This window comes from Krasilnikovia sp. M28-CT-15 (assembly GCF_047159595.1).
Lineage (GTDB): Bacteria > Actinomycetota > Actinomycetes > Mycobacteriales > Micromonosporaceae > Actinoplanes.
Window position 1 is genome coordinate 6,906,632 of the sequence record NZ_BAAGAK010000001.1, and the last position, 225,869, is coordinate 7,132,500.

The 225,869-nt window shown below is 71.6% G+C and carries 224 protein-coding genes, 1 tRNA gene, 6 pseudogenes and 1 riboswitch (1 of these 232 cut by a window edge); of the genes and pseudogenes, 102 read left to right on the forward strand and 129 right to left on the reverse strand.

The window, feature by feature from the left end; genetic code table 11:
* The 5 genes from ACMCNO_RS31615 to ACMCNO_RS31635 all read right to left on the reverse strand — a co-directional run.
* Window positions 1-675, reverse strand: the 5' portion of a protein-coding gene (locus ACMCNO_RS31615) for a hypothetical protein (protein WP_412753080.1). 66 nt of this gene lie to the left of the window's left edge; only the first 675 of its 741 coding nucleotides appear in the window; its start codon is at window positions 673-675; the stop codon falls past the left edge of the window.
* 165 nt (window positions 676-840) lie between these two features.
* On the reverse strand, window positions 841-1,485 hold the full coding sequence (locus ACMCNO_RS31620) for a GNAT family N-acetyltransferase (protein ID WP_412753081.1): 645 nt from the start codon (window positions 1,483-1,485) through the stop codon (window positions 841-843).
* A complete protein-coding gene (gene glp / locus ACMCNO_RS31625; RefSeq protein ID WP_412753082.1) occupies window positions 1,482-2,783 on the reverse strand; it encodes a gephyrin-like molybdotransferase Glp in 1,302 nt (433 codons plus the stop codon). The genes ACMCNO_RS31620 and glp overlap by 4 nt, the downstream gene beginning before the upstream one ends.
* Window positions 2,780-3,694 (reverse strand): UTP--glucose-1-phosphate uridylyltransferase, encoded by a 915-nt coding sequence (locus ACMCNO_RS31630; RefSeq protein WP_412753083.1) that lies wholly within the window; start codon window positions 3,692-3,694, stop codon window positions 2,780-2,782. Before ACMCNO_RS31630 ends, glp begins: the two co-directional genes overlap by 4 nt.
* Before the next feature lie 51 nt (window positions 3,695-3,745).
* A complete protein-coding gene (locus ACMCNO_RS31635) occupies window positions 3,746-5,836 on the reverse strand; it encodes a diguanylate cyclase (RefSeq protein WP_412753084.1) in 2,091 nt (696 codons plus the stop codon).
* A 79-nt stretch (window positions 5,837-5,915) separates the two neighbouring features.
* Between ACMCNO_RS31635 and ACMCNO_RS31640 the strand changes: the two genes are divergently transcribed.
* The 3 genes from ACMCNO_RS31640 (at window position 5,916) to ACMCNO_RS31650 (ending at window position 7,932) form a co-directional block, all read left to right on the forward strand.
* Window positions 5,916-6,629, forward strand: a complete 714-nt coding sequence (locus tag ACMCNO_RS31640) for a 5-formyltetrahydrofolate cyclo-ligase (RefSeq protein WP_412753085.1) — start codon at window positions 5,916-5,918, stop codon at window positions 6,627-6,629.
* A gap of 83 nt (window positions 6,630-6,712) precedes the next feature.
* On the forward strand, window positions 6,713-7,078 hold the full coding sequence (locus tag ACMCNO_RS31645; RefSeq protein WP_412753086.1) for an FmdB family zinc ribbon protein: 366 nt from the start codon (window positions 6,713-6,715) through the stop codon (window positions 7,076-7,078).
* A gap of 386 nt (window positions 7,079-7,464) precedes the next feature.
* A complete protein-coding gene (locus ACMCNO_RS31650) occupies window positions 7,465-7,932 on the forward strand; it encodes a hypothetical protein (RefSeq protein WP_412753087.1) in 468 nt (155 codons plus the stop codon).
* 65 nt (window positions 7,933-7,997) lie between these two features.
* Here ACMCNO_RS31650 and ACMCNO_RS31655 read toward each other — a convergent pair whose 3' ends face one another.
* On the reverse strand, window positions 7,998-8,177 hold the full coding sequence (locus ACMCNO_RS31655) for a hypothetical protein (RefSeq protein ID WP_130509304.1): 180 nt from the start codon (window positions 8,175-8,177) through the stop codon (window positions 7,998-8,000).
* A gap of 62 nt (window positions 8,178-8,239) precedes the next feature.
* Between ACMCNO_RS31655 and ACMCNO_RS31660 the strand changes: the two genes are divergently transcribed.
* Window positions 8,240-8,557, forward strand: a complete 318-nt coding sequence (locus tag ACMCNO_RS31660) for a translation initiation factor 2 (RefSeq protein WP_412753088.1) — start codon at window positions 8,240-8,242, stop codon at window positions 8,555-8,557.
* Between the two features lie 46 nt (window positions 8,558-8,603).
* Here the strand turns inward: ACMCNO_RS31660 and ACMCNO_RS31665 are convergent, their stop codons facing one another.
* The gene (locus ACMCNO_RS31665; protein ID WP_412753089.1) at window positions 8,604-9,083 is read right to left on the reverse strand and encodes a DUF2231 domain-containing protein; all 480 of its coding nucleotides are present in this window, start codon (window positions 9,081-9,083) and stop codon (window positions 8,604-8,606) included.
* Between the two features lie 204 nt (window positions 9,084-9,287).
* Between ACMCNO_RS31665 and ACMCNO_RS31670 the strand changes: the two genes are divergently transcribed.
* Window positions 9,288-10,151 (forward strand): oxygenase MpaB family protein, encoded by an 864-nt coding sequence (locus ACMCNO_RS31670; RefSeq protein WP_412753090.1) that lies wholly within the window; start codon window positions 9,288-9,290, stop codon window positions 10,149-10,151.
* 34 nt (window positions 10,152-10,185) lie between these two features.
* On the opposite strand, the gene ACMCNO_RS31675 is transcribed toward ACMCNO_RS31670, so the two are convergent.
* The 7 genes from ACMCNO_RS31675 to ACMCNO_RS31705 form a co-directional block, all read right to left on the reverse strand.
* Complete coding sequence (locus tag ACMCNO_RS31675) at window positions 10,186-11,001, reverse strand: RecB family exonuclease (protein ID WP_412753091.1); 816 nt, start codon at window positions 10,999-11,001, stop codon at window positions 10,186-10,188.
* 153 nt (window positions 11,002-11,154) lie between these two features.
* The gene (locus ACMCNO_RS31680) at window positions 11,155-11,766 is read right to left on the reverse strand and encodes a MarC family protein (RefSeq protein WP_412753092.1); all 612 of its coding nucleotides are present in this window, start codon (window positions 11,764-11,766) and stop codon (window positions 11,155-11,157) included.
* Window positions 11,767-11,818: 52 nt separating this feature from the next.
* Window positions 11,819-12,670, reverse strand: coding sequence for a PHP domain-containing protein (locus ACMCNO_RS31685; protein ID WP_412753093.1), 852 nt, complete (start codon window positions 12,668-12,670; stop codon window positions 11,819-11,821).
* 43 nt (window positions 12,671-12,713) lie between these two features.
* Entirely contained in the window at window positions 12,714-13,553 is an 840-nt protein-coding gene (locus ACMCNO_RS31690; RefSeq protein ID WP_412753094.1) for a PH domain-containing protein, read from the reverse strand.
* 9 nt (window positions 13,554-13,562) lie between these two features.
* Complete coding sequence (locus ACMCNO_RS31695; protein ID WP_165449439.1) at window positions 13,563-13,721, reverse strand: hypothetical protein; 159 nt, start codon at window positions 13,719-13,721, stop codon at window positions 13,563-13,565.
* A 118-nt stretch (window positions 13,722-13,839) separates the two neighbouring features.
* Window positions 13,840-14,499: a DUF6758 family protein gene (locus tag ACMCNO_RS31700; RefSeq protein ID WP_412753095.1), complete on the reverse strand. Its 660-nt coding sequence runs from the start codon at window positions 14,497-14,499 to the stop codon at window positions 13,840-13,842.
* A 399-nt stretch (window positions 14,500-14,898) separates the two neighbouring features.
* A complete protein-coding gene (locus ACMCNO_RS31705) occupies window positions 14,899-15,522 on the reverse strand; it encodes a TrmH family RNA methyltransferase (protein WP_412753096.1) in 624 nt (207 codons plus the stop codon).
* Between the two features lie 468 nt (window positions 15,523-15,990).
* Here ACMCNO_RS31705 and trxA point away from each other — a divergent pair, with 468 nt between their 5' ends.
* The 4 genes and pseudogenes from trxA to ACMCNO_RS31725 all read left to right on the forward strand — a co-directional run bounded on the left by trxA (window position 15,991) and on the right by ACMCNO_RS31725 (window position 19,645).
* Entirely contained in the window at window positions 15,991-16,353 is a 363-nt protein-coding gene (gene trxA, locus ACMCNO_RS31710; RefSeq protein ID WP_412753097.1) for a thioredoxin, read from the forward strand.
* 153 nt (window positions 16,354-16,506) lie between these two features.
* Window positions 16,507-18,498, forward strand: a pseudogene (locus tag ACMCNO_RS31715) (intein-containing Rv2578c family radical SAM protein); the annotation flags it as partial.
* Between the two features lie 167 nt (window positions 18,499-18,665).
* Window positions 18,666-19,073 carry a CoA-binding protein gene (locus ACMCNO_RS31720; RefSeq protein WP_412753098.1) on the forward strand — a complete coding sequence of 136 codons (408 nt, stop codon included), beginning with the start codon at window positions 18,666-18,668 and terminating at the stop codon, window positions 19,071-19,073.
* Window positions 19,074-19,162: 89 nt separating this feature from the next.
* On the forward strand, window positions 19,163-19,645 hold the full coding sequence (locus tag ACMCNO_RS31725) for a DUF4190 domain-containing protein (RefSeq protein ID WP_412753099.1): 483 nt from the start codon (window positions 19,163-19,165) through the stop codon (window positions 19,643-19,645).
* 45 nt (window positions 19,646-19,690) lie between these two features.
* Here ACMCNO_RS31725 and ACMCNO_RS31730 read toward each other — a convergent pair whose 3' ends face one another.
* Both ACMCNO_RS31730 and ACMCNO_RS31735 read right to left on the reverse strand, forming a co-directional pair.
* On the reverse strand, window positions 19,691-20,623 hold the full coding sequence (locus ACMCNO_RS31730) for an SDR family NAD(P)-dependent oxidoreductase (RefSeq protein ID WP_412753100.1): 933 nt from the start codon (window positions 20,621-20,623) through the stop codon (window positions 19,691-19,693).
* 166 nt (window positions 20,624-20,789) lie between these two features.
* Window positions 20,790-21,743: a DMT family transporter gene (locus ACMCNO_RS31735; protein ID WP_412753101.1), complete on the reverse strand. Its 954-nt coding sequence runs from the start codon at window positions 21,741-21,743 to the stop codon at window positions 20,790-20,792.
* Window positions 21,744-21,898: 155 nt separating this feature from the next.
* On the opposite strand from ACMCNO_RS31735, the gene ACMCNO_RS31740 reads away from it, so the two are divergent.
* On the forward strand, window positions 21,899-22,597 hold the full coding sequence (locus tag ACMCNO_RS31740) for an HAD family hydrolase (protein ID WP_412753102.1): 699 nt from the start codon (window positions 21,899-21,901) through the stop codon (window positions 22,595-22,597).
* Between the two features lie 138 nt (window positions 22,598-22,735).
* Window positions 22,736-23,230, forward strand: a complete 495-nt coding sequence (locus ACMCNO_RS31745) for a hypothetical protein (protein ID WP_412753103.1) — start codon at window positions 22,736-22,738, stop codon at window positions 23,228-23,230.
* A 68-nt stretch (window positions 23,231-23,298) separates the two neighbouring features.
* On the opposite strand, the gene ACMCNO_RS31750 is transcribed toward ACMCNO_RS31745, so the two are convergent.
* The gene (locus ACMCNO_RS31750) at window positions 23,299-24,171 is read right to left on the reverse strand and encodes a PhzF family phenazine biosynthesis protein (RefSeq protein WP_412753104.1); all 873 of its coding nucleotides are present in this window, start codon (window positions 24,169-24,171) and stop codon (window positions 23,299-23,301) included.
* A gap of 27 nt (window positions 24,172-24,198) precedes the next feature.
* Here ACMCNO_RS31750 and ACMCNO_RS31755 point away from each other — a divergent pair, with 27 nt between their 5' ends.
* The 3 genes from ACMCNO_RS31755 (at window position 24,199) to ACMCNO_RS31765 (ending at window position 27,295) form a co-directional block, all read left to right on the forward strand.
* On the forward strand, window positions 24,199-25,512 hold the full coding sequence (locus tag ACMCNO_RS31755; RefSeq protein ID WP_412753105.1) for a magnesium transporter MgtE N-terminal domain-containing protein: 1,314 nt from the start codon (window positions 24,199-24,201) through the stop codon (window positions 25,510-25,512).
* Window positions 25,505-26,020: a DUF1003 domain-containing protein gene (locus tag ACMCNO_RS31760; RefSeq protein WP_412753106.1), complete on the forward strand. Its 516-nt coding sequence runs from the start codon at window positions 25,505-25,507 to the stop codon at window positions 26,018-26,020. Before ACMCNO_RS31755 ends, ACMCNO_RS31760 begins: the two co-directional genes overlap by 8 nt.
* 114 nt (window positions 26,021-26,134) lie before the next feature.
* Complete coding sequence (locus tag ACMCNO_RS31765) at window positions 26,135-27,295, forward strand: Mrp/NBP35 family ATP-binding protein (RefSeq protein WP_412753107.1); 1,161 nt, start codon at window positions 26,135-26,137, stop codon at window positions 27,293-27,295.
* A gap of 33 nt (window positions 27,296-27,328) precedes the next feature.
* Here the strand turns inward: ACMCNO_RS31765 and ACMCNO_RS31770 are convergent, their stop codons facing one another.
* Both ACMCNO_RS31770 and ACMCNO_RS31775 read right to left on the reverse strand, forming a co-directional pair.
* Complete coding sequence (locus tag ACMCNO_RS31770) at window positions 27,329-27,793, reverse strand: preprotein translocase subunit TatB (protein WP_412753108.1); 465 nt, start codon at window positions 27,791-27,793, stop codon at window positions 27,329-27,331.
* A gap of 63 nt (window positions 27,794-27,856) precedes the next feature.
* Window positions 27,857-29,119 (reverse strand): S1C family serine protease, encoded by a 1,263-nt coding sequence (locus ACMCNO_RS31775; RefSeq protein WP_412753874.1) that lies wholly within the window; start codon window positions 29,117-29,119, stop codon window positions 27,857-27,859.
* Between the two features lie 174 nt (window positions 29,120-29,293).
* Between ACMCNO_RS31775 and ACMCNO_RS31780 the strand changes: the two genes are divergently transcribed.
* Window positions 29,294-29,965 (forward strand): O-methyltransferase, encoded by a 672-nt coding sequence (locus tag ACMCNO_RS31780; RefSeq protein ID WP_412753109.1) that lies wholly within the window; start codon window positions 29,294-29,296, stop codon window positions 29,963-29,965.
* Between the two features lie 28 nt (window positions 29,966-29,993).
* Here ACMCNO_RS31780 and ACMCNO_RS31785 read toward each other — a convergent pair whose 3' ends face one another.
* A complete protein-coding gene (locus tag ACMCNO_RS31785; RefSeq protein ID WP_412753110.1) occupies window positions 29,994-31,436 on the reverse strand; it encodes a leucyl aminopeptidase family protein in 1,443 nt (480 codons plus the stop codon).
* A 78-nt stretch (window positions 31,437-31,514) separates the two neighbouring features.
* Entirely contained in the window at window positions 31,515-31,682 is a 168-nt protein-coding gene (locus ACMCNO_RS31790; protein WP_015625691.1) for a DUF3117 domain-containing protein, read from the reverse strand.
* Between the two features lie 295 nt (window positions 31,683-31,977).
* Here ACMCNO_RS31790 and ACMCNO_RS31795 point away from each other — a divergent pair, with 295 nt between their 5' ends.
* From ACMCNO_RS31795 to ACMCNO_RS31805, 3 genes are all read left to right on the forward strand, one after another.
* The gene (locus ACMCNO_RS31795; RefSeq protein WP_412753111.1) at window positions 31,978-32,772 is read left to right on the forward strand and encodes a PaaX family transcriptional regulator C-terminal domain-containing protein; all 795 of its coding nucleotides are present in this window, start codon (window positions 31,978-31,980) and stop codon (window positions 32,770-32,772) included.
* A gap of 30 nt (window positions 32,773-32,802) precedes the next feature.
* The gene (locus ACMCNO_RS31800) at window positions 32,803-33,591 is read left to right on the forward strand and encodes an enoyl-CoA hydratase-related protein (protein WP_412753112.1); all 789 of its coding nucleotides are present in this window, start codon (window positions 32,803-32,805) and stop codon (window positions 33,589-33,591) included.
* A 180-nt stretch (window positions 33,592-33,771) separates the two neighbouring features.
* Window positions 33,772-34,584: a serine protease gene (locus ACMCNO_RS31805; protein WP_412753113.1), complete on the forward strand. Its 813-nt coding sequence runs from the start codon at window positions 33,772-33,774 to the stop codon at window positions 34,582-34,584.
* 63 nt (window positions 34,585-34,647) lie between these two features.
* Here ACMCNO_RS31805 and ACMCNO_RS31810 read toward each other — a convergent pair whose 3' ends face one another.
* The 5 genes from ACMCNO_RS31810 to ndhC form a co-directional block, all read right to left on the reverse strand.
* Entirely contained in the window at window positions 34,648-35,181 is a 534-nt protein-coding gene (locus ACMCNO_RS31810) for a hypothetical protein (RefSeq protein WP_412753114.1), read from the reverse strand.
* 123 nt (window positions 35,182-35,304) lie between these two features.
* Entirely contained in the window at window positions 35,305-35,907 is a 603-nt protein-coding gene (locus ACMCNO_RS31815; RefSeq protein WP_412753115.1) for a DNA-3-methyladenine glycosylase I, read from the reverse strand.
* A gap of 52 nt (window positions 35,908-35,959) precedes the next feature.
* On the reverse strand, window positions 35,960-36,406 hold the full coding sequence (locus ACMCNO_RS31820) for an SRPBCC family protein (protein ID WP_412753875.1): 447 nt from the start codon (window positions 36,404-36,406) through the stop codon (window positions 35,960-35,962).
* A gap of 56 nt (window positions 36,407-36,462) precedes the next feature.
* Window positions 36,463-37,101, reverse strand: coding sequence for a DivIVA domain-containing protein (locus ACMCNO_RS31825; protein WP_412753116.1), 639 nt, complete (start codon window positions 37,099-37,101; stop codon window positions 36,463-36,465).
* A 93-nt stretch (window positions 37,102-37,194) separates the two neighbouring features.
* Window positions 37,195-37,572, reverse strand: coding sequence for an NADH-quinone oxidoreductase subunit A (ndhC, locus tag ACMCNO_RS31830; RefSeq protein WP_412753117.1), 378 nt, complete (start codon window positions 37,570-37,572; stop codon window positions 37,195-37,197).
* A gap of 250 nt (window positions 37,573-37,822) precedes the next feature.
* Here ndhC and ACMCNO_RS31835 point away from each other — a divergent pair, with 250 nt between their 5' ends.
* Together ACMCNO_RS31835 and ACMCNO_RS31840 are read left to right on the forward strand one after the other, a co-directional pair.
* The gene (locus ACMCNO_RS31835) at window positions 37,823-39,676 is read left to right on the forward strand and encodes a 2-oxoacid:acceptor oxidoreductase subunit alpha (protein ID WP_412753876.1); all 1,854 of its coding nucleotides are present in this window, start codon (window positions 37,823-37,825) and stop codon (window positions 39,674-39,676) included.
* A complete protein-coding gene (locus ACMCNO_RS31840; protein ID WP_412753118.1) occupies window positions 39,669-40,721 on the forward strand; it encodes a 2-oxoacid:ferredoxin oxidoreductase subunit beta in 1,053 nt (350 codons plus the stop codon). The genes ACMCNO_RS31835 and ACMCNO_RS31840 overlap by 8 nt, the downstream gene beginning before the upstream one ends.
* Window positions 40,722-40,734: 13 nt before the next feature.
* On the opposite strand, the gene ACMCNO_RS31845 is transcribed toward ACMCNO_RS31840, so the two are convergent.
* Complete coding sequence (locus tag ACMCNO_RS31845) at window positions 40,735-41,751, reverse strand: potassium channel family protein (protein WP_412753119.1); 1,017 nt, start codon at window positions 41,749-41,751, stop codon at window positions 40,735-40,737.
* A gap of 230 nt (window positions 41,752-41,981) precedes the next feature.
* On the opposite strand from ACMCNO_RS31845, the gene ACMCNO_RS31850 reads away from it, so the two are divergent.
* Window positions 41,982-42,497: a phospholipase gene (locus tag ACMCNO_RS31850; protein ID WP_412753120.1), complete on the forward strand. Its 516-nt coding sequence runs from the start codon at window positions 41,982-41,984 to the stop codon at window positions 42,495-42,497.
* Between the two features lie 209 nt (window positions 42,498-42,706).
* Here the strand turns inward: ACMCNO_RS31850 and ACMCNO_RS31855 are convergent, their stop codons facing one another.
* From ACMCNO_RS31855 to ACMCNO_RS31865, 3 genes are all read right to left on the reverse strand, one after another.
* Window positions 42,707-45,406, reverse strand: a complete 2,700-nt coding sequence (locus ACMCNO_RS31855) for an adenylate/guanylate cyclase domain-containing protein (RefSeq protein ID WP_412753121.1) — start codon at window positions 45,404-45,406, stop codon at window positions 42,707-42,709.
* A 675-nt stretch (window positions 45,407-46,081) separates the two neighbouring features.
* Entirely contained in the window at window positions 46,082-46,291 is a 210-nt protein-coding gene (locus ACMCNO_RS31860; RefSeq protein WP_412753122.1) for an FmdB family zinc ribbon protein, read from the reverse strand.
* 223 nt (window positions 46,292-46,514) lie between these two features.
* Entirely contained in the window at window positions 46,515-46,652 is a 138-nt protein-coding gene (locus ACMCNO_RS31865; RefSeq protein WP_412753123.1) for a hypothetical protein, read from the reverse strand.
* Window positions 46,653-47,172: 520 nt separating this feature from the next.
* On the opposite strand from ACMCNO_RS31865, the gene ACMCNO_RS31870 reads away from it, so the two are divergent.
* The 3 genes and pseudogenes from ACMCNO_RS31870 to ACMCNO_RS31880 form a co-directional block, all read left to right on the forward strand.
* Window positions 47,173-48,081, forward strand: coding sequence for a lytic transglycosylase domain-containing protein (locus ACMCNO_RS31870; protein ID WP_412753124.1), 909 nt, complete (start codon window positions 47,173-47,175; stop codon window positions 48,079-48,081).
* 90 nt (window positions 48,082-48,171) lie between these two features.
* Window positions 48,172-49,191, forward strand: coding sequence for an N-acetyltransferase family protein (locus ACMCNO_RS31875; protein WP_412753125.1), 1,020 nt, complete (start codon window positions 48,172-48,174; stop codon window positions 49,189-49,191).
* Between the two features lie 144 nt (window positions 49,192-49,335).
* Window positions 49,336-51,669 (forward strand): annotated as a pseudogene (locus tag ACMCNO_RS31880) (endonuclease); the annotation flags it as partial.
* A gap of 66 nt (window positions 51,670-51,735) precedes the next feature.
* Here the strand turns inward: ACMCNO_RS31880 and ACMCNO_RS31885 are convergent.
* On the reverse strand, window positions 51,736-52,368 hold the full coding sequence (locus tag ACMCNO_RS31885; RefSeq protein WP_412753126.1) for a hypothetical protein: 633 nt from the start codon (window positions 52,366-52,368) through the stop codon (window positions 51,736-51,738).
* Between the two features lie 69 nt (window positions 52,369-52,437).
* Window positions 52,438-53,094: a hypothetical protein gene (locus ACMCNO_RS31890; protein ID WP_412753127.1), complete on the reverse strand. Its 657-nt coding sequence runs from the start codon at window positions 53,092-53,094 to the stop codon at window positions 52,438-52,440.
* Between the two features lie 49 nt (window positions 53,095-53,143).
* Between ACMCNO_RS31890 and ACMCNO_RS31895 the strand changes: the two genes are divergently transcribed.
* The 5 genes from ACMCNO_RS31895 (at window position 53,144) to ACMCNO_RS31915 (ending at window position 56,701) form a co-directional block, all read left to right on the forward strand.
* Window positions 53,144-53,890: a prolipoprotein diacylglyceryl transferase gene (locus tag ACMCNO_RS31895; RefSeq protein WP_412753128.1), complete on the forward strand. Its 747-nt coding sequence runs from the start codon at window positions 53,144-53,146 to the stop codon at window positions 53,888-53,890.
* Complete coding sequence (locus ACMCNO_RS31900; protein ID WP_412753129.1) at window positions 53,887-55,437, forward strand: radical SAM protein; 1,551 nt, start codon at window positions 53,887-53,889, stop codon at window positions 55,435-55,437. Before ACMCNO_RS31895 ends, ACMCNO_RS31900 begins: the two co-directional genes overlap by 4 nt.
* Entirely contained in the window at window positions 55,434-55,676 is a 243-nt protein-coding gene (locus ACMCNO_RS31905) for a hypothetical protein (protein ID WP_412753130.1), read from the forward strand. Before ACMCNO_RS31900 ends, ACMCNO_RS31905 begins: the two co-directional genes overlap by 4 nt.
* A 93-nt stretch (window positions 55,677-55,769) precedes the next feature.
* A complete protein-coding gene (locus ACMCNO_RS31910; protein WP_412753877.1) occupies window positions 55,770-56,297 on the forward strand; it encodes a helix-turn-helix domain-containing protein in 528 nt (175 codons plus the stop codon).
* Window positions 56,294-56,701 carry a hypothetical protein gene (locus ACMCNO_RS31915; protein WP_412753131.1) on the forward strand — a complete coding sequence of 136 codons (408 nt, stop codon included), beginning with the start codon at window positions 56,294-56,296 and terminating at the stop codon, window positions 56,699-56,701. Before ACMCNO_RS31910 ends, ACMCNO_RS31915 begins: the two co-directional genes overlap by 4 nt.
* Here the strand turns inward: ACMCNO_RS31915 and hemB are convergent.
* The 8 genes from hemB to ACMCNO_RS31955 all read right to left on the reverse strand — a co-directional run bounded on the left by hemB (window position 56,698) and on the right by ACMCNO_RS31955 (window position 65,085).
* Window positions 56,698-57,687, reverse strand: coding sequence for a porphobilinogen synthase (hemB, locus tag ACMCNO_RS31920; RefSeq protein WP_412753132.1), 990 nt, complete (start codon window positions 57,685-57,687; stop codon window positions 56,698-56,700). The genes ACMCNO_RS31915 and hemB overlap by 4 nt on opposite strands.
* 48 nt (window positions 57,688-57,735) lie before the next feature.
* Window positions 57,736-59,319, reverse strand: a complete 1,584-nt coding sequence (locus ACMCNO_RS31925) for a uroporphyrinogen-III synthase (RefSeq protein ID WP_412753133.1) — start codon at window positions 59,317-59,319, stop codon at window positions 57,736-57,738.
* Window positions 59,316-60,245, reverse strand: a complete 930-nt coding sequence (hemC, locus tag ACMCNO_RS31930; protein ID WP_412753134.1) for a hydroxymethylbilane synthase — start codon at window positions 60,243-60,245, stop codon at window positions 59,316-59,318. Before hemC ends, ACMCNO_RS31925 begins: the two co-directional genes overlap by 4 nt.
* Window positions 60,242-61,558 carry a glutamyl-tRNA reductase gene (locus ACMCNO_RS31935; protein WP_412753135.1) on the reverse strand — a complete coding sequence of 439 codons (1,317 nt, stop codon included), beginning with the start codon at window positions 61,556-61,558 and terminating at the stop codon, window positions 60,242-60,244. The genes hemC and ACMCNO_RS31935 overlap by 4 nt, the downstream gene beginning before the upstream one ends.
* On the reverse strand, window positions 61,555-62,292 hold the full coding sequence (locus ACMCNO_RS31940) for a redox-sensing transcriptional repressor Rex (protein WP_412753136.1): 738 nt from the start codon (window positions 62,290-62,292) through the stop codon (window positions 61,555-61,557). Before ACMCNO_RS31940 ends, ACMCNO_RS31935 begins: the two co-directional genes overlap by 4 nt.
* 231 nt (window positions 62,293-62,523) lie before the next feature.
* A complete protein-coding gene (locus tag ACMCNO_RS31945; protein WP_412753137.1) occupies window positions 62,524-63,165 on the reverse strand; it encodes an HAD family hydrolase in 642 nt (213 codons plus the stop codon).
* 44 nt (window positions 63,166-63,209) lie between these two features.
* On the reverse strand, window positions 63,210-63,515 hold the full coding sequence (locus tag ACMCNO_RS31950) for a glutaredoxin family protein (RefSeq protein ID WP_412753138.1): 306 nt from the start codon (window positions 63,513-63,515) through the stop codon (window positions 63,210-63,212).
* A gap of 55 nt (window positions 63,516-63,570) precedes the next feature.
* On the reverse strand, window positions 63,571-65,085 hold the full coding sequence (locus ACMCNO_RS31955; RefSeq protein ID WP_412753139.1) for an AMP-binding protein: 1,515 nt from the start codon (window positions 65,083-65,085) through the stop codon (window positions 63,571-63,573).
* 293 nt (window positions 65,086-65,378) lie between these two features.
* Between ACMCNO_RS31955 and ACMCNO_RS31960 the strand changes: the two genes are divergently transcribed.
* Both ACMCNO_RS31960 and ACMCNO_RS31965 read left to right on the forward strand, forming a co-directional pair.
* On the forward strand, window positions 65,379-66,338 hold the full coding sequence (locus ACMCNO_RS31960; RefSeq protein WP_412753140.1) for an ECF subfamily RNA polymerase sigma factor, BldN family: 960 nt from the start codon (window positions 65,379-65,381) through the stop codon (window positions 66,336-66,338).
* A gap of 178 nt (window positions 66,339-66,516) precedes the next feature.
* The gene (locus ACMCNO_RS31965) at window positions 66,517-67,668 is read left to right on the forward strand and encodes a DUF5667 domain-containing protein (protein ID WP_412753141.1); all 1,152 of its coding nucleotides are present in this window, start codon (window positions 66,517-66,519) and stop codon (window positions 67,666-67,668) included.
* 35 nt (window positions 67,669-67,703) lie between these two features.
* Here ACMCNO_RS31965 and ACMCNO_RS31970 read toward each other — a convergent pair whose 3' ends face one another.
* From ACMCNO_RS31970 to ACMCNO_RS31990, 5 genes are all read right to left on the reverse strand, one after another.
* Complete coding sequence (locus tag ACMCNO_RS31970) at window positions 67,704-68,603, reverse strand: lysophospholipid acyltransferase family protein (RefSeq protein WP_412753142.1); 900 nt, start codon at window positions 68,601-68,603, stop codon at window positions 67,704-67,706.
* Window positions 68,600-69,733, reverse strand: a complete 1,134-nt coding sequence (locus ACMCNO_RS31975; protein WP_412753143.1) for an NAD-dependent epimerase/dehydratase family protein — start codon at window positions 69,731-69,733, stop codon at window positions 68,600-68,602. Before ACMCNO_RS31975 ends, ACMCNO_RS31970 begins: the two co-directional genes overlap by 4 nt.
* 70 nt (window positions 69,734-69,803) lie before the next feature.
* Window positions 69,804-69,905 (reverse strand): 30S ribosomal protein bS22, encoded by a 102-nt coding sequence (locus ACMCNO_RS31980; RefSeq protein ID WP_007465623.1) that lies wholly within the window; start codon window positions 69,903-69,905, stop codon window positions 69,804-69,806.
* Between the two features lie 222 nt (window positions 69,906-70,127).
* The gene (locus ACMCNO_RS31985; RefSeq protein ID WP_130509354.1) at window positions 70,128-70,340 is read right to left on the reverse strand and encodes a helix-turn-helix domain-containing protein; all 213 of its coding nucleotides are present in this window, start codon (window positions 70,338-70,340) and stop codon (window positions 70,128-70,130) included.
* Between the two features lie 156 nt (window positions 70,341-70,496).
* Window positions 70,497-71,417, reverse strand: a complete 921-nt coding sequence (locus ACMCNO_RS31990; RefSeq protein WP_412753144.1) for a proline dehydrogenase family protein — start codon at window positions 71,415-71,417, stop codon at window positions 70,497-70,499.
* A 119-nt stretch (window positions 71,418-71,536) separates the two neighbouring features.
* On the opposite strand from ACMCNO_RS31990, the gene ACMCNO_RS31995 reads away from it, so the two are divergent.
* A complete protein-coding gene (locus ACMCNO_RS31995; protein WP_412753145.1) occupies window positions 71,537-72,100 on the forward strand; it encodes a CGNR zinc finger domain-containing protein in 564 nt (187 codons plus the stop codon).
* A 96-nt stretch (window positions 72,101-72,196) separates the two neighbouring features.
* On the opposite strand, the gene ACMCNO_RS32000 is transcribed toward ACMCNO_RS31995, so the two are convergent.
* A complete protein-coding gene (locus tag ACMCNO_RS32000) occupies window positions 72,197-73,012 on the reverse strand; it encodes a sugar phosphate isomerase/epimerase family protein (protein ID WP_412753146.1) in 816 nt (271 codons plus the stop codon).
* A gap of 111 nt (window positions 73,013-73,123) precedes the next feature.
* On the opposite strand from ACMCNO_RS32000, the gene ACMCNO_RS32005 reads away from it, so the two are divergent.
* Complete coding sequence (locus tag ACMCNO_RS32005) at window positions 73,124-73,999, forward strand: hypothetical protein (RefSeq protein ID WP_412753147.1); 876 nt, start codon at window positions 73,124-73,126, stop codon at window positions 73,997-73,999.
* Here the strand turns inward: ACMCNO_RS32005 and ACMCNO_RS32010 are convergent, their stop codons facing one another.
* Both ACMCNO_RS32010 and ACMCNO_RS32015 read right to left on the reverse strand, forming a co-directional pair.
* Window positions 74,000-74,683: a response regulator gene (locus tag ACMCNO_RS32010; RefSeq protein ID WP_412753878.1), complete on the reverse strand. Its 684-nt coding sequence runs from the start codon at window positions 74,681-74,683 to the stop codon at window positions 74,000-74,002. It lies immediately after the preceding gene.
* Window positions 74,684-74,697: 14 nt separating this feature from the next.
* Entirely contained in the window at window positions 74,698-75,999 is a 1,302-nt protein-coding gene (locus ACMCNO_RS32015; RefSeq protein WP_412753148.1) for a sensor histidine kinase, read from the reverse strand.
* Between the two features lie 198 nt (window positions 76,000-76,197).
* Here ACMCNO_RS32015 and phoU point away from each other — a divergent pair, with 198 nt between their 5' ends.
* Window positions 76,198-76,845: a phosphate signaling complex protein PhoU gene (phoU, locus tag ACMCNO_RS32020; protein WP_412753149.1), complete on the forward strand. Its 648-nt coding sequence runs from the start codon at window positions 76,198-76,200 to the stop codon at window positions 76,843-76,845.
* A 109-nt stretch (window positions 76,846-76,954) separates the two neighbouring features.
* On the opposite strand, the gene ACMCNO_RS32025 is transcribed toward phoU, so the two are convergent.
* Window positions 76,955-77,704: a phosphoglyceromutase gene (locus tag ACMCNO_RS32025; protein ID WP_412753150.1), complete on the reverse strand. Its 750-nt coding sequence runs from the start codon at window positions 77,702-77,704 to the stop codon at window positions 76,955-76,957.
* Window positions 77,705-77,855: 151 nt separating this feature from the next.
* Between ACMCNO_RS32025 and ACMCNO_RS32030 the strand changes: the two genes are divergently transcribed.
* A complete protein-coding gene (locus tag ACMCNO_RS32030) occupies window positions 77,856-79,145 on the forward strand; it encodes an MDR family MFS transporter (protein WP_412753151.1) in 1,290 nt (429 codons plus the stop codon).
* A 596-nt stretch (window positions 79,146-79,741) separates the two neighbouring features.
* Here ACMCNO_RS32030 and ACMCNO_RS32035 read toward each other — a convergent pair.
* Together ACMCNO_RS32035 and mshA are read right to left on the reverse strand one after the other, a co-directional pair.
* Window positions 79,742-80,299 (reverse strand): YbjN domain-containing protein, encoded by a 558-nt coding sequence (locus ACMCNO_RS32035; protein WP_412753152.1) that lies wholly within the window; start codon window positions 80,297-80,299, stop codon window positions 79,742-79,744.
* Complete coding sequence (gene mshA / locus ACMCNO_RS32040; protein WP_412753153.1) at window positions 80,296-81,609, reverse strand: D-inositol-3-phosphate glycosyltransferase; 1,314 nt, start codon at window positions 81,607-81,609, stop codon at window positions 80,296-80,298. Before mshA ends, ACMCNO_RS32035 begins: the two co-directional genes overlap by 4 nt.
* A 279-nt stretch (window positions 81,610-81,888) precedes the next feature.
* On the opposite strand from mshA, the gene ACMCNO_RS32045 reads away from it, so the two are divergent.
* Together ACMCNO_RS32045 and ACMCNO_RS32050 are read left to right on the forward strand one after the other, a co-directional pair.
* Window positions 81,889-82,647, forward strand: coding sequence for an SDR family oxidoreductase (locus tag ACMCNO_RS32045; RefSeq protein ID WP_412753154.1), 759 nt, complete (start codon window positions 81,889-81,891; stop codon window positions 82,645-82,647).
* Entirely contained in the window at window positions 82,647-83,426 is a 780-nt protein-coding gene (locus ACMCNO_RS32050; protein ID WP_412753155.1) for a class I SAM-dependent methyltransferase, read from the forward strand. The genes ACMCNO_RS32045 and ACMCNO_RS32050 overlap by 1 nt, the downstream gene beginning before the upstream one ends.
* Window positions 83,427-83,457: 31 nt before the next feature.
* On the opposite strand, the gene ACMCNO_RS32055 is transcribed toward ACMCNO_RS32050, so the two are convergent.
* The 3 genes from ACMCNO_RS32055 to ACMCNO_RS32065 form a co-directional block, all read right to left on the reverse strand.
* Window positions 83,458-85,128: a DNRLRE domain-containing protein gene (locus ACMCNO_RS32055; RefSeq protein ID WP_412753156.1), complete on the reverse strand. Its 1,671-nt coding sequence runs from the start codon at window positions 85,126-85,128 to the stop codon at window positions 83,458-83,460.
* A 416-nt stretch (window positions 85,129-85,544) separates the two neighbouring features.
* A complete protein-coding gene (locus ACMCNO_RS32060) occupies window positions 85,545-85,952 on the reverse strand; it encodes a response regulator (protein ID WP_412753157.1) in 408 nt (135 codons plus the stop codon).
* Window positions 85,953-86,038: 86 nt separating this feature from the next.
* Window positions 86,039-87,637: a S8 family serine peptidase gene (locus ACMCNO_RS32065; protein ID WP_412753158.1), complete on the reverse strand. Its 1,599-nt coding sequence runs from the start codon at window positions 87,635-87,637 to the stop codon at window positions 86,039-86,041.
* 223 nt (window positions 87,638-87,860) lie between these two features.
* Between ACMCNO_RS32065 and ACMCNO_RS32070 the strand changes: the two genes are divergently transcribed.
* Window positions 87,861-88,085 carry a hypothetical protein gene (locus ACMCNO_RS32070; RefSeq protein WP_412753159.1) on the forward strand — a complete coding sequence of 75 codons (225 nt, stop codon included), beginning with the start codon at window positions 87,861-87,863 and terminating at the stop codon, window positions 88,083-88,085.
* 78 nt (window positions 88,086-88,163) lie between these two features.
* The gene (locus ACMCNO_RS32075; RefSeq protein ID WP_412753879.1) at window positions 88,164-90,002 is read left to right on the forward strand and encodes an ATP-binding protein; all 1,839 of its coding nucleotides are present in this window, start codon (window positions 88,164-88,166) and stop codon (window positions 90,000-90,002) included.
* Window positions 90,003-90,018: 16 nt separating this feature from the next.
* On the opposite strand, the gene ACMCNO_RS32080 is transcribed toward ACMCNO_RS32075, so the two are convergent.
* Together ACMCNO_RS32080 and ACMCNO_RS32085 are read right to left on the reverse strand one after the other, a co-directional pair.
* Complete coding sequence (locus tag ACMCNO_RS32080; RefSeq protein WP_412753160.1) at window positions 90,019-90,834, reverse strand: SRPBCC family protein; 816 nt, start codon at window positions 90,832-90,834, stop codon at window positions 90,019-90,021.
* 76 nt (window positions 90,835-90,910) lie between these two features.
* On the reverse strand, window positions 90,911-91,663 hold the full coding sequence (locus tag ACMCNO_RS32085) for a hydrolase (RefSeq protein ID WP_412753161.1): 753 nt from the start codon (window positions 91,661-91,663) through the stop codon (window positions 90,911-90,913).
* Between the two features lie 246 nt (window positions 91,664-91,909).
* Between ACMCNO_RS32085 and ACMCNO_RS32090 the strand changes: the two genes are divergently transcribed.
* Window positions 91,910-92,746, forward strand: coding sequence for a peptidoglycan DD-metalloendopeptidase family protein (locus ACMCNO_RS32090; RefSeq protein ID WP_412753162.1), 837 nt, complete (start codon window positions 91,910-91,912; stop codon window positions 92,744-92,746).
* A 24-nt stretch (window positions 92,747-92,770) separates the two neighbouring features.
* On the opposite strand, the pseudogene ACMCNO_RS32095 reads toward ACMCNO_RS32090, so the two are convergent.
* Both ACMCNO_RS32095 and ACMCNO_RS32100 read right to left on the reverse strand, forming a co-directional pair.
* Window positions 92,771-93,103: pseudogene (locus ACMCNO_RS32095) on the reverse strand (TIGR03086 family metal-binding protein); the annotation flags it as partial.
* Window positions 93,104-93,110: 7 nt separating this feature from the next.
* Window positions 93,111-93,311, reverse strand: a pseudogene (locus ACMCNO_RS32100) (maleylpyruvate isomerase N-terminal domain-containing protein); the annotation flags it as partial.
* 2 nt (window positions 93,312-93,313) lie between these two features.
* On the opposite strand from ACMCNO_RS32100, the pseudogene ACMCNO_RS32105 reads away from it, so the two are divergent.
* Window positions 93,314-93,619: pseudogene (locus ACMCNO_RS32105) on the forward strand (helix-turn-helix domain-containing protein); the annotation flags it as partial.
* A 374-nt stretch (window positions 93,620-93,993) separates the two neighbouring features.
* The gene (locus ACMCNO_RS32110) at window positions 93,994-97,317 is read left to right on the forward strand and encodes an Ig-like domain-containing protein (protein ID WP_412753163.1); all 3,324 of its coding nucleotides are present in this window, start codon (window positions 93,994-93,996) and stop codon (window positions 97,315-97,317) included.
* A gap of 113 nt (window positions 97,318-97,430) precedes the next feature.
* On the opposite strand, the gene ACMCNO_RS32115 is transcribed toward ACMCNO_RS32110, so the two are convergent.
* The 6 genes from ACMCNO_RS32115 to ACMCNO_RS32140 form a co-directional block, all read right to left on the reverse strand.
* Window positions 97,431-99,575 carry a glycosyltransferase gene (locus ACMCNO_RS32115; RefSeq protein WP_412753164.1) on the reverse strand — a complete coding sequence of 715 codons (2,145 nt, stop codon included), beginning with the start codon at window positions 99,573-99,575 and terminating at the stop codon, window positions 97,431-97,433.
* 180 nt (window positions 99,576-99,755) lie between these two features.
* Window positions 99,756-100,004, reverse strand: coding sequence for a carbon storage regulator CsrA (csrA, locus tag ACMCNO_RS32120; protein WP_412753165.1), 249 nt, complete (start codon window positions 100,002-100,004; stop codon window positions 99,756-99,758).
* 102 nt (window positions 100,005-100,106) lie between these two features.
* Complete coding sequence (gene fliW / locus ACMCNO_RS32125; RefSeq protein WP_412753166.1) at window positions 100,107-100,499, reverse strand: flagellar assembly protein FliW; 393 nt, start codon at window positions 100,497-100,499, stop codon at window positions 100,107-100,109.
* 360 nt (window positions 100,500-100,859) lie between these two features.
* Window positions 100,860-101,747 carry a flagellar hook-associated protein FlgL gene (gene flgL / locus ACMCNO_RS32130; protein ID WP_412753167.1) on the reverse strand — a complete coding sequence of 296 codons (888 nt, stop codon included), beginning with the start codon at window positions 101,745-101,747 and terminating at the stop codon, window positions 100,860-100,862.
* A 10-nt stretch (window positions 101,748-101,757) separates the two neighbouring features.
* Entirely contained in the window at window positions 101,758-103,170 is a 1,413-nt protein-coding gene (gene flgK, locus ACMCNO_RS32135; protein ID WP_412753168.1) for a flagellar hook-associated protein FlgK, read from the reverse strand.
* Window positions 103,170-103,655, reverse strand: coding sequence for a flagellar protein FlgN (locus ACMCNO_RS32140; RefSeq protein WP_412753169.1), 486 nt, complete (start codon window positions 103,653-103,655; stop codon window positions 103,170-103,172). The genes flgK and ACMCNO_RS32140 overlap by 1 nt, the downstream gene beginning before the upstream one ends.
* Before the next feature lie 385 nt (window positions 103,656-104,040).
* Here ACMCNO_RS32140 and ACMCNO_RS32145 point away from each other — a divergent pair, with 385 nt between their 5' ends.
* The 29 genes from ACMCNO_RS32145 to ACMCNO_RS32285 all read left to right on the forward strand — a co-directional run bounded on the left by ACMCNO_RS32145 (window position 104,041) and on the right by ACMCNO_RS32285 (window position 130,957).
* Window positions 104,041-104,829: a flagellin gene (locus ACMCNO_RS32145; RefSeq protein WP_412753170.1), complete on the forward strand. Its 789-nt coding sequence runs from the start codon at window positions 104,041-104,043 to the stop codon at window positions 104,827-104,829.
* Window positions 104,830-104,981: 152 nt separating this feature from the next.
* Complete coding sequence (gene fliD, locus ACMCNO_RS32150; RefSeq protein ID WP_412753171.1) at window positions 104,982-106,481, forward strand: flagellar filament capping protein FliD; 1,500 nt, start codon at window positions 104,982-104,984, stop codon at window positions 106,479-106,481.
* A 62-nt stretch (window positions 106,482-106,543) separates the two neighbouring features.
* Complete coding sequence (fliS, locus tag ACMCNO_RS32155; RefSeq protein ID WP_412753172.1) at window positions 106,544-106,915, forward strand: flagellar export chaperone FliS; 372 nt, start codon at window positions 106,544-106,546, stop codon at window positions 106,913-106,915.
* A 5-nt stretch (window positions 106,916-106,920) separates the two neighbouring features.
* On the forward strand, window positions 106,921-107,244 hold the full coding sequence (locus ACMCNO_RS32160) for a hypothetical protein (RefSeq protein ID WP_412753173.1): 324 nt from the start codon (window positions 106,921-106,923) through the stop codon (window positions 107,242-107,244).
* 196 nt (window positions 107,245-107,440) lie between these two features.
* Window positions 107,441-107,788: a flagellar basal body rod protein FlgB gene (locus tag ACMCNO_RS32165; protein ID WP_412753174.1), complete on the forward strand. Its 348-nt coding sequence runs from the start codon at window positions 107,441-107,443 to the stop codon at window positions 107,786-107,788.
* 2 nt (window positions 107,789-107,790) lie between these two features.
* Complete coding sequence (locus ACMCNO_RS32170; protein ID WP_412753175.1) at window positions 107,791-108,183, forward strand: flagellar basal body rod protein FlgC; 393 nt, start codon at window positions 107,791-107,793, stop codon at window positions 108,181-108,183.
* A 5-nt stretch (window positions 108,184-108,188) separates the two neighbouring features.
* Window positions 108,189-108,515 carry a flagellar hook-basal body complex protein FliE gene (gene fliE / locus ACMCNO_RS32175; protein WP_412753880.1) on the forward strand — a complete coding sequence of 109 codons (327 nt, stop codon included), beginning with the start codon at window positions 108,189-108,191 and terminating at the stop codon, window positions 108,513-108,515.
* Window position 108,516: 1 nt separating this feature from the next.
* Complete coding sequence (fliF, locus tag ACMCNO_RS32180; protein ID WP_412753176.1) at window positions 108,517-110,112, forward strand: flagellar basal-body MS-ring/collar protein FliF; 1,596 nt, start codon at window positions 108,517-108,519, stop codon at window positions 110,110-110,112.
* Window positions 110,113-110,141: 29 nt separating this feature from the next.
* Window positions 110,142-111,167: a flagellar motor switch protein FliG gene (gene fliG / locus ACMCNO_RS32185; protein WP_412753177.1), complete on the forward strand. Its 1,026-nt coding sequence runs from the start codon at window positions 110,142-110,144 to the stop codon at window positions 111,165-111,167.
* The gene (locus ACMCNO_RS32190; protein WP_412753178.1) at window positions 111,151-111,819 is read left to right on the forward strand and encodes a FliH/SctL family protein; all 669 of its coding nucleotides are present in this window, start codon (window positions 111,151-111,153) and stop codon (window positions 111,817-111,819) included. Before fliG ends, ACMCNO_RS32190 begins: the two co-directional genes overlap by 17 nt.
* On the forward strand, window positions 111,816-113,123 hold the full coding sequence (locus tag ACMCNO_RS32195; protein ID WP_412753179.1) for a FliI/YscN family ATPase: 1,308 nt from the start codon (window positions 111,816-111,818) through the stop codon (window positions 113,121-113,123). Before ACMCNO_RS32190 ends, ACMCNO_RS32195 begins: the two co-directional genes overlap by 4 nt.
* A gap of 133 nt (window positions 113,124-113,256) precedes the next feature.
* Complete coding sequence (locus ACMCNO_RS32200; protein WP_412753180.1) at window positions 113,257-113,934, forward strand: flagellar export protein FliJ; 678 nt, start codon at window positions 113,257-113,259, stop codon at window positions 113,932-113,934.
* The gene (locus ACMCNO_RS32205; RefSeq protein ID WP_412753881.1) at window positions 113,934-114,926 is read left to right on the forward strand and encodes a transglycosylase SLT domain-containing protein; all 993 of its coding nucleotides are present in this window, start codon (window positions 113,934-113,936) and stop codon (window positions 114,924-114,926) included. Before ACMCNO_RS32200 ends, ACMCNO_RS32205 begins: the two co-directional genes overlap by 1 nt.
* A 50-nt stretch (window positions 114,927-114,976) precedes the next feature.
* On the forward strand, window positions 114,977-117,265 hold the full coding sequence (locus tag ACMCNO_RS32210) for a flagellar hook-length control protein FliK (protein ID WP_412753181.1): 2,289 nt from the start codon (window positions 114,977-114,979) through the stop codon (window positions 117,263-117,265).
* A 118-nt stretch (window positions 117,266-117,383) separates the two neighbouring features.
* Window positions 117,384-117,836 carry a flagellar hook assembly protein FlgD gene (locus ACMCNO_RS32215; protein ID WP_412753182.1) on the forward strand — a complete coding sequence of 151 codons (453 nt, stop codon included), beginning with the start codon at window positions 117,384-117,386 and terminating at the stop codon, window positions 117,834-117,836.
* A gap of 52 nt (window positions 117,837-117,888) precedes the next feature.
* The gene (locus tag ACMCNO_RS32220; RefSeq protein WP_412753183.1) at window positions 117,889-119,067 is read left to right on the forward strand and encodes a flagellar hook protein FlgE; all 1,179 of its coding nucleotides are present in this window, start codon (window positions 117,889-117,891) and stop codon (window positions 119,065-119,067) included.
* 205 nt (window positions 119,068-119,272) lie between these two features.
* The gene (locus tag ACMCNO_RS32225) at window positions 119,273-119,545 is read left to right on the forward strand and encodes a flagellar FlbD family protein (protein WP_412753184.1); all 273 of its coding nucleotides are present in this window, start codon (window positions 119,273-119,275) and stop codon (window positions 119,543-119,545) included.
* Window positions 119,545-120,333, forward strand: coding sequence for a motility protein A (locus tag ACMCNO_RS32230; protein ID WP_412753185.1), 789 nt, complete (start codon window positions 119,545-119,547; stop codon window positions 120,331-120,333). The genes ACMCNO_RS32225 and ACMCNO_RS32230 overlap by 1 nt, the downstream gene beginning before the upstream one ends.
* A 3-nt stretch (window positions 120,334-120,336) precedes the next feature.
* Window positions 120,337-121,347: a flagellar motor protein MotB gene (locus tag ACMCNO_RS32235; protein ID WP_412753186.1), complete on the forward strand. Its 1,011-nt coding sequence runs from the start codon at window positions 120,337-120,339 to the stop codon at window positions 121,345-121,347.
* 19 nt (window positions 121,348-121,366) lie between these two features.
* On the forward strand, window positions 121,367-121,822 hold the full coding sequence (fliL, locus tag ACMCNO_RS32240) for a flagellar basal body-associated protein FliL (RefSeq protein WP_412753187.1): 456 nt from the start codon (window positions 121,367-121,369) through the stop codon (window positions 121,820-121,822).
* A gap of 103 nt (window positions 121,823-121,925) precedes the next feature.
* The gene (locus ACMCNO_RS32245; protein ID WP_412753188.1) at window positions 121,926-122,906 is read left to right on the forward strand and encodes a flagellar motor switch protein FliM; all 981 of its coding nucleotides are present in this window, start codon (window positions 121,926-121,928) and stop codon (window positions 122,904-122,906) included.
* Window positions 122,903-123,652, forward strand: coding sequence for a flagellar motor switch protein FliN (gene fliN / locus ACMCNO_RS32250; RefSeq protein WP_412753189.1), 750 nt, complete (start codon window positions 122,903-122,905; stop codon window positions 123,650-123,652). The genes ACMCNO_RS32245 and fliN overlap by 4 nt, the downstream gene beginning before the upstream one ends.
* Window positions 123,653-123,658: 6 nt before the next feature.
* Entirely contained in the window at window positions 123,659-124,102 is a 444-nt protein-coding gene (locus ACMCNO_RS32255) for a FliO/MopB family protein (protein WP_412753190.1), read from the forward strand.
* A gap of 14 nt (window positions 124,103-124,116) precedes the next feature.
* The gene (gene fliP / locus ACMCNO_RS32260) at window positions 124,117-125,028 is read left to right on the forward strand and encodes a flagellar type III secretion system pore protein FliP (RefSeq protein ID WP_412753191.1); all 912 of its coding nucleotides are present in this window, start codon (window positions 124,117-124,119) and stop codon (window positions 125,026-125,028) included.
* Window positions 125,025-125,789, forward strand: a complete 765-nt coding sequence (locus tag ACMCNO_RS32265) for a flagellar biosynthetic protein FliR (protein WP_412753192.1) — start codon at window positions 125,025-125,027, stop codon at window positions 125,787-125,789. Before fliP ends, ACMCNO_RS32265 begins: the two co-directional genes overlap by 4 nt.
* A gap of 40 nt (window positions 125,790-125,829) precedes the next feature.
* Window positions 125,830-126,924: a flagellar biosynthesis protein FlhB gene (locus ACMCNO_RS32270; protein WP_412753193.1), complete on the forward strand. Its 1,095-nt coding sequence runs from the start codon at window positions 125,830-125,832 to the stop codon at window positions 126,922-126,924.
* A gap of 174 nt (window positions 126,925-127,098) precedes the next feature.
* Entirely contained in the window at window positions 127,099-129,138 is a 2,040-nt protein-coding gene (gene flhA, locus ACMCNO_RS32275; protein WP_412753194.1) for a flagellar biosynthesis protein FlhA, read from the forward strand.
* Window positions 129,116-130,660, forward strand: coding sequence for a hypothetical protein (locus tag ACMCNO_RS32280; protein ID WP_412753195.1), 1,545 nt, complete (start codon window positions 129,116-129,118; stop codon window positions 130,658-130,660). The genes flhA and ACMCNO_RS32280 overlap by 23 nt, the downstream gene beginning before the upstream one ends.
* A 3-nt stretch (window positions 130,661-130,663) precedes the next feature.
* Window positions 130,664-130,957, forward strand: coding sequence for a hypothetical protein (locus ACMCNO_RS32285; protein WP_412753196.1), 294 nt, complete (start codon window positions 130,664-130,666; stop codon window positions 130,955-130,957).
* An 80-nt stretch (window positions 130,958-131,037) separates the two neighbouring features.
* Here ACMCNO_RS32285 and ACMCNO_RS32290 read toward each other — a convergent pair whose 3' ends face one another.
* From ACMCNO_RS32290 to ACMCNO_RS32335, 10 genes are all read right to left on the reverse strand, one after another.
* Window positions 131,038-131,526, reverse strand: a complete 489-nt coding sequence (locus tag ACMCNO_RS32290) for a hypothetical protein (protein ID WP_412753197.1) — start codon at window positions 131,524-131,526, stop codon at window positions 131,038-131,040.
* A gap of 7 nt (window positions 131,527-131,533) precedes the next feature.
* Complete coding sequence (locus tag ACMCNO_RS32295; RefSeq protein ID WP_412753198.1) at window positions 131,534-131,896, reverse strand: response regulator; 363 nt, start codon at window positions 131,894-131,896, stop codon at window positions 131,534-131,536.
* Entirely contained in the window at window positions 131,893-132,381 is a 489-nt protein-coding gene (locus ACMCNO_RS32300; RefSeq protein ID WP_412753199.1) for a chemotaxis protein CheX, read from the reverse strand. The genes ACMCNO_RS32295 and ACMCNO_RS32300 overlap by 4 nt, the downstream gene beginning before the upstream one ends.
* Window positions 132,378-132,764: a response regulator gene (locus ACMCNO_RS32305; protein ID WP_412753200.1), complete on the reverse strand. Its 387-nt coding sequence runs from the start codon at window positions 132,762-132,764 to the stop codon at window positions 132,378-132,380. Before ACMCNO_RS32305 ends, ACMCNO_RS32300 begins: the two co-directional genes overlap by 4 nt.
* Before the next feature lie 7 nt (window positions 132,765-132,771).
* Entirely contained in the window at window positions 132,772-133,617 is an 846-nt protein-coding gene (locus tag ACMCNO_RS32310; RefSeq protein ID WP_412753201.1) for a CheR family methyltransferase, read from the reverse strand.
* Window positions 133,614-134,753, reverse strand: a complete 1,140-nt coding sequence (locus ACMCNO_RS32315; protein WP_412753202.1) for a protein-glutamate methylesterase/protein-glutamine glutaminase — start codon at window positions 134,751-134,753, stop codon at window positions 133,614-133,616. The genes ACMCNO_RS32310 and ACMCNO_RS32315 overlap by 4 nt, the downstream gene beginning before the upstream one ends.
* Window positions 134,754-134,768: 15 nt before the next feature.
* Window positions 134,769-135,635: a hypothetical protein gene (locus ACMCNO_RS32320; RefSeq protein ID WP_412753203.1), complete on the reverse strand. Its 867-nt coding sequence runs from the start codon at window positions 135,633-135,635 to the stop codon at window positions 134,769-134,771.
* Window positions 135,635-136,078 (reverse strand): chemotaxis protein CheW, encoded by a 444-nt coding sequence (locus ACMCNO_RS32325; protein WP_412753204.1) that lies wholly within the window; start codon window positions 136,076-136,078, stop codon window positions 135,635-135,637. The genes ACMCNO_RS32320 and ACMCNO_RS32325 overlap by 1 nt, the downstream gene beginning before the upstream one ends.
* Before the next feature lies 1 nt (window position 136,079).
* Window positions 136,080-138,431, reverse strand: coding sequence for a chemotaxis protein CheA (locus ACMCNO_RS32330; protein WP_412753205.1), 2,352 nt, complete (start codon window positions 138,429-138,431; stop codon window positions 136,080-136,082).
* A gap of 89 nt (window positions 138,432-138,520) precedes the next feature.
* Window positions 138,521-139,219, reverse strand: a complete 699-nt coding sequence (locus ACMCNO_RS32335; protein ID WP_130509412.1) for a response regulator transcription factor — start codon at window positions 139,217-139,219, stop codon at window positions 138,521-138,523.
* A 468-nt stretch (window positions 139,220-139,687) separates the two neighbouring features.
* Between ACMCNO_RS32335 and ACMCNO_RS32340 the strand changes: the two genes are divergently transcribed.
* The gene (locus ACMCNO_RS32340; protein WP_412753206.1) at window positions 139,688-140,212 is read left to right on the forward strand and encodes a CAP domain-containing protein; all 525 of its coding nucleotides are present in this window, start codon (window positions 139,688-139,690) and stop codon (window positions 140,210-140,212) included.
* A 16-nt stretch (window positions 140,213-140,228) separates the two neighbouring features.
* Here the strand turns inward: ACMCNO_RS32340 and ACMCNO_RS32345 are convergent, their stop codons facing one another.
* Complete coding sequence (locus ACMCNO_RS32345; protein ID WP_412753207.1) at window positions 140,229-141,311, reverse strand: UDP-N-acetylmuramate dehydrogenase; 1,083 nt, start codon at window positions 141,309-141,311, stop codon at window positions 140,229-140,231.
* Between the two features lie 55 nt (window positions 141,312-141,366).
* Here ACMCNO_RS32345 and ACMCNO_RS32350 point away from each other — a divergent pair, with 55 nt between their 5' ends.
* The 3 genes from ACMCNO_RS32350 (at window position 141,367) to ACMCNO_RS32360 (ending at window position 144,725) form a co-directional block, all read left to right on the forward strand.
* Window positions 141,367-142,122, forward strand: coding sequence for a hypothetical protein (locus tag ACMCNO_RS32350; RefSeq protein WP_412753208.1), 756 nt, complete (start codon window positions 141,367-141,369; stop codon window positions 142,120-142,122).
* A gap of 141 nt (window positions 142,123-142,263) precedes the next feature.
* Window positions 142,264-143,703, forward strand: coding sequence for a GH1 family beta-glucosidase (locus ACMCNO_RS32355; RefSeq protein ID WP_412753209.1), 1,440 nt, complete (start codon window positions 142,264-142,266; stop codon window positions 143,701-143,703).
* Between the two features lie 5 nt (window positions 143,704-143,708).
* Window positions 143,709-144,725: a LacI family DNA-binding transcriptional regulator gene (locus tag ACMCNO_RS32360; RefSeq protein ID WP_412753210.1), complete on the forward strand. Its 1,017-nt coding sequence runs from the start codon at window positions 143,709-143,711 to the stop codon at window positions 144,723-144,725.
* A gap of 30 nt (window positions 144,726-144,755) precedes the next feature.
* Here the strand turns inward: ACMCNO_RS32360 and ACMCNO_RS32365 are convergent, their stop codons facing one another.
* The 12 genes from ACMCNO_RS32365 to mtfM form a co-directional block, all read right to left on the reverse strand.
* Window positions 144,756-145,550, reverse strand: coding sequence for an EI24 domain-containing protein (locus tag ACMCNO_RS32365; RefSeq protein WP_412753882.1), 795 nt, complete (start codon window positions 145,548-145,550; stop codon window positions 144,756-144,758).
* Between the two features lie 26 nt (window positions 145,551-145,576).
* A complete protein-coding gene (locus ACMCNO_RS32370) occupies window positions 145,577-146,005 on the reverse strand; it encodes a hypothetical protein (protein WP_412753211.1) in 429 nt (142 codons plus the stop codon).
* A 48-nt stretch (window positions 146,006-146,053) separates the two neighbouring features.
* Window positions 146,054-146,839: an alpha/beta fold hydrolase gene (locus ACMCNO_RS32375; RefSeq protein WP_412753212.1), complete on the reverse strand. Its 786-nt coding sequence runs from the start codon at window positions 146,837-146,839 to the stop codon at window positions 146,054-146,056.
* Between the two features lie 13 nt (window positions 146,840-146,852).
* Complete coding sequence (locus tag ACMCNO_RS32380; protein ID WP_412753213.1) at window positions 146,853-147,167, reverse strand: DUF2516 family protein; 315 nt, start codon at window positions 147,165-147,167, stop codon at window positions 146,853-146,855.
* Between the two features lie 70 nt (window positions 147,168-147,237).
* A complete protein-coding gene (locus ACMCNO_RS32385) occupies window positions 147,238-147,690 on the reverse strand; it encodes a hypothetical protein (protein ID WP_412753214.1) in 453 nt (150 codons plus the stop codon).
* Window positions 147,687-148,169, reverse strand: a complete 483-nt coding sequence (locus ACMCNO_RS32390; RefSeq protein ID WP_412753215.1) for a helix-turn-helix domain-containing protein — start codon at window positions 148,167-148,169, stop codon at window positions 147,687-147,689. The genes ACMCNO_RS32385 and ACMCNO_RS32390 overlap by 4 nt, the downstream gene beginning before the upstream one ends.
* 103 nt (window positions 148,170-148,272) lie before the next feature.
* Window positions 148,273-149,196, reverse strand: a complete 924-nt coding sequence (locus tag ACMCNO_RS32395) for an asparaginase (protein WP_412753216.1) — start codon at window positions 149,194-149,196, stop codon at window positions 148,273-148,275.
* Window positions 149,193-150,026, reverse strand: coding sequence for a 3-keto-5-aminohexanoate cleavage protein (locus ACMCNO_RS32400; RefSeq protein WP_412753217.1), 834 nt, complete (start codon window positions 150,024-150,026; stop codon window positions 149,193-149,195). Before ACMCNO_RS32400 ends, ACMCNO_RS32395 begins: the two co-directional genes overlap by 4 nt.
* A gap of 83 nt (window positions 150,027-150,109) precedes the next feature.
* The gene (locus ACMCNO_RS32405; RefSeq protein ID WP_412753218.1) at window positions 150,110-151,159 is read right to left on the reverse strand and encodes a YgfZ/GcvT domain-containing protein; all 1,050 of its coding nucleotides are present in this window, start codon (window positions 151,157-151,159) and stop codon (window positions 150,110-150,112) included.
* Window positions 151,156-151,578, reverse strand: coding sequence for a Fur family transcriptional regulator (locus ACMCNO_RS32410; RefSeq protein WP_412753219.1), 423 nt, complete (start codon window positions 151,576-151,578; stop codon window positions 151,156-151,158). The genes ACMCNO_RS32405 and ACMCNO_RS32410 overlap by 4 nt, the downstream gene beginning before the upstream one ends.
* Window positions 151,579-151,631: 53 nt before the next feature.
* Complete coding sequence (locus tag ACMCNO_RS32415) at window positions 151,632-152,243, reverse strand: FABP family protein (RefSeq protein ID WP_412753883.1); 612 nt, start codon at window positions 152,241-152,243, stop codon at window positions 151,632-151,634.
* The gene (gene mtfM / locus ACMCNO_RS32420; protein WP_278044974.1) at window positions 152,237-152,341 is read right to left on the reverse strand and encodes a small membrane protein MtfM; all 105 of its coding nucleotides are present in this window, start codon (window positions 152,339-152,341) and stop codon (window positions 152,237-152,239) included. Before mtfM ends, ACMCNO_RS32415 begins: the two co-directional genes overlap by 7 nt.
* A gap of 46 nt (window positions 152,342-152,387) precedes the next feature.
* On the opposite strand from mtfM, the gene ACMCNO_RS32425 reads away from it, so the two are divergent.
* Window positions 152,388-152,750: a DsrE family protein gene (locus tag ACMCNO_RS32425; protein WP_412753220.1), complete on the forward strand. Its 363-nt coding sequence runs from the start codon at window positions 152,388-152,390 to the stop codon at window positions 152,748-152,750.
* A gap of 9 nt (window positions 152,751-152,759) precedes the next feature.
* Here ACMCNO_RS32425 and ACMCNO_RS32430 read toward each other — a convergent pair whose 3' ends face one another.
* The 6 genes from ACMCNO_RS32430 to ACMCNO_RS32455 all read right to left on the reverse strand — a co-directional run bounded on the left by ACMCNO_RS32430 (window position 152,760) and on the right by ACMCNO_RS32455 (window position 157,158).
* Window positions 152,760-153,623, reverse strand: a complete 864-nt coding sequence (locus ACMCNO_RS32430; protein ID WP_412753221.1) for a hypothetical protein — start codon at window positions 153,621-153,623, stop codon at window positions 152,760-152,762.
* An 85-nt stretch (window positions 153,624-153,708) separates the two neighbouring features.
* Window positions 153,709-154,038: a DUF1416 domain-containing protein gene (locus ACMCNO_RS32435; protein ID WP_412753222.1), complete on the reverse strand. Its 330-nt coding sequence runs from the start codon at window positions 154,036-154,038 to the stop codon at window positions 153,709-153,711.
* Window positions 154,039-154,040: 2 nt separating this feature from the next.
* The gene (locus ACMCNO_RS32440) at window positions 154,041-154,889 is read right to left on the reverse strand and encodes a sulfurtransferase (RefSeq protein WP_412753223.1); all 849 of its coding nucleotides are present in this window, start codon (window positions 154,887-154,889) and stop codon (window positions 154,041-154,043) included.
* A gap of 152 nt (window positions 154,890-155,041) precedes the next feature.
* Window positions 155,042-155,119: an Ms5788A family Cys-rich leader peptide gene (locus ACMCNO_RS32445; RefSeq protein WP_341273990.1), complete on the reverse strand. Its 78-nt coding sequence runs from the start codon at window positions 155,117-155,119 to the stop codon at window positions 155,042-155,044.
* Between the two features lie 88 nt (window positions 155,120-155,207).
* Window positions 155,208-155,993, reverse strand: a complete 786-nt coding sequence (locus tag ACMCNO_RS32450; RefSeq protein ID WP_412753224.1) for a DUF2993 domain-containing protein — start codon at window positions 155,991-155,993, stop codon at window positions 155,208-155,210.
* 118 nt (window positions 155,994-156,111) lie between these two features.
* Window positions 156,112-157,158 carry a hypothetical protein gene (locus ACMCNO_RS32455; protein WP_412753225.1) on the reverse strand — a complete coding sequence of 349 codons (1,047 nt, stop codon included), beginning with the start codon at window positions 157,156-157,158 and terminating at the stop codon, window positions 156,112-156,114.
* Window positions 157,159-157,477: 319 nt separating this feature from the next.
* On the opposite strand from ACMCNO_RS32455, the gene ACMCNO_RS32460 reads away from it, so the two are divergent.
* The 6 genes from ACMCNO_RS32460 (at window position 157,478) to pstB (ending at window position 163,707) form a co-directional block, all read left to right on the forward strand.
* Window positions 157,478-158,200, forward strand: a complete 723-nt coding sequence (locus ACMCNO_RS32460; protein WP_412753226.1) for a winged-helix domain-containing protein — start codon at window positions 157,478-157,480, stop codon at window positions 158,198-158,200.
* 14 nt (window positions 158,201-158,214) lie between these two features.
* Window positions 158,215-159,222: a mycothiol synthase gene (mshD, locus tag ACMCNO_RS32465; protein WP_412753227.1), complete on the forward strand. Its 1,008-nt coding sequence runs from the start codon at window positions 158,215-158,217 to the stop codon at window positions 159,220-159,222.
* A gap of 342 nt (window positions 159,223-159,564) precedes the next feature.
* The gene (pstS, locus tag ACMCNO_RS32470; protein WP_412753228.1) at window positions 159,565-160,659 is read left to right on the forward strand and encodes a phosphate ABC transporter substrate-binding protein PstS; all 1,095 of its coding nucleotides are present in this window, start codon (window positions 159,565-159,567) and stop codon (window positions 160,657-160,659) included.
* Window positions 160,660-160,697: 38 nt separating this feature from the next.
* On the forward strand, window positions 160,698-161,786 hold the full coding sequence (gene pstC / locus ACMCNO_RS32475; protein ID WP_412753229.1) for a phosphate ABC transporter permease subunit PstC: 1,089 nt from the start codon (window positions 160,698-160,700) through the stop codon (window positions 161,784-161,786).
* A gap of 82 nt (window positions 161,787-161,868) precedes the next feature.
* Entirely contained in the window at window positions 161,869-162,918 is a 1,050-nt protein-coding gene (gene pstA, locus ACMCNO_RS32480) for a phosphate ABC transporter permease PstA (RefSeq protein ID WP_412753884.1), read from the forward strand.
* Window positions 162,919-162,930: 12 nt separating this feature from the next.
* A complete protein-coding gene (pstB, locus tag ACMCNO_RS32485; RefSeq protein WP_412753230.1) occupies window positions 162,931-163,707 on the forward strand; it encodes a phosphate ABC transporter ATP-binding protein PstB in 777 nt (258 codons plus the stop codon).
* On the opposite strand, the gene ACMCNO_RS32490 is transcribed toward pstB, so the two are convergent.
* Window positions 163,688-164,476: an NUDIX hydrolase gene (locus tag ACMCNO_RS32490; RefSeq protein WP_412753231.1), complete on the reverse strand. Its 789-nt coding sequence runs from the start codon at window positions 164,474-164,476 to the stop codon at window positions 163,688-163,690. The two genes, pstB and ACMCNO_RS32490, sit on opposite strands and share 20 nt — an antisense overlap.
* A gap of 47 nt (window positions 164,477-164,523) precedes the next feature.
* Between ACMCNO_RS32490 and ACMCNO_RS32495 the strand changes: the two genes are divergently transcribed.
* Complete coding sequence (locus ACMCNO_RS32495; RefSeq protein ID WP_412753232.1) at window positions 164,524-165,534, forward strand: Gfo/Idh/MocA family protein; 1,011 nt, start codon at window positions 164,524-164,526, stop codon at window positions 165,532-165,534.
* On the opposite strand, the gene ACMCNO_RS32500 is transcribed toward ACMCNO_RS32495, so the two are convergent.
* From ACMCNO_RS32500 to ACMCNO_RS32515, 4 genes are all read right to left on the reverse strand, one after another.
* On the reverse strand, window positions 165,527-166,486 hold the full coding sequence (locus ACMCNO_RS32500; protein ID WP_412753885.1) for an inorganic phosphate transporter: 960 nt from the start codon (window positions 166,484-166,486) through the stop codon (window positions 165,527-165,529). The two genes, ACMCNO_RS32495 and ACMCNO_RS32500, sit on opposite strands and share 8 nt — an antisense overlap.
* A gap of 48 nt (window positions 166,487-166,534) precedes the next feature.
* Window positions 166,535-167,161: a DUF47 domain-containing protein gene (locus ACMCNO_RS32505; protein WP_130509440.1), complete on the reverse strand. Its 627-nt coding sequence runs from the start codon at window positions 167,159-167,161 to the stop codon at window positions 166,535-166,537.
* A gap of 189 nt (window positions 167,162-167,350) precedes the next feature.
* Entirely contained in the window at window positions 167,351-168,340 is a 990-nt protein-coding gene (locus ACMCNO_RS32510; RefSeq protein WP_412753233.1) for a hypothetical protein, read from the reverse strand.
* Window positions 168,341-168,492: 152 nt separating this feature from the next.
* Window positions 168,493-168,999: a DUF402 domain-containing protein gene (locus tag ACMCNO_RS32515; protein WP_412753234.1), complete on the reverse strand. Its 507-nt coding sequence runs from the start codon at window positions 168,997-168,999 to the stop codon at window positions 168,493-168,495.
* 33 nt (window positions 169,000-169,032) lie between these two features.
* Between ACMCNO_RS32515 and ACMCNO_RS32520 the strand changes: the two genes are divergently transcribed.
* Complete coding sequence (locus ACMCNO_RS32520) at window positions 169,033-171,069, forward strand: ATP-dependent DNA helicase (RefSeq protein WP_412753235.1); 2,037 nt, start codon at window positions 169,033-169,035, stop codon at window positions 171,067-171,069.
* Between the two features lie 9 nt (window positions 171,070-171,078).
* Here ACMCNO_RS32520 and ACMCNO_RS32525 read toward each other — a convergent pair whose 3' ends face one another.
* Entirely contained in the window at window positions 171,079-172,338 is a 1,260-nt protein-coding gene (locus ACMCNO_RS32525; protein WP_412753886.1) for an AI-2E family transporter, read from the reverse strand.
* Window positions 172,339-172,527: 189 nt separating this feature from the next.
* On the opposite strand from ACMCNO_RS32525, the gene ACMCNO_RS32530 reads away from it, so the two are divergent.
* The gene (locus tag ACMCNO_RS32530) at window positions 172,528-172,824 is read left to right on the forward strand and encodes a GroES family chaperonin (RefSeq protein WP_412753887.1); all 297 of its coding nucleotides are present in this window, start codon (window positions 172,528-172,530) and stop codon (window positions 172,822-172,824) included.
* A 630-nt stretch (window positions 172,825-173,454) separates the two neighbouring features.
* Here the strand turns inward: ACMCNO_RS32530 and ACMCNO_RS32535 are convergent.
* Window positions 173,455-175,371, reverse strand: a pseudogene (locus tag ACMCNO_RS32535) (PrsW family glutamic-type intramembrane protease); the annotation flags it as partial.
* 80 nt (window positions 175,372-175,451) lie between these two features.
* Window positions 175,452-176,630: an FUSC family protein gene (locus ACMCNO_RS32540; protein WP_412753236.1), complete on the reverse strand. Its 1,179-nt coding sequence runs from the start codon at window positions 176,628-176,630 to the stop codon at window positions 175,452-175,454.
* 37 nt (window positions 176,631-176,667) lie between these two features.
* On the opposite strand from ACMCNO_RS32540, the gene ACMCNO_RS32545 reads away from it, so the two are divergent.
* Window positions 176,668-177,309 carry a metal-dependent phosphohydrolase gene (locus ACMCNO_RS32545; protein WP_412753237.1) on the forward strand — a complete coding sequence of 214 codons (642 nt, stop codon included), beginning with the start codon at window positions 176,668-176,670 and terminating at the stop codon, window positions 177,307-177,309.
* Here ACMCNO_RS32545 and ACMCNO_RS32550 read toward each other — a convergent pair.
* From ACMCNO_RS32550 to groL, 3 genes are all read right to left on the reverse strand, one after another.
* Window positions 177,306-177,566: a DUF4031 domain-containing protein gene (locus tag ACMCNO_RS32550; RefSeq protein WP_412753238.1), complete on the reverse strand. Its 261-nt coding sequence runs from the start codon at window positions 177,564-177,566 to the stop codon at window positions 177,306-177,308. The genes ACMCNO_RS32545 and ACMCNO_RS32550 overlap by 4 nt on opposite strands.
* Window positions 177,563-179,368, reverse strand: coding sequence for a glycerol-3-phosphate dehydrogenase/oxidase (locus tag ACMCNO_RS32555; RefSeq protein ID WP_412753239.1), 1,806 nt, complete (start codon window positions 179,366-179,368; stop codon window positions 177,563-177,565). The genes ACMCNO_RS32550 and ACMCNO_RS32555 overlap by 4 nt, the downstream gene beginning before the upstream one ends.
* A gap of 156 nt (window positions 179,369-179,524) precedes the next feature.
* Window positions 179,525-181,147: a chaperonin GroEL gene (gene groL / locus ACMCNO_RS32560; RefSeq protein ID WP_412753240.1), complete on the reverse strand. Its 1,623-nt coding sequence runs from the start codon at window positions 181,145-181,147 to the stop codon at window positions 179,525-179,527.
* A 533-nt stretch (window positions 181,148-181,680) separates the two neighbouring features.
* On the opposite strand from groL, the gene ACMCNO_RS32565 reads away from it, so the two are divergent.
* Together ACMCNO_RS32565 and ACMCNO_RS32570 are read left to right on the forward strand one after the other, a co-directional pair.
* Window positions 181,681-182,208 (forward strand): GNAT family N-acetyltransferase, encoded by a 528-nt coding sequence (locus ACMCNO_RS32565; protein WP_412753241.1) that lies wholly within the window; start codon window positions 181,681-181,683, stop codon window positions 182,206-182,208.
* Window positions 182,208-182,702 carry a hypothetical protein gene (locus ACMCNO_RS32570; RefSeq protein ID WP_412753242.1) on the forward strand — a complete coding sequence of 165 codons (495 nt, stop codon included), beginning with the start codon at window positions 182,208-182,210 and terminating at the stop codon, window positions 182,700-182,702. The genes ACMCNO_RS32565 and ACMCNO_RS32570 overlap by 1 nt, the downstream gene beginning before the upstream one ends.
* On the opposite strand, the gene ACMCNO_RS32575 is transcribed toward ACMCNO_RS32570, so the two are convergent.
* The 5 genes from ACMCNO_RS32575 to ACMCNO_RS32595 form a co-directional block, all read right to left on the reverse strand.
* Window positions 182,641-183,627, reverse strand: a complete 987-nt coding sequence (locus tag ACMCNO_RS32575) for a GNAT family N-acetyltransferase (protein ID WP_412753243.1) — start codon at window positions 183,625-183,627, stop codon at window positions 182,641-182,643. The genes ACMCNO_RS32570 and ACMCNO_RS32575 overlap by 62 nt on opposite strands.
* 289 nt (window positions 183,628-183,916) lie before the next feature.
* Window positions 183,917-185,194 carry a threonine synthase gene (gene thrC, locus ACMCNO_RS32580; protein WP_412753244.1) on the reverse strand — a complete coding sequence of 426 codons (1,278 nt, stop codon included), beginning with the start codon at window positions 185,192-185,194 and terminating at the stop codon, window positions 183,917-183,919.
* 12 nt (window positions 185,195-185,206) lie between these two features.
* Window positions 185,207-185,338: riboswitch (SAM riboswitch) on the reverse strand.
* 241 nt (window positions 185,339-185,579) lie between these two features.
* The gene (locus ACMCNO_RS32585; protein ID WP_412753245.1) at window positions 185,580-186,488 is read right to left on the reverse strand and encodes an ABC transporter permease; all 909 of its coding nucleotides are present in this window, start codon (window positions 186,486-186,488) and stop codon (window positions 185,580-185,582) included.
* Complete coding sequence (locus tag ACMCNO_RS32590) at window positions 186,485-189,373, reverse strand: alpha/beta fold hydrolase (protein ID WP_412753246.1); 2,889 nt, start codon at window positions 189,371-189,373, stop codon at window positions 186,485-186,487. Before ACMCNO_RS32590 ends, ACMCNO_RS32585 begins: the two co-directional genes overlap by 4 nt.
* Before the next feature lie 119 nt (window positions 189,374-189,492).
* Complete coding sequence (locus tag ACMCNO_RS32595; RefSeq protein ID WP_412753247.1) at window positions 189,493-190,161, reverse strand: hypothetical protein; 669 nt, start codon at window positions 190,159-190,161, stop codon at window positions 189,493-189,495.
* Window positions 190,162-190,264: 103 nt separating this feature from the next.
* Here ACMCNO_RS32595 and ACMCNO_RS32600 point away from each other — a divergent pair, with 103 nt between their 5' ends.
* Genes ACMCNO_RS32600 through ACMCNO_RS32610 form a run of 3 tightly spaced genes read left to right on the forward strand, consistent with a single transcriptional unit; the run spans window position 190,265 to window position 193,568 of the window.
* Window positions 190,265-192,475, forward strand: a complete 2,211-nt coding sequence (locus ACMCNO_RS32600) for an AAA family ATPase (protein WP_412753248.1) — start codon at window positions 190,265-190,267, stop codon at window positions 192,473-192,475.
* Window positions 192,476-192,499: 24 nt separating this feature from the next.
* Window positions 192,500-192,970, forward strand: coding sequence for a helix-turn-helix domain-containing protein (locus tag ACMCNO_RS32605; protein ID WP_412753249.1), 471 nt, complete (start codon window positions 192,500-192,502; stop codon window positions 192,968-192,970).
* A 1-nt stretch (window position 192,971) separates the two neighbouring features.
* On the forward strand, window positions 192,972-193,568 hold the full coding sequence (locus ACMCNO_RS32610) for a hypothetical protein (RefSeq protein ID WP_412753250.1): 597 nt from the start codon (window positions 192,972-192,974) through the stop codon (window positions 193,566-193,568).
* Between the two features lie 113 nt (window positions 193,569-193,681).
* Here the strand turns inward: ACMCNO_RS32610 and ACMCNO_RS32615 are convergent, their stop codons facing one another.
* The 4 genes from ACMCNO_RS32615 to ACMCNO_RS32630 all read right to left on the reverse strand — a co-directional run bounded on the left by ACMCNO_RS32615 (window position 193,682) and on the right by ACMCNO_RS32630 (window position 197,048).
* Window positions 193,682-194,098, reverse strand: a complete 417-nt coding sequence (locus ACMCNO_RS32615; protein ID WP_412753251.1) for a DUF3263 domain-containing protein — start codon at window positions 194,096-194,098, stop codon at window positions 193,682-193,684.
* A gap of 114 nt (window positions 194,099-194,212) precedes the next feature.
* Complete coding sequence (locus ACMCNO_RS32620; RefSeq protein ID WP_412753252.1) at window positions 194,213-195,205, reverse strand: ABC transporter permease subunit; 993 nt, start codon at window positions 195,203-195,205, stop codon at window positions 194,213-194,215.
* Window positions 195,202-196,197: an ATP-binding cassette domain-containing protein gene (locus ACMCNO_RS32625; RefSeq protein WP_412753253.1), complete on the reverse strand. Its 996-nt coding sequence runs from the start codon at window positions 196,195-196,197 to the stop codon at window positions 195,202-195,204. The genes ACMCNO_RS32620 and ACMCNO_RS32625 overlap by 4 nt, the downstream gene beginning before the upstream one ends.
* 65 nt (window positions 196,198-196,262) lie before the next feature.
* On the reverse strand, window positions 196,263-197,048 hold the full coding sequence (locus tag ACMCNO_RS32630) for a DeoR/GlpR family DNA-binding transcription regulator (protein ID WP_412753254.1): 786 nt from the start codon (window positions 197,046-197,048) through the stop codon (window positions 196,263-196,265).
* Window positions 197,049-197,239: 191 nt separating this feature from the next.
* Between ACMCNO_RS32630 and ACMCNO_RS32635 the strand changes: the two genes are divergently transcribed.
* From ACMCNO_RS32635 to ACMCNO_RS32650, 4 genes are all read left to right on the forward strand, one after another.
* Window positions 197,240-198,163, forward strand: coding sequence for an SIS domain-containing protein (locus tag ACMCNO_RS32635; protein WP_412753255.1), 924 nt, complete (start codon window positions 197,240-197,242; stop codon window positions 198,161-198,163).
* A gap of 136 nt (window positions 198,164-198,299) precedes the next feature.
* Window positions 198,300-199,226: an ROK family protein gene (locus tag ACMCNO_RS32640; protein ID WP_412753888.1), complete on the forward strand. Its 927-nt coding sequence runs from the start codon at window positions 198,300-198,302 to the stop codon at window positions 199,224-199,226.
* 2 nt (window positions 199,227-199,228) lie between these two features.
* Window positions 199,229-200,329, forward strand: coding sequence for an N-acetylglucosamine-6-phosphate deacetylase (gene nagA, locus ACMCNO_RS32645; protein WP_412753889.1), 1,101 nt, complete (start codon window positions 199,229-199,231; stop codon window positions 200,327-200,329).
* An 88-nt stretch (window positions 200,330-200,417) separates the two neighbouring features.
* Window positions 200,418-201,179: a PIG-L deacetylase family protein gene (locus tag ACMCNO_RS32650; protein ID WP_412753256.1), complete on the forward strand. Its 762-nt coding sequence runs from the start codon at window positions 200,418-200,420 to the stop codon at window positions 201,177-201,179.
* Window positions 201,180-201,211: 32 nt separating this feature from the next.
* On the opposite strand, the gene ACMCNO_RS32655 is transcribed toward ACMCNO_RS32650, so the two are convergent.
* Both ACMCNO_RS32655 and ACMCNO_RS32660 read right to left on the reverse strand, forming a co-directional pair.
* The gene (locus ACMCNO_RS32655) at window positions 201,212-201,943 is read right to left on the reverse strand and encodes a phosphatase PAP2 family protein (RefSeq protein WP_412753257.1); all 732 of its coding nucleotides are present in this window, start codon (window positions 201,941-201,943) and stop codon (window positions 201,212-201,214) included.
* Between the two features lie 24 nt (window positions 201,944-201,967).
* The gene (locus ACMCNO_RS32660; RefSeq protein WP_412753258.1) at window positions 201,968-203,215 is read right to left on the reverse strand and encodes a trypsin-like serine peptidase; all 1,248 of its coding nucleotides are present in this window, start codon (window positions 203,213-203,215) and stop codon (window positions 201,968-201,970) included.
* A 115-nt stretch (window positions 203,216-203,330) separates the two neighbouring features.
* Here ACMCNO_RS32660 and ACMCNO_RS32665 point away from each other — a divergent pair, with 115 nt between their 5' ends.
* The gene (locus ACMCNO_RS32665) at window positions 203,331-204,551 is read left to right on the forward strand and encodes a DUF4032 domain-containing protein (protein ID WP_412753259.1); all 1,221 of its coding nucleotides are present in this window, start codon (window positions 203,331-203,333) and stop codon (window positions 204,549-204,551) included.
* A 42-nt stretch (window positions 204,552-204,593) separates the two neighbouring features.
* On the opposite strand, the gene ACMCNO_RS32670 is transcribed toward ACMCNO_RS32665, so the two are convergent.
* The 3 genes from ACMCNO_RS32670 to ACMCNO_RS32680 all read right to left on the reverse strand — a co-directional run bounded on the left by ACMCNO_RS32670 (window position 204,594) and on the right by ACMCNO_RS32680 (window position 207,366).
* Window positions 204,594-206,402, reverse strand: coding sequence for an NAD-binding protein (locus ACMCNO_RS32670; RefSeq protein WP_412753260.1), 1,809 nt, complete (start codon window positions 206,400-206,402; stop codon window positions 204,594-204,596).
* Complete coding sequence (locus tag ACMCNO_RS32675; RefSeq protein ID WP_412753261.1) at window positions 206,399-206,857, reverse strand: hypothetical protein; 459 nt, start codon at window positions 206,855-206,857, stop codon at window positions 206,399-206,401. Before ACMCNO_RS32675 ends, ACMCNO_RS32670 begins: the two co-directional genes overlap by 4 nt.
* Before the next feature lie 131 nt (window positions 206,858-206,988).
* Window positions 206,989-207,366: a peptidase inhibitor family I36 protein gene (locus tag ACMCNO_RS32680; protein WP_412753262.1), complete on the reverse strand. Its 378-nt coding sequence runs from the start codon at window positions 207,364-207,366 to the stop codon at window positions 206,989-206,991.
* A gap of 511 nt (window positions 207,367-207,877) precedes the next feature.
* Here ACMCNO_RS32680 and ACMCNO_RS32685 point away from each other — a divergent pair.
* Window positions 207,878-208,276 (forward strand): hypothetical protein, encoded by a 399-nt coding sequence (locus ACMCNO_RS32685; protein WP_412753263.1) that lies wholly within the window; start codon window positions 207,878-207,880, stop codon window positions 208,274-208,276.
* 66 nt (window positions 208,277-208,342) lie between these two features.
* Here ACMCNO_RS32685 and ACMCNO_RS32690 read toward each other — a convergent pair whose 3' ends face one another.
* Window positions 208,343-208,636, reverse strand: a complete 294-nt coding sequence (locus ACMCNO_RS32690) for a hypothetical protein (protein ID WP_412753264.1) — start codon at window positions 208,634-208,636, stop codon at window positions 208,343-208,345.
* Between the two features lie 66 nt (window positions 208,637-208,702).
* Complete coding sequence (locus ACMCNO_RS32695) at window positions 208,703-209,638, reverse strand: TetR/AcrR family transcriptional regulator C-terminal domain-containing protein (protein ID WP_412753265.1); 936 nt, start codon at window positions 209,636-209,638, stop codon at window positions 208,703-208,705.
* Window positions 209,639-209,844: 206 nt separating this feature from the next.
* On the opposite strand from ACMCNO_RS32695, the gene ACMCNO_RS32700 reads away from it, so the two are divergent.
* Complete coding sequence (locus tag ACMCNO_RS32700) at window positions 209,845-211,047, forward strand: FAD-dependent monooxygenase (protein ID WP_412753266.1); 1,203 nt, start codon at window positions 209,845-209,847, stop codon at window positions 211,045-211,047.
* A gap of 1,095 nt (window positions 211,048-212,142) precedes the next feature.
* Here the strand turns inward: ACMCNO_RS32700 and ACMCNO_RS32705 are convergent.
* Window positions 212,143-212,517: a hypothetical protein gene (locus ACMCNO_RS32705; RefSeq protein WP_412753267.1), complete on the reverse strand. Its 375-nt coding sequence runs from the start codon at window positions 212,515-212,517 to the stop codon at window positions 212,143-212,145.
* An 886-nt stretch (window positions 212,518-213,403) separates the two neighbouring features.
* Between ACMCNO_RS32705 and ACMCNO_RS32710 the strand changes: the two genes are divergently transcribed.
* From ACMCNO_RS32710 to ACMCNO_RS32720, 3 genes are all read left to right on the forward strand, one after another.
* Window positions 213,404-213,691: a hypothetical protein gene (locus ACMCNO_RS32710; protein ID WP_412753268.1), complete on the forward strand. Its 288-nt coding sequence runs from the start codon at window positions 213,404-213,406 to the stop codon at window positions 213,689-213,691.
* Window positions 213,692-214,160: 469 nt separating this feature from the next.
* Window positions 214,161-215,405 carry an IS256 family transposase gene (locus ACMCNO_RS32715; RefSeq protein ID WP_412751203.1) on the forward strand — a complete coding sequence of 415 codons (1,245 nt, stop codon included), beginning with the start codon at window positions 214,161-214,163 and terminating at the stop codon, window positions 215,403-215,405.
* A 192-nt stretch (window positions 215,406-215,597) separates the two neighbouring features.
* Window positions 215,598-215,807: a hypothetical protein gene (locus ACMCNO_RS32720; protein ID WP_412753269.1), complete on the forward strand. Its 210-nt coding sequence runs from the start codon at window positions 215,598-215,600 to the stop codon at window positions 215,805-215,807.
* Between the two features lie 63 nt (window positions 215,808-215,870).
* On the opposite strand, the gene ACMCNO_RS32725 is transcribed toward ACMCNO_RS32720, so the two are convergent.
* A tRNA-Thr gene (locus tag ACMCNO_RS32725) sits at window positions 215,871-215,947 on the reverse strand.
* 222 nt (window positions 215,948-216,169) lie between these two features.
* Between ACMCNO_RS32725 and ACMCNO_RS32730 the strand changes: the two genes are divergently transcribed.
* Window positions 216,170-217,258 carry an ABC transporter ATP-binding protein gene (locus ACMCNO_RS32730; RefSeq protein ID WP_412753270.1) on the forward strand — a complete coding sequence of 363 codons (1,089 nt, stop codon included), beginning with the start codon at window positions 216,170-216,172 and terminating at the stop codon, window positions 217,256-217,258.
* A gap of 51 nt (window positions 217,259-217,309) precedes the next feature.
* On the opposite strand, the gene ACMCNO_RS32735 is transcribed toward ACMCNO_RS32730, so the two are convergent.
* From ACMCNO_RS32735 to ACMCNO_RS32765, 7 genes are all read right to left on the reverse strand, one after another.
* Window positions 217,310-218,890, reverse strand: a complete 1,581-nt coding sequence (locus ACMCNO_RS32735) for a PQQ-binding-like beta-propeller repeat protein (RefSeq protein ID WP_412753271.1) — start codon at window positions 218,888-218,890, stop codon at window positions 217,310-217,312.
* Between the two features lie 64 nt (window positions 218,891-218,954).
* A complete protein-coding gene (gene rlmB, locus ACMCNO_RS32740; RefSeq protein WP_412753272.1) occupies window positions 218,955-220,067 on the reverse strand; it encodes a 23S rRNA (guanosine(2251)-2'-O)-methyltransferase RlmB in 1,113 nt (370 codons plus the stop codon).
* Complete coding sequence (gene cysS / locus ACMCNO_RS32745) at window positions 220,067-221,482, reverse strand: cysteine--tRNA ligase (protein WP_412753273.1); 1,416 nt, start codon at window positions 221,480-221,482, stop codon at window positions 220,067-220,069. Before cysS ends, rlmB begins: the two co-directional genes overlap by 1 nt.
* Before the next feature lie 49 nt (window positions 221,483-221,531).
* Window positions 221,532-222,926: a class II fumarate hydratase gene (locus tag ACMCNO_RS32750; RefSeq protein WP_412753274.1), complete on the reverse strand. Its 1,395-nt coding sequence runs from the start codon at window positions 222,924-222,926 to the stop codon at window positions 221,532-221,534.
* Between the two features lie 24 nt (window positions 222,927-222,950).
* Complete coding sequence (locus tag ACMCNO_RS32755; protein ID WP_412753275.1) at window positions 222,951-224,213, reverse strand: arginine deiminase; 1,263 nt, start codon at window positions 224,211-224,213, stop codon at window positions 222,951-222,953.
* A gap of 35 nt (window positions 224,214-224,248) precedes the next feature.
* On the reverse strand, window positions 224,249-225,685 hold the full coding sequence (locus ACMCNO_RS32760) for a basic amino acid/polyamine antiporter (RefSeq protein ID WP_412753276.1): 1,437 nt from the start codon (window positions 225,683-225,685) through the stop codon (window positions 224,249-224,251).
* A 19-nt stretch (window positions 225,686-225,704) separates the two neighbouring features.
* A complete protein-coding gene (locus ACMCNO_RS32765) occupies window positions 225,705-225,866 on the reverse strand; it encodes a hypothetical protein (RefSeq protein WP_412753277.1) in 162 nt (53 codons plus the stop codon).
* Window positions 225,867-225,869 lie beyond the last annotated feature (3 nt).

A 225,869-nucleotide genomic window follows, 5' to 3' on the forward strand; every position in this document is an offset into this window, starting at 1 on the left:
CCGGTAGGAGACCGAGCCCCCGTTGACCGCCGCCGGAAGATCGGACGGGTCGCGGTCCAGCCCCATCGCGGCGCGTCGCACGGCCTCCCGCTGGGCGGCGAGGCGGCGCTGCGCCTCCCGTCGGGCGACCGCCCGGCGCGCCTGTTCCCGCCGTACCTCGGCCTGCCGGGCCGCGAGCCAGGCCGCCTCGCGGGCCTCGCTGCGGCGACGGCGGCGGTCGGCGATGGCCCGGTTGCGCAGGTGCACCAGGTACACACCGAGCAGGGTGCCGGTGACCGCGAAGCCGATCCAGAAGCCCGGGCCGACCGCGAGGACCCCGACCAGCTCGATGATGTTGAGCAGCAGCAGCGCGGCGAAGACCCGTCGGCGCCGGATGACCGCGGGGGTGTGCCGGGGCGCACGCACGGGCCGGATGGTGCGGCGCGGGGCCACCAGCTTCAGGGGGCGCGGTTCACCCTCCGGGGGCGTGACCGTAACCGTGAACTGGCGTGGCGGGTTGACCGGTCGGCGTCCGGGCACGGTACGGCGTCGACGGCGGCGCGCAAGCACCCGAGCCGTCGACGACGCCCGCTCCGCGACCAGGCGCTCGGTTGCGTCGTACCGGCGTACGAGTGCCGGTGCGAGCGCGAGCAGCCCGGCCGCGGCGAGGACGGCGAGGAGCACCGAGGTCGGCACCCTCACCCCTTCCGTCAGCCGAAGCGGTCCAGGGTCGGCCCGAGCTCAGGCACGACCAGGCACCGCATGTCCCCATCGCCCCGAGGTTACGGGCGGGAGCTGCGGAAATTCGCGCGGCGCGCCGGGCGCGCCACGCAGAGTTGATCATCGAGTACGGCGAATGCGTCAGGTCCGCGCGGCTCGCAACCGGCGCCACCGCGCCAGCAGGCCGCCCTCGGCGGCGACCTCCTCGCTCGTCATGGCGTACCCGAGGTGGTCGCGCCAGGCGCCGTCGATGTGCATGTAGCGCTGGTGGTACGCCTCTTCACGAAAGCCCAGCTTCTCCACGACCCGCCGGCTGGGCGTGTTCTCGGGCCGGATATTGATCTCGACCCGGTGCAGCTGTCCCGGGCCGAACGCGTGGTCGACCGCGAGCGCCAGCGCGGTCGGGATGATGCCGCGGCCCGCCACCCGCACGTCGACCCAGTACCCCACGTACGCGGAGCTGAAGGCACGGCGCACGATGTTGCCGAGGTTGAGGTGACCGACCAGCCGCTCCCGGTCCTGCTCGTCACGCAGGCACACCACGAACGGCATGCTGTCGCCGTGCCGGGCGGCCCGCTTCATGTCGCGGTAGACGAAGGCGTACGCGCGGGTGGAGTTCATCTCGGCCCACGGCCCCGGCGGTGAGGACTCCCACGGGGTGAGCCACTGCTGGTTGGCGATCCGGACCTCGGACCACGCCCGCGCGTCGCCGCGCCGGTATGGCCGCAGCAGCACCGGCCCGTCCGCCAGGACGGCAGGCCATCCGGGCGGGGACCCCAGCATCATCGCCTCCGGTCGAGCAGCAGCACGTCGACGGTCGACCCGGCCGCGGCCGAGGTGACCCGCTCGCCGAGAACCAGCAGCCCGTTGGCTTCGGCAAGGCCCGAGAGAGTGTACGGCCCACCGGCGAGCGGTTGCACCGTATAGCCGCCGCCGCGCCGCTCCGCCACATGGGCGGGGCGGAACTCGCGCAGGCCGCCGGGCGAGGACACGGTCTCCAACAGGTGCGCCTTGACGCTGGGCCGGAACACCGGCTCGGCACCGGCGAGGATCTGGATCACCGGACGGGCCAGCACCTCGAAGCCGATCAACGCTGCGCCCGGCTCGCCGGGCAGGCACACCACCGGCACCTCCTCCCCGCCGACCGTGCCGAAGCCCAGTGCGGTCCCGGGGCACAGCGCCACGTCGGTGAACTCGACCGCGCCACGGCCGGGGTCGCGCCGCGCCAGCACGCGGCGCAGCATGTCGCCGGGTCCGGTGCCGGTGCCGCCGGTGGTGATGATGAGGTCGGCGCGCAGGGTCTGGTCCTCCAGGAGGCCCCGCAGCCCTTCCGGGTCGTCGTCGCAGATCCCGATCCGGTACGCCAGGGCACCCGCCTCGACCGCGGCCGCGGTCAGGGCGTGCGAGTTGGCGTCGACGACCTGTCCGGGCTGGCTCGGGCGGCCCACGTCGACCAGCTCGTCACCGGTCGCCACGACCACCACCCGCGGGCTGGGGCGCACCACCACGTGCCCGATCCCGGCCGCGGCGAAGACCGCCACCATCGGCGGGGTCACGTACGTGCCGCTGGGGGCGAGCAGGCGGCCCATGGGCAGTTCGTCGCCCGCCCGCCGGACCCCGGAGCCGCGCTTGGGCGCGTGCTGGATCTCGACGGTGGCCATGCCCTGGTCGGTCCAGTGCACCGGCACGACGACGTCCGCGCCGACCGGCAGGGGGGCGCCGGCCGCCACGGAGAAACAGGTGCCGGGGGTCAGGCGTACGGGTCGCCAACTCGCCGCGCCCAGGTCGCCGACCACGTTGAGACGAACCGAGCGAGGACCACCCTCGGACGCGGGGTGCGAGCCGACCCGCCCGGCGGCGGCAAGGTCCTCCCAGCGAGCCGCGTACCCGTCGATCGCCGCCTGGTCGAAGGCGGGATACGGGTGCGGCGTGTACACGTCGCCGGCGAGGACGTTGCCGTGCGCCTGGGTGAGGTCGAGGTCGAGCGGGGGCAGCGCCCGCAGCCTGCGCAGAACCCTGCCCAGGTACTCGGCGAGCGGCATCAGCTCGTTGGCGGCCGCCTCGGCATCGGCCGTCGCGGTCATCCCTGCGCACCCCCGGCGACGAATTCGCGCAGCCACTGCCGGAACTCAGGCCCGAGGTCGGGCCGCTGGACGGCGAGCTGCACGACGGCCTGCAGGTAGCCCAGCGGCATGCCGGTGTCGTAGCGGTGGCCGCGGTAGACGATGCCGTGCACCGGCGTACCCTCGGCCAGCAACGTGGCCATCGCGTCGGTCAGCTGGATCTCGCCGCCGCTGCCGGGCTTGGTGTTCTGGATCGCCTCGAAGATCGTCGCGGGCAGTATGTAGCGGCCCAGCACGGCCAGGTTGCTCGGGGCCTGGTCGGGCGCGGGCTTCTCGACCAGCCCGGTGACCTCCACGATGTCCTCACCGAACTCGCTGGGCCGCACCGAGGCGATGCCGTAACGCGACGTCTCCTCCGGCTTGACCTCCATGAAGGCCAGCACGATGCCACCGGTACGCGCCTGCAGGTCCAGCATGGCGGGCAGCAGCGGCTGCTCCTGCTCCACGAACTCGTCGCCGAGCAGCACCGCGAACGCGTTGTCGCCGATGTGCGAGGCCGCGACTCCGACGGCGTGCCCGAGCCCGAGGGGCTCACCCTGGCGGCAGGTGTAGATGTCGGCGAGTTCGCTCGTGCGGCGCACGGCGGCCAGCCGCTCGGTGTCGCCCTTCTCCTCCAGGCGCGCCTCCACGTCGGGGCGCCGGTCGAAGTGATCGACCATGGACGTCTTGCCGCGGCCGGTCACGAGCAGCACGTCGGTGATGCCCGCGGCGGCCGCCTCCTCCACGATGTACTGCAGCACGGGACGGTCGACGACCGGGAGCAACTCCTTCGGTACGGCCTTGGTCGCCGGCAGGAACCGGGTCGCCAGACCGGCTGCCGGAATGACGGCCTTCACCGCCCGGCGGCCGTTCTCGTGCGCGTTCGTGGTCATCTCTTCAGTCCCCCCACACTTCGCTCGGATAGTGCCCGGACATTGGCGAGACTATCGGCCGCGGTTCTGCCGCGGCGTCTGCGGGCCACCCGGGCGGGTGGTGGCGCGGTCGTCCGGGCAGCCTGGTCGGCCTGGGGAAACCCCGGGCGCGGCCATCCGGTACCGGTCGCGGCCCGCGTTCTTCGCCGCATACAGGGCGTCGTCGGCGGCGTCCAGCACCTCCTGCGCGGTCCCGCCGTGGTCGGGATAGACCGCGATGCCGATCGAGACGCTGACCGGAATGCGGTCCACCGGTTCCTCGCCGGTGGCGTCGGCGCGGCGCCGGTCGATCGGTACGGGGATGTCGCGGATCGCCGCGCCGAGACGCTCCGCGACGGTCGCCGCACCGAATCCGTCGGTCTCGGGCAGCAGCACGACGAACTCCTCGCCGCCCTGCCGGAACGCCACGTCGACCTCGCGCAGCCCGAGCCGGATACGCCGGGCGAACTCGCCCAGCACCGTGTCCCCCGCGGCGTGCCCGTACGTGTCGTTGACGTTCTTGAAGTGATCCAGGTCGAGGACCAGGACGGCCAGCATGCGGCCGAACCGGCTGGCCCGCTCCACCTCCCGGCGCAGCGACTCCCGCAGGTACCGGTAGTTCCACAGCCCGGTGAGCGGGTCGGTGAGGGAGAGCCGCTGCGCCTCCTCGTGCACCCGGACGTTGTGCACCGCGACCCCGGCCTGTCCCGCGAACGTCCGCAGGGTCATCAGGTCGGCGTCGTCGAACTCGTCCGTGCCGAGCCGGTCGTAGAGGGCGAGCACGCCCAGCACGACCGGCGTGGCGGAGCCGGTGACCTCCTCCGGCACGAGGGGATCACCGACGATCGGGGGCGCGCAGATGGGCACCGCCACGTACGTGTGGCAGGGGGGTTCCCCGCCCGGGCGGGAGCCGCGCTGCGCCACACCCGTGGCCGCCACCGCGCCGAGCACGCCCTCGCCGAGCGGCACCCGCAGGGTGGGCAGGTCGGCCTCCGGGACGTCCCAGCGCCCGCTCAGGCCCTCCGCGCAGCGCGCCACCAGGACGTGCTCGGCCGGGTCGATGAGCAGCACGACACCGGCCCGGGCCCCAGTCGCGGACAGCGCGGTCTGCAGGATGACCCGCAGGATCCGGTGCACGTCATGGGTGCTGGACAGGGTGTCGCCGAGGATGGCCAGGTGCCCGCGGAGCTGGTCGCGGCTCGCGGTCAGCGCCTGCACGTACGTCCGCAGCTCACGGGTCATCCGATTGAACGTGCTGGCCAGCCGCCCCAGTTCGTCGTGGCGCAGCACCGGCACGCGGGTGTCCAGTTCGCCGTTCGCGACCCGGCCCGCGGCCCACACCAGGTCGGCCAGCGGCCGGGTGGTGGAACGGGCCAGCCACCGCGCCACTGCGACCGCGGCGGCTGCCACGGCGAGGTCGGCCACGATCAGCAGGGCGTACAGGCCGGTCGGAGGGCTGCCGGGCACGGAGACGGCCAGCGGCAGCGGCTGGCCGGGGGCGACCGCGATCCGGCGTACGTACCGGTCGCCGTCGGCGGTGCGCCGGACCTGGCCGTCGCCGTGCCCGGCGGCAGGCAGGGCGGCGGCGAGCGCGGCGACGCGCGGCCGGGCGTACGGGGGCTCGGTGCTCTCCGTGGGGCCGGCCCCGGCGCCGTCGCCGGAGAGCAGGGTGACCTCGGCGCCGCTGGAGGCGGCGAGCCGGTTCACGAACGCCGCGTCGAGCACCTGCGCGGCGGCGACCGTGACGCCGGGTGCCTGCGCGCGCGCCGCGATGTCGGCCACCCCGACGTCGGCCGGGTCGGCGCAGTCCCGCCAGTGCGTCGGCGGGGCACTCGCGGTCCGGCCGATGGTGATCTCGGTCGCGAGACCTCGGGCGATGAGCTGCTCCGAGGCCACCCGCCGGTCGTCCGCGGACAGTACGGCCACCGCATCCGCGACCGCCTGCAGTTGTCGGCACACGGCGCCGATCGCGGTGCGCACCGTGGTGGCGGCATGATCAAGCCGATCGACCGCGCGATCGCGGCGCACGGTGGCCACGGTCGTGCCGACGAACAGCGAGCCCAGCAGAACCGGACCGAGCACCACCACCAGGAAGGCGGTCGTGAGCCGCCCGCGTAGCGTCACACGTCCTCCTGGAGGTGGCCCTGTTTCGAGCGATGCTGACATAGTGTGCACCGTTTGCCCGTTTCGAGGAGGATGTTGCATGCCGGATTTCGCCCTTGAAGCGGAAAGATCTCGGTCTCAGAAGCTTGCGCTGCGGAGAAAGCTGCTGCTTGCGCGCGGATCGCTGACTGACGAAGCCCGCCGCCAGGCCGCCGAAGCGGTCCAGGCGGAACTGCTTTCCCTGGTACGACGGCTCCCGCCGAAGGAACGGACGCCGGGAGCAGCGGATCCGGCTCCGCCGGGGCGGGCGCCAGACGGGATGGAGCCCGTTCCGGCCCACCAGCTGACCGTCACCGCGTACGTGCCCATCGGGGCCGAGCCCGGCGGCCCCGACCTGCCGGAAGCGCTCGCCCGGGTGTTGCCGTCCGGGGCCGACCTGCTGCTCCCGGTGCTGCTCGACGACGGTGACCTGGACTGGGCCCGGTACACCGGGCCGGACTCGCTGCGCCCCGGGCCACGCGGGCTACGCGAGCCGGTCGGGCCACGGCTGGGCGTGACCGTCATCACGGGCGCCGACCTGGTCATCGTGCCCGCCCTCGCGGTCGACCGCTCCGGACGGCGGCTCGGCCGCGGCGGCGGCTCGTACGACCGCGCGCTCGCCCGCCTGACGCCTGCCACCTGGACCGTAGCGCTGCTGCACGACGGTGAGCTGATGGCGGCCGTACCGGCCGAGGCGCACGACCGGCGCGTGCGCGCGGCCATCAGTCCCGGCGGTGGCCTGACCCTCATGGCGGGCGAGGAGTGGACGAAATAAGGTCCGATGACGCAGCATTGGCACTCGGTGACGGCGAGTGCCAGCGCCGAGTGAGTCCGGCTGTCGAGCAACGCGGAGGATCCGTGCCCACGTACCAGTACGCCTGCACCGAGTGTGGTGAGCAGCTTGAGGCGGTGCAGTCCTTCTCCGACCCGGCCCTGACCGAGTGCCCGGCGTGCCAGGGCAAGTTGCGCAAGGTCTTCAACTCCGTCGGCATCGTCTTCAAGGGGTCGGGCTTCTACCGCAACGACTCCCGCTCCGGCAACGGCGGGGCCGGGAAGTCGACCACCTCCGACGCGACGAAGTCCGACGCCGCGAAGTCCGACGCGACGAAGTCCGATTCGGCCAAGTCCAGCGCCGCGAAGTCCGGCACCGAGTCGAGCAGCTCCTCGTCGGCCGCGTCCGCCGGCTCCTCCTCCAGCAGCGCACCGGCCGCCGCCTCCGCTTAGGGGGCATGGCCCCGGTCCTGACCGTTATCCACAGCTGCGTGCTGTCCACAGGGCGCCCGCCTGGTCGGGGGCGCACTGCCTAACGTCAGCCCCCGCCGGGCGCACACCGCGACGCGGCGGGCCGGGCGGCGGGAGGCGATGTGGCGGGCACCAGGCGCGGGGGCGACGGTTGGCAGCACGACAACGATCTGCCATGGGTTGACGGCGCGGCATCACGGCGCGGGTCACCGCTGTCCGGCTCAGCGCACGATCGCGGCCGATCACGGCTGCTCGGCTCAGGGCACGATCACGGCCGATCACGGCTGCTCCGCCTGTTCCGGCGCGATCGGGAGAGGGCGGATCCGCGACTCGACCCGGCGCGCTGGCGGCGGCCGGGCCGCGGCACCATGATCCGGCTCTCGGCGATGGCCGCGCTGCTGGCCACGGCAGCGCTGATGAGCTGGTCCGGTCCGGCACCCGGATGCCTCTCGAGATCGTCCCCCGCCCGCGACACCCGCGCAGGCGCGTCCGTCCCGGCGGCCCCCGGCGCCGCGACCACGCCGCGCACACCTGTCCGGGGACGGCCGGATCTGCCCCGCGGGACGGTCGGCCTGCCCGTACGCCTGGCCGAGCCCGCCGCGCTGGCACTGGTGCGGTCGGGCGACCGGGTCGACCTGTTCCGGGTGCACGGCACGGGTCAGCCGGATGAGGACCCGGCCACCGTGGCACGCGGCGCGCTGGTACTGGACGTGACCGCCCCCGACGACCCGGTGGGGGGCGGGCTCCTCCTCGCGCTCAGCCCGGCAGAAGCCGACCGCGCCGTGGCCGCACCGGCCGGGTCCGGGTACGCCGTCGTCATTCGCTCCGGCCCGTGACCGGGGTCCGATCTTGATGCCGAGCGCATCCTCGCGGCCGGGCCGGTGCAGGCGCCCCGGGCCGCTCAGTCCCAGTGCGGTGGGCGGTCCTCCAGCAGGCGCGCGTCGTTCGTGTCCTCGCGGTCGCCCCAGCCACGCTCGGTGTCGTCGCGGGTCTGCTCCGGCAGCAACGGCGCCTCCTCGGACTCGAAGTCCACGGTGCGCTCACCGTCGGAATCGTGTTCGGGCTGTTCCAGGATGTCCACGGATATGAGGGTAAGCCGCGCCGCCGCCATCCTTCTTCGCCGGGCATGTAGCGTCGGTGAACGTGAGCGCCCCGACCGGTAACGAGGACGACGCCTACTGGCGACGCCCCGCTCAGGAGCCCGAGCAGGCACACCCTGATCGGGCGGCGTCGGGGCCGCAGCCCTACCCGGGTCCGCCCCGGATGGATCCGCCGCCGCCGTACTGGCGCCCGCCGACCGTCGCCCAGCCGCCCCCGCCTCGCGCCATGCCCGCACAGGACATGGACGCCCTCGACGAACAGGAGGGGTCGGCGCGGACGGTGACCTACGGCGTGGGGCTGGTGGCCGGCGCGATCGGGCTCATCCTGATGTGCCTGCTCTGCGCGCGGGCACTCGTCTGAGCACCGTCCCGGCCGGCACCCCACATGCCGGCCGGGACGGAGCCGATCAGGACCCCGAACCCCACACCGCGTGGGCGCCGGAGTCGCCGGTCCGGAAGACGTAGTAGCCGGCCACCGCCGCCAGCGCCACCACGACGATCGCCAGGACCACCTCCGCGGGGCGCGGCAGGCCCCGGCCGGAACGGCCGAGCGTGAAGAAGACCATCACCAGCGTGGCCACCGCGAGCGCCACCGTGAACCACAGGGTCATGCGGCCGAAGCCCATGTGATCGGTGAGGAGGTCGATGATGGGACCCTTCATGCCCTGCTTGGTCAGCCGGTCGTACAGGTGCTCGCCGGACTCGACCGCCACCCAGACGGTGACCGGTGCGGCGATCGCCAGCAGGGCGGCCGCCCAGCCGACGCGCGAGCGCCAGCGCGGCACGACCGCGTAGACCACGGACGCGAGGGCCAGCAATGGTACGAACACCACGGCGGCGTGCAGCACCAGGGCATGCACCGGCAGCCCGTTCACCTGATCGAACACGGCCAACTCCTTGATCATCGGATCCCGCGGCCAGCTTAGGGGCACCCGGCACCGCGAACGCACCTATCTGCGCCTACGCGCCCGGACACGATCTGGTTCACCCCACCACCGCGATACCTGGATTTCGCACCACGTGCCATCCGCACGGGCACTCGACTGAACGAGTTCAACTTTCACCCGATCACCCATGGCAGGCTGTACGGCATGGACAGCCGTAACGATGTCGGACTCTTCGGGCCCGGTTCGGTCACCTGGAAGCTGCACCAGGAGCCCATCCTGTTCCTCGGCGGGCTGCGCTCGCTGTACCTGCAGGCCCTGCACCCCCGGGCGGTCGCCGGGGTGGTGCAGAACTCCGACTACCGGTCGGACCCGTGGGGGCGCCTCACCCGTACCTCCGAGTTCGTCGGAACGGTGATCTACGGCAGCACGGCGGAGGTCGCGGCCGCCGGGCGGCGGGTACGTCGCATCCATGCCCGGCTGACCGCGGTGGACCCCCGCACCGGCGAACGCTTCCGGGTCGACGACCCCGAGTTGCTGCGCTGGGTGCACGTCACGGAGGTGGAGTCATTCCTCACCACCGCCCGGCGGGCCGGGGTGAAGCTGACCGGCGCGGAGGTCGACGCGTACTACGCCGAGCAGCGGCGCGCCGCCGAGGTCGTCGGCCTCGACCCGGCGACCGTGCCCGGCACGGCCGCCGAGACAGCGGAGTACTACGCGGCGATCCAGCCGGAGCTGATGCTGACGCGGGACAGCGCCGAGACCGGACTGTTCCTCACGGTGCCGCCGGTGCCGGACGACTGGGGCAGCCGGGCCTTACGGCTCGGGTTGACCCTGGGCCCGACCCGGTGGGCCTACCTGGGCATCGCGGCGACCGCGTTCGGGCTGCTGCCGCCGTGGGCCCGCCGGATGTACGGCGGCCTCGGCTGGCCGACCACGGACCTGTCCGCGGGCCTGTCCGTGCGGACGATGCGGCTGCTGATCGGCGCGGCCCTGACCGCCAGGCCCATCCGCTACCGGGTCATGCCGATGCGCCAGGCGGCCCTCGCCCGCGCGGGCCTGACCGGGTGACCCCTGGATCCGCCGGCCACGGGCTGCGCCAGGCTCAGACCGCGAGAGCGGCCCATGCCTCCTTCGGCGGGGCCTCGGCGCCCGCCGGGCAGGTCCGCCGGTAGTCACACCACGCGCACAGCGATCCCGGACGGACCGGGAACTCGGTGTCGGGGTCACCGCCGGCCTCCACGGCCTTCTCGGCGGCGACGATGTCCCGGGCCGTGTCCTCGGCGCGAGCCAGCTGGCGGGCCAGCGAGTCGTCGGTGTGCTCGTGGACGGCCACCGTTCCGGTCGGCAGGTGGTGCAACTCGACGCGGCGGCACGGGCGACGGAACACGCGCTGGGCCGCGAACGCGTACAGCGCCAGGGCCTGCGAGCCGCGGGCGTCGTCGGACCCCGGCTCGGCCCGGCCGGTCTTGTAGTCCACGATCACCGCTTCGGGGCCGGACGGTCCGGGCCGGGCGTCGATCCGGTCCGCGCGGCCGTTGAACGCCAGCACGGCCGTGCGCGCCGCGACCACCCGTTCCACCCCGAGCGGCTCGTCGTCCGGTTCGAGCGTGGCCACGTAGGACTCGAGCCAGTCCAACGCCCGCCGGTGTGCCTGCCGCTCCTGGTCGGCGTCGCGGTAGCCCTCCCCGACCCAGGTCGAGGTGAGCAGCGCGGGCAGCGCGTCCGGACCGCGACGCGCCGCGGGCAGCGCATACCAGTTCTTCAGGGCCGTGTGGACGCTGGCACCGAGCGAGTTGTGCGCCCACGGCGGCCCCTTCTGCGGGGCGGGGCGGTCGACGTACGAATACCGGTATCGACGGGGGCAGTCCTCGTAGGCCGCGAGCTTGCTGGGGGTGCACACGAAGAGGCGCTCGGGCATGCCGGCGAACCCCAGCTGCTCGTGAGCGGGCTTGGCCGAACCGGACCTGGCCGGGCCGGACCGGCCTGCACGCTGGGGCTGACCCGGAACGCCGGAGTGGGACCTCGTCGAAGACACCCGGTCATCCTGCCAGCACCCACCGACAGAATGGACTCAGGTCGAGTAGAGGCGCACGAACGCGGCGACCGCATCCGCCATGAGCTGGACCGCGATGGCGGCCAGCAGCAGACCGGCGATGCGGGTCAGCACCTCGATGCCGCCGGGCCGCAGCAGCCTGACGATGACGCCGGAGAAGCGCAGCACCAGCCACACCGCGATCATGACGGCGAGGATGCCGAGGCCGATGACCACATAGTCCGACGCGCCTTCGGCCCGCCGTACGAAGAGCATCGTCGCGACGATCGCGCCCGGCCCGGCCAGCAGCGGGGTGCCGATCGGCACCAGCGCGACGTTGGTCGTGCTGCCCTGCTCCGACGGCTCGTCGGTCTTGCCGGTGAGCAGTTGCAGTGCCACCAGCACGAGCAGCAGGCCACCGGCGCCCTGCAGCGCGGGCAGCTCGACGTGCAGATAGTCGAGCAGAGTCTGGCCGGCCACCGCGAACACGACGATGACACCGAGCGCGAGCCCGACCGCCTGGGTGCCCGCGCGGGTCCGCTGCTTGGTCGGCATCGTGCCGGTCAGCGCCAGGAAGACCGGCACCATGCCCGGCGGGTCGACGATCACCAGGAGGGTCACGAAGACCTCGCCGAACAGCTTCAGGTTCACGGGATCAACCTAGGCGTCGGCGCGGGGACGCGGCAGCGGACTGCGCGCTACGTCACCCCAGCACGGGTACGCCGGTGGCGGCCGCCGCGATCCGCTCGAACGCCTCCGGCGCGGTCGTGAACGCGCCGAGCCGCACCGTCTTGTGGGTGCCGTGAAAGTCCGACGAGCCGGTCACGACCAGGCCGAGCCGCTCGGCGAGCGCCCGCACGTGTTCGCGCTCCTGCGGCGAGTGGTCCTCGTGGTCCGCCTCCAGCCCGAACAGGCCCGCCTCCGCCAGCTCCTCGATGAGCTTGTCCGGCACCACCCGGCCCCGGCGGGTGGCCCGCGGGTGCGCGAAGACCGCCACCCCGCCGGCCGCCCGGACCGCCCGGACCGCTTCGAAGACATCCAGGTCGGCTTTGGGTACGAAGTACCGCGTGCCGAGCCAGCGCGACGCGAACGCCTCGTTGGTCGTGCGCACCAGGCCGGCCCGGATCAGCGCCTGGGCGATGTGCGGGCGGCCCACCGACCCGCCGGCCGCGTACCCCTGCACCTCCGGCCAGGAGATGTCCACCCCGTCGGCGCGCAGCAGTTCGACGATGCGTTCGGCGCGGCGCTCCCGGTCGGAGCGGATGTGGGCCAGGTCGGCGGCGAGTCGCGGCTCGGTGGGATCGAACAGGTACGCCAGCAGGTGCAGCGGAATCGCCGGCTGCACGCCGTACCAGCGGCAGGACAACTCCGCGCCGCGGACCAGGCGCAGGCCGGGTGGGCGGGCGGCGGCCGCCGCGGCCCAGCCGCCCGTGGTGTCGTGGTCGGTGATGGCCATGACGTCGAGTCCGGCTTCCCGGCCTGCCGCCATCAGGTCGGCCGGGGTCAGGGTGCCGTCGCTGGCCGTCGAGTGGCAGTGCAGGTCGATTCGGGTCACCCGAAGAAGCTAACGGGTGGGTGCACGCGAGTGACCGGGAACGTCAGGCGTCGTCGCCCGCGTCACCGTCCTTGCCGAGGCGGGCCTCGACCGCCTGCGGCTCGTACATCTCCTCGACGACACGCAGGTACAGCTCGTTCGGGTTGGGCAGGTGCTTGACCTCACGTAGCGCCTGGTCCTGGCCCGCCGACTCCAGCACGAAGGTGCCGTAGTTGAGCACGCGGCCGAGGGGGGACTGGGTGTATTTCATGTCGGTCACCCGCAGCAGTGGCATCATGGCCACCTTTCGGGTGACCATGCCGTTGACGACCATCACCCGCTTGTTGGTGAGGATGAAGCGGTCGAAATACCAGTCGAAGACCCGCCAGGCCACCCACGCGATCACGCCGAGCCAGAGCAGGACCGCGGCCGTCACCAGGCCGTCGATCTGCTGCCGGGTGAGGAAACCGGCCAGGTATCCGAGCAGGAGCGTGCCGCCGGCGCCGACCAGTAGCGGTGTGGTCAGGTGGATCCAGTGCCGCTTCCACTCGCCGCGGTAGCGCTCGGTGGGGAACAGGTACTTGGCGACCAGGGTGGTGGGCTCGTCCTCCAGTGGCAGCACCCGGCGCGGACCCGAGCTGCCGCCGAGCCCTTCGAGCTCCTCCGCGGTGAAGACCGGGGATTCATACTCGTCGGGGTACTCCTCCGGGCGCGACGACCCGTAACCGGCGCTGGGCGAGTAGCCTGCGTCGGGCGAGTAGCCGGGACCGTCCGAATAGGCGGCGTCGGGGTTGTACTCCGGGCCGGAGTTGAAGGCGGGATCGTTGTACCCGAACGTCTCATCGTCGTCCTGCGGACGACGGGCACCCTCGTCGTCGGGCTGACGCGGCTCACCAGGACCCATCTGGCAATGCTATGCGACGAGGTTGGTGAAGAACGTCCCGAAGCCCTCAGCAATGTCGCCGATCGTGCTGCCCAGCGATGCGAACACCGCGGCGGCCGAGTTCGGATTGAAGGCGATAAAGAAGATCAAGAATGCGATGCCAAGCCAGGTGAGAACCTTCTTGATCATGGCCTGCCTTCTTCTCCTCCGGTGCGGGTGACGGTCAGCGCCGCGACAGTACCGACGGTATCAGCTTGGTCGCTCCGTGTGAACAATGTGGCCGAATCGCCAACTCCGTTCCCGCAGGTCACGCTTTCCCGTGCAGGTACGGCGACGGCGCTCCGTACACAAGCTCGGGCGGCACCCCATCGGACAGATCGTGCAGGACGACATGCTCGGCAAGGAAGTAGCCCGCGCTTGCCGGCCACGCTACCGCATAGAGCCACATTCCTTTCGCCTCACTCACGTAGGCGCTTCTGTCCTCCGGGGACTTGACGCACCACAGTGGAGTGGGATGCCCGCCCGCCTTGACCTTGGCGTGCGGGCCCTGCGGCCCCGAGTCGGCCAGCGCCTCGCTGATGAGGTGGCCGGGATCGATGCCGGGAATGCCGGCGAAGCGGGTGCCGAGCCCGACGCCGGGTTGCTCCGCGATGAGCACGAGATCGGCGGGTCCACCGCCGAGCGGGTCGGGTCCGCTGCAGGCGAGCGCGGTCGCGCGCACTCCGCTGCGGTCATCCCCGGCCCAGCCGACGCCGGTGACCATCCAGCCGGCCGGGAGCGGCCAGGGACACCACAGCGGAATGCGGGCGACCGGAGGCGCCATCCGGCGCAGGACGCTCTCCAGGATCTCGGCGCCGATGTGCTGGGCGACGTGAAACGGCGGGACCTCGCCACAGTTGTCGCAGCGCCAGTCGCTGTGCATCAGGTCCGGCGGCCGGACATGCGCACCGCATCGGGGGCAACTCACTGTGACACCCACCCCCCTACCGTGCGGGCAGTGCGGGCCGCCGTCAAGCGAATCGGCAGAACCTGGTGGCGGCGTGCGGATTCGCCCCGTCCGGGCCGGTTCGGCGGAGTCCGGTCACTTCGGGGTCACTCGGGTCAGTCCGGGGTCAGTCGGGTCACCTCGGGGTCAGCCGGGTCGGTCCGGGCCCACTCGGATCACCACGGCGGCACCCGGTCCGAGCCGGTCACCGCACGGCGGCCTTCGATGCCCCGGCCTTCGCCAGCCCCCGCGCCCGCCGCGACCAGCCGAGCCGCTTCAGCGGGCGCCGTATGAACGGCGGGCACCATCCGCCGGGCGAGGCCGGCGCCGCGCCGCACGACCCTGCCGCACGACGCCGTGGCCGAGGGCCGCGCGGTGGCGTCACTCCGGTGGCGGGCCCGCATGCGCGCGGATCCATGCGTGCATCGCGATGCCGCTGGCGACTCCCGCGTTGATCGACCGGGTCGAACCGTACTGGGCGATGGAGAAGACCTGGTCACACGACATCCGGGCGGCGCCGGACAGGCCCGGACCCTCCTGACCGAACAGGAGCACGCAGCGCCGGGGCAGGGTCACGGTCTCCATCGGCCGGGAGCCGGGCAGGTTGTCGATGCCGACGATCGGCAGCCCCTCGGCCCGGGCCCAGGCCACGAAGTCCTCGGTCGTGGGGTGGTGCCGGACGTGCTGGTACCGGTCCGTGACCATGGCGCCACGGCGGTTCCACCGGCGTAGACCCACGATGTGCACCTCGGCTGCGAGGAACGCGTTGGCGTTGCGGACGACCGTGCCGATGTTGAGGTCGTGCTGCCAGTTCTCGATGGCGACATGAAACTCGTGGCGGCGCAGGTCGAGATCGGCCACGACCGCCTCGCGGCGCCAGTACCGGTAGCGGTCGACCACGTTGCGCCGGTCACCGGTCGCGAGAAGCTCGGAATCGTACTGCTCGCCGTCCGGCCAGGGGCCGGGCCACGGGCCCACCCCGATCTCGGCGTCGTCCTCGGTCATGGGCGATCAGGCTACGACGCCCCGGCGACGATGCGTCGCATCCGCACGCCTTTCTCCCGAGCATCTGGAGGCGGACGCAATGAGCGGCGGGGCCCTCCCCGGCACCCGCCGCCCACGCTCTGTTGCGAAAAAGTTTGCCTTACCGTGTGTATCGATGTGAAGAGCACTCACGCGTGACTCAAGTCACACTTAACTTTGTTTACAGTTACCCTCCGCGCAGGTCAGGTTGCGTATATAGCAGGATTGTGTCGGAAGGACGACACTCCGGGACGTCACCGGATCGGGTCGACGTCCTACAAAAGGTTGAAACAATCGAGAGCGCTCTCCCTACCGTGCGTGAAACCCGCTGGCAACGCCGGTCGAGATGCCGTGCCGAAGCCCACGGCATACGACCCTTCCCGCAGGGAATTGCCGAGGTGAACGATGGGTTTCACCGCACGTACGACACTTCCCATGGACGGAGAGATCATGGCGACCGTTAACTTGACGGCAGCGAACTTCGACGAGGTCACCGGCAAGGACGGCATCGTTCTGGTCGACTTCTGGGCCAGCTGGTGCGGGCCGTGTGTGCGCTTCGCGCCCACGTACGAGCGCTCGTCGGAGAAGCACAGCGAGATCACCTTCGGCAAAGTGGACACCGAGGCCGAGCAGGCGCTCGCCGCGAAGTTCGACATCCGCTCCATTCCGACGATCATGGCGATCCGGGATGGCGTGATCGTCTTCTCGCAGGCCGGTGCGCTTCCGGAGTCCGCGCTGGAGTCCCTGATCGACCAGGTCGAGAAGCTGGACATGGACGACGTCCGCAATCAGCTCGCGACGCACCAGCACTGACGCCGTCGCAGCACCACGAGTCGCAGCACCACGAGTCGCAGCACCACGAGTCGCAGCACGATGAAGGCCCGGCACGCGCCGGGCCTTCATCGTCTCCGCTGAACCCGGCGCGGTGGATGGACAATCCAGTCGAACATATGTTCGAATTCAGCTATGCGCTGGTCCCATCTCGAGGCTCAGGCGAGCACCGCGCCCGACCCTGCTGCGCCCGACCCTGCCGCGCCCGACCCTGCTGCGCGCGACACGGCAGCATCCGCCCACGGTGCACCCGGTTCGGCAGCGCCGGTCGCGCCACCCCTGCCGCTGGCGCTGCCCGGGGCGGGCGTCCGCACGTTCGACACACCGTCCTTCAGCGGATTGACCTTCTACGAGATCCGGGCCAAGTCGATCATCAACCGGGTCCCGGCTGCATCGCGCCTGCCGTTCCAGTGGACGATCAACCCGTATCGGGGATGCTCGCACGCCTGCACGTACTGCCTGGGCGGGGACACGCCGATCCTGCTGGCCGACGGCTCCACCCGCCCGCTGGCCCAGGTGCGGGCCGGCGACGCCGTACTCGGCACGACGGGCGCCGGTGCCCACCGCCGGTATGTCGCCACCACCGTCCTCGCGCACTGGTCGACGGTGCGGCCCGCGTTCCGGGTCACCCTGGCCGACGGGACCCGGCTGGTGTCCGGCGGTGAGCATCGGTTTCTGACCGACCGCGGCTGGCGCCACGTCAGCCCGGCGCGTCCCGGCTGCCCGGCCCTGGCCGTGGGCGACCGGATGGCCGGGGTCGGCCGCTTCGCGGATCCCCCCAAGGAGTCCCCCGACCACCGGGCGGGTTTCGTGTGCGGGCTGGTGCGCGGCGACACCGCGACCGGGCCCGCCGCCACTGGTCCCGAGGGCCTCGCTGCCGCCGCCTGGGCGCGGGCCGACGCATACCTGGAGGGTGTCGAGCTGCACGAGGCGCTGCGCTGGCCCGAGCACCCGACCGGTGACTGGCACCGCGGCTTCCTGGCGGGCGCGTTCGGCGCCATCGGCCACGCGCACCGGCTGGCGGTCACGTTCATCAGTCACGACGAGGCGTTTCTGCGCCGGGTCACGGCCGCGCTGACTCATCTGGGCCTGCCCAGCCGCCGCGCGCCCGGCGTCCGCAGTGGTCCGTCCACGATCGAGCTCAGCCGTGACCTCTGGTCCGCGCTGCGATTCCGCCATGCCACCGGGACCGACGCTGCCCCGCTGGACGCGTCCGGGGTCGGCGTGCGGACCGACGCCCCGCTCACGGTCGTGGACATCGAGGACCTCGGGCTCACCCTGCCGCTGTACGACCTCACCACCGGTACGGGGGATTTCATCGCGGACGGCGTGGTCAGCCACAACTGCTTCGCCCGCAAGACACACAGCTACCTGGACCTCGACCCCGGCCGCGACTTCGACACCAGGATCGTGGTCAAGGTGAACGCCGGGGAGCTGGTCCGCCGGGAGCTGGGCGCCGCGGGGTGGCGGGGCGCACCCATCGCCATGGGCACCAACGTGGACGTCTACCAGCGCGCCGAGGGCAGGTACCGCCTGATGCCGCCGATCCTCACCGCGCTGCGGGACTTCGCCAACCCCTTCTCGATTCTCACCAAGGGGACCCTCATCCTGCGCGACCTGGAGTTGCTCAAGCAGGCCGCCGAGGTCGCCCCGGTCGGCCTGTCCTTCTCGATCGGCTTCGTCGACGAGCGGGCCTGGCGTTCCGTCGAGCCGGGCACGCCCAGCCCGCAGCGCCGGCTGGACGCGGTACGCACCCTCACCGACGCGGGCTTCGCGGTCGGCGTACTGATGGCTCCGATCCTGCCCGGTCTCACCGACACGGACGAGTCGATCGAGCAGACGGTGGCGGCGATCGCCGCGGCCGGCGCGGTCAGCGTGACACCGCTTGCCCTGCACCTGCGCCCCGGCGCCCGGGAGTGGTATGCGGCCTGGCTCGCCCGCGAGCATCCGCGACTCGTGCCGCGCTACCGCGAGCTGTACCGGGCCGGGGCCTACCTGCCCCAGGCGACCCAGGCGGACATCGCCGCCCGGGTCCGGCTGGCCGCCCGCCGCCACGGACTGCACCGCCGCGACCCGGCCGAGACCCGCCGGGTATATGGCCAGGACGGGACCCGGCCGCCGGGCCAGGACGGGACCCGGCCGCCGGGCGAGGACGGCACCCGGCCGCCGGGCGAGGCCCCATCGGGCACGGCGGGGACCGGCTCGCCGCCGCGCGGCAGCCGGGACGTGCAACGGGCGCCACAGGTGGGGATGGAACAGCTCACCCTGCTCTGATCCGTCGATAGAGTCGGACCATGCGCAGTGCACGGCAGATCCTGGCCGACGCGAAGGTGATCGCGGTCGTGGGCGCCTCACGGGACCCCGCGAAGCCGGCCCACTCGGTGCCGCTGCACATGCTCCGGCACGGCTGGCACGTCATTCCGGTGAACCCGTTCGTCGACGAGGTGTTCGGGCAGCGGGCCTACCGGACGCTGGCGGACATCCGGGAGTCTGTCGACCTCGTCGACATCTTCCGCCCAGCCGCCGACGCGGTCGAGATCGTTCGGCAGGCGATCTCCATCAAGATCCCGGCGGTGTGGTTGCAGAGTGGCATCGTCTCCGCCGAAGCCCGCCGGATCGCCACCGATGCCGGCGTCGACTACGTCGAGGACCGCTGCGTCATGGTCGAACGCGCCGCCGCGGGTCTCACCCGCCTGGCCTGAACGGCTCACCAGGCGACCGACGCCCGGCGCGGATGTCGCCGACTTCGACTCGACTAGTACGGTGCCGGTTACACAAGGAGGACCCTGACATGACTTATCCGCCGCCCGGCGGCACGCCGGATCCATATCAGCCGCAGCAGCCCTACGAGCAGCCGAACCCCTACGCCACGGACCCGTACGCGGCTCCGGCCAGCGGTGCGCCGGCCAGCGGCCAGCCGTACCTTCCGCCGACCAGCGGCCAGCCGTACCCACCGCAGGCGTACGGGCAGCAACCACCCTACGGACAGCAGCCCTACGGCGGGCAGCAGTACGCGCAGCCCTACGCGGCTGCCCCCGCCACCAACACCATGGCGATCCTGGCTCTGGTCTTCGCGTTCGTCTTCTCCCCCGCGGCGATCGTCATGGGCCACGTGGCGAAGAAGCAGATCCGGCAGACCGGTGAGGGCGGGGAGGGCCTGGCGACGGCTGGGCTGTGGCTCGGCTACATCTTCACCGGCCTCTACGCGCTGTTCTGCGTCGGCTGGATCGTGCTGGTCATCGCCGCTGCGTCGTCCAGCGGCACCACGTACTGAGCGGTTCATCCGGTCGGCCGGGCAGCCCCCGGCCGACCGGGCCGGTCAGCGGAACTCGGCCTCGCGGACGCTGTTGCCACCGTCCACCACGAGCATCTGGCCCGTGATGTACGACGCGGCCGGCGAGCACAGGAACGCGATCGCCGCGGCCACCTCGTCCGGCGTGCCGGGACGGCCGATCGGGGTGCCGAGCCCCTGCTTGATCTCGGTGACCGTGGATGCCGCCGTGTAGATCGTCCCCGGGGCGACGCAGTTGACGTTCACGCCGTCCGCGACGAGTTCCATGGCCAGGGCCCGGGTGAGGCCGAGGACCCCGGCCTTCGCGGCGGCGTAGGCGGCTTCCGTGGGCAGGGCGTTGATCGGCCCGGCCGTGGCGGCCAAGTTGACGATCCGGCCCCAGCCCCGCTCGCACATGCTGCCCACGAACGCCCGGCTGCACAGGAACGCGGTGCTCAGGTTCCGGTCGATCTCGGCGCGCCACTCGTCGTACGTCAGTTGGGCCACCGGGCGCAGCACCTCGGGGCTGGTCCGGCTCGCCAGGCCCGCGTTGTTGACCAGCACCTCGATGTCGCCGAGCTGATCGGCGACCGCGTCGGCCAGCGCACCCACCTCGGCCTCGTCGGTGAGGTCCGCGACGAAGCCGGTGACCCCGAGCTCCGTGGCGCGGTCGTGGATCCGCCGGGTGGTGGACACGATCGCCACCCGGGCGCCGAGGTCGCGCAGCCGCCGGGCGGTCGCGTACCCGATGCCGTCCGGGCTGCCCGCGCCGGTGACCAGGGCGACCTTGCCGTCAAGCCGCAACGTCACCGGGGCTTCATCGGGCGCAGTGTCCGGCTCGTCCGCGGCCGGGCGTTCCGCGGCGAGGTCCGCGTCGGTGTCGGCGGCGGACGCCGAAGCGCGGGGGCGGCGACCGGCCGCGGGTCGTGTGGCGTCCTTCCGCGACCGGCTGCCGCTGACCGAACGTGCGTCATAGACCATGCGGCGATCCTGCCCGGTTGCGCTTTCAGGGGCAAACATCGACGTCACCGTGGCGCGCCAGAAGTGACGCCCCATCACACCGGTCACCCTGAGTGGTCACAGGGGTCGTTATCCAGCCTCGAGGGCCGATCTCCCTGCCCCGGGGCAGGGAGATCGCGGTCGACGGTCAGCGGGGCGACGGGTCGGCGACGTCGGCCAGCGAGGCGTTCGCGTCCCGGGTGTCGCGGCGCAGGCCCGCGCCGAGCACCACCACCGCGACGCCGGCCAGCAGCAGGACGATGCCGGGCAGAGCTTCGGCACGGGGCACCTGGCCGAGCCAGGCCCAGGCGAGCAGCGCTGCGCCGGGGACCTCCAGGAGGATCAGTACGCTGACCGTGGTGGCCGAGGTGCGCTGCAGCGCGTAGTTGAACATCGAGTGCCCGAGCAGCTGGGCACCCACCACCAGGGCGAGGATCGCGGCCCAGGTGCCGGGGTTGTACCCGGCCAGCGGGAGGCGAGCTGCCAGGCAGAGCACGAGCAGCAGCCCGGCGCAGGTGCCGTAGCAGATCCAGGTGTAGGTCGTGGTGGTCAGCCGGGTCCGGGCCCGCTCCCCCAGCGCCGTGTACACCGCCGCAAACAGGCCACCGAGCAGGGCCAGCACGTCCGCGACCACGGCCCGGCCGGACACGCCGACGTCGGCGCCGGTCGCCCAGGCAGCGCCCGCCACGGCCAGCCCGATGCCGCACCAGCCCGCCGCGGTGGGGCGCCGGCCCTGGGCGGCCGCGATCAGGCCCTGCCAGACCGGCTGGGTGGCCACCAGGGCGGTGGCGGTAGCCACGGTGCCGAGCTGGACGCTCGGCATCCAGGTGGCGAAGTGGGCGGCGAGCGCGAGACCGGCCAGCAGGCAGAACACGCCGTCGCGGCGGCGTGTGCCGCGAAGCACGTCGCGCAGCTCGGCGCGGCGCGGGCCACAAGCGATCGGGGTCAATGCGAGGGCGGCCAGGCCGTTGCGCCAGAATGCCACAGCCAGCGCGGGCGCCAGCGCGAATTTGATCAGCGGCGCAGACGAGGAGACCGCCAGCACCGCCACGGCGAGCGCGCCGACCGTGGGCAGGGTCGATGGATGGCGTGAGGACGACATGGTCTAATCCCGCCGCTGACATGATCTGGACTGCCGCGTCACAATTTGTGGACCTCCATTGAGCGCAGAGTGAATCGGTGGCTACGCTCACCGACGGTTCCGGCCCCTGTTCGTTCTCTCGATGTAACTCTTTCGATGCCCGGAGGCTGATCGGCATGCCCGCATACGGTGCGGTCGTGTTTGACTTCTTCGGTACGCTGACCCGCTCCATCCGGCGCGGGCCACAGCATGCCGCCATCGCCCGGTTCCTCGGCTGTGACCCCGACGTCGTCGTCGGCGTACTCGATCGGTCGTTCCGCGCCCGGGCCCGGGGACTCTTCGGATCCGCCGAGGCCACCCTAGGGTGGGTCATCGAGCAGGCGGGTGGCCACCCCTGCCCCGGCCAGCTGGCGGCCGCCATGCCGGCCCGGATCAACGCGTTGCGGGCCGACACCCGGCTGCGCGCTGACGCGGTGAGCGCTCTCACCGCCCTGCGCCGCCGTGGCCTCGCCACCGCCCTGGTCAGCGATTGCACCCACGAGCTGCCCGCCTTCCTGCCCGCCCTGCCCGTGGCCGGTCTGCTCGACGCCCAGGTCTTCTCGGTGGAGCTGGGTGTCTGCAAGCCCGACCCGCGGATCTACCTGGCCGCCTGCGACCGCCTCGGCGTCGCACCCCAGGACTGCCTGTACGTGGGTGACGGCGGCAGCCGCGAACTGACCGGCGCCGAGGCGGTCGGCATGACCGCGGTCCGGCTGGCCGCCCCCGACCTGGCCGACCACCTCGTCTTCGACCAGGACGACGGCTTCACCGGCGCGACCGTCTCCTCGCTGACCGAGATCGTGCACCTGGTCGACCGCCGCCCCGCTCTGGTCTGAGCCCCGCCTGCCCCTGGTCGGCCAGGCCGAGCCGGTCGCCCGGCCAGGGCAGTCCTGGTTGATCCGGTGCGGAGCTGTCGTCAGAACTCGGCGCAAGCCGGCGCGGCAGGCGGCTGTGCGGGGTGACAGGATGACCACGTGACAGCTGCGCTCGTGGAGGAGGCCGTCAAGAAGGCGGCCGTGGCCTGGATCAGTGTCGGGGACGGCCCGGCCCGCGCCCTGTGGTGCCTGCCGCTGGACGGGGCGCTGATCGTGGTGTGTGGCCCCACCGAACAGTCGGCACCGGAGCTGGCGGACGCGACCCGCGCCACCGTACGGCTGCGCGGCGACACCGGTGGCCTGATCGTGATCTGGGAGGCGGCCGCCGCCCGGATCGCCCCCGGCTCGGACGACTGGGCGACGGTCGCGCCGCAGCTGGCCGCCAAGCGGCTCAACGCCTCGGGTACGGCCGAGGAGCTGGTCGCGCGCTGGGAACGCGAGGGCTGCGCGATCGTCCGGCTCACCCCGGCCGGGGAGCAGCCGGTCGCCGCACCCGCCCTGCCGGACGGCGCAGCGGCCGCGCCGCCGAGGGAGACCCCCGCCCGGGTCGCGGTTCGCCGCCCGTTCCGGCTGCACCGGGTCCGCCGCCGCTAGCCACACGGCATCCACCGAGTTCCAGGCCAGGGCCACCGCGGGGCGCCCGGGCCGGGCGCCCGGCGGGGTCAGCCCCGGAACGGCGGGACGGCGATCTCGCCTCGGGCCACGGGCACCACGTGCCCGGCGACCGTGGCCCGGGTCGCGACGCCCCCGGACGCCGTGACCGTGCACGCCAGCAGCGACGGCCGACGCATCTCGATCCCCTGGTGCACGGTGTACGCCGCAGTGCCGTCCCCCGGCAGCCACCCCGACGCGACCAGCCACACGCCGAGCCCCAGCGCCGCCGACCCGGTGGCCGGATCCTCCGGCACGGACACCCCAGGGCAGAAGACCCGGGCGTACGCCGACTGCTGCGGCTCGTCCCAGGCGAACACGCTGATCTGGGACACCTTGAGCCGGTCCGCGGCGGCCTGATCCACCCGCGCGCGGGCGAGGGCGTCTCGGCGTACCGGAAGGAAGACGAACTCCAGACCGCACCCGGCGGTACGCGGTGCCGCAGGTCCGGCCAGGTCGGCGGCGGTGAGCCCGGCCATGGCCAGCAACGGCGCCGGATCCATCGGAGCGCCCAGGGTCGGGGTACCGCCGGTCAGCGTCGCCGACCCGTCCTCGGTGACCTCGATGGGCAGCGACCCCGCCCCGCACTCCTGCACGAGGACGCCGGGCCCGGCCAGGCCCCGGCGTACGGAGGTCACTGCGGCACCCACGCTGGGGTGACCGGCGAACGGCAGCTCAGACTCGGGGGTGAAGATGCGGGCCCGGTAACTGCCGCCGGACTCGGCCGGCAGCACGAACACCGTCTCGGAGAGGTTGAACTCGCGGGCCAGCGCCTGCATCTGGTCACCCGCGAGGGCGTCGGCTCCGAAGACGACCGCCAACGGGTTCCCCGCGAACGGACGATCGGTGAATACGTCCACGATCTCGTACACCACGGTAGACATGTCCCGACGCTAACCTAGGCTGAACCCGTGACCATGGGGCCGAGGGTGTATCTCGCGCGGTTGGCCGCGCTGCCCGTGTTCGATCCCAACGGCGACCGCGTGGGCCGGGTCCGCGACGCCGTGGTCCGCCTGCGCACGACGAACCGCCCGCCGCAGGTCGTCGGCCTGGTCGCCGAGATGGCCCTGCGCCGGCGGATCTTCCTGCCGATCGGCCGGGTGACCTCGATGGACGCCGAGGCGGTCGTGCTCGGCACCGGCACGCTGAACCTGCGCCGGTTCGAGAAACGGCAGAACGAGCTGCTGGTCCTCGGCGACCTGCTGGACCGCCGGGTGACCGTGCTGCCCGAGGACCGGGCGGGCACCGGCCAGTCCGGCACCGTCGTGGACCTCGCCATGGAGCTGAACCGCAACAACGAGTGGCTGATCACCCGGGTCGCGGTCCGCGAGCACACCGGGCGGCTCGCGCGCCGCGGCCACGTCTACCAGACCGAGTACGACCGGGTACGCGGCCTCATCGGCCCGACGGACGCCCAGGGCACCTCGAACCTGCTGGCCCTGCTGGAGCAGATGCGCCCCGCGGACATGGCCAACGCGCTGCAGGATCTCTCCGACGCGCGGCGCAACGAGGTCGCGGCCGCGCTGAGCGACCGCACCCTGGCCGACGTGCTGGAGGAGCTGCCGGAGCACGACCAGGTGGAGATCCTCGCCCGGCTGGACCGGGAACGCGCCGCCGACGTCCTCGAACGTATGGACCCCGACGACGCAGCGGACCTGCTGGCCGAGCTGCCCAAGGCGGAGCAGGTGGTGCTGCTCGACCTGATGGAGCCCGAGGAGGCCGCCCCGGTCCGGCAGCTGATGAGCTACCGGCCCGGCACGGCGGGCAGCGTGATGACCTCCGAGCCGGTGATCCTCACCCCGGACGCGACCGTGGCCGAGGCGCTGGCCCGCATCCGCAATCCCGAGCTGTCGCCGGTGGTCGCCGCGCAGGTGTTCGTGGCCCGCGCCCCGTCGGCCACCCCGACCGGCAAATACCTGGGCATGGTGCATTTCCAGCGGCTGTTGCGGGAGCCGCCGGCCACCCTGCTCGGCGGCATCGTGGACAACGACCTCGACCCGCTGCCGCCGCAGGCCACCCTGCCGGAGATCACCAAGCGGATGGCGACGTACGACCTGGTCGCCTGGCCGGTGGTGGATCCGGCGCACCGATTGCTGGGCGCGGTGACGGTCGACGACGTGCTCGACCACTCGCTGCCGCGGGACTGGCGGGACCGCGACGCACCGGACGACGAGCATGCGCCCGGTGAGGCAGCGGTGATCCTGCCGAGGCTCAGCGATGAGTGAGCCTCGGCGCGACCGGCTGGACCAGCCGGTCGAGCCGGGCCGGGTGCGCCTGCCCCGCTTCGACCCGGAAGCGTTCGGGCGCTGGTCGGAGAGCATCGCCCGGTACATGGGTACGGCGAAGTTCATCGTCTACATGACGGTGGTCATCGGGGCCTGGTTCGCCTGGAACACCCTGGCCCCGAAGACCCTGCGGTTCGACCCGTACACGTTCACGTTCCTGACGCTGGTGCTGTCCCTCCAGGCGTCGTACGCGGCGCCGCTGATCCTGCTGGCCCAGAACCGCCAGGCCGACCGGGACCGCCTGGCGATGGAGGAGGACCGGCGCCGCGCGGCCATGCAGAAGGCCGACACGGAGTACCTGACCCGGGAGATCGCCGCCCTGCGGATCGCCTTGGGCGAGGTGGCCACCCGCGACTTCGTCCGGTCGGAACTGGCCCGCCTGGCCGACGAGCTGGACGAGGCGGCGGCCCGCCGGGCGAAGCTGGACCGGCGCGACCAGGACGCGTGACCGGACGCACCGGGGCCACGACGGCAGGCCCGGCGCACCCGGCAGGCCATGCCCGACAAGCATCACAACGACTGGGCGGATACGCGGAGCTGACCGCGCAGTAACATCGTCGCCATGCCCGTACCGCCCGCTGCAGCGACCCTCGAGGAGGCCATTCAGGCCGCCCTCGCCACCGTCGACGACCCCGAGATCCGCCGGCCGATCACCGAGCTCGGCATGGTCAAGGGCTTCACCGTCACCGACGAGCGGGTACGGGTCGAGCTGCTGCTCACCGTCGCCGGATGCCCGCTGCGCGACAAGCTCAACGCGGACATCACCGCGGCGCTGACCCGGATCCCGGGCATCGCCACGGTCGAGATCGACTTCGGGGTGATGACCGCCGAGCAGCGCCAGCAGTTGCAGGCCACCCTGCGCGGCGGTGGCGCCGCGGCCGCAGAACCGGTGATCCCGTTCGCCCAGCCCGGCTCCCGGACCAGGGTTTACGCGGTCGCCTCCGGCAAGGGCGGGGTGGGCAAGTCCAGCGTGACGGTGAACCTGGCCGCCGCCCTGGCCAAGCGCGGCCTGTCGGTCGGCGTGATCGACGCGGACATCTACGGCCACTCGGTGCCCCGGATGCTGGGCGTGGACGGCAAGCCCACCCGGGTCGAGGACATGATCATGCCGCCGCAGTCGCACGGCGTGAAGGTCATCTCGATCGGCATGTTCACCGCCGGCAACGCGGCCGTGGTGTGGCGCGGCCCGATGCTGCACCGGGCGCTGCAGCAGTTCCTGGCGGACGTCTACTGGGGCGACCTGGACGTGCTGCTGCTCGACCTGCCGCCGGGCACCGGCGACGTGGCGATCTCCCTGGCGCAGCTGCTGCCCAACGCGGAGATCCTCGTGGTGACGACCCCGCAGGCCGCGGCTGCCGAGGTGGCCGAGCGGGCCGGGGCGATCGCGCTGCAGACCCACCAGCGGCTGGTCGGCGTGGTGGAGAACATGTCGTGGCTGGAACTTCCCGACGGCTCCCGGATGGAGGTGTTCGGGGCGGGCGGCGGCGCCACGGTCGCCGAGTCGCTGACCCGTACGGTGGGCGCCTCAGTGCCCCTGCTCGGCCAGATCCCGCTCGACACCCGGGTCCGCGAGGCCGGTGACGCGGGCGCCCCGATCGTGGTGGCCGACCCGGCCGCCCCGGCCGCCCAGGCCCTCGACGCGATCGCGGAACGCCTGGCCGTACGCCGGGAGTCCCTGGTCGGCAAGCCGCTGGGCCTGATGGTCAACGCCCGCCGGGGCTGATCCTCACCGCCTGATCGGCGTTCCGGCGACCGCTCAGGTGGCGTCGACGTCGAAGCGGTCGGCGACCGGGTGGGACTGCTCCGGTGCTGCGGTCGGGCTCGGCTCCGGAGTGCTGCGCCACGACTTCAGGTCGGTGGCTTCGCCGAGGTCGCCCTTCACGCCGTTGAGGCCGCTCTTGACGCCGTTCAGATCGCTCTTGACGCCGTTCAGGTCGCCCTTGACGTCGTCGAAGAGGCCCTGCAGCGGCTTGCGCAGCGCCGCCTCCTCGTCCTCGCTGAGCAGGTGCTTGCGGATGAACGCCTTCGGGTGCAGGTCCTGCAGCTGAATGTCCGTGCCCAGCTCACGGCTCAGGTCGCTGGTCGCGTTCTGGGCCATCGACCGCAGGCCGCGCAGCATCCGCAAGCCATCCCCGATGACCTTGGGCAGCTTCTCACCGAAGATCAGCAGGGCGAGCATGAGCAGGGCGAGAATCTCCCACCAGTTCAGGTTCTCGAACACGGCCCGACCTCCCCTGCCTTCCCAGCCCTTGCTGAATCGCCGACCAAGCGTACGCACATCTGCTCAGTTGGCGTCCTCGGCCAGGGTGACCGAGGCCTTCTGGGTCTTGGCGCCGCGCCGGTACTCGACCGCCACGGTGGCGCCCGGATCGTACTTGCGGACCAGCGCGATCAGGTCCGTGCCGTCTTCGATGACGTGGCCGTCGAGCCGGGTGAGCACGTCATTGGCCTTGAGACCCGCCGCGGCGGCGGGGCCGGACGGCTCCACGGCACGCAGCCGTGCACCACCGGAGCCCACCAGGCCACCGGTCGCGGCCACCTCGGCGCCGATCACCGTACGGCGGGCCTTGCCCGTGTCGATGATGTCCTTGGCCACCCGGCGCACCTGGTTGATCGGGATGGCGAAGGCGAGCCCGATGTTGCCCGCCTCGGTCTCCGTGCCGCCCACGGAGCGGATCACGGAGTTCATCCCGATCACCCGACCGCCCGCGTCGACCAGCGGGCCGCCGGAGTTGCCCTGGTTGACCGCCGCATCGGTCTGAATGGCCGCGTAGTACCGGGTGGTGCCGCCCGGCTCCCCGGCCTGGATCGTGCGGTCCAGGGCGCTGACGATGCCATCGGTCACGGTGTTCGTCAGACCGAGCGGGGCACCGAAGGCCAGCACCCGGTCGCCGACCGCGATCCCCTCGGAGTTGCCGAAGGCGACCGCGGTGAGCCGCGACCGATTGACCTTGATGACCGCGATGTCCGACTCCGGGTCCCGCCCGACCACCTTGGCCGACGCGGTGGTGCCGTCGCTGAACGCCACGGACATGGTCTTGTCCGCGCCCTCCACGACGTGATCGTTGGTGATCACGTACCCGTCGGTGGTCGCGACGAAGCCCGAGCCGATCGCGCCGGTCACCCGGACGGTCACCACGCTGGGCATCACCTTCATCACCACCCCGGCCTGGGAGTCGGGGGCGCGCTGCACCGCCGACGGGGCGAGCGGGGGCGGCGCGGCGCCGAGCGTCGTACCGGCGCCGATGCCGTTGCGGACCGCGAACGCGTAGGCCAGGGCGCCGCCCAGGGTGCCCGCCAACAGGGCCGTGATCAGGCAGATCAGCAGGACCGGGGCGTACGAGCGGCGGGGCGCGTCGGGGTCGGTGACCGGCTCGGGCGGCGGTCCGCTGCTGATGGGCGCGCCGGGAACCACCACGGCCGCGGGCGCGCGCGGGTCGCGCCACGGGTCCGCGAGCGCGTCGGACCACCAGGGCGAGCCCGCCGCGGACGGCCCGGAGGGCGGCGTCGGCGGTGGAGGCTGGCGCCAGTTCCAGCCGTCGGTCACGTCGATGCCTCCACTCATCCCGGATCCCCTCCCAGGATGACACGGATCGGTGGCAGCGAACCGCCGGTCCAGGGCCCGGGTACTCCATCCATCGAAGTCCCGATGCGCGCCGGACGGGCACCGATCTACTCTCATACCCGATGTGCGCCGGTTATCCAACGCCCATCCCCCTTTATGCCGGAGGTCGTCATCGTCACCGCAGCCCCCCGGCCGTTCGGCTCGCCGACGGCACAGTCACTCAGCTTCGCCGAGGCGTACGCCACCGAGGATCTGGTCCTGCAGACCGCTCGGGGTCTGGCGCACGAACTCGGCATCCCCTGCGTCACCCCCGGCTCCGGCGCGATCCTGCGGCTGCTGGCCGCGGCCGGGCACGCCAAGGCGGTGGTCGAGATCGGTACGGGCACCGGGGTCAGCGGCGTCTGGCTGCTGCGCGGCATGCGGCCGGGCGCGGTGCTGACCACGATCGACGTGGAGAGCGAGCACCAGCGCATCGCCCGGCGCATCTTCGCCGAGGCGGGCTTCGCGGCGTCGCGTACCCGGATCATCGCGGGCCGGGGGCTGGACGTGCTCCCCCGGCTGGCCGACGGGGTCTACGACCTGGTGTTCGCGGACGCGGACGCCGCCGAGTTCGGCGCGTGCGCGGAGGCGGCGCTGCGGCTGCTGCGCCCGGGCGGGGTGCTGGTGATCAACGGCGCCCTGGCGGGTGGCCGGATCGGCGACCCGGCCGCCCGCGACGTCGACACCGTGACGATCCGGGAGACCGTCAAGGCGGTCCGCGAGGCCGAGGAGTGGATCCCCGCGCTGATCCCGAGCGGGTCGGGCCTCCTGGCCGCGGTCAAGCGCTGAGCCAGCGCAGCGCACGCCAGCGCAGCGGTCAAGCGCTGAGCCAGCGCAGCAGCATCCGGGCGCCCCAGCCGGTGGCTCCCTTGCTGAGCTCGCCGTCCGCGGCGGCGGCCCAGCTGGGTGCGCTCATGTCCAGGTGGGCCCACTGGCCGACCCGGTCGCCGAGGAACTCCCGCAGGTACATCGCCGCCATCACGGACCCGCCGCCCTGCGTCGGAGCGCTGTACCGGTCCGCGATGTCGCTGCGCAGGTACTCGGCGTAGTCGTCGGGCAGCGGCATGCGCCACATCCGCTCCCCGGTGGCCTGCCCGGCCGCGAACAGGGCCCCGGCCAGCGCATCGTCGTGGCTGTACAGGGCGGCGGTCCGCGCGCCGAGGGCGACCGCGTTGGCCCCGGTCAGGGTGGCCAGGTCGACGACCACGTCGGGGTCGAGGCGGGCCACGGCGTACCCGAGGGCGTCGGCCAGCACGAGCCGCCCCTCGGCGTCGGTGTTGGTGCTCTCGCTGGTCGTACCGTCGTAGTGGGTGATGACGTCCCCGGGCCGGTACGCGGACCCGCTGACCGCGTTCTCGGCCAGCGGCACGAGCGTGCTCACCTTGACCGGCAGGCGCAGGTCGGCGGCGCCGAGGGTGGCCGCGACGACCGCCGCCGCGCCGCCCATGTCCTTGCGCATGAGCTGCATCGCGTTGACCGGCTTGATCGAGATCCCGCCGGTGTCGAACGTGATGCCCTTGCCGACCAGCACGACGTGCCGGGTGGCCTCCGGCGGCGCCCAGCACAGCTCGACCAGGCGGGGCGGGTTGGCCGAGCCACCACCCACCGCCAGCAGGCCGCCGAAGCCCTCGGCGGCCAGCCGGTCGGGCTCCCACACGGTGGCGGAAAGGCCCGGGCGGCGTCCGGCCTCGGACAGCACCTGCGCGGCGAACCAGGCCGGGTTCTTCAGCGAGGACGGCGCGTTGGTGAGGTCGCGGGCCAGCCAGGCGGCGCGCGCCCCGGCCCGGGCGGCGTCGAGGGCGTCCGCGTACCGGTCGGGGTGGTCCGTGACCAGCTCGACCTCGGCGGTGCGGGGCGGCTTCACCCCGTCGGTGTAGCGGTAGCCGCCCAGCCAGAGCCCTTCGGCGAGGCCCTGGACCGCATCCGGGGACGTCCCGGCGGGCACCACGACCGCAAGCGGTTCGTCGTCCTGCGCGGCGCGGGCCGCGGCGGCACCGGCCGCGCGCCAGCCGCCCTCGTCGGCAGCGCCGACGCCCACGGCCAGCACTTTGGCCGGGGTACGCAGGGGGCGCGGCAGGGTCTGCACGGCGCCGGCACGCCCGGGCTGCTCAGCGGTGCGGCACAGCTCGGCCACCTCGGCGGCCAGCTCGGCCACGTCGGCGGCCAGGTCGGCCGGATCATCATCGAACGGACCGGCGCTGCCGACCGGAAACACGCGGGTACGGGCGCCGGGTTGCGGGACCAGACGGATCGGGAACACTGACGGATGACCTTTCCGTATGACGTGGAAAGCCCGCCGGTACGGCGGGTACCGTACCGGCGGGCCCTGCGTGAAACGTCAGCCGGCGATCGCCTTCAACGCGTCACCCAGCGCGTTGGCCTCGTCCGGAGTCATCTCAACGACGAGACGGCCACCACCTTCCAGCGGGACGCGCATGACAATGCCACGCCCCTCCTTGGTGACCTCCAGCGGACCATCGCCCGTCCGCGGCTTCATCGCCGCCATCTTGTCTCCCCTCAGACCTACATCAGGGTCGGTGGGTCTCCCCACAGCCACTTCGTCAACGCCGCGTGCTCAGCCCCACACGGCGCCATACCTCGTTTCCGACCGGCGGCGGAGTCGCCCCCGCCGGACCGACCCGAGACCGCAGCCTGTGGGTCACGCCGCGCCGTTACACGCCGCCTGTCCCACCGTGCCGATCAAACATTTTCCCTGATGAACCCCGGCGATCCCAAACTCAGCCCGGACCGATGTGACAGCGTCTAGCATATCGCCTTCCGTGCTGTCACAATGTGCGGTCATGCAGGCGCGGTCGGCCCTCTTCGACCTGTACGGCGACTACCTTCGTCCCCGTGGCGGGCGTGCCCCGGTGGCCGCCCTGGTCAAGCTGCTCGCGCCGCTCGGCATCGCGCCGCCCGCGGTGCGCACCGCAGTGTCCCGAATGGTACGTCAGGGCTGGTTGCACCCGATGCGCCTGGTCTCCGGTCCGGGCTACCTGCTCACCCCGAAAGCCGCCCGGCGCCTCGACGAGGCGTCCGCCCGCATCTACCGCACCCACCGGGTCGCCTGGGACGGCCGGTTCGACCTGGTCCTGCTGCGATCGCCGGTGTCGCGGCGCGACGCGGCGCGGCTGTCCTTTCTCGGCTACGGCATGGTTGACGACCGCGCCTGGGTCGCCCCCCGCCCGGCCGAGGAGGTCGACGTGGTGCTGGGCGAGGCGGCCGTCGAGTACGAGCGGTTCAGCGCCTGCCACGCCGCCGGCTCACCGGGCGCGTCGCGGGTGGTGGGGCGGGCGTGGAACCTGACCGAGATCGGGCAGGCGTACGAGGAGTTCGTCGACGCGTACCGTCCGCTGGTGGCCGGGGTGACCGCCCGCAGCTCCGATGAGGAGGCGTACGCGACCCGGTTCCAGCTCGTGCACGCCTGGCGCTCGTTCCTCTTCCAGGACCCGCAACTGCCCGCGTCCCTGCTGCCCGAGCGCTGGCCGGGCATCAGCGCGGCGCAGTTCTTCGATCGGCACGCCAGCCGGTTGCGCCCGGCCGCGGACCGGTTCGTGGAGCGCTGCCTCGATGCTTCGGTCACACGCCGGTCCTGATCCGTGCGGGGTTATGGGATTCTCTGTGCCATGACGGACTCGCTGCTCGTCGACCGCACCGATGCGGTCGTCACCCTGACGCTCAACCGGCCCGACGCGATGAACGCCCTCGACGTCGATCTCAAGGAGGCGCTGCGGGACACGCTCGCCGCGCTGGAGACCGACAAGTCCTGCCGGGCCGTGGTGCTGGCCGGCGCGGGCAACGCCTTCTGTGTCGGCCAGGACCTGCGCGAGCACGCGGGCACCCTGTCCTCGGGTGCCACCGACCTGGACACCGTGCGGGCCCACTACAACCCGATCGCGCAGCGGCTGGCCAGCCTGCCCAAGCCGGTGGTCGCCGCCGTACGGGGCACGGCCGCCGGGGCGGGCGCCTCGCTGGCACTGCTGGCCGACTTCCGCATCGGCGGCCCGCGCACCACGTTCCTGATGGCGTTCGCGAACGTCGGCCTGGCGGGCGACACCGGGATCAGCTGGTCGCTGCCGCGCATCGTCGGGCACGCGCGGGCGCTGGAACTGCTGCTGCTTGCGGAGCCGGTACGCGCGGAGCGGTGCGCCGAGCTGGGCCTGCTCAGCCGCCTGCTCGACGACGACGAGCAGGTGCTGCCGGTGGCTCAGGAGCTGGCCTCGCGGCTGGCGGCGGGGCCGACGGTCGCGTACGGGGCGATCAAGCGGGAGCTGTCCATCGCTGACGCCGGGACGCTGTCGGACGCGCTGGCCGCCGAGGCTCAGGCGCAGGCGATCTGTGGTGCGACCACGGATCACCGTGACGCGGTGGCCGCCTTCGTGGCCAAGCAGAAGCCGGTGTTCCAGGGTCGCTGAGGGGGCCGGGATCGTGGGGTCGCGGCGTACATGTCGGGCATGACACCGCCGTGACCTCATGATCATCAGCCCGCGATATGAGTCAAATGAGATAGAGACATTTAACAATGTGAATGCCTAGGATCTCCCCAATCAAAGACGGCGGGCGCGACCGGCGCACCGTCGGGTGGGGAGGACCGGATGGCAAGCTGGCGCAGGATTCTGGGCGGTACGGCGGCCGCGCTCACCGCGGGGGCGATGGGAACGGTGCTACAGGCGGCGCCCGCGAACGCGTCCCCCGCCTCGGGTGACGGCATCGTGAGCCCGTCGGTGGTCGGCGGCAGCCAGGCCGCGCAGGGCGAGTTCCCGTTCATGGTTCGCCTGTCGATGGGGTGCGGCGGCGCGCTCTACAGCCCGACCATCGTGCTGACCGCGGCGCACTGCGTGAACCGGACCGGCACGAACACGAGCATCACCGCCACGCTGGGCGTCGTCGACCTGAACTCGTCCAGCAAGATCACCCGCAAGTCCAACTACGTGTACCGGGCGCCCGGCTACAACGGCAGCGGCAAGGACTGGGCGCTGATCCGGCTGTCCAGCCCGGTCACCGACCTGGCCACGCTGCCGATCGCCGCGAACCAGACGTACGACACGGGCACGTTCACCGTGGCCGGCTGGGGCGCGGCACGTGAGGGCGGCGCGCAGCAGCGGTACCTGCTCAAGGCGACCGTGCCGTTCGTGGACGACGCCACCTGCAACTCCAGCACGATGTACGACGGTCAGGTCATCCCGAGCGACGAGATCTGTGCCGGCTACGTCCAGGGCGGGGTCGACACCTGCCAGGGCGACTCGGGCGGCCCGATGTTCCGCCGCGACGCCGCCAACGCCTGGATCCAGGTCGGCATCGTGAGCTGGGGCGAGGGCTGCGCCCGGCCCAACAAGCCCGGCGTTTACACCCAGGTCAGCAACTTCGCCTCGGCGATCCAGTCGGCCGCGTCCAGCCTCGGCGGCTGACCCGGCGCATCCCGCACGCACCACCCGGCCCCGGAACATGACGTTCCGGGGCCGTCGCGCGGGTCAGTCCTCGTCCTCCTCCTCGGGGTCGAGGTTGGCCTCCTCACCCAGCACGAACGCCTGCATCGCCAGTTCGTCGTCCGTGGGCGACACGAACGCGGGCAACTCGGCCGGGCCCAGCTCCCGCACGTACGACCAGAACTGACGGACCGCCTCCGCCGGGGTGGTCGCCTCGATCGGCAGGTCCACACTGACCAGCCAGGTGCGCTGGTCCCGGTCGCCGCCCAGGCGTGCCGCCAGCCGCCGGAACCGCTCCTCGTCGACCTCGGTCACCGCGGCGTCAAGGCTCAGCCCGGCGGCCGGGACCGGCTCGTCGAAGACCCGCCGCCGGTACTCGATCACCACGTCGTCGCCGGAATCCTTCGCGACCCCCCCCAACGCCACCACCACCGGCTGGTCGCCGCCCGCGAGGAGCAGCACCTCGTCGCCCGCACCCGGCTGAGCCGGGGGCGATCCGGCCACCGTCAGGGTGTCGTGGTGGAACAGCCGCTCGGTCGCCCACGTGTCCGCCGGGATGATCACCGCCCAGTGCGCCATGCGCACCATCACATCACGCCCGGCCAGCGCCCCGGGCACGGGCCGCCGAGGGCGGCGCGCACCCGGGCCGCGGCCTGTTGGCATCGCGCAGAGCCGCCAACCGGGCCCGCCCGGCGGACGGACTCAGCGGACGTGGCACCCGGCCAGGTGGTCGTCGACCATCCCCGTGGCCTGCATCAGTGCGTACGCCGTGGTCGGGCCGACGAAGCGGAAACCGCGCCGCTTCAGCTCCCGGGCCATCGCGGTGGACTCGGCGGTGGTGGCGGGCACGTCGGCCCGGGTGACCGGCCGCGAGCGGCCCGCCTGCGGCGCGAACGACCAGAGCAGCGCGCCCAGACCACCCGCGAGCTCCGCGGCGACCCGGGCGTTGTGCATCGTGGCCTCGACCTTCATCCGGTTACGCACGATGCCCGGGTCAGCGAGCAACCGCGCCCTGTCCGCCTCCGTGTAGTCAGCCACGGCGGCAATGGCGAAGCCGTCGAACGCCCGCCGGAACGCCTCGCGTTTGCGCAGGATGGTGAGCCAGGACAGCCCGGACTGGAATGCCTCCAGGCTCATCCGTTCGAAGAGGGCGTCGTCACCGCGCACCGGCCGCCCCCACTCCTGGTCGTGGTAGTCGACGTACTCCGCGGCGCTGGCGCCCCAGGCACACCGGGGGCGGCCGTCGGCACCCAGCACGAGCCCGTCCGCGAGAGGCGCGGCGGTCCGTTTGATCGCGTCCGTCATGCGCCCGACGGTACGGCGCGGCACCGACATTTCGGCTAGGGCACCGCCCGGCTCAGGCCGGTCGCGGTAGGACGCCCTCTTCGACGAGCCGGGCGAACTTCTTCAGGGCGCCGGTGAAGCCCAGCTTCGAGCCGGGCCAGAGCACCGGCCAGGCCAGCCTCCCGGCCGCGCCCCCAGGCAGGTGGAACCACTCGTGCATGACGACCTGGGTACGCTCACCCGCCATCGGTGTGCACCGCATCGAGCCCGGCCCGCGCAGCACCTTGCCGCAGTGCACGACCCGCACCTCGTACGGCGCGTCCACCCGGACGACCCGCAGTTCGTCGCGCAGTACGGCCGGGCCGAACGCGGTGACCGCTTCGACCAGGCTGCCCTCGCCGCCGTCGCCCTCGACCACCCGCACCGTGGTGAACGGGATCCACCGCGACTGGCTCTCCCAGTCCAGGAACGCGGCGAACACCTGCGCGGCGGGCGCGTTGACGATCACCTTCGCGGTCATCTCCCCGGTGCCACGCCTGGCGGCGTCGCCGTACTTCTGATCCGGGTCCGGAACGCTCACCGGCGCTCCACCGGCGCCTCGCTGCCGGTGCCGTGCGGCGGGGCGGGATGCGGGAGGACGGCCTCCGGCGGCAGTCCGGCCACCACCGCCTGGGGATCCTCGACGAGGTGATCCTCATGGGCCTCGGCGTCACCGTCAGCCCCAGCGTCATCGGCGGCCGCAGCGTCATCGGCGGCCGCAGCGGTCCCGGGAGTCGCTCCGGTGTCGCGGAGGGTGGCCTCCCCGACCGGCCGCGCCGCCGCGGTCTCCGGGGCGGGCTCGGGCTCGGCGGGCGGCGCGACCGCGGCCTCGCGGGCGCGGCGCAGCACGTCCGCGTCGGCGATCCGGCCCTCCCGTAGCGCCTGCACCTCGGCCTCCAACACCCCGATCAGCTCACTCTTGTACCCGATGTCGTACGCGGCCCGCTGCAGGGCCTGGTCGACCTGCGACATCCGGTACCCGCGGACGGCGGTGTCGAACCGGGTGTGGATGATGTCGTCCTCGCCGAGCGGGCGATCGCTGGGCAGCGGCACGGCCCGGCCGTCCGGCTCGACGCGGGTCAGCCCGGGGTCACCGCCGCTCACCATCACGGTCACCCCGAACACGATCGCCGCGACGACCAGAGCCACGACGATGAAGAGCAGAAGCTGACCCATGCGCACGATGTTGGCACGAGCCGCTGAGCGTGGCGAGCCCGCCACCCCGGCCCGTCCGCCGCGCGGGCCGGACGATCACCGGATCGGAAAGCGTCAGGTCCAGGTCAGGATCTTCTTGCGCCACGCGTACAGGATGCCCAGCGCCAGGACGGCCACGAAGATGCCCATCTCCACGACGCTGACCAGTCCGAAGCCGGGGCGGTCGAAGATCACCGCCCACGGGAAGAGGAAGACCGCCTCGACCGCGAACAGGACGTACAGGTACGCGTACACGTAGTAGCGGATCTGCGCCTGGGCCCAGTCGCCGCCGACCGGGTCGATGCCGCTCTCGTACGCGATGCGCTTGCCCGCCGGCTCGGCGGGCCGGGCCGGGCGCAGCAGCCGGTTCGCGCTGAACGCGCCGACGAAGACCAGCACGCCCGCCGCCATCACCAGGCCCAGCGTGGCGTAGGAACCCAGGTAGCCCTCCACGGCCGCAGCCTAGCGAACCACGTGGCGAGCGCGACGCGCCAAGGGATGGAACCGATTGGTTCGGGTGTGCCTTACCTGGCTACTGTGGTCAACGGTCCGCGACCGGACAGCATCCCTGCCGGGCTTGGTAAGGAGCACCGACGTAGGCTGTAACTGACAGATTTGCGGGCCGGCTCATCGACGCGCACACCCGCCGGCACGCTCCATCAGGAGGTTTATCGTGGCCGAGCAGAGCGAGGTCACCAGCGAGATCGACACAGCGACCAAGCGGGTCGAGCGGCTCGATCGAGTGGTGATCCGATTTGCGGGGGACTCTGGCGACGGCATGCAGCTCACGGGTGACCGATTCACCTCCGAGACTGCCCAACTCGGCAACGACATCTCCACGTTGCCGAACTTCCCCGCGGAGATCCGTGCTCCAGCCGGCACGCTGCCGGGCGTGTCGAGCTTCCAGGTGCACTTCGCGGACTACGACATCCTGACCCCCGGCGACGCGCCCAACGTGCTCGTCGCGATGAACCCGGCCGCCCTGAAGGCCAACCTGAGCGACCTGCCCGCGGGCGCGGACATCATCGTCAACACGGACGAGTTCACCAAGCGCAACCTGGCCAAGGTCGGGTACGCGGTGAGCCCGCTCGACGACGGCTCCCTCGACGGCTACGCCGTGCACCCGGTCGGGCTGACGTCCATGACCGTGGGCGCGCTGGCCGACCTGAACGTGCCGAAGAAGGACGCCGAGCGCGCGAAGAACATGTTCGCCCTCGGCCTGCTCTCGTGGATGTACTCCCGGCCGTACGAGTCGACGCTGCGCTTCCTGGAACGCAAGTTCGCCAAGCGCCCCGACCTGGTCGCGGCCAACATCGCGGCGTTCCGGGCGGGCTGGAACTTCGGTGAGACGACCGAGGACTTCTCGGTCCGCTACGAGGTCAAGCCGGCCCGAATGGTCCCGGGCACGTACCGCAACATCACCGGCAACGCGGCGCTGGCGCTCGGGCTGGTCGCCGCGAGCGTGCGCTCGAAGCTGCCGCTGTTCCTCGGCGCGTACCCGATCACCCCGGCCTCGGACATCCTGCACGAGCTGAGCAAGCACAAGCGGTTCGGCATCACCACCATGCAGGCCGAGGACGAGATCGCCGCGGTCGGTGCGGCCCTGGGCGCCTCGTACGGCGGGGCGCTGGGCGTCACCACCACCTCCGGCCCCGGCGTGGCGCTCAAGGGCGAGACGATCTCCCTGGCCATCGCGCTGGAGCTGCCGCTGGTCATCGTCGACGTGCAGCGCGCCGGGCCGTCCACCGGCATGCCGACCAAGACCGAGCAGGCCGACCTCAACATGGCCCTGTACGGCCGCCACGGCGAGGCCCCCCTCGCCGTGATCGCCCCGAAGTCGCCCTCCGACTGCTTCCACGCCGCGCTGGAGGCCGCCCGGATCGCCCTGACCTACCGGACCCCGGTCATCCTGCTCTCCGACAACTACGTGGCGAACGGCTCCGAGCCCTGGCTGCTGCCGGACGTCGCCGAGCTGCCCGACCTGAGCGTCGAGTTCGCGACCGAGCCCAACGGCGAGGACGGCCGCTTCCTGCCGTACCTGCGGGACCCGGAGACCCTGGCCCGGCCGTGGGCGGTGCCCGGCACCGCGGGGCTGGAGCACCGCATCGGCGGTCTCGAGAAGGCGGACCGGACCGGCGACATCTCGTACGACCCGGCGAACCACGACTTCATGGTGCGTACCCGGGCGGCCCGGATCGAGGCGATCGAGGTGCCCGACGTCGCGGTCGAGGACCCGGACGACAACGCCCGGGTGCTGGTGCTCGGCTGGGGCTCGACGTACGGGCCGATCGGCGCCGCCTGCCGGGCCCTGCGCCATCGCGGCCTGCCCATCGCCCAGGCGCACCTGCGGCATCTCAGCCCGCTGCCCGCCAACCTGGGGACGGTGCTGAAGTCGTACGACAAGGTGGTGATCCCGGAGATGAACCTGGGCCAGCTCGCCCACGTCGTGCGGGCGAAGTACCTGGTCGACGCGGTTCCCTTCAACCAGGTCAGCGGTCTGCCGTTCACGGCCGCGACGCTGGAGCACATGCTCGAGGACGTGGTCAAGAATGGCTAGCCCAGTGATCCCCGCGGGGCGTACCCCGCTGCAGCTCACCGCGAAGGACTTCAAGTCGGACCAGGAGGTCCGATGGTGCCCCGGTTGCGGTGACTACGCGATCCTGGCGGCGGTGCAGGGCTTCATGCCGGAGCTGAACATCCCCCGGGAGAACATCGTGTTCGTCTCGGGCATCGGCTGCTCGTCGCGCTTCCCGTACTACATGAACACGTACGGGATGCACTCGATCCACGGCCGCGCCCCGGCGATCGCGACCGGCCTGTCCACCTCCCGCCCGGACCTGTCGGTGTGGGTGGTGACCGGTGACGGCGACGCGTTGTCGATCGGCGGCAACCACCTGATCCACGCGCTGCGCCGCAACGTCAACCTGAAGATCCTGCTGTTCAACAACCGGATCTACGGCCTGACCAAGGGCCAGTACTCGCCCACCTCAGAGCTCGGCAAGATCACCAAGTCGACCCCGGCCGGGTCGGCGGACTCGCCGTTCAACCCGCTCTCGCTGGCGCTGGGCGCCGAGGCGACGTTCGTGGCCCGCACGATCGACTCCGACCGCAAGCACCTGCAGTCGGTGCTGCGGGCGGCGGCCGAGCACAAGGGCTCGGCGTTCGTGGAGATCTACCAGAACTGCAACATCTTCAACGATGGGGCGTTCGAGCTGATCAAGGACCCGGAGACCCGGGACGACCACCTGATCCGTTTGGAGCAGGGTGAGCCGATCACGTTCGGGTCGCAGGGGCAGTTCTCCGTGGTGCACCCGGCGGGCGGCTTCGGGCTTCAGGTCCGCGAGACCGCCGGGCTGGGCGACGAGCGGCCGGTGGTGCACGACGCGACCGTGGCCGAGCCCGCGTACGCGTTCGCGCTGTCCCGGCTGTCCGGCTCCGACCTGAACACCACGCCGATCGGGGTGTTCCGGTCGGTCGAGCGCCCGTCCTACGACGAACTGCTCGCCAAGCAGCTCACGGACGCCACGGCGGGGGCCACCGGCACCCCGGAGCAGATGCTGACCGACCTGCTGCACGGCGGGGACACCTGGGCGATCCTCTGACCACTCTGCCCGGTCAGACGACGACGCCGTTGGCCGGGGAGTCCTCGTTGCGGATGTAGACCAGCATGTCGCCGGTCTCGATCGCGACGGCGGCCTCCCCGCCCAGCGGCACCACCTTGCCCCGCCGGATCAGCGCCACGACCAGCGTGTCGAGTTCGCGCGGCCTGCGACCGACCTCGGTGCGTTCCGCGGAGCGCATCGCCAGCGCCATGCCCTGCCCGGGAGTGAGCAGATCCTCCACGACGTCGATCAGCGGCGGCGCGGTGGTGGTCAGGCCGAGCAGCCGGCCCGCGGTGGACGACGACACGACGACGTGGTGGGCGCCGCTCTGCTTGAGCAGGGCGGCGTTCTCCTGCTCACGGACCGCGGCGATGATCCGCACCTGCCCGCCGGTCAACTGCCGCACGGTAAGGCTGATCAGGACCGACGCCTCGTCGGTGTCCGTGGCGATGATGACGGACTTGCAGCTCTTGACGTGGGCCTCGTTGAGCACGGCGGAACGGGTCGCGTTGCCCTCGATGGCGACGAGACCGTCCGCGGCGGCCTGGCGCAACGCGACCTCGCGACTCTCGACCACGACGATGCGGGACTTGTCCAGGCCGTTCTCGAGCAGGGCCGTGACGGCCGAGCGCCCCTTGGTGCCGTAGCCGCAGACGATGACATGGTCCTTCAACTTGCGCCTCCACCTGCTGACCCGAAGGGTGTTTCGGTACTGCTCGGTGAGGACCTCGAGGGTCGTGCCGACCAGGATGATCAGGAACAGCACGCGGGCGGGCGTGATGACCATGATGTTCACCAGCCGGGCCTGCGGGGTGAACGGCGTGATGTCGCCATAGCCGGTCGTGGAGAGCGACACCACCGCGTAGTAGAAGCTGTCGAGGAGGGTGAGCCCGTCCTGGTCGACGTCGCGGTAGCCGTCCCGGTCCGCATACACGACGCCGACGGTCAGCAGGACGAGGACGAACGCCGCGGCCGCCCGGACGGCGAGCGCGCGCAACGGCCCCTGCCGCACCAGGGGAATGTGGATCACGGTACGCCCGCCTGCACACGATCACGATAGCCGCCGCTCCGCCCCGGGAGGCGAGATGGCGTGCACCACGAAATTTCAGGACATCACAATCCGCGTCGGGCCGGAATACCCAACGGCACCTTCGGCGCGCTCCTGCAGAAACCATCGACATGTTTGTATTAATTCTGCAATCTTTCGAACACTGAGGGTCACCGGCCCTCACGAGGGGCCGTCCCCCGCTGGAGGTCCCGATGATGCGGTCCGTCCGCCGTACCCTCGTCGTCGTCCTGTCGTCGCTGGCCCTGCTCGCACCCGCCGCCGCCGCGCACGCCGCAGTCCCGGCCGACAAGCCGGCCGTGCTCTCCTCCTGGACCCAACCGACCACCACCAGCACCAACGCCTGGAACGCCGCCCGCGTCGACCAGGGGCGCTGGGCGGACTACCACTTCGACTGGTCCACCGACTACTGCTCGTCGAGCCCGGACAACCCGCTCGGCTTCGACTTCACGCTGGCCTGCTGGCACCACGACTTCGGATACCGCAACTACAAGGCGATCGGGCAGTTCCCGGCGAACAAGGACCGGGTCGACTCGATGTTCTACGCCGACCTCAAACGCAAGTGCGCGACCTACAGCGCCGCACTCCAGCCGGCCTGCTACAGCCTCGCCTGGACGTACTACCAGGCGGTGCACATCTTGGGTTCGCTCGACGCCGTGCAGCGCGCCGACCTCGAACGGGCGGCGCTGCTCAAGGCCCACGCCGGCTGAGCACCCACCCCGACCGCGGCCCGCATCCGCTTCCCCCTCCGGATGCGGGCCGCCCCACGCCACGGGCCGTTTCCCTGAGCGTGGGGCGGAGCCCGTGAATGCTGGACCGATCCCTCATCACCGGGCCGATCCCTTAATGCCGGGCCGATCCCTCAATGCCGGGCCGATCCCTCAATGCCGGGCCGATCCCTCAATGCCGGGCCGATCCCTCAATGCACGGTCGGCGCGAAGCGGGCCGAGCCCTGTTCCAGGTCCGGATGCTCGACGGCCAGCGCCATCGCCACGATCCGGTCGAACCCCAGCTGTGCGCCATCGGCATACGCGGCGTCGGACGCGCCGTCGCCGAGCAGCGCCCGCACCCTCGCCTGCTGCGCCGACCAGTACCCGCCGAACACCTCGGACCGGCGCTCGCCGCCCACCGACTCGGCGCCCCCGAACAGCACCGCCGCCGTGGTGGCATCACCGCCGAGCACGCACCGCACCGCGATCGCCGCGACCGCGTCCGCGGCGGCGCCCCGGAAGCCGTGCCGCAACCGCGACCGCAGGGCGACCACGAGGTGGTCGTGCGCGGCGACCAGGTCGCCCCGGCGCAGGGCCACCATCCCCAGAAGCCAGTCGACGGTACGGCGGCCCCGGTCGCCGGGCCGGCCCGCCTCGGCCTGGCGCGCGGCCCCGAGCAGATCGGCGGCCTCGTCCAGCGACTCGTTGCGCCAGAGCAACTCGGCGAGGGTCAGTACGGCCGGCAACGCCGCCCCGGGCAGGTGGCACCGCTCGGCGTGGGCGATCACGTCCCGGCAGAGCCGTTCCGCCTCGGCGAAGCGCCCATCCCGCAGCAGGTTCACCCGGCGGCCGACCATCGCGCCGATGACCAGCCCCGGAAGGTTGGCGGTGTGGGCGACCAGCTCGGCCCTGTGCAGGAACCGGGTCTGCTCGTCCGGGTCCTCGACGAGTCCGGCGTGCACCAGATACACCCCGGCCAGCTCCGCCGGGCTCACATCCTCCTCGGACAGCCTTCCGTACAGGCGGAACAGCAGATCCCGGCCGTCGCGGGCGCTGCCGTACTCACGCCACCAGGGGTCGAGGGCACCGGCCAGGCGCAGCCCGGCCCGGACGCTGCCGTTGCCGACCACCCAGCGCAGCGCGGCCTGCCACTCCCCCACGTACGGGGCCAGCTCTCTCAGGGACACCGTGCGCGGCTCGCCGTCAGCGTCCACCGACATCGCGTCCAGGACGTGCAACGCCCAGCCCACATGCCGCTCCCGCACCGCCCGCTCCTCGCCCGCGGCGGCGAGCCGGCGCATCGCGTACCCCCGGACCTGCTCGGGAATCCGGTAGCGCGGGCCCGGCACCACTTCGATCAGGGAGGCGGTGGTGAGTTCCGACAGCGCACCCAGCGCCTCGTCGTCGCACCACTCGACCGCGGCCAGTTCGACCGGCCCGGCGAAGACCGCCAGCCGCTCCAGCAGCCGGGCCGCCTGCTCCCCCAGCCGGCGGTACGACCAGTCCACGGTCCGGGTCAGGCTGTGGTGGCGGTCGGCCGCCTCGCTGACCCGGGAATCGGCTCCGATGACGCCGGTGGTGTCCTCGCGGCCCGCGTCCAGGGCGGTCAGCGGATCGTCCAGCCGGCTGGCCAGCTGCGCAGCCGACAGCAGCTGGAGCCGCTGCGCGGCCAACTCCAAAGCGAGGGGCAGCCCTTCCAGGCGGGAGGCCACCCGAACCAGATCGGCGTCCTCGCGCGGCGGGACACGCTGGCCGCCGCGCGCCGCCGCAGCCCGCTCGCCGAGCAGGGTGAACGCGTCGGCCGGGGCCAGGGGCGGGATCCGCCACGCCAGTTCACCGTGGACGCCGACGGGCTGGCGGCCGGTCGCCAATACACCGAGCCCCGGGCAACCGGCCAGCAGACGCCGTACCGTCGACCGGACCGCGGTGGGAGCCGCCTCGCAGGTGTCCACGAGCAGCAGCATGCGGCGGTGGGCGCAACGGTCGACGATCGTCTCGATGAGACCGCGGCCCGGCTCGGCACGGACCCCCAGGGCACGCCCCAACGCCGCCGGCAGGTCGTCCACACCGTCCCGCGCCGGGTCCGGGAGCGTCGGCTCCGCCGGGCAGCCGCCCGCGACGTCGACCACCCACACGCCGTCCGGATAGTCCGGTAGCAGTTGCTCGGCGGCCGCCAGCGCGAGCCGCGACTTGCCTGCGCCACCACCACCGACGACCGTGACCAGGCGGTGCTTGCCGACCAGGGCGGTGAGTTCGGCCAGCTCCGCACGCCGCCCGACGAACGTGGTCAGCGGCGCGGGCAGGTTGTGGCGCGCCGCGCCCGGGGTGCGCGGGCGCGGGAAGCTGCGCTCCAGCCCGGGTGCCACGACCTGGAAGATCCGTTCCGGGTCGTCGAAGCCGCGCAGGCGATACAGCCCCAGGTCCAGCAGGTCGACGCCCGCCATCGGATGCGGTGTCGTGCCCGGCGGAGTCGTGGTCGCGGCGCGTACGGTCGCCTCCGAGCAGAGGACCTGTCCGCCGTGGGCGGCCGCGGCGACCCGGGCGGCGCGGTGCACCTCCGCGCTCGCGTATTCGCCGGCGACCGGGATGGCCCGGCCGGTGTGCAGTCCGATGCGTACCCGTGGCATCACGTCAGGGCCCGGCCAGCCGTGCGCGGCCAGCGCCCGCTGCATCGCGACGCACGACGCGACGGCCACCGCGGCGTTGCCGAAGGCCACGAAGAACGAGTCGCCTTCCGTGAAGAGCTCCACCCCACCGAAGTCCTGCAGCACCGCGCGGATCACCTCGCGATGCGCATTGAGGACGACCCCGTATGCCTCCGCGAGCATTCGCGCGAGCCGGGTCGAGCTCTCGATGTCGGTGAACATGAAAGTCACCAGCCCGCTCGGCAGCTCGGTCCGTCCCGACACGGTGAGAACCTCCGCCCCCTCCGGGATGTCATTGTCATGGTGCACGCGCCACGCTGACACGGCACATCGTAGAAACGATCGGTAACCATCCGACCCGCGATGTCCGCCTCTTATGGGCGACACCCCGGCGAAATCATCGACGATTGCAGGTGGCACTTCGCGTGACGTAACGAGGGGAACCGCTTCCGGTTGCGGCGAATCCGGCCGGCGGTGGCTCCGGGCGAGATTGAACACACTCACGCAGGCGTACGCCGATCGTGCGGCCCTGGTTCATGTGGGCTGCGATACGTGCCGATCGTCCATTTTCGCCGTCGCCGCAGCCGAACCGTGGGCTGTCTGTCCACGACGGACAGCCGTCCGAGGCGCCGCCGAGCCGGGCGGGATCGACGTAACAGGATCACCCGGTCGGGGCGCTCAGCGCGCCGTCCCTCGCCGGGCCCGCGGCGCACCCGAGGAGTGCCGCTGGAAGATGCGCGGGACGCGATGGGACCACCGTCGCCGCAGCGGTGACCGGTGTGCAGGCGTCGACGCGCCGCGCCATCCAGCCGGATGGGCAATGGGCAGCCTCCCGACTTCGCACGGGCCCCGGTCTACCCGTGCGGCTCGGGCGATCAACGGACGCGCTGACGCTGCCGCAGACCCCGTCGGGATGTGCGCCTTGCCGGGACTCGGACGTCAGCAGCCGCAGCCGCCTCCGCAGCAGCCCCCGCCACCGGCCGGTGCCGCAGGGGCGCCACCGCGCCCCGTCACGGCAACCGTGGACAACAGCTTCACCGTGTCGGTGTGCCCCTGAGGGCAGGTGGTCGGGGCGGACGCGTCCCGCATCGGGCGGGTCACCTCGAACGTGTCGCCGCAGGAGCGGCAGCGGTAGTCGTAGCGCGGCATCCGCACAGCGTATTGCGTGGGTACGACGTCGCGCCGCCCCCGTCCACAGCCTGTGTACGGGGCACCTCGACGCAGCCAGCGCCAGGTAGTGTCGTGGCGTGGGGGACGGGCAGAACGGGCGATCGGGCACGCCGGGCGTGCGGCCACCCGCGCCGCATCAGGGCGGCCCCCTGGGCAGCTCCGGCGCGGCACCGACCGACCCCGTCCCGGACCTCGACACGGATCAGCCAAAACCCTCGGACACGGGCCCCAGCAACGCGGACCAGCCCGCCCAGAGCAACGCGGACCAGCCCGCCCCCAGCAACGCGGACCAGCCCGCCCAGAGCAACGCGGACCAGCCCGCCCAGAGCAGCCCGGACAATGCAATTCAGCGCGGCCCGGACGACGCAGCCCACAGCGGGCCGGGCAAAGCAGCCCACAGGGGGCCTGGGCCTGCCTCGGCGGCCAGGGCCGCACCGCACGGGCCCCCCGTTTCCGGCAAAAGCCGCGAGGCGGACCCCAAGACCGACAACGGGACCTCGGGAAGAAGCGACGGCCGCCCGGCCACCCAGGCGCAGACCCCGCAAGCCGCAGCCGAGGCGGCGATCGCGGACGGTGTCGCAGACGGTGGGCCGGAACATCGACCCGGGGACGTCGGCTCCAGTGACCAGCCGACGCAGAACGACGCGCACACCGGGAAGACGAGCGGGACGGCGGGGAAGACGGCTGGGCCAACCGCAACGGCAGGGGCGCCGACCGGGAAGGCCGACGCACCAGCCGACAGGCCGGGAAAGGCGACGGACAAGCCAGCCGAGGGAACAGACAAGCCAGCCGGAACGGCAGGCAGGACAGACGGCGACGCTGCGCAGGGCGACGCGGGCGATCCGCCCACGGCCGCCGCGGTGGCGGCCGCGTCGAAGGGCCGCGCCACCCGTGTCCTGCGTCGCGCCAATCCAGTCCGGGTGGCCCGCGCGGCCGGACGCCGCACCTCGGCCTGGGCCCGGCGGCCGAGCGGCCGGCTCATCCTGCCCGCCGCCATCGCCGCGCTGCTGATGGGTGCCGCCGGCACAGCCGGGGCGTACCTCGTGCCGAATGCGCTGCCGACGGGGCCCTTGCCGAGCGCGACCCCGGGGTTCCCCCTCGATGAGGCGGGCCCGTTGCCGTCGGGGAGCGTCCCGGGCGAGGCGGCCACGCTGCCGGGCAGCACCGGGCCGACGTTCCCGGTGGTCACCGGAGCCCGGCCCGCGGACGCGCTGACGGGCTGGGCGCAGCAGATTGGCACCCGGGTCGGCATCCCGGTGGTGGCCGTGCAGGCGTACGGGTACGCGGAGCTGGTGGTGGCCCGCACCACGCCGAGCTGTCACCTCAACTGGACAACCCTCGCCGCGATCGGCGAAGTGGAGTCCGCGCACGGCAGCGCACTCGGCGCGGTGCTCGGCGCGGACGGTTCGGTGCAGCCGCCCATCTTCGGGCTGCCCCTGGACGGCAAGGGCGGTCGCCAGTTGATCCGGGACACCGATCAGGGCGTGATCGACGGCGACGCGACGTACGACCGGGCGGTCGGACCGCTGCAGTTCATCCCGTCCACATGGAAGGAGAACGCGGTCGACGCCGACAACAGCGGGCTCGCCGATCCCAACGACATCGACGACGCGGCGCTGACCGCGGCGATCTACCTGTGCCGCAACGGCCGGGACATGTCCAAGGCGGACGCGTGGTGGGACGCGATCCTGTCGTACAACGCGGTGCGGCCGTACGCGCAGAAGGTTTTCGACGCCGCGAACACGTACGGCCAGCGAAGCCGCGTCTGAGCGCGATTATTGTCAACCGACAGTGACGGACCACATACGAATGCATCCGTGGGCCTTCCCTGAGGCTCGCCTTACCGGCAAGCTGTACGCGTGAGGGTGCGTGAGTGGGATCCCCGGGCCGCGTCGCCGGGGGAGATCCGATCGCTCGTGGAGACGCTGAACGCGGTGCTGGCCGCGGACCTCCCCGACGATCCACCGTGGCAGGACGTCCAGGTCAGGGAGTATCTGGCCGAGACCATGCCCGGCGAGCGCCGGATCTGCTGGGTGGTCGAGGACGACCGCCTTCCCGAGGGCGAGAGCCGGGTGTACGGCCACGTCAGCATCCTGCTGCTCGGCGACATCGGCGTCCTGGAGGTGCTGGTCCATCCGGCCCTGCGCCGCCGCGGCCTGGGGCGGCAGCTCGTCGGGGTCGCCGCGCGCCGCGCGTACCTGGAGGGCTTCTCGTCGATCGGGGTCGAGGTGATCGGCGACACCCCGGCCATCGCGTTCTACGAGTCGGTCGGCTTCGAGCGCGAGTATGCGGAGACCCGTAGCGTCCTCGCCCTCTCCAAGGTGGATTGGGAGGCGCTGGGGTCGATGGGCAACGGCATCGCCCACGGCTACCGCATCGAGTACTACCCGGGCGGCCCCCCGGAGGAGCTGCTGGAGGCGTACGCGCAGGCCAAGCTGGAGGCCCCGGACGACGAGAACGACCTGGATCTGGCTCCCCGGTCGTCCGATCCGCAGCGGTTACGCGACAGCCTGCAGACGCTGCACAAGCGCGGGCTCAAGCCGTACATCGTGCTGGCGGTGCACGAGGCCACCGGGGTGGTGGCGGGTCTCACCGAAGTGGTGGTACCGGCGCAGCACCCGGAGCGCGCGGACCAGTACGACACCATCGTCGTCCGCGCCCACCGCGGACACGGTGTGGACCGGGCGATCAAGGCGCGCATGCTGTTCGAGCTGCGCGCCGCGGAGCCGGGTCTGCTGGAGGTGCAGACGTGGAACGCACGCCACAACGAATCGATGATCAAGGTTAACGCCGAGTTGGGCTTCCAGCTGGACCGTGACTGGTATGAATATGGCGCCGATGTTGCGCAACTGGTACAGACCTTGGAACCCACGGACTGACCTCGGGCTTTAGCGTCGGCTTACCCCTGTTCAGCTCCCAGTGGAGGCTTCGTGCGCTACCGACGCATATTGCCCATCATCGCTGTATCCATAGTCTCGGCGACCACCCTCTTCCCCGGCGCGGCCCACGCCGCCGACGAACCCCTGACCGTCGGCGCGGTGCAGGGCAGCACCACCACCAGCCCGCGCACCCAGCGCTCGCCGCTGGCGCCACCGTCCGGCAACGGCACCAGCTCCGCCAAGTACCTGGTCCGCGGCGTCGTCACCCAGCTGGCGCTGTCGCACACCGACACCGGCGCGAAGCAGTACGGCTTCTTCCTGCAGAGCCGCAAGGACGCGACCGACGGCGACCCGGCCACCTCCGACGGCGTCTACGTCTTCATGTCCACCTTCACCACCCTGATCGGCGGGTACGCCCCCAAGGTGGGCGACGAGATCGTCGTCAAGGCGAAGGTGAGCGAGTACTTCAGCCTTACCGAGCTGTCCAGCGCGGAGTACGTGAGCACGCTGGCGACCGGCCTCGACGTGCCCGCCGAGGTGCAGGTCGACGACGCCACCCCGCCCGCCGACGCCCCCGCCGCGGACCTGTTCTGGGAGCGGCACGAGGGCATGCAGCTGCGGGTCCGCTCCGGTTCCGGCATCGTCTCCGGCACCAAGGTCTACGACAGCACCGACGACGCCGAGGTCTGGGCGATCGACCGGGACGACCCGCTGATGAAACGCGAGGACCCGTACGCGCGGCGGGCGTTCCGCGACGCGCACCCGATGGACGACCTGCCGGGCACGGTCGACAACGGCAACGGCGACCGCATCCTGCTCGGCCCCATGGGGGTCAAGGCGGCCGTGGGCGACGCCGACGCGGTGCTGCCCCCGGCACGCACGTTCGACACCGTGCGCGGCGACGCGATCGGCGGCGTCTTCTACGCGTTCAACAAGTACAGCGTCCAGCCGGCGGCGGTCGCGTTCGCGCAGGGCCCGGACCCGGCGAAGAACAACCCGCCGAAGGCCGCCACGCGCAGCCGCGAGGTCGCGGTCGCCACGTTCAACGTGGAGAACCTGTACGACTTCCGCGACGACCCCTTCGACGGCTGCGACTTCACCGGGAACCCGGGCTGCACCGGGGTCAAGCCGCCCTTCGACTACGTCCCGGCGAGCGCCGAGGAGTACCAGAAGCGGCTGGGGGTGCTGGCCGGGCAGATCGCCGACGACCTGCACAGCCCCGACCTGATCCTCGCTCAAGAGGCCGAGGACCAGGACATCTGCACGGTCACCGACGGCGCGCTGGCCTGCGGCGACACCAACAACGCGGACGGCAAGCCCGACACCCTGCAGGAGCTGGCGCTCACGATCAGGGCCGCGGGCGGTCCCGCGTACGATGCGGCGTTCGACCGGACCGGCGCGGACGCCCGGGGCATCACCGCGGCGTTCCTGTACCGCACAGACCGGCTGTCGCCGGCCGCACCGGCGGCGGACGACGCCGTCCTCGGCGCCGCCCCGAAGGTCGTGTACCGGGGCGCCCCGCTGCCCGCGAACACCGACGTGGCCAACCCGAAGGCACTGAACGCGGTGCTGCCCGCGGACGTGGACAAGTCCACGGGCGTGGACGGCGCGAACGTCTACACGCGCGCCCCGCAGGTCGGCCTGTTCGACGTCAAGGCGGCGCCGGGCTCCACGGAGCACTACCAGCTCTGGGCGGTCAGCAACCACTACTCGTCCGGTCCGGACGGCCGGGTCGGGCAGCGCACCGAGCAGGCCGCGTACGGTGCCGCGCTGGTCACCGCGATCGAGGCGGCCCACCCGCACGCCCGGGTCGTGTACGGCGGCGACCTGAACGTGTTCCCGCGCCCCGACGACCCGGTCCCCGCCCACCCCGGCGATCAGCTCGGCCCGCTGTACACCGCCGGACTGCACAATCTGTGGGACGACCTGGTGAAGGACGTGCCCGCTGCCGCGTACTCGTACGACTTCGAGGGGCAGGCGCAGACGCTGGACAACGTGTTCGTCACGGACGCCCTGTACGCGGACCTGATCCAGATCCGGTCGGCGCACATCAACGCGGACTACGCCGGCCACGACCCGGACAACCCGAACCGGGGGGCCAGCGACCACGACCCGCAGGTGATCCGGTTCCAGTCGCGTCCGGCGCTGTCCGTGGCGGGGGCCCGGGTCGCCGAGGGGGCCGCGGGAACGACCACGGACCTGGTGTTCCCGGTGACGTTGTCGCGTCCGATGAGCCAGCCGTTGACGGTGTGCGCGGTGGCCGCGCCGCAGACCGCGTGGCCGGTGCTGGACTTCGACCCGTACGTCGGCTGCCGCACCATCGCGGCGGGCGAGACCGCCACGAGCTTCACGGTGACCGTGCGCGGCGACGACGTCCGCGAGCCGGACGAGAAGCTGACCCTGGCGATCGCGGGCCTGTCCACCTCGGTCCGGCAGACCGGCCCGACCGCCACCGGCGTCATCGTCAACGACGACTAGCTCGCCGCACGACAGGCGCCCGGGCCCGGCGGTGACAGCACACCGCCGGGCCCCGGCGTATCCGTTTCACATCATCTGGGAACAGAGGCCGGCCATGGCGATGCCGACCACCGAGCCGCTGATGAGCAACCCGATGCCGAACGCGCGGAACGGGGGATGAATCAGGCAGACCAGAACGGCCAGGCCGAAGACCGGCGCCCAGGGCAGATACGGTGACCCATGGGAAGGCTGCGGCGTTATGGCCACCGACACGCACGGGCCGAGGAAGCCGACCGCCATGCCGGTGGCGACGCCCGCCGTGATCTTGCCCCCGGTGGACCAGGCGGGTACCTCCGGGGACGCGACGATCAGAATCGGGGGTTCGATCGACTCCTGCCGCAGGGTCAGCCCGTATCCCGCCGGGTCGCGGGCGATCAGCAGGCGACCGTCCAGTCCGCCGGTGTCGGTGACCTGGTAGCCGGTGCGCCCGCAGTGTTCGGCCACCGCCGCGAACACCTGGTCCGGCGGAAGGTTGACCGCGACGGCTCCCGCCCGGACCCGGTTCCCCGCCGTGGGTGAGGCCTGCATGGCCTCCTGCTTGAGCCGCACGGGAGGAAGGGGCGTGGCCATCAAACCCGGGCAGTCTTGGAGGATCGCCGCCATCCGCTGCTCCACGCCCTGCTTGGCCTCGGCGTGACTCGGCGGCCGGTTCGGGGTCACCTGAGCAGAATGACCTATCTTGTGCTGACCTGAGATCCATATCCAGCAAGTGCGATCAAGGCCCGCGGCTCACGTCCGGACATCGAGCCCGGTGCAGATGCCGGACAGCAGGACGCCCACCACCGAGCCGCCGATGAGCAGGCCGGTGCCGAACGCACGGGATGCGGGATGGAGCAGGCAGCCCAGCACCGCCACGATGAAGAGCGGTACCCAGGCGAACCACCGGGCGTTCACGTCGAGCAGGTGCGACAGGTCGAATACCGCGGCCCACAGCGACAGGGCGGGTGAGACGACGCCGACCGCCGCCCCGGTGGCGACACCGGCCCAGATCCGGGCCGTTGTGCTCCAGGGGGGCTCCCCCGGGGACGCGACGATCAGAATCGGGGCCTCGCTGGCGTGCTGCCGCAGCGTCAGCAGGTATCCCCCTTGGCCGCGGGCGATCAGCAGGCGGCCGTCCCTCCCGTCGGCGTCGGTGACCCCGTAGCCGGCGCGTCGGCAGTGTTCTGTCACGGCGGCGAACACCTGGTCCGGCGGAAGGTTGACCGCGGTGGCACCGGCCCGTACCCGCCTGCCTGCCGTCACGTCCGCCAACGCGGCCTCTTTCCGCAGCCGCGCCGGCGGGAGCGGGACGGCCTGCATACCCGGGCAGTCGCGGAGGATCGCCGACATCCGTTGCTCGACGCCCTGCTTGGCGTCGGCGTGATTCGGCGCCCAGTTCGGTGTCACCTGGGCAGAATGGACTTTTTAACACAGTTCTGGTGGTTATATCTAGCAAGTGCAATTAGGTGCCATGCCGGTAGAGACACATGAGATCTTCACGGGTCTCGGTCTGGCCGTAGCGGCAGCCGTCTTCGCCACCGAGACGCACCGGCGCGAACGCCACGATCCCCGGCTCTGGTACCTCGTCGCGGGCGCGCTGACCGGCGGGGCCGTCTTCGCCAGGCTCGGCACCTGGCTGCGGCATCTGCGACCCGGCGACAATCCCGGCCTCGTCGAGCAATGGATGTACGGCAACCGCAGCATCCTGTCCGGACTGCTCGGCGCGTACGCCGGGGTGCTCGTCGCGAAACGCCTGTGCGGCTACACCGAACACAGTGGCGACCTGTTCGCCCCCGGGGTGGCCGCCGGGATGGCGGTGGGCCGGATCGGCTGCCTGCTCACCGAGCTCCCCGGCACCCCGACCGGCGGGCGCTGGGGCATCACCCTGACCCCGGAAGCCGCCGCCCGCATCCCCGGCGCGCAGGCAGGCGTGCCGCTGCACCCCTCCTTCGCGTACGAAATCGTTTTCCATCTGCTGGCCCTGGTCGCGCTGGTGCTGCTGCGCGACCGCGTCACCCGGCCGGACGCGCTGTTCACCGGATACCTCGCCGGATACGCGATCTTCCGGTTCGGGGTCGAGTTCGTCCGCGGCAACGAGGTGGTGGCCGACGGGCTGACCCGGCCGCAATGGTTCCTGCTGTGCTGCGCGCCGCTGCTGGCCTGGCGGATCTGGAAGGTCAACGGGAGAGTGAAGGTCCGATGAGCATGCTCGGCATGCCGCTGCGCGGCGACCGCGTCCACCGGTACGTCAACGCCTTCTGTCCACACTGCCACGCCGAGAATCCCCTGCGGGACCTCGCCGACGTGGCCCGGCTGTCCGGGCGGCTGGCCATCCGCGACGGCCGGGTGTGGCTGGAACGCGGTTGCCCCCGCCACGGCCTGGTCAGCACGCTGTATGACGAGGAACCCGAGATCCTCGAATACCTGGAACGGTGGACGGCACCCACCAAGCAGCACCAGCCGGACCTGGCGGGCAACTTCGCTCCCGTCCCGGTGGGCTACCTCGACGGGCTGCCCGAGATGCAGACCCAGCACACCTGCATCCTGCTGACCGACCTCACCGACACGTGCAACCTGCGCTGCCCCACCTGTTTCGCCGACTCGTCACCGGCCGAGCAGTCGGTCGTCGCGCTGGCCGACATCCTGGCGAGTGTGGACACCCGGATCTCCCGGGAGAACGGGCGGCTCGACGTACTCATGCTCTCCGGCGGCGAGCCCACCCTCCACCCGCAGCTGGGCGACCTGCTCGACGAGCTGGCGGCCCGGCCGGTGGTGCGGATCCTGCTCAACACGAACGGTCTGGCCGTGGCCCGCGACGACGCGCTCCTCGACCTGCTGGCCCGCCACCGGCACCGGCTGGAGGTCTACCTGCAGTACGACGGGGTCACGGAGCGGGCGCACCGCCTGCACCGCGGCGCCGACCTGCGGCGGATCAAGGACCAGGCGATCGATCGGCTCAGCGAACGGGGCATCTTCACCACCCTGACCATGACGGCCGCGCTCGGCGTCAACGACGATCAGATCGGTGCCGTGCTCAAGCGGGCGCTCGACACCCCGTACGTGGGTGGGGTGTCGATCCAGCCCCAGTTCGGATCGGGCCGGTCCGAGCCGATCGACTGGCGCGACCGGCTCACCCACACCGGCGTCCTGGCCCGGCTCGGCCCGCAGACCGGCGACCTGGTCACCTGGCACGACCTCACCGCCCTGCCGTGCTCCCATCCGCACTGCTGCTCGGTGGGCTACCTGCTGCGCGACGACACCGGCCGGTGGCGCTCGCTGACCGCGCTGATCGGCACCCAGAAGCTGCTGGAGCTGTTGGAACTGTCGCCCGATCTGGTGGCCAACCGCATCGCCGACACCGACCTTCCCGCGCACCTGCGGCAGGCGGTCAAGGACTCGCTGCTCGGGCTGCTGTCCGAGCAGTCCTCGCTGTCGCATCCCCGGATCGGGGAACTGTGGCGCGACATCTGCACCAACTGCGACCTCGGCATCGGCACGATGACCGCGCTGGCGTCCTCGGCGCTGCCGGGCAGCCACGAGCGGCTGCGTCGCATGCTGGCCGGCCGGGTCAAGCGGATCACCGTCAAGCCGTTCATGGACATGGCGACCATGGTCGAGGAACGTCTGACGCAGTGCTGCATCCACGTGGCGACCCGGCGGGACCAGCGGGATCAGTGCGCGCCGTTCTGCGCCGTTCAAGCCTGGCCGCAGTTGGCCGCCCAGCGGCTGCCCCGGGCGGTGTCATCGTGAGCACCCCGCACGATCCACTTCGGCTGTGTGTGTACGCGACCGTGGCGGCACTGACCTGGATCGCCGGGCCGGTCGCCGTGACGGCGTTCGCGGTGCTGGCCTTCGCGGGCTACCTGCGGGCGCACCGGCAGGGGCTGCGCCGGTCCGCCTGTGTCCTGCGGGACGTCCGCCTGGTGCTGGCCTACCTGGCGGTGCTGGCGGCGGCCGGTGCCGCCGGGCTGATCATCCGCTGGACCTGACGGGCCCGGGAGAACCCGACCGGCAGGCGCCGAGGATTTCGATGGAGCGACACGGGAGCCGATCCGGCACCCTTCGGTCCAGTTGCGTTTTTGGTGGTTAGGGCAGATCCTCAACCTGTGGTGATTCCTGTGCTTGAGTTGTTGACGACGAGCGAGGCGGCGACGCTGCTGCGATCGTCGCGGCAGCACGTGGTCGACCTGTGTGACCGCGGGCTGCTGCCGTACGTCAAGATCGGGGCGCATCGGCGGCTGCGTCGCTCTGACATCGATGCGATATTGCACCCCGCCTTGACCCGTGACCAGCTCAAGGCGCTGTGGTTGCACAGAGCGGTCGCCGGGCGGCTGGTTCAGGACCCAGACGTGGTGCTGGCCAAGGCGGCGGACAATCTGGAACTCCTCCATCGCATCCACCCCGACGGGATGGCGGCTGAATGGCTTGACCGATGGCGAACCGTGTTCGACAGCGGGGTCGAGGCGATTCTGAACGCGCTGACCTCCCGGGCGCCGCACGCCATCGAGTTGCGGCAGAACTCGCCATTCGCCGGCGTACTCACCGAGGCGGAGCGCCGAGCGGTGCTGGAGTCGTTCGCCGACCGCTGGCGCAGCGAGCATGCAGCATGAGACGCGAACATTTGGAGCACGTCCTACGTGCCGCGTCGCAGATCGCCGGAGATCCCGACGTGTTGGTCATCGGCAGCCAGTCGGTTCTGGGGGCGATCCCGGAGGAACGCCTCCCGCCAGCGGCGACCGCTTCGATCGAAGTTGATGTGGCCTTTTTCGATGACCCTGACGACCGAAAGGCGGATCAGGTCGACGGAGCGATCGGTGAGTTGTCAGCGTTCCATGAGACCTTCGGTTACTACGCCCAAGGCGTCAGCGTATCGACAGCGGTCCTTCCAGCGGGCTGGCGTGACCGACTCGTCCGGGTCGAGACGGTGGAGGTTCCGGACGCGATTCGGCAGCGATTGCGCAACTGGATCTCGAGTCAGCTGCGCTCGAGGACCCCGCCTGACCCGGCTGGCTAGTAACGCCGGCGGAGCAGGTGGGCGGCCTCGGTCGCCCAGTACGTGAGGATGATCTGGGCGCCGGCCCGCTTGATGGACGTCAGGCTCTCCACGATGACGCGTTCGCGGTCGACCCAGCCGTTGGCGGCGGCCGCCTCGACCATCGCGTACTCGCCGGAGACCTGGTAGGCCGCGACCGGGACGTCGACCCGGTCGCGGACCGCGGCGATCACGTCGAGGTACGGCAGGGCGGGCTTGACCATCACCATGTCCGCGCCCTCGGCCACGTCCAGGTCGACCTCGCGCAGCGCCTCCCGGATGTTGCCCGGGTCCTGCTGGTACGTGCGCCGGTCCCCCTGCAGGGTGGACTCGACCGCCTCGCGGAACGGGCCGTAGAAGGCACCGGCGTACTTTACCGCGTACGCCAGCACCGCCACGTCCTGATGACCGGCCCGGTCCAGGCCCTTGCGGATCACGCCGATCTGGCCGTCCATCATCCCCGACGGGGCCACCACGTGCGCCCCGGCCTCGGCCATCGCGACCCCCATCTGGGCGTACAGCTCCAGCGTGGCGTCGTTGTCGACGCTGCCGTCGGGAGCGAGCACCCCGCAGTGGCCGTGCGTGGTGAACTCGTCCAGGCACAGGTCGCCCATGACCACCGTGGCGTCGCCGACCTCCGCGATCACGTCGCGGATCGCCACGTTGAGGATGCCGTCCGGGTCGAGACCGGCCGAGCCGGTCTCGTCCTTGCTGGCCTGCTCGGGCACGCCGAACACCATCAGGCCGCCGACGCCCGCCCCGACCGCCTCGTGCGCGGCCTTGCGCAGCGACTCGCGCGAGTGCTGCACCATGCCCGGCAGCGAGCTGATCGGGCGGGGCTCGGTCAGCCCCTCCTTGACGAACAGCGGCAGCACCAGTTCGGCCGGGGCGACCCGCGTCTCCTCGACGAGGCGACGCAGGGCCGCGGTCCGGCGCAGTCGGCGCGGGCGGATCTCCGGGTACGGCACGATGATTCCCCTAGCGGAAGCGGGGGCACACGACGGTGGGTACCCCGATCAGCGGAAACGTAGCGCGGTGGGGCCCTGAACCTTGGAACCCCGGCGCTGCTTGGCGGGCATGGCGGCCAGCTTCTCGCGCAGCTCGACCGCGTACTCGGCGAGCGCCTCGACCAGGTCCGGCACCGAGGCGTGCTGCGGCTGCACGTCCACCCGCAGGCCGAACTCGGTGGCGGTCTCGGCGGTCTTCGGGCCGATCACCGCGACGACGGTACGGGCGTGCGGCTTGCCCGCGATGCCGACGAGGTTGCGCACCGTGGAGGACGACGTGAACAGCACCGCGTCGAAGCCGCCCGACTTGATCGCGTCGCGGATCTCGGCCGGCGGCGGCGCCGCCCGCACCGTCCGGTACGCGGTGACGTCGTCGACCTCCCAGCCCCGCTCGATCAGGCCCGCGGCCAGGGTCTCGGTGGCGATGTCGGCGCGCGGCAGCAGCACCCGGCCGACCGGGTCGAGGATCTCGTCGTGCGGCGAGAACTCCGCCAGCAGGCCCTCGCTGGACTGCTCCCCGGCCGGGATCAGCTCGGGCTGGATGCCGAACGCGCGGACCGCCTCCGCGGTGGCCTCGCCGATGCAGGCGATCTTCACGCCGCCGAAGTGCCGGGCGTCCAGGCCGTGCTCGCCGAACTTCTCCCACACCGCGCGTACGGCGTTGACCGAGGTGAACACGACCCACGCGTACCGGCCGTCGACCAGGCCCTTGACCGCGCGCTCCATCTGGGCCGGGGTACGCGGCGGCTCGACCGCGATGGTCGGCACCTCGCACGGGATCGCCCCGTACGCGCGCAGCCGGGCACTCATCGCCCCGGCCTGCTCCTTGGTACGCGGGACGAGCACCTTCCAGCCGTACAGGGGGCGGTTCTCCCACCAGCTCAGCTTGTCGCGGTGCGCGACGTTCGCGCCGACCGTGAGCACGACGCGGCCGGTGAAACCGAGCGCCGCGGCGACGAAGCTGTCCACGGTGGACGTGGTGGTGTACTGGGTCTCGCCGGTGCCGTCGCCGGTCACCCCGACCGGGGTGCCGGGCTCGACGCCCGCCGCGATCAGCCCGTCGCGGACGGTGGCGAGGTCACCGGCGTCGACCGCGACCGCGAACGAGCCGCGCGCGGCGGCCCCGGCCAGCGCGTCGAAGTCCAGGGCGGCGATGTCGTCGATGTCGGCGACGCTGCGCACGCCGGGCAGCGGCACGCCCGCGTAGGTGGCGACGCCCGCGGCCTGGCCCACGCCGGGCACGACCTCGAACTGCACCGCGGTGCGGGCGACCGCCTGCACCTCCTTGACGACCGAGTCGTGGCCGAACGGGTCACCAGCGACGAGGTGCACCGCGGACAGTCCGGACTTGGCCGCGGACAGCAGCACCTTGGCGACGTCGCCGGGCGCGCCCTCGGCCGGGCTGAACTGGGTGTCCTCCTTGGCCTCCGCACGGATCGCCGCCAGCAGCGATTCCGGCACGCCGCGGTCGTAGACCACCTGGTCGGCGTCGGCCAGGGCGTCATGGGCCCGGCGGGTCAGCAGGCCGGGATCGCCGGGTCCGGCCCCGACGAACGCGATGCGGCCGCCGGACTTACGAGTGCGGGTGGTCATTTCTCTGTGCTCCCCATCAGGGTATCGGCGCCGGCGTCGAGGAGGTCGGCGGCCAACGCCTTGCCGATCTCCGCCGCGTCGGCGGGCGTTCCGGTACGCGACAGCCGGATGGCTCGGGCCCCATCCGGGCTGATCACCGCACCGCGCAGGTATATCTCGTCACCGTGCTCGCCCTCGGCGAGCTCGGCGTGTGCCGCGACCGGGGCGGAACACCCGGCCTCCAGCGTGGCCAGCATCGCCCGTTCCGCCGTGACGGCGGCCCGGGTCGGTGCGTGGTCGAGCACGGCCAGCAGCTCGACCAGGTCTGTGTCGCCGGCCCGGCACTCGATCGCCAGCGCGCCCTGGGCGGGGGCGGGCAGCATGAGCATCGGGTCCAGCGTCTCGGTGATCTCGGCGGTCCGGCCGAGCCGGGCGATCCCGGCGCGGGCCAGCACGACCGCATCGAGGTCGGCGGAAGGGCCGAGCACCCGCGCGATGCGGCTGTCCACGTTCCCGCGGATCGGGGTTACCGCAAACTGCAGGCCCAGCGCGTGCAGCTGGGCGATGCGGCGCACCGCCCCGGTGCCGATCGCGGCGCCGGGCGGCAGCTCGGCCAGCGTCCGGCCGTCGCGGGCCACCAGCGCGTCGCGCGGGTCCTCCCGCTGCGGGATCGCCGCGATGTGCAGCCGCGGGTGGTCGCCGGTCGGCAGGTCCTTGTACGAGTGCACCGCGAAGTCGATCTCGTCGGCCAGCAGCGCGTCGCGCAGCGCCGACACGAACACCCCGACCCCGAGCTGGGCGACCGGGGCGGCCGAACGGTCCCCGGCGGTCTGGATCCGGACCAGCTCCACGGCACGGCCGGTGGCGGCGGTCAGGGCGTCCGCGACCATCTGGGACTGGGCGAGGGCGAGGGCGCTGCCCCGGGTGCCCAGGCGCAGGGCGCTCATGCGGTCCCCCCGATCTCGGGTACGGCATCGGCCTGGGTGGCCAGCGGCACGTCCAGGTCGAACAGTTCACGCAGCAGCGCCGCGTACTGGTCGCCGCCCGGCTCGGCGGCCAGCTGGCGCACCCGCACGGTAGGCGAATGCAGCAACTGCTGCACGACCCGGTGCAGCGTACGGGACACGTCGGCGCGCTGCTCGGCGGTGAATTCGGGCCGCCGCGCGTTGAGCTTGGCCAGCTCGGCGGAGACCACCTCGTCGGCGCGGGTGCGCAGGGCGGCCACGGTCGGGGCGATGTCGGCGCCGCGCAACCAGGCCAGGAAGTGGTCGACCTCGGCCGCGACGATCTGCTCGACGGCGGCGGTCTCGGCGGCCGCGGGCGGGGTGCGGCGGCTGCGGGCGAGGCCGTCGATGTCGATGACCACGACGCCGGGCAGCTCGGCGGCGTCGGGCTCGACGTCCCGGGGAACCGCCAGGTCGAGGACGACCAGCGGCGGGGTGGCGGCGCTGCGCCGGGCCAGAACGGCGGCGAGACGCTCACGGGTGAGCACCGGGTCGGGCGCGGCGGTGGCGGTCACCACGATGTCGACGTCGGCGAGGGCCGCATCCAGGTCCGCGTACGCGACGGCGGTCGCGCCGTACGCCTCGGACAGCCGGTCGGCGCGCGCCGCGCTGCGGTTGGTGATCCGCAGTGGCCCCACGCCGGCGCGGGTGAGGGTGGCCAGCGAGAGCGCACCCATGGCTCCGGCGCCGACGATCAGCGCGGTGCGGCCCGTGATCCCGTCCGCGAAGTGGTCACCGGCGAGGTCGAGAGCGGCGGTGACGACGCTCTGCCCGGCGCGGTCGATGCCGGTCTCGGCGTGCGCCCGCTTACCCACCCGCAGCGACTGCTGCATGAGCTCGTGCAGGAGGCGACCGGCGGTGTCCGCCTCGGTCGCCGCGTGGTACGCGTCGCGCAGCTGCCCGAGGATCTGCGCCTCGCCCACCACCATGGAGTCCAGGCCGGAGGAGACCCGGAACAGGTGCTCGACGGCGGCCTCGTCGTAGTGGACGTACAGATGCCCGGCGAGATCGCCCGAGGCGACACCGGAGTGTTCCGCGACGACGTTGCAGACGTCGCTGAGGCCGCCGTGGAAGCCGGTGACCGCCGCGTACACCTCGACCCGGTTGCACGTGGACAGCACGACCGCCTCGCCGATGTACGGCTGGGCGACCAGGCGTTGCAGCACCGCGGGGATGTCTGACTCGGCGATGGCCAGCTGTTCGAGCGTGCCGACGCCCGCGGTGCGGTAGGACGCACCGACGCTGAGGAGGTTCACGTTCCGACCGCCTCCTGCCCGCCGGTGTTCTCGCGGCCGCCGGGCAGGGCGGTGAGCGAGGCCTTGCGGTGCTCGTGGAAAGAGAGGATCTGCAGTTCGATGGCGAGGTCGACCTTGCGGACGTCGACTCCCGGCGGCACCGACAGCACGCATGGCGCGAAGTTCAGGATGCTGGTCACCCCGGCGGCGACGAGGCCGTCGGCGACGGTCTGGGCCGCGCTGGCCGGGGTCGCGATGACGCCGATCGCGAGGGCTTCGGCGGCGGCGACGCGGGGCAGCTCGTCGAAGTGCAGGACGGTGAGACCGTTGATCTGCTCGCCGACCCGGGCGGGGTCGGCGTCGAAGAGGGCGACGATGCGGAAGCCGCGGCTGGCGAAGCCCGCGTACCCGGCGAGGGCGTGCCCGAGGTTGCCGACGCCGACGAGGCAGACCGCGCGGCGCTGGTCGAGACCGAGGATGTACTCGATCTGGTCGATCAGCAGGGCGACGTCGTAGCCGACCCCGCGGGTGCCGTACGAGCCGAGGTGGGACAGGTCCTTGCGCAGCTTCGCCGAGTTGACCCCCGCGGCGGCGGCGAGGCCCTCGCTGGAGATGGTGTCCGCGCCGGATTCGGCGAGGTGGTGCAGCGCGCGAAGGTATTCCGGGAGCCGCGCGATCGTCGCCTCCGGCAGATCCGGGAAGGCGGGGACGGCGCCGGCGTTGCCGGGTGTGCTTCCGTGCCGCTGCTGGCTCATCTGACTCCGTGCCGACGAGGTGGCGAACCTGCGGCGAACCCCTGCAGACCTACCGGACGTGACTGTGGTAGCGGGGCCCGCCGGACTCACACAGTAGGCGCTTGTGAAGGCGTGCACAAATCGCGATCTTGCTCGGAGAACTGGACAAACGTCGGGTCGACGTGCTAGCCGCCGCCGACGCGTTCGAGTATGGCCCCCGGGCGGCCCGATCGGCCACCTGGACGACCGGTGTCACAACCCCCGGGCGATGTCCACGGCCTCCACGAGCGTGTCCGCCACCGGCAGCCCCGACGCGCGCAGCCGGGCCGGGTCGGTGAACCCCCCGGTGTACAGCACCGCGACGCCGCCCACGGACTGCGCGGCGCTCGCGTCGTCGAGGGAGTCGCCGATCAGCACGACGTCGGTGCCGGCGACCCCGAGCTCGGCCAGGTGCCGCGCGAGGTGGCCCGCCTTCAGGTCGCCGCCCACCTCGGTGCGCAGCCCGTCGACCCGGGCGAACACCCCGGCCAGCCCGTACGTCTCGATCGCGGGGACCAGCTCGTCGTGGAACCACATGGACAGCAGCGACTGGGTGCCCGGCCAGGTGGTCAGCGCGGCCTGCGCGTCCGCGGCCAGCGACGCCGTGGTCAGCCCCAGCCGGTACGCCTCGTGGAAGATCCGGTCGAGCCGGCCGAACTCCTCGGCGTCGACGGCCCGCTCCAGGATCTCGGCGTAGAACTCGGCGACCGGGCGGCGGAAGCGGCGCCGGTGCTCGTCGGGGTCGACGCTGCGCCCGCCCGTCGCGGCGAACGCGTGATTCGTCGAGCTGACCACGAGATGCAGGTCGTCGAGCAGGGTGCCGTTCCAGTCCCAGACCAGGTGTTTGCGCGCCACCCGACGACCTTAGCGGCCACCTGCGACAACCATCGACGTGATTTTCACAGCGGCGGGGCACCCGGCGCCCGGGCCAGATCACGTCGCAGCCGGGCCTCCTCCACCCGCCAGTAGCCGTGTTCGCGGCCGTCCAGCAGCAGCACCGGGACCCGGTCGCCGTAGTCGCGTTCCAGCTCGATCGAGCCGTCCACGTCGATCCGGGTCCACGGCTCCCCGGTATCTGCCGCGATGCGGTCCAGCACCTGCTCGGCGACCTCACACAGATGGCAGCCGTCCCGGCTGATCAGCGTCAGCCTCGGCGCGGGCCCGCCGTCGGCATCCCGTCGGGATCCCTCGGTGCGCCCGGTCATGACAGGCCCACCTTCGTCATGCCCTCGTGGCCCTCGCTGCGCTCGGTGCGCTCGGTCATGACAGGGCGCTCTTGCGGACTTTGCCGATCGGGGAGTGCGGCAGCTCGGCGACGAGGTCGATGACCTTGGGCAGCTTGAACCGGGCCAGCCACCGCGAGCAGTGTTCCCGCAGCTCCTCCGGGGTGGGCGGGGGATCGGCGGCGGGCACCACGAACGCGTGCGGCGCCTGGCCGGTCTCCGCGTCCGGCGCCCCGATCACGGCCGCCTCGGCCACCCCGGGGTGCTCGGCCAGCACCCGCTCGATCTCCGCCGGGTAGACGTTGAAGCCGTTGACCAGGATGAGTTCGCCGATCCGGTCGACCAGCACGAGGTCGCCCTCGCCGTCGGCGTACGCGACGTCGCCCGTGCCCCACCAGCCGTCCGCGTCCGGGCCGCCCTGCCCATCGGGCCAGTACCCGGAGAACAGGTTGGGTCCGCGCACCACGATCTCGCCGGGGTCGGTGCCGTCCGAGTCCGCGATCGCGAGGTCCAGCTCGGCGAGGTCCTCGTCGAGCGACGCGGTGCCGTCGCGCCACAGCACCGCGCCGTCGGCGGTGCGCAGCAGCAGCGAGACCCCGGGCAGCGGCCGCCCGATCGAGCCGGTCTTGTGCCGGGTGCCGACCGCGGTGGTGGTGAGCACCGGCGCGGTCTCGGTCAACCCGTATCCGACGATGATCCGGACGCCGGAGACGGCTTCGAAGCGCGTCGCGTCGTCCGGGTCGAGCGGGGCCGCGCCGCACACCGCGGCCCGCAGCCCGGCCAGCACCTGCGCCGCCTCGGGGCGCCGGGACCAGGCCGCGTACATCGAGGGCACGCCCAGCGTCACGGTGACGCCGTGCCGGGCGATCGTGGCCAGGGACCCGGCCGGGTCGAACTTGTCCACCAGCACCCCGCACGCCCCGTGATGCGCGACCGTGCCCAGCCCGGTGTTCAGCCCGTACGCATGGAACAGCGGCACGGCCAGCAGCACGACGTCGTCCGGCCCGACCACGGGCGGGTCGATCCGGTCGAGCTGGTCGTGGTTGGCGGCCAGGGCGGCGTGGCTGAGCATGGCGCCCTTCGGCCGCCCGCTCGTGCCGGAGGTGTAGAGCAGCACCGCGACCTGGTCGGCCCGGGGCGTTGCGGGAGCGGCGCCGGGTCCGTCCGCGGCGGGCAGTTCCGGGGGTACGACCACCGCCTGACCCGGGCGCAGCCGGTCACGCACCGCCTGCTCGGCGACCACGACGGCGGCCCCGGCGTCGGTGAGCGCGTACGTCAGCTCGTCGTCGGTGTAGCCCGGGTTGAGCGGCACGGCGACCAGGCCCGCGCGCAGCACGCCGTGGAAGGTGACCGCGAAGTCGAGGGTGTTGCCCAGGACGAGGGCGACCCGGGCGCCCGCCTGCGGGCACAGCGCCCACAGGCGGCGGGCCGCCTCGTCGACGCGCGCGGAAAGGTCCTGCCAGGTCAGGGTCGTCTCGCCCGCGATCAGGGCGGGGGCGTCCGGACGGCGCGCGGCGGCCGCGCGTACGGGGTCGTGAGCATCGTCCTGCACGAGGCCCGAGTCTGGCACATCGGCCACCCGAACGGGTGCCACGGACGCGGTGTCCGTCACTCCTCGCAACCGTGCCCGACATGATGACACAAAGTTCCTGACGTCCGGTGTGTGCCACTTCGGGATAATCTCGCTCGGCGCACACGGTGTGCGACTCCGGGTGTCCAAGGTCCGTAACACTTCCCACTCGTGTAACGGACTCCACACCGGTGGGTGAGGTCGGCCCGGCAGGTTTGCGGGACGGCCCCACCCCTTTTGTTGTGATTTGACCCATTGCCGGACTAGGAGGCGCAGTGAGCCAGGTGTACGCCGGCGACCCGTACCGCCGTGACGTGTTCGCCGCACGCCTCGCGCTCACCGAGGGCCTGACCGCCCTGCGGCGCAGCGTGGACGGGATGATCGCGCACGCGATCCGTGGGGACGGCACCCGGCGGGCACCCAACCGACCGCCGCTCAACCAGTCACCCGGCCAGCACCTGCCCCCCACCGGCAACGTCAAGCCGGTCGCGGGCCGGGTGGTCGTGCCGGGCCGGCCCCCGATGCCGGCCCAGCCCGGCCCGGGGCAGCGGCCCGGTGAGGCGCCGGTGGCCGATGGCGACAGCGGGGTGGTCGTACCGGCCCAGAGCACCACCGGGCCGCCGACCGAGACCGAACCACCGAAGTACCCGGCCCGCCCCGATCCCACCGACGCGGCTGCCGAGGTGTGGGCGCTGGTCGAACGGGCGAAGGAAGGCGACGCCGAAGCGTTCGGCCTGATCTACGACCGGTACGTCGACACGGTGTTCCGGTTCGTGTACTTCCGGGTGGGTAACCGCCAACTCGCCGAGGACCTCACCTCGGACACGTTCCTGCGCGCCCTCAAACGCATCGGCAGCTTCACCTGGCAGGGCCGGGACCTCGGCGCCTGGCTGGTGACCATCGCCCGGAACCTGGTCGCGGACCACTTCAAGTCCGGCCGGTACCGCCTGGAGGTGACCACCGGGGACGTTCTGGACGCCGACCGCGAGGACCGCGGCCCCGAAGGCAGCCCGGAGGCGGCCGTCGTGGACCACATCACCAACGTCGCCCTGCTCACCGCGGTCAAGCAGCTCAACCCGGAACAGCAGGAGTGCATCGTGCTGCGTTTCCTGCAAGGCTTCAGCGTGGCCGAGACCGCGCAGACCATGGGCAAGAACGAGGGCGCCATCAAGGCCCTGCAGTACCGGGCCGTCCGGGCGCTCGCCCGGCTGCTGCCCGAAGGGTTCCAGTGGTGACGACGCTTTCCCCGATGTCGATCTCCACAGCACCCGCCGACAGTCCCCGGCCCGTAACCGTACGCGCCCGCCACGCGTTTGACCGGGTGCGACCCGCGTTGGACCGCAAGTCCCGCTTCCGCGTCGCGACCGCCGGCAACGGAGCCGACGACAGAATCACGAGCGAAGGGAGGTGCCCGTGGTGAACTTCGATTTCCTCGACCGCCGCAGTGCCGAGCGCTTCGCGGAGCTGCTCGACGACACGACCGGCGGGCGTCGGCACCACGCCCGTGCCCAGGCTGATGGACAGCTCGCCGAGTTGGTCGCGATCGGTCACAGCCTCGCCGCGGTCCGGCCCGGCGTCCAGGTCGATTCCGAGTTCCGGGTCGGCCTGCGCGCCATGCTGGTGGCCACCGCGGAGCGCGACGGGATCGGCCGCACCGCCGCGCCGACGGAGGCGGCGGCACCGACCGGCGCCCCGGAGTCCGGCGCTGCCATCCGGGTCGGCACGGCCCGCCGGTTCCGGGCCCGCGGCGCCATCGTCATCGGGGTGGCGGCCGGCGCCATGGCGGTCTCCGGAATCTCCGCGGCCAGCGACAACGCGGCCCCCGGAGACGCCCTGTACGGCGTCAAGCGCTCGACGGAACGTGCCCAGCTGGCCATGGCCGGCTCCGACCTGACCCGCGGCCAGCTCTGGCTGGACTTCGCCCGCAACCGGCTGGCCGAGGCCGCCGCGATGAGCTCCGACAGCGCCCGCTTCGGGCGGGCCCTCGACGACATGGACGCGGACACCCGCACCGGGGTCCGGCTGCTCGCCTCGGCGGCGGTCGCCCGGCAGGACGACGGGCCGCTGGCCACGATCGAGTCGTTCGCCGTCGGCCAGCAGCGAGCCCTCACCGCGGTCCTGGACGGGCTGAGCCCCGTCAACCGGACCCGGGCGATCACCTCGCTGGACCTGCTCGACGACGTTCTGCAGCGGGCCAAGGACCTGAAGTCCGGTCTGCCCTGCACCACGCCCACCCCGGCCGCCACGGACACCCTGGGCCCGAAGCCGCACGACTGCCCGACGACGGGGACCGAAACCACGACCGATCGGGTGGAGCCGCGCCGCGGCGAGAAGAACAGCAAGCCGGCAGCGACCGTCGAGAAGGACACCGTGAAGGCGAAGCCGGAACCCGGCGCGGCGGATCCCACTCCCGACCGGAAGCTGAACGCGGACGCGGTACCGCCCGGCACCACGCAGACCGACGAGGCGCCGACGCAGACCGCCTCCCCGGCACCGACCGCCGACGCCGAAAGCGACCAGGGGCTGCTCGGTGGCCTGCTGAACGGCATCTTCGGCGGCGCCTGAGCACGTCGCACCGCGCGGCCGGATCCTCTGGGCGGCTACAGGCCGAAGGGGTCCGGCCGCTTCTCGAGCAGCGCGTGCAGCGCCGCCTGGATGGTCTCGCGCACCTGGTCGGCGAGGTTGTAGACGACCATCGGGTCGTCGGCGGAGTCGCGCAGGTGCGCGGTCGGGATCGGCGGGCAGAACTGGATCAGCCACTTGCTGGGGAGCGGCACCAACCCCAGCGGGCCGAGCCAGGGAAAGGTCGGGGTGACCGGGAAGTACGGGATCCCGAGCAGGCGGGCCAGCGGCTTGAAGTCGGCCAGGATCGGATAGATCTCCTCGGCGCCCACGATCGCGACCGGGATGATCGGGGTGCCGGTGCGCAGCGCCGCGGACACGAAGCCGCCCCGGCCGAAACGCTGCAGCTTGTACCGCTCCGAGAACCGCTTGCCGATCCCCTTGAAGCCCTCGGGGAAGACGCCGACCAGTTCGCCCGTGCGCATCAGCCGCTCGGCGTCCGGGTTGCAGGCCACGGTCGCCCCGGCCTTGCGGGCCAGTTCCGACATCACCGGGACGCTGAACACCAGGTCCGCGCCGAGCAGCCGCAGGTGCCGTCCGGCCGGGGTGTGGTCGCGCAGCGCCACGGACAGCATCAGTGCGTCCAGGGCGATCGTGCCGGAGTGGTTGCCGACCACCAGCCCGCCGCCGTCGTCGGGCACGTTCTCGACGCCGAACACCTCAGTACGGAACCAGTCCCGGTACAGCAGCCGCAGCATCGGGTAGAAGACCGTGTCGGTCAGCTCGGGGTCGAAGCCGAAGTCGTCGACCTCGTACGCCCCGGCCAGCCTGCGGCGCAGGAAGGCGAGCCCGTTGGCGACCCGCTGGTCCCACACGTCGACCGTGTCCCGCGCGGGGGACTCGTCCGGGCCGGGCGACGTGTTCTCGTCCAGGGTCATTGCTGCTCCCCCACCCCCGCCGCGCTCGTCTGCGGACCCGCCCCGACGGCCGGCTGCGGTGCCGCGTCCCGGGCGGCGGCCGCCCGGACCCGGCGTATCCCCTCGAGGATGGCGCGCTCGGCCACGGCCAGCCGGTCCGCGGTCAGTGAGGAGCCACCCATGTGGCCCCGGATGAAGTCGTCGAACGCGGCCGCGGTGGTGCGGGGCGTGAAGCCGAACTCGCGGACCAGCCGGGCCGTGTCCACCACCCGGCCGTGCACGAACAGGTCGATCTGATCCAGGCCGATCTGGCCGATGCCGACCGCGCGGGCGACCCCGCCCAGCGAGGAGAGGCCCGACTCGGGCAGCGGCACCGAGATCCGGCCCGCCCGGCGTACGGCCTGGGACAGGAGAAGCACCCCGTCGCCCGCCACGTTGAACGTGCCCGCGTGGTCCTCGATGACCGCGCGGTGCAGGACCTCCAGCGCGTCGTCCACGTGCACGAACTGCAGCCGGGCGTCGCGGCCCAGCACGGTGGGCACGACCGGCTGGGCGAAGTACCGGGTGAGGCTGGTCTCGGCGGTGGAGCTGATGAACGGCGCGAACCGCAGGACGGTGGCGGTCACCTCCGGGCGGCGGCGGCGGAAGCCGCGCACGTACCCCTCGATGTCGAGGATGTCCCGGGCGAAGGAGCCGCGCGGCACCGCGCGCGGCTCGGTGTCCTCGGTGAACACGGCCGGGTCCCGGAACGACGCACCGTACGCGGCGGTCGACGAGCGGACCACGAGCTTGCGCAGCCGCGTGGCGCCCTGGGCGGCGGCCAGCAGCTGCATGGTGCCGATGACGTTCTGTTCCTTCATCGCCGCGCGACCGCCGTGCTGGGGGTCGGGTGCGCCGTTGATGGCGAGGTGGACGAGCGCCTCCGCGCCGAGGTCGGCCAGCGCGCCGGTGGCGGCCCGCGCGTCGGCCCGGATCAGCTCGACGTCCCCCAGCAGGCTCGCGAGGGCCGGTGGGGGGGTCTGCGGATCCAGGCCGATGACGCGTTCGACCCGCGGGTCGGCGGCGAGCCGCGACGCCACGTGGGCGCCGAGTAGGCGGCTGACCCCGGTGACCACGACGACCCGCGGCGCAGCCGGGGCGGAAGACGTCACCACGTATGCCCTTCGGGGGTCGGCGGCGGTGGGGCGGGTGACGCGGCCGGGCCAGTGGCCCGGCCGGGGGTCACTTGCCGAGACGGCGACGCTGGACGCGGGTCTTGCGCAGCAGCTTACGGTGCTTCTTCTTCGCCATACGCTTGCGGCGCTTCTTGACCACGGAGCCCATACGACAAGCCTCTCGAAACCATGTAGGGGTCGGAGCGGACCGCGCACGTCGTCGCGTCCGGTCTCCGAACTGGACCGCTGCCCAGGCCCGGCACAGGGCGGTGGTGGCTACCACCGGCTGAGGTGGCTACCAACGCCGCATGCGCGCACGAAGACCTGGGGACCAGCCGCTTCAGCGTAGCGGCCCGGCCGCGCCCGGACCAACAGGGCCCCCGCCACGCCGTCAGGCGCTCTGGCTGAACGCCCCGCGCAGATACTCATGCACGGCGTGTTCCGGAACGCGGAACGAGCGGCCGACCCGTACGGCGGTGAGGTCACCGCCGTGAACCAGGCGATAGACGGTCATCTTGGAGACCCGCATGAGCGCGGCCACCTCGGCCACGGTCAGGAAACGCACCTCCGAGAGACGTTCTTCGGACTGGGCTGGTCCCGTCATCTCCTCGCACCGATCCCTTCGCGCCGACGTGCGTGTCATCAGTACGGTATCGAGACGGCTGTGACCAGGGCGATGCGTTCCGTGAAAACGCCACCAAAAAGTCAAGGCGACACGCAGGTGATTGGTGGCATTTCCCCCGAATTGGCTATTTCCGCGCTACTTGCGGGACGCCAGCGCCCGGCCGAGGAACGCCAGGTTCGCCGGGCGCTCGGCCAGCCGGCGCATCAGGTAGCCGTACCACTGGTCGCCGTACGGGACGTACACGCGCACGGTGTACCCCGCGGCGGCCAGCCGGGCCTGCTCGTCCGGGCGTACGCCGTACAGCATCTGGATCTCGAACTCGGACGGGTCGCGGTCGAACCAGCGAGCCCGGTCCTCGGTGATCGCGATCAGCCGCGGGTCGTGGGTCGCCAGCATCGGGTACCCCTCGCCGGCCATCAGGATGTTGAGGCACCGCACGTACGACTTGTCCACGTCCAGCGCGGACTGGAACGCCACCGACTCCGGCTCCGCGTACGCGCCCTTGCACAGCCGCACCCGCGACCCGCTGGCCGCCAGCTCCCGGCAGTCCCCCTCGGTGCGCCGCAGGTACGCCTGCAGCACCGCACCGGTCGTCGGGTAGTCCTTGCGCAGCTCGGCCAGGATCTCCAGGGTCGAGTCCGTGGTCGTGTGATCCTCCATGTCCAGGGTCACGGTGGTGCCCGCCTCGGCCGCCGCGGCGCAGATCGCCCGCGCGTAGTCGTAGGCCGTACGGTCGTCGACCTTCTGCCCCAGCGCCGACAGCTTGACGCTGACCTCGGTCGCCGGGGTCAGGCCGGACTCCTTCAGCCGGCCGAGCAGCCGCAGATACTCATCCCGGGTCGCTTCCGCCTGTTCCGCGGTGAGGGTGTCCTCGCCCAGGTGGTCGAGGCTGACGGCCAGGCCGTCGTCCGCGAGTTCCCGGCTGACCCGCAGGGCGTCCTCCGTGCCGTCACCCGCGACGAACCGGTGGACGATGTTCTTACTGATGGGCGCGTTGGCGACGAACCGCTCCATCCGGGCGGAACCGGCGGCGGCGAGGATGACGGAACGGAGCATGGGCCGAGCGTATCGCCCACCTGCTCGCGGCTTGCGGCCAACGGTCACCGCCGCGAGCGCGCCCGGTCGTGCCCATTCGGACGCGGCGGTTACGCGCGCGCATTGGCTACGGTTGACGGGTGAACTTCGACGCGTACGCGCGCACCGCCGTGGATCTCGTCAACGCCGGGCTGGACGACCTGGCCGGGCTGCGCGCCCTGTTCACCGACGACCAGGCGTGGATGTGCGACGAGGTGGTGGAGAAGGACCTGCCGGTATTCCGGCGCGCGCAGCGCCGCCTGCGCGACGTCTTCGAGTACGGCACCTCCGGCCGCGACGGTGACGCGGTGACGGAGCTGAACGCGCTGCTGGAGGCGTTCCCCGTGCAGCCACGCATCTCCGGTCACGACGCCCATGACTGGCACATGCACGTCACCAGCCGCGGCGCCTCGGTCAGCGCGGAGTTCCTCGCCGGCGCGGTGTGGGGCCTGTCGGTCTGGCTGTGCGAGTACGGCAGCGCCCGCTTCGGCATCTGCGCCGACGACCGCTGCGGCAACGTCTACCTCGACACGTCGTCGAACAACTGCCGCCGGTTCTGTTCGGAGCGCTGCGCGACCCGCTCCCACGTGGCCGCCCACCGCGCCCGCAAGCGCGCCGCCACCACCACCAGCCTGTCCCCGGCCGACGCCGCAGCCCCGGTCTGACGGCCCGGCGCCGGTCTCAGCTCGGCAGTGTCTCAGCTCGGCAGTGTCTCAGCTCGGCAGTGTCTCAGCTCGGCAGTGTCTCAGCTCGGCAGTGTCTCAGCTCGGCAGTGGGGCCGGGGAGTCGGCGGCGGCGAGGTGGCGGCGGGCGAATTCCAGGGATTCGCGCAGATCCGCCTCGCGGACGGCCCGGCTGGTCACCTTGCGGGTGGAGACCTCCAGGGCCACGGAACCCCGGAACCCGCGGGGGGCCAGTGAACGCAGCAACTCCGCACAGGGCTGCGCGCCCCGCCCCGGCACGAGGTGCTCGTCTCGCCCCTCCCCGGTGCCGTCGCCCAGATGTACGTGCTTGAGGCCCGCGCCCATCCGGTCGGCCATCTCCATCGCATCGCCGCGGGCCGCCGCGCAGTGCGACAGGTCGAGCGTGTACGCGTCGTACCCGGCCTCGGTCGGATCCCAGCCCGGCACGTACGGCACGAAGGTCCGCCCGGCCATCCGCACGGGGTACATGTTCTCGATCGCGAACGTGGTGTCCGGGTGCCGGGCCTGCACCTTGGCCAGGCCGGCCGCGAAGCTGCGGGCGTAGTCGCGCTGCCAGGTGAAGGGCGGGTGCACCACCACGGTCGGTGCGCCCAGGGTCTCGGCCAGCTGGGCGGCCCGGTTCAGCCGTTCCCACGGGTCGGGGCTCCATACCCGTTGGGTGACCAGGAGGCAGGGGGCGTGGACCGAGAGCACCGGCACGCCGTAGTGGTCGGCCAGGCCCTGCAGGGCGCCGGCGTCCTGGCTGACGGCGTCGGTCCACACCATGACCTCGAGGCCGTCGTAGCCGACGGTGGCCGCCATTTCGAACGCGGCCGCGGTGGGTTCGGGGAACACCGAGGAGCTGGACAGGAGCACGGGGACGCGGAAGGCCACGGGACCAGGGTAGACCCGCGCCGCGCGCCCGTTCCGGGCGCGATCAGGACATATCCTCTCAAACAGGTCCACATCCCGCACCCGGATTCACCCCCGCGTACGCTGGCAGGGGTGAGCCGCAAGACCCCCGTACGCATCACCCTGAATTCCGACTCTCCGCGGGACCGGGAGGTCGACCTCGACTTCCCTCGCGAGTGGATCGAGTTCGTCGATCCCGCCGACGAACAGCACGTGGTGCGCGCCGACCTGACCTGGCTGCTGTCGCGCTGGACCTGCGTGTTCGGCTCCGCCTGCCACGGCATCATCGCGGGGCGCGCGCAGGACGGCTGCTGTTCGCACGGCGCCTTCTTCACCGACGCCGACGACGAGCACCGGGTCAAGGCGGCCGCCGCCAAGCTCACCCCGCAGACGTGGCAGCACTATCGGCGAGGCTTCAAGAACTACACCGAAATGGACACCGTCGACGGGACCAAGCCGGCCCGGCGTACCGCCACCCAGCCGGACGACGGGCCGTGCGTCTTTCTCAACGATCCGGACTTTCCCGGCGGCGGCGGGTGCGCCCTGCACGCCCAGGCCCTGCGCGACGGACAGCACCCGCTCACCTACAAGCCCGACGTCTGCTGGCAACTGCCGGTACGCCGGGAGCAGGACTGGATCAAGCGCCCCGACGGCACCAAGGTGCTGCAGAGCACGCTGACCGAGTTCGACCGGCGCGGCTGGGGCCCTGGTGGCCACGACCTCGACTGGTGGTGCACCTCCTCGCCGGACGCCCACGTCGGCACGGAGCCGATGTTCCGCAGCTACGCGGCCGAGCTTGCCGCGCTGGTCGGCGACGAGGCGTACGCGAAACTGGCTGAGCTGTGCGAGGCCCGCCTCAAGGCCGGCCTCGTGGCGGTGCACCCGGCGACGACGGCAGCGCGCCGGACTCCCGCAATCGGCACATCAGCGCCGCCCGCGCCGGCCGCGCGAGCGCGCAAGCGGGCCTGATCAGGGCTCGAACTTGTACCCGAGGCCGCGCACGGTGACGATGTAACGCGGCGCGCTGGGCTCCGGCTCCACCTTGGACCGCAGCCGCTTGACGTGCACGTCCAGGGTCTTGGTGTCGCCCACGTAGTCGGCGCCCCACACCCGGTCGATGAGCTGGCCACGGGTCAGCACCCGGCCCGCGTTGCGCAGCAGCAGCTCCAGCAGCTCGAACTCCTTCAGCGGCAGCTGCACCGAGGACCCGTCGACCGTGACCACGTGACGTTCCACGTCCATCCGGACCGGCCCGGCCGCCAACGTCGGGGCGGTGACCTCCTGGGCTTCGCTGCCGTGCCGGCGCAGCACGGCCCGGATCCGGGCGACCAGCTCCCGCGGCGAGTACGGCTTGGTCACGTAGTCATCGGCGCCGATCTCCAGGCCGACCACCTTGTCGATCTCACTGTCCCGCGCGGTGACCATGATGATGGGTACGGCGGAGCGCTGCCGCAGCTGGCGGCAGACCTCGGTGCCGGACATCTCGGGCAGCATCAGGTCGAGCAGCACGATGTCGGCCCCGGTCCGGTCGAACTGCGTCAGCGCCGAGGTCCCCGTCGGCGCGACCGACACCTCGAAGCCTTCCTTGCGCAGCATGTACGACAGGGCGTCGGAGAACGATTCCTCGTCCTCGACCACGAGCACGCGGGCCAAAGCGGTTCCTTCCGTCATCGGTGGCGGGGTCCCGTCGCACCGGACTCGATCTCAGTCGCCGTGGGTAACGGCAGTGGGGATTCCGGGGGTCGCGCAGGTAGGCGCAAGGTGAACGTCGAGCCACCGCCGAGTGCGCTGGAGACGTCGACGCGGCCACCGTGGTTGGTGGCGATGTGCTTGACGATGGCCAGACCGAGACCCGTGCCGCCGGTGGCGCGGGAACGTGCCTGGTCGGCACGATAGAACCGTTCGAAGATCCGGTCGAGGTCGTGCGGGGCGATGCCGATCCCCTCGTCGGCGACGTCGATCTCGATCCAGTGGTCACTCGGCCGCACCGCCAGCGACACCTTGGTGTCCTCCCCCGAGTACGCGATGGCGTTCTCGACCAGATTGGTCACGGCGGTGGCGATCTGACTGTCGCTGCCGTACACCGTGGCGCCCTTGGGGCCGGTGTATTCGACGTCGATGCCCTTGGCGGTGGCGGCGGTGCGGGTCCGGTCGATCACCTCGGCGATCACCCAGTCCAGCGCCACGGGCTCGGGGGTGGGCAGTGGCTCCGCTCCCTGTAGCCGGGTGAGTTCGAGCAGTTCGTTGACGAGCCGCCCCATCCGGGCCGACTCGTGGTGGATGCGCTCGGCGAAACGCCGGGCGGCCAGCAGGTCCTCGCTCTGCGCGTCGGGCGCGGGCTCGGGCAGCTCGGTGGCGTCCAGCAGGGCCTCGGCCAGCAGTTGCAGCGCCCCGATCGGGGTCTTGAGTTCATGGCTGACATTGGCCACGAAGTCGCGCCGGACCCGGGCGAGGCGGTGCGACTCGGTCACGTCCGCGGCCTCGACGGCCACGTGCGTGGCGTTGAGCGCCACGGCGCGCAGGTGCAGTCCGAGCGGCGCCGACGCGCCGCCCGCGCGGCCGCGCGGCAGATCCAGCTCGACTTCGCGGCGCACCCCGGTGCGCCGGACCTGGCTGGCCAGCGTACGCAGAATGGGGTGGGCGGCGATCGTGCCGGGCGCGCCGCCCGAGCGCAGCAGGCCCATCGCCCGGGCGGCGGGATTGACCAGTACGGGCTGATCGTCCGCGTCGAGCACCACCACACCGACCCGTAGCGAGTCGAGGCTCCGGCGGCCCAGCCCCTTGAGGCCGGTCTTGCTCTGCGGCTGCCCTTCGTCCATGTCGACGGCACGTCCTCCTCGCGGATCGTCCGCGCCGCTCGTCCCGGCGGTCGCTCGGGCGGACCGGCGGCCGCGGGCGAGCAGCATCCCCGCCGCCACCCCGGCAGCGAGCGCGGCAAGGAGGAGGCCGACGCGGTAAACCCAGTCCACGCAGCGATCGTAGGGTCATTGTTTACCTGGCCCGCGCGGGAATCTGGACAAATCCGGCACCCGTCGGGGAATGTTCACCGACCCGCCCGACTTCGTTCACCGCCGTTCACGTCCAGGCCGCAAGGCCCCCCTAGCGTTGGGGCCTACCCAGGCCACCGCCCTGTCGACAGCGGCGGCCCCGAGATCCGGGACGAGAAGATGCGCGCAGAGTTTCATGCCGATCTCATGGAGGTCAATCGGCTCCTGGTCACCATGTCGGAGGCGGTCCGTGCCGCGCTGACCAAGGCCACCACCGCCCTGCTCACCGCCGACCGCGAGGCCGCCGAGGCGGTCATCGGGCGCGACGAGGAGGTCGACGGGTTGTACCGCCAGATCGAGGCCCTGGTGTCGGACACCATCGCCCGGCAGGCCCCGGTCGCCTCCGACCTGCGTACGGTCATCACCGCCCTGCACATCTCCGCCGACCTGGAGCGCATGGGCGACCTCGCCGAGCACGTCGCCAAGACCGCGGCTCGGCGGCACCCGTCCCCGGCGGTCCCCGCCGAGCTGCGGCCCGTCTTCCAGCAGATGGCCGACGTGGCCGGCCGGATGGCCGAGAAGATCACGAACCTGCTGGCCGAGCCGAACGCCGAGGTCGCCGCCGGGCTGGAGAAGGACGACGACGCGATCGACGACCTGGAGCGGGACCTGTTCGCCGTGCTGCTGGCCGAGGACTGGCCGTACGGCGCCGAGACCGCGATCGACGGCGCCCTGCTCGGCCGCTTCTACGAGCGGTACGCCGACCACGCCGTGAACATCGGCGAGCACGTGGTCTACCTCGTCACGGGCGAGACGGTCGCCAACTGACCGCCGCCCGCACCGGGCCGCCGGGCCGGGCCGCGATGCCCCCAGCCCCGGTCGGCCCACCATCGCGGCCGGGGCGCTCCCGCAGGGGATGCGACCCGGCCGCGATGCGTCAGCGGCCCTGGTTGGCGACCGCGGCGGCGGCCTCCTTGGCGGCCTCCGGGTCGAGGTACTCCCCGCCCGCCTTCACCGGCTTGAGGCCCGCGTCCAGGTCGTAGCGCAGCGGGATGCCGGTCGGGATGTTCAGCTTCGCGATCGCCTCGTCGGAGATGCCGTCGAGGTGCTTGACCAGGGCACGCAGCGAGTTGCCGTGTGCGGTCACCAGCACGGTGCGCCCGGCCTGCAGATCCGGCACGATCTGGTCGTACCAGTACGGCAGGGCGCGCTCGAGGACGTCCTTGAGACATTCCGTGCGCGGCTTCAGCTCGTCCGGCAGGACCGCGTAGCGCGGGTCGGCGATCTGCGACCACTCGTCGTCGTCCGCGATCGCGGGCGGCGGGACGTCGTACGAGCGGCGCCAGAGCATGAACTGCTCCTCGCCGTACGCATCCAGGGTCTCCTTCTTGTTCTTGCCCTGCAGCGCGCCGTAGTGGCGCTCGTTGAGCCGCCACGAGCGGCGCACCGGGATCCAGTGCCGGTCCGCGGCGTGCAACGCGATCTCGTTGGTCCGGATCGCGCGGCGCAGCACGCTCGTGTGCACCACGTCGGGCAGCAGGCCGTGCTCCTTGAGCAACTCGCCGCCACGGCGCGCCTCGGCCTCACCCTTGGCGTTCAGGTCGACGTCGACCCAGCCGGTGAAGAGATTCTTGGCGTTCCATTCGCTTTCGCCGTGCCGCAGCAGCACCAGGGTCCCCACAGTCATGAGGCCATCCTGCCCCAGCCCGGTTGCCGCTGTACGCCGGACCCGCAGTGGCGACCACCACGTGGAAACCCTGCTGCACGAGATCATCCCGGCCGATAGCTTGTAAGGCAGCGATGGCGTATCGGTGCTTACGGGTGTACGGGGGTGGGGCGTGCTGGGCTGGCTGCGGCAGGCCGCGGGTGGATTGCCGCGGCCCTTCTGGTTCCTATGGACCGGGACGCTCATCAACAAACTAGGCGCCTTCGCCATCGTCTACCTCGCCATCTACCTGACCGTGCAACTGCACTTCAGCCAGACCCAGGCCGGCCTCGTGCTCGGCGCGTACGGCGCGGGCGGCGCGCTCGGCACTCTCGCCGGAGGCGTCCTCGCCGACCGGTGGGGCCGCAAGCCCACGCTGCTCACGGCCCAGTTCGGCACGGCCGCGCTGATGCTGGCGCTGGGCTTCGGCCGGGGCTTCTGGCAGCTCGCGGTCGGCGCGTTCCTGCTCGGGGCGTTCGCCGAGGCGGCCCGCCCGGCGTTCCAGGCAATGATGATCGACGTAGTGCCCGCCAAGGACCGCCTGCGGGCCTTCGCGCTGAACTACTGGGCCGTCAACCTCGGCTTCGCGTTCGCCTCGATCCTGGCCGGGCTCGCCGCCCAGGCGGACTACCTGCTGCTGTTCGCGGTGGACGCCGGCACCACGGCGATCGCCGCCGTCACCACGCTGGTGTTCCTGTCGGAGAGCCGCCCCAGCTTCGTACCCGCGACCGGCGTCGCACCGGGCCGCCCCGCCGGTCTCGGCGCGGTCGTGCGCGACCGCGTCTTCCTCGGCTTCCTGGGACTCAACCTGCTCGTCGTGCTGGTGCTCATGCAGCACATGTCCACACTGCCGATCGCCATGACCGCCGACGGGCTGAGCCCGGCCACGTACGGCTGGGTCGCGGCGGTCAACGGCATCATGATCGTCGCTGGGCAGCTCTTCGTCCCGCGGCTGCTGGCCGGACGCCAACGGTCCCGGATCCTGGCGCTGGCCGCGGTGCTCATCGGCGCCGGCTTCGGCCTCTGCGCGTTCGCCGACACGGCGTGGATGTTCGCGGGCACCGTGGTGATCTGGACCCTGGGCGAGATGATCCAGTCACCGTCCAATTCGGCGCTGGTCGCGGAGCTGTCCCCTGCCGAGCTGCGCGGCCGCTACCAGGGGATGAGCTCACTGTCCTGGTCGGTGGCGACCGCCCTGGCGCCGATCGTGGGTGGATTCGTGCAGGAGCACCTCGGTGACGCCGCGCTGTGGCTGTCCTGCGCCGCGCTCGGTGTCGCCGGCGCCGTGGGGCAGCTCGCGTCCGGCCCGGCCCGGGAACGGCGGGTGGCCGCGCTGCGGACCGCCACGGCACGCGCCGCGTCCACCGTCGTTCCGCGAACGCGACCTGCCGTGGCGCGGGAGAAGGTCACGAAGGCGGCCTGACAGCCGCCGGCACGCGGCGCCGCTCCCGCATCGGCGCGAGCGGTGCGGCTGGGTCGGCGAGTGCGGCTGGGTCGGCGAATGCGGCTGGGTCGGCGAATGCGGCTGGGTCGGCGAATGCGGCTGGGGGAACAGGAAACGGCGCCGCCCAGTGCCGGGCGGCGCCGAAGTTGGCGCCGGCGGCGGCGGACGACCCCCATCCCCATAGGCGTCGCCCGCACATGCCGCCGGTCTCGGGTCGCGCCGTCCCCCAACGGCTCATGCCACCCGTCCCCGACATCGAACCGCGGCCACCGTTTCCGGTGGACCCGTTCCCCGAACTGACGGCTCGATGTCCATTGACCACGCTAGTTCGGCCGGTCAACTGTCACAAGCCAGTTGGCTGTCTGCCATCTGTCTGAACCGTCACAGCAACAGACAGATGCATCAAACATCACGGAAGAACCGCTGTTTTTTGCGGTCCACCGGGTGCTCGACCGTGATCCTTCCGAGCCAGCGGGCACCGGGCAATCGTACGGTGCGGTGTCCGCCCGGGGTCAGACCCGACACGCGAACAGTCGCCGAACGTCGGCGAAACGGACGACCGGCACCCCGGCGGGTCAGTCGGCCACGAGGGGGTTGTCCGCCGCAGCTGGGCCGTCCGACGGGGCGGCGAAGTGGGCGAACGCCTGCAGGTTCGCCAGCGACTCGCCGCGCTTGACCCGCCACTGCCACTCGCGGCGGATGGCCGAGCCGAAGCCGATCTCCAGCATCGTGTCGAACGACTCGTCCGCGTACGTGACGACCGCGCCGAGCAACCGGTCCAGCTCGTCCTCGTCCAGGCCGGTCAAACGCACCCGGCCGGTGAGGTACACGTCGCCGGCCGCGTCGATGGAGAACGCGACGCCGTACATGCGGGCGTTGCGGCGCAGCAGCCAGGCCCACAACTGCTCGTGGTTCTCGTCCGGGCGGCGCATCACGAACGCCTCCACGCGCAGGGCGTGCTCGCCGACGATCAGGTTGCACACGGTCTTCAGCTTGTGGGTGCCCGGCAGGGTGACCGCGTACCCCCGGTCACCGGTCGGCTCGCACGGCAGCTCCCGCTCGGCGCACACCCGCTCGATGAGCGCCCCGAGGTCGCCCGTCATGCCGTGCCGGTCCTCGCTGCGCCCGGTCATGCCAGGCAACCGGTGAGTCGGGCCGCGATGAGGGCGCGGTGCTCGGTCACGGCCTCACGGTAGACCCGCAGCAGCCCGTCGGCCGTACGGTCCCAGGAGAAGTCCGTCGCGTGCCGCACCGCCCCGGCGGACAGCTGTGCGCGCCGGGCCGGCTCGCGCAGCAGCCCGGCCAGCACCCGGGCCCAGTCCCGCGGGTCGTGCCCGTCGACCAGCGTGCCGCTCGTCCCGTCGCGGACCGCCGTGACCAGGCCGCCGACGGCCGCGGCGACCACGGGTGTGCCGCACGCCTGTGCTTCCAGCGCCACCAGCCCGAACGACTCGCTGTGCGAGGGCACCGCCACCAGGTCCGCGGCCCGGTACAACGAAGCCAGCGCGTCGCCGGTCTGCGGCGGCAGGAACCGCACCGCGTCGGCCACGCCGAGCGAGGCGGCCTGATCCATCAGCGACGTCGGCCGGTCCAGGCCGCTGCCGCTGGGTCCGCCGCAGATCACGACGGTCACCTCGCGGGCCAGGTCGGGTTCCCGGCGGCGCAGCTCGGCCAGGGCGGCAACCAGCACATCGGGGCCCTTGAGCGGCTGAATGCGCCCGACGAACGCGACGACCAGCCCGCGCTCCGGCAGGCCCAGCCGCCGCCGGTCGGCGGCGCGGGTGGGGCGTGGCCGGAACCGGTCGAGATCCACCCCGGGCTGCACGACCGTGACCCGGGTGGGCTCGGCGGCGTAGTGCCCGACCAGGTCCTGCGCCTCGAACCGGGTGTTGGCCACCAGCCGCTGGGCCTCGCCGATGACCTGCTCCTCACCGATCACCCGGGCCTTCGGCTCGGGGCGGTCGCCCTCGGCGATGAACCTGTTCTTCACCTTGGCCAGGGTGTGCGCGGTGTGCACGTGCGGCACGCCCCAGCGCTCCCCGGCCAGCCAGCCCACCTGCCCGGACATCCAGTAGTGCGAGTGGATGAGGGCGTAGTGGCCCGGCGGGCGGGCCGCCTCGGCGCGCAGCACCCCATGCGTGAACGCGCACAGCTGCGAGGGCAGCTCCTCCTTCGACAGCCCTTGGAACGGGCCGGCGGTGACGTGCCGTACGGTCACGCCGGGCGTCATCTCGACGACCGGCGGCAGCTCGCTGGAGGTGGCGCGGGTGAAGACCTCGACCTCGACGCCCCGCGCGGCCAGCCGCTTGGAGACCTCGACGATGTACACGTTCATGCCGCCCGCGTCGCCCGTGCCCGGCTGTTCGAGGGGCGACGTGTGCACCGAGAGGGTGGCGATGCGTCGGGGGGTCGGCCAACGGCCAGCGGCCGGCAGCTCAGCCACGTCGAATCCCTTCAGAGCGGAAAAGTGACGTGCAAGTGTTACGCCGTCGTTCATCTTCCCCATCGACCCCCAGTCCGCCTATGCCCAGGGCGCGCGGGGTGACCCAGCTCTCTCCACGGGATGAGCCTCCCCTGCCGCCTCGCAGGAAAGAACGCCTGAGGCCGGTCGGGTGATCCAGCTCTCCCGGCGGCTCGCCTCCCGCCCGAGGGACCCGACGGCCTTGGCAACCACGGATGGGCTGGTCGGGGGCGGGGGAAAGCCGTGCGGCAGGATCGACCCATGGTGCAGAAGAACATCGCCGTGGTGACCGGCGCCTCCAGCGGCATCGGGGCCGCCACCGCCCGCCGGCTCGCCGCCGAGGGCTTCCACGTGGTGGCCGCGGCCCGGCGCGCCGACCGGCTCGACGCGCTGGCCGCCGAGATCGGCGCCGACGCGACCGCGGTCGCCTGCGACGTCACGGCCGACGACAGCGTCGCCGCGCTGGCCGCCGCGGTGCGTGCGCTGGGCGCGCCGGTCACCCTGCTGGTCAACAACGCCGGCGGGGCCCGCGGCGCGGACCCGGTCGAGGCGGGCACGGTCGCGGACTGGCAGTGGATGTACGACGTGAACGTGCTCGGCACGCTGCGCGTGACCCAGGCGCTGCTGCCGGACCTCGAGGCCAGCGGCGCGGGCACGGTCGTGACGGTCGGCTCGACCGCTGCCTTCACGGTGTACGAGGGCGGGGCCGGGTACACGGCCGCCAAGCACGCGGAGACCGCGCTGGTCGGCACGCTGCGGCTGGAGCTGGCCGGGCGGCCCGTCCGGGTCATCGAGATCGACCCCGGCATGGTGCGCACCGAGGAGTTCGCCCTGAACCGCCTCGGCGACCGGACGAAGGCCGACGCGGTGTACGCCGGGGTCAAGGAGCCCCTGGTCGCCGACGACATCGCGGACTGCGTGGCCTGGGTGGCGACGCGCCCGCACCACGTGAACGTCGACCGGCTCGTGGTGCGCCCGATCGCCCAGGCCGCGCAGCACAAGGTGGTGCGGGAGCGCTGATGGCCAAGCCGGTCGGGGCGGTCACCCGGGGGACGACGAATCCCAACCGGCTGCGCCGCGTCGACGCCTTCCTCGCGTACCGGTGCGGGCCGTTGCTGATGGACGCGGTGGATCCCCTGGTCGTGGACCTGGGGTACGGCGCGACACCGGTCACCGCGATCGAGCTGCGGGCCCGGCTGGCGGCCACGGTCCGCCCGGACGTACGGGTCGTGGGACTGGAGATCGATCCGGATCGGGTGGCCGCCGCGCAACCGGTGGCGGACCCGCCGGGACTGGAGTTCCGGCGCGGCGGGTTCGAGCTGGCCGGGCTGCGGCCGGTGGTGGTGCGGGCGTTCAACGTGCTGCGCCAGTACGCCGAGGACGAGGTGGCCGCCGCCTGGCGGACGATGACCGCGGCGGGTGCGTTCCTGGTCGAGGGGACGTGCGACGAGTTGGGCCGGATCGCCACGTGGGCGTGTGTGGACGCCACCGGCCCGCGGTCGTTGACGTTCTCGGCCCGGCTGGCCGCTCTGGACCACCCGGCGACGTTCGCGGAGCGGCTGCCCAAGGCGCTGATCCACCGCAACGTGCCCGGCGAACCGGTGCACGAGCTGCTGCAGGCGGTCGGCCGGGCATGGGACGCGTCGGCGACCCCGTTCGGGGCGCGGCAGCGGTGGCTGGCGACCGTCGCTCGGCTGCGCGACGACGGGGTGCCCGTGCTGGACGGCCCGGCCCGGTGGCGGCTGGGCGAGCTGAGCGTGCCCTGGCCGGAAACGACAGCCGGGCCGGTCCTCCACTGAGGACCGGCCCGGCCTTGGTCGTACGGGTGCGTTACTCGCTGATCGTCACGTCGAAGCGCGGGTCGGCAGCGACCTTGCGGAACGCCGAGAGGCTGCTGGCGGTGGAGTCGACCGCGATGTTGCGGTCGCCTTCGTTGTCGGCGGCGGTGTCGAAGTAGACGATGGCCTTGACCTTCGGGTGGGTGGTCAGTTCGGGCAGGACGGTGTTGAACGCGGCGGCCTTGTCGGTGGGGTAGGCGACGCGGTGGTACATGCCCCACTCGGCCAGCATGATCGGCTTGCTGGGGTGGTTGGTGACCGACCAGTCGTAGAAGCCCTGGCCGCCGCCGGTGGGCTGGCGGTCGAGGATGTCACCGAAGTCGCCGTAGTGGTAGTAGCCCTTCTCGACGCTGACGTAGGAGTCCAGGCCGATCCAGTCGACGACGTCGTCGCCGGGGTAGAGGTCCTTCCACCAGGACTGGGCCATCCACTTCTCGTTGCCCATGTAGGCCACGACGTTGATCGCGTTGGTGACGCCGTTGGTGCGGAGCCGTTCGATGACGTGGCGGTACATGGTGGCGTAGTCCTTGGCGGTCATCCCGGACCCGGCGGTGGGGTTGACGTCGTTTTCGGGTTCGTGGTGCAGGGCCAGGTAGAACTTCTGGTGGGGGTAGGTGGCCTTGACGTACTTGGACCAGTTGTCGATGCGGGTGTCCTGCTGCCCGGCGGCGACCTTGGCCCAGGTGGTGCCGTAGGCGACCTTCCAGTTCAGCAGCAGGACGCGGGGGTGGGCCGGGTCCTGGGTCATGGCGATCTCGGCCTTGGTGGGGAACTGTTCGTCGCCCTTGTGGTAGGTGTGGAAGATCGCCGCGGTGCGGCCGGTCTTGGCTTCCCAGTCCTTCAGCGCCTGGTCCCGCGGGGCGTCGGTGAAGCCGCCCGCGGCGGCTCCCCACAGCACGCCACACGTGGGCACCAGCAACGCGTCCGTGACGCACTCAGGGTCCTCGGCGGGCGGCGTCGTGGTCGGCGGCGTCGTGGGAGGCGTCGTCGGCGGAGTGGTGGTCGGCGGCGTCGTCGGCGGCGTCGTGGGAGGCGTCGTCGGCGGAGTCGTCGGCGGCTTGGTCGGCTCCGTGCGGCTCCAGTCGACCTCCAGCTGCGGGCCACCCGTCGCGTCGTCGCCGTACTCGGTGGCGAGCAGGCGGGTGATGTCCGAGGTCGACGCGGACTTGAGCACGAACGCGTACGTGCCGGGCTTGGTGACCCACCTGGAGACGTCGAGCTTCAGGATGGTGTCCGTGGTCGCCGGCTTGACCGTCACGGTGGTCGACGACGTCGCCGCCGGCGCGTTCGCGGCGGTGATCTTCGACTCGGTCCACCCGGTGCCGACCGGCTGCACGCTGAAGTTCGCCGCCACCGGGTGCCCGTTCAGGGGCAGCCGCAGCGTCGCGTTCGTGACGACCGCGCCGCTGGGCAGCGCACCGGTCGTGAACTTCACATAGGACAGACGCGTCTCGCCGTCCGCCTTGCCCACCACGAGCTTGTCGGCGGCACCGAAGTTGGTGCTGCGCCGGGTACTCGACGTATATGCGTCGTCGGTGGCCCACTTCGACACGGTGCCCGTGGTCGTCGTGGCCGCGGCTTCGGCGGTTCCCGCCACGGCGAGCCCACCGCCCACCATGGCACCGGCAACGGCGGTGGAGATGATTACCCGCCTGGCGTCCATCAGTTCCCCCTGATTCGCTGGATCGCTTGTGCCATCCACGGTCGGGAGAGGTGGGTGCGGGTTCGGGCTCCGAACTGGTGCAGGCATGGTGCACCCGCGAGACAGGGTGGAATGCGGCCGCCGACGGGCTGTCATCGGCCGAGTCGGTCCGGCGACCCCCTGCGGGCGCCGATCACCGTGGCGTCTTCCTCCGGTGACCTTGATCGGCGCCGGAGGCTCGATCATGAGCGGATCGCGATGCGGCGCACCCCACCCCGCCGGTATCTACAGACGGGCGGGCTGGGGTGCGGCAGGGATGCTCCGGGCCGGGGCGGAATCGCCCGCCCGCAGAGGACAACGCCGGGTGGTGGGCGATGCGGGATCCGACCGGCAGCGCACCGCACGTCGGCCGGGATCGGCCGGGCACGCCGCGGGCGTCAGGCGGTGGGTGGTGTCTCGCTGGAGATGACGGCGTGCAGCGTGTCGATCAGCACGTCCGAGGTGAACGGCTTCTTGATCAGCACCGCGTCGCCCGGGATCAGGCCCTGGTCGACGGCGATCTCCTTGAGCAGGCCCGAGACGTAGACGACGGCCATGGAGGGGCGCAGCTCGGCCGCGGCGTGGGCCAGCTCGCCGCCTGACACCCCGGGCAGGCCGAGGTCGGTGACCAGGATGTCGATGTCATTCTCCTGGCTCCGGCAGATCTCCAGGGCCTGCTCGGAGTTCCCGGCGATCAACGCATGGAAGCCGCGGCGCTCCAGCATGCGGCGCATGATGTCGCGCAGATCCTCCTCGTCGTCCACGACGAGAACGGTGGGTTGCGCCGGAGCCGGAACCTCCGTCATGGGGGCCTCCCCCGAAGTCGCCGCGAAGCGCGGACCCGGATCCGGCGTGCTGCCCGGATGTCCGCCTCCGCGTTCTCGGCGCCAGGTCAGAGCGCCAGGGTCCAGGAGTCAACGTACCCCGTACGGGCGCCGCGCGGGTTCCTGATCCGCAGCGTCCAGGTGCCGTTTCGCCGGTACGCGCTCAGGCCGACCCGGTACGTGATGATCACGTCCCGGCCCCGGACGGTGGTGCTGGTGGCCTTGAGCGCCCGGGCCCGGCCGACCGGCGTCACCAGGACAGCCGACAGGCGACCGTGGTACGGCTTACGCACCCGTACGGTGACCGACGAGCTCGGCGACGCGTTGCCCGCGCAGCCGGAGACCACCCGTACCCGCTTGACGGTCTTGCCGCCCTTGACCGCCACCCGCTTGGCGTTGGTGAGCGGCTTGCACTGCGGCACCTTCGGACGCGTCGGCCCGGGCGTCGTCGGTGCCGTCGCCGCCGGGGCGATGGCGCCGGTGTAGAGCAGCCCATCCGGTGAATCCGTGCCCCGGTCGGTCACGGTGTTCGTGGTGGCCGCACCGACCAGGGAATCGCGCACCTGGGCGGGTGTCCAGCTCGGGTTGGCCGCGACGGTGAGCACGGCGGCGCCGGCGACGTGCGGCGAGGCCATCGAGGTGCCGCTCAGGTCGGCCATGGCGGTGTCGGAGGAGGACCAGGCCGAGGTGATGCTCACCCCGGGGGCGAAGAGGTCGACGCAGGAACCGTAGTCAGAGAACGACGCCCGCACGTCACCGGGGTCGGTGGCGCCGACCGTGATCGCGGCCGGGGCGGCGGCGGGCGAGTACTGGCAGGCATCGTCGTTGTTGTTGCCCGCCGCCACCGCATACGTGATGCCGGAGGCGATCGAGGCGGCCACCGCGTCGTTCAGCGCGGGGCTGAGCGGGCCGCCGAGGCTCATGTTGACGACCGCAGGCCTGACCGCGTTTGCGGTGATCCAGTCGATGCCCGAGATGATCTGCGAGTACAGCCCGCGGCCGTCACACCCGAGCACCCGCACGCCGACGAGCTGGACGTCCTTGGCCACACCCGCGGTGGCCCCGCCGATGGTGCCTGCGACGTGGGTGCCGTGGCCGTTGCAGTCCTGGGCCACGGAGTCGCTGTCGATGAAGTCCCAGCCGTCGCGGGCCCGGCCGCCGAATTCGGCGTGGCTCACCCGGATCCCGGTGTCCAGCACGTACGCGGTGACGTTCGACGCGGAGCGGTAGGTGTACGACTGCGACAGCGGCAGCGCCCGCTGGTCGATGCGGTCCAGCCCCCACGCCGGGTCGGTCTGGGTGTCGGCCAGGGCGACCTTGGCGTCCTGCTCGACGAACTCGACGGCCGGGTCGGCGGCGAGATGGGCGGCCTGGGTCGCGGTCATCCGGATGTGGAAACCGCGTACGGCCGCGAGGTAGTTGTCCTGGACTTCGCCGCCGTACCGGTGGGCCAGCTGCTGTGAGGCGGAGGTGACCTGCTCGGCGGCGGCCGAGTCCGGTTTGAGCACGACGATGTAGCTGTTGCTGACCGCCTCGCCCGCCTCGGCGGTCAGCACCGTACCGGTCGGCGCGGGCGCGGTCCCGGCGAGTGCGGGGCCCGCGGTCGCGGTCACGACGACGGTGGTCGCCAGGCCCGCCACCAGCGCAAGTCGGACGGTGCTGATCATCCGGGCTGCTCCGTCCCTGCCCCGCGCCGGTGTCCGGCGGCAGGCTTGCCGAGAACAAGTCGCGAGTCAGCGTGCCGAGCGACGGGTAGGCGCCGGGATCCGAACGGGTGCACGCCGGTAGCAGGGCCTCGGCCGCCCACCCCGGCGGATCGCTAAGCAGGCCCGTCAGGGGGCCGAAGGTCCTGGTGTCAGGACAGCCTTTCCGCATCGAGTAGGAGCCAGGATGACCGCCACCACCCTGTCGCCCGAGATCGTCACCGTCGCCGAACTGTCGGAGCGGTGCGACCGTTGCGGCGCCGCGGCGAAGCTGGAGGTCGCCGTCACCGGCGGTGCGCTGGCGTTCTGTGGGCACCACGCCAACAAGTACGCCGCGGACCTCGCCCGGGTGGCCTCCCGGGTGACGGTTCAGGAGGGCTTCGCGTGGGCGGGCGAGGTTCGCACAGCGTGAACTCTTGACCACATCCGTGGCGTTATGATCGGTCCCTCACTTCCGGGCGGATAGGCCCGTAAAAGAGGGGTTTTGTCAGTGCGGATCGCGGCGCAGGACGTGGATCGGCTGTCCCGGGTGCTGTCCGGGTGCGCCGGTGCCACGGTCGCCGCGTCCGCCCTGATCGTGCTGCTCACCACGCGGCGGACACCGGCGTGGGACGTCGTCGCCGTACCGGCCGCCGCGCTGGTCACCGGGGGCCTGGCCCTGCTGCTGCACGCGCTGCCGAACGCCGGCCCGGCCGTACGCGGCACCGCCCGCGCGCTCGGCGCCATCACGGCCGTGGTCGGCGTGGCCTGCCTCGCCCGGTACCCGGCGGCTGGGATCGCCGCGATCCTCATCGGGCTCGCCCTGGTCGCCATCGACGTCCGGATCCGGCTGCGGCGCGGCGCCCCGGCCCGCTTCCGCGTGGCCGACCCACTGCTCGGCGCCGCGGCGATCGTCGCGCTGGTCGCCCTGGTGCCCCGGATGTTCGCGCCCGCCTTCCCGTCGGGCCGCGCGCCGGTCGGCGTGATGAGCGCGTACGTCGCCAGCGCCCTGCTCGCCCTGGCCATCGGTACGATCCTGGCCCGCCCGGAAGCGGGCCCGCTGCGCACCGCGGCCACGGCCGGGCCGGGCACCACGGTGCGGCACGCGTTGCCCCTGCTGGTCGCGGTGCCCATCGTCGCGGCCGTGGTGAGCGCGCTGGCGGGCCGCGCGGGCGTCAGCCGTCCGGTCGCCGCGATCAGCACCGGGGCCATCCTCGCCGCGCTGGTCCTGCTGGCGTTGGCCGGCCGCCTGGTGCGTTCGCTGGATGCCGCGGACCGGCGCCAGCGCGACCTGGTGGCACAGCTGCGCGACCGCGGCGAGTACGCCGACACCCTGTTGCAGTCGATCAACGAGGCCGTGATGGTGCTCGACGCCAACTACCGGGTGCTCGACGTCAACCAGCGCTGGCACGAGCTGTCCGGCCGCCCTCCCGAGGATGAGCTGGGCCGGCGCCCGGACGGTCTGCCCCCGATCCGCGCCGGGGAGTGGATCGGGGAGTGGCAGGTCCGCCGACCCGACGGCGCGGACGTGCCGGTGCTGGCCACGATGGCACCCATCCCGGACGCGGAGGGCCAGCCGCGCGGGTACGTGGCCACGTACGTCGACATCGCCGACCGCAAGCGGGCCGAGCAGGCCCTCACCGAGCGGGCCGGCGAGCTGGAGCGCAGCAACGTGGGACTGCGCGAGGCGAACACCCGGCTGGAGCAGGCCCTGGCGTTCAAGAACGACCTGACCTCGATGCTGACCCACGACGTGGCGCAGCCGATCAGCTCGATCGCCAGCCTGGCGGAGCTGCTGGCGGCGGACTGGGCGGAGCTGCCGGAGGACATCCGGCTCGAACTGGCCACGAAGATCGACAAGAACACCCGGCGGCTCATCAAGATGATGAACGACCTGCAGTTGCTGTTCCGGCTGGACACGGGCACGGTGACCGCCCGGCGGACCCCGGTGCCGCTGCGCGAGATGGCGGAGTCGGTCGCCGCCGACACCGCCCCGGAAGCGGAGATCGACATCGATGACGAGCTGGCGGCGCTGGCGGACCGCGGCCACCTGGAGGCGGTGCTGCAGCACCTGCTGACCAATGCCGTGGCGTACGGTGACGCGCCCGTGCAGGTGCGGGCGTGGCGGCTGGGCGAGGGTGTCGAGCTGATGGTGCAGGACCGCGGGCCCGGCATCCCGGAGGAGCTGGTGCCCCGGCTGTTCGACCGGTTCGCGCGAGGTGCCGGGCTGGGCCTGTTCATCGTGCGCCACCTGGTCGAGGCGAACGGCGGCTCGGTCCGCTACGAGCGGGCCGAGCCGCGCGGCGCGCGATTGGTGGTCGCCCTGGAGGAGGCGGCGGTGCGGGGCTGACCGCCCACCGCACCCCTCAGTAGTCCAGGGCCCCGCCCCGGTCCCCTTCGTTGATCATCCCGTCGCCCCAGGCGTCGTGCGCGGACATCCGCTGCCCGCCCATCGGGGCGCTCCCCCCGCCACCCACGGCCGGCCAGGTCCCTGCGGCCCCACCGCGTACGGGGCGGTTGCCGGCGATGCGGCGGCCCGGGGCCAGCACGTCGTCGAGGTCCGTGGTGCTGTGGATGCCGGGCGCCGAGGTGATGTCGACGATCTCGTCCGGGGTGTCCGGCCGCTGGGCGGACATGTCGCCGCGGGCCGAGGCGTGCCGGTTGGCGTTGATCCGCGCCGCGACCGATGCGGGCGACGCGAGGTCCGCGGAACGGTTGCCGGAGAGCCGCTTGGTGCTCGCTCCCCCGAACGCCGCGGTGCCGGCCAGCTCGCCGGACTCGATGAGGTACTTGAACTCCTCGAGATCCATCTTGAGGCGGCGGTTGAGCGTCTCCTGCCCATGCCGGTCGCTCGGCATGAGGTACGCGATGTCCGCCTCGAGCTGTGCGACCACCTGGGTGCGCGTCTCGCCCAGCGGCCGGACGGTGAGGGTCTCCGCGAGCAGCGGCCCTTCCATCGTCGACCAGGAGACCCGCTCGTCGAGCGAGCACTCGGTGATCTGGGCGTCGAACTCGCGGCGATGACCGTCGACGTCCATCACCCAGTGAGTCTGGTCGTTGCCGGTCGTGGTGACCCGATGCACGCCGGCCATGAAGCGCGGGTAGTTCTCGAACGTGGCGAGCTGCTCGTACACCATGTGCAGCGGTGCGCCGATCTCGATGGCCTGCTGAACCATACTCATCGCGTCTCTCCCCCATGCTGAAGTGCTGGCATGACAGAGAGTACGTAGAAGTGAACTGTCCGCGTCTGGTTTCTCGTCAGATCCGGCGCAGGTACTGCCAGCGGCCCACCTCGACCGCGTACCGGGCGTCGCTGGCGGCCAGCAGGGGGACGCCCGCGTCGCGCAGCAGCGCCACGATGCGCGGCGACGGGCTGCGCCACGCCTCGCTGATCTCCACGGAGGTGCCGGTCGAGCGGCACGCGATGGCCAGGGCGTCCACCAGCTCCCCGGTGATCACGGAGTCGTCCAGGCCCACCTGGGTCAGCAGGCTGAGCGGGCGGGCGAGCTGGGTGGGTGCGTACCGGGAGGCCCGCTCGATGCCGTGGATCATGGCGGTGACGGCCTGCTCGGCCACCTGCTCCGGGGTGAGGGCACCGGTACCGAGCAGCGCGCGCATCTCGCGGGGGCCCACCGGGCCGTCGGGCAGCGGCAGCCGGGACATGGCGACCGAGACCGCCTCCAGCTGGCCCAGGTCGGCCGGGAAGGCCAGCCAGCCATCCGGCTGCACGATCTCGATCTCGGCCGCGACCCGCAGGGTCATCTCGGTGCGGCGGCTGGCCCGGCGCACCGCGTCCGCGTACGCCTGCAGCCAGGTGGTCTCCGGCCCGGCCTGGTCCGCGAACGTGATCGCGGTCAGACCGGCGCGGTCGGCGGCCGACACGACCACCCCGATGGCGTCCCGCCCGGCCGCGAAGCCGGTGTGCACATGCGCGTCGACGAGCAGGTCGACCGGGCGTGCGGCCCCGACGGTACCGCCACCCACGATGACTGATTCCCGCTCCACGCTCACCTGTGCTCCCGGACCTCTCTGCGACGGGTGCTCCCCGCCTCGAAGTTGACAGTCGGTTCACGGTGTTGTGGGCCCGGGTCCGCGGCAGGTGCATTCCGGGTGCGCCGCCCGCGGCAAAGCCGCCCCCGGACGCAACGGTTCTGCACTCTCGGCGCACCGGTACGACATCCGCTGCCGGGCAGCCTTCTCACGTGTGCACGTTGCGCGCGTACACGGGGTAGCCGCGCATGCCGGAAGGGATGGTTGATGGAGCGCCGACGCCAGCGTCGTACCGCCCGCGCCGGGATCATGGCCGCGGGCCTGTTCACCGGCGTCCTCGTCCCGGCCTCGGCCGCCTGGGCCGGCCCGGCCGCCTCGCCGAAGGTCGCCGACGTGGGCCGGGTGAGCACCCGCGGGTCGTCCCTCAACGTGCGCACCGCGCCCGGCACCGAGGCGGCCAGGACCGGTTCGCTGCGGCCGGGTACGCCGGTGTCGATCGTCTGCCAGAGCACCGGCGAGTACATCGACGGTGCCGTGCGGGCCACCCGGCTGTGGGACCGCCTGCCGGACAACAGCCACGTCTCGGACGCGTACGTCGCACGCGACGACGCCGCGATCCCCGCGTGCGGGGCGAAACCGGCCACCGCGGCCGCGGGCGGCTGGGTGCTGCCCGTCGAGGCCGGGCTGGTCAGTGGATTCCGTACGGAGTCCCGCCCGCGCCACGACGGCGTGGATCTCGGCGCGGCCCGGGAGACCCCCATCCGCGCGGCGGCAGCGGGCACGGTGAACCGGGTACGGTGCAACGTCTCGTCGGGCAGCTGCGACGCCGACGGCAACCGCTCGCTGGCCGGGTGCGGCTGGTACGCGGAGATCCATCACGCGGGCGACATCGTCACCCGGTACTGCCACATGGTTCGCCGCCCGTCCGTCAAGGTCGGCCAGGCCGTGACCGCGGGACAGATCATCGGGTACGTGGGCACCTCCGGCTCGTCGTCCGGCCCGCACCTGCATTTCGAGGTGCACACCGGCGCACCCCCGGCGACCCACGCCAACGCGATCGAACCGATCGCCTTCCTGCGCTCCCACGGGCTGGAGCTGCCCTAGATCCGGTTCGTGGAGGTCGTCATGTCAGCTCGCCGGGCGCGTCCAGTGCGGGTCACGGCCACTGAGTGCCAACGCCTTGTCGAAGACCGGGACGCCGTCGGCGACGGACAACGGCGCCGCATAGATTCCCATCTGCCGACCTTGTTCGCCCATGTCGACGACAAACCGGTGAGCGAGTTCAGCGACGTCGTCGTCGCACTGGTAGTCCTGGCCGGCGGCACGGGCAAGATCCCACCCATGGATCACCAGATCGCTGGTGAGCATGCTCGCGATCATCGGGGCCGGCATCTCCATGTCGCCCATGTTCACGGTCCCGTCCCAGGCCGACGTATCCGCCCAGGCCGCTACCGCGGCGCGGCCCTGCTCATCGAAAACGTTCGGCCCACCCTTGCGACATCAGATCCTGGCCCCACAACTCACCCGGCACGGCCTCTCGCCGGCCGGCCAGGCTGAGCGCAGAAACGACCTGTAACAGGTGATTTGTCAGCGTTCGCACGTCCCAGTCCTGACACGGGGTCGGCCCACCGAACTGTTCCGCCTTGACGCCCCGCACCACAGCCGCCGCCTCGGCGACCGACGTTCGTGGCCCACTACTGGATCGTCACCTGGGACCTGCGCGGCCAGGACCCCTACCGGCAGCAGGTCCTGCCCTACCCGGCCGTGAACATGACCTTCAAACCCGGACGCTGCCGAATCGCCGGAGTGCCCCGCCGCCACCGCCTCCACGAAGCTGCCGCCCGGGCCGCCCGCGGCAGCCGCCTCGACCTCGTCGCGCTCGCCGCCGAACTCGGCTACAGCGACCAGGCCCACCTCACCCGAGACTTCACCAGCATCGTCGGCCAGCCGCCCGCCCAATACGTCCAAGCGCAGTAGCCCGAGCCGACACCAGCTCGCCCGGCCCCACAGCCACGGGAGGCGCAGGCCCGCCCGGGCACGAAGTCCTCCCGGCACCTCCAGCTGACTCGCCTCGCTGAAGAAGACGTCATTCCGGTGAGAAGAGATCGCCGACAAATCAGTGAGACGACCCTACTCAAGACCATGTCAACGCGATCACCGCCGCCATCGGCGGCGAGAACCTACACGGACGGTGTGTAGGTCCTCCGGGGCAACACCAACACCAAGGTCATCAAGAAGGCGTCAGACTTCCGCGTGCCGGTGGCGACCGATCGTCCGACGGGTCGGCGCCCGCGGTCGTTGTCGATCAAGAATGCCTCAAGTCCGGCACGCCCCACCCGATCGATCAGCCCATGAGCTGGCTCCCCCGGAACTTCGTCGTCGTCACGACCGCCACCATCGGTGCGCTCCTCGCGCCGACCGCCGCGGCCGCGGCCACCGTCACCCACACGACCACCGTGTCCGGCACCTTCTCGCGCGTCGTGCTGGACGGCGGCCTGGCCACCCCCACCGCGGCGTACGCCACCCGAACGGTGACGCAGCCCGTGGTCACGATCGACGACACCATGTTGCCGCTGCCGGACAGCGCCGCCGCCGGGCTGAGCCCCGAGACCGAGGTCGTGGTGAAGGTGACCGCGCCGACCAGTGTGGACACACCCGCCGAGGTCGCCGCCGCGGTCGACAACGGCGCGGCGCAGATCATCGACGCCGACCCCGCCCCGGTCGCCGCCGCGCTGCCGCCCACCAAGGCCGGCGCGCACACGCTGACGGTACTGCCGGTGTACTGGACCGCGCCCGACAGCCAGACCCCCACGACCCTGCGCGCGTCGGCCGACAAGCTGGCCGCGTACTGGAACGAGCAGACCGCCGGCGGCATCACCATCCCGACGATCGACGTACGGAACTGGGTCGGTATCCCGAACCCGGGCTCGTGCAACTACACGGCGATCGCCAACGCGGCGCACGCCGCGCACGGCGTACCGGCCGCGGACAGCCGCAACCACTATGTCGTCTACTTCCCGAGCTACTCCTCGTGCGGCTGGACCGGCCTGGGCCACCTGCCGGGCGGCGAAATCTGGATCAACGGGTACGGCCCAGCCGACGCCTGGGAACACGAGTTCGGGCACAACCTCGGCCTCGGCCACGCCAACTCCGCCGACTGCACCTCGGGCACCGCGACGGTCGCGCTGAGCACCTCCTGCACGACCCGGAGCTACGAGGACTACGACGTGATGGGCTACGCCCGCAGCGGTGACGGCTACAGCCTGAACACGGCGCTGTCCGACGTGCTCGGCACGCTGGACAACGCGGTGGTGGCCAGCGTCGGGAGCACGGTGACGCTGCCGGCGGTCACGTCGATCACCGCGGCGCGGGCCGTGAAGGTGCCCCTGTCCGGCTCCACGCTCTACGTGGAATACCGGCCGAAGACCGGCCGCAACGCCAACGAGCCCACCGGCTGGGCCGGCGTCCAGGTACGTCAGCTGCTCAGCGGCAGCAACGAGTCTCGCATCCTCAACATGAACCCGACGGTGGCCAACAGCCGCGCGCTGCCGGTCGGCTCCGGCTGGACCGTGACTGGCACGACGCTCACCCTCACTCTGGAGCAGATCGACGCCTCCGGCGCACGGGTACGGGTCGGCAACATTTACAACGACACCACCCCGCCGCCCGCGCCGGCCCTGCCGGTGGTCAGCAAGGCCACCGCGGTCGCCGGTGAGTACGTGTCGGGTCCGGTGACCTTCTCCTGGCCCGCGGTCACCGACCCGGAGTCGGGAATCCGCGAGTACCGCGTGGTGGTCAACGGACAGCAGACGGTCCTGCCGGGCACCCAGACCACGCTGGGGGTGTCCGCGTTCAGCGGTCCGCTCACCGTCGGAGTGACCGCGGTCAACAAGGCCGGCCTGGTCGGCGCCGCCAGCCCGACCCGCACGGTGCGGGGCGACAACGCGCCGCCGTCCGCACCCGTCCTCCAGGCACCGACGAGCGGCCAGACGGTGGGCGCCACCACGACGGTGCGCTGGGCCGCGGCGACCGACGCGGACTCCGGCGTCGCCGGCTACGAGATTCTTCTCGACGCGGCCAAGGTGAGCACCGTGGCGGCGCCCGCCACCGCTGCGGAGGTGACCCTTCCGGCGCTCGCGAACGGCCTGCACAAACTCACCGTGTCCGCAGTGGACCGGGTGGGCAACCGCAGCACCCGCGCGGAGACCACCGTCAACCTGTCCCGGGTCACCGTCAGCCCACCGATCGGGCTGAAGGCCGTGGGTGACCCGAACGGCTCGGTCATCTCCTGGACGGCCTCGGTCACCAGCCAGGTAACCGGCTACGACATCATCGTCGACGGGGTGGTCACGGCGACCGTGCCGGCGACGTCGACGAGCTGGCGGTTGGCCAACGGCCTGGCCGACGGCGCACACGTGGTGGGCGTCCGGGCCCGCGATGCGGTGGGCAACGTGTCCACCACGCCGACCGTCAAGGCCGTCCTGGACACCACGGGACCGAGCCAGCCGAAGGTGGCGGCGCCACTGACGGGCGCGGTGGTCACCGGCAACAAGGCACTTGTCTCCTGGTCCGTCGCCACCGACCTCCAATCGGGGATCGCCGCGTACGTGGTCGAGGTCGATCACGTGCAGGCCGCCCTCGTCGGCGGCACCGTGCACAGCGCGACGGTCGTGGTGCCGGACGGCAGCCACCACATCGGAGTCATCGCGGTCAACGGCAACGGTCTTCGCTCGACGGTCGCCGATGCCCTGGGTGTCACCGTCACGGCCACCGCGACGGCGCCGGCCCCCGCGAAGATCACCTCGCCGGTGTCCGGCAAGGCCACCAACGCCGACACCGTGTCCGTGACCTGGGCGGCGGCGGTGGACGGCGGCGGCCTCGCCCGTTACGAGGTCCTCCTGGACGGTCAGCTGGCCGTCACGGTCAACGGCACCACGACCAGCGCGACCGTGCCGCTCAGCCTGGGCGCGCACACGCTCGCCGTCCGGGCGGTGGACCCCACCGGGCTGGTCAGCACATCACCCACGGCGAAGATCACGGCCGAAATCGTGGCGCCCACGGTCACCGCGCCGACCGTCCAGCTACGCATCGGTTCGGCGGCCGGCGGGGTGCCGGTCACCCTGGCCGCCTCGGCGGCGGACCCCAGCGGCATCTGCGCGATCACCGCCACCGCGAACGGCACGCTGGTCGGGACGGCCAAGGCCGCCAAGCTGAGTGTGTCCACCGTGCTGCCCGCCGGTGCCACCCCCGCCAGCGTCGTGGTCACCGCCACGGACTGCGCGGGCAACGTCACCACCAGGACCGACCCGGTGTCGTTGACCTCGATCGCGGAGACGGCCGGACAGTTCAGCGGCGCGTGGACCTCGCTCACCGGGACCAGCTACGTCGGCGGCGCGGCGGTCTCCGCGTCGACGGCCGGTGCGGCCGTGTCCGCGACCTTCACGGGGACACAGGTCGCCTGGATCGGGTCGAAGACTCCGACCTCCGGCGCAGCCACCATCTACCTGGATGGCAAGGTGGTCACCACGGTGGACACCCGAGCGACGACGACCGCGAACGGTCAGGTGCTGTGGACCCGCGCCACCACCCCCGGCACGCATACGCTCAAGATCGTCGTGGTCGGCACCGCCGGCCGGCCAAGGGTCCTGGTGGACGGCTTCGCCGTGGCCCCCTGACCTTCCTCCGCGCCGACAATCGGGCCGCCACGGCCAACCGTGGCGGCCCGATTGGTGCGTGCGAGGTGTCAGTCGAGCAGGTGGCCGAATTCGCCGTCGCGGCGGTGCATCTGTCACACCAGCTCGATCGCGGACGCCACTCCGGGAGCCAGCGTGCGCAGTTCCTCCAGCACCGCACTGGTCTGGTCGTCGGGCACCTGGTCAAGCGCCTCGGACAGCGGGCCGAGCGCGGCCTGGTCGCCGTACACCTCCAGCGCGGCCGCCGCGGCGAGCGCCCGCTCCCGGGCGGAGCGTCTGGTGGACGTCGCCGTAGCCAGTAGCGGGCAGTACTTCGCCAGGTCTTGCTCCCGTAGCCGGCCCGACCATTGAATGGCCCTGTCCAGCGGCAGTTGGTCGGCGAGCCAGACAACGACGCCAAAGAGCTGGGGATCGCCAGGGAAGCGTTCCCAGAGCGCCTCGAGGACGGCATCGGCGAGCGCAGGCTTCACCTCCCGGGTGCGGTACAGCACGTGCCGGACGGCATCGTTCGGGATTAGCCTGGCCAGCTCGGTCAGATCGGAACCCGCGCCCTCCAGCACCTTGACGATCATGTCGAGCGACAGCACCAGACGTCCGGCTCGCAACTCCGGCCGAAGAACCTCGGCCGCGTCTGCCGGCCGGCCAGTGGCCACAAGGCTGAGGACCTCGTACGCCGCCATATGGCGGCGACCTGCATCCACGCCCAGATCGTTGGCGGCGGTTTCGGGCATCCCCCGGATGAGTTCCAGCACCCGCTCATGGTCGCCCTCGACGGCCCGTACGAAAATCTCTGCCTCGTCTGTCGTGACCTGTTGGCGCGCAACCGTGCGCAGTTCCGCAAGGGCCGCGTTCGCCTCCGGGAGGCGGTCCGTCTCCGCACAGCAGCGGATCAGGACCCTGAGCAGGCCAACCCGGACGAAGGCATTGGGGTTGGCGGCGAGGCCGGACTTGCAGGCGTCGATCGCCCCGTTCGGGTTGCCCGCGCTGCGCTCTGATCGGGCGAGGTTGTAGAAGGCCTCCGGCCCCTCGGCCTGGGCCAGCGCGGCGAGACGGCGGTTACGCCCGACCTTGTCCTTCGTCGCCACGGCGGCGTCCAGGTATCCCGAGTGCATGAGGACGATCGTGTCGATGGGTCGGGGCTGCGGGGTGTCGCCGGTGATCCGGTGGGTGACCTGTTCGTGCAGTCGGCCGCTATAGCGGTATTCGCCGGCCCGGAACAGGCGCGGGGACACTACCGTGATGGTCCCATCCGCCGTGTGGCTGACTTGCCGGACGAGGAGCGCGTCAACCGTCGGTTCGGTCGTGACGAGCTGGTGTCGTAGCGTGGTGACGTCGCCGCTGACAACTTCATCGGCGTCGACGACGAAGGCCCACTGGCCGTGGCAGTGGGCGAGGGATCGGTTGCGGGCGTCGCCGAAGTGATCGTCCCAGAAGCCGTCTATGACACGGGCGCCGTGTTCGCGGGCGATCTCCCTGGTGCGGTCGGTGGAGCCGGTGTCGTAGACCACGGTCTCGTCGACCACCTCGCTCAACGCGCCAAGGCAGTCGGCGATGACCGCTTCCTCGTCCTTGACGATGAGGCTCGCCGACAGCAGGGGCGCGTCGGGCGGCGGCGAGGTCAGCAGCGCGCACCGCCGGCCGCCGATATGGGCGATCAGCGCACTCTCGACCAGTACCAGTCGCCCCTGCTCACGCAGCTTGTCATAGGGCATGTCCAGGGTAGGTCCGCCAGCGCGCTCCAGGGCTTCGCGTCGGACGGCGACGCAGACCGGGCCGAGTCGGTCGACATCGGTCAGGCCGCGGTTGTCCTGGCGCCACTGCCGGGCATACGCCTTGAACGCGGTGACGCCGGCCTTGGCCTCGGGGGGGAGATCGACCTGCTGTGGGCCGAAGGTGCGGTGGCAGCGGGGGCCTGCGGCGACAACGGTGGGCTCGTCGAAGGCCGCGGCGACTGCGTCCAGCCAGTGTGGCGTGAGGATGGTGTCGCAGTCGAGCAACAGGACCACGGGGTGGGTAGTGGCGCCCAGCCCGGCTGACCAGCGAGCACCCTGCTCCGGTGGCGTCTGGTCAAGGACCGTCAGCCAGGACTGGGCGCGGGCTTGGGCGGCCAGGTCGGGGCGTTGCGGTGGGAGCACGCAGACGACCTCGTCGCGCAACCCGAGGGTGGGGCGCAAGCCGGCAAGGAGGTTCTTGAACTCGTCGGTGGTGCCGCTGGCGGTGAGGACCACTGAGACAGGCACGCGAATCACCTCTGGTGATCGACCATTCGGGCGGTGGCCCAAGGAGTACGGCCGATCGTCGGCGGATCAATCCTGTCACACCATCTCGATCGCGGACGCCATTCCGGGAGCAAGCGCGCCCATATCCCCCGAGACCGCTGGGTCTGATCGTCGGTCCTTGTCAGCGGATGCCGTTTTGCCTCAGTGTTCGTCCGGCTCGGCGGCGGGGCGGAGGCTGTCGGCCAGAGCCTTCACCGCCTCTTCATCCGGTGACGCCGCCTCCCGGTTGGCGGCCTGCAGCTCCCGGTAGACCTCCTCGCGATGCACCTGCACGTCCCGCGGAGCCTGGATGCCGATCCGGATGACGTCGCCACGGGCCTCGAGCACGGTCACGACGATGTCATCACCAATGATCACACTCTCGCCGGCCCTCCTGGTCAGCACCAGCATCAGCTGCCCTTTCGCCATCCATGGACAAGGACAATCTAGCCGCACCCGCGCCACATGGCTGCTGGTGGCGCGGGTCCGGCCGCGCGGCCGGACCCGGTGCTGTCAGAAGTTGCGGCGCATGACCGCCCGGACCGGCATCTTGCTTCCCTGCAGGATGACCTGCATGGCCCGGCGGCTGTCCCGGTCCACGAGGATCGGGGCCATCAGGTTGGCTGTGGTCTCCTCTGTGCCAGCGGTGATGACGACCATGACCAGCAGCCGGTCCGGGTCCGTGTTGTTCAGGGCCGCGAGAGTGTCGTTCTCGATCTCCGGGGCGTAGTCCGGGAAGAACGGCTCGGGCGGCGCCACCAGGAACCGCAGGCTCGGGTCCTGAACGGAGGTGAACGCGTAGAGCAAGCCATCGTCGTTCAGCCGGACCAGGACGAACTGTCGATGCGCCGGGAAGCCGGCCATGGGCGAGGCCATCTCGATGATCGGCAGTTCGATGTCGGTCATGATGTCCCCCATAGAAGGTCGGGACGCGGTGCGAGTAGTCATGGTCACCTCAGGAAGTCGATGAGCGAGGGCTGGACCGCCTTGACCCCGCTGGCCAAGGCGGCCTGATACGACGTCTGCTGGAGCTGCGTCTCCATGATGGTCTGGGCAGATCGATGTCCCCGATGTCGGACCGTTGGGGCGCCACGGACACCAAGCGGTACCCGGCAGCGTCCTCGTCTGCGCGGTTCGATTCTATCGGCATCCGATCTCCGGAGCTGGCAGTTTCCGCTAGTCACCGGCTTTGTTGAGATCGCCGGGTAGGCCGACCGGAAACGACGACGGCCCCCGGGAATCCCGGGGGCCGTCCGAACGCACGGCTCAGCGCAGGTAGTCGAGCAATGACGGCTGAATGACCTTGGCAGTCGCGGCCAGGGCCGACTGGTAGGCGGTCGACTGCAGCTGCATGTCCATGATCGTCTTCGGGAGGTCGATGTCCTCGATGTCCGAGATCTGGCCCTTCAACGACACCAGCCTGTCCTTCGCGGTGTCGTTCGCCTGCGATACGCGGTTGTATCGCGCACCCACGTCCGACAGCGTCGTCTTGATGAGGTTGCTGGAGACGTCCAGCTGGTCCATGTTGGCGCCCAGGGCTGTCGTGTTGTTGCTGCGCAGGTTCGCAGCCATGTTCGTCAGCACCGCGAAGACCTGGTTGGGTCCGGTGCCGAACACGTTCGGACCGGTTTCGGCGACCGGCACCTGGGCGTTGCCGCCCACCGTGCGCAGCACCTGGTTGCCGTCGCCCAGGTACACACCGGCGCTGTCGTAGGCGGCAGGCCCTGTCGTGGTACCACCGAACACCGGCCGCCCCAGGTAGGTGGTGTTCGCCAGGCCGATCAGCGAGTCCCGGATATTCTCCACCTCGATGGCCAGCGCCTCGCGCGACTCCGAACTGTTGATGCCGCTCTGGCTCATGATGCCGAGCTCCCGGGCCCGGTTCAGCCGGGACAGCGACGATGTAAGGGTGTCGTCGATGGTGCCGAGCCAGCCCAGGCCGTCGTCGGCGTTGCGGGAGTACTGCTCGTTGACCCGGGCCTCCCCGCGCAGCTGCATCGAGGACAGCGTGCCGGTCGGCGAGTCGGACGGCCGGCTGATCTGCTTGCCGCTGGACAGCTGCTCCTGGATCCGGCCGCTGCGGGCGACGTTGCGCTGCAGGTTTGCCATCACCCGGCTGGTGATGCTGCCCTCGGTGACCCTCATCTGAGGCATGTCGTCCTACCTACCTTCCGACCAGGCCGGTGCGGTTGATCAGCTGGTCAAGCATTTCGTCGATCGTGGTCATCACCCGGGAGGCCGCCTCATACCCACGCTGGTACGTCAGCAGGTTCGTCATCTCCTCGTCGAGGTTGACGCCCGCCTCCGCCTCCCGGGCCGAGTCGATCTGCAGGGTGATGTTGCCCTGAATATCGGCACGGCGGCCGGACGTCTGAGACGCGACGCCCAGGTCGGCGATCATGTTCTGATACACCTTGTCCGGGCCTCCGGGCTGCGCGCCGGTGCGCGACAGCAGGTCAGCCACCGAACCGTCGAAGGTGCCGGCGGTCGGCGCCGCACCGACCTGGTCCGGCCTTCTCATGTCGAGGGCGATCGCGATCGTGGACGCGCTGTTGCCGGAGAAGAACGGCCGGCCGTTGACCCCGTCCAGGCCATACGCCGGGGTGTGCGCGGCGTTCACCGTGGTGACGAGTGTGTTGGCCACGTTGTCGAGCTGGCTGGAGATCCCGGGGATGACGCCGGTGATCGCGTCGAGCATCGCACCCAGCTTGCCGCCCGCGGTGGTCGTCGTTCCCGTGTCCGTCCAGCGCAGCTGCACGCCAGGGGGCGTGGTCGACCCGGCGTTGGCGGCGACCTGGTCGTCGAGCCGCTGCGCGCCGGTCACCTCGATGCCGCGCGGGATGTACTCGCTGACCAGAGCGGAGCCGTCGATCAGGACGTCCACCGCGCCGTTGGGCCGCTTCTGGGCGGTCGCGCCGACCATCTCGGAGAGGTGCATGATGTGCAGGTCACGCTGGTCTTCGAGCTCGTTGACGGTCGCGCCGGATGCCTTGGCCAGCACGATCTTCTTGTTCAGTTCCGCGATCGCCCCCGCGGTCTGATTCACCTCGGCGCAGAAGGCGTCCGCCTGACCACGCAGGTCCTGCCATTGCGAGGACAGCGAGTTGTGGGCGTTGCGCAGACCGTCTACCACTGTCGCACTCTTCTGCAGCAGCGCGGAGCGGGCCGCCGGGTCGTCCGGCGTGTTCGCCACGTCGGCCCAGGCGCCCCACATGTCGTGGAACTGTGCCTGCAGGGCGGTGTCGCTCGGCTCGGCGAAGCTGTCCTCGATCGTGTTGTAGATCGACGCCTGCTGGGTCAGGTAGGAGCCGACAGCGTGCTCGCTACGGCCCCGCGTCTCCAGGAACTCGCTGCGCATCCGCTGCACGTCGGTCACCTCGACGCCGTCGCCGAGTCCGTCGGACCGGGCGTACATGGCGGCCGCGCTCCCGCCGACCACCGCCTGCATCTGCACGCGCTGCCGGGAGTATCCCTCGGTGTTCGTGTTCGAGATGTTCTGGCCCGAAACCTCCAGCCCGCGCCGGTTGGCGTACAGGCCGCTCAGGGCGGTGTTCAGGGCACCGAAATAGTTCGACATCAGATCGCCTCATCTACCAGGCTGGGACGGCGTGTACCGCCGACGACGGTTTGGCCCTGCCGGCCGTAGGTCTCCACGTTGCCGGAAATCGCGTGCATGGTGTCGCGCACCGCGCGCTGGCCCGCGGTGAGCAGCTCACGGTTGGCGCTCGCCATGTCGTTGATCTCGGCGGTCAGCGTCAGGAACGCCTTGCGGTGCTGGTGCAGCAGATCCGACCAGGGCTCGGGGGCCGCGTCGGCCAGCTCGCCGAGCGACGCCTCCGGCGCCAGGCCCAGGTCGAGGGCGACGGCCTGCGAATAGGCGGCCCGAGCGACCTCGGTCTGCCGAATCTGGTCCAGCACCACCTCCACCTCTCGGGTGGCATGCGGCAACCAGCGCGTCCGGCCCGCGGCGAGGATCAGCTGCTCCTCCTCAAGCTTGAAGAGCAACAATTCCAACAGCTCACGTGAACGCCACAGCACGCTGGAAAGGTCGGTCAGGCTCACCCGCGGGCTCCTCACTTTGTGCTAGGGCGGGACAGCCACGCCGGCCGTTCCCTGCTCACTCGCAATGGTCGGCATGTTCCGGGCGCGACTGAGGGTTCCCCCGCCGATCGGGCGGTCAGACGATTTCCAGCCCGGTCACAGGTACGCCAAAAGGCGGTTCGCATATAAGAGGTATCGGCACCCGCAAGAGGCCCACACGGCGGCCGTCCGCCGGGGTTGCGAACGTCAAGGGCAGCTCAACCCAGGCCGAAGGGCAGCTCAGGAAAAGTTCGAGAAATTCTCGGCACTGTCCTCATCACGGCCGGGGACCGACCGAATAATGAGGGCGTAAGTCAAACGGCTCACGGATGAGTCGACCAAGACCCCGCTCAAGGAGGAATTTTTCATGGGTCTGCGCATCAACCAGAACATTGCGGCTCAGAACGCCTACCGGAACCTGTCCGTCACGGACAACCAGATGGGCAAGTCGCTGGAGAAGCTGTCGTCGGGTTTCCGGATCAACCGGGCGGCTGACGACGCCGCTGGCCTCGCCATCAGCGAGGGCCTGCGGAGCCAGGTCGGCGGCCTCAAGGTCGGCGCCCGCAACGCCCAGGACGGCATCAGCGTCGTGCAGACCGCTGAGGGTGCCCTCACCGAGGTGCACAGCATGCTGCAGCGCATGAACGACCTGTCCGTGCAGTACAACAGCGGCGTGCAGAACACGGACTCGCAGGCCGCCCTCCAGGGCGAGTTCGACGCCCTGCAGTCCGAGATCACCCGTATCGCGACCAACACGAAGTTCAACGGCGTCACCCTGTTCAACGACGCCGACCTGACCTTCCAGGTCGGCTTCGACAAGAACGACGCGATCACGGTTGACGGGGCTGCCTCCCTGAAGTCGATCGACACCAGCGCTGCCGTCATCACCGACAGCAGCACGGTGCAGACCGAGATCACCAACATCTCGACCCAGCGGGCCTCGCTCGGTGCGCTGCAGAACCGGTTCGAGCACACCGTGAACTCGGTCAACGTCGCGATCGAGAACCTGTCGGCATCGGAGAGCCGCATCCGCGACACCGACATGGCCCAGGAGATGATGAGCTTCACCCGCTCGCAGATCCTGTCCCAGGCCGGCACCGCCATGCTTGCGCAGGCGAACCAGTCGCAGCAGGGCGTGCTCTCCCTGCTCCGCTGATCTGGGTTCATCACAACCGGATAGTGACGGCCTTACCGAGCTGAAAAGCTCAGCCAACTGAATAGACAACCGAACAGACGGGCGGTCGGCGATGACGCCGACCGCCCGTTCCTTCCCGCGGACGCGGGCGCCAGTGAAGGGGGAACGCCGAAATGGCCATGACCATTGACGGTCTCGGCTCGGGATTGAACACGACCGACATCATCAACCAGTTGATGCAGGCCGAGGCGGCCCCGCAGACTCAGCTCAAGAACAAGGTCTCCACCCAGAACAAGGCGGTCAGCGCCTACCAGTACGTGAACACCAAGATGGCCGCCCTGGCGACCGCTGCCAAGGCACTCGGCAGCGCCGACGCCTGGGGCGCGATGAAGGCCACCAGCAGCTCCGACGCCGCCGTCGTGACGGCGCAGCCCGGCGCGTCCGCCGGGTCGCTGAGCTTCCGGGTCGAATCCGTGGCGACCACCCACACCATGACCTTCTCCGCCGCGTCGGTCAGCTCCGTCAGCGACGCCACCGGATCGCCGGTGCTGACCGGCACCACGCTCGACATCACGCTCGCCGACGGCACCAGCAAGACGCTGACGCCGACGAACGGATCGCTCGCATCGGTGGTGGCCGCCATCAACGGTGAGGCCAACGCCGCCTACAAGGCGTCCGCCGTGCAGATCGGCTCCGGCAAGTACACCCTGCAGCTCACCGCCAAGACGAGCGGGGCCACTGCCGCGTTCGACGCCAGCAAGCTGCCCACCGGCCTCACCCTGGGCGCCGCGACGACCACCGTGCAGGGCGCCGACGCCCAGATCCGGATCGGCGAGGACACCGCGAGCTCGTCGTCGTACACGATCAGCTCGGCGACCAACACCTTCGCCGACGTGCTGCCCGGCCTGACCATCACGGCCACCCGGAAGCAGGCCGCCGCCGACGCGCCGGTCACGGTCACCGTCGGCGCCGACGCCGACGCCGTCGCGGCCAAGGTGCAGTCCCTGGTCGACGGCTTGAACGCGGCACTGACCGAGATCTCCATGCAGACCCGGGCCAAGAACGGCAGCACGGCGGCCGGTGCGCTGGCCGGCGACTCCACCCTGCGTTCTCTGCGGCAGGACCTGCTGAGCAGCGTCTCCAGGGGCGCGACCGGCGTCGACCCGCTCAACCCCACCATCACCAGCAGCCTCGCGGACATCGGCGTGGCGTTGACCCGCGACGGCACCGTCACGTTCGACAAGAGCAAGTTCGTCGCCGCGCTGGCGAAGGACCCGGCGAAGACCCAGCGGTACTTCGAGTCGTACACCGAGACCGACTCCAAGACCGCTGCCAACCCGACCGGCAAGGGCACCGAGGGCAAGTTCCAGCCCGACTTCGACGTCGCCCAAGGGCTCGCCCGCAAGCTGGAGACGATCTCGCTGCTGGCGACGGAGGGCGTGGTCCGCCCTGGCGACCCGGCGTCCAAGGTCAAGCAGGGCACCCTGCAGGGCCTGATCCAGAGCCGCAACGACACCATCCGCGACCTCAACGACCAGGTCAGCGACTGGGACGACCGGCTGGCGCTGCGTCGGAAGACCCTGGAAACCCAGTTCACCGGCCTGGAGACCGCCCTCAGCAAGATGCACCAGCAGCAAAGCTGGCTGTCCGGCCAGCTCGCCAGCCTCGGTTAATAGCCCCGACCGCCAGCCTCGGTTGATGAAAAGAGCCCACTGTGACCTCTGCGACACCCGCAATGCGCGAGCGCTACCTCGCCGACTCCATCGCCACCGCGTCCCCGGCCAAGCTGCTGGTGATGCTCTTTGACCGCCTCGTGCTGGACCTGACCCGCGGCGAGCAGGCCCTGCTCGACGGCGACCGCGAGGAGGCCCGGGTCAACCTGCTGCACGCCCAGGACATCGTCCTGGAACTGCAGAGCTCGCTGAAGCCCGACGCATGGGACGGCGCCGCCGATCTGGCCGCGATCTACGCCTTCGTGATGAAAGAGCTGGTCAACGCCAACGTGAAGAGCGACGCGGTCAAGACGCGGCAGTGCCGCGAGCTGATGGAGCCGCTGCGCGACACATGGCGCGAGGCGGCGCTGGCCACCGCATCCACCGGGAGCTGAGTACCATGACCGCCAACTGGCGCAGCGCGTGGGTCGGCGCCCTGGACGAGCTTGAGGCGAACGTCGAGGTCATCGAACAGATGATCAGGGACGAGCACCGCCGCCAGGATCTGCCCGAGGCCACGCCGTGGGAACCCCCGCCGGGTATCGGCCCGATCCCGCTCGACCTGCGCCCGCGCGCGGAGGGCATCCTGGCCCGCCAGCTGGAGACCGCGAAGGCGGCCGCGCTGGCGATCACCGCGAACCGGCGGCAGACCGCCTTCGCGGCCAGGATCGAGGTCGGTACGGCCGGCAAGGCCATCCCGTCGTACGTCGACTGCGCCATGTGACCCACCCCATAAATCATCGATCCCCGGTAGCCCCGCAAACGCGGGGCTACCGGGGTTTTTTGCATGCAACTCCACGGCAACCGTTTCCCCCTCAGCGGATTCCCGCGTACGCCGAAGCGGAGTACGAGCACGGATAGCTCAGTAACACGCCACGGACCGGCGGCAACCAGGTACGTCAAGGAAGGGAGTTGTTGCCGTGTTCGACGACGTGTCGTCATCCGCGCTGCGCGTGGCCGTTTCCGGCCTCGCCGCCCGACAGCGGGCCATCGCGGACAACATCGCGAATATCGAGACCCCGGGCTACCACGCCCGCAAGGTCAAGTTCGAGGAGGCGCTGAGCGGCGCCGTCTCCGCCGGCCGGTCACCCTCGTCGGTGGCGCCGAGCGTTCAGCAGTCGCTGGAGCCCACCCGCCTCAACGGCAGCAACGTCAACCTCGACGAGGAGACGCTGTCGCACCTCGACACGACGATGCGCTACCAGCTCACCCTGCGCGCCGTGGACAGCAAGTACAGCCTGCTCCGCGAAGCGATCAAGGGGGCCTGATCATGAGCATCTTCAACGCGATCGGCGTGGCCGGCTCGGGCGTCACCGTGTACCGCAAGTGGCTCGACGCGATCTCCGACAACATCGCGAACATGGACACCGTCAAGCGGACGTCCGAGGACGCCTTCCAGGCCCGCTACGTCATCGCCCAGGAGGCGCAGGACGGCAACGGCGCCGAGGTCGGCGGCATCGCGCTGGGCAGCGCCGAGGGTCAACTCGCGTACGAGCCGGACAACCCGCTGGCCGACACCGAGGGCTACGTCCGCCGTCCGGACATCGACCTCGGCAGCCAGATGGCCCAGATGATCATGGCGCAGCGCGCGTACCAGGCGAACCTCGCCGTGGTGGACCGCGCCCGCGACTCGTACACCGCCGCCATCAACCTCGGGAAGTGACGACGATGACCTCTCCCATCGACGCGATCGGCGCGGTTTCCGGCATCGGCGGTGTCTCCGGGATCGACGGCGTCGGCGCCGCCTCCGGCACTCCCGCGGCGACCGGCCCCAACTCCGACTTCGCCGGAATGCTGGCCAAGGGTCTGCAGAGCGTGCAGGCCTCCCAGAACAAGGCGGACGACCTCGCGATCCAGGTCGCCAACGGCACGCTGAGCGACCCCGCCCAGTACACGATGGCCGCCAATGAGGCGTCCCTGGCAATGCAACTGACCGTGGCTATCCGGAACAAGGCCGTCGAGGCCTTCCAGGAAATCATGAGGATGCAGGCCTGACATGATCGATCGCCTTCCCGCGCCCGTACGTCGTCTGATCGACGGATTCAAGGCGTTCACCCCTGGCCAGAAGTCCGTCACGCTCGTCGCGGTTCTCGCGCTGGCGATCGGCGGCTACTTCTTCGCCACGTGGGCCGCCAAGCCGACCTACGCGCCGCTGTTCAGCAACCTGTCGACCAAGGACGCCAGCGCGATCGTCGAGACGCTGCAGAAGTCCGGCACGCCGTACGAGCTGGCCAACGGCGGCCAGACCGTCATGGTTCCCAAGGACCAGGTGTACGCCGTGCGGCTGCAGCTGGCCGGCGAGAGCCTGCCCGGCGAGTCCGACACCGGGTACGCGCTGCTGGACAAGCAGGGCATCACCACGAGCGACTTCATGCAGCACGTGGGATACCAGCGGGCGCTGGAAGGCGAGCTCGCCAACACCATCAAGAGCATCGACGGCGTACAGGGTGCCACCGTGCACCTGGTGATCCCGCAGAAGGACGTCTTCGCCGACGACCAGAAGCAGCCGACCGCGTCCGTGCTCGTGACGGACAAGCCGAACGACCAGCTGAACAGCCAGCAGGTCCAGGCGGTCGTGCACCTCGTCGCGTCCAGCGTCGAGGGGCTGCAGCCGGAGCAGGTCACCGTGGCCGACGCCGACGGACGGATCCTGTCCACCGGCAACGGCGCGGCCGTCGGCACCGGCACGGGCGGGGACGGCTCCGACGACCAGACGGTCGCGTTCCAGAACCGGCTCAACAGCTCGCTGCAGACCATGCTCGACGCCGTCGTCGGTCCCGGCGGGGCCCGGGTGACCACGAACGCGCAGCTCGACTTCGACTCGACCCAGACGACCAAGGAGTCGTACCAGGCCGACCCGTCGCTGCCGGCGCTCGCGGAGAGCATCAGCCGGGAGGCGTACAACGGCGCCGGCTCCAAGACCGGTGGGGTGCTCGGCCCGGACAACATCCAGGTGCCCAACGGCGCGGCCGGCAACGGCAACGGCCAGTACGAGAACACCGCGACCACCCGCAACAACGCGCTGAACAAGACCACCGAGGTCCGCAAGGGCGCGCCCGGCGTGATCAAGCGGCTCAGCGTCGCGGTCCTCCTGAACAGCAAGACCGCCGGCCTGGTCAACCAGTCCGACGTGCAGGATCTGGTCAAGGCGGCTGCCGGCATCGACCTCACCCGGGGTGACACGGTCGCGGTCGGCGCGATGCCGTTCGACACCAGCGCCGCGGACCAGCAGAAGCAGGACGCGCTCGCTCAGGCCGCCGCAAGCAAGGCCGAGGAGCAGCTGAAGTTGCTCAAGACCGGCGGACTCGTCCTCGTCGTCCTCCTCCTGCTGCTTGCAGTGTGGTGGCGCGGTCGGCGGCTCAAGAAGCGCAAGGCGCTGAGCGCGGCGGAGCTCGCCCACCTGGAGGCCATGCAGGCCGCCCTGGAGCAGCAGCGGCTGGCCGAGCTGAACGCCGCCATCCCGCAGCCCGCCATCGAGCCCGCCCGCGACGAGGAGCTCGACGAACGGCAGCGCCAGATCGAGAAGATGGTCGAAGAGCAGCCCGAGGAAATCGCCGCCCTGCTCCGGGGCTGGCTGGGCGCCGGCCGCTGACCACCAACCAGTACTGAGGGGGACTTGAGTTGACTACAGCGGCGCTGACCACGACGTCGATGTCCGGCCTGCGCAAGGCCGCCATCCTGCTGGTGCGGATGGGCACGAAGCACTCCAGCAAGGTGCTGTCCACCTTGCAGGAGAACGAGGTGGAGGAGCTCTCCGCCGAGATCGCCCGGCTGGGCAAGCTGGAGACCGACGTCGTCACGGATGTGATCGACGAGTTCTACGCGATGGCCACCACCAAGAGCGCCGGCGTCGGTGGCCTCGCGTACGCCCGGGACCTGCTGGAGGCGTCGCTCGGCCCCGAGCGGGCGGCGCTGATCCTGGACCGGCTCGAGGCGTCCATGACGGACATGCCGTTCAACTTCCTCAGCCACGCCGACCCGCGCCAGCTGCTCTCGTACGTCCAGTACGAGCACCCGCAGACCATCGCGCTGGTCCTGGCCCACGTGCCGGCGGCCCTGGGCTCGTCGATCCTGTCCGGCCTCGCGCCGGAGGTGCAGTCCGACGTCGCCCACCGCATCGCGGTGATGGACCGCACCTCGCCGGACGTGATCCGGCAGGTGGAGCAGGCCCTGCAGCGCAAGCTCTCCACCGTGCTGCAGCCCGACCAGCTCTCCACGGTCGGCGGCGTGCAGCCGCTGGTCGACATCATCAACCGGGCCGACCGCACCACCGAGCGCCTCATCCTCGAGGCGCTGGAGGAGCGCAACCCGGAGATCGCCGAGGAGATCCGGCGCCGGATGTTCATGTTCGAGGACATCACCATGCTCGACGACCGCGCGGTGCAGCTGGTGCTGCGCCAGGTCGAGCCCAACGACCTGGCCACCGCGCTCAAGGGCGTGGCGGACACGGTGCGCAACAAGGTCACCGGCAACCTCTCCGAGCGCGGCCGGGAGAACCTGCTCGAGGAGATGGACCTGCTCGGTCCGGTCAAGCTGCGGATGGTCGAGGAATCGCAGCAGAAGATCGTATCGGTGATCCGCTCGCTCGAGGACTCCGGCCAGATCGAGATCCAGCGTGGTGGGGAAGCCGATGAACTTGTCGACTGACGTGGTGCTGCGCGGCACCGACGCCGAATCCGCGGCGGTCGTCCGGTTCGCCGTCGACCTGCGCCGGCGGGCGCCGGTGGACACCCCGCCGGTGCAGCGGGCCAAGGAAGAGGCCCGGGCGGCCGGCTATGCGGAGGGGTGGGCCGAGGGCAAGCGTGAGGCCGCCATCGAGGCCGAGACCATCCTGGAGCAGTCCCGGGTCCTCGCGAAGGCGCATGCCGAGTGGCGCGAGGCGGTGCTGGACCAGGCCGTGATCGCGATGGGTGAAGCCGCCGACCGGCTGGACGCGCGGCAGGCGGTGGCGCTCGACGAGATCCGGGAAGAGATCATCGCGCAGGCGTTCACACTGGCCGAGGCGATCATCGGCCGCAGTCTGGCCGACCCGGAAGGGCGCGCGGTCGACGCGCTGCGCCGCGCCATGGCTGCCGCACCCGACCGCGGCGCGGTCGCGGTCCGCCTGCACCCGGACGATTATCGCAATCTGGTCGGGGAAGCAACCGACGCCGACTACAACTACGAGGGACGGCCGGTGCGCCTGCGCCCCGACCCGGGGCTGAACCCGGGTGACGCGGTCGCCGAGGTCGGCGCCACCACGGTGGACGCCTCGATCGCCGCCGCCGTGCAGCGAGCCCGGGAGGCACTACTGCTGTGACGGACGTGTTCCGCAACCGGCTCAGCGCCGCAATGGTCGCCGCCCGGCCCCAGGCCAGGGGCAAGGTGACCGGCGCGGTCGGATTGCGGGTCACGGTCAGCGGGCTGGAGGCACGGGTCGGCGAACTGCTGGAGATCGGCGAGGGCGACGACACCGTACTCGCCGAGGTCGCCGCGCTCGACGGTGAGCGGCTGTCCTGCCTGCCGCTGGGTTCCATCACCGGCCTGGGCACCGGCAGCCCGGTGGTCGCCACCGGCGGCCCGCTGCGTGTCCGCGTCGGGCCCGACCTGCGCGGGCGCATCCTGGACGGCCTCGGCCGCCCGATGGACGGCGGCCCGCCACTGACCGGCGAGCCGGTCAGCATCGAGGCCCGGCCGCCGTCCGCGCTGGAACGCCAGCTGGTCGACGCGCCGATGCCGCTGGGCATCCGGGTGCTCGACACGCTCGTGCCGTGCGGCAAGGGCCAGCGCATGGGCATCTTCGCCGGCTCCGGGGTCGGCAAGTCGACGCTCATGTCGATGATCACCCGGGGCACCGCGGCGGAGCTGAACGTCGTCGCCCTGGTCGGCGAGCGCGGCCGGGAGGTACGCGAGTTCATCGAGCACGACCTGGGCCCCGAGGGCCTGGCTCGCTCCGTGGTGGTCATCGCCACCTCGGACCAGCCGCCGCTGGTCCGGCTGCGCGCCGGGTCGGTGGCCACCCGGATCGCGGAGTACTACCGTGACGAGGGTTCCGACGTGTTGCTGATGATGGACAGTGTGACCCGCGCGGCGATGGCGCAGCGCGAGGTGGGGCTGTCGGTCGGGGAGCCACCGGCCACCCGCGGCTATCCGCCGAGTGTTTTCGCCATGCTCGCCTCGTTGCTGGAACGCGCCGGACCGGGCGCCCGCGGCAGCATCACGGGGCTGTACACCGTGCTGGTGGAGGGCGACGACCACAACGAGCCGATCGCCGACGCGGCCCGCTCGATCCTCGACGGCCACATCGTGCTCGACCGCAAGCTGGCCACCGCGGGTCACTTCCCCAGCATCCAGGCGCTGGATTCGATCTCCCGGGTCGCCAACAAGATCACCACACCGGATCAGCGGGCGGACGCCACCGAGCTGCGCCGGATGATGGCGGCCCACCGGGACATCCGGGAGCTGGTCGAGATCGGCGCGTACGTGCCGGGGACCAACCCCGACGCGGACCGCGCCGCCGCGCTCTGGCCGGAGATCACCGCATTCCTGCGGCAGGGCCTGGACGAGCAGGTCACCGCGGAACAGGCGTGGCAGGCGCTGCACCAGCTGGTCAACCCCGCCTGACCGCCTGTTCCGCACCCGCACCCGCAGACACACCCGCGGACGCACAGGGTGCAGCTCGGGTGCAGGCGCTCAGTGGCCCCGGGGCCGGGCCGAAGGTGGAGCCGGAGGACGTCCGCCCGCCCCAGGAGGCCCCGTGAACCGGTTGTTTCGGCTTGCGCCCGTGCTGCGTGCACGCAAGGCGCAGGAGGACGCGGCCCGCGGGGCGGTGCTGCAGTCCCGCGCCGAGATCCGCGACGCGCAGGCGCTCGTCAAACGCAGGCAGCTCGAGCTCACCGGCTCCGACGCGCCCAGCGAGGGCACGGCCCGCGCCATGGTCGCGTCGCTCGTGGCCCGGCAGTCGCTGGCGGCCAGCCTCTTCGACGCGCACCGGATGGTCACCGAGGCCGAAGAGGCCACCGAGGTGAAGGTGCAGGAGCTGGCCGACGCCGCCAAGCGCCGCCGCGCCGTCGAGATGCTGGCCGAACGGCACGCCGAGGCCGTACGCCACCACGACCTCGCGGTCGACCAGCAGAACCTCGACGAGCTGGCGGTCACCGCCAAGGCCCGCAACGCCGCGCGCGGAGTCGACGGGATCCGTGAGGAGCGCGCCAACCCGCTGCGCCACGGCCGGGGCACCGCCGCCGACCGGGAGGCCATCGCCCGCGCCGCCGCCAACTCGGTGGCCGCGCAGCGCCCCGCGTTCGACCTGGCCGACCCGGCCCAGGTGCTCGCCGCCCGACAGGCCGGAATGTTCGGGCCTCAGCGCGACGCCGAACCGGCCGACATCCAGGACGACAGCACCGAGCACGACGAGAACCGGAGCGGCGCGTGATGATGGGTGTCAGCGGGGTCATGAACCGGATCGCGGAGCTGAACGGCCAGCTCGGCCTCACCCCGGTCACGACCACCACCGCGTCGAGCAGCGCGTCGCGCAGCACTGCGACCGGCGGCACGGCCTTCGCCTCGGCGCTGGCCGACGCCACCGGTACGGGCGCCGGCACGGCCGGAGTGACCGGCGACGCCGTGGTCGCGGCCGCCAAGAAGTACCTGGGCACCCCGTACGTGTTCGGCAGCACCGACCCCGCGAAGGGGCTGGACTGCTCCGCGCTGGTGCAGCGGGCGTTCCGCGACCTGGGAGTCGAGCTGCCCCGCAACTCGTGGCAGCAGGCCAAGGCCGGCACGAAGGTGGACAACCTCGCCGCCGCGAAGCCCGGTGACATCCTCGCGTTCGACTCCCCCGTCGACCACGTCGCCATCTACCTCGGCGACAACAAGATGATCGCGGCGCCCAAGCCCGGCGACCACGTCAAGATCCAGTCGGTCTACGAGACACCGACCCACATCCGGCGGGTGCTGGGCACCGAGGCGGTGCAGGCCGGCGTGAGCGCCGCCGCCCCGGCGGCCCGCCCGGCCGCCCTGCAGCAGTCCGGTGGGCTCGCCGGAGTGCCGTACGCGGACCTGTTCATGCAGGCCGGCGCCAAGTACCACGTCTCGCCGAAGCTGCTGGCCGCGGTCGCCAAGGTCGAGTCCGGCTACAACCCGAAGGCGGTCAGCCCGGCCGGGGCGCAGGGGCTCATGCAGCTCATGCCGTCCACCGCGCGCGGGCTCGGGGTGGACAACTCGTTCGACCCGGCGCAGGCCATCGACGGCGGCGCCAAGCTGCTGGCCCACAACCTCAAGGAATTCAAGTCGCTGCCGCTGGCCCTCGCGGCCTACAACGCGGGCGGCGGCGCGGTGCACAAGTACGGGGGAATCCCGCCGTTCGCGGAGACCCAGGCGTACGTACCGAAGGTCCAGAAGGCGCTCGCCGCGCTGGGCGGCTGACCACCCACCAGGCACGGCCGAACACCGAGACATCGAGGGGACATCTTCCGATGAGCACGCCGAGCACCGTCGCCGGAGCGGACTTCAGGACGACTACCGACGCCACCCGCCGCCCGGGCACCACCCGCGGCGTCGGCGGGGAGGCGTTCGGTTCGGCGCTGTCCGCCGAGCTGAGCCGCCCCGCGGACCGGGACACGTCAGCCGCGCGGGACCGGGCCGCGCAGGACCGGGCCGCGCAGGACCGGGCCGCGCAGGACCGGGCCGCGCAGGGCCGGGCCGCGCAGGACCGGGCCGCCCGTGACGACGCCGCCGAGGGCCGGGCCGCGCAGGCCGACCGTGGCCACGCGGCCCAGGATCGCGCGCTGCAGAGCCGCGCGGCCCGCGAGCGGGCCGGGGAGAACCGCGCGGCGCAGCGCCGGGCGCAGTCCCGCACCGCCGAGCAGCGGTACGCCGAGGCCACCGCGACCGGCCGCCGCGGCGCCCAGGCACGCACCACCGCCCGCCCGGACGCCACCGACGCCCCGACCGACCCGCAGGACGCCACCGCGCACACTGCCACCTCGCCCGCCGACGCGGGTCCTTCCGCGCCGGGTGCTCGCCCGGGCCCGGACAGCCCGGTGGAGCTCGACCCGGCGGCCGTGGACACCACCGCCGCGGACCGGTCCGGGCTGGCGGGCGACCCGACCTCCGTGCTGCTGCCGGGCGCCGTTGCGGCCGGGCAGAGCACGGGCGACGACGCCCCGGCATCTCCCGGCGACGGCGACACCACTGACGACGAAGACCCCCGTACCGACGCGGCGCCCCAGGCCGCCATTTCGGCCGTGCCCACGATCCCCCTGGTCGCCCTGCCCGTGCCGGTGGCGGCGACGGACACCCCGGCCACGATCGAGGCGGCGGTCTCCGCACCCGCTGCCACGGGCCTGTCCGCTACGGCGGTCGCGGGCCGCTCCCCCGCGTCCACGGATGTTGCGGGCTCGGCGTTCTCACCGACGGACCTGGCAGCCGGTGACCCGGCTGCCGGCGACGCGCTGGCTGCCGGCCAGACCGCGACCGGCTCGGGGCAGCCCGGCAGCGCGGCGATCGGCTCGGCTCAGCCCGGCACGCCCACCCCGGGCGGCCCTCCGCAGCCCGGCACGGGTCCCGCTGTGAGCACCGGCCCGGCCCAGCCCGGCCAGACCCAGACCGGCCCCACTCAGACCGGCCCCACTCAGACCGGCCCCACTCAGACCGGCCCCACTCAGACCGGCCCCACTCAGGCCGGCCCCACTCAGGCCGGCCCCGCTCAGGCCGGCCCCGCTCAGACCGGCCCGGTCCCGCCGGGGCTGGTTCAGCCCGGCCTGGTCGCGCCGAGCCTGCGCGCCGCCGGATCCACCACGGCCGCCGACCCCAGCGTGACCGGCCTCGCCCAGCCCAGCGCCACGGACCCGGCGCTCACCGCCGTCGGCCCGGCAGCGGGCGACCCGGCCACACCGCCGGGCGCGGCTACGCCGGCCGCCGCCCCCACGGTCGCGAATCCGGACGGCGTGGCGGGAACCTCCGCCGCGTCCCGCCCGGGTGCACCGGTCGCCGCCGCCCAGACGGGCGTCACGGGCGAGCCGGTCGCCACCCCGGCCGACGGCGCGAACGCCGGACAGCCGTCCGGCACGGCCCAGACCGGCACGGACTACGGCCGGACCGCCAACGGCCCCCACACCCCGCAGACCGCCCCCGCCGGTGCCGTTGGCACCGGGACGGGCGGGAACCCGGATGGCCAGGCCGCCTCGGACCAGCACACATCCGCGCCCCCGGTACCGGCTCAGGCGGACGGATCCGCTCCCCCGGCCGCGATGCCGGGCCTGGCGGGAGTATCCGTCTCCCCGGTGGCCCCGACCGCCCGGGCCGAGGCGGCCGCGGCGCCCGCGCCCCCGCCGCCGGTCGCGGCCGCGGCCGCGGAGCAGCTGGCGCTCCGGATCACCCCGCTGCGGCTGGACGCCGACGGCGTGCACCGCCTGACCGTGCATCTGCATCCCGCCGACCTGGGCCCGGTCCAGGTGATCGCGGAGATCCGCAACGGCGAGATCAACGTCCAGCTGACCGGTACGACGGACGCGGGCACGGACACGCTTCGCCAGGCCATGGACGACCTGCGGCGCCAGCTGACCGAGTCCGGGTTCTCGAACTGCTCCCTGGAGCTGCGCCAGGGCTCGCCCCAGCAGGAGCAGGCTCGCCAGCAGTTCGCCTTCCAGGGCGGCTCACCGGGCGGCGGTACGCGCGGGAACACCGCCCCGGCGGCGCCCGACCCGGCTGTCTCCGGCCCGGTCTCCACCGGCGGCGAAGGCCGTCTCGACGTACGCGCATGACCCGTCCGGCGGGCGTGCCCGCCGGCACCGCAATTGCACCCTAAGCCCCGCGGGTTCCCCGCCGAATTCGATGACGAGCGGATATTTCCGCCCGCCACGCCGACCCAGGAGGGCCGTCATGACCTCGCCTATCAGCGGCTACGTCAGCAACGACTACGACGTCACCAAGGCGCCGACGTCGCTGTACACCAACAAGACGACCACCGACGCCGGCACCGGCAGCCGTTCCAAGAACCTCGCCGACCAGGACACGTTCCTCAAGCTCCTGGTCGCGCAGCTGAAGTACCAGGACCCGTCGAACCCGGCGGACTCGACCCAGTTCCTGGCGCAGACCGCGCAGTTCACCCAGGTCGAGAAGCTCGGCAAGATCGAGAGCATCCTGCAGGCCCAGCAGCTCATCGGGGCCAGCGCCCTGGTCGGGCAGACGGTGTCCTACAAGGACGCGGACGGCGCCACCCAGATGGGTGTCGTCAGCACGGCAAGGCTCAACGGCGACAGCGAACCGATCCTGGTGATCGGAAACACGGATGTGCAGCTGTCCAAGGTCACGGAAGTCCACCACCCGGGCTGATCAAGCCCAGCCCGAATCCCAATCACCAATCCGGGAAGGACACCCCAACCACATGCTGCGTTCCCTGTTCTCCGGCATCTCCGGTCTGCGCGCCCACCAGCAGATGATGGACGTGACCGGTAACAACATCGCCAACGTCAACACCACCGGCTTCAAGTCCGCGCAGGCGGTCTTCCAGGACACCCTGTCGCAGATGGTCAACGCGGCGGGTGCGCCGCAGCCCCAGGCGGGCGGCACGAACCCGGCGCAGGTCGGTCTCGGCGTGCGCATGGCGAGCATCAACTCCAACTTCACCCAGGGCGCCGCGCAGACCACCGGCAAGTCCTCGGACATGATGATCCAGGGCGACGGCTTCTTCGTCGTCAAGAGCAACGGCGAGTCGCTCTACACCCGCGCGGGCGCCTTCACGTTCGACGGCAACGGCTCGCTGACCACCCCGAACGGCCAGATCGTGCAGGGCTGGATCGCGAACAACGGCGTGGTCAACACCGCGGGCGCCCCGGGCAACATCAAGCTGCCGATCGGCATCAGCCTGGCCCCGACGCCGACCACGAGCATGACGTTCACCGGCAACTTCTCGTACGAGGCCGTCGCCGGTGACTACAAGGACATCCCGGTCACGGTGTACGACGCCGCGGGCGCCTCCAAGCCTCTGCTGGTGCGGTTCACCAAGCAGGCCGCGCCCGCGGACACGTGGGCGGTCTCCATGCCGAACGAGGTCCCCGCTCCGGCCCCGCAGAACGTCACGTTCGTGGGTGGCAAGCCGACCGTCACGGCGCTGACCATGAACGGCTACAACCTCGACATCACGGACTGCACCCAGTACAGCGGCCTCACCGAGTCCCGGGTCAGCAACTCCGACGGCTCCGGCGCGGGCGTGCTCAGCTCGTACACGGTGTCGAACACCGGCCAGATCGTGGGTGTGTTCAGCAACGGTCTCAAGCAGACCCTGGGCCAGCTCGCGCTCGCGAACTTCAACAACGTCAACGGTCTGGAGAAGATCGGTGACTCGATGTACCGCAGCACGGTGAACTCGGGTCTGGCCCAGGTCGGCGCGGCCGGCTCCGGCGGTCTCGGCCTCATCTCCAGCGGCATGCTGGAGATGTCCAACGTGGACCTGGCGCAGGAGTTCACGAACCTGGTCATCGCCCAGCGTGGTTTCCAGGCGAACAGCCGCATCATCACCACCAGCGACGAGATCCTGCAGGAACTCGTGAACCTCAAGCGCTGACGTTGATGGTTGGACGGCCGGGATAGGACCAGCCTGTCCCGGCCGTCGCATGTCCGGCTTCCGCATCCGGACATGCCCACGGTCCGGACCCATCGCACCCGGATCGCGACCAACGCACGCTCAATCGCACCACCTGCATGTCCGATGGACATGTGACGGGCCACGGACGGCCCCGACCAGCCGAAAGACCAACCAAGGACGGCTCGTGATCCTCGTAACCCGCCTCAATGGTGCCGTGTTCGCCCTGAACCCGGACCTCGTCGAGCGCGCCGACTGCACGCCCGACACGGTCATCACGCTGGTGGACGGCACGAAGTACGTCATCGCCGAATCCGTGCCCGAGTTCATCGACTCGGTCCGCCACTACCGCGCCTCGCTTATCGCCCAGGCGAGCCGCATGGAGGACGCCGCGGCGTCCCTCGCTACCGACGACAAGCAGGACGCAGTGGTGCTCCCGCTGCACCGGAAGGACCGCTGATGGACATCGCAAGCATCGTCGGCGTCGTCGCCGCCCTGGCCATCGTCTTCGTCGTCCAGGCCATCGACGGTGGTCATGCGTCGTCGATCCTTCTCTTCGCCCCGTTGCTGCTGGTGTTCGGCGGCGCGTTCATGGCCGCCACGGCCGGCGGCGTCCTCAAGGACGCCCTCAACTTCCCCAAGCTGCTGCAGCGGGCGTTCCTCGCCAAGGTGACGCCGCCGACGAAGCTGGTCGACGACATCGTGAAGCTGGCCGAGCGGGCCCGCCGCGAGGGCCTGCTGGCGCTGGAGGACGCGGTCAAGACGGTCGAGCACCAGTTCCTCAAGCGCGGCCTGCAGCTGGCCATCGACGGCACCGACCCGGAGGAGCTGCACGACATCCTCCACGCCGAGGTCGCCGCGAAGAAGAAGGCCGACAAGGCCAGCATGAAGCTCCTCGAGGGCATGGGCGGATACGCGCCGACGATCGGCATCATCGGCACGGTCATGGGCCTGGTGCACGTGTTGGAGAACCTCGCCGACCCGGAGAGCCTCGGCCCCGCCATCTCGTCCGCGTTCGTCGCGACGCTGTGGGGCGTGCTCAGCGCCAATGTGATCTGGCTGCCGCTGGCCTCCCGGCTGACCCGCCTCTCCGGCATCGAGGCCGAGGAGATGGAACTGATCATCGACGGGGTGCTGGCCATCCAGGCCGGCTCGAACCCCCGCCTGGTGGCCCAGAAGCTGCGCAGCCTGCTCCCGCCGGACGCCCGCAAGGCCGCCGAGGCCGCGTCCACCAAGAAGGCGGCGTAGGCGATGGCCAAGGGCGTCAAGCGCCGCCGGGGTGGCGGGCACGAGGAGCACGAGGAGCACGTCAATCACGAGCGCTGGCTCGTGTCGTACGCCGACATGCTCACCCTGCTGTTCGTCCTGTTCGTGGTCCTTTTCGCGATGAGCACGGTCGACAAGAACAAGTTCGCCGAGCTGGCGTCCGGCCTGTCCGCCGGGTTCGGCGCGAAGTCGGTCGCGTTCGACGGGCAGACCTCGACCCTGGACGGCAACGGCCAGAACACGCAGCTCGTCGAGATCGACCCGGGCGCCAACCCGGGCGACGGCACCTCCGGCAAGGGCGAGCTGTCGCCGCAGCAGCAGAAGGCGGTCGAGCGGGCCATCGTCGCCGAGAAGCGCATCGCGGCTTCCAAGAACGCCCAGGCGGCGACGAAGGAGGCCGAGGACCTCAAGAAGATCGAGCGGCGGATCGCGGACGCGCTGGCGAAGGCGAAGCTGCTCGACCAGGTGCGGTTCGTGATCGACCGGCGCGGCCTGGTGGTCACCGTGGTGACCAACGAGGTGGTCTTCGCGGGCAACCGCGCGGACCTGCAGCCGGGCGGGCAGAAGATCCTGGACGCGATCGCGCCGCCGCTGGTCAGGCTGCCGAACAACATCGAGGTCGACGGCCACACCAACCAGCTGAACGCCCCCACGACGTTCTACCCGAGCGGGTGGGAGCTCTCCGCGGCCCGTGCCTCGCGGGTGGTCCGCTACCTCACCGGTGACGGGCTCGCCAAGAGCCGGATGAGCGCGGTCGGGTTCTCCGACACGCACCCGCTCATCGACCCGAAGGATCCCCGGTCGATCACCATGAACCGCCGGGTGGACGTCGTGGTCCTCACCATGCTGAAGCCCGACCAGGCGGCGCTGCTACCCGCCGCGGCGGGCCCCGACGCCAAGCTGCACCTGGGCCAGACATCGGCCGAGGCGAAGGCCATCCAGGACGCCCTCAAGGCGCCCCCGGCCACCACCACCAACACCGCCACGCACGACTGATCACGACAGGAGGGGTTCGATGAGCGAGAAGGATGGCGCTGACGCGCCGAAGAAGAAGTCCAAGAAGAAGTTTCTGCTGATCATCGTTGCCGCCATCGTCCTGCTCGGGGGTGGTGCGGCGGGTGGTTACGTCATGTTCGCCCCCAAGACGGAGGAGAAGCCGGAGCCGCCCGTGAAGGGCGTGGTCGTGAGCATGGAAGATCCGATGACGATCAACCTCGCCAGCGGCCATTATCTGAAGCTGGGCTTCTCTCTGCAGCTGACCGAGGCCGCAGGCGAGGAGAAGATCGACATCTCCGAGGCGCGCGACCTGGCCATCGACCAGTACACCGGCATGGACGTCGGGGTGCTGGAGACGGAGAAGGGCCGGGCACAGGCCAAGGAGGACCTGCTGGCCAAGCTCGTGCATGCATACCAGGAAGAAAAAACCCAGATCGTCATGGACATCTACTTCACCCAGTTTGTGACGCAGTGACCTCCGGATGCGCGGTCCGCGAGGCGGACCGCGCATTCGGCACACCTGTGCACAAAGCGACCCACGGGCTCAGTGGTTCGCGAAACGAGCCGATGAGGACGACGTGACCAACTCTGCGTCTGCGCCCGCTACCGGGCGGGGAAGCGCGCCGGCCACCGCGCGGGGCAAGATGTCCCGGCGCGGTTCCGGGGGACCGGCACCGTACGACTTCCGCCGCCCGATCAAGTTGTCCCGTGAGCACGTCCGCACGCTGCAGATCGCGTTCGAGACGTACGCCCGCAGCTGCGGCACGCTGCTCACCACGCGCCTGAGGGTGGTGAGCAGCGTGGCCTTGACCTCGATCGAACAGCTGAACTACGACGAGTACGTCGCGGCGCTGGCCAACCCGACCGTGCTGGGCCTGGTGTCGCTCGACCCGCTGCCCGGCACGGTGCTCATCGAGATGTCCTCGCCGGCAGTCATGACGGCCATCGACCACATGCTGGGCGGGCCGGGTGGCCCCCAGCCGGACCGGCCGCTCACCGAGGTGGAGATGCCGCTGCTGCGCGGCCTGCTGGAGCGCATGCTCGGCGAGCTGCGGTACGGCTTCGAGACCCTGGTCGACATCCAGCCGAAGCTGCGAGACGTCGAGTACAACGCGCAGTTCCTGCGCTCGCACCAGCCGGGCGACGCCGTGGTGATCGCGTTGTTCGACATGAAGATCGGCACCGAGGAGTGCGTGGCCAGCATCTGCCTGCCGTTCAACACGATCCTGCCGGTGCTGGAGCGGCAGGACACGGTCGAGCTGACCGCGGCCGAGCGGCTCACCCGCGACACCGCTCACCGGAACCTCAGCTCCGGACTTTCCGCGGCTCCGATCGACGTAGCCGTCCGATTCCACCCCATTCGTATGCGTACCGATGACATCGTGGATCTGCGCCCCGGCGACGTCGTGCCGTTGGGGCACCCGATCAGCATGCCGCTGGACGTAACCGTCAACGACACCGTCTTCGCTCACGCCGTACCGGGTAACCAGGGCGCCCGGCTCGCCTGCCTCGTCGTGCCGTCGCCCCAGGAACCGTCGAAGGAGGTTGGCCGCCTGTGACCGCGCCCACCATCACCGAGCCGCAGGTCGCGCTGGCGCGCAGCGCCGCAGAGGCGGCCCGCGCCGTCCTGCCGACGAGCCGTGAACTGGCCGTCGGCGTCCCCGTCGCGGCCAGCGAGGACGCGCTACCCACCGGACAGGCGATCACCGCCCGGTTCAGCGGCGCCGCCACCGGCGACGTGGTCATCGTCGTCGGGCAGGACCTGGCCGACGCGCTCAAGGAGAGCCCGCTCGGCGAGCTGGACCTGACCGCGGCGGTCCGCCCGGCCCTGGAGGCGGCCGCCCGTACGTTCGGGCCGGTCGTGCTCGACCCGGGTCAGGTCATGGAGCCTGCCGTGGCGCTCAGCGCGCTCGCCGCGAAGCCGGGCTCGGTGGCCGTGCCGCTGCTCGACGGCGAGACGGTCCGGGCGATCGTGGCGCTCGCGCTCAACCCCTGGCCGGAGGAGGCTGGTCCGGGCGGGGTCCCGGCCCGCCGGGCGGAGATCGGCGCCATCCGGGGCGGCCTGGACATGCTGCACGACGTCGAGATGGAGGTCTCGGCCGAGCTGGGCCGGACCAGGATGAGCGTGCGGGAACTGCTGTCGCTGGTCCCCGGCGCGATCGTGGAGCTGGACCGGGCCGCGGGCAGCCCCGCGGACCTGCTGGTGAACGGCCGCCTCATCGCCCGCGGCGAAGTCGTGGTCATCGACGAGAACTTCGGCATTCGGATCACGGAGATCGTCGCCCCGGGCAGCGAACAGGGGTAGCCGTCGGTGATCGAACTCGTCCTGCGGATCGGCTTCTCGCTGCTGATCGTGTTCGGTTTGATGTGGGGCCTGGCCAAGGTGGTCCGGCGCCCGCTGACCGGCCGCCACAGGACGCCCAACCTCGCCGTGCTGGACCGCCAGCAGCTCGCTCGCGGCGCGGTGGTCACGGTCGTGCAGGTCGCCGACAAGGCCCTCATCCTCGGCGTGACCGACCAGTACGTGAGCCTGCTCGGCGAGACCGACCTACAGCCGTTCGAGCCGCCCCCGACGGTGCACACGAAGGTGCGTGACCCGGTCTCACTGGAGCCCGAAGTCCCGCTCCCGGACGTCACGCTCCCTGCGGACCTGGCGGTGAAGCACCGCGGCGGCCGTCTGGACGGCTCCGTGCTGTCCCCGGGCACGTGGCGGCAGACCATGGAGTTCCTCCGAGATCGGACGTCGAGGAAATGATGCGTCGCGGGCTCATGCTGCTGTTGACCGGCCTGGCGCTGGCGCTCGCGCCCGCGGCCTCGGCGTCCGCCGCCCCATCCCAGCCCGCACCGGCCCACACCGCACCGGCCCAGCCCATGCCTGCCCAGCCCCTGCCGGCCCAGCCCACCCCGGCCCCCTCGCCGGCCCAGCCCGCGCCGACCCGGCACGCCCCTGTGGTGCCGGTGGCCTACCGGGCGCCGGTCGCGCCGACCACCCCGGCCGCCCCGATTCCCCCGAGCGGCGCGGTCAACGTCAACGTCAACGTCAACGGCCAGAACCGGCCCGCCAACTCCCTGGTGGTCCTGCTCGGCATCACGCTGTTGTGGGTGCTGCCCTCGCTGCTGATGGTGTGCACACCGTTCACCAAGGTCTTCATGGTGCTCGGGATCACCCGCAACGCGCTCGGGCTGACCAGCATGCCGCCGAACCAGGTGCTGGCCGGGCTGGCGCTGTTCATCGCGCTGTTCATCATGGGACCGACGCTGTCGCAGATGAACGAGCAGGGTTTACAGCCCTACCTCAAGGGCGACAAGTCCCAGTCGCAGGCGTTCAAGGACGGCGTGCAGCCGCTGCGCGAGTTCATGTACAAGACGACCCGCCCGGACGAGATCGCGCTGATGGTCAAGGTGTCCGGCGAGGAGACCCCGGCGAACAAGGACGACCTGCCGCTGACCACCCTGGTGCCCGCGTTCGTGCTGTCGGAGCTGCGCGCGGCGTTCATCATCGGGTTCGTCATCTTCGTCCCGTTCATCATCATCGACATGGTGGTGTCCGCCTCGCTGATGTCACTGGGCATGATGATGTTGCCCCCGGTGACCGTGGCGCTGCCGTTCAAATTGTTGCTGTTCGTGCTGGTCAACGGCTGGAGTCTGATCATCACGGCGCTGGTGGCGAGTTACGGATGAACTTCGACGCCCCGCTCGCCACGCTGGTCGCGGTGATGCTCGGGTCGGTGCGGGCCGGGGCGTGGCTGCTCGTGAGCCCGCCGTTCAACTCGCGGCTCATCCCGGGGCCGGTGAAGGCGCTGATGTCGGTGGGGCTGGCGTTGTCGATGACGCCGTACCTGATCGACAGCCTGCCGCCGCTGACCGCCTCGGCGATCATCACGAGCGCGGCGTTGCAGTTCTTCGTCGGTGCCAGCCTCGGCTTCATCACGGCGCTGTACTTCGCCGCGTTGCAGGCGGCGGGCGACCTGCTCGACGTGTTCGGCGGGTTCACGCTCGCGTCCGCCTTCGACCCGCTGTCGCTGAACCAGAGTTCGGTGTTCGGCCGGTTCTACAACCTGGTCGCTATGACGCTGTTGTTCGCCACGGACGCGTACCAGATGATCCTGCGCGGCTTCCTGCAGTCGTACAAGACGTTGCCGCTGGGCGAGACGTTCTCGGTGGCCACGCTGGGCCGGGTGCTCACCCAGGGGGTGGGCGAACTGTTCCTGGCCGCACTGCAGATCGCGGGCCCGTTGATCGCGATCCTGTTCCTCACCGATGTGGCGTTCGGCCTGCTCAACCGGGTCGCACCCTCGCTGAACGCGTTCCAGCTCGGCTTCCCCGCCAAGATCTTCCTGTTGCTGACGCTGTCCGGCATCGCGATCGCCACCCTGCCGCGCGTGGTGGACACCCTGGTCGACAAGGCGGTCATCGCGGTGGTGCAGCTCAGCGGTGGCTGATTCTCGCCGAACGGGATGACAGCAGACCCGGGGAGGTGACGTGGCCGGCGAGAAGACCGAGAAGCCCACCGCGCAGCGGCTCAAGAAGGCCAGGCAGGAAGGCCAGATCGGGCGCAGCCAGGACATCGGCGCCTGGGTGGGCATGCTGGCCGCGAGCGTGGTCCTGCCCAGGACGCTGAGTTCGGCGATGAAGCACTCCCAGGAGCTGATGGCCAAGATCCCCGGAGTGATCGCCGATCCCGACCCGCAGGTCGCCCTCGGCATCATGAAGGAAGGGCTGATGAGCGCGGCCTGGACCGTGCTCCCACTGGCTCTGACCATGATGGCGGTGGGCATCGCCGCGGCCGCCAGCCAGGGCGGCATCCGGGTCGCGACCAAGCTGTTCCTGCCGAAGTTCAACCGGCTCAACCCGCTGCCCGGGATCAAGAAGATGTTCGGCCCGCAGTCGCTGTGGGAGTTGACCAAGGCGCTGGTGAAGACGGCCGTGCTCGGCGTGGTGGTGTACAACACCGTCAAGGGCCTGGTGCCGCTGCTCCTGACAGCGGGCAGTCTGCCACTCGGCACGCTGATCGGGCTGGTCACCAGCGGGGCGATCTCGGTGATCCGGATCGCCGCCGTGGCGGGCATCGTGATGGCCGCCGCCGACTACTTCGTGGTGCGCCGCCGCACCACCAAGCAACTGCGCATGACCAAGGAAGAGGTCAAGCAGGAGCACAAGAACACCGAGGGCGACCCGCACGTCAAGGGACAGATCCGTTCCCGGCAGATGGCCATGGCCCGCAACCGCCAGATGGCCGACGTGCCGAACGCGGACGTGGTGCTGGTCAACCCGACGCATGTGGCCGTGGCGTTGCGCTACGACCCGGCCAAGGGCGCGCCGCGGATCGTGGCCAAGGGCCAGGGCGCGATCGCCACGAAGATCCGCGAGCTGGCCACGGAGCACCGCATCCCGATGGTGCAGGACGTGCCGCTGGCCCGGGCGCTGTACAAGGGCACCGAGGTGGGGCACGAGATCCCGGCCGAGTTCTTCGGCGCGGTGGCCAAGGTACTGGCGTTTGTGATGAGCCTCAAGTCCAAGGGCTCCGCTGCCGGTATGCACCGCAACCCGCATGCAACCGTGGCTGCCGCCGCATAGGGGCCAATGTGGGAGATTTACTCACATCCCGTCCATAACCGCGAGACGATGGGCTCGCCGGGCCCGGAAACTGCCGCTCAGTGACCGCGACGGACCGCCGATCAGAAGGACGCCAGGGATGGCACGCCAGTAGGGCACGGATCGGCCCCGGACTTCCCACACTCGGAAGGTGCCGTGAAGAACAGGAACCTCAGCAGGTTCGCCGTACCCGTCGGGGTCATCGGCATCATCGTGATGATGGTCGTGCCGCTGCCGACCTTCCTCCTCGACCTCCTGATCGCGCTGAACATCACCGGCGCCCTGCTGATCCTGCTGGTCAGCATGTTCGTGCAGAAGCCGCTGGACTTCTCGTCCTTCCCGGCCATCCTGCTCGTCGCGACGCTGTTCCGGTTGGCACTCAACATCAGTGCCACGAGACTCGTGCTCCGCGACGGTGACGCCGGCAAGGTGATCCACGCGTTCGGCAGCTTCGTGGTCGGCGGCAGTCTCGTCATCGGCCTGGTGATCTTCCTGATTCTGATCATCGTGCAGATCATCGTGGTGACCAAGGGTGCCGAGCGGGTCGCCGAGGTCGGCGCCCGGTTCACCCTCGACGCCATGCCGGGCAAGCAGATGGCGATCGACGCCGACCTGAACGCCGGCCTGATCGACGAGAACGAGGCCAGGAAGCGCCGCGCCGAGGTGGCCGCCGAGGCCGACTTCTACGGCGCCATGGACGGTGGCTCGAAGTTCGTCAAGGGCGACGCCATCGCGGCCATCATCATCACGGTCATCAACCTGGTCGGCGGCTTCGCGATCGGCATGATCCAGAACGGCATGTCCCCGGCCGACGCGATGAACCACTACAGCCTGCTGAGTGTCGGCGACGGCCTGGTCTCCCAGATCCCGGCCCTGCTGCTCTCAGTCGCCACCGGCCTCATCGTGACCCGCTCGGCCACCACGGGCGACATGGGCACCAGCGTCAGCCAGCAGCTGAGCCAGAACAAGCTGGCCCTGCGCATCGGTGGCGGCGCGGCGCTCGCGCTGTGCGTCATCCCCGGCCTGCCGAAGATCCCGTTCCTGCTGGTCGGCGCGGCCGTACTGATCATCGCGCAGCGGGTGAAGGACCCGGAGCCCGAGGTCGAGGCCGTCGCCGCCGAGGCGGACCGGCCCTCGCCGGACTCCCCCGACCAGCTCATGGGCGAGATGCGGGTCGACCCGCTGGAGCTGGCGCTCTCTCCCGACCTCGTCGACCTCGTCGACTCCGGCGGCGGCGACCTGCTCGACCGGGTCCGCGCCCTGCGCCGCAAGATGGCCCTGGAACTGGGCATCGTCATGCCGCCGGTGCGTACCCGCGACGACCTCGACCTACCGCTGTCCTCGTACGCGATCCGGATCTCCGGGATCGACGCCGGCACCGGCCAGGCGCCGCCCGGCACGGTCCTCGCCATCGGCGACGGCCTGCAGGCCCTGCCCGGCCGGGCCGGGGTGGAGCCGGTCTTCGGGCTGGCGGGCAAGTGGGTTCCGGCGGAGCTGCACTACCAGGCTGAGCTGTCCGGCGCCACGGTCGTCGACCGCGCCTCGGTGGTCATCACCCACCTGGCCGAGATCGTCCGTAACAACGCCAGCCGCCTGCTCGGCCGCGAGGACGTCCGGGCGCTGACCGAGACGGTCAAGCGCACCCACCCGGTGGTGGTCGAGGAGCTGACGCCCACCCTGCTCAGCCTGGGCCAGATCCAGCGGGTCCTGCAGGCGATGCTGGACGAGGGTGTGCCGATCCGCGACCTGGTCCGCATCTTCGAGGCGCTCTCGCTGCGCGCCAAGGTCTCGGCCGACCACGACGGCCTGGTCGAGGCCGCCCGGGCCGCCCTGGGCCCGGCGATCGCCGCCCAGTACGCCGCCCACGGCCGGCTGACCGTCATCACGCTGGACCCGATGCTGGAGCAGGGCCTGCTCGAGTCGCTGCGGCCCAGCGAGACCGGCGCCTTCATGGCGATCGACGGCCTGAAGGCCGAGGCCATCGTCAGCGAGGCAGGGCACCTCGTCGAGGGCGCCGAGCAGCAGGGGGTCAGCCCGGTGCTGGCCTGCTCCCCGCAGCTGCGGCTGCCGCTCATGCGCCTGCTGCGCGCCGGCAGCAAGAAGCTGCAGGTGCTGTCGTACTCGGAGATCTCCGGTTCCACCGCGCAGATCGAAACCATGGGGGTGGTGAACGGTGCCTACGCGGGTGTTGCTTGAGGGACCAGCCATCGAGCCGCTGCTGGCCCAGGTACGGGAGGAGTACGGCTCCGGCGTCCGCATCATTTCCGCGGACAAGGTGCGGAGCGGCGGCTTCGGCGGCTTCTTCGCCAAGCAGCACTACGAGCTGGCCGTGGAGGTACCCGACCCCGAGGACCGGCCCAGCGCCGATCCGTTCCGGCGGGCCACCACCACCGCCGACGAACCCCGCGGCCTGGAACAGCTGCTGGAACGCGCCGAGTCACGGGACCGGATCAGCCAGGGCGGGGCTTCGCCCGCGGGCCTCGGTGACGACGAGGGCATGGCGGGCAGCGGCGCGGCGTTCGCCCAGCTGATGGCGGGCCTGGACAAGACCGAGGAGATGGCGGCCCGGCGGGCGGCCCAGGAACGGCCGCAGGCCCAGACGGTACGGCCGTTCCGCCCGTCCACGGCGACCGGCTCCCCGGTCAACAACGGCGGCCTGCGCGGCACGACGACTGGCACCGGGGCGGCCTCCACCGGCCTGGGCGCGGCGGCATCCGGGATGGGCACGGCCGCTTCCGGGATGGGCAGCGGCGCACCGAGAATGGGTGCGCCCGCCGTCGGGATGGGTGTGCCGTCCGCGGAGAACCCGGCTGCCGTACGTCCCCTGCCGCCGGTGCCCAGCCTCGCCGAACTGATGGGCGGCCTCGGCATGACCGAGGAGGAGAACGTCCGGTTCCAACCGCACACCCCCACCTCCAGCACCCTCGCCCCGACCCGCTCGGCCGCCGCCACGTACGGCCTGAGCCCGAGCTCGACCGAGGTCGCCACGGTCTCCGCCACCTCGACCGAGTTGCGGCCGTCGCAGAGCGACCCCGTGGTGATGAACCTGATCTCGGTCGGCATGCCCGAGCAACTGGCCACCCAGATCACCGGCGGCGACACGTACGCCGGGGTGCTCTCCGTTCTGGCCCAGCGCCCCTCCGCGCCGGGCATCCCCGAGGCGCCGGGCGACATCCTCGTGCTGGCCGGTGAGATCGCGCACGCGATCGGAATCGGCAAGCAGCTGCTACAGGAGATCGACCTGGACGCCAACCACCTGCTCTACGCGGGCCCCTCGGCGGCCGGGACCGGCATGCACTCCTCCCGCGTCATGCACACGCCCGCGCAGGCGGCCGCCCGCGCCGAGAAGCTGCAGTCCGCGGACAACGCCTGGGTCGTCGTGCTGGACACCCCGGTCGGCGACACCGACCCGATCTGGGTCAACGACATGTGCGACGCGCTCGGCGCGACCGCGGTGTGGGCGGTGGTCGACGCGACCCGCAAGACCCCGGACTCCGCGCGGCACCTGCGGACGCTCGGCGACGTCGAGGCGCTGGTGGTGCACAACGTGGAGATCACCACGGACCCGGCGACCGTGCTCGGCCTGGACGTCCCGATCTACTCGCTGGACGGCCGCCCGGCCACCCCGCACGCCTGGGCGGCGATGCTGTGCGCCCGGATCGCCTCCGACATCGTGCCGATGGCCGCGACGCCGCGCCGGGCGGCGCGGGGAAGGTAGCGGATGATCCGCCCGTCGGTCCTTTTGTTCGCGCTGCTGATGAGCGCGCCCGCGGTGTACCGCTACGCCACCGACGACGTCGACATCTCGCAGGTCCTGATCCGTTTCCTCATCGCCGTGCCGATCGCCGCGCTGCTGCTGGCCGGGCTGCGCTTCGTCACCGCGGGATACGGCAAGACCGCCGAGGCCGGCACGGAGGCGGACAACACCGCGACGACTGGCACGGCGGCCGCCGAGCCGGGCAAGCCCGTACCGGGTGGTCCGGCGAATCCGGAGTCGGCCGAGCACCCGTCCTGACGCCCGCGACTGCATGCCGTGTGCTCATGGAGATGACGGCCTGTGCGCAACGGGCCGCCGGATAGGTCGGGGCGGCGCTCTCAGACGATGGACAGCGAGAGGATGCCCTTGCCGTATCGGGCCACCTCGATGTCGAGGTCAAGGCGTTTGCCGAGGGCCAGCAGCTGCGCCCTGGCGTCGTTCGGCAGGTCCATGCCCGGATAGATGACCTGGTAGAGCTTGACCCGCGGTGCGCCCTCGACGTTGCTGAACACGCTGCTCAGAACATTGCAGAGTTCGAAGACGTTCTCGGCGATGTTCGGGAGGAGCTTCTCCATCTCGATGCTGTCTTCGGCTGCACCGGCCGGCAGCAGACCGAGCGCGGCGCCGGCGTTCGCGGCGAGGCTGAGCTGCATGCCGAGCACCGCGTACATCTGCTGGGATGGATCCGTGTAGATGGCGATGGTCGCGGTGGGTAGGTCCGCGGCGCCGAGCGGGTTGCCGGAACTGACGCTGACCTCGCGGCCGAGGAGGTCCTCGAAGAGATTGCGGATGGCGAGCGAGCCGGGAATAACCGAGGTATCGGACATGACTACATCATCCCAGGATCGGAGTGAACACCTCGTCGAATTGCTCGGCTGTGAATGGCTTGACGATGAAGAACGCTGACCCCGCCGCGGCGGCCTCGTCCTGCATCTCCTGCGTGCACTCGGACGTGACGAAGCCGAACTTCACGTTGTTGCCCGCGGCACGCAGCCTGCGCAGAACCTCCACACCGGTCATCTCGGGCATGTTCCAGTCCGAGATGATGAGGTCGGGCTTCTCGCCCTGCGCCTTGTCCAGTGTCTCCTTGCCGTCGGTGGCCTCGATGAGGTCGTGCCCGTCGAAGCCCGCCTGGCGCAGGGTGCGAGTGACGATCTGCCGCATGACCCGGCTGTCGTCCGCGATCAGGATCTTCACTCGCCGCCCTCCTTCTTCACGTCCGCACGGCTCTGCCACATCGAAATGGACACCGGCTCGCCGCCCCACACGCCGTACAGGCCGGTGACCCGCTCGGCCGCGGGGTACTTCGTGGTCGCCTCGGGCGCGAGCACGACCTGCGGCAGCGACAGCAGCGCACCGGGCGGCAGCATCGCCTTCACGTTGCCGCCGACGATGTTCGCCAGCTCACCGAGCACGTCGGTGAGATCCTCCTCGCTCACCTCGTCCGGCTCCATGGCCAGGAACGCGGCGGCGGCGCGGCGCGCCGCGGTGGTGGAGGTGGCGTACACGACGTGCCCGCTCCAGGACCCGGTGATGGAGACCGATGAGTGCACCTCGCACAGCTGGGTGGAGTCCCCGGTGGCGATCAGCGGATCGACACCCTCAGGGTCCAGGTACGACATCCAGACCTGCTCGACCATTTCGGCGAGTTCGGCCTCACTCACCACGACATCGACGCTCATGAGTTTGCTCCGGTGGGAACGAGGCCCAGCAGGGCCAGCTTCTCGATCATTGCGCCCTCCGTGAAGGGCTTGATGACATATTCATGGGCACCCGCGGCCAACGCGCGGACGATCTGGCTCTGTTCACTCTCGGTCGTGACCATGACCAGGGTCATCTCCCGCAGCCGCGGGTCCGAGCGAACCTTCGTCACGAATTCGAGCCCGTTCATGTTGGGCATGTTCCAGTCGATGAGGGCCAGTTCCGGCACCCCGTCCATGCCGGCGAGCAGGTCGAGGGCCTCCTGGCCGTCACCCGCCTCCACCACCTCGAAGTTCAGCTTCGCGACGATGCGCTTCAGGATCATGCGCATTGCGCGAGAGTCGTCGATCACCATGGCGCGCATCGCGTGCTCATCCCCTCTTGGCGGTACCCGCTGGCACCGCGGCTCGGATCTTGTAGGCAGACGTCCGACCGGCCGCCACCCGTTCATAGTTGTCATCGATGCCGATCGTCGTCTCCGCGGCGCCGAGGAACAGCCAGCCATCCGGCCGGAGCAACTTGGCGACGTTGTGCAGCACCGACTTCTTTGTAGCCACGTCGAAATAGATGAGCACATTACGGAGGAAAATGATGTCAAACGGCGGCATCGCCGGCATCGGCGCGGTCAGATTCATCAGCCTGAACGACACATTGCGCCGCAATGTCGGCGCGACCCGCCAGTGCGTGCCTATCCGGTCGAAATATTGCACGAGTGTGGTCGCGGGCAGACCGCGGTTCACCTCGACCTGGCTGTACTCGCCCTTCTCGGCCCGCCCGATCATCTCGGTGGAGATGTCGCTGCCCAGGATCTCGTAGCCCCACCCGCTCGGCAGGGCCTCCTGCATCGTGATCGCCAGGCTGTACGCCTCCTGCCCGCTGGAGCTGGCCGCGGACCACACCCGCAGCTTGCGGGCACTCGCCCGGGCCTGCACCAGCTCGGGCAGGACCACCTCCGTCAGCGCCGTGAACGGCTCCCGGTCGCGGAACCACGAGGTCTCGTTCGTGGTCAGCGCGTCGACGATGCGCTGCTGGTCGGCGATGTTCGGGCGGCGCTGCAACCCGGCCAGGAACTCCCCGACGCTGCCCGCGCCGAGTTGCCGGGCGACCGGGATCAGCCGCGCCTCGACCAGGTACTCCTTGCCGGGGGCCAGCACGATCGCCGCTTCCCGCTTGACCAGCTGGGAAACGAACGCGAAGTCCGATTGTGACAACGTCATCGGGCCACCGCCGCTGAACGTCCGACCTTCAAGCGGCTGATCAGCGCGGCCGGGATCCGGTCCAGTGGCAGCACCTCGTCCGCCAGGCCGGCCGCTACCACCGCCCCGGGCATGCCCCACACCACCGACGTCGCCTCATCCTGCGCCAACACTTCGGCTCCCGCCTCCTGCAACACCTTCGCTCCGACACGTCCGTCGTGCCCCATGCCGGTCAGTACCGCCGCGTACGCGTTCGCCCCGTACACGTCGGCGACCGAGCGGAACATCACGTCGACCGCCGGACGGCACGAGTTCTCCGGCGGTGCACTGCTGAGCTGGGTCACGACCGCGGTGCCGCGGCGATGCAGCACCAGGTGCCGATCGCCCTGGGCGATGTAGACCGTGCCCGCGCTGACTTCCATCCCGTCGGCGGCCTCGACGACGCGCAACGGGGTACTGCGATCCAGCCGCTCGGCGAACATCCGGGTGAAGACCGGCGGCATGTGTTGGGTGACCACGACCGGCACCGGCAGATCCCCCGGCAACGCCAGCAGCACCTTGGTCAGCGCGTCCGGCCCACCGGTCGAACACCCCACCGCCAGCAGATCCACCCGGCCCGGGGGGCGTTTGCGCACCGGCGCCGCCGGACGCGCCAGCGGCGGAACCGCCAGCCGACTGGGGGCCGCCGGACGGCCCAGACGCGGCGGCGCCGCACCCGGCCGGGCCGGGGGCGGCGCGGGCCGGGCCGGGCGCTGCCAGCCCGCCAGCGCCAGGATCTTCGGCACCAGCTGCTCGCGTACGGCCGCGATGGACTGCGCGATCGAGCCGACGTTCGACGGTTTGGTGACGTAGTCGGTCGCGCCCGCGGCGAGCGCCTCCAGCGTGGCGGTGGCGCCCGCGGCCGACAGCGTGCTGAACATGATGACCGGCAGCCTCGGGTGCCGCTTGCGCAGTTCCCGGACCGCCTCGATGCCGTCCATCTGCGGCATCTCGATGTCCATGGTCACGACATCCGGCTTGAGCCGGTCGATCTTCGCCTGGGCCAGCAGGCCGTTCGCGGCGGTGCCTACGACCTCGATGTTCGGGGAGGTGCCGAGGGCGTCCACGATGAGCCGGCGTACGACGACGGAGTCGTCGACGACGAGCACGGAAATCATTCGGGCCACCCTCCTTCACCCCAGCCAGGCCGGTCCCAGCGCCGCGATGACCGGCGCGAGCAGCCGGTGTGCCGTGGCGGTGTCCAGCAAGTCCTTGACCACCAGCGCCTGCACCGCGCCGCTGAGCATGTTCCAGATCCCGCCGGCCCGGTCGGCCAACGGGATCGCTGCGATGTCGATCGCCTGGACCAGCAGCATCTGCGCCGCCGCGGCCGTTCGGACGCGGTCGGACAGATACGCCGCCCAGGACGCCGAGTGCACCGCGGGCGACCAGCCACCCGCATTGCGCCGGGCGTCCTCGGCGGACTGCACCAGCCGGTTCAGGTCGGCCGGCCGGATCGAGCGCAGCCGGTCCAGCAGCGCCGAGATCGCATAGTGGTACGGGCCCAGGTCGATCGGTGCACCGGTGGGCAGTTTGCGCAGCGCGGCGACCCAGCCCGCGCCGAGCATCCGCCGGCTCTGCTCGTCCAGCACCTCGCGCAGGTAGCTGGCGACCGCCGCGTCGCAGAGCAGCGCCGTGGCGGATGCCGCGGTGTCGCTCTGGGTCGCGTCCCGGCCGGTGCCCTGCCACGTCCACGCCATCACGTCGTAGCGGATGCAGGTGAGCAGCGAGTCCACCGAACCGATCGGTGCCCGTTCGATCAACGCGAGCGAACTCGCGTCGTTGCCGACCCCCTTGAGGGTCGGCAACCGGCGCGCCGCGCTTTCCACCTCGACCCACAACGGGCCGCGCACACCTTCGTCCGGCAGCCGCTCCGCCAGCACCGGCAGGTCCCCGAGTTGCAGTTTCAGGGCACGCAGGAGCACCTCGGCGGTGGCCGACCCGCCACCCAGGCGGGTCAGGTCGAAGCCGAGGACAGGAGCGCTGACCAGGCTGTACATCAGGTCGTAGCGCGGTACGTGTCGACAGCCTGGTTGACGTCCAGCGCCAACATGAGCCGCCCGTCCAGCTTGAACGTGCCCACCACCAGATCGCGGGTCGGCCCGCTGAGCGTGTCCGGCGGCGGCTCGAACGCCTCGTCCTCGAGGTCAACGACCTCGCCGATGCGGTCGACGAGCAGGCTGACCGGCTCACGCTCCCCGCTGCCGCGGATGATGACGTTCATGACCGGGCCTTCGAGTGCCTGCCGGTTGAGGCCCAGCTGCACCCGCAGGTCGACCGCGGCGATGACCTGGCCGCGCAGGTTGAACAGCCCGCCGACAGCCGGCGGGGCCAGCGGCACGGGGGTGTACTCGTTGTACGAGAGCACTTCCTGCACGGTGTCCACCTCGACGCCGAACAGCTGATCTGCCACCTCGAAGGTGGCGAACTGACGACTCGCCATGTCAGGCCTCCACCAGGATCTCGTTCGTGTCACGGTAGAAGTTGGGGTCGGCGGCGAGGATCGCGCGCCGCACGTCCAGCAACTCGGTGACCCGCTGCTGGATCACCGCGGTGCCGACCAGGCCGTCCTCCTCCGCGTCGCGGCGGGCGGTCGTCTCGTTCTCGGCGATGTCGACGATCCGGTCGACGACCAGCGCGACGCTGCGCGGGCCCTCGCTGTAGACCACCACCGGCACGGTGTCCCCTTCCGGTTCCTCGCTGTACGCCCCCAGCAGCTGCGACAGGCGCACCAGCGGGAGGATCTGGCCGCGGTACTGCACGACCTCGCGGGAGCCGGCCTGCTCGATGCGGTCCCGCGGGAATTCCTCCAGGCGGGTGACCGTGTCGAGCGGGATGGCGACCCGGCGTTCGCCGACCGCGGTGATGAGCAGGCGCTCGCCCCGGTCGCCGGTGCCGACGGCACGCGAGGCGCCGACGATGTTCTCCCGTTCGGCGTCCGCGCCCAGGTGGGAGCGGCGGGCCAGCGAGGAGATGTCGAGGATCAGGCCGACCTTGCCGTCGCCCAGGATGGTGGCGCCGGCGTACAGGCCGATGTCCTTCAGGCGGCTGTTGAGCGCCTTGACCACGACTTCCTCGGTGTTGAGGACGCGGTCCACCACGAGTCCGAATCGGCGCCCGTCGGCCTGTAGCACCATGATGTAGACGCCCTGGTCGCTGCCGACCTCGAAGCCGAGCGCGCGGTCCAGCCGGACCAGCGGCAGCAGCTTGCCGCGCAGCCGGTACACGGGCGCACCGGAGGCGTACTCGATCTTGGTGCTGTTGCCGTCGATGAAGACCAGCTCCAGCACCGCGACCTGCGGCACCACGTAGCGCTGGTCGCCGCAGTCGACCGTGAGGGCCTGGATGATGGCCAGCGTCAGCGGGATGGTGAGCCGCCAGACGGTGCCCTGGCCGGGGGTCGAGTCGACGCTGACCGCGCCGCCGATCCGCTCGATGTTGGTCTTCACGACGTCCATGCCGACGCCGCGGCCGGAGACGTTGGTGACCTTCTGCGCGGTGCTGAAGCCGGGCTGGAAGACCAGCGCCATGATCTCGCGCTTGTCCATGGTGGCGACCTGGTCGGCCCGGATCAGGCCGTTCTCGACCGCCTTCTGCGCGATCCGCTCCACGTTCAGGCCGGCGCCGTCGTCGGCGACCTCGACCGCGACGTGCCCACCCTCGTGGTACGCGCGCAGCGCCAGGGTGCCCTCCGGCGACTTGCCGTTGGCGACCCGGACGTCGGCCTCCTCGATCCCGTGGTCGACCGCGTTGCGCACCAGGTGGGTCAGCGGGTCCTTGACCGCCTCCAGCAGGCTGCGGTCGAGCTCGGTCTCCTTGCCCTCCATGACCAGCTGGACCTGCTTGCCCAGGCCGGTGCTGAGGTCGCGGACGACCCGGGGCAGCTTCGACCAGATGTGCTCGATCGGCTGCATCCGGGTCTTCATGATCCCTTCCTGCAGCTCGCTGGTGATCATGCCGAGCCGCTGGGCGCTGCGCACGAGCCCGGAGTCGCCGAGCTCCATCACGCCGCGGACGAGCTGGTTACGTGCCAGCACCAGCTCGCCGACCATGTTCATCAGGTTGTCCAGCAGGTCCACGTCGACGCGGATCGCGGAATCCGCGACGCTGCGCTTGGGAGCCTGGGTCTGCAGGGCCTCGGACACCGCCGTGGGGGCGGCCTTGCCCTCCTCCAGCAGGATCGTGCCGAGCTTGCGCTCGTCGCCCTCGAGCTGCTGCTGCAGCGCCGAGCTGACGTCGGACGGGCTGGTCGCGCCGGTCTCGACCAGGATCTCGCCGAGCGGCTTGCGCTGGCCCTCGACCGGCTCGGGCGTGGGGCGTACCGGCGTCTCCACCAGCGGCACCGGGGCCTCGGCGGGTGCCTCAGCCTCAGCGGGTGCGGCGGCCGGGGCTGCCTCCAGGGCCGGTGCCTCGGACTGCATCTGGGCGTGCACGGAGGCGATGATGTTGTCGACGTTGATGTCGCCCTCGGAGCCGCGGTGCTCGATGGCGGCCAGCAACGAACGGACGCCGTCGATCGTGGCCAGCAGGGTGGTGATCGTCTCCGGGGTCACCGGCTGCACGCCGTCGCGCAGCCGGGACAGCAGGGACTCGCCCGCGTGCGCCAGCGTCTCGAGCCGGGTGAAGGCGAGGAACCCGCTGGTGCCCTTGATGGTGTGGATGGCCCGGAAGATCCGGGCGATCAGCTCCCGCGAGCCTGGGTTCTGTTCCAGGGCGACGAGGTCCCGGTCGATCTGGTCGAGATTCTCATGGCTCTCCATGAGAAATTCGCCAACGATCTCACCAAGGTCTTCCACGGCCTACCTCCTGCTCGGGGCTTCCTGTTCCCTCATCGACTCCCAGGGCCGCCACCTGAGGACACCGTGCCCGGCGCCCTTCGGCGGATTCAGCTCTCCCCTCCCGGGCGCCGGTATCGGTAGCCGAATCCGCGTACGGACTCGATCGGTGATTCGTCCGGATCCGACCAGCCGAGCTTGCGCCGCAGCCGCAGGACCGCGAACTTGACCCGCTCCTGACCGATTCCGGTGGGGTCGTCCCACGCCTGGGTCAGCAGCTGATTGGGCGACAGCACCGCGCCGGCATGCCGGACCAGTGCGTTGAGCAGGCGGAACTCTGTCGGTGTGAGGCGTTTCTCGTCGCCTTTGACGTAGACCCGCCGCTTGGTGGGGTCGAGGTGCACGAGCCCGTCGTCGTAGATCTGGCTGGCCCAGCTGTTCTGTCCGGCCGACGAGCGCCGCAGCAGCGCCTCGACCCGGGCCAGCAGCTCGTTGTTGGCGAACGGCTTGGTCAGGTAGTCGTCGGCGCCGCCGCGCAGGCCGCGGACCTTCTCCGCCTCCTGGCCGTGCGCGGTGAGCACCAGCACGGGTACGTCGGAGACGTCGCGCAGCCGTTCGAGCACCTGCCAGCCGTCCATCTCGGGCAGGCCGACGTCGAGCACCACCAGGTCGGGGTGCTCCGCGTACGCCTCTTTGAGGCCGGTACGGCCGTCCCCGGCATGCGCGACCTCGTAGCCTGCCCGGCTGAACAGCAGCCGCAGGGCGAGCGCGATGTCCGGGTCGTCCTCGACGACCAGGAGGCGACTCATGCCCTCATCCCCATGGCATACACCCCCGCTGTGCGTCGGCAGACGCGGTGCCCGGCCCGCCTGGCGCGGCGTCGGCCAGCCTCGTGGAGAAATGCGCCACGATAGCTAGACAAACGTCACCGGGTCGGTCGTATAACGACCTAGTGGTTCATATACGGACAGTCACAGTTTAGCGTGCTCATCCGCCGCCCGGGCGGGTCCGGGCGGATCCGCCGACTTCGACCTCAGGCCCCTCAGCAGGCACGTCCCGCACCGGCGCCCCCGGCGCGCCCAAAACGGGCCGCCGACACACCCCCACGCGTGCTTACCCAGCGTTCTTGCCCCGGCGGGCCGTGGCCATCCCACCAGGCTGACACGGACGCCGGCGACGAACATCGCGAACCGCGAAATGTGAGACAAAAACTCCACAAGCCGATCCGATAGCCAAGGTGGGCGATTGGCGCCCACTCGTGGACCCGGAGGCAGAACGTGTTCGATTCCGCCGTACGCAAGCTGGCCGTGGTGGCCGCAGCAGCGCTGCCCGTGCTCGTGGCGCCGCCGCCCGCCCAGGCCGGCACCCCCGGCCCGGCGATCACCGCCGCGCGGCTCATGGCCCACATGCCGGCCCCGGCCCTGCAGCTGATGTCCCAGCTGGTCACGAAGACCAACCAGCAGCGGTGGGCGGCCGGCTGCGGGCTGCTGGCCGTCGACCAGGAGCTGATCGTCGCGTCGGTCTGGCAGAGCGCGCACATGGCCCGCACCGGAGACTTCACCCACGTGTGGCTCGACGGCTCCACGTTCCTGACCCGCTCGCTGGCCGCCGGATACGCGCAGCCGACCGGGGAGAACCTCGCCTGGGGCTACACCGCCGCCGACGAGGTGGTCGCGGCCTGGATGGCCAGCCCGGAGCACCGGGCGAACATCCTCGACTGCACCGCCCGATCCGTCGGCACGGGTGTCACGTTCGGGTCGGACGGCACGCCGTACTACACCCAGCTCTTCGGCAGGCTCTGAGCGTCGCGCCGGGAGATCAGAGCGCGCAGTTCACCAGGACCGGTTCGGGGTGCAGCTCGACCCCGAACCGCGTACGCACCCCGTCGCGGATCTCCCGGGCCAGCTCCAGCAGCGCCGCGGTGGTGCCGCCGCCGCGGTTGGTCAACGCGAGGGTGTGCTTCGTGGAGATCGCCACCTCGTCCCGGCCGTACCCCTTCGGGAAACCGGCCTGCTCGATCAGCCACGCCGCGGGCACCTTGACCGCGCCCTGCTCCCCCGGCCAGCACGGCGGGTCCGCCCGCTCGCGCAACGCCGCCCACTGCGCCGCGGACAACACCGGATTGGTGAAGAACGACCCGACCGACCAGGTGTCGCGGTCCTCGGCGTCGAGCACCATGCCCTTGCCCGCCCGCAGCTTCAGCACGGTGTCCCGAGCCTGCTCCAGCGGCACCCGCTCGCCCACCTCCACGCCGAGGCGCCGGGCCAGCTCGGCATAGCGGACCGGCGCGGACTCGCCGGAGACCGCCAGCCGGAAGTCGACCTCCAGCACCACCCAGCGGTCGGTGTGCTTGAAGATGCTGGACCGGTAGCCGAACCCGCACTCCGCGGGGGTGTACGCGCGCACCTCGTCGGTCGTCCGGTCGTACGCGTGCACCGCCACGATCGTGTGGCCCACTTCCTGGCCGTACGCGCCGACGTTCTGGATCGGGGTCGCCCCGGCGCTGCCGGGAATGCCGGACAGGCACTCCAGGCCGGACAGGCCCTCGGCCACCGTCCGGGCGACCACGTCGTCCCACGGCTCACCGGCGGCCACCCGCACCACCGCCGCGGTGGAGTCCCGGGAGACCACCCGCATCCCGCTGGTGCGCAGCAACACCACCGTGCCCGCGAACCCCCCGTCGCCGACCACCACGTTGCTGCCCCCGGCCAGCACGAACACCGGCTGACCCGCGGCCGTCGCCGCACGGACCGCCGCGACCGCCTCCCCCGCCTCGGTCACCACCGTCAAGGTGTCCGCGGGACCGCCGAGGCGTAGCGTCGTGTACGCCCCCAGCGAACGCGCGGCCGCTGGGGATGCGGTGGTCTCCCGGTCAGCACTAACGTCAGGCACGACGTTCACCCTAGGGCGCGGCAGCCCGGGGTGCCCACGCGGTCGGGGTTGAGCGGAGATTCCGATGAACAGGCTGCACGCGACGAAGGACTTCTGGATCGCCGCCCTGCGCGCCGACGGCCCCGCGCTGCAGGACGCCCTCGCGGAGGCGGGCCCCGACCAGCCGGTTCCCTCCGGGCTCAGCACGGCCGGCCTGGTGGAAAACCTGACCACCGAGCTCCATTGGGTACGCGAGCACATCCCCCGCGGCGTGACCGACCGCCCCGCCGACCCGGCCCCACCCCAGCCGCGTCCCGCCTGGCCGGACGCGCTGGACGGGCTGCGCCGCGAGCTGACCGGCACGATCGAGACCCTGGACGCGGTGGACGCCGAGCTGCCCGCCTGGAACTGGGCGCCACAGCCGAAGAAGGCCGCGTTCTGGCAGCGCCGGATGGCCCACGAGATCGCGCTGCGCCGCTGGGAGGCCGAGTCGGCGGTCGGGCGGGCCACGCCGGTGGAGACCAAGCTGGCCGCGGACGGCATCAGCGAGGCGCTGGACACCTGGCTGCCCGCCGGGCGGCGCACCGGCCCGACCGACCTGCACGGGGTGGTGCACCTGGTGGCCACGGATGGCGCGTACGACTGGTTCGTCCGGCTGCGCGGCGCCGGGGTCGCGCTGCTCGACACCGGCACGATCCTCGACACCGACGATCACCACCCCCGGGCCGAGGCCAGCGGCACCGCCAGCGAGCTGTTGCTCACGCTGACCGGCCGCCGCCCCACCGACGCCCTGGTCACCACGGGCGATCCCCGCCTGTTCGCCGCGCTCCAGGTGGGCTGAACCCGTTCACCCGATCCCGGTACCGGATCCGGTTCCGGAACCGTCTCCCCCCTTCCCAGGCGGGCTGAGGGCCGTACGCTGTACCGGTTAAGTGCGGCGCCCGGCGACCGCATAGGTGGCGGGCAAGGAAGCGGTGACGGCATGACGGCCACGGTCCGGACCGAGTCGGCGACGGCAGCGAGCGGCGCCCCCGCGACGGCGGGCCCCCACTTCCCCGACGGGTTCGTCTGGGGCGCGGCCACCGCCGCATACCAGATCGAGGGCGCCGCGACCGAGGACGGCCGCGGCCCCTCCATCTGGGACACCTTCAGCCGTACGCCGGGCAAGGTGGTCGCCGGGCACACCGGCGACGTGGCCTGCGAGCACTACCACCGGTACCGCGACGATGTGGCGCTGATGGCCGAGCTGGGCATCGCGTCGTACCGGTACTCGATCTCGTGGCCGCGCCTGCAGCCCGACGGCACCGGCCCGGTGAACACCCGCGGCCTCGACTTCTACGACCGGCTCACCGACGAACTGCTGGCCAAGGGCATCGACCCGGTGGTCACGCTGTACCACTGGGACCTGCCCCAGGCCCTGCAGGACCGGGGCGGCTGGACCGTGCGGGAGACCGCCGAGGCGTTCGCCGCGTACGCCCGGATCGCCTACCGCCGGCTCGGCGACCGGGTCCGCACCTGGACGACCCTGAACGAGCCGTGGTGCTCGGCGTACCTGGGCTACGGCAGCGGGCGGCACGCACCGGGGGTCACCGATCCGGCTGCCGCGTTCGCCGCGGTGCACCACCTGCTGCTCGGGCACGGCCTGGCCGCGCGGACGCTGCGCGCGGCGGGCGCGCGACAGATCAGCATCACGCTCAACCCCACCGCCGTGTACCCGGTGGACCCCGACAGCGCGGCCGACGTCGAGGCGGCCCGGCTCGTCGACGGGCTGCACAACCGGATCTTCCTCGACCCGCTGCTGCGCGGCCGCTACCCCGCCGACATGATCGAACACATGCGCCGCTTCACCGACCTGGCGTGGCTGCGCGACGGCGACGAGAAGCTGATCAGCGCGCCGCTCGACGTGCTCGGGGTGAACTTCTACCAGCCCGCGTACGTGTCCGCGCGGCCCGGCACGGCCGCCGCCGCGGACAGCCCCGGCACCGAGGGCGTCGCGTTCCGCGACCCGGTCGGCCCGGTCACCGACATGAACTGGCAGATCGAACCGGCCGCGCTGACCCGGCTGCTGGAGCGGCTGCACCGCGACTACCACGGCATTCCGCTGCTGATCACCGAGAACGGGGCGGCGTACCCCGATGAACCGGGGCTCGACGGGCGGGTCCGCGACGCCGAGCGGATCGCGTACCTCGACGGGCACCTACGGGCCTGCCACGACGCGCTGTCCGCCGGTGTTGACCTTCGGGGATACTTCGTGTGGTCTTTGATGGACAATTTCGAATGGGCGGAGGGCTACGCCAAACGCTTCGGCATCGTGCACGTCGACTACACCACACAGGCCCGGGTGGCGAAGGACAGCGCACGGTGGTACCAGGAGGTGATCCGGCGTAACGGTCTGCCCGAGCATGCCCGGGCTGAGGAGTGAGCTGAATGGTGACGCGGGAGCGGCCGACCCTCGAAGCGGTGGCGCGACGTGCCGGTGTCTCCCGGGCCACGGTGTCGCGCGTCGTCAACGGCTCGACCACGGTCGCGGCCGCGATCCGCGACGCGGTGAACCAGGCCGTCGAGGAACTGGGCTACGTACCCAACCAGGCGGCCCGCAGCCTGGTCACTCAGCGGACCGAGTCGATCGCGCTGATCCTGCCGGAGACCGCCAGCCGGGTCTTCTCGGATGACATGTTCTTCCCCGCCGTGATCCGCGGCGTCAGCACGGAGCTCGAGGCGGCCGACAAGCAGCTGGTCCTCATGATGGCGGGCTCCGCCGCCAGCCACGACCGGGTCGAGCGGTACGCCATGGCGGGGCACGTCGACGGGGTCATGTTCGCCTCCATGCACGGCGCCGACCCGCTGCCCGGCAAACTCGCCCGGCTCGGCATCCCGGTGGTGTGCAGCGGCCGGCCCATGAGCCCGGCCGGGACCACGGTCCCGTACGTGGACGTGGACCACTTCGGCGGGGTGGCCGCCGCGGTGCGGCACCTGGTCGGCGCGGGCCGCCGCCGGATCGCCACGATCGCCGGGCCGCAGGACATGATCGCCGGGGTGGACCGGCTGGCCGGTTACCGGGCCGTACTGAACGAGGCAGGCCTGCCCGAGCACGTGGCCACGGGCGACTTCACCCGCGAATCCGGCGTACAGGCGATGCAGCGGCTGCTCACCGAGGACCCGGAGCTGGACGCGGTCTTCGTCGCCTCCGACCTGATGGCGCACGGTGCCCTGCAGGCGCTGCGCGAACGCGGCCGCCGGGTGCCGGTCGACGTCGCGGTGATCGGCTTCGACGATTTCGAGATCAGCCGGTACAGCGACCCGCCGCTGACCACGGTTCGCCAGCCCATCGTCGACATGGGCCGCACCATGGCGAAGCTGATGCTCACGCTGGTCGACGACCCCACCGAGGCGGCCGCCCCGGTGGTCCTGCCGACCGAGCTGGTCCTGCGCGACTCCGCCTGAGCGCCCCGGGCGGAGCTGGGTGAGCGGGCGTCAGGCGGGACCCACGGCTGGTGCCTCGACCGGTAGGCCGAGCACGCGGCGCGCCAGCAGTGCGGCGCCGGCCACGGCGCCGGGCATGAGCAGGATCGCGCCGAGCGGCAGCAGGAAGCAGGCGAACACGGCGACCCCGAAGCCGAGCGCCAGTGGCCGGTTGGTGCGCAGCGCCGCCCGGCGGTCCGCCAGCCGCCGCCCGCGCCGCTGGAACGGCACCCCGGTCAGCTCGACCGCCAGCAGCCACCCGCCCACCGCCGCACCCAGCACGGGCACCACGGTCTGCCCCACCAACGGCAGGAAGCCCAGCACGAACAGCGGGATGCCGAACAGCACCGACAGGGCGATCAGGCGCAGCGAGTCGACGAGGCTACGGCCCAGCGAGCGCCACCACGGCACCTCGACCTCGTCCGGCACCCCACCGAACCGCTGCTCGACCAGGCCGGAGATCGTCTCGTAGAACGGGTCGCCGATGAGCAGGGTGAATGCCGTGAAGGTCAGCACCCCGATCAGGCCGCTGAAGCCCACCAGCGCGATCCCGGCCAGCACCTGGATCAGGTCGCGCCATCCGGCGGACCAGTCGTCGGCGAACCAGGTGACCGTCCGGGACAGTTCCGGCAGGAACGCCAGCATGGTGATCAGGGCCGCGCTGTACAGGATGCCGGCGATGACCGCCGGGATCAGGCCCAGCACCAGCAGTCGCGGGTTGCGCAGGCACAGTCCCAGGCCACGGGGGAGCAGGGCCGCGCCCTGCAGGAACTCCCGCACCGGGCCGCCGGGGCCGATCGAACGCATCGCAGCATCGGTCACGATCCGGCAGCTTAGAACCCGGGCACCAGCTCGCCCGCCCCGAGGCCCGCCTGGCCGGCGTCGGTGCTCGGCGACGGCGACACGGACGGAGCGGACGGCGACTCACTGGGCTTGGCGGAGGTGGGTGGGGGCGTCCGGGACGGTCCGACCCGCCCGGGCGACGCGCTGCGCGACGCGGTGGCGCGGACCGCGGTACGGCGTGGCGTACGGCTGACGGTGGGCGCGGCGGTCCGGACCGGGCGCGGCGACCATTCCAGGGCCGTCACCGACTCGGGGGCGGCGGCCCGGCTCGGCGCCGCACCCAGGACGCCGCTGCCCGCCGGGGCCGACGCGGGCGCGGGCTGCGCGGCCGGGGTGCCGAGGACCCAACCGGCGGCCAATGCGAAGGGCAACCCGAGGACCAGGACGCCGAAGAAGATCGATTTGGGGGAGAGCCGCACGGATTGACAATCGTTCCGGGGCCCGAAAGGTTACGGCGTACGGGCTGCTCAATGGGCGTTGAGGAAGGTCGAGATCCGCTCCCGCAGGTCCCGGCGGCGTGTCCACAGCACGTCCGGCTGGTCGTACACGTGCAGCTCGGCGCCCAGCCGGGCGGCGACGCGCTCGGCCACGGCGGCCGGGTGTACCTCGTCGCCGGCACACCCGAGCACCAGCGCCCGTCCCCCGAACGCGCGCAGCGCCGCCTCGTCGGGCACGGCCGGAGCCTGCCAGAGCGTGTCGAGTTGGGGGGCCAGGCCGTCGCGCCGCAACTGCTGCTCGCGCTGGCGCAGGTAGGCCAGCCCGGCGGCGGTGTCCCGGAGGTCGCGGGGCACCTCGGGTTCGAGCGCGGCGCGCAGCTCACCCGACTCGAGTGCGGCGCGCAACCGTGCCAGCCGGTCCTGGGCGGCGGCGGGCCGCGTACCGTCCAACGGCGCGGGCAGGAACAGCACCACCCGCGCGAAGCGGTCCGGCCGCCGCGCCAGCAGGCGGCACACGGAGGCCGCGCCCATGCTGACCCCGACCGCGCGGGTGGCGCCGGAACGGTCCGCGACCGCTGCGAGATCGTCGGCGAGGTCGGCGAAGGTCCACGGCCCGGGCGGCGCCGCGGAGCGGCCGTGCCCGCGCTGGTGGAAGAAGACCCGCCGCCCGGTGACGGCGCTGCCCAACGGGCGGGTACCGGCGATGTCCCCGGCGAGGCCGTGGGCGAACACCGTGACCGGATCACCGGCGCCGGTGACGAGCTGCTCCAGCCGGACGCCGTGCGGGGTGTCGACCAGTTCGGTCTGCGGGCCCATGCCTTCGCTTCGGCTACCAGAACCCCTTGCCGTCGGACAGGTCACGCAGGCCGGGCCGGACGTCCAGCAGATAGATCAGGGCGGCCGCGATGCCGATCAGGCCGAAGATGCCGATCGGCCCACTGATCAGGTACGTGAGGACGAGGCAGACGGCGAGGATGGCCACCCAGGCGCCCTTGGGCAGGGTGCCGATCGCGGGGAATCCGTCGCCGCGCTGGGTGATGCAGTGCACGAGGGCCACGGCCTGCACGATCAGCGACAGGATCAGGATGACCAGGTTGATCCCACGGACGACATCGAGATAGAAGATCGGTGCGCTGGTGGCCATGGCCCGAGTCTATGCTGCGGGCCCCGGCCGAAGCCGGGGCCCGCAGTTCGTCACACGGTGGCGTGTTCGATCACTTGGCGGCCGGGCGGGTCCGCTTGGTCGCACGCGGCTTCGGCTCGGCCTCGGCGGCGGCCGCGACGGCCTTCGGGGCTTCGGTCGCCTCGATGTCGGCGTTGACCACGTCCGCGGCCTCCACGACACCGGAGCCGACGACGCGCTCGCCACGGGCGACCAGCGCGGTGTACGCGCTGAGCGCGCGCTCCTGGGCCAGCTGAGCGAACGCGACCGCGTTGCTGGCCGCGTTGCTGCGCAGCTTGTCGAAGTCCGTCGTCGCGGCCTTGTCGCGCAGCTCGCCCGCCTTGGTGTTGGCGTTGGCGATCGCGGGCTTGAGGGTCGCGACGGCGCGGTCGCTCAGCTCGCTGACCACGCCGGGCAGCTTGCGCAGCTGCTCGACCGCGAGGTCGCCCGCACCGGCGGCGGCGTACAGCGGGGCAGGGATCTTGGTCTTGGTCTGCTCGGTCATGGTGTCTCCTCCGACTTGGTGGTCCTCGGTGGGGGTGCCGCGCCGTCCTCCACAACCGCCACGTCCTCGAGGACCGCGGCGAGGTCGCCGCCCTCGGAGTCGACGGGCGGCTCGGCGGCCTTGGGCGGCGCGTGCCGGGCGTTCTCGTTGCGGAACGTCTCGTAGATCTGGGACAGCGACTGCTTCTGCGCGATGGTCAGCTCGGGGTCGACCGCGATCGCGGCCAGCACCCCCTGCTGTCCCTCGCTGTCGAGCAGGCCGGCGCGCAGGTACATCGCCGGGGTGGAGACCCGCAGCGCGCTGGCGAGCTGCTGGAGCACCTCGGCGCTGGGTTTACGCAGGCCACGCTCGATCTGGCTGAGGTACGGGTTGCTCACCCCGGCCCGCTCGGCAAGCTGCCGGAGCGAGATCTTGGCGGATTGACGCAGGTCGCGGATGAATCCGCCAATGTCCTGCGGCAGGTCCTTGGGCGTGGGCATGGCTCGACGCTATCCCGGTGCGCTAACTCCTGCAAGCAAAACGCTTGCAGGAGTTAGCGTGAATCACCTCACTCAGTGACAGCCGCCTCACGGATCGACGACCTCACCAGGTGGTGCGCACCTCGCCGACCGGCTCCCCGCCGCCCAGCACGGCCACCTCGGGCACCGGCCCGTCCACACCGAGACGGCGCAGGGCCGCGCGCAACACCGGCATCCGGGCCCGGGCGGCACCATCGGAGATCTTGAACGCCACCGCACCCACCCCGGGCACGGCCACCGCCTGCACCCCCTCCGCGCCGCCCTTGGCCAGCAGCCCCGGCACCCCGGCCATCAGTACGGTGTCATCGCCGCCCGTACCGTGCACCAGCTCGGGGTGGGCCCGCATGGCGTCCGCCACCCGGCGCTCGGCACTGCCCGGCTCGGCGTCCACCAGACGCAGGAACGACCGCGCCAGGGCGGTCAGTGAGAACGCGAACACCGGCGCCCCGCACCCGTCCACCCCGGTCGCCGCGATCGGCTCCCCGGCCAGCTCCGTCACCGACTCCGCCAACGTGACCTGCAACGGATGCCCGGCATCCCGGTACGACGCCAGCGGCCAGCCGTTGACCACACAGGTCGCCAGCATGCCGGCGTGCTTGCCGGAGCAGTTCATCAGGATCCGCTGCGCCGCGCCGCCCGCCCGCAGCACCGCGTCCCGCGCGCTCGGCGACACCGGCAGGTCCGGCGGGCACCCCAGCGCCTCCGCGTCCAGGCCCGCGGCGGCAAGGATCTCCTGCGCCCGGCGCGCATGGAAAGGCTCGCCGAGGTGGCTGCCGCTCATCAGCGCCAGATCGGCGGCCTCCCGCGGGCGCAGCCCCGCGCGCAGCATGCCGACCGTCTGCAACGGCTTGTTCGACGAGCGGGGAAAGACCGGCGACGTGACGTCCCCGGCGCTGTCCTTCACCGCGCCCGCGGAGTCCAGCACCACGACCGAACCGTGGTGCACACTCTCGACGAAACCGGACCGGACGACCTCAGCGAGGATCATCGGGCGGGGATGCCGAGCAGCTCCCGCGCCTCCGACGGGCTCAGCGGGGGCCGCTGGGCCAGCTGCGCGAAACCGACCGCCCGCGCCACGAGCTGCATGTTCGACTCGACCGGCTGGCCCTTCGCGTACGTGACCGTGTCCTCCATGCCGACCCGCAGGTGGCCGCCGGCCGACAGCGAGGCCAGCATGACCGGGATCGTGCTGCGGCCGATGCCGGTGGCCGAGAACGTCGTGCCCTCGGGCAGGTCACGCAGCGCCTGGCGGCACGCCACCAGGGCCTCCGCGGTGCCGGGCATCCCGCCGGGCACCCCCATCACCAGGTCGACGTGCACATGCCCGCCGAACGGCAGCCCGTACGAGCTGAGCAGGCGCTGGAGCGTGGTGAGCTGGCCCAGGTCGAAGATCTCGTACTCGGGGACGATGCCGCGCTCCTGCATGCGGGTGTGCAGCTCGACGACGAACTCCCACCGGTTCATGAAGACGTCGTCGCCGAAGTTGACCGTGCCCATCGTGCAGGAGGCCATCTCCGGCCCCGCGTCGAGCACGGCCAGCCGGTCCGCCTCCGGGTCCGTCACCGACCCGCCCGAGGAGAGCTGCACGATCAGGCCGGTGGACTCGCGCAGCCCCGCCACGGTCGCCCGCAGCCGGCCCTGGTCCAGGGTGGGCTTCGCGTCGTCGTCGCGGATGTGCACGTGGATGATGGCGGCGCCGAGCGCCTCGCACTCCTTGGCGGTGGCCACGAGTTCGTCGAGGGTCACGGGCAGCGCGGGTACGGCCGCCTTGCTGCTCTCCGCGCCGGTGGGCGCGACGGTGATGAGGGTCCCGGTCATGCCCGCGATCCTGCCACGTGGGACGCGCCGGGTCGCACCGACCGCAGCTCAAGACTTGGCCAAGGCTGCACGGCCCCGCTCGGTCAGGCCGGGTCGACGGCCGCCGCTGACTCGGCGACCTGCAGCCGGGCCTCGTCCGGCACGTTCCGCTTCAGCACCGCCAGGGCGATCATGCCGAGCTCGTGGTGGCGCACCGCGGTGCCCACGAAGCCCACCGCGCGCCCGTCCAGGGTGACCGGGGTGCCCTGGGCGGGCGGATGGTCCGTGGCCACCCCGTCCAGGTGCAGCAGCACCAGGCGGCGGGGCGGGCGGCCGAGGTTGTGCACCCGGGCCACCGTCTCCTGGCCCCGGTAGCAGCCCTTGTCCAGGTGTACGGCGGCCGCGAGGAACCCGGCCTCGGCCGGGATGGTGCGGTGATCGGTCTCCCAGCCCAGCCGCGGGATGCGGTGCGCGACCCGGACCGCCTCGTACGCCCACAGCCCGGCCGGGGGCACCTCCAGCGCCGCCCGGACCGCCTCCACCTCGGGGCGGCGCACCAGCAGGTCCACGCCGAGCGGCACTCGGCGGGCCAGCCCGTACGCGAATTCCCGGACGTCGTAGGTCGCGGTCGGTCCCGGCGGCACCGCGCCCTTGGCGAACTGGGCGTCGGGCACCGGCGCGATGCTCGGCTCGGCCAGGCCGGTGAGGCCCAGCCGGGCGGCGGCGTCGGCGGCGTCCGGCCCGACCAGCGACAGCACCGCCAGCTCCGCGGTGGCGTCGCGCGGCTCCACCTTCGTGAAGAACCGCATCATCTCCAGGTACTTGAGCAGCCCGGCGCCGCTGCCCGGCTCGGTGTCCAGCCACGCGGTCGTGCCGTCCTCGGTGACCAGGGCGTGCTGCTCGACGTGGCCGTGCGGGGAGAGCACGAGCAGTTCGGTGCCCTGTCCGGCGTGCAGGTCGCTCAGGTGCTGGGTGGTGAGGGTGTGCAGCCAGCTCGCCCGTTCCTCGCCGGGCACCGCGACGATCTCACGGTGTGACCGGTCGACCAGGCCGACCGCGGTATCGAGCAGCCGCTGTTCGCGCATCGGGTCGCCGTGGTGCGCGGCGACACCCGCGTCGAGGGAGCCGGGGGTCAGGTCCTCGACCATGATCATGGGAGCTCCTTACAGTCACCGCAGACGCCGAACAGTGACACGTGCCCCACGTCGACCCGGAACCCGCGCTCCCGCTGCAGCTGCTGAGTCACCGGCAGCAACACCGACGGGTCGGCCTCGCCGACCGACCCGCAGCGGCGGCAGACCAGGTGCACGTGCTGGTCCTCGCCCGCGGGGTGGTAGGTGGGTGAACCGTGCGACAGGTGGGTGTGGTTGACCAGGCCCAGCTCCTCGAGCAGCTCGAGGGTGCGGTACACCGTGGTGATGTTGACCCCGGCCGCCCGTTCCCGTACGGCGTGGTGCACCTGCTCGGGCGTGGCGTGGCCCAGTTCGTACACCGCTTCCAGGATCAGCTGGCGTTGCGGGGTGAGCCGCAGGCCGCGTTCCCGCAGCTTGTCGGCGAGCGATGGGGCGGTCACGGTATGAGCATAGTTCGACATGCCGATGCGCCCCGTGGCGCCGGGGTGATGCCTCAGCCCCCGATGCGCAGCAGGCGGGCGGACATGTGCGGCTCCAGGCCCCGGCCCTCGGCCGCGACCTCCTGCGCGTACAGCAGGGCGCCCTCGACGATGCCGAACAGCCGGTGGCCCGCGGTGACCTCCTTGGCGGTGGGCGAGCGGACGATCGCGTCCGCCTCCATCTCCAGCCGGGTGCCGGTCACCTTCCCGAGGTACAACTCCATGATCCCGGTGGGGGTGCACATGGTGGCCTCCATGTCGTCCGTGGCCCGCCCCTCGGACGTGGTCACCGGGCGCCACCACCCGACCTCGCGGTTGGCCATCCGGACCGCCTGCGAGTCGCCGTCGAGAATCCACGCCCGCGACTCGTACAGCAGGAACGGCCGCCCGTCGTGGCTGATCCGGATCTCCTGGGCGAAGTTGAAGTCCTCCACCCCGGGGAACCCACCCTGACCGCGGCCACGCCACAGCCCGATGAACGGCAGCAGGCCCAGCAGCGCCGGATGCAGATCGGGCCCCGCGCGCAGGTCGTGGGTGTCCTCGTACGGGTAGGCCTCCACCGGGGGCGCGTTCAGCCACGGCGGCGGGCCCAGTGGGTTCTCGGCCGCCTCGTCGTTGCTCACCAGCGTCCCCTTGCCATCCGCACGGCCAGGTAGCCCAGGCCGCCCGCCAGCGCGCCGAACCCGGCGACCAGCAGGCTCACGAATCCGATCTCGGTAACCATGACCCGGTCATCGTAGTCAACACCGGGCGCGCCTAGGCTGACGGCCATGACTCGCCTGCTCGTGGTCAAGGCAACCGCCGGCGCCGACGCCCCGGAACGCTGCTCCCAGGCGTTCACCGTGGCCAGCACGGCCGTGGCGGCCGGGGTGGACGTCTCGTTCTGGCTCACCGGCGAGTCCACCTGGTTCGCCCTGCCCGGCCGGGCGGAGCAGTTCGAGCTGCCGCACGCCGCTCCCCTGCCCGATCTGCTGGAGTTGCTGCTGAACAACGGCCGGGTCACCGCCTGCACCCAGTGCGCCGCACGGCGCGACATCACCCCGGACGATGTGCTGCCCGGAGTGCGGATCGCGGGCGCCGCGGTCTTCGTCGAGGAGATCATGGGCGAGGGCGCGCAGGCCCTCGTGTACTGAGCCGCGGCCTCAGCGGCAACCGGTGGTGGCGCTGACCCGGGCCGTGCCGTCCGTCCTGGTCACCACCACGGACACGGCACCGCTGCGCCACGCCCAGGCCCGCGGCTCGGCCTGCACCACGCCCGCCCCGGCGGTCACCGGCTGCAGAGCCCGGCCCAGATCCTGGGGCACCGGGACAGCTTCGCTGGTCACGGTCCGCGCGGTGCCACCGGCCGGGCAGGCCACCTCGGTCACTGTCCCGGCGTCGGCGCCGGCCGCGCCGAGCGCCCGCAGTGCGGCACCGTACGCCGCGGGCACCGCCGACGCCGGTGGGCTGGTCGGCGTCAGGTTCACCCCGGCGGCGAGCGGACGGCAGCCCGTGGACACGTGCAGGGTCAGGACGGTGGCGTCGGCCGGGGTACGCGCGTCGATCGCCACGAAACCACCGGCGTCGGCGTACAGCTCCAGGCGGGTGCCGGACGGGCTGCGCCGCACCCGGGCCTGGTAACCGGCGGGCAGCGCCTGCGCGATCGCGTCGAGTGCCGGACCGGCCCCGCCGGCGCGCACCCGCAGGGTGACTTCGCGGACCGCCTCCACGCCGGGACGGACCGGGGTCAGGCGGCAGTCGCGGGAGAACTCCGTGGGGTGCAGCACGACGGCACGCCCGTCGGCGTCCGCCGCGGACATCAGCGCGCCGGTCGCGGCGTTCAGGAACGGCAGGGCCGCCGCGATGTCGCTCTGCTCGGGCACGGTGGGCGGATCATGACGTACGGACCAGACGATCAGTCCGGCCAGCAGCACCCCCCACGCCACGACGACCGCCCTCAGCCACGGGCGGCGCGGCGGCCGGGTGGCGGGCGGCGGCACGACGGGGGGATACGCCGGCTGGTTCACGCCGCCATGGTGGCATGGCAGGTCGCGGACGTGTGCAGGGGCGGGACCCGGTCCGGGTCCCGCCCCTGCGGCAACAGAGCGTGGGTCAGCTGGCGACGGTCAGGCCGACCTCGTTGACGCCGCGGGCGGCGTCGACGGTGAGGTCCCCGTTGCCGTTGCGGGACAGCGCCCGCAGCGTCCACTTGCCGGGGGCGGCGAAGAACCGGAACACCCCCTCGGGCGAGGTGACCACCTCGGCGGTGAATTCGCCGGAGGAGTCGAGCAGCCGGACGTACGCGCCGCCCACGGCCTCGCCGTCGACGGTGCGCACGGCACCGGTGATGACGGTCTCCTTCTCCAGGTCGACGCTCGCCGGCAGCGGAGCGGACTGGTCCGGGGCGGCGCACCCGGCAGCGGTGTTGGCGGGAGAAGTCATGATCACGCCTTTCCGGGCTCGTCGCCGAGGGCGATCGGCACGCCGATCAGGGATCCGTACTCGGTCCAGGAACCGTCGTAGTTCTTCACGTTCGCGCGGCCGAGCAGCTCCTTGAGCACGAACCAGGTGTGCGAGGAACGCTCACCGATCCGGCAGTACGCGATGGTGTCCTTGCCGTCCTCCAGCCCGGCGGCGGCGTACAGCTTGGCCAGCTCGTCGTCCGACTTGAACGTGCCGTCCTCGTTGGCCGCCTTGCTCCACGGCACGCTGATCGCGGTCGGGATGTGGCCGGCGCGCTGGGACTGCTCCTGCGGCAGGTGCGCGGGGGCCAGCAGGCGGCCCGCGTACTCGTCGGGGCTGCGCACGTCGACCAGGTTCTGCACGCCGATGGCCTGCACGACCTCGTCACGGAACGCGCGGATCGACAGGTCGGGCGCCTTCGCCTGGTACTGCGTGGCGCCGCGGCTCGGCACGTCCGTGCTGTACGGGCGGGCGTCCAGCTCCCACTTCTTGCGACCGCCGTCGAGCAGCTTCACGTCGCCGTGGCCGTACAGCTTGAAGTACCAGTACGCGTACGCGGCGAACCAGTTGTTGTTGCCGCCGTACAGGATGACGGTGTCGTCGTTGGCGATCCCGCGCGCGGACAGCAGCGCGGAGAACTGCTCCTGGTTGACGAAGTCGCGGCGGACCGGGTCCTGCAGGTCCTTCTTCCAGTCCAGCTTGACGGCGCCGGGGATGTGCCCACCGTCGTACGCGGTGGTGTCCTCGTCGACCTCGACGAAGACGATTCCCGGGGTTTCGAGGTTCTTCTCGGCCCAGTCGGCAGAGACGAGCGCGGTGTCGCGACTCATCGTTTGACTCCCTTTGTCGGGTGGGATGGGTGAGTCGTCACGCGGGGGAATTCGGCCGCACCCGCGCGGGACCCATCGGAACAACGGATCACGTGATTGGTGCGACGGCGCCACTGCCGGGCGTTAGATCCTGCGCAGCATGAGCGGCCCCGTCAGGCGACGGGGCGACACAGGCACGCGGCCACGCGACACAGGTCGATCGCGCGCCGTTTCGTGAGCAACAGGCTCATGGGAACGGACCCTACCAGCGGGTCCACAGCCCGGAACACCTTCGACCAGCATCCGGGACGGAGGCGGCGGTCACAGCTCGTCCGGGAGTCACACGCCGCCGGTGAGCGGAACGTCGTGCGCGCTCGCGGTGAACTCCAGGCCGTCCGGCTGCGGCTCCACCTTCTCCACGACCAGGCCGAGCGGCAGCTTGGGCACCTTCAGGTCGACCGCGAGGTCCTTGACGTACGCGTCGATGAACGAGCGGACCAGCGGCAGGTCGGGCAGCCCCGCGGCGTTCACATCGGAGAAGCGCACCCGCACGACGCCGTCGAGCACCTCCAACGTCGCCGTACCGGTGACCTGGACGGTCTGGCCGAGCAGCTGCACCGGCGCGGTGCCGACCAGCTTGCCGTCCTTTTCGCTGAGGGTGAGCCCGGGCTGGCCGATGAGCGCGGCGAGCTGGGCGTAGTCGACCGTCCCGGTGCCGGTGACCGTCCCCGCGAAGATGTCGCCGCGTCCGCTGCGCACGGTGTCCAGCGGGGCGTTCACGTCCGTCGCGGAGACCTCGAGTTCCGGCACTTTGACAGACTTGCCACCGCCCGCGGGCCCCTCGAAGTTACGCAGCACGATCGTGGTGCCGTCGTAGTGGCCCGAGCTGACCTGGGTCAGGAACGGCACCCCCAGGACGGTGACGTCCGGGTGATCCGAGCGGGCGCCCTGCGCGGCGACCTGCCCGGAGATGCGCTCCGCGATCACCCGTTCCGCGAACGCCGCCGCGACCCGGTCGGCCACGATCAGCCCGATGCCGAGGAGCACCACGAGGACGGCCAAGGTCACGAGCACGGGCCGCATCCGCCGCTTGCGGGTGCGGGGCGGGTCGTACACCTCGGCCACGTCTCCTCCTCCACCGACCATGAGCACGGACCCCCAGGACCGTACCCGTCCGGGGCCACCGGCAGACATCGTCCAGCGAATGCGGCAGATCCCCCGGCGGGAGTCGGTACGGCGGGGGTCAGGACAGATAGAAGGTCGCGAGGGCGTACGCCGCGGGCGCGGCCACCGCGAACGCACCGAGCGGCCCCTGCATGTGGCGAGCCAGCCAGAATGTCGGCACCTCCCCGGCCATGCTGCGCCCGGCCTCAGAGTAGTTGACGGCCAGGTCGACCAGCACCGCCAAGGCGGCCGTGACCAGGCCCAGCACGGCGCCCTTCGCCGGGTCGAAGGGCAGCACGAGCACGCTGCCCAGCGACGCCGCGGCCAGGGTGCCGAGCATGGCGCCGAGCACGATGCCGGTCGCGCCGCGCGGCACCTGCGGGGCCAGCCGCGGCTTGGCGTACCCGGCGTCGGTCACCCGGGCCACCAGCAGCGCGACTCCCGCCGCGGCCAGGCAGACCAGCACGGTCTGCGCGCCGATGGGCTGGCGGGCCAGCACCAGCAGGCACGCGTACGAGACCACTCCCACCACGATCATCAGGGTGGGGCCGAGGGCGTCCTTGACCCGCGGCCAGCCCGCCTGGCCGATCAGCTGCCCGAGCACCGCGGCGGCGAAACCGCCCGCCGCCGCGTAGCCGAGCGGGGCCACCCCCGGCTCGGCGGCGGTGATCGCCGCGTAGTCCGCCGCCCCGGCGGCCACGACGCAGGCGACGCCGACGACAGCGGGCTTGGGCGGCTGGACCGCCATCGTCCAGGCCAGCACGAACAGCAGCTGCACCCCGAAGATCACGATGGCGTACGGCAGGCGGGCGTCCGGCCCGGTGCTCTGCGCGCCGACGATCAGGCCGATGGCCAGCAACGCGGCGAATCCGCCGATGGCCAGCGACAGCTGGCGCCGTACCTCGACGAACTCGACCTCCTCAAGCTCGTCGTCGGCGTCGTCCGCAGGGCCTGATCCCGGCTCGGAGGGGGCGGGCTCGGGGTCGGGCACGGCGCCGAACACGCCCGGGACCCGACGGGGCGCGACTCGGGGAAGCTCCCGGGAGAGGTCCGGGCCCCACGGGTCGCGGTCGCCGTCCTGCGGCACCGGGGTGAAGTCGCCGCGCTGCGGCCTGGTGGGAGACACGCCTGCGATGGTGCCAGACCGGGTGCACCTGGGTCATCCGGCGACCGGGCGTCCCGATGCCACGTCCGGACGGGCCTGCCTCCCGCCTCGTCCGAACGGGTCGTTACCACTAGTCCGTTCGGTCGGGCCCGTGGCGTTCACTACATCACTCGACAACACGACCAGGGACTTCGTGCCCGTCCGTCGGTTAAGGTGAGCCCAGCCCACCCGTCGGTGACGCCGGGAACCCGATCCCCCGGTCTGCACTGCTCGCTGCGGCCGCGCCGCGTTGAGTACGCACACCGGGTCACCCATGCGGCCTCACGCCGCGAGGACGGAGGTGAGTGTGGAGATCCTTCTGTTGGTGACGGCACGTGCTGGTGAGGCGTCCGCCGTGCTGCCCGCGCTGGACCTGCTCCCCCACTCGGTGCGCACCGCCCCGCGCGACGTCCGCACACTGGTGTCCGGGCCCAGCCCGGACGCGGTCCTGGTCGACGCCCGTTCGGAGTTGTCCGAGGCCCGCGCGACCTGCCGCATGCTGCACGCGACCGGCTTAGGGGTACCGCTGATCGCGGTGGTCACCGAAGCCGGCCTCATCGCCCTGAACGCCGACTGGGGCGTCGACGACGTCATCCTGGCCACCGCCGGGCCCGCCGAGGTCGAGGCCCGGCTGCGCCTCAGCGTCGGACGCCTGACCAACGCCACCGCGGGCAGCGGCGGCTCGATCCGGGCCGGGGAGCTCAACATCGACCCGGACACGTACGCGGCGAAGCTCAAGGGGCGCCCGCTCGACCTCACGTACAAGGAGTTCGAGCTGCTGAAGTTCCTGGCGCAGCACCCCGGGCGGGTGTTCACCCGCGACCAGTTGCTGCGCGAGGTGTGGGGCTACGACTACTTCGGCGGCACTCGCACGGTGGACGTGCACGTGCGGCGCCTGCGCGCCAAGCTCGGCGCGGAGTACGAGGCGATGATCGGCACCGTGCGCCAGGTCGGCTACAAGTTCGTGGTGCCGCCGGCCAGCCGCCAGCTGCCCGACAACGAGCCGGTCTCGCTGCCGGTCTGAGAGCACACTGACCCATGACGACGGTGCGGCCGGTCCGCCACCTGGACCGGCTCACCGCCGGGGAGAGCGCCGCGGTGCTCGCCCTCGCCGCCGCGGCGGCCGAAACCGACGGCACGTTTCCGCTGGCCGAGGACACGGTGCTCGCCGTCCGCCACGGCACAGCGGGGCCCGGCGCCAGCCCGGACACCGCCGGGAGCGGCGCCGACGCGAATGCTGCGGCTGGTGGCGCGACGCGCGTACATCTCTTGTCTCATGCCGACGACGGCCTGGCCGGATACGCCTACCTGGACCGGTCGGATGCCGGGGCACCCGCCGGTGAGCTGGTGGTGCATCCGCGGCATCGGCGCGGCGGGCACGGCACCGCGCTGCTGCACGCGGCCGTGGCTGCGGCGGCCCCGCGAGGCGACGACATCGACGAAACGGGACACGCGACGCTGAGCGTGTGGGCGCACGGCGACGGTGCCGCCGCCCGCGCCCTCGCCGAGGGCGCGGGATTCACGCGGGCCCGGGTGCTGTGGCAGATGCGCCGCCCGTTGACCGAGCCGCTACCGGATGTGCCGCTGCCCGCCGGGGTGACCGTGCGCCATTTCCGGCCCGGTTTCGACGACGCCGGGTGGCTCAAGCTCAACGCGCGGGCGTTCGCCCACCATCCTGAGCAGGGCCGGTGGACCGAGGCGGACCTGCGGCTGCGGATGGCCGAGCCGTGGTTCGACCCGGAAGGGTTCCTGCTGGCCGTCGACGTCGCGGACGCCCAGCTGGGTTTCCACTGGACGAAGGTGCATCCGGCGCACGGCGACGTCCCCCGGATGGGGGAAATCTACGTGCTCGGCGTCGACCCGGACGGGCACCGGCGCGGCCTGGGAGCGGCGCTCAGCCTGGCAGGACTACAGCATCTGGCCCGGCTGGGGGTGCCGGACGCCCTGCTCTACGTCGACGAGTCCAATTCCTCGGCGGTGGCGTTGTACCGCAGACTGGGCTTCACGGTCTTCGCCGCCGACGTCAGTTACCAGAAACCGCTCTGACAAGCAGCCGCCGTCGGCGGATCTTGAAGAGTGGTGGTGCGGAGCCGACCGAAAGTCTTCACGCTGCCGCGCGGCCTGGAGCGGCGGTAACGGAACGGTCAAGCGTATGTCACGGCACCGTCTCGTCGCGCCCAAGAATCCGGCATTTCGGTCGCCAGGGCGTCGGTTCACGTAACGGACAACTCGCCCTCAGTCCTCGGTCACCTCACGGGGTCGACCTGTTCACCGCAGGTTCACTTGCGACCGGGGAACAGGTCATCTGGCCCTCCTAGCTTTCGAGTGGGCCGGTGAGACCGGCTTGCCGGGCCGATCGAGCCCGGCAATCCACTCGAAGGGAAAACCGTGAAGCTCCAGCGGTCTGGCCTGCTGGCCGGTATTGCTTTGACCGCGACCCTCTCGCTGGTCGCGTGTGGCTCTGACAACGAGACGGCGTCGCCGGCCGGTGGCGCGTCCGCCGCTGCCGCGAACTGCGCCGCGGGGGACCTGACGGCACAGGGTTCGACGGCGCAGAAGAACGCCATGGACGAGTGGATCAAGACCTACCAGGGTCAGTGTTCCAACGCGAAGATCAACTACCAGGGCACGGGCTCCGGCGCGGGCATCCAGGCCTTCATCTCCGGTACGGCCGACTTCGCCGGCTCGGACTCCGCGCTCAAGCCGGAGGAGCAGCCGCAGGCGGACGCCAAGTGCACCGGCGGCCAGGCGCTCAACCTGCCGATGCTGGTCGGCCCGATCGCGGTCGTGTACAACGTGGACGGTGTCGAGAACCTCCAGCTGTCCTCGAGCACCATCGCCAAGATCTTCTCCGGCAAGGTCACCAAGTGGAACGACCCGGCGATCGCCGCGGAGAACAGCGGCGCCCAGCTGCCGGCGACCACCATCGAGACGGTCCACCGCTCCGACGAGTCCGGCACGACCGACAACTTCACCAAGTACCTGAGCAAGACCGCCCCGGCCGACTGGACGTACGGCAACGCCAAGGCCTGGAAGGCGCCGGGTGGCACGGGCGCGGCAAAGTCCGACGGCGTGGCGGCTCGCGTCAAGAGCACGCCCGGCACGATCAGCTACGTCGAGCTGTCCTTCGCCGAGAACAGCGACCTGAAGAAGGCGAAGATCAAGAACGGCGCGGGTGAGTTCACCGAGCTGACCCCGGAGAGCGCGGGCAAGACCATCGAGGGCGCCAAGGTCGCCGGCACGGGCAACGACCTGAAGCTGGACATCGACTACAGCACCACCACGGCCGGGGCGTACCCGATCGTCCTCGTGACCTACGAGATCGTGTGCAGCAAGGGCAGCCCGAAGGCCGCGGCCGTCAAGGGCTTCCTGACCTACACCTCGAGCACCGGCGGCCAGGGGGCCCTCGCCGAGCTGGGCTACGGGCCGCTGCCCGAGACCATGCGTACCAAGGTGGCGGCCTCGGTCGCGGCCATCGCCTGATCCTGCCAGGGTCCCTCCGAGACGACAGCGAGCAGCAGATGGGCGAGTACCCCTCCGGCTCGGCGAACCTCGGCGCGGGCGGGTCGCGTGTGGCAGGACGCCACACCCGGCCCGCCGGCCACGGCGTTCCGCCAGTTCCCCCCGATGACGTCCCCAACGGCGGCCGTACGCCCCTCGGCGGCGGCGGCGCGCTGCCCCGCAAGGCGCGATTCTCCATAGAGAGCGGTTTCCGCGGCCTCAGCACAGCATCCGGCGCGATGGTGCTGGTCATCATCGTGGCCATCGCGATCTTCCTGATCGCCAAGGCCGTGCCGGCGCTACAGGCCAACACCGAGAACTTCTTCACGTACGAGAAGTGGTTCCCGAACGAGACACAGCCCAAGTTCGGTATCGCGGCCCTGGCCTTCGGGACGCTGCTGACCTCGATCATCGCCTTGATCGTGGCGGTGCCCGTGGCCCTGGGCATCGCGCTGTTCCTGTCGCATTACGCACCGAAGCGCCTGGCCAACCCGCTCGGCTTCGTCGTCGACCTGCTGGCCGCCGTGCCCAGCGTCGTCTTCGGCCTGTGGGGCCGGGACTTCTTCGTCGAGCCGGTGCGCGAACTCTCGGTGTGGCTCAACCACTACTTCAGCTGGCTACCCCTCTTCGACGGTGAGGGCCCGTTCGGCTACTCGATCCTGCTCGGCAGCCTCGTGCTGGCGATCATGGTGCTGCCGATCATCACCTCGATCTCGCGTGAGGTGTTCCAGCAGACCCCCGGCATGAACGAGGAGGCCGCCCTCGCGCTGGGCGCCACCAAGTGGGAGATGGTCCGGACGGCGGTGCTTCCGTACGGCCGGGCGGGCATCATCGCCGCGGTCATGCTCGGCCTCGGCCGCGCGCTCGGCGAGACGATCGCCCTGGCCCTGACGCTCGGCAGCGTCTTCGGGATCTCCTTCAACATCATCGAGAACGGCGGCAACAGCATCGCCGCGAACATCGCCAACACGTTCGGCGAGGCCAACGAGACCGGTCGCGGGGCGCTGATCGCCTCCGGCCTGGTGCTGTTCGCCATCACCCTCGTGGTCAACATGGCGGCGCGGGCGATCATCTACCGCCGCCGCGAGTTCCGGGACAGTGCGGCATGACCGAGTGCACCGAGCGCAGCGAGGGCATGCCGAAGGAGAGCCGGGCATGAGTCTGATGGAGCGGGAGAACATCGGCGTCGGGATGACGCCGGACAACATTCGGTCGCAGCGGCTGTCGCTCGGCGCGAACCTGGGGGTCGCGGTAGCCGCCCTCGCGATCGCGGCGATCGTCGTGCTGGGCCTGGATATCGGCGGCTGGGTGCTGGTGGTGGTGCTGGGCCTCGCGCTCTACCTGGCCGGGATCCTGTTCGCGGCCGGGCGCGTGGAGGGCAAGCGCGCCGCCCGGGACCGGATGTGGAAGACACTGATCTACTCCGCGTGCATTCTGGCGGTGCTGCCGCTGGCCTCCGTGGTGTGGACGCTGATCTCCAAGGGCTTCGAACGGCTGGACGCGACGTTCTTCACCACGTCGATGAACAACATCGGCGCGCGAGATGCGGGCGGCGGCGCGTACCACGCCATCGTCGGCACGCTGGAGCAGGTCGGCATCGCCACCCTGCTGGCCGTGCCGCTCGGTGTCATGGGCGCGGTCTACCTCGTCGAGTACGGCCGGGGCCGGTTCGCGCTGACGGTCCGCTTCTTCGTCGACGTCATGACCGGCATCCCGTCGATCGTGGCGGGTCTGTTCATCCTGTCGTTCTGGGTGCTCATCGTCAGCCCGATCTTCAACGACGGGCGCCCGCAGTACTCCGGCTTCGCCGCCGCACTGGCGTTGGCGGTGCTGATGCTGCCCACGATCGTGCGGTCCACTGAGGAGATGCTGCGGCTGGTGCCGGGCCCGCTGCGGGAGGGCTCGTACGCGCTGGGCGTGCCGCAGTGGAAGACGATTCTGAAGATCGTCCTGCCGACCGCCCTGCCGGGCATCGTCACCGGCGTCATGCTCGCGATCGCCCGGGCGGCCGGGGAAACCGCACCCGTGCTGCTGGTGGCGGGCGGCGCCAGCGCCATCAACGTCAACCCGTTCAGCGGCAACCAGATGTCGCTGTCGCTGTTCGTCTTCCAGCAGGCCGGCGACGCCTCCAAGTACGCCCCCGCCCGCGCCTGGACGGCGGCGCTGACGCTGGTCGCCCTGGTCCTCGTCCTGACGATCGCGGCAAAACTGCTCGCCCGTCGCAACCAGTTGACGCGATAAGAGGTGTCCCCCATGGCCAAGCGCATCGAGGCGCACAACGTCTCGTCGTACTACGGATCGTTCAAGGCGATCGACAACGTCTCCATGACGGTCGAGCCGAAGACGATCACCGCCCTGATCGGGCCGTCGGGCTGCGGCAAGTCGACGTTCCTGCGCTCGATCAACCGCATGCACGAGGTGTTGCCGAACGCCCGGATCGAGGGCCGGCTGACCATCGACGACCAGAACATCTACGACCCCGACGTGGATGTCACCGCGGTCCGCCGGATGATCGGCATGGTGTTCCAGCGGCCGAACCCGTTCCCCACGATGTCCATCTACGAGAACGTGGTGGCGGGCTTGAAACTCAACGGTGTCCGCAGGAAGTCCGTGCTGGACGACTCGGCGGAGCAGTCGCTGCGGTCGGCGAACCTGTGGGACGAGGTCAAGGACCGGCTCAGCCGGCCCGGCGCGGGCTTGTCCGGCGGTCAGCAGCAACGGCTCTGCATCGCCCGGACGATCGCGGTGGAGCCGCAGGTCGTGCTCATGGACGAACCCTGCTCGGCGCTGGACCCGATCTCGACGCTGGCGATCGAGGACCTGATGTTCAAGCTGAAGGACCGCTTCACGATCATCATCGTCACGCACAACATGCAGCAGGCCGCCCGGGTCAGTGACAAGACCGGCTTCTTCTCGATCGACAAGACCGGGGATCCGGGCCGCCTGATCGAGTACGACGACACGCAGAAGATCTTCAGCAACCCGAGTCAGCGCAAGACCGAGGACTACATCACGGGTCGTTTCGGCTGATCGTCACCGTGACGCCGCCGTCCTCCGCCAGCTCCACCCGGGGCATGACGGGGGTGGCGGCGTCACGGTGCGCGGAGGCCGCGACCACCTCGTCGGCCCGCTCGTACGCGGACAGTTCGTCCAGCAGCACCCGGGTCGGCGGCAGCATGGCCAGCCCGTCGGCGTCGGCCGGGCGGATCCACGCGGTGCGGTCGGCCTCGCCGGAGACGTCGCGCGGCTCCTGCCCGGCCGGGAGCAGGGCCACGAAGAACCAGGTGTCGAACCGCCGGGGCTCGAACTCCGGGGTGATCCACCGCGCCCACGGCAGCAGCAGGTCGTCGCGCAGCCGCAGCCCGCGCCGGGCCAGCACCTCGCTGAGGTTGAGCTGGCGGGAGAGCACCTGAGCCCGGTCGTCCTCCCAGGCGTCGCCGCCCACGTTCCCCACGGTGTGGTCGGGCTCGTCGGCCCGCCCGGCCAGCAGCACCCCGGCCTCTTCGAACAGCTCCCGGGCGGCGGCGCCCACCACGGCATGGGCCTGCGCGTCGGATATCCCGAGCCGGGCCGCCCAGTCGCCGCGCAGGGTCTCGGGCTGGTCCTCCGCGGCGACCGTGCCGCCGGGGAAGGCGTACATGCCGCCGAACGCCATGGTGGTGCGGCGGCGCAGCACGTACACCTCGAGCGTCTCGGGGTGCAGCAGCGCGACCGTGGCCGCGGGCCGTGGGGGCACCGGGGGTCCGGTGAACTCGCGCGCCCGGCGCGCCAACGCTTCCGGCAACTCGAGTCTGGTCACCGTCCGATCCTGCCACCGAACGGGCCGTGGGCGATACCGTACCGATCATGACCGAGGACGTGTCGCCGACGATCCGGTGGGGGATCCTGGGCACGGGCGCGATCGCCGCCACGTTCGCCGCCGACCTGCCGCTGGTGCCCGGGGCGGAGCTGGCCGCGGTCGGCTCGCGGCGGGCCGACACCGCGACGGCGTTCGCGCGGCGGCACGGCTTCGCCCGGGCGCACGGCTCGTGGGCCGAACTGGCCGCGGACGAGCACGTCGACGTCGTGTACGTGGCCACCCCGCACGCCACGCACCACGTGGCCGCGCTGACCTGCCTGGCCGGCGGCAAGGCGGTGCTCTGCGAGAAGCCGATGACCTTGGATCGGGCGTCGTCCGCGCAGCTGATCCAGCAGGCGCGTACCCGTGGGTTGTTCCTCATGGAGGCCATGTGGATGCGCTGCAACCCGGCGATCCGCCAGGTGGCCGGGCTGATCGCCGCGGGCGCGATCGGCGAGGTGACCGCGGTGCATGCCGACTTCGGGCTGGCCGGTCCGTTCGCGCCCGGGCACCGGCTGCGTGATCCCCGGCTCGGTGGCGGCGCCGCGCTGGACCTGGGCGTGTACCCGCTCAATCTGGCGCATCTCATCCTGGGCGCCCCGGAGTCGGTGCAGGCCTGGGCGCGACTGACCCCGGAAGGGGTGGACGAGAACACCGGGATGCTGCTCGGCTACGCCTCGGGCGCGGTGGCCGCACTGACCTGCGGGATCGGCGGTGCCACCCGCAACGCCGCCTCGATCACCGGCACCCTGGGGCGGATCGACCTTCCGCCGGAGTTCTACGTGCCGCAGTCGTTCGTGGTGCACCGCGACGGCCGCGCGGAGACGTTCGAGGTGCCGTTCCCCGGGCACGGCTACCAGTTCGAGGCGGCCGAGGTGCAGCGCTGCCTGGCCGCCGGGGAGTTGGAGAGCCCGCTGGTGCCGCAGGCGGCCACCCTGGAGATCATGAGCACGCTGGACACGGTCCGGGCGCAGATCGGCGTCAGCTACGACCTCGATCCGCCCACCGCACTCAGCTGAACAGGGGACGGACCGCGAAGTAGCTGATCGCCGCGATCGTGCCCGCGGCCGGGAAGGTGAGGATCCACGCCACCACGATGTTTCCGGCAACTCCCCACCGAACCGCGGAGAGGCGTTTCGTCGCGCCGACGCCCATGATCGCCGAGGTGATGGTGTGAGTCGTGGAGATCGGCGCGCCGAGGCCGATGCCGAAGACGAACAGGGTCCCGCTGGCCACGGTCTCCGCGGCGAACCCCTCGGGCGGCCCCAAGTGGATGATCTTTCGCCCGAGGGTGCGGATGATCCGCCACCCGCCCGCATACGTGCCCAGGGCCAGCACGGTGGCTGAGGTCCAGTAGGTCCACTGCGGGATGTACGTCGGCGAGTCCTGGTACCCGCCGACGTAGAGGGCGAGCACGATGATGCCGATGGTCTTCGCGGCGTCCTGCAGGCCGTGGCCGAGCGACATGGCGGCGGCGGAGACGGTCTGCGCCATCCGGAACCCGCGGTTCAGGCGCGCCGGGTGGCCACGCCGGAACAGCCACAGGATGGCCAGCATGAAGAGGAACCCGGCGGCCAGGCCGAAGAACGGCGACAGCACCATCGGCCAGACGACCTTGTTGAGGATGCCGCTCCACTTGACCGTGCCGGCGGCCGCGAGGGTGGCGCCCACCAGGCCGCCGATGAGGGCGTGCGACGACGAGGACGGCAGCCCGAAGTACCAGGTGGTGAGGTTCCACACGATGGCGCCGAGGACACCGGCGAAGACCACCCCGAGGCTGGCCTCCCCGACCGGGAGGTCGACCAGGCCGCCGCCCACGGTCGCGGCGACCTTCGCGCCCGCGTGGGCGCCGATGAAGTTGCCGACGGCCGCCATGGCGAGGGCCACGCGGGGGGTGAGGGCCCGGGTGGAAACGCTGGTGGCGATGGCGTTCGCCGCGTCGTGGAAGCCGTTGGTGTAGTCGAACACCATCGCGGCGATGATCACCGCGAGCACGGCGAAGAACTCAGCGGACAAGGTCTAGGACTCCTTGACCGTGATGGTCTCGACGGTGTTCGCCACGTGCTCGAACGCGTCGCAGGCCGCCTCCAGCTCGTCCGCGACCTCCTTCATCTTCAGCACTGTGAGCGCGTCGTACTCGCCGGAGAAGAGCCGGACCAGCAGCATCCGGTACGCCCGGTCGCCGTCGTTCTCCAGCCGGTTGATCTCGATCCAGTACTCCTCGAGATTCTTCATCGTGCGCAGCCGGGGCATCGCCTCGGCGGTCAGCTTGGCCTGCTGGTCCAGGACGTGGACCAGCTCGTGCATCTCGCGCGGCAGCGACGGCAGCGCGGTGAGGCCGTACAGGTAGAGCAGGTTGCCGACCGCTTCGAGGTGGTCCATGACGTCATCGAGCTGCGAGCCGAGGGAGTAGATGTCCTCCCGGTCGAACGGCGTGACGAACGTCGAGTTGATCTTCTTGTACAGGTCGTGGGTGATCTGGTCGCTGTCGTGCTCGACGTCGGTGAGCCGGTCGCTGACGGACTGCACGTCGACGTCGGGCAGGGCGAGCTCGTTGAGCAGCTCGGTGCCCCGCACGAGGTTCTGCGCGGCCTTGGTGAAAAGGTCGTAGAAGGCACCCTCGGTGGGGCGGAAGGAAAACTTCACGGCGCGAACCTCGCGGGACGGGTGGGCAGGTGGGGACCCGCCGCGGCGGGCACGGCGAACTCCGGGGGAATGCTAGGTAACGCGTCGGTGGGCATGCACCCCGCCTACCCCTGCTCAGCGGCAGTTCAACCGCAGTTCATCTGATGTTCACCATCGTGATCCATGGATGGGTATCGCCGACGACGCAGATCAGACCCGCCGGACCGCGTCGGCGCGGGTCGGATGCGGCGCGCGGTGCGGCGCGGGCGAGGTGCGCCGGACCGCGCGGGCCGGCTCCGCCGGCGGCGGCACGGGCTGGCTCACCGGGCACTGACGCAGATGCCGGATCAGGCCCGCCTGATCGGTGTCGGCGATGACGTCCACCCCGGCCGCGCAGAGTTCGGCCCAGATCGCCCGGCGCGCCCGGCGGGAGCCCTCCGTCAGCCCGGAGATCCGCACCATGCGCCCGTCCTCATGCGCGGCGCGCACCATCGCGTGCAGCAGGTGCCTCTCCTCCGCGGAGATGGGCTCGCGGCCGTCCCAGCCGAACCGCCGGGACCACGACTCACTGATCATCGGCACCAGCGACGGCGGGGCCGACCGGGTGCCGATGTCGTCGAACGTGCCGTCGGCGAAGGCGTACCGGACCGGCTGGGCGGCCAGCAGCTCACGGACGTCCACGATCCCGGCCACGGCCACGGTCACCGCGCCCGGCTCCAGCACCCCGTCCACGCAGCGGCTCAGCAGCTGGGCGTGATCGCGCAGCTGCCGGTCCAGCATCCGGTACGCCCGCAGCAGCGTCTCGGCGTCGCGGTGCGGCCCGACGAACTCCACCACCAGCCGGAACGGCAGCCGTTGGTCACGGCGCAGGCGGCCACCGCCGGCCTTGGCCCGGACGAACAGCGGGGACAGCACGAGCCGGCGCAGCGTACGCCCCGGCTGGGGTGCGCCCGGCCCGATGAACAGCTCGCCGTGCGGCCCGGGGTGCACCGGGACGGTCAGGCCGGCCAGCCCGCGCCGCAGCACCCCGGGCAGCGGGTCGGTCTCCTGCGGCCGGATGATCGCGTGTCCCCACGGCAGGTACGGCTGTGGATGGCGCAGCAACGAGAAGCCGACCGAGACGGCACCGACCGTACCGGCCACCCCCGCCAGACCACCCGCGATTGTCGAGATGTCCCCCGCCACCGACACGCCCCCCATCCCGCCACATGAATAGGACTAAACGTACTTATCGCTCAGACCACTGTGTCACATGTGACACCGACACCCGGGTATATCTTGCGGAGAAATCCCTCGTGACGTCGCGTGTCGTCAGGGACGGGAGGAAAGGAACGGCCTGCGGCCGGGGTCGATCAGTCGACGACGGCGGACAGCCACTTGCGGTACGCCGACGCGAACGGCTCCGTGCCGTCGCCGAGCGCGACCAGCAGCCGCTCCGCCGCCGCCTGCGCCGCGACGACCACGTCGTCCGGGTACCCGAAATGGACCCGGTGCTCCTCGAACTCGTCCTCGTCGCGCAGCTCGACCAACCCGGACTCCCGGCGGCGCACCACGTCCAGATCGAGGTCGATGATGTGCACCGTGTCGCCGTCCCACCGGGCGGGGGTGGTGATGTCGCAGTACACCTCGCTCGTGCGCGGCGGCGGGTTGAACATCGCCGTCCACCACGATTCGCGCGGGATCAACAGGACGAACGGGATCTGCTCGACCGAGGGCCGGCCGTGGTAGACCGATTCGGTGCCGCGGGTGACACCCACCCAGATGCCGAGATCGTCCTCGTTGAGCCGACGCGCCGGATAGTCGCGATGGGCCGAACCGTCGTACTTGGTGTAGACCACCCGGACCGTCTCGCTCGGCATGCTTGGCACCCTAACGGTGCGCGGGTTTCGTCGGTGGCGGCGGGTACGGTCTTCGTCGTGCCCGCCGCCACCCGTTCCCCGGCCACCGCCACCCAACTCCTCGCCGCCGCGGTCGGCGCGGTGCCGGGCGGGACCGCCCGCCCCGGCCAGGAAGCCATGGCCACGGCCATCGAGCGGGCCGTCACCGACCGCGAACACCTCCTGGTCCAGGCCGGCACGGGTACGGGCAAGTCGCTGGCCTATCTGACCCCCGCGCTGCTGGTCGACGGCCCCGTGGTCATCTCCACCGCCACCCTCGCCCTGCAGAACCAGCTCGTCGAGCACGACCTGCCCCGGCTGGCCGAGGCGGTCACGCCGATCCTCGGCCGCCGCCCCACGTTCGCGGTGCTCAAGGGGCGCCACCACTACCTGTGCCTGGCCAAGCTGGAGCACGCCGACGAGGAGGAGCCCGCCGACACCCTCTTCGACGACCCGCCCCGGCAGCGCTGGCTCGGTGAGGCCGGCCGGCTCGGCAAGCAGATCCAGCGCCTGCGCTCCTGGGCCGACAAGACCGCGACCGGCGACCGCGACGAGCTGGATCCCGGCGTCGACGACACCGCGTGGCGGCAGGTGTCGATGCCTGCCCGCGACTGCGTGGGCGCCGCCCGCTGCCCGTTCGGTGCGGAGTGCTTCGCCGAGGCGTCCCGGGCCCGGGCGCGGGAGGCCGACGTCGTGGTGACCAACCACAGCCTGCTGGCGGTCGACATGCTGGCCGGGCGCCACATCGTGCCGCCGCACAAGCTGCTCGTCATCGACGAGGCGCACGAGCTGGCCGACCGGGTCTCCTCGGCGGCCCAGGCCGAGCTGACCCCGGAGGCGGTCGAGCGGGCCGGGCGCCGCGCCCGCCCCCTGGTGACCCCGGCCGCGGCAGAGGCCATCGTCGAGGCCGGTGAGACGCTGGCCGCCGGGCTCGGCGAGACACCGGCGGGGCGGCTCACGGAAGGGCTGCCGCCGCTGCTGCACCAGGCGGTGACACTGATCGACGCCGCCACCCGCGCGGCCCTGGAGACGATCGGCGACGTCAAAGCGGACGACCCCGATCCGGTCCGCAAGCAGCAGGCCAAGGCCACCCTGGACGAGCTGTCCACGACCGCCCAGCGGTTGCTCGAGCAGGCCGCGCACGACGTGGCCTGGATCGAGAAATCCGAGACCGGCGGTCGGCGTGCGCTGGTCGTGGCGCCGCTGTCGGTCGCGGGCACCCTGGCCGGCAACCTCTACACCGACCGTACGGTCGTCGCCACCTCGGCCACCCTTACGCTCGGCGGGCGCTTCGACACGGTCGCCCGCGGCCTCGGCCTGCCCGTGGCAGCGGCGGCGGTCCCCGAGCAACGGTCCGGCGGCGCCGCCCCGACCTCGGGCGACGGCTGGAGTTCGCTCGACGTCGGCTCCCCGTTCGACTACCCCAAGCAGGGCATTCTGTACGTCGCCGCGCACCTGCCCCGCCCCGCCGCGTCCGGCCTGCCCGCCGCCGCGGGCGAGGAACTCGTCACGCTCGTGACCGCACTCGGAGGCCGGACCCTGGGACTCTTCTCGTCCCGCCGCGCCGCCACCCAGGCCGCCGAGCTGGTCCGCGCGCGTACCGATCTGCCGGTGCTGTTGCAGGGTGACGAGTCGTTGCCGATCCTGGTCCGCAAGTTCCGGGAGGACCGCGCCAGTTGCCTGTTCGGCGTCATGTCGCTGTGGCAGGGAGTCGACGTTCCCGGCGACGCCTGCCAGCTCGTCGTCATCGACCGGCTGCCGTTCCCCCGCCCTGACGAGCCGCTGGCGGCCGCGCGCGCCGCCGCGGTCGACGCCGCCGGTGGCTCCGGCTTCGCCGCGGTCAGCGTCCCCATCGCGGCCGTGCGCCTGGCCCAGGGCGTGGGGCGGCTGATCCGCTCCACCGGGGACCGTGGGGTCGTCGCGGTGCTCGACTCCCGCCTGGAGACCGCCCGCGGGTACGGCGCCTTCCTGCGGGGCTCCCTGCCCCCGTTCTGGTACACGACCCGTCCCGAGGCGGCGATCGGGGCGCTGCAGCGCCTCGCCGCCACGTAGCGGCGGCCGCTACGGGGTGACCGGGACGGGGTCGTCGGGGACCGGGCCGGGGGGTGCTTCGGGGCGGCGGCTGCGGGACAGCCGGCGTACGCCCGTGTTCAGCACCGCGATCAGCGGCACCGCGACCAGCGCGCCCACGATGCCAGCCAGCACGACGCCGGAGGCGATGCCGATGATCACGACGAGCGGGTGGATGGCCACCGCCCGCCCCATGATGAGCGGCTGGAGGACGTGGCCCTCCAACTGCTGCACCAGGATCACCGCGCCGAGGACGATGAGCGCGATCACCCAGCCGCGGGTGACGAGCGCGACCAGCACGGCCACGGCACCCGAGGTGGTGGCACCGACGATCGGAATGAAGGCGCCCAGGAACACCAGCGCGGCCAGCGGGAACGCGAACGGAACCTTCAGGATCACCAGGGCGAGCCCGATGCCGAGCGCGTCGATGAAGGCGACCAGCACGGTGGCACGGACGTACGCCCCCAGCGTCGCCCACGAGGCGTCACCCGCGTCGAACAGGCTCCAGCGGGCGTTCACCGGGAACAGCCGGACGAGGAAGTACCAGATCTTGCGGCCGTCGCGCAGGAAGAAGAACGTCGCGAACAGCACCAACAGCGCGCCCGTGACCAGCTCGAAGAGGGTGGCGACCCCGGCGAACCCGGTCTCGGTCAGCGAGGAGGTGTTCCCGTTGATCCAATCTTGGGCGGAGTCGATCGCCTGATCCACCTGCTTGTCGGACAGGTGCAGCGGCCCGGTCCGAGCCCATTCCTGGATCTTCCGTATGCCGTCGCTGGCGTTGCGGGTCAGCTCCGGCAGCCCGTCGAGGAACTGGTTGATGACCAGGGTCAGGGTGCCCGCGACCGCAGCGATGCCGCTGATCAGCACGAGGAACGTGGCCAGCGACCGGGGCAGCCGCAGCTGCAGCAGCCAGCGGACCGCGGGGGCCAGCAACGCGGACAGCAGCAGCGCGATGGCCAACGGGATGACGACGATGCTGATGGTCCCGATGAACCGCAGCAGCGCATAGCCGACCAGGCCCACCACGATGAGCCGCCACGACCAGGCCGCGGCGATGCGCAGCGAGTGCGGCACCTCGGTGTCGTCCAGGCTGGTCGTCGACTGCTGGTCGACCACCACCTGTGGCGGAGGCATCGCGAATTCGAAATCCGGGTCGCCGTCGGAATTCCCGTTCTGCGCGGTCCGCGCGGTCCGCACGGATTCGCGTCCCGCCTCGTACGCTTTCCGCAGGTTCTGCCGGACCCGCTGCAACCGGCTCAACCGCCAACCCCCTTGCCCTCGTCACGCGATATCCACCGTAGTCGCCACCTGCATCCCTCGCCCGCCGCTGGGCCGCAGAATCCCACTGATCCGCAGGCCCGGGCGGGCCGCCGCGGCGGGCGGGCGTACCGTCTGCTCGTGAGCGCCGACACCACCACCGACACCGGCCTGCCGATCCGGATGCTGCACGACCGCGTCCTCGTACGCCTCGACGGCAGCGAGGGCGAGCGCCGCTCGACCGCCGGCATCGTCATCCCCGCGACCGCGTCGATGGGCCGCCGCCTGTCGTGGGCTGTCGCCGTGGGGGTCGGGCCGAACGTGCGCTCCATCGTCGTCGGCGACCGGGTCCTGTTCGACCCCGACGACCGCTCCGAGGTCGAGTTGCACGGCAAGACGTACACGCTGCTGCGCGAGCGCGACGTGCATGCCGTGGCCGCCAGCCGGGTCCAGTCCGACGGCACGGGCCTCTATCTCTGACCACGGCACCTGTTTCCCTGCGCCGTCGCCCCCGAAACCGCCACGGCATGGCCCACATTGCGAGGTCAGGCCGCGCATCGACCGCCCGACGGGCGTAACGCGCGGGATCTTGGAGCGCCCGGCCAGGCCCGCCTAGGAATCGTGTGCCGTGGTGTCCGCGTCGGTGCCCGGCGACGGCTCCGCCGCGGGCGCGGCCGGATGCGCGTCGCCGCCGATGTGGGGCGCCGCGGTCGGATCGGGGGCGGGTGTCACGGCACCGCCGGTCGGTTCAGCCGGGTACGGGTACGGATGCCCGCCGCCGTGGGCCGGTGGCGCCGATGGGTGACCGGGCACGTTCTGCGGCCCCATGCCCGGCGGGTTGCCGTGGCTCGGGTGTGGACTGTGCGCCGGTTCGCCCGCACCGGACGGCGGGGGGACGGCGCTCGGCTGCGCCTCGTAGGCAGGCGGCGTGCCATAACTCGGCGGGGCACCGTACGCGGGCTGCGCGCCGACCCCGTAGCCCGGCGCGGCACTGCCCGGCGGGACACCGTAGCCGGGCGGCGCACTGCCCGGCGGGATTCCATAGCCCGGCGGAACGCTCCCCGGCTGGACGCCGTAGCCCGGCGGGACGCTCCCCGGCTGAACGCCGTAGCCCGGCGGGACGCTCCCCGGCTGAACGCCGTAGCCCGGGGGGAAACCGCCTGGCTGGACTCCGTAAGCCGAGGGCGGCGGATACACCGGGTTCGAGGGATAGCCCCCAGCGGGCGGGTATCCGGGGGCGGGAGAGTAGCCCGGCGCATAGCCGGGAGCTGGAGAGTAGCCCGGGGCGCCGTAGCCTTGCGCAGGCGCGTAGCCGGACGGGGACGCGTAGCCACCCGATGGGCCGTAGGGGGTCGGAGCGCCGTACCCGGCTGGCGAGCCGTAGGACGGAGATGCGGCGTATCCCGGTGACGGGGCGAACTGTGGACCGGGCGCACCCCAACCGGCGGCGACCGGCACGGGTGGCGCCAGACGCACCGGCACAGGCACCACCGGCTCCTCGGGCGCGGGCACCGCCCGCGTCACGCCGTCCGGGAACGCGATCCGGTAGCCCGACCCGTCCCAGAAGGCCTGCGGCGCCTGCGGATCACGCCCCACGAACGTCGACCGGTACGCGGTGATCGCCGTCAGCAGGCGGCGCTCCTCGTCGGTGGCGTGCCGCACGTCCTCCGGCTTGCGGTCCAGGCCACGCTGCATCCCATCGCGCAACAGCGCCAGCTGGGTGGCCGCGAACTGGAATTCCCGCATCGCCTTGACCCCGGCGACCCCGGCGACCCGGCGGGCCCAGCGGCGGGCGGAGTGGCGGCGGCCCAGGCTGCCGAGCGCGGCCATCTCCGGCGGCGAGAACCAGCCGGTACGCACGTAGAACGGCAGGATGCGCTCGCTGAGCCGCCCCTCCCAGCCGCGCAACGCGATCGCGACGCCGACCATGGCGAAGAACAGCGGCACCATGAAGCCGATGTAGCCGTACAGCATGATGAGCGGCTGGCCGGTGGCCACCGACAGGGTCGGAAGCAGGTTGAACGTGCCGTGCAGCATCATGGCCAGCAGCAGGCCCGCGATCGGCGCGAGCCACCGCACCCGGCGGTCCGGCGAGCGGGACGAGATGCCCAGGCCGATGCCGGTCATCGAGGTGAACAGCGGGTGGGCGAAACCCGTGAACACGATCCGGACGATGAAGATGAGGAAGACGTTCTGGATGCCGGTGGCCGGGCCGTACTGGTCGGCGCCCGCCGCGTAGCCGTGGCCACCCAGGTAGAGCACGTTCTCCACCATGGCGAAGCCGATCGCGGAGATACCACAGTAGACGATGCCGTCGGTGATGCCGGACCACTCGCGGCGCCGCTTCCAGAGCAGCAGGACCGGGCCGAGGGCCTTCATCGTCTCCTCGATGAACGGCGCCACCAGCACCGCGACCAGCGCGTCCGGCAGCTTCGCCTGCTCGAACAGCCAGGCCACGCTCGTGTTGACCAGCAGCGCCACGGCGGTCGCCACGGCCGCGCCCCAGGCGAAGCAGAAGACGAGGTAGCGGGTCGGCTCCGGTTCGTACCGGTCCAGCCACAGGAAGCAGCCCACGAGGACGGGCACCGGCAAAATCGCGGCCACCAGGCCGATGACCAGCCCCGCGATGCCGAAGTTGTAGCCCAGGAAGACCAGCATGGCGATGGCGCACACCGCGATCAGGCCGATCACCGCGCCGAGCGGCAGCCACCGCCGCCATCCGCGCCGGTGCGGCAGATCCGGCGGCACCCCGTCCGGCCCGGACCAGGTCGCACCGGGGACGAGCACCGCGGTGCCCGGCGCCGCCGAGACCGGGCCCGGCACCGCACCCAGGATCGGCTGCGCCCCGACCGTGGGAACGGCGCCGAGACTCGGCACCGCACCCACGCTGGGGGGCGTGCCCACGCTCGGCGGCGCCCCCGGGTCGGGGGCGTTGTCCGCGTCCGCCGGCGACCAGCCGACGGGGGTCTGGCCGGCCGGAGGGTGGGCAGGCTGGTCGGGCGACCCGCCCGGTGCAACGTCGGCCATGCCGTCAGCCTAGCCATCCGGAAGTACCCGGGCCGCCCCAGCCAGCTTGACCGGGGCGCGGGCCGCTACCGGCGCACCCGTCATGGCCGCCGGTCACGCCCCTTTCCGCGCCCGCCACGCGCGCGCCCGTGCCACCCCGCCGCGCGGCGCACCAGCCGCGGCGCCTCCCCGTACTCGATGCCGGTGGCGCGGAGCAGGTCCGTGACCGTGGTGCGGATCTGCGCCACGACGACCCCGCCGGAGAATCCGATCTCCTCCGTGTACGCCTTGCCCGACTCGGCCGCGGCCCGCAGCGCCCGCTCCCGGGTGGCCACCGGCTCCTCCCCCTTGGCCCAGTCCTGCTCCAGCAGTTCCACGGCCTCGGCCAGCATCCCGATCGATGCGGGCAGCACGGCCGGCACGGGCTCGTCGTCGTCCAGCGCGGTGAGCACCCGGCGGATCAGCACCCGCACGTTGCGCAGCGCGTACGTCACCTGGTCGGCCCCGTCCACGTACTGGGCGAGGGTGCCGCGGTTGCGCCACCGGGCGGGGGCGAAGGCCACGTTCTCGCGGGCCGCCTTGGCGGCGGCCGCGTACCCCGCGAAGGTGGCCTCGGCCGCGCGCAGCTCGTCCAGGGCGGCGAGGACCCGGGCCTCGTCGCGGTCCGCCAGCGCCTCCGCGACCGTGCGGAGACCGCCCGCCAGCGCCTCGAGCGCGGGCTCGGCGGCATGCCGGACGATGGTCAGCGGGTTCAGTGGCAGCAGCACGGTCATCACGGTCAGGCCGACCGCCCCGCCGACCAGCGCGTCGATGAACCGCGTCCAGGGCACGCCGGTCGTGGAGGTCAGCGTCGCGACCAGCACGGCCGAGGACGCCGACTGCACGACCAGGGGCGGTCCCCCGCCGAGCGCCGTGGCGACCACGATGGCCAGCGTGACCACGAGGCCGATCTGCCAGGGTCCGGTGCCGATGAGCAGAATGATCGCGTCGCCGACGCCGATGCCGATCGCGACGCCGAGCACCAGCTCGGCGGTGCGCCGCACCCGTTGCCCGACCGAGGAGGCGAGCGTGATGACCGCGGCGATAGGGGCGAAGAACGCGTTGGCGCGGCCGATGACGTCGTGCGCGAGATACCACGCGAGTCCGGCCGCGACGCCCGCCTGAGCGGCCAGGAAGAAGCCCCTGCGGACTCGCGCCCAGCTGCCCTGTACGCCGGACCGGGACCGGCCGCCCACCTGCGCGAGCGCGGTCGCGAGCCCGCGCTGGCCCTCGTCGGTCACGCCCCGACCCTACGGGCCGACGTGCCAGGATGTGGCCGTGACCGATCTAGTGCACCGGTGGCGGGCGGCGGCCCGGGGCGTGGGAGCGAGCGCGCCGGAGGCGGATCTGGACTCGGCGGGCGGGTACCTGCTGGACCGCTGGTCCGAGCCGCAGCGGCAGTACCACGACGTGACGCACCTGTGCGCCGTACTCGAGGTGATCGACCGGTATGCGGACCTGGCGCCCGCCCCCGACCGGGTGCGGGTCGCGGCGTGGCTGCACGACGCGGTCTACGACCCGCGGGCGCTGGGCGATGCGAACGAGCGCGACAGCGCGGAGTTCGCCGCGGGCCTGCTCACCACGCTGGGTGCCCCGGCCGAGGTCGCCGCCGAGGTGTCCCGGCTGGTCGGGCTGACGGCCGGGCACGCGACCGGCGCCGACGACCCGGACGGCGAGCTGCTGTGCGACGCCGACCTGTCCATCCTGGCGGCCGACGACGACCGGTACGCGGCGTACACGGCGGCGATCCGCCGCGAGTACGCGCACGTGCCGGACGACGCGTTCCGGGCCGGACGCGCCCGGGTCCTCACCGCCCTGCTGGAACTGCCGCAGATCTACCGCCTCGCGCCGCTGCACGCCGCGTGGGAGTCGCGGGCCCGCGCCAACCTGGAGCGCGAACTGGCCACGCTGGCCGGTTAGACCGTGTGCTTGGGGCGGCGCAGACCCGCCGCGCGCAGCCGGGCGGCCAGCTCGCGCGGCGCGACCAGGGTGGCCCCCAGCCACAGCGCGACCGGGAAGCGGGCCGCCGGGATGTCGTAGTGGTCACGGTCGAATCCGCGCCGGGGCGCCCCGAGCATCTCCGCGAACGCGTGCAGCTCCGCGTAGGAGACGTCGCTGACCAGGTGGGACCAGAGTCGCCCCCGGCCCGGCCAGCGTGGCTCGTCGACGAGGATCAAAGGTCCACTTCGAGCAGGTCGGAGAGGCCGCCACGGTCCGCGGCGATGCCCCGGACGTCGGGCACGCCGATGCGGGCGGCGTCCGCGGCGAGGTCGTCCGGCATGGTCTGCGACTGCCGTTCGGCCTGCACCCGCGCCAGGTAGTGCTCGACCTCGCGGGTGCGCACGGCCGGGCTCCAGCCGAGCGCCTCCCCCATGATGTCGGCGGCGTGCGCGGCCGATTCGGTGCCGCGGTGCGCGGTCTCGATGGAGATCCGGGTACGCCGGGTCAGCACGTCGTCCAGGTGCAGCGCCCCCTCGGCCAGGGCCGCGTACGCGATCTCGGCGGCCAGGTATTCCGGGGCGCCGCGCAGCGGGCCCGCCAGGGCGGGCTCGGCGGCCATCATCGCCAGCAGGTGCGTCGTGAGGGTGCCGTACCGCTCCAGCAGGTGTTCCACCACGCCCGCGGTGACGCCGTGGCGGCGGGCGAGGTCCTGCCGGTCGCGCCAGGCCGCGGCGTACCCGTCGGCGCCGAGCAGCGGGAGCTGGTCCGTGCGCGAGGGCCGGACCGACCCACCGAGGCGGCGCGCCGCACGGTCGATGACATCGGCGGCCATCACCCGGTACGTGGTGTACTTGCCGCCCGCCACGAGCAGCAGGCCGAGCATGGGCTCCACCACGGCGTGCTCGCGGGACAGTTTGGAGGTGGAGTCCGCCTCGCCGGACAGCAGCGGGCGCAGACCGGCGTACACGCCCTCGATGTCGTCCGTGGTCAGTGGCCGGTCCAGCACGGTGTTGACCTGGTCGAGCAGGTAGCGGATGTCGCGGGCGGAGGCGGCCGGGTGGGCCCGGTCCAGCTCCCAGTCGGTGTCCGTGGTGCCGATGATCCAGTGCCCGCCCCACGGGATGACGAACAGCACCGAGGTCGCGGTGCGCAGGATCAGCCCGGCCTCGCCGGTGATCGCCGAGCGGGGCACCACCAGGTGCACCCCCTTGGACGCGCGCACCCGCATCCCGGGGCGTACCCCCACGTCGCTGAGCATCTGGGACATGTCGTCGCTCCACACCCCGGTGGCGGCGACCACCGTACGGGCGCGGACCTCGAAGTCGGGGGCGTCCGGCGCCTCCAGGTCCCGGACCCGCACCCCGACGACCTCGCGGGCCTGCCGGACGAAGCCGGTGACCCGGGCGCTGGTGACCACGGCCGCGCCCAGGCTGGCCGCGGTGCGGGCCAGGTTGACCACGAGGCGGGCGTCGTCGACCTGCCCGTCGTAGTACCGGATCGCGCCGGTCACCGCGTCCGCGCGCAGGCTGGGGAACAGCCCCCGGGCACCGTCGCGGGTCAGGTGCCGGTGCAGCGGCATCCCCCGCCCGGTGCCGAACACCCCGGCGAACGCGTCGTACGCGGCCACCCCGGCCCCGTAGTACGCCCGGTTCCAGGCCCGGGCGGGCGGGTTGGCGGACAGCAGCGGCACCAGGATCGGGACGGGCCGCACCAGGTGCGGGGCGAGACGGCTGGTGAGCAGGCCACGCTCGGTGAGCGCCTCGTGGACCAGGTGCAGCTCCAGCTGCTCGAGGTAGCGCAGGCCGCCGTGGATCAGCTTGCTGGACCGGCTGGAGGTGCCGGCGGCCAGGTCGCGGGCCTCGACCAGGGCGACGCTCAGGCCGCGGGAGGCGGCGTCCAGGGCGGCGCCGGCGCCGGTGACGCCGCCGCCGATGACCAGCACGTCGAACTGCTCGTCGCGCAGCCGGCGCAGGTCAGCGATGCGGCGGATCGGCGACAGGCGGCCGGCCGAGTTCCGGGAGACGGAGGGATCACGCACCCGTATGAGGTTAGCGCCCCCGGGTGTCACACCGGCGGGGGAAACGTGGCCTGTAGGCAGCGCGTGCGGGTGAGACCGGTGCCCGTCCTCGCTGCGGACGCGAAAAAGCGGGCCGCCGGAGCGGCCCGCTTTGACGTGGTGCGTGTGGGGGTGGACTCAGAAGTCCATGTCCCCGCCGCCCGGAGCACCGGCCGGGGCCGGGGCCTTCTCGGGCTTGTCCGCCACGACCGCCTCGGTCGTGAGGAACAGGGCGGCGATCGACGCGGCGTTCTGCAGCGCCGAGCGGGTGACCTTGGCCGGGTCGATGATGCCCGCGGCCAGCAGGTCCACGTACTCGCCGTTGGCGGCGTTGAGGCCGTGACCGGCTTCCAGGTTGCGCACCTTCTCCACCACGACGCCGCCCTCGAGGCCGGCGTTGACGGCGATCTGGCGCAGCGGGGCGTCGAGCGCGACCTTGACGATGTTCGCGCCGGTGGCCTCGTCGCCGGCCAGGTCCAGCTTGTCGAACGCGGTCTTGCCGGCCTGCACGAGCGCCACGCCACCGCCGGGCACGATGCCCTCCTCGACGGCCGCCTTCGCGTTGCGCACGGCGTCCTCGATGCGGTGCTTGCGCTCCTTCAGCTCGACCTCGGTGGCCGCGCCGACCTTGATGACCGCGACGCCGCCGGCCAGCTTGGCCAGGCGCTCCTGCAGCTTCTCGCGGTCGTAGTCGGAGTCCGACTTCTCGATCTCGGCGCGGATCTGGTTGACCCGGCCCTGGATCTGCTCGGCGTTGCCGGCACCGTCGACGATGGTGGTCTCGTCCTTGGTGATGACGACCTTGCGGGCCTGGCCCACCAGGCTCAGGTCGGCGGCGTCGAGCTTGAGGCCGACCTCCTCGCTGATGACCGTGCCGCCGGTGAGGATCGCGATGTCCTCGAGCATGGCCTTGCGGCGGTCGCCGAAGCCCGGGGCCTTGACGGCGACGGACTTGAACGTGCCGCGCACCTTGTTGACGACCAGGGTGGCCAGGGCCTCGCCCTCGACGTCCTCGGCGATGATGACCAGCGGCTTGCCCGACTGCATGACCTTCTCGAGGACGGGCAGCAGGTCCTTGACCGCGGAGATCTTGCTGTTGGCGATGAGGATGTACGGGTCGTCGAAGACGGCCTCCATCCGCTCGGCGTCGGTCATGAAGTACGCCGAGATGTAGCCCTTGTCGAAGCGCATACCCTCGGTGAGCTCCAGCTCCAGGCCGAAGGTGTTGCTCTCCTCGACGGTGATGACGCCTTCCTTGCCGACCTTGTCCATGGCCTCGGCGATGATCTCGCCGACCGTGGAGTCACCGGCGGAGATGGAGGCGGTGGAGGCGATCTGCTCCTTGGTCTCCACGTCCTTGGCGATCTGCGACAGCGCCTCGGAGACGCTCGCGACGGCGGCCTCGATGCCCCGCTTCAGGGCCATCGGGTTCGCGCCGGCCGCGACGTTGCGCAGGCCCTCGCGGACCAGCGCCTGGGCGAGGACGGTCGCCGTCGTCGTGCCGTCGCCGGCCACGTCGTCGGTCTTCTTGGCGACCTCCTTGACCAGCTCGGCGCCGATCTTCTCGTAGGGGTCCTCGAGCTCGATCTCCTTGGCGATCGACACACCATCGTTGGTGATGGTGGGCGCGCCCCACTTCTTCTCGAGCACGACGTTGCGGCCCTTGGGGCCGAGCGTCACCTTGACGGCGTCGGCGAGCTGGTTCATGCCCCGCTCGAGGCCGCGACGAGCTTCCTCGTCGAATGCGATGATCTTGGCCATACGGCGTTGTCCTCCTGGACACTCGCGGCGCCGGGCCTGTTCGGCCCCGCTTCCCGCACGTTGAGGATCTCTTCGGACGTCGCCACCTGGCGATGCGACGTCCGCAGGACGGGCCGGATAGCCCGCGACGACCGGCCTCGTGCCGCGGCGCCGATGGCGACGCCGTGACCGTGACCCCACCGTCCCGACCTGTTGGCACTCGCGTGGCGCGAGTGCCAATGACCTGTTTAGCACTCTGAGGTGGCGAGTGCAAGGACGCTCAGCCGCCCCGCACCCCCCTTGCGGGGAGGCGTTGATCACGCACGGTGAACAGGCGCGGGATGGCCACCCGACCGGCAGGCCAGCGAATCATCTCGCCGTTCGGCCCGGTGCGCCGACCGAACGGCGGAATCCCGGACGGGGGATTCGCCGGGCCCGCCCGCACCGCCGCGGACCGGCCCCGAATCACCCATCGTGATCAACCCAGGGTCCGGGCGCGGTCGGAATCCGGCATCCGGGTTGCCTCCCTGACCCATGACCGGTAGGCAGACAGCATGACCGGCACAATCGCCCGGCCCCGTACCCACACCGTCCACCGGGTCACCGCCGCCGACGCCGCCCGCAGCCGGGCGCTGCGGCTGGAGATGCTGGCCGACAGCCCGCTGGCGTTCCTGGAGACCGTGGCGCAGGCGGCCGCCCGCCCGCACGCGGACTACCGGCGGCGGATCGTCGAGGCGGCCAGCGGGGACGAGCTGGCCCAGTTCGTGGCGGATCCGGGCGGTGGTCCGCTGATCGGCCACGCGGGCGGGACGATGCTGCCGGACGAGCCGGGCGCGACCGTGGTGTTCGCCGTCTACATCACACCCGCGCATCGCGGGACGGGGGTGCTGGACGAGCTGGTCGAGGCGGTGGCGGACTGGTCGCGCGCCGCCGGGCGCCTCGAGCTGATGCTGGAGGTCGTGGTCGGCAACGACCGGGCGGTCCGGGCGTACGAACGGCTGGGCTTCGCCGACACGGGCATCCGGGTGCCGCACCCGGTCATCCCGGCCCTGACCGAGCTGCAGATGCGCCGCCGCGCCTGATGCCCCGCCCCTGGCACGTCGCGCGCACGGTGTTGACCGCGGTCAACGGCACGACCGCGGCGGGGCTGCTGGTGGCCCTGGCGAGCCGCGCGCGGTTGCGACGCGGGCGCGACGGGGTGCTCATCGCCGAGGGCTACCGGTACCGGATGCCGCCGGCCACCTGCTGCACGGTGGGTTCCGTGATCATCACCCGGCGCACCGCGACGTGGCTGTTGGACGATGCGCGGGCGGAACTGTTCGCCCACGAGAGCCGCCACGCCAGCCAGTACGCCGTGCTCGGCCCGCTGTTCTGGCCCGCGTACTGGCTGTCCTGCGGCTGGTCCTACGCCCTGACCGGCTCGTACGGCGCCCGCAACCCGTTCGAGCGGCATGCCGGCCTGGCCGCGGGCGGCTACCGGGAGCTGCCGCTGCGCCCCTGGGCGGCCCGCCTGTTCACAGCGCCTGCTGCCACTGGATCTCCGTGTCGGCCGGCCGGAAGCCCATCAGCCGATTGATGGCGAGCATGCGCTCGTTCGCCGACGCGTTGATGGTGTCGACAGCGGTCAGCCCCGGCCGCGCGGCGCGGATGTGGCGCAGGTTCTCCAGCTTCACGATCAGGCCGAGCCGGTGCCCGCGATGCGCGGGGTGGACGATGGTGATCTGCTGCCAGGCGTGCTCGGGAGCCGCGTCGGTCCCGGTCAATGTGCTCCACGCGACCAGCCGCCCGGTGGCGGTGTGCACCGCGCCGGTGTGGAACGCGGTCATGCCCCGGGCGCGGCGGGCCTCCTCGTTGCCGCGCACCCGGGCCCCGTCGACCCGCTCGGCTTCCATCACCAGATCCCCGACCGGGGCGTCGGACAGCAGCCGGCCGTCCAGGTAGGCCAGATCCTCGAGGAATTCGTCCGGCGGCACCCCGATCCACTGCACGAGCCGGTATCCGTCCGCGTGCCGCCACGCCTCGGCCCGCAACGCGTCCAGCCGCTCGCGGTCGGCGCCCCCGACGTCGAAGCGGCTGCGGGTCTCCCGCAGGGCCGCCTCCGCGCCCATCGCGGCCGCGAACGAGGCGCCGTCCGGGCGGGCACCGGCCGTGGTCCCGATGAGACGTTTGCGCCCGGCCACCCGGGCCCGCTCGACGGCGTGGGCATGCAGCGCCCGGCCGAATCCCTGGCGCCGATGTGACGGCGCGACGACCAGCAGAATAGACACATTGTCCAGATTGTCGTACTGCGGCAGGTTGAGGCCCAGGAAGCCGACCGCCGTACCGTCGCCGTCGACAGCGAGGTAGCGCTCCTGCTCCGTGCCCGGGAAGGGATGGCGCACCGCCACCGCGAACACCGACTTCGCCACGGGTGGAAGATCCGGAACATCCCATTCGGCCGCGGCCCGCAGCACGGCGTGCGCCTGGTCGATCGTGGCGTCCGTCAAAGGCTCGATGCGCATCCCGACAGGGTGAACGCACACCCCGTCCGGCGCGAACGAATATTGCCGGGCAGGATTCACGCAGAAAATTTGGTCGGGAGGACGCGCGCACAGCGCCTCCGGCACTGGGTCGTTGGGTCCCTCGGAGATTGTCGCCAAGCTCGAAGGTGGGACCTCGTACGGCGTCGCGTCCTCCCGCGTAGAGCATCCTGCCGAGCCTGGGATCGGTTCCGCAAGCCCTCCCCGGAAGGAAATACCCGCCGCCGGTCGGATACCCGACTATGCGCTGGTCAGCGCGGTAGGCCCCGGATCAGCCCAGCAGGCCCGCGTCACGGGCCGCGCGCAGCGACGGCTTGATCCGGTGCGTGGGCCCCACCCGGTCGGCGACCGCGTCCAGCGTCTTGAGGCCCTCGCCGGTGTTGAACACGACCGTCTCGGCCTCCGGGTCCAGCCGCCCGCTGGCCACCAGCTTCTGCAGCACCGCGACCGTGACCCCGCCCGCGGTCTCCGCGAAGACCCCGGTCGTACGGGCCAGCAGCTGGATCCCGGCGCGGATCTCGTCGTCGTCGGCGTAGTCCATCCAGCCGCCGGTACGCGTCACCGTCTCGATCGCGTACGCCCCCGCGGCCGGATCACCGATGTTGAGCGACTTGGCGATGCCGGTCGGCTTCACCGGCACGACGGTGTCCGACCCGTTGTGCAGGGCCGTGGCGATCGGGTTGCAGCCAGCGGACTGGGCGCCGAACACCTTCCACCCGCCCGCCGGAGCTTCGACCAGCCCGATCTCGACCAGTTCCGTGAACGCCTTGTCCACCTTGGTCAGCAGCTCCCCACTGGCCATCGGGATGACCACCTGGGCCGGGATGCGCCAGCCGAGCTGCTCGGCCACCTCGTACCCGAGGGTCTTGGAACCCTCCGCGTAATACGGCCGCACGTTGACGTTGACGAACGCGGTGTCCTCGTACTCGTCCGTCTCGACCAGCTCGCTGCACAGCCGGTTCACGTCGTCGTACGAGCCGTCGATGGCGACGAGCTGGCCGCCGTACACGGCAGTGGTGACGACCTTGCCCTGCTCGAGGTCGCCGGGGATGAACACGACCGACGGCGCTCCGGCCCGGGCGGCGTGCGCGGCCACGCTGTTGGCCAGGTTGCCCGTCGAGGCGCAGGCGAAGCGGGTGAAGCCGAGCCCGCGGGCGGCCGTCAGCGCCACCGACACCACCCGGTCCTTGAACGAGTGCGTCGGGTTGGCCGAGTCGTCCTTCACCCACAGCGGCGCCCGCAGCCCGATCGCGGCGGCCAGGGCGGGCGCGCTGACCAGCGGGGTCAGCCCCGGGTCGAGGGTGACCCGCTCGGCCGGGTCCTGCCCGGCGGGCAGCAGCGCGGCGTAGCGCCAGATGTTCTGCGGGCCCGCCTCGATCTGCGCGCGGGTCACCCGGGCGAGCGCGGCCGGATCGTAGGCGATCTCCAGGGGGCCGAAACACTCGTAACAGGCATGCTGCGCGGCGAGGGGGAATTCCGTCCCACAGCCGCGACAGACCAGGGCGCGGGCGGGGCTGGTGGAGACTGGGGCGTCGACGGTCGACGTCATGGCGAGGCCTTCCTCTCATCTTTCCCCGGCGCGACGCGCGGGGACGGAATTAGCACCTGCCGCACGTCTGGCCTCGTCATCGAGTCGAGTGCGGTGGTTGCCGGGGCGTCATCGGGCCGTTCCCTCAGCCCCTCTGGATGAGGTATGCAGTTGTGCCGCCAGCTTACGGGGTGTGCGGGTCATCCTCACCCTGTGATCCCGATCTGTGAGCGTCCTCTCGGGCTTTAGGACTTTTTGGTCGCACGTTCGTCGTGCGCCGGACCGTCGCTCCCGCCGAGACCGGGCGCGGGGATCCATTCGCCTGGCGGCTCATGAGCGGATCCCCGCACCCTGCCAGGTCCGTGCGACCACAACCGCAGGTCCGTGCGACCACCACCCGCGAGGGTCAGCTGGTGACGTCCTTGCGGGTGAAGCGCCAGAAGGCCAGGCCGATGAAGACCGTGGCGTAGCAGAGGGCGGCGATCGCGCCCTTCGCCAGGTCTGCCGTCTGCATCGGGGTCGAGAGCAGCCCTTGCCAGGCGTCGGCGTAGTGGGTGGGTAGCACCGTGCGCAGGTTTCCCAGGGCGGTGATCTGGTCCAGGATACTGGAGAGGATCCAGAGCAGGACGGCGCCGCCCACCGCGCCCAGTGCCGCGTCCGTCAGCGTGGAGAGCAGGAACGCCAGCCCGGCCACGATCAGCATGGTCGTCGCCAGGTAGGCCAGGATCGCCAGCAGGCGCAGCACTCCGGGGCCCGGTGGGATCTGGGCGGCGATCGTGCTGCCCAGGGGGTGCCAGCCGTAACGCAGGGTGCCGATCAGCAGGGCCGTCCCGGCCAGGGTGAGCAGGGCCAGCAGCGAGTAGGCCAGGGCGACCACGAGCTTGACGCCGAGCAGGCGGGATCGGGGTACCGGCACGGCCAGCAGGTAGCGCAGGGTGCCCCAGCTCGCCTCGCTGGCGACCGTGTCGCCGCAGAACAGCGCGACCACCACGATGAGCAGGAAGCCCGCCGAGACCGCGATGCTGAACAGCGCGAAGTTCAGGCCGCTGGAGGTGGCCAGGTCGACCAGGCTGGCGAACGCCCCACCGCGCCGCCGCCCGTCGTCGTCACCGTCCCCGCCGAACTCGAAGGCCAGCAGAATGATCAACGGCAGCACGACCATGAAACCCAGGGCCAGTTGCGTACGCCGCCGCGACGCCTGCCGCCGTACCTCCGCCAGGATCGGCAGGGTCGCCGACGGCCGGTAGCCGGCGACGACGCCCAGTGACCCGAACTTGCCGGTCACCTGGCCGCTCAGCTCCCGCTGCCCGCTCATCGGTCACCACTTCCTCGCGAGTTGTCGCCCACCAGTGCCAGGAAGGCGTCTTCGAGACGGCGCCGGGGCACCACCCGGTCCACGCCGACCCCGGCGCGGACCAGCGACGCCACCACCTCGGTGCGCGGGGTGCCGTTCATGTCGACGATCAGGCCGGTGTCGCCGTCCGGGGTGACCGACCGGACGTCCAGCTCCGCCAGCACCCGGGACGCGGCGGGCACATCCGAAACCTCCAGCAGCACCGACGGGGAGTCCCCGACGATGTCGGAGACCGGCCCGGCGGCCACGATCCGGCCCTTGTTGACCACCACGGCGTGCGTGCAGGTCTGTTCCACCTCGGCCAGCAGATGGCTGGAGACCAGGACGGCCCGCCCGTCGGTGGCGTAGCGCTGCAGCACCCGGCGCATCTCCGCGATCTGCGGCGGGTCCAGCCCGTCCGTGGGCTCGTCGAGCACCAGCAGCTCGGGCAGGCCCAGCATGGCCTGGGCGATGGCCAGCCGCTGCCGCATGCCGTGGCTGTACGTCTTCGTCCGGCGGTGCACCGAGTCGCCCAGCCCGGCGATCTCCAGCGCCTCGTCGAAGTGCGCGTCCGCCTCCGGCCGCCCGGTGGCCCGCCAGTACGCCCGCAGGTTCTCGTACCCGCTGAGGTGCGGCAGGAAGCCCGGCCCCTCGACGAGCGCCCCGACCCGGGACAGGATCGGCGCGCCCGGCACCAGCCGGTGCCCGAAGACGAGCGCGTCCCCCTCGGTCGGCAGGGTGAGGCCCATGAGCACCCGCAGCGTGGTGGTCTTGCCCGCCCCGTTGGGCCCGAGCAGGCCGACGACCTGGCCCCGCTCGACCGTGAAGTCCACCCGCTCCACCGCCACGAACCCGTCCCCGTACGCCTTGCGCAGGCCGCGGACCACCAGCGGGGTGTCGGCGTACTCGTCGATCGTGGGGGTGTGCGTCCGGCGGCCCCGGCGGCGGCGCACGGCCAGGAGCACGACGATGGCCAGCGCGATCGCCGCGGCCAGCCCGGCCAGGACATACCACCAGATCGAGTCCGGGTTCGGGATCGGGGTGCCGGTCACCGTGGGCAGGGTCAGCGCCGGGTCCACCGCGACCGTGTACGTGGTCGGCTGCGCGGGGGCGAGGAACGCCTGGTCACTGGTGGCGACCACGACGCGGACGGTGTGCCCGGCGTCGATGCGCCGCACGATGCCGGGCAGGGTGACCGCCACCGGCGCCGCGGCGGCGATGTCACTCGGCAGGCCGGTGAGCCGGACCGGGGCGACCAGGCCGCCGCTGAGCGTGGCGGCGCCGCCGGGATCCACGTCGTAGAGCTTGAGGAACAGCACCGCCGTGCCGGTCGGGGACGCGGCCCGCAGCCGCACCGTCGGCGCGCCGACCACGTCGATCGCGGTGGACACCGGAGCGGACTCGAACCGCGCGTGCTGGCCGGGGATGTCCCCGGCGACCCCGCCCAGCAGCGTGCTGAGCTGGCCGCCCGTGCCGGGCAGCGACGAGATCGCGGCCGGCGTGCCGTTGGGCGGGTTGGCGATCCGCTGCGCCGCGCCCACCAGCGCCACCTCGGTACGGCCCGTCCCGGCCAGCCCCGGGTACGCCGGAGTCGAGTAGCCGTTGGTGACCAGGCCCCGGTCCGTGGCGCTGAACCCGGCCACCCGCGAGTACGTGAAGCTGGTCGCAGGTGCCGCCCCCGCGCCGCGCACGTAGTGGTCGAGCCACTGCGCGGTCAGGAAGCGGGTGCGGTCGGAGTCGGACTGCGGGCCGTCGCCGCCGTCGTGGCCGCCGGTGAACCAGGCCACCCGGACCGGGGTGCCGGTGGCGGCGATGCCGCGGGCGTTGGCGTCCGCCTCCGACAGCGGGAAGAGGGTGTCCACGGCTCCCTGGACCAGCAGGGTCGGTGCGGTGATCTTGTCCAACACCGGGCCGGGGCTGGAGCGACGCAGCAGGGCCAGGGTCGCCTCGTCCGGCGTCCCGGCGGAGGCCAGCCGCAGGTAGGCGGCGCAGACGTCCGGGGCGAACCGGCCACAGGCCGGGTCGACTGCGCCCCGGGATCCCGCGGGTCCACGCCCACCGGCCGATCCGTTACCGCCAGCCGGTCCGTTATCGCCAGCCGGTCCGTCCCCGGTGGACGGTCCGCTGGACGGCTCCTCGGCCCCGGGGGCGTCGGCTGCGGCACCGGCCGCGCCGAGGGCGGAGGCGCCCGCGGCGGCGCCGTTGCCGAAGAACAGCCCGGCCCAGCCCTTCTTGAACACCCCGGTGGCCGACGTGTCGGCGGACTGCGGGAGGAACGCCCGGCCCAGGTCGTTCCAGGTGATCAGCGGGACGATGGCGTCGACCCGCCGGTCCGCGGCGGCCAGCAGCAGGGCGAGGGCGCCGCCGTACGAGCCGCCGACCACGCCGACGCGGGGGTCGCCGGGGGCGTCCGTGCGCACCTCGGGGCGGGCGGCCAGCCAGTCCAGCAGGCGCGCGGCGTCCTTCACCTCGTAGTCGGGGCTGTCCAGGTGGATCTGCCCGCCGCTGCGGCCGAAGCCCCGGGCGGTCCAGGTCAGGACCGCGTACCCGCGCCCGGCCAGGTCCTGGGCGTTCTCGCGGACCGAGTCCTTGGTGCCGCCGAAGCCGTGCGCCAGCAGCACCGCTGGGACCCGTCCGGAGCGGTCCGCGGGCAGGTAGAACCGGGCGTCCAGGTCCACCGGCTCGGTACCCGACGGACCGGACAGCACGGTGATCCGCAGGTCACTGCTGGTGTAGGCGGCCTGCTCGGGCCACGCGGCCCAGCCGACCAGCGCGGCGACGAGCGCGAGGACGGCCGCGCCGGCCACGAGGCGGCGGCGGGCCGGCCGGGGCAGCGCACGGCGCAGCCTGCTCGGGAGTACGGGCATGCGGGCAACGCTAGCCGCGCCCGGCTGAGCCCCCGCTGAGAACGCCCCCAGCCCCGCCGGTCGGCGCCGTCAGCAGCCCCGCCGGTCGGCGCCGTCAGCAGCCCCGCCGGTCGGCGCCGTCAGCAGCCCTGGCGGTCGGTGTACCGGAACTGCAGCGGCTCGGCCATCCCGGCCTGGACCAGGGCGACCCGGTCGTCCTTCATGCCGAACAGCAGCGCGTAGTCACCGTGCGGGGCCAGCCAGGCGGTGGCGCCGGTCCAGTCGTCGAGCTGCTTGCCGCCCGGGTAGCCGCGCTTGACGTCGGCCAGAGCCGTACCGATCTTGGCGCCCTTCGCGGTGGTCGGCCCGGCGTCCCGCACGCTCAGGTAGAGCAGCCGGCCCTTGAAGAAGACGAGGTCGGGCGAGCCGTACTTGGCCAGGCCGGTCGCGCCGGTGTAGCCGGTGCAGGACTTCTTGGCGCCCGCCCCGGTGATCAGCCCGGCGGACTTCAGGGTCGCCTGGGGCACACCGATCTTGTACGGCCCGAGCCCGCCCGCGCTGATCGTGGTGTCGCCGGTCGCCGGACGGGGGGCGCCGCTGCGGTTCGCGGTGCCGTCCGGGTTCTTCGTGAACGCGGGCTTGGCCGTACCGGTGGCGGGCGGCTCGGTGGGCTCCGGTCCTCCCACGCCCGCCTCGGCGGGTACCGACCCGGTGGGGGACGGGGCCGCCGTGGGCTTGTCGTGGGAGCAGGCGGCCACGCTGAACAGGGCGAGTGCGGCGGCAGCGAGGACGGTACGGCGGAGCCTCATGGGGGTGCCTCCGGGCGGACGAAGGGAGCGGGCGGGCGTACGGGCGAGCCGGTCGGCGATAGCGTGTCAACCTAGTCCCTCACGCTTCCCGGAGGCTCCCGCGGTGCCAGACGATCTCACGCTGACCGTCACCTTGCGACCGGCGGCCCTCGATGCCCGCCGCGGCATCGTGCGGCTGCATCCCGAGGTGATGGCCGCGCTCGCGGTCCGTCCCGGCGACCCGCTGCGGCTCACCGGGACGCGCACGACGGCGGGCATCGCGGCGCGCGCCGAGCCGACCGCCAGCCGCGCCCTGCTCTACGCCGACGACCTCACCCTGGGCAACCTCGGCATGCGCGACGGCGGCCAGGTGACGGTCACCCCGATCCCGGTGACCGAGGCGCGCCGGGTGACGCTCACCGGGCCGCCCGAGATCGTCGCGGTGGTGTCGCCCGAGATGCTGCGGCTGGCGCTGCTCGGCAAGGTGGTCACCGCGGACGACGACGTGTCGTTGCTGCCACAGGACGTGATGCCGGACGCCGCGCACCGGTCGCTGGTCGAGGCCGCGCGGCGCAGCCTCGCGAACCGGGTCGGGTACGCGTGGACGAGCACCCTGCTCACGGTGGTCGCGGTGGACGGCGCCGACGCTGCGCTGGTCACGATGGACACCGTGGTGGGCTGGGATGGCGGGCACTTCTCCGACGCCGCACGGGGCACCGCCTCCACTCCCGCGTCGCCCGCGCACGCGCCCGCGTCGACCGACCCCGAGGTGCCGCCGCCCAGCATCGACGACCTGCCCGGGCTCACGGCCCAGGCCAAGGAGCTGACCGAGCTGCTGGACCTCGGTTTCCACCACCGCGAGGTGCTGGGGCGGCTCGGCACGACCGTGTCGCTCGGGGTACTCGTGTCGGGCCCGGCCGGATCGGGCAAGTCGGCGCTGGTGCGCGCGGTCGCCGCCGGGGTCGGCGCACGGGTACTGACGGTGTGGGCGCCGGAGCTGGCCGCGCTGACCAACGACGGTGCGGCCACCCGGCTGCGCGGCCTGGCCCGGGACGCCCGGGCGGGCGAGGCGTCCGTACTGCTGATCTCGGATGTGGAGGCGCTGGCGCCGCGGGAGCAGCCCGGCCCGCTGGCGACCGTGTTCCGGCAGGTCCTCGCGGAGCTGCTCAAGGCCGGGGTGGCCGTCGTGTGCACCACCAGCCGCCCCGAGTCGGTGGACCCGTCGCTGCGCGACCCCGACCTGCTGGCGGTGCAGCTCGCGGTGCCGTTGCCGGACGCCGCGATGCGGCGCGAACAGCTCGGCGTACTGACCCGGGGGATGCCGCTGGCCGAGGACGTCCGGCTGGACGACGTGGCCGGGCGGACTCCCGGGTTCGTGGCGGCCGACCTCGGTGCGTTGGCGCGTGAGGCCGGGGTCCGCGCGGCCCTGCGCCAGAAGGAGTCGAGCGCACCCACGGTGACGATGGCGGACTTCGAGGCGGCGCTGGACGTGGTGCGCCCCACCTCCATGGCGGAGTCCACCCTGGAGGTCGCCGCGGTGACCCTGGACGAGGTCGGCGACATGGCCGAGACCAAGCAGGTGCTCACGGAGTCGGTGCTGTGGCCGCTGACGTATCCGGACACGTTCGCCCGGCTGGGGGTGCAGCCACCACGCGGGGTCCTGCTGTACGGCCCGCCCGGCTGCGGCAAGACGTTCCTGGTGAAGGCGATCGCCGGTACGGGCAAGGCGAACGTGCTCTCGGTCAAGGGCGCGGAGTTGCTCAGCAAGTGGGTGGGCGAGAGCGAGCGCGCGGTCCGGGAGCTGTTCCGCCGGGCCCGGGAGGCCGCTCCGACCCTGGTCTTCCTCGACGAGGTGGACGCCCTGGCCCCGGTACGCGGCCAGGCCACAGACGGCGGCACCACGGACCGGGTGGTCGCCGCGCTGCTCACCGAGCTGGATGGCGTGGAGACGCTGCGCAACGTCGTGGTGATCGGCGCGACGAACCGGCCCGACCTGGTCGATCCGGCGCTGCTGCGCCCCGGCCGCCTGGAGCGGCTGGTGTACGTGCCGCCGCCGGACGCGGACGCCCGTACGTCGATCCTGCGGGCCGCGGCGCACGCGGTGCCGCTGGACCCCTCCGTCGACCTGGCTGCGCTCGGCGCCGACCTGGTCGGCTTCTCCGCGGCCGACTGCGCCGCGCTGATCCGGGAGTCGGCGCTGGCCGCGATGCGCGAGTCGCTGGAGGCCACCACGGTCACCGGCGCACACGTGGCGGCGGCCCGGACACGGGTCCGCGCCTCCCTGGACGCAGCCCAAGTCGCATGGCTGGCCGCCTACGCCGAGAAGGCCGGGTAGTCGTCAGGCGCGTAGCGTGGAACCGTGCCCGGCCACGCCGCTCCAGCGGACCCACGGTTCGGCGTTGAGCTGCGCCGCCTGCGCGCCGGGCGCGATCTCTCCATCCGGGACTTGGCCAAGCGCGCCCATTACGGAAAGACCTACATCCACGATCTGGAGACCGGCAAGGCCCGTCCGTCAGCGGCTGTCGCGGCCCATCTCGACGCGACGCTGGAAACAGACGGCACGCTGAGCGCGCTCGTACGCGAACCAGGCTACGGCCTGTCCCCCGACGACTGGAACCGCCTGGACGCCGTCGCGGCATGCCCTCGCCGCGTCGATCGCGCGACCGTGGACGCCCTCGCGGGCGTGCTCTCGCAGACCCGCCGCCTGGAGGACGCGCTCGGCATCGGCGCCGTCCTGGCACCGGTGACTGCCTGCCACCGAGCGACCGGTCCGGGCCGCCGCTCTGCTGGACCGCGCGGTCGGGCTGGCGGTCGAGGCGGGCAACGGTGACGTGGCGGCCACCGCCCTGTCCTTCAAGGGCCACGCCGCTTACCTCGCCGGTCAGCCCGGCGCCGTGGTCACCCTCTCCGAGGCCGCCCGTCGCGACCCGACGGTGTACATCGGCCAGCGCGCGTACGACGCCCTCCAGGCCGCGCGTGGTCGCGCCATGTTGGGCGAGACAAGCGAGGTCCTGGGCCTGCTGTCGTTGGCCGCCGACGAGGACGCCGAAACCGCCGCATACGCCGGTCCCGTTCCGGACTGGCACTACTACCGCACGCCCGAGTTCTTCCTGTTGGAGCGCGGCCTGGTCTACGCCCACCTGGGACGGGCGACCGACGCCCGGACCTGGGACGTCCGCGCGGTCGAGTCCCTCAGCAACGGCCTCGGGTCCATGCCCGCCGACATGCGCGAGTCCGAATGGACTGCGGACTACCTGCTCGCGCTCGCCGCCGCACAGCTCCACGACGGCGATCGTGACTCCGCCGTCGAGACGCTTCGCACCGTACGACGGATCGCGACATCCGTCGGGTCACGCCGCCTCGTACGCCGAACCCGCGATTCGCAGCGCATCCGACGTGGCTCCGGCTCTATCTCGCCTCGCACCTGACGGATGCGTTGTCGGACCTCATCGAGCATGGACGGCAGTCCCCGGGCGACCTGTTCTCCCGCTTCCTGGGCTGGCCTGACTGAACGCCGCCTGACCGGTCGCGGCGCAGAGGTTCAGCGGCGGCGGGTGCGGGCCCGGGCGGAGCGTAGGCGGCGCAGCCGGCCGATGAGGACGGGGTCGCGCTCGTACGCCGCCGGATTGTCCAGCAGCCCGTTGAGGAGCTGGTAGTAGCGGGTGGCCGAGAGGCCGAAGCTGTCCCGGACGGCCTGTTCCTTGGAGCCCGCGTGCTTCCACCACTTGCGCTCGAACACGAGGATCTGCTCCTCCCGCTCGGTCAGCGCGACGGTCTCGACGCGGGCGGCGGGCTCGGCCCCGTCGGCCTGGACGCCGGGTTCGGCCAGGGCCGCCGCCTCCGCCCGCGGTGCGGGCAGGGGCTCGATCAGGGCCGCCGGCTCGGCCCGCGGCGCGGGCACGCGCTGCGGCTCCACAGCGGAGGATTCGTGGACGTCCGGAATCTCGGCGGGTGGCATAGGGGCGCTCCTCGGGGTGGTCGGAGAGCACGCACAAACGTACGAAGGGGATCGCCAGCATAGTGGCAGCCGGCGATCCCCCTCGCACGTCGGCGGGCACGCCGCGAGGCTACCTCACGTAACGTCGCGACTACGGATAGTCCACATGGCTGCCCCCACAACGAGGACCAGCACCGTCGCCAGCACCCCGCCCGCCATCTGCCAGGTGATGGTCAGCGTGTCCGGCAGACACCCCTGGGTCGCGGAGAAGTCGCAGGAGTCGTAGTCCTCCAGCCGGATCTGCTTGCTGAGCCACGCCTCCGCCCACACCGGGATGAGGTACGCCTCGATGAACTTGACCCGCGCCAGCGCCAGCACCGTGGCCAGCCCGAACTGGAACACCACGATCGCCCCGACGGTCACGCCCAGCGCCACGGCGGTGTGCCGGCCCAGCGAGGCGAGCCCGAAGCCGAGGGCGGCCGCGGCCAGAATGAGCACAAGCGCGCGCAGTTCCAGCAGCATGATGGACTGCCAGGCCCCCGAGGTCATCCCGGCCGTGGTTCCCCGCAATGCGGCGATGGCCTGGAAGACGCCGGTCCACACGGCGGACACCACGACGGTGAACGCACCGACCCCGGCCAGCAGCGCGGCCAGCTTCGTGCCGAGCACCCGCTCCCGCTGCGGGCGCCACAGCAGCAGATTCATCATGCCGCCACTGCTCCACTCGGCGCCCACGAAGGACGCCCCGATGACGAACGCGGCCATCGCCAGGATTCCCGCCAGCGCGAACACCATGTCCGGGAAGTTGCCCCGGAAGCTGAAGGTCGCCGGCATGTACCACTCGTACCTGAATTCCTCCTGGTTCGGCGGGGTGAGGCCGTCGCAGTCCGTACGCTGCGGATCTGCCGCCACACACTGCTGCTTCTGCTGCTCGAAGTCCTGCAGCGCGCGCTGGTAGTCCTCGTTGGCATGGGCCTGAGCCGCGGTCACGGCCGCCGGGCCGACCTTCTCGTTGGTGAAGAACGTGCCGACCGCCAGCGCGGCGAGTACGACGAGGCAGCCGATGGTCAGCACCTTCGTGAAGCGGCGCTTCACGAGGCGCCGGGTCTCCGCGCGATACAGGCTCACTGTCCCCACCCATCCTGGGCCCGGCCCGCCGGTGCCAGCACATTCTCGTCCACCTGCCGGTGCACGCCCGGCACCGGCGCGGTGCCGGTCAGTTCGAGGAAGACACTCTCCAGGTCCGCGGTGACCGGGGTCAGCTCGCTGACGTACAGCTCCCGGTGGGCCAGCGCGCGGGTGATCTGGGAGGGCTGCTCCAGTCCGCTGACCATCAGGTGATCGGCCTCCACCTGGACCTGCGCCCCGGCGGCCGTCAGCACCTCGGCGGCGGTGGGGACGTCGGTGGCCGAGTCGAGGCGGACCCGGACCGCGGTGGAGGTGTGCTGGGCCAGGACCTCCGCGACCGTACCGGCGGCGACCCGGCGGCCCGCCGAGATGATGGTCACCGAATCGCAGATGAGCTGGATCTCGCCGAGGATGTGGCTGGACAGCACCACGGTCATGCCGGATTCGGCCAGGTCGCGCATGAGCGTACGCATCTCTCGGATGCCGCCCGGGTCCAGACCGTTGGCAGGCTCGTCCAGGATCAGCAGCGTGGGGTTCTTGAGCAGCGCGGACGCGACCGCCAGCCGCTGCTTCATGCCCAGCGAGTACGTCTTGACCCGGTCCTTCGCCCGGTCGCGCAGGCCGACCAGCTCCAGCACCTCGTCGACCCGGTGCTGGTCCACGCCGCCCGCGTCGGCCAGCAGCGACAGCGTGTCGCGGGCGGTGAAGTTGCCGAAGAACTGCGGGCTCTCCACGATGGCGCCCACCTGGCCCGCGACCTCCGGCAGGGCGGCGGGGACCTCCCGCCCGAGCAGCGTCATCCGGCCGCCGTTCGGCTTGATCAGGCCCAGCAGGGTACGCAGTGTGGTGGTCTTGCCAGACCCGTTCGGACCGAGGAAGCCGTGGACCTGCCCCGCCTCGACGAGCATGTCGAAGCCGTCGAGCGCCCGGCGTACCCCCTTGCGGCTGCGGTAGGTCTTCTGCAGACCCGATATCTCCAGGACGGCCGTCACGCCGCACCTCCCGGTCACATGGAAAGGACGGCCGCCACCCTAGGTGATGTTCGCCACCAGCCGGCTCAGGCGCAGATGACGTGTACGCCGGCGTCGTGGAAGCGCTGCACCACCGACTCCGGGGCCCCGGAGTCGGTGACCAGCGTCTCGACCTTGGCGATCGGGCAGATCCGGGCGAACGCGTGCCCGCCCAGCTTGGAGGAGTCCGCGATGACGACCACCCGTTTGGCGCGCGCCACCATGAGACTGTTCATGGCCGCCTCGCCCTCGTGATGGGCGGCGGCGCCGAGATCCACGTCGAGGGCGTCGACGCCGAGCAGCACGATGTCGAGGGTGACCTCCTTGAGCAGCGCGCCGCCGAGCGGCCCGACCAGCTCGAAGGACTGCGGGCGCACGATGCCCCCGGCCACCACGATCTTCATCCGGGACCGGACCAGCAGTTCGTTCGCGATGTTCAGGGCGTTCGTGACGACCGTGAGCTGGGCGCCGTCGCCGCTGGTGTTCAGGTCCGGGCGGACCGCCAGGGCGCGGGCCACCTCGGTCATGGTGGTGCCGCCGTTGAGGCCGACGACCGTGCCGGGGACGACGAGTTTGGCGGCGGCCTCGCCGATCCGCTGCTTCTCCGCCGAGTGCTTGGCGCTCTTGTACCGCAGCGGCAGGTCGTACGAGACCCCGTTGGCGACCGCGCCGCCCCGGGTCCTCGTGATCATCTGCTGCTGGGCCAGTTGGTCGAAGTCACGCCGGATCGTGGCCTGGGACACGTCGAGGCGCCCGGCCGCGTCCTCGACGCTCACCCGCCCGCTCTCGGCCAGTAACTCGAGCAGGGCATTCCACCGCGCGTACCGGTCCACCCGACCCTCCCCCCTGCACGTTACGTGATAAGAGTGTGCACATTAGTGCGCGAAAAGACACGAAGCAAAGAGGGTGCCTGCGCGAATACACTGGGTGCATTGCCTCGGGGGCAGGCATCTGCGCAGAATGACGCTCGAAAGAACGTCGTACCGAACGCTTCTGCGCAAACGGCGGCTGTGAAGGACATGCGATGACCCACGTCAAGGCGGAGATCGCCAGCCAGCCCGACTGTTGGCGTCAGGCCGCCAAACTGGCGGACGCCCCCGGCCTACCCCGGCCCGGCGAGCGGGTCGCCGTCGCCGGCTGCGGCACCTCGTGGTTCATGGCCAAGGCGTACGCGGGCCTGCGCGAGCGCGCCGGCCACGGCGAGACGGACGCGTTCCAGGCGTCGGAGTTCCCGCTCGAACGCCGCTACGACCGGGTCATCGCGATCACCCGCTCCGGCACCACCACCGAGGTTCTCGACCTGCTCCAGGCGCTGCAGGGACGCTGCCCCACCACGGTGATCACCGCCGACGCCGGCCAGCCCGCGGCCACCCTGGCGGCCGAGACGATCGCGCTGGAGTTCGCGGACGAACTGGCCGTCGTGCAGACGCGCTTCGCCACCACCGTGCTGGCGCTGCTCCGCGCCCACCTGGGCGCCGACATCGAGAACATCGCCTGCGACGCCGAGGTGGCGGTCCGCATCCCGCTGCCGGTGCACCCCGCGCTCGCCGAGCAGATCACGTTCCTGGGCAGCGGCTGGACCATCGGCCTGGCCGAGGAGGCCGCGCTGAAGTGCCGGGAAGCCGCGTCGTACTGGGCCGAGGCGTACCCCGCCATGGACTACCGGCACGGGCCCATCGCGCTGGCGGCCCCGCGCCGGGTCGTCTGGGTGTTCGGCGACATCCCCGCCGGGCTCGTCGACGACGTGGAGGCCACCGGCGCCGCGTTCGTGCACAGCCGGTACAACGGCGGGTACGCGGCGCTCGGCGCCTGGCGTGGCGGCCGGGCCCCCCTCGACCCGATGGCCGACCTGGTCGTCGCCCAGCGCGTCGCGGTGCTGCTGGCCACCAGCCAGGGACTCGACCCGGACCGGCCACCCCACCTGTCGCGCTCGGTCGTCCTGCAGTGAGCGAGGGCGGCGCGCACACATCGATGTCCAGCACTACCGTGGGCGGGTGCCAGCGATCGGTCGGAACCCGCATGAGCGACTGCACGCGCGGCAGGTGCCGCAGGCCCGGTTCCAGCTCGCGAAGGACGGGGTCGGCGTGAGCGACGACGCCGTCATCGCCCTGGACGTCGGTGGCACCGGCATGAAGTGCGCGGTGGTCCGCCCGGACGGCAGCGTGCACCACGCCGAACGGCACCCCACCCGGGCCGACCGCGGCCCGCAGGCCGTCACCACGGCCATCCTCGACGTCGCCGCCGGGCTCGCCGACCGCGCCCGCGCCGACGGGCTCACCCCGATCGCCGCGGGTGTCGCCGTGCCCGGGGTGGTGGACGAGACCACCGGCACCGCGGTGTGGTCGTCCAACGTCGGCTTCCGCGACGTACCGCTGCGCGACCTGGTCGCCGACCGGCTCGGCCTGCCCGCCGCGCTCGGCCACGACGTACGTGTCGGCGGCCTCGCCGAGGCCCGCCTCGGCGCGGGCCGAGACGTTCGGCACGTGCTGTTCGTCGCGATCGGCACCGGCATCGCCGCCGCCCACGTCGTCGACGGACGGACGTTCGCGGGAGCGCACGGCGCGGCCGGGGAGATCGGCCACGTGATCGTGCGCCCCGGCGGCCCCCTGTGCGGCTGCGGAGCCCGCGGCTGTCTCGAAGCCATCGCCTCGGCCGCGGCCATCGGCCGCCGGTATGCGAAGGAGTCCGGCCGCGCCGACGCGACCGCCTTCGACGTGGCCGCCCAGGCCGCCGCCGGGCACGCACCGGCCACCGAGGTGTGGCGGGACGCCATCGAGGCGCTGGCCGACGGCCTGCTCACCGCGCAGGCCCTGTTCGACGCGGGTGTCATGGTGCTGGGCGGCGGGCTCGCCGAGGCCGGGGAGGCCCTGCTGGCCCCGCTGCGCACGGCCTGCGCCGCCCGGGTCACGTTCCACCGGATGCCCCGGCTCACCCGGGCCGCACTCGGCGACACCGCGGGCTGCCTCGGTGCCGCCCTGCTGGCCCTCGACTCCCTGGCGGACCGCCCGTGACCATCACCGAGGTACGCGGCCACATCGTGCGCCCCGGCGCGATCGTCCCCGGCGTCGTGCAGGTCGACGGCCCCACGATCCTCGACGTGGAAGCCGCCACCGGTGTGCCCGACGACATCGTCGTGCCCGGGTTCGTGGACCTGCACTGCCACGGCGGCGGCGGGCACACGTTCACCACGGGCGACGTCGAGTCCGCCCGGCAGGCCGCCGGGTTTCACCTGGCCCACGGCACCACGACGATGCTGGCCAGCCTGGTCAGCTCCCCGTACGAGCTGATGCGGGCGGCGACCGCGGCGTACGTGCCGCTGGTGGCGGACGGGACCGTGGCCGGGATCCACTTCGAGGGGCCGTACCTGTCCGGGGCGCGTTGCGGGGCGCAGAATCCCGCCTATCTGCGGGACCCATCCCTGGAGGAGCTGACCGACCTGGTGAAGCTCGGCGACGGGGCGGTGCGGATGGTGACGATCGCGCCCGAGCTGCCCGGCGCGCTGGAGGCCATCGCGTACCTGGCCGGGGCCGGGGTGGTCGCCGCGGTGGGGCACACCGACGCCACGTACGAGCAGACCCTGGCCGGGGTGGCCGCCGGAGCGACCGTCGGCACCCACGTCTTCAACGGCATGCCGCCCGCCCACCACCGCCGTCCCGGACCCGTGGTGGCCCTGCTGGGCGCCCGGACGGTGGTCTGCGAGCTGGTCGCCGACGGTTTCCACCTGCACCAGGGGATGCTGGCGTTCGCCGCGCACGCGACCGGCCCGGACCGCGCCGCGTTGATCACCGACGCGATGGACGCGGCGGGCATGCCGGACGGCCGGTACGAGCTGGGCGGCCAGGAGGTCGTCGTCGCGGACCGGGTGGCCCGGCTGACCCGGGACGGCTCGATCGCGGGCAGCACCCTGACCATGGACGCGGCACTGCGGCAGGCGGCGGCCGCGGGCATTCCACTGCCGGACGCGTGCGCCATGGCGGCCACCACCCCGGCGCGCGCCCTGGGCCTCGCCGACCAGCTCGGCGCGCTGGAGGCCGGGCTCCGGGCGGACCTCGTCGTGCTCTCCGCAGACCTGCACGTCAAGCGGGTCATGCGCGCCGGCACCTGGGTGAGCTGACCCCGGAGGTTCCCGCCGGCGTGAACCGGCGCGGACGTGTCGGTGCGGATGCCACCACGGTCCGGTGAAATCGAGCAGGATGCGTTTCGTGACTGATGACGCGCCCGCCGTGCCCAACCCGCTCCAGCCCGCCAACGAGGACTGGCAGCGTGGTCTCGCCATCGTGGCCCACCCCGACGACCTGGAGTTCGGTGCCGCCGCGGCCGTCGCCCGCTGGACCGGTCAGGGCAAAAAGATCACCTACGTCCTGGTCACCAGCGGCGAGGCCGGCATCGACGGCATGGACCCGGACGAGGCGGGCCCGGCACGCGAGACGGAGCAGCGCGAGTCCGCGGCGATCGTCGGCGTCTCCCAGGTCGATTTCCTGCGACTGCCCGACGGCGTCCTGGAGTACGGCGTCGCGTTGCGCCGCGAGCTGTGCCGGGTGATCCGGACCCACCAGCCGGAGATCGTGCTCACCAACAACTTCCGCGACAGTTGGGACGAGGCCGGGACCGCGCTGAACATGTCCGACCACATGGTCACCGGCCGGGCCGTACTGGACGCCGCGCGCGACGCGGCCAACCGCTGGGTGTTCCGCGAGCAGATCGACGCGGGCCTGGAGAAGTGGGGCGGGGTCCGGGAGGTGTGGGCGGCGGGGTCACCGCTGTCGAAGCACGGCGTCGACACGACCGACACGTTCGAGCTGGGCGTCCGGTCGCTGGAGGCGCACGCCGCCTACCTGCGCGGCCTCGGGTCCGGCGACTTCGACGCCGAGGAGTTCCTGGAGGGCTTCGCCCGGCAGACCGGCACCCGCCTGGGCGTGAGGTACGCGGCCGCCTTCGAGGTCTTCCGCCTCAACATGTACTGACATCGGAGCGGCGACCTGCCGGTCCCGGGGGGTCAGCCCAGCCCGGCGGGGCGCTGGACTCCGCCGGGCAGCGGCGGCAGCGGCACCGCGTCCCACGGGACGCGGGCCATCAGGCGGATCAGGACCAGCCCGAGCAGCAGCCCGGCGACCGAGTCCGTGATCCAGTGGAAGCCCAGGTACGTCGTCGTGCAGAACACGATCACGGGGGGCAGCACGCGCAGCGCGGTGCGGGCCCGCGGCGATAGCTCCCGACCGTACGCGCGCAGCAGCGCCGCCGCGAGCAGGGCGATGGCGGCGTACCAGACCAGAGCGTTCGCGACGTGGCCGGAGGGGTAGCTCAGGGCCTTGGCCCCCGACGCATAGGGGTTGAAAAGCACCGCCCGGTCCGGGCCGTCGAACTTCGGCGCCGCCCGGTCCAGCCACACCTTCAGCGGCCCGACCGTCAGGTACATGAGCACGTAGGCACCCAGGAACACCAGCACCGGGCGCACGGACCGGGTCCGCCGGATGAGCAGCACCATCAGCAGGCCCGTGACCGGCATGAGGACCTGGCCGCCCTGGCCGAGGTAGTTCAGCACCCGGGCGGGCCAGTACACCGCGGCGGGTTGGTGCGCGAGCACCCAGTCGGCGACCGCCTCGTCGAGCGCCAGCAGGTGCCCACGGGCCAGCGCGAAGGTCAGCGCGACGAAGCCCGCCAGCAGGGCGGCGTCGAGCCACCAGCCGGTCACCGGCCGAGCCCTCGTCTGCACCGCGGTCTGCTCCATCCGACCCACGCTACCCAGCGGGAGCTAGATGAGGGTGCGCAGCCTGGCGGCGATGAGGTCCGCGCGGACGCCCGAGTTGGGGCAGCCGCCGAAGTGGTGCAGTGCCACGACCCGGTTGGTCGCACGGGACAGCACCGGGCTGCCGGACGAACCGCCCTCGGTGTCGCAGTAGTAGGCGACGTCCGAGTCCTTCGCGTACCCGTCGTATGCGGAGTCGGCGACCGCGCAGGTGCCGGCCCGCTCCTTGAGCCCGCCGCTGATCCGCGTCGGCGCCCCCGCCGGGTGCTGCGGGATGTACAGCTCCTGGCCTTTCGCCGGGCGCGCGGAATCGAACGTCAGGTACCCGAACTTCTGCACCCGGGCGAAGTCCACCACCGTGAACAGCGTGTAGTCGTACACCCGGTTGGTGGCCAGCACGCGGTCACCCCACACCTTGACCGGACGCAGCGGCTCGCCTCCGGCGCATCTGGCGCACTCGTAGTTGAACCACACCTCGGTGCGGTACGCCTCCCGCGAGGACGTGAAGCAGTGGTTGTTGGTCAGCATCCGGTTCTGCGTGCCGACCCGCCAGCCGGTGCACAGCTGGGTGCCGTTGATCAGCAGCCGCGCCACGGCCCGGGACCGGGCGTACACGACCGGTTTGGCGGAGCGGTAGCAGGCCGCCTCGGTGCTGTCGTCCGAGCCGCAGATGGACTCCTCCCGCCCGGTGGTCCCCGGCGCGGTGAGCCTGGCCTCCGGGACCTGGCGCTGCTCGGCGGCGCTGTACCCGCGGGCGAAGACGTCCACGGTGACGCCGGGCCGGGTGGACCTGCCGCCGCGGTGCAGCCGCACCACGGCGGCGTCACCCGTGATCGACATCGCCCAGCTGCCGGCGGTGCCGGGCGCGTCGTACCGGTACGCCTCCGTGCCGTCCGGGCTGGCCACGACGACGTAGTCCCCGCGGCCGAGCGTCACGTGGCTGAAGTGCGGCTTCACGTACGTCGCTCCGGGGAAGCGCAGCGTCGTCGTGGGCGCGGTGTGCCCGAGGCGGCGGTCCACCCGGACCAGGTCCCCGACCCGCTGGGTGGCCCCGGCGGTCGCGGTGCTGCCGCCCCGCGGGGCGGTCACGGGGTGCTGCGCCGCGACCGGGGACGGCGCGGCCGCCGGGGCGTCGTGCCAGGAGCCGACCGTGCCGCCCGGGTCGGCCAGCCTCGTCCAGGCCAGGACGGCACCGGCGACGATCACGGTCACCGCCGCGAGCGCCCCGATGAGAATGCTCACCGTGCGTCGCATACCACTCCCGCAACTCGGGCCACATCAGAGACATATGGACCAACGTGGCGGTCCGGCCTGTGTAACGAACCACGTGCGACCGCGACGCGCCGCCGTGTCCGTGCAGACTGGGTGCGTGCGCATCACGTCCGCCCTCGTCGACCCGGCGCTGCTGGACCTGCCGTGGGGCGTCCCGCTGGAGGAATGGCCGGCGGATCATCTGGTCGCGCTCCCCCAGGGCATCTCGCGGCACGTCGTGCGCTTCGTCAAACTCAACGACACCGTGTACGCGCTGAAGGAGACCCGCGAGCGCATCGCCGAGAAGGAGTACGACCTGCTGCGCGCGCTGGAGCGGATCGACTTCCCGGCGGTGCGCGCCGTCGCCGTGGTCACCGACCGGCAGACCGCCGACGGCGAGCCGCTGGAGAGTGTGCTGATCACCCGGCACCTGCAGTTCTCGCTGCCGTACCGGGCGCTGTTCTCGCACACGCTGCGCCCGGAGACGCTGAACCGGCTGCTGGACGCGCTGGCCGCGCTGATCGTGCGCATGCACCTGACCGGCTTCGCGTGGGGGGACTGCTCGCTGTCCAACACCCTGTTCCGGCGCGACGCCGGGGCGTTCGCCGCGTACCTGGTGGACGCGGAGACCGGCAGCCTGTACCCGCGGCTGAGCGAGGGACAGCGGCTGGAGGACATCGAGGTGCTGCGGCTCAACATCTTCGGCGAGTCCCTGGACCTGCAGGCCGCCGAGCTGCTGCACGACTCGATCGACCCGGAGGCCGTGGTCGACGACATCGTGGCCCGCTACGAGCGGCTGTGGCACGAGGTCACGTACGAGCAGGAGGTGCCGCGCGACGCCCGGCACAACATCGAGCGGCGCATCCGCCGCCTCAACGAGCTGGGCTTCGACGTCGCCGAGGTGGCCATGTCCACCATGGACGGCGGCTACCGGGTGCGCCCGAAGGTGGTCGACGCGGGCTACCACACCCGGCGGCTGCTGCGCCTGACCGGTCTGGACGCGGAGGAGAACCAGGCCCGGACGCTGCTCAACGACCTGGACGCGTACCGGGCGGAGAGCGACCTGATCGACGAGCAGCAGGCCGCGCACCGCTGGCTCACCGAGGTTTTCGAGCCGGTGGTCCGGGCGGTGCCGGGCCACCTGCGGCGCAAGCTGGAGCCGCAGGAGATCTTCGCGCAGATCATCGAGCACAAGTGGCTGCTGTCGGAGCGGGCTGGGCGGGACGTCGGCATGACCCCCGCGGTGCAGTCGTACCTGACGGACGTACTGGTCAAGAAGCCGGACGAGCAAGCGGTGCTGGGTGTCGAGGTCGGCTCACTCGACGGCGTCCTGGGCTGAGCGCGACAGCCACTGCGCAGACCATTGACCGATCGCGGTCGGCTAGTGGGCCGTGTCGAGGCGGGCCTGCTCCAGCGGCGGTGGGGGCGGTGCGGCCTGCTCGGCCAGCGCCCGCAGCCCGGCCCGCCGGGCCACCACGAGCAGCCGGTCGCCCGCGCCGAACCGGTGCGCCGGGTCCGGGCGCCAGTTCACCCACTGCGAGCCGGGCCGCGACAGGCCGAGCACCCGTACGCTCAATGGCCGGTCGGCGTGCCGCAGCGCCCGGCCCGCCAGCGGCGCACCCGCGGCTACCGTGACCTCCGCGACCAGCAGGGCGTGCCGGTCGACCGGGAGGGTGGCCTTCACGTCGCGTTCCAGCATGGCGGCCGCGAACGCGGGCGCCACCAGGCGGGACACGCTGCGGGACGTGTTGATCGCGAAGGCGCTCTGCACCCGGCGCGCGAAGTCGTCGTCGAACAGGCGCAGCACCACCCGCAGGTCGTTGCGCAGCACCCGCGCGTTCAGGGCGGCCTGGAGGTTCGTCACGTCGTCGGTGGAGACGACCACGAGCGCCTTGCACGTGTCGACGGACGCGGCGCGCAGCGTCTCCTCCAGCCCCGCGTCACCGACGATGAACGGCACCCCGAGCCGCTGGGCGATCTTCGCGCCGCGGGCGTCGGCGTTGCGGTCGATCGCCACCACGTCCAGCCCGAAGTCCTTGAGCTGGCGCAGCACCCGGGTGCCCACGTTGCCGAGGCCGACCAGCACGATGTGGTCGGTGTGCGGTTGCCGGGTCCTGCCGTTGGACAGCGCGAGCCGCGTGTTGACCATGCTTTCGACCACCGCTGCGGTGATCAGCGGCAACAGCGCCAGCCCGGCGATGGTCAGCACGAGCTGGGCGGCCTGGGCGACCGCGCCGCGACTCTCCTCCACATCGGAGGAACCGACCGCGGTCAGCAACGTGACGTACAGCGATCGCCAGAATCCGTGCACGTGGTCGGAGTGGGCCAGCGCCGTACCCGCGATCAGCGTGATCGCGAGCGTGATCAGCACCGCGATGCTGAGCTTGCGGTTGAGCGCGCCGCGAACGGCCCGTCCGAGCACCGCGAACGGCCACCGCCGGCGGCGGGCCCGCACCATCCGCTGCGCGGCCACCAGGTCGCCGGCCGGGCGCCCGGTGGCCTCCGCGAGGACCAGGTCATCCGGTCTCGCGTCGGCGGGCGACGGCTCGGCCGGCAACACGGCCAGCTGCCCGTTGCCGTCGGTCGCGGTCAGCGCGCACACCACATGCCGTTCGTGTACGTCGGCCCGCCGCGCCAGATACAACGTGCGCCCGGCATGCCGGAAATAGGTCGGCGCCACCTCGCCGAGCGCCGCCGCCACGAACGCCGGGGCCGCCATCGCGGCGTCGGACAGCACCGCGCAGTCGGCGAACAGGCCGCTGACGCCGTATCCGAGGCCGGAGTTGAACATGCGGATGACCAGCCGCAGGTCCGGTTCGACGGCCTGGGCGCAGAGCGCCGCGTGCAGGTTGACCACGTCGTCCGGCATCACCAGGGCCAGCGCGGTCGCCCCGGACAGCCCGGCCGCCCGGAACGTCCGTTCGTCGAGCCGATCCGCGCGCACCACCTTGATGTTGCGCAGCTGGCCCAGGTCCGGGACGTCCGAACGCACCCGGGTGGGCGCGATGACCGTCAGCCGGATGCGGTGGCCGGCGTTCGCCAGCTCCTCGGCGAGCGTGTAGACCAGCGCGTCGGAGCCGCAGACCACGAAGTGGGGCCGGGCGTCGTCACCGTTCTGCGCGAGGCCGTCGCGGAGCCGGGACAACACGGATCGCCTCGCGGCGGCGTCACGCGGGCCCTCCGTACTCATGACTGAATCGTAGTCAGCCATGCACATTCCCGATGCCCCGCCGCCCCGCGGAGACCACCCTGGTCCACTGGGGACACCCAGACGCGCGGAGGGCCGATGTTACCGCACATTCGGCTGAATTTGGCGATACCCGCCAGGAGCAGACCGACCGCGCCGGCCGCCATGCCGATGGCGACCGCGGGAAGCCCCATGAGAACGGACGGGGCGGCCAACATGGCGACGACCCAGCGTGGCCGGCGTTCCCACCAGGCCCAAGCGGCGGCCAGAGCGGGCAGCAGGCACCCGATAACGGCCATGATGATGGAGTAACGGATGATCTCGTCGCGTCCCGGCGTGTGGGGCCACGCCTCGAAGCGCAGAGAACAGCTCTCGAAGATGAATAAGAGACCGGCGAAGACCAGAATCATGCGCAGCACCCGCTGCGTGTGGGTCACGCGCAGCGGGATGCTGCTCATGATGATCCTTTTCGAAGTGCTGTCTACCGCGAAGACAGCGTAGGTCCGATACCACACACAATGTGGGGCACCGGACCTACGTCTGGGCAAGCTGTCCATCTTCGACGTCCGGGCTAGGCCCGGTCGCGGCACTAGCAGGAGTGGATCTTGAAGCTCTCGGCCTTGTTGTCAAAATTGGCGTTGCTCAGCCGGGGGTTCGACCCGTCGTAAGACAGGCGGTACGTCGAACCCGTCCAGTTGTCGTTGTTGTACAGCGTCACGCAGTACTTACGGCTCTCGTTGATGATCGAGCTGATCTCGTTGTCACCATCCCAGCCGTCGATGCCGTACGAGCCGGGCACGGCCCTGACCTTGATGTACTCGCTTCCGCTCCAGGCCGGGTCTTCCCACATGCAGATGTAGTCGTAGGGGCAGAACGTGCCCGCCATCGCGGGGGCGGCGACAGCGAGAGTGCCCGCCGTGCCCGACATGACTGCGGCCAGGGCAGCAAAGGTCCGCCGAAGTTTCATTCCACTCTCTCATTCTCTATGTGCACTCCGCCGCATCGTGCGGTATTTGTTGACCAGGCAGTCAGAAACACACTGAAATGCGTCGCGCAAGGACACGTTTGCTGGCGCTCTCTTCCTCCAATTGCTTCACCGAACCTGGAGGCATTTTGAGCGCCTGTTCGACGAGGGAGCGTAGCCAAGCCGCCGATCATCAGCGGTCCCTGAATTAGCTTCTTACCACTCGAATCCGCCCAAAGAGGCGAGTGACCTATGTCACTCAATCGCCGACGAAGCCCCATCCGCATCAGTACCACTCAGCAGTTCTGGTTGCGTCGCGTCGCGTTGGGGCAATGAGGGCATGGACCCCGCTCGCTCAGCGCCCCGCGGCACCGACGGGCCGAGATCGTTGTCGTACACTTGTACGACGCCTGGCGGGTTGGATGTCTCGGGCATCCGAGATCCGACAGTCACCGTCAACGGCATGGAGTAGGCAGGGTCCAGGTCTTCGTATCGACGAGGAGGACGCTCTACTGTGATCGCCGGACCGACCAACAGCGATGGGCGCGCACCCGACGGCGACGACCGCCTCGTCATTCTCCGCGACCTGGTGGTCAACGACCGGCTCTGCACGCTTCGGGTCACGGTCGGCGACGGCATGGTCGGCATCGCGTTCGACGCCGCTCACACCGACGCCGCCCCGATCGTGGTCGGGTCATTGACCGGCACGATCCTCCTCGACGACCTGGTTCCCGTCACCGAAGCCATCACACTGACGCTGGGCGGCGCCGCCAAAGCCCTGGGCCTGACCGAATCGCGCCACAGCGCCGACCCGGACGAGGTGCGATCTTCATCTCGATGGCGACGAGCCTATCGGCGGCGGCGCTGGATCCGTTCGCGCACCGATTCTGCGGCCGAGCCGGATCCGGACTGACAACACCAGCCGGGGAACGGCTGCATCCGCGGCCACGGGCGGGCGCGCCCGTCGGTGGCCGCCGGGTCAGTGGGTCAGGCCCGTTCCGCCACTGCCCACCGGGCCAGCCAGAATCGGCGCGCCGGTGCCGCCGATGCCACCGCCACCACCGCCCGCCTGCGCCGGAGCATGGTGCTGGCCCCAGCCGACCGCGATGCCGCCCAACGCCACGGCACCGAACGCCACTGCCGCCACGATCACGCGACGGGCCCAGGGTCGATGAGTCCGCAAACCGATCCACTCCTTCGTCGAACCACGCGGCTGAACGCCGACGGTGCCGCAGCGGCCTACCGCCGTGCACTCACGTTCGTTCAATGTCATCACAGCTACCCGGCGGTGCAAAGGTGTCACCGGGAGGCCGCACGGCCGGGCGACGCGTCCGCCCTGCTACACCTGCAAGCCGTCAAGCAATCGGTTGAGGCCGAACTCGAACAGGCGGTCGAGATCGAAGTCGATGTCGGACTGAATGAGGGGTCGTAGCGCCGACCCGGCCGGGACCAGCTCGTCCAGTCGGGGCTCCTGCGTCCGCATCCACTCCTCGTTGTCCAGGCCGGTCTCCCGCTGCGCCTCCGACTCCGCCTCCAGGGCGGTGGCCAGGCCACGGACGAAGCTGAACAGCGTGAGGTGCACGTACAGCTGTTCCTCGGGGTTCAGCCCGGTGCCCGCGAGCGCGCCGAGGACCTCGTCGGCGATGGACAGCGCGTTGGGGACCAACTGCGGCCGGGTCAGCGACATGGCCCCAGCCAGCCAGGGGTGTCGGCGAAAGACGCGCCAGATGCTGCGCCCCACGTACGCCAGCCGGGACCTGCGCTCGCCGGTCACCGGTGCGGCGTCGCGTTCCCCCAGCGCGGCGTCGACCATGTGCAGGATCAGTTCCTCCTTGCCGGACACGTGCCGGTAGAGGGACATCGTCGCCGCTCGCAGCTCGGCCGCGATCCGCCGCATCGAGACCTCGCCCATGCCCTCGGCATCGGCGATGTCGATCGCCGTCAACACGATCCGCTCGCGATTGATCTCCGCTCCGGGTTCACGGCCCGAACCGCGTGGACGGTACGCCGCAGCCGAACCCCCGCCGGCCACCGCGGGCCGCCGGGCCGGTGGTGGCGAGACAGCAGGCCCGACCACCACAGTGCCTACACCGGGTACGGCGCGGGTCAGTCCCTCCCGCCGCAGGGCCGCATGGACCTTGGTCGCGGTGGCGATGGCCACCCCCCAGTCGCGGCAGATCCGGCGGGCGGACGGGACGGGATCGCCGGGGCGCAGCTCGCCTGCCGCGATGCGGCGCCGGATGTCGGCCACGATGCGCAAGTAGGGCGAATCCATCACCCTCGCCACCCGAGCCGTACTAGTACACCCATGTCCGCCACGTCACCCTTCCTCCGACCGCCCCGCGCCCGACCAGGTCGCGCGAAGCAGCTAACTGTACTAGTACATGAAAGACACTAAGGAGCGGGTCTTGCTCCTATTTTCACCTCCGCGATACGGTGCTCGCCGCCTGATATACAGCGTACGCAATCTTGGGGGAATCGATGACAACCGCTCTCATCTCCGGCGCCGGCATTGCCGGAACCGCCCTGGCGTACTGGCTACGCCAGTACGGCTTCACCCCGACCGTCGTCGAGGCTGCTCCCGGCCCACGGCCCGGCGGCCAGGCGGTCGATGTACGTGGAGTTGCCCGTCAGGTGGTCGAGCGCATGGGCCTCATGCCCTCGGTACGCCAGGCCAGTGTGGACGAACGCGGCATCGCGAATGTGGACGCCCGCGGCCGGTGGGTGTCCCGGATGCCGGCCGACCTGTTCGGCGGCGAGGGCATCGTCGCCGAGATCGAGATCATGCGGGGCGACCTGGTGAACATCCTCTACCAGGCAACCCGCGCGGACACCGAGTACCTGTTCGGCGATCGGATCGTCGAGCTGCGCCAGGACGACGCTGACGTGGCGGTGCGCTTCGCCAGCGGCGCCACCCGTCGCTTCGACCTGGTGGTCGGGGCGGACGGGGTGCACTCCGGGGTACGCCGGCTGGCATTCGGCCCCGAGGAGCAGTTCGTACGCCCGCTCGGGGCGTACACCGCCTATTTCACCGTGCCGGATCCGGGCGACCTGGACCACTGGTTCCTCATGTACAACGCGCCCGGCGGGCGGGTCGCCGGGATCCGGCCGGAGCGGGACGGCATGGCCAAGGCCATGCTGAGCTTCACGTCCGGTCCGCTGCGGTACGACCGGAACAACCCCGCCGAGCAGCGGCAGATCCTCGCCCGCGCGTTCGCCGGGGTGGGATGGCGGGTGCCGGACATGTTGACGGCCATGCCCACCGCGGACGACTTCTACTTCGACGGCATCTGCCAGGTACAGGTGGCCGACTGGTCCCGGGGCAGGGTCACTCTGCTCGGCGACGCCGGATATTGCGCCTCACCGCTGTCCGGGCTGGGCACCAGCCTCGCCCTGGTCTCCGCGTACGTGCTGGCCGGCGAGCTGGCCGCCTCGGGCGGGGACCACACGCTGGCGTTCCCGCGGTACCAGCACCGGCTGCGCGACTACGTCAGGCAATGCCAGGAACTACCGCCGGGCGGGGTCAAGGGTTTCGCCCCGCAGACCCGGCTGATGATCTCGGCCCGGAACCTGTCGATGCGGATGATGAACCACTGGCCGATGCGCGACATGCTGGCCAAGCAGTTCAGCAAGGCCGACGCCATCGCCCTCCCCGCGTACGCGGGATGCCACAGCGCCGGGTGAGCCCAGCCGAGAGGCGTTCGCCTACTCCTGGCCCGCCTCCGGCGTTGGTCGCTCAGGATCCTGCTGGGTCCGGCAACGGACCTGCTCACCGTGTTCGTGGTCGGCGCCCAACTCGGGGTGTAGCCGCCAGCGACAGGCCGCAGCGGGTCGACTGCCGTCTGCTCGCCCGAGGCCACGGAATGCGGACCGTCAGGGTCACGCACCGACGGTTGCCCAGCTAGGGTGTCCCGATGGCACGGCTTGAGACCGCAGAAACGATCGCCCGAAACATGACGGTGACTGCGGAAGGAATCCTCAACAACCGGGCCGACCTTGGCAGCTACCCACACCGGCACCTCTGCGTGGTGGGTGGCCGCCCAGCTGACATGGGGCGGCTGCTGGCCGTAGTGGAGCACCTGAGTCACTGGGGTTGGGAACTTGTGAACGTGACAAGCTTCGGAGAAAGTTCGACGGTGCACGCGTTCCTACGGCGGCCCCAACCGACTCAATCCCGGCCCTAACGCCAGGGCCAGGGCCAGGGCGATCCCACCCCGTGCGCCTCCGCCTGTTTTGCGCTGGTCGCCGAGCGCCCTCCGCGCGGTGCGCCCCGTGGGCGCCCTGCCCCGGAGACGCCCCGAGATCTGTCGGACGGCTGGTTGATCTTGCAAATCTCTGCACCGGCCTCGTCGGGCGCGGACGGCGGTGGCTACCAGGCGACCGACGTTGCCGTCACGGCAGGCCTCCCTAATCTTGAGACGACCGCCGCGCGCGCCCCGCTCGCATGGGTGCGACACGGGGGATGGTCTCAGTTCAGGTCTCGTTCGCGGGCGTTCGTAGGCTGGTCCATTCCGGCAGCGGGAAAGGCCGTCCGAGCGTTCCCTCGCCGCTTGCCCCGGGGCCGGACGGACCGGCGTGTCTTCAGCCGCTCCCGCGAGCGGCGCACGTGCTCGATGGCGACGGCGTCATCGCGACCAGTGCAGACGGTGGCCGACCGATCGCGCGGACGGTCAGGTTGAACCGCATTTCTTCCCGACATCGCGAATCCCGGTACCACCGGGCGTACCGGTGATACCGGGAACGTGAAGCAGGTCATGACAATGGCAAGGCCATCTGCAACTACTTGGATGCCAGCTTCACCGAATTGATCGGCGTGAGGTTGATGTCCATGTACGTGAAGGCCGGCTGGCCCGGGGTGTAGCACTTGGTGCCGTTGCGGCCGGCGCACACGTAGACCTTGGCGCCGCCGGTCTGGTTGTTGAAGATCCGGTGCATTCCGTACTGGTTGCTGATGTTGTGGGCACCGTAGGTGAGGAACTGGTAGAACGGGTGACCGCCGTTCCAACTGTTCTTGGGATAGATACACACGTATCCCGCCCGGCAGCCCTGGACCGTCGTCGCGGCCTGGGCGGGAACGGCGGTGGCGCCGAGCAGCATCGCAACGCTGGCGGCGCTGGTTGCGATCGCTGCGGCGACCCTCTTCGTCATGCGCATTTCAGGTGTCCTCCAGTCCATAGTGGGTGATTTCTCTCCCGAATGGTGAGCACAGGCAAGGCTGGACGGAGCCACCAGAACGGCAACCCGCCTATTCCAGTTCCAAGACCTTGCGAACCCCGTTTGTGACGACTAACACGTCGTCGCATCGATCATCTGTGCCAGGTGATCGGTCGTCAAGAAATGTGACCTTGTAGACTGGCGAATGTATAGACGAATCGACCACGAGGGTGCGCCTAATCCGATGCGCGCATCTCGACCATTCCGTCCGGACGACGCGAATCCCGGCAGCGCAGTAGAACCGGTGATGCCCCGAAAGTAAGATCGGAAAGGTTTGTTTACCCCCGGCCTGACCGAATTGGTCGGCTTGGAGACGATTTCTCTATGTACGGCCGGTATCAGTGATCAACACTTGTCTATGGCTACCTATTTAACCGCGACCCAGGCAAAGCTTGCCCAAACTTGAAACCGGTGCTGAGCAGAATCCGGGCATGCCTCGGCAACTGCAGCTCGGCAGGCGCGATCCTCGCTCCCGCGCCACAGATGGCATTAAGCGAGTTGACCAGATTCCACGATCGTCGCTCCAGAAGGAGGTATTGCCGATCAATATGAAATGTCCTACTTGACCTTCACGGCATCGTATCGCACGGGGATCACGACGGCCGAGCTGTTGGCCCCGGACAACGTCGCGCGCCATGTGCCCGAACGGTACTGGCGGATCTCATGAGATCGGGGTTCCGGCGTCGCGGTTGAGGTTCACCCCACCGGAGCTCATTCCTCGCGTTCACGAGGTTACCGCCGCCAACCGGGCCTGGCGTCGGCGAAGCGCCCCGTCTGCCGCCTAGACCGGCTGGAGCCCGAGCATCTCGAGACCCTGTACGCCAACATGATGCGCAAGGGCGCCGCCGCCGGTACGGCTCATCAGGCGCATCGAACGATGAAGACCGCACTGAGTCAGGCCCTGCGCCGAGGGCACGTCTCGCGGAATGTCGCCTCTCAGATCAAGGCACCTCGGCTTGATGACAGCGACATCGAGCCGTTCACGATCGCCGAGGTGCAACGCATCCTCGCTGCCGCCGCCGAAAAACGAAATGGCGTGCGCTTCGCACAGGCGCTGGCGTTGGTCTTCGCAAAGGTGAGGCACCGGGGCTGCGCTGGAGTCGAATCGATCTGAACGAAGGGATTCTTCGGACGCCCAAGCAATTGCAGCGCCAGAAGTGGCAACACGGATGCGACGACCCTGCGGCGTGCGGCGAGAACCACCACAAGTTGCTGCCCTGCAAAGACTCCGTGCAGGAAACACACGCGAACGTGTCCGTCTCTCTGTGGACCAAAATTGCGTGGGCGACGCGATGAAGTACCCCTCAACGTCACAGTGGGGGACTTCCCGAAGTGGAGGTCAAATCCCGAGCCGGTAAGCGTGCCATGGGAATACCGAAGCCGCTCCTCAAGGCCCTCCGCGAGCATCAGCAGATGCAGGATGCGGAACGCGCCGCCGCCGGGGAGTTCTGGCGCGGGGGTGACGGTTGCGTCCATGGAGGTGGTGTACGACGGGCCTGGTAGCGGGCGTGTCGTGAGATAGGAGACGGTCACCGCGGAGATCCTTTGAGACGGCTAAGTCATGATCAAAGGAGACCAACGCGATGACCGCACCTGAGAGTGTGAACCCTGCCGGGCTGTTGCGCGAGCAACTGGAGTCGGCGAGCCCGGATCTGCTCCGGGCGATGATAAAGACGTTCGCGGACGCGCTGATGAGCGCGGAGGCGGACGCGGCCTGCGGCGCCGAGTACGGCCAGCGCAGCCAGGCGCGGGTGAACTCCCGCAACGGCTACCGGCCGCGGGAGTGGGACACCCGGGCCGGCACGATCGAGCTGGCGATCCCGAAGCTGCGGTCGGGCTCCTACTTTCCCGACTGGTTGCTGACGCATCGGCGCCGCGCCGAGCAGGCCCTGGTCTCGGTGGTGGCCACCAGCTATCTGCTGGGGGTCTCGACGCGGCGGGTGGAGAAGCTGGTCGAACAGCTGGGCGTGCGGCAGCTGTCCAAGAGTCAGGTCAGTGAGATGGCCACGCATCTGGACGCGCAGGTCGAGGCGTTCCGTAACCGGCCACTGGACAGCGGCCACTACACCTTCGTCTGGCTGGACGCGCTGGTCATCAAGGTCCGCGAAGCCGGGCGGACGGTGAACGTGCACGCCCTGGTCGCCGTGGGCGTGAACGCCGACGGCGGCCGGGAAGTCCTCGGCCTGGACGTGTGCTCCGACGAAGACGGCGCCGGCTGGTTGGCGTTCCTCAGATCCCTGACGGCGCGGGGTCTGTCCGGGGTGCGGCTGGTCATCTCCGATGCCCATCGCGGCCTCGTAGGTGCGGTCGGTGCGGCGCTGCCCGGTGCGGCGTGGCAGCGGTGCCGCACCCACTACCTGCGCAACCTGCTGTCGAAGGTGCCCAAGAGCGCCCAGCCGTGGGTCGCCACCCTCGTTCGCACAGTCTTCGACCAGCCCGACGCCGACGCCGTCCGAGCCCAGTTCACCCGGGTGGTCGAGGCGATCGAGGCGAAGTTCCCCGCCGCGGCCGAGCACCTCGACGACGCCCGCGCGGACCTGCTCGCGTTCACCAGCTTCCCGCGCGAGATCTGGCGCCAGATCTGGTCCAACAACCCGCAAGAGCGGCTAAACAAGGAGATCCGCCGCCGCACCGACGTCGTGGGCATCTTCCCCAACCGGGCCGCGATCATCCGCCTCGTCGGTGCCGTGCTGGCCGAACAGACCGATGAATGGACCGAATCCCGCCGCTACATGGGACTGGAACTCCTGGGCAAAGCCCGCCTCACGCCCCTGGAAACCGAACCACCGGCAACGCCCGAAACCGACCCCACAGCCATCGCCGCATAAGATCGACCCGGATCTCCACGGTGATCGTCTTCTACACCACGCCCGTGGACGTGACCGGGGTGACTGGGTGTTCGCTCAGCCGAACGATCGGCCATTTGATCGCGGGTCCGACCATCGCGCCTGGAAGGTTCACCTGCAAGCCGCTGGGGTCGCGATGCCCGACTACACGATGCCCGGCACACGGCCGCGACGATGCTGCTGGTGCTCAACGTCCCGACCCGGGCCGTGATGGAGATCAAGGGCTGGTCGCAGGTGTCGATGACGACGCGGTATCAGCACAGCACGGCCGAGCTGGTCGCGGGGATCGCCAAGCAGGTCGGTGGCCTGCTTGGGGAGCCGGACGAGGAGAACCCGGAGAGCGACGACATGGACCCGGCGGACGGCGACTCCGGAGCCAACTGAGACGACAATTGAGACGGCAGCGGGCACCGAGGGATCGGCGCCCGCTGCTTTTGCTGTTAGATGTGGAGCCCCCGGTCGGAATCGAACCGACGACATCTCGCTTACAAGGCGAGTGCTCTGGCCAACTGAGCTACAGGGGCATGCGCCCTGAAGCATAGCCGCTCAGGGCACCGCCACCCCTGCCCCGGGGCCACGCCGTGCTCGACCGCGGGTCCACCTGGTGGCACTGGACCTTGGCAGCTGGGTGAATTTGACTTACCGTGACGGGCACGAGCCTTCCTCACCTTAGGGCGAGGTGGGCTCTCGTTCCTCCACTCGGATCGTCCGGCACGTTCCTGCCGGTGGAAAGGAAGCAGTTCACCATGGCTACGGTCACCTATGACAGCGCCTCCCGGATCTATCCCGGCCAGGAGCGTCCCGCGGTCAACGAGCTCAATCTCGAGATCGGCGACGGCGAGTTCCTGGTCCTCGTCGGTCCCTCGGGTTGTGGCAAGTCCACCAGCCTGCGCATGCTCGCCGGCCTCGAGGACGTCGACCGCGGGCGGATCCTCATCGAGGGCAAGGACGTCACCAACCTCCCCCCGAAGTCCCGCGACATCGCGATGGTCTTCCAGAACTACGCTCTGTACCCGCATATGTCGGTGTACGAGAACATGGCGTTCGCCCTCAAGCTTCGCAAAACGCCCAAGTCGGAAATCGACCGCCGGGTCAAGGAAGCCGCGGCGCTGCTGCAGCTGGACGAGTACCTGGGCCGCAAGCCGAAGGCGCTCTCCGGCGGCCAGCGCCAGCGGGTCGCCATGGGCCGGGCCATCGTGCGCGAGCCGCAGGTCTTCCTCATGGACGAGCCGCTGTCGAACCTCGACGCCAAGCTGCGCGTGCAGACCCGTTCGCAGATCGCCACGCTGCAGGCCAAGCTCGGCATCACGACCGTGTACGTGACCCACGACCAGGTCGAGGCCATGACCATGGGACACCGGGTGGCCGTCCTGCTCGACGGCGTGCTGCAGCAGTGCGACACCCCGCGCGCCCTGTACGACACCCCGGGCAACGTCTTCGTCGCGGGCTTCATCGGCTCCCCGGCGATGAACATCAAGACCGTGACGCTGTCCGAGACCGGCGCCGCCTTCGGCCCGATGCTGCTGCCGCTGGCCCGCGAGCAGGTCGCGGCAGCGCGCAGCGGCGGCGACGCCACGGTCACCATCGGCTTCCGGCCGGAGGCCACCGAGCTGGTGTCGCCGACCGCGGGCGGCATGCCGATCGTCGTGGACCTCGTCGAGGACCTCGGCTCGGACGCCAACGTGTACGGCCACGCGGCCCTGGAAGGCGGCTCGGAGCGCTTCGTCGTCCGCACGGACCGGCGCAGCATGCCGACGATGGGCGAGACCGTGTTCATCCGGCCGCAGCCGGAGAACGTGCACGTCTTCAACGCCACCACGGGCGTACGCATCTGAATCTGATCCGCGGTGAAGGCCGGCCCCGCGCGGGGCCGGCCTTCATCGTGTTCAACCCGCGAAGCGCCGCAGCACGAAGTCCTCGTCGGCCACGCAGGCCAGCACCTCGGTGTTCCAGGCGCAGGTCGCAGACCGTACCCCGCTGAGCGGGCCCAGTTCGACGGCCTCGTCGCCGAGGTGCTCCCCGGCCACCGACGGGTCGTCCGGTGACCTCGACAGCGGCTTGGCGAAGCGCAGCAGGTTGCCGCCGTCCAGGCGGGCGGCCGCGCCGTCGCGGGTCCAGCGGACCGTCCCGTCCGCGCCGAGCAGGCTGACCTTCGTGGGCGTGGTGTTCTGCGCGGCCAGCAGCGAGTCGCCCAGGGGCACGAGGTCGTCCGTGTCGGCCAGTGCCCGCGCCCACCGCCGCCCGCCCTCGGCCGCGTCCACGGCCACCACCTGGGCGGTCTTGGCGTCGGAACTGGCCGTCTGCACGGCGCAGACCCGGTCGGTGCCGCACGGCGTCAACTGCGCGAACCGGGTGTTGTCGTCCGGCGCCGTGTAGAGCACCCGCGGCTCGCCCAGCTTCGCCAGGTCGTACGCGACGATCCGGTGGGCGTCGTCCGACTCGGCCACGATCAGCCTGCCGTCGTGGGCGAGGACCGGGTCGTCGGGGTCGGCCACGCTCTGCCGGGGCGCCACCAGCACCGTGCCTGTCTTGGCGTCGATGACCCGGGCCGAACGGTCCGCGCTGATCTGCACGATGCGCCGATCGTCGTCCAGCGGCGCGGCGAACGGCTCCCCCTTGGCCGAGGCGGGCGTCGCCACGTCGTCGGGGGTGGTGACGGCCACGACGGTCGTGTCGTGCGACCCGGACGACGTGGTGGGGTTCTTCAGCTCCCAGCGGACCCGGCCCTGACCGCCTACGTCCAGGCCGAGCAGCCGATTCTCCTCGCGGTCCGCCAGCACCACGGTGTCCTCGGCGAACAGCACGGTGTCGTCGTCGCCGATGAGCCGCTCCCACAGCAGCTTGCCGTCGCCCGGGTCGAGCAGCACCATCCGGCGGTGGTCGTCGTCCTCGGCGGAGATTGCGACCACGGCATCGGGCAACGCCACGAGCCGCTCCCAGTCCTGGGCGGCGCCCGCCGCGGGACTGCCCCACAACCGTTCCCCGGTGCCGGCGTCGGCGGCCACGACACCGAGGGTCCCGTCGTCCGAGACGCTCGCGAAGAACGCCCGGTCGCCACGCACCGTGGCCGCGGCGAAACGGGAGGTCACGGCCACGGCCGGGGCCACCCTGCGGGGGTCGGAGAGGGCGTGGAAGTCCAGCGCCGGATACCTCGGCCAGAACACCACGACCAGGGTCGCCACCACGCCGAGCACGACCGCCGAGGCGGCGGCCACCAGCCAGAACAGCTTCTTCCGGTACGCCGGAACCCGGTCGCCGCGCCGCGCGGTCACCCCGTCCGCGGTCCCGTCCGGCCAGGTCGGCGACGTCGCCGGATAGGCGTCGTGAGCGGGCTCCGCGACGATCCCGGCGGAGGCCCACGGGTCGACCGGTGCGGCGTAGCTCGGCTCGGCACCCTGCGTCGACCCCGCCCGGGCGGGGTGCGGGGTGCCGGGTTCGACACCCCGGGTGAAGTCGGGACCGGTCATGCTGCTCCTCCGCCGCCGTACAACCGGCCCGTCATGCTACGGGTCGGCCGCCGACGGCGTGGGGTCAGCCGTACGTGCGGCGGCGGGCCACCTCGGCGAGCGTGACCGCGGCGGCGACGCTGGCGTTCAGCGACTCCACCGTGGAGGCCATCGGGATGCCGACCCGCAGGTCGCACGTCTGGCCGACGAGCCGGGACAGCCCGCGTCCCTCGGAGCCGACCACCACCAGCAGTGGACCGACCGCGGCCTCCAGCTGGTAGAGGTCGGTGTCGCCGTCCGCGTCCAGCCCGATCGCGGTGAAGCCGGCCTGCTGGCACGCCTTGATGGCCCGGGTCAGGTTGACGACCTGGGAGACCGGCACCCGGGCGGCCGCGCCCGCGCTGGTGCGCCACGCGGTCGCGGTGATGCCCGCGGCCCGCCGTTCCGGCAGGAACACGCCGTGCCCGCCGAACGCGGCCACGGAGCGGATGACCGCACCCAGGTTGCGCGGGTCGGTCACGCCGTCCAGCGCGACCAGCAGCGGGGCGGTCTGCTCCAGGGCGGCGGCGACCAGGTCGTCGAACTGCTCGTACGCGAACGGGGGCACCTGCAGGCCGACGCCCTGGTGCAGCACCCCGCCGGTCATCCGGTCCAGTTCGAGGCGGCTGATCTCCAGGATCGGGATGCCCCGGTCGCCCGCCGTCCGGACGGCCTCGTTGATCCGCTCGTCGATGTCGATGCCCTGCGCCACGTACAGCGCGGTGGCGGGGATGTCGGCGCGCAGGGCCTCCACCACCGGGTTGCGCCCGAGCAGCAGCTCGGGGCCTTCCCTGGTGGGATTGGAGCGGCGACCGGGAGCGATCCGCGGACCGCGGTGGGGCTGCATCTTGCCGCCGCGGGCCGTCGGCTTGCCGGTGCCCTTCCAGCCCCGGCCCCAGGTGGTGTCCTTGGTGCCGGGGACGCCGATTTTCGGGGCCCGCCCCTCGGCGGCCGCGGCGCGGCGCTCCTTCTCCTGCTTGCGCGCGGTCTTCTCCGGCAGCTTCTCCGTGCCGGAGTACCCCTTGTGCCACGGCCGCTCGTCGGCGGGCAGGGTCTTGCCGCGGCCCTTGAGCCCGCTGCGGTTCTTGCCGCCCGAGCCCATCGACGCGCCCTTCTTCGAGGTCACGCGACGGCTCCGGTTGCCCGAGTTGCCCGGCATCAGTGGTGCTCCCCTACGGTCCAACGCGGCCCCGCGGGAGTGTCCTCCACCTGGATACCGGCGTGCTTCAGCTGGTCACGGACCGCGTCGGCGGCCGCCCAGTCCTTACGTGTGCGGGCCTGCGCCCGCTGCTCCAGGGCAAGCGCCACGAGCCCGTCCACCACCGGTTTGAGGTCGCCGCCGCGCTCGGCGCCGCCCCACGCCGCGTCCAGCGGGTCGAGGCCGAGCACCCCGAGCATGGCGCGCACGGCGGCCAGCGCGGCCGAGACGCCCGCCTGGTCGCCCCCGGCCAGGGCCGTGTTGCCCTCGCGGATCGTGTCGTGCACGACGGCCAGCGCGGCCGAGGTGTTGAGGTCGTCGTCCATGGCGGCGGCGAACGCGTCCGGCACCCGGCCCCGCTCCCCCGCCCCGGCGACCTCGAGGGCGCGGGTCACGAAGCCCTCGATCCGCCGGTACGCGGTCGCGGCCTCACGCAGCGCGTCGTCGGAGTAGTCGATCCGCGAGCGGTAGTGCGGGCTGCCCAGGTAGTAGCGCAGCTCGACGGGGCGGATGCCCATGGCCAGCACCGCGTCGAGGTCGATGACGTTGCCCAGCGACTTGCTCATCTTGGCCTCGCCGAGGTTGAGCAGCGCGTGGTGCACCCAGTACCGGGCGAAGCCCAGCCCGGCCGCGCGCGACTGGGCGACCTCGTTCTCGTGGTGCGGGAAGGTCAGGTCGAGGCCGCCGCCGTGGATGTCGAACTCGGGCCCCAGGTAGCGGCGCGCCATCGCGGAGCACTCGATGTGCCAGCCGGGACGGCCGGGGCCCCAGGGGGACCACCAGGCGGCGTCGGCGGGCTCCTGCGCCTTGACGCCCTTCCACAGCGCGAAGTCGCGGAAGTCGCGCTTGTCCGGCTCGCCACCGTCGGTCGGTGCGCGCATGTCGTCGGGGTGCTGCCCGCTCAGCGCCCCGTACTCCGGATAGGACGGCACGTCGAAGTACACGTCGCCGTTGCCCGCGGCGGCCGGGTACGCGTGCCCGCCCGCGATCAGCTCATGGATCAGCTCGTGCATCTCGGTGATGTGCCCGGTCGCCCGCGGCTCGTACGTCGGCTCGAGTACGTTCAGCGCCCGGTAGTTGGCGGCCAGCACGAGCTCGTTCTCGTACGCGATGGACCAGAACGGGCGGTCCTGCTTGACCGCCTTCTCCAGGATCTTGTCGTCGACGTCCGTGATGTTGCGGATGAACGTCACGTCGAACCCGGCGTGCTGGAACCAGCGGCGCAGGATGTCGTAGTTGACCCCGCTGCGCAGGTGGCCGATGTGCGGGATCGACTGCACCGTGAGACCGCACAGGTAGATCCCCACCTGACCGGGCCTCATCGGGACGAAGTCCCGGACCGATCGGGTCGCGGTGTCGTACAAGCGCAGCGTCACCGTACAAGGGTACCGACCGGGGCGAGCGGTTTGCCGCCCGTCCCTCGGGTCAGGGACGGGTCATGCGGAGCACGTCCAGGGCCTCGTCGAGCTGCTGGTCGGTGACCCGTCCCGCCTCGACGTGGCCGCGTTCGACCACCACCTCACGGATCGAGCGTCCGGTCGCCAGGGCCTGCTTGGCGATCGCGGCGGCCTCGTCGTACCCGAGGTAGCGGTTGAGCGGGGTGACGATCGACGGCGAGCCCTCGGCGTACGCCCGGGCGATCTCGGTGTTGGCCTCCAGCCCGGCGACGCAACGGTCGGCCAGCATGCGCGCGGCCGCGGCCAGCAGGCGGATGGATTCGAGCAGGTTGCGGCCCATCACGGGGAGCATCACGTTGAGTTCGAAGTCGCCCTGGGTGCCCGCGAACGCGACCGCCGCGTCGTTGCCGATGACCTGGGCGCAGACCTGGCGGACGGACTCGGGCACCACCGGGTTCACCTTGCCCGGCATGATCGACGAGCCGGGTTGCAGGTCGGGCAGGCGCAGCTCGCGCAGCCCGGCGCGGGGGCCGGAACCCATCCACCGGATGTCGTTGACGATCTTGTACAGGCTGACCGCGACGACCCGGAGCTGGCCGGACGCCTCCACGAGCGCGTCCCGGGCGCCCTGCGCCTCGAAGTGGTTGCGGGCCTCGGACAGCGGCAGGCCGGTCGCCTCGCGCAGCCGCTCGATGACCGCCGGGGCGAAGCCCGGCGGGGTGTTCACCCCGGTGCCGACCGCGGTGCCACCCAGGGGCAGCTCCCCGAGCCGGGGCAGCGTGTCGGTGAGGCGGTCGATGCCGGTCTGCACCTGCGCCGCGTACCCGGAGAACTCCTGACCCAGGGTGACCGGCGTCGCGTCCATGAGGTGCGTGCGGCCGCTCTTGACCACCTCGGCCCAGTCGGCGGCCTTCGCGTTCAGCGCGGCCACGAGGTGATCCAGCGCCGGGATGAGGTTGCTGGTGACCGCCTCGGTGGCGGCCAGGTGGATCGAGGACGGGAAGACGTCGTTGCTCGACTGCGACGCGTTGACGTGGTCGTTGGGATGCACCGGGCGGCCCAGCTCGCGGGCCGCGAGGGTGGCGATGACCTCGTTGGCGTTCATGTTCGACGAGGTGCCCGATCCGGTCTGGAACACGTCGATCGGGAACTGGTCGTCGTGGCCGCCGTCCGCGACCTGCGCGGCGGCGGTCTCCACCGCCTTCGCAAGATCTTCTTCAAGTACGCCCAGAGCCGCGTTGGCCTGCGCCGCCGCCCCCTTGATCCGGGCCAGGGCGTGGATGTGCGCGGGCTCCAGCCCGCGTCCTGAGATCGGGAAGTTCTCCACCGCCCGCTGGGTCTGCGCCCGCCACAGGGCGTCGGCGGGGACCCGGACCTCGCCCATGGTGTCGCGCTCGATGCGGTAGCCGTTGTCGACAGTCACCCCCACATCCTCTGCCAAAGCTGTCTAGAACGACACCGGTTCGCGGATGATCGGGCACGTCATGCAGTGACCTCCGCCACGACCCCGACCCAGCTCGGCGCCGACGATCTCGATGACCTCCACGCCGGCCTTGCGCAGCAACGTGTTGGTCTGCGTGTTGCGGTCGTAGGTGAACACCACCCCGGGCTCGAGCGCGACCGCGTTGTTGCCGCTGTCCCACTGCTGGCGCTCGGAGGCGTACGCGTCGCCGCCGGTGGCGATGACCCGCAGCGCGGGCAGGCCCAGGGCCTGCGCGACGACGTCGACGAAGGGCCGGGAGCCGTGGTCGACGATGTCGACACCCGGTGCCCGGTCCGCGGGGCGCAGCGAGAACGTGTGCACCCCGTCCATGATGGTCGGATAAAGGGTGACCACGTCGCGGTCCGCGAACGTGAACACCGTGTCCAGGTGCATCGCGGAGCGCAGCTTCGGCATGCCCGCGACGACGACGTGGTCGGCGGCGCCCTTCGCGAACAGGGCCGCCGCGACCTGTGTGATCGCCTGCCGGGACGTTCGCTCGCTCATGCCCATCAGGACGACCCCGTTGCCGACCGGCATGATGTCGCCACCCTCGAACGTCGCCTGACCCCACTGCCGCTCGGGGTCGCCCCACCACACCGTGGCGCCCACGAACTCCGGGTGGAACTCGTAGATCGCCTTCATCAGCAGGGTCTCGTCCTTGCGGGCCTGCCAGAACAGCGGGTTCAGGGTGACACCGCCGTACAGCCAGCAGGTGGTATCGCGGGTGTAGAGAGTGTTGGGCAGCGGGGGCATCAGGTATTCGCGGGCGCCGGTGCCCTCCCGGGCCAGGGCGACGTACTCGGGGCGGAAGTCGTCGGGCAGGTCCGTGGTGGCCAGGCCGCCGATGAGGTACTCGGCCAGCTGCCCGGCGTCGAGCGACTCCAGGAAGGCGCGCGTGTCGTCGACCAGGCCGAGACCGACCTCGTTCGCGACGATCTTGCGATCGAGCAGCCAGGACCGGGCCTCCGGGATGGCGACGGTCTGGGCCAGCACGTCGTGCAGCTCCACCACCTCGACGCCCCGGGTACGCAGCTTGTTGACGAAGTCGGCGTGGTCGCGCTGGGCGTTCTCCACCCACATGACGTCGTCGAAGAGCAGGTCGTCGGAGTTGGTGGGGGTGAGCCGGCGGTGCGCCAGCCCGGGCGCGCAGACCAACACCTTGCGCAACCGGCCGACCTCGGAATAGGCGCCGTAGCTCTGCGCGATGGGCTTGTCCTGGGTGGTCACGCGATCCTCCATTCAGTCGGCGTGGGAAGCAAGGGTCAGAGGTGGATCCAGCCGGCGGCGAGGGCGACGACACCGTAGATCGCTCCGGCCATCGAGATGACGAACAGCACCAGCTCGGCGGGGGAGAACAACCGTCGGCCCTGCTCGCGGCGGGCCATCACGAACAGCACCGTGGCCGGGGCGTACACGATGAACGAGACGAGCACGAACTTCAGGCCCGCGGCGAACAGCAGGAACGCGACGTACACGGTCGCCAGCGAGCCGACGACGAGTTCCCACGGGCCACCCGGGGCGACACCGGCGCGGCCGAGCGCGACCTTGACCGCGTACCCGGCGGCCAGCAGGAACGGGATCAGCGTCAACGCGCTGGTGAGGTCGAGGGCGAACGAGAACGCGTCCTCGGAGAACATGGTCACGATGAGGAACAGCTGCGACAGCGCGGTCGACAGCAGCAGCGCCGGTACGGGCACGTCGGCGGCGTTGACCCCGCGCAGGAACCGGGGCATGTCGTCGTCCTTGGCCGCGACGAACAGCACCTCGGCGGCCATCAGCGTCCAGGCCAGGTACGCGCCGAGCACGGAGACGATCAGCCCGATGCTGACGAACACCTGTCCCCAGGTGCCGACCGCCGCCTCCAGCACACCGGCCATGGACGGCTGGCGCAGCTCGGCGATCTCGCCCATCGGCAGGATGCCGTACGACACGATGGTGACCGAGGCGAAGACGGCGAAGACGCTCAGGAACCCGAGGATCGTGGCCCGGCCGACGTCCTCGCGGCGCTTGGCGTGCCGGGAGTACACACTGGCGCCCTCGACACCGAGGAAGACGAAGACCGTGACCAGCATCGTGCCGCGTACCTGATTGAACAGGTTGCCGGCGTAGTCGGCGCCGCCGATATTGTCCGCGAACACCTTCGGGTCCAGGTAGAACAGGGCCAGCAGCACGAAGACCAGGATCGGCACCACCTTCGCGATGGTGACGATCTTGTTGATCGCGGTGGCCTCCGTGATGCCGCGCCGGATCAGCAGGTAGAACGCCCACAGGCCGACCGTGGACAGCCCCACCGCGAGCAACGTGTCGCCCTCGCCCAGCGCCGGGACGACCGCACCGACCGTCGACATGATCAGCACCCAGTACGTGACGTTGCCGACGCAGGCGCTGGCCCAGTACCCGAACGCGGAGAAGAAGCCGGGGTACTCGCCGAATCCGGCCTTGGCGTAGGCGTACACCCCGGCGTCGAGGTCGGGCTTGCGGACGGCGAGGGTCTGGAAGACGAATGCCAGCATGAGCATGCCGGTGCCGGCGATGACCCAGGCGATGAGCGCACCGGCGACCCCGGTCTCCTGCGCGAAGCGGCGGGGCAGCGAGAAGACTCCGGCGCCGACCATGGAGCCGACGACCATCGCGGTCATCGTCCAGAACGTGAGCTTCGCCGTGGCGGGTTGCGTGGTGTTCGTGTCGGTTGCGGTCACAGCCCTCTCCCGTTCGTGGCTACGGCGATGCCGTCGACGACGCAGGGGCCTTCTCGATCACCGTGGCGAACAGCAGTCCCCGGCTGCGGGCCGCCCGGATCATCGGGTCGACCAGCCGGCTGATGAGCCCGGCGACCACGACGCATGCGATCAGGGCCACCTGGATCGAGCCATCACCCACCCC

Bases quoted from the DNA above. Each gene is read 5' to 3' on its own strand.
- ACMCNO_RS31620 (WP_412753081.1), bottom strand. From the start codon at position 1,485: ATGATGCTGGGGTCCCCGCCCGGATGGCCTGCCGTCCTGGCGGACGGG.
- glp (WP_412753082.1), bottom strand. From the start codon at position 2,783: ATGACCGCGACGGCCGATGCCGAGGCGGCCGCCAACGAGCTGATGCCG.
- ACMCNO_RS31630 (WP_412753083.1), bottom strand. From the start codon at position 3,694: ATGACCACGAACGCGCACGAGAACGGCCGCCGGGCGGTGAAGGCCGTC.
- ACMCNO_RS31640 (WP_412753085.1), top strand. From the start codon at position 5,916: ATGCCGGATTTCGCCCTTGAAGCGGAAAGATCTCGGTCTCAGAAGCTT.
- ACMCNO_RS31650 (WP_412753087.1), top strand. From the start codon at position 7,465: ATGATCCGGCTCTCGGCGATGGCCGCGCTGCTGGCCACGGCAGCGCTG.
- ACMCNO_RS31670 (WP_412753090.1), top strand. From the start codon at position 9,288: ATGGACAGCCGTAACGATGTCGGACTCTTCGGGCCCGGTTCGGTCACC.
- ACMCNO_RS31675 (WP_412753091.1), bottom strand. From the start codon at position 11,001: ATGCCCGAGCGCCTCTTCGTGTGCACCCCCAGCAAGCTCGCGGCCTAC.
- ACMCNO_RS31690 (WP_412753094.1), bottom strand. From the start codon at position 13,553: ATGGGTCCTGGTGAGCCGCGTCAGCCCGACGACGAGGGTGCCCGTCGT.
- ACMCNO_RS31695 (WP_165449439.1), bottom strand. From the start codon at position 13,721: ATGATCAAGAAGGTTCTCACCTGGCTTGGCATCGCATTCTTGATCTTC.
- ACMCNO_RS31705 (WP_412753096.1), bottom strand. From the start codon at position 15,522: ATGACCGAGGACGACGCCGAGATCGGGGTGGGCCCGTGGCCCGGCCCC.
- trxA (WP_412753097.1), top strand. From the start codon at position 15,991: ATGGCGACCGTTAACTTGACGGCAGCGAACTTCGACGAGGTCACCGGC.
- ACMCNO_RS31720 (WP_412753098.1), top strand. From the start codon at position 18,666: ATGCGCAGTGCACGGCAGATCCTGGCCGACGCGAAGGTGATCGCGGTC.
- ACMCNO_RS31725 (WP_412753099.1), top strand. From the start codon at position 19,163: ATGACTTATCCGCCGCCCGGCGGCACGCCGGATCCATATCAGCCGCAG.
- ACMCNO_RS31730 (WP_412753100.1), bottom strand. From the start codon at position 20,623: ATGGTCTATGACGCACGTTCGGTCAGCGGCAGCCGGTCGCGGAAGGAC.
- ACMCNO_RS31735 (WP_412753101.1), bottom strand. From the start codon at position 21,743: ATGTCGTCCTCACGCCATCCATCGACCCTGCCCACGGTCGGCGCGCTC.
- ACMCNO_RS31740 (WP_412753102.1), top strand. From the start codon at position 21,899: ATGCCCGCATACGGTGCGGTCGTGTTTGACTTCTTCGGTACGCTGACC.
- ACMCNO_RS31750 (WP_412753104.1), bottom strand. From the start codon at position 24,171: ATGTCTACCGTGGTGTACGAGATCGTGGACGTATTCACCGATCGTCCG.
- ACMCNO_RS31760 (WP_412753106.1), top strand. From the start codon at position 25,505: ATGAGTGAGCCTCGGCGCGACCGGCTGGACCAGCCGGTCGAGCCGGGC.
- ACMCNO_RS31765 (WP_412753107.1), top strand. From the start codon at position 26,135: ATGCCCGTACCGCCCGCTGCAGCGACCCTCGAGGAGGCCATTCAGGCC.
- ACMCNO_RS31780 (WP_412753109.1), top strand. From the start codon at position 29,294: ATGCCGGAGGTCGTCATCGTCACCGCAGCCCCCCGGCCGTTCGGCTCG.
- ACMCNO_RS31790 (WP_015625691.1), bottom strand. From the start codon at position 31,682: ATGGCGGCGATGAAGCCGCGGACGGGCGATGGTCCGCTGGAGGTCACC.
- ACMCNO_RS31795 (WP_412753111.1), top strand. From the start codon at position 31,978: ATGCAGGCGCGGTCGGCCCTCTTCGACCTGTACGGCGACTACCTTCGT.
- ACMCNO_RS31800 (WP_412753112.1), top strand. From the start codon at position 32,803: ATGACGGACTCGCTGCTCGTCGACCGCACCGATGCGGTCGTCACCCTG.
- ACMCNO_RS31805 (WP_412753113.1), top strand. From the start codon at position 33,772: ATGGCAAGCTGGCGCAGGATTCTGGGCGGTACGGCGGCCGCGCTCACC.
- ACMCNO_RS31810 (WP_412753114.1), bottom strand. From the start codon at position 35,181: ATGGCGCACTGGGCGGTGATCATCCCGGCGGACACGTGGGCGACCGAG.
- ACMCNO_RS31815 (WP_412753115.1), bottom strand. From the start codon at position 35,907: ATGACGGACGCGATCAAACGGACCGCCGCGCCTCTCGCGGACGGGCTC.
- ACMCNO_RS31820 (WP_412753875.1), bottom strand. From the start codon at position 36,406: ATGACCGCGAAGGTGATCGTCAACGCGCCCGCCGCGCAGGTGTTCGCC.
- ACMCNO_RS31825 (WP_412753116.1), bottom strand. From the start codon at position 37,101: ATGGGTCAGCTTCTGCTCTTCATCGTCGTGGCTCTGGTCGTCGCGGCG.
- ACMCNO_RS31840 (WP_412753118.1), top strand. From the start codon at position 39,669: ATGGCTAGCCCAGTGATCCCCGCGGGGCGTACCCCGCTGCAGCTCACC.
- ACMCNO_RS31850 (WP_412753120.1), top strand. From the start codon at position 41,982: ATGATGCGGTCCGTCCGCCGTACCCTCGTCGTCGTCCTGTCGTCGCTG.
- ACMCNO_RS31860 (WP_412753122.1), bottom strand. From the start codon at position 46,291: ATGCCGCGCTACGACTACCGCTGCCGCTCCTGCGGCGACACGTTCGAG.
- ACMCNO_RS31900 (WP_412753129.1), top strand. From the start codon at position 53,887: ATGAGCATGCTCGGCATGCCGCTGCGCGGCGACCGCGTCCACCGGTAC.
- ACMCNO_RS31915 (WP_412753131.1), top strand. From the start codon at position 56,294: ATGAGACGCGAACATTTGGAGCACGTCCTACGTGCCGCGTCGCAGATC.
- ACMCNO_RS31925 (WP_412753133.1), bottom strand. From the start codon at position 59,319: ATGACCACCCGCACTCGTAAGTCCGGCGGCCGCATCGCGTTCGTCGGG.
- hemC (WP_412753134.1), bottom strand. From the start codon at position 60,245: ATGAGCGCCCTGCGCCTGGGCACCCGGGGCAGCGCCCTCGCCCTCGCC.
- ACMCNO_RS31940 (WP_412753136.1), bottom strand. From the start codon at position 62,292: ATGAGCCAGCAGCGGCACGGAAGCACACCCGGCAACGCCGGCGCCGTC.
- ACMCNO_RS31950 (WP_412753138.1), bottom strand. From the start codon at position 63,515: ATGACCGGGCGCACCGAGGGATCCCGACGGGATGCCGACGGCGGGCCC.
- ACMCNO_RS31970 (WP_412753142.1), bottom strand. From the start codon at position 68,603: ATGACCCTGGACGAGAACACGTCGCCCGGCCCGGACGAGTCCCCCGCG.
- ACMCNO_RS31980 (WP_007465623.1), bottom strand. From the start codon at position 69,905: ATGGGCTCCGTGGTCAAGAAGCGCCGCAAGCGTATGGCGAAGAAGAAG.
- ACMCNO_RS31985 (WP_130509354.1), bottom strand. From the start codon at position 70,340: ATGACGGGACCAGCCCAGTCCGAAGAACGTCTCTCGGAGGTGCGTTTC.
- ACMCNO_RS31990 (WP_412753144.1), bottom strand. From the start codon at position 71,417: ATGCTCCGTTCCGTCATCCTCGCCGCCGCCGGTTCCGCCCGGATGGAG.
- phoU (WP_412753149.1), top strand. From the start codon at position 76,198: ATGCGCGCAGAGTTTCATGCCGATCTCATGGAGGTCAATCGGCTCCTG.
- ACMCNO_RS32025 (WP_412753150.1), bottom strand. From the start codon at position 77,704: ATGACTGTGGGGACCCTGGTGCTGCTGCGGCACGGCGAAAGCGAATGG.
- ACMCNO_RS32035 (WP_412753152.1), bottom strand. From the start codon at position 80,299: ATGACCGGGCGCAGCGAGGACCGGCACGGCATGACGGGCGACCTCGGG.
- ACMCNO_RS32045 (WP_412753154.1), top strand. From the start codon at position 81,889: ATGGTGCAGAAGAACATCGCCGTGGTGACCGGCGCCTCCAGCGGCATC.
- ACMCNO_RS32050 (WP_412753155.1), top strand. From the start codon at position 82,647: ATGGCCAAGCCGGTCGGGGCGGTCACCCGGGGGACGACGAATCCCAAC.
- ACMCNO_RS32055 (WP_412753156.1), bottom strand. From the start codon at position 85,128: ATGGACGCCAGGCGGGTAATCATCTCCACCGCCGTTGCCGGTGCCATG.
- ACMCNO_RS32060 (WP_412753157.1), bottom strand. From the start codon at position 85,952: ATGACGGAGGTTCCGGCTCCGGCGCAACCCACCGTTCTCGTCGTGGAC.
- ACMCNO_RS32065 (WP_412753158.1), bottom strand. From the start codon at position 87,637: ATGATCAGCACCGTCCGACTTGCGCTGGTGGCGGGCCTGGCGACCACC.
- ACMCNO_RS32070 (WP_412753159.1), top strand. From the start codon at position 87,861: ATGACCGCCACCACCCTGTCGCCCGAGATCGTCACCGTCGCCGAACTG.
- ACMCNO_RS32080 (WP_412753160.1), bottom strand. From the start codon at position 90,834: ATGAGTATGGTTCAGCAGGCCATCGAGATCGGCGCACCGCTGCACATG.
- ACMCNO_RS32090 (WP_412753162.1), top strand. From the start codon at position 91,910: ATGGAGCGCCGACGCCAGCGTCGTACCGCCCGCGCCGGGATCATGGCC.
- ACMCNO_RS32110 (WP_412753163.1), top strand. From the start codon at position 93,994: ATGAGCTGGCTCCCCCGGAACTTCGTCGTCGTCACGACCGCCACCATC.
- csrA (WP_412753165.1), bottom strand. From the start codon at position 100,004: ATGCTGGTGCTGACCAGGAGGGCCGGCGAGAGTGTGATCATTGGTGAT.
- fliW (WP_412753166.1), bottom strand. From the start codon at position 100,499: ATGACCGACATCGAACTGCCGATCATCGAGATGGCCTCGCCCATGGCC.
- flgL (WP_412753167.1), bottom strand. From the start codon at position 101,747: ATGCCTCAGATGAGGGTCACCGAGGGCAGCATCACCAGCCGGGTGATG.
- flgK (WP_412753168.1), bottom strand. From the start codon at position 103,170: ATGTCGAACTATTTCGGTGCCCTGAACACCGCCCTGAGCGGCCTGTAC.
- ACMCNO_RS32145 (WP_412753170.1), top strand. From the start codon at position 104,041: ATGGGTCTGCGCATCAACCAGAACATTGCGGCTCAGAACGCCTACCGG.
- fliD (WP_412753171.1), top strand. From the start codon at position 104,982: ATGGCCATGACCATTGACGGTCTCGGCTCGGGATTGAACACGACCGAC.
- fliS (WP_412753172.1), top strand. From the start codon at position 106,544: ATGCGCGAGCGCTACCTCGCCGACTCCATCGCCACCGCGTCCCCGGCC.
- ACMCNO_RS32160 (WP_412753173.1), top strand. From the start codon at position 106,921: ATGACCGCCAACTGGCGCAGCGCGTGGGTCGGCGCCCTGGACGAGCTT.
- ACMCNO_RS32170 (WP_412753175.1), top strand. From the start codon at position 107,791: ATGAGCATCTTCAACGCGATCGGCGTGGCCGGCTCGGGCGTCACCGTG.
- fliE (WP_412753880.1), top strand. From the start codon at position 108,189: ATGACCTCTCCCATCGACGCGATCGGCGCGGTTTCCGGCATCGGCGGT.
- fliF (WP_412753176.1), top strand. From the start codon at position 108,517: ATGATCGATCGCCTTCCCGCGCCCGTACGTCGTCTGATCGACGGATTC.
- ACMCNO_RS32190 (WP_412753178.1), top strand. From the start codon at position 111,151: ATGAACTTGTCGACTGACGTGGTGCTGCGCGGCACCGACGCCGAATCC.
- ACMCNO_RS32205 (WP_412753881.1), top strand. From the start codon at position 113,934: ATGATGGGTGTCAGCGGGGTCATGAACCGGATCGCGGAGCTGAACGGC.
- ACMCNO_RS32210 (WP_412753181.1), top strand. From the start codon at position 114,977: ATGAGCACGCCGAGCACCGTCGCCGGAGCGGACTTCAGGACGACTACC.
- ACMCNO_RS32215 (WP_412753182.1), top strand. From the start codon at position 117,384: ATGACCTCGCCTATCAGCGGCTACGTCAGCAACGACTACGACGTCACC.
- ACMCNO_RS32220 (WP_412753183.1), top strand. From the start codon at position 117,889: ATGCTGCGTTCCCTGTTCTCCGGCATCTCCGGTCTGCGCGCCCACCAG.
- ACMCNO_RS32230 (WP_412753185.1), top strand. From the start codon at position 119,545: ATGGACATCGCAAGCATCGTCGGCGTCGTCGCCGCCCTGGCCATCGTC.
- ACMCNO_RS32235 (WP_412753186.1), top strand. From the start codon at position 120,337: ATGGCCAAGGGCGTCAAGCGCCGCCGGGGTGGCGGGCACGAGGAGCAC.
- fliL (WP_412753187.1), top strand. From the start codon at position 121,367: ATGAGCGAGAAGGATGGCGCTGACGCGCCGAAGAAGAAGTCCAAGAAG.
- fliP (WP_412753191.1), top strand. From the start codon at position 124,117: ATGCTGCTGTTGACCGGCCTGGCGCTGGCGCTCGCGCCCGCGGCCTCG.
- ACMCNO_RS32265 (WP_412753192.1), top strand. From the start codon at position 125,025: ATGAACTTCGACGCCCCGCTCGCCACGCTGGTCGCGGTGATGCTCGGG.
- ACMCNO_RS32285 (WP_412753196.1), top strand. From the start codon at position 130,664: ATGATCCGCCCGTCGGTCCTTTTGTTCGCGCTGCTGATGAGCGCGCCC.
- ACMCNO_RS32290 (WP_412753197.1), bottom strand. From the start codon at position 131,526: ATGTCCGATACCTCGGTTATTCCCGGCTCGCTCGCCATCCGCAATCTC.
- ACMCNO_RS32300 (WP_412753199.1), bottom strand. From the start codon at position 132,381: ATGAGCGTCGATGTCGTGGTGAGTGAGGCCGAACTCGCCGAAATGGTC.
- ACMCNO_RS32305 (WP_412753200.1), bottom strand. From the start codon at position 132,764: ATGCGCGCCATGGTGATCGACGACTCTCGCGCAATGCGCATGATCCTG.
- ACMCNO_RS32310 (WP_412753201.1), bottom strand. From the start codon at position 133,617: ATGACGTTGTCACAATCGGACTTCGCGTTCGTTTCCCAGCTGGTCAAG.
- ACMCNO_RS32315 (WP_412753202.1), bottom strand. From the start codon at position 134,753: ATGATTTCCGTGCTCGTCGTCGACGACTCCGTCGTCGTACGCCGGCTC.
- ACMCNO_RS32320 (WP_412753203.1), bottom strand. From the start codon at position 135,635: ATGTACAGCCTGGTCAGCGCTCCTGTCCTCGGCTTCGACCTGACCCGC.
- ACMCNO_RS32325 (WP_412753204.1), bottom strand. From the start codon at position 136,078: ATGGCGAGTCGTCAGTTCGCCACCTTCGAGGTGGCAGATCAGCTGTTC.
- ACMCNO_RS32335 (WP_130509412.1), bottom strand. From the start codon at position 139,219: ATGAGTCGCCTCCTGGTCGTCGAGGACGACCCGGACATCGCGCTCGCC.
- ACMCNO_RS32350 (WP_412753208.1), top strand. From the start codon at position 141,367: ATGAACAGGCTGCACGCGACGAAGGACTTCTGGATCGCCGCCCTGCGC.
- ACMCNO_RS32355 (WP_412753209.1), top strand. From the start codon at position 142,264: ATGACGGCCACGGTCCGGACCGAGTCGGCGACGGCAGCGAGCGGCGCC.
- ACMCNO_RS32360 (WP_412753210.1), top strand. From the start codon at position 143,709: ATGGTGACGCGGGAGCGGCCGACCCTCGAAGCGGTGGCGCGACGTGCC.
- ACMCNO_RS32365 (WP_412753882.1), bottom strand. From the start codon at position 145,550: ATGCGTTCGATCGGCCCCGGCGGCCCGGTGCGGGAGTTCCTGCAGGGC.
- ACMCNO_RS32375 (WP_412753212.1), bottom strand. From the start codon at position 146,839: ATGGGCCCGCAGACCGAACTGGTCGACACCCCGCACGGCGTCCGGCTG.
- ACMCNO_RS32380 (WP_412753213.1), bottom strand. From the start codon at position 147,167: ATGGCCACCAGCGCACCGATCTTCTATCTCGATGTCGTCCGTGGGATC.
- ACMCNO_RS32385 (WP_412753214.1), bottom strand. From the start codon at position 147,690: ATGACCGAGCAGACCAAGACCAAGATCCCTGCCCCGCTGTACGCCGCC.
- ACMCNO_RS32390 (WP_412753215.1), bottom strand. From the start codon at position 148,169: ATGCCCACGCCCAAGGACCTGCCGCAGGACATTGGCGGATTCATCCGC.
- ACMCNO_RS32395 (WP_412753216.1), bottom strand. From the start codon at position 149,196: ATGATCCTCGCTGAGGTCGTCCGGTCCGGTTTCGTCGAGAGTGTGCAC.
- ACMCNO_RS32400 (WP_412753217.1), bottom strand. From the start codon at position 150,026: ATGACCGGGACCCTCATCACCGTCGCGCCCACCGGCGCGGAGAGCAGC.
- ACMCNO_RS32405 (WP_412753218.1), bottom strand. From the start codon at position 151,159: ATGATCATGGTCGAGGACCTGACCCCCGGCTCCCTCGACGCGGGTGTC.
- mtfM (WP_278044974.1), bottom strand. From the start codon at position 152,341: ATGGTTACCGAGATCGGATTCGTGAGCCTGCTGGTCGCCGGGTTCGGC.
- ACMCNO_RS32425 (WP_412753220.1), top strand. From the start codon at position 152,388: ATGACTCGCCTGCTCGTGGTCAAGGCAACCGCCGGCGCCGACGCCCCG.
- ACMCNO_RS32435 (WP_412753222.1), bottom strand. From the start codon at position 154,038: ATGACTTCTCCCGCCAACACCGCTGCCGGGTGCGCCGCCCCGGACCAG.
- ACMCNO_RS32440 (WP_412753223.1), bottom strand. From the start codon at position 154,889: ATGAGTCGCGACACCGCGCTCGTCTCTGCCGACTGGGCCGAGAAGAAC.
- ACMCNO_RS32445 (WP_341273990.1), bottom strand. From the start codon at position 155,119: ATGAGCCTGTTGCTCACGAAACGGCGCGCGATCGACCTGTGTCGCGTG.
- mshD (WP_412753227.1), top strand. From the start codon at position 158,215: ATGACGACGGTGCGGCCGGTCCGCCACCTGGACCGGCTCACCGCCGGG.
- pstC (WP_412753229.1), top strand. From the start codon at position 160,698: ATGGGCGAGTACCCCTCCGGCTCGGCGAACCTCGGCGCGGGCGGGTCG.
- pstA (WP_412753884.1), top strand. From the start codon at position 161,869: ATGACGCCGGACAACATTCGGTCGCAGCGGCTGTCGCTCGGCGCGAAC.
- pstB (WP_412753230.1), top strand. From the start codon at position 162,931: ATGGCCAAGCGCATCGAGGCGCACAACGTCTCGTCGTACTACGGATCG.
- ACMCNO_RS32495 (WP_412753232.1), top strand. From the start codon at position 164,524: ATGACCGAGGACGTGTCGCCGACGATCCGGTGGGGGATCCTGGGCACG.
- ACMCNO_RS32500 (WP_412753885.1), bottom strand. From the start codon at position 166,486: ATGGTGTTCGACTACACCAACGGCTTCCACGACGCGGCGAACGCCATC.
- ACMCNO_RS32510 (WP_412753233.1), bottom strand. From the start codon at position 168,340: ATGGGGGGCGTGTCGGTGGCGGGGGACATCTCGACAATCGCGGGTGGT.
- ACMCNO_RS32515 (WP_412753234.1), bottom strand. From the start codon at position 168,999: ATGCCGAGCGAGACGGTCCGGGTGGTCTACACCAAGTACGACGGTTCG.
- ACMCNO_RS32530 (WP_412753887.1), top strand. From the start codon at position 172,528: ATGCTGCACGACCGCGTCCTCGTACGCCTCGACGGCAGCGAGGGCGAG.
- groL (WP_412753240.1), bottom strand. From the start codon at position 181,147: ATGGCCAAGATCATCGCATTCGACGAGGAAGCTCGTCGCGGCCTCGAG.
- ACMCNO_RS32565 (WP_412753241.1), top strand. From the start codon at position 181,681: ATGACCGGCACAATCGCCCGGCCCCGTACCCACACCGTCCACCGGGTC.
- ACMCNO_RS32570 (WP_412753242.1), top strand. From the start codon at position 182,208: ATGCCCCGCCCCTGGCACGTCGCGCGCACGGTGTTGACCGCGGTCAAC.
- ACMCNO_RS32575 (WP_412753243.1), bottom strand. From the start codon at position 183,627: ATGCGCATCGAGCCTTTGACGGACGCCACGATCGACCAGGCGCACGCC.
- thrC (WP_412753244.1), bottom strand. From the start codon at position 185,194: ATGACGTCGACCGTCGACGCCCCAGTCTCCACCAGCCCCGCCCGCGCC.
- ACMCNO_RS32585 (WP_412753245.1), bottom strand. From the start codon at position 186,488: ATGAGCGGGCAGCGGGAGCTGAGCGGCCAGGTGACCGGCAAGTTCGGG.
- ACMCNO_RS32590 (WP_412753246.1), bottom strand. From the start codon at position 189,373: ATGCCCGTACTCCCGAGCAGGCTGCGCCGTGCGCTGCCCCGGCCGGCC.
- ACMCNO_RS32595 (WP_412753247.1), bottom strand. From the start codon at position 190,161: ATGAGGCTCCGCCGTACCGTCCTCGCTGCCGCCGCACTCGCCCTGTTC.
- ACMCNO_RS32615 (WP_412753251.1), bottom strand. From the start codon at position 194,098: ATGCCACCCGCCGAGATTCCGGACGTCCACGAATCCTCCGCTGTGGAG.
- ACMCNO_RS32635 (WP_412753255.1), top strand. From the start codon at position 197,240: ATGACCCACGTCAAGGCGGAGATCGCCAGCCAGCCCGACTGTTGGCGT.
- ACMCNO_RS32655 (WP_412753257.1), bottom strand. From the start codon at position 201,943: ATGGAGCAGACCGCGGTGCAGACGAGGGCTCGGCCGGTGACCGGCTGG.
- ACMCNO_RS32660 (WP_412753258.1), bottom strand. From the start codon at position 203,215: ATGCGACGCACGGTGAGCATTCTCATCGGGGCGCTCGCGGCGGTGACC.
- ACMCNO_RS32670 (WP_412753260.1), bottom strand. From the start codon at position 206,402: ATGAGTACGGAGGGCCCGCGTGACGCCGCCGCGAGGCGATCCGTGTTG.
- ACMCNO_RS32675 (WP_412753261.1), bottom strand. From the start codon at position 206,857: ATGAGCAGCATCCCGCTGCGCGTGACCCACACGCAGCGGGTGCTGCGC.
- ACMCNO_RS32680 (WP_412753262.1), bottom strand. From the start codon at position 207,366: ATGAAACTTCGGCGGACCTTTGCTGCCCTGGCCGCAGTCATGTCGGGC.
- ACMCNO_RS32690 (WP_412753264.1), bottom strand. From the start codon at position 208,636: ATGACATTGAACGAACGTGAGTGCACGGCGGTAGGCCGCTGCGGCACC.
- ACMCNO_RS32695 (WP_412753265.1), bottom strand. From the start codon at position 209,638: ATGGATTCGCCCTACTTGCGCATCGTGGCCGACATCCGGCGCCGCATC.
- ACMCNO_RS32700 (WP_412753266.1), top strand. From the start codon at position 209,845: ATGACAACCGCTCTCATCTCCGGCGCCGGCATTGCCGGAACCGCCCTG.
- ACMCNO_RS32705 (WP_412753267.1), bottom strand. From the start codon at position 212,517: ATGCGCATGACGAAGAGGGTCGCCGCAGCGATCGCAACCAGCGCCGCC.
- ACMCNO_RS32710 (WP_412753268.1), top strand. From the start codon at position 213,404: ATGATGCGCAAGGGCGCCGCCGCCGGTACGGCTCATCAGGCGCATCGA.
- ACMCNO_RS32715 (WP_412751203.1), top strand. From the start codon at position 214,161: ATGACCGCACCTGAGAGTGTGAACCCTGCCGGGCTGTTGCGCGAGCAA.
- ACMCNO_RS32720 (WP_412753269.1), top strand. From the start codon at position 215,598: ATGCTGCTGGTGCTCAACGTCCCGACCCGGGCCGTGATGGAGATCAAG.
- ACMCNO_RS32730 (WP_412753270.1), top strand. From the start codon at position 216,170: ATGGCTACGGTCACCTATGACAGCGCCTCCCGGATCTATCCCGGCCAG.
- ACMCNO_RS32735 (WP_412753271.1), bottom strand. From the start codon at position 218,890: ATGACCGGTCCCGACTTCACCCGGGGTGTCGAACCCGGCACCCCGCAC.
- rlmB (WP_412753272.1), bottom strand. From the start codon at position 220,067: ATGCCGGGCAACTCGGGCAACCGGAGCCGTCGCGTGACCTCGAAGAAG.